The sequence below is a fragment of the Sinomonas sp. RB5 genome (assembly GCF_054063535.1).
In genome coordinates, this window is sequence record NZ_JBSSGJ010000001.1 from 278,870 (window position 1) to 503,426 (window position 224,557).

The window sequence follows — 224,557 nt, forward strand, 5'->3', positions numbered from 1 at the left end:
GCGGTGGCCGAGCCTGCGAGCCGCAGGCCGAGGTCGGGGTGCGCGAGGAGGTCGGCGAGGGTCGAAGCCATGCCTTTCATGATAAGGGAGCGGGCTGGCCGATCGCACGAGAGGCAAGGTCAAGCCTCGTGCGATCGGCCATTCATCGTGTGGTGTGTCTCGCACTAGGTTGGGACCGACGAAAGGAACCCCTGTCATGGACATCCAGTACCGCCTCGAGCAGAAGCGCAAGGTCCTCGCGGACTTCCCCGGCCCCCGCTCCCTCGAGCTCGCCGCCCGCCGCGCCCAGGCCGTCGCCGCGGGTGTCGCCTCGTCCGTCCCCGTCTACGTCGCGGACGCCGACGGCGGCATCATCCACGACGTCGACGGCAACTCCTTCATCGACCTCGGCTCCGGCATCGCCGTGACCACCGTCGGTGCCTCCGACGCCGCGGTGGTCGGCGCCGTCAAGGAGCAGGTCGAGCACTTCACCCACACCTGCTTCATGGTGTCCCCGTACGAGGGCTACGTCGCCGTGGCCGAGAAGCTCAACCAGCTCACCCCGGGCGAGCACGCCAAGCGGACCGTGCTGTTCAACTCCGGCGCCGAGGCCGTCGAGAACGCGATCAAGATCGCCCGCATCGCCACCGGCCGCAGCGCCGTGGTCGCGTTCGACCACGCCTACCACGGCCGCACCAACCTCACGATGGGCCTCACAGCGAAGGCCATGCCGTACAAGCACGGCTTCGGCCCGTTCGCCGGCGAGGTCTACCGCGCGCCGATGAGCTACCCGTTCCGCGAGGAGAACCCGCAGATCACGGGCAAGGAGGCGGCCGAGCGCGCCATCCTCATGATGAGCAAGCAGATCGGCGCCGACCAGATCGCGGCCATCATCATCGAGCCCATCCAGGGCGAGGGCGGCTTCATCGTCCCCGCGGACGGCTTCCTGCCGCGCCTGGCGGAGTTCGCCAAGGAGAACGGCATCGTCTTCATCGCGGACGAGGTCCAGTCCGGGTTCGCGCGCACCGGCGAATGGTTCGCCGTCCAGCACGAGGGCGTGGTCCCGGACCTCATCACCACGGCCAAGGGCATCGCCGGCGGCATGCCGCTCTCGGCCGTGACCGGCCGCGCGGAGCTGCTCGACGCCGTCCACGGCGGCGGCCTCGGCGGCACCTACGGCGGCAACCCGGTCGCGTGCGCCGCGGCGCTCGCCGCGATCGACACCATGGAGACCCAGGACCTCCGGGGCCGCGCCCGCGAGATCGAGGCCACGGTCAAGGAGCGCCTCGGCAAGCTCCAGGCCGAGCTCGGCGAGGCGGGCATCATCGGCGAGGTCCGCGGTCGCGGCGGGATGCTCGCGCTCGAGTTCGTCAAGGCCTGCAGCGGCGCCGCGAAGGTCCCGGACGCCGCGGCGACGAAGAAGATCGCCGACTACTGCCTCAAGGAAGGCGTCATCATCCTCACCTGCGGCACCTACGGGAACGTCATCCGCCTCCTGCCGCCGCTCGTGATCTCGGACGAGCTGCTTGCCGACGGGCTCGACGTGCTCGAGGCCGCCATCCGCTCTGTCGCGTAGCGGCACGTATTCAGCGACCCTCTGGCGAGACGGCCCCCAACGCGCCAGCCTGCCGGTAGAGTCTGCGGTACCAAGCTTCAGACCGGACGAGGGCGCCCGGGATTCCGGGCGCCCTCGTTCTCTGCTGTCACGCGACCTGTGAGGGGTGGCCCATGCGCTATGTCGTCGGATACCAGCCGGACCAGCGGGGTGCGGACGCGGTGGCCCTGGCCGTCGCGATCGCCCGCGCGCAGGACGCCACGCTGGACCTCATGCTCGTGCTCGGGGAGGACGCCCCCTACATCGCGGCGAACCCCGACGGGCCGCGGGTCCATCCGGAGGAGCAGCGGACCCTCACGGCCCAGCGTCAGGCCCTCGCGCTCGTGCCCGCAGATGTCGAGGCCGCCTTCCACGTGCGCCACGGCCACTCCTTCGCGGCGACCCTCATCGAGGCCGCGGTCGAATTCGAGGCCGCGCTGATCGTGGTCGGAGCGGCGAGCAACGGGCTGTTCAAGCGGTACACGGTCGGTTCCGTCGCCAACGCCCTCCTGCACGCCTCGCCCGTGCCAGTGGCGCTCGCACCGCGCGGCTACCACCGCTCGGAGCCCGTGGAGCGCATCACTGCGTTCATCGGTCGCAGGCAGGGTGCCGACGCCGCGGTCGACGTCGCCCTCATCGCCGCCGGCCGGCGCAACGTGCCGCTCCGCTTCGTCTCCCTCGTCGAGCTCGACGAGCGGGGCGACTCCGGGGAGAACATCAACGCCGCCCACCGCCACGCGAACACCGTCCTGGCCGCCGCCGCCCGCCGCCTCCCCGCCGGGCACGAGGCGAGCGTTGAGGTGGCCCATGGCCGCACCTTCGAGGAGGCGGTGGACAGCCTGGAGTGGCTCGAGGGCGAGCTCGTGATCATCGGTTCGAGCCGGCTCGCGCAGAAGAACCAGCTCTTCCTCGGCTCGACGGCGAACAAGGTCCTGCGGGCCCTGCCGGTGCCCATGGTCGTGGTGCCGCGCGACTACGAGCGGGCGGAGTCCCACCCCCTGGGCTGACGTCGCGCCCCGCCCCGCCCCTCTCCCCAGGTTTCGGGTACGCATCTCGTCGCGGTTCTGCCGTTTCGGGTACGGATCTCGTGGCGGTTTTGCCGTTTCGGGTAAGCACGACGGCGGCTGCCCGGCCCGCGCGCGCCGGGCACCCGGCGTCGTGCGTCGATCCGAACTGCAATGCGTACCCGAAACGCCGAAAACCCGGCGAGATGCGTACCCTCAACGCCGAAAACTCCGCGAGATGCGTACCCGGAACGGGTCAGGCGGGGCGGCGCGCCGCGTCCAGACCGGCCCGGCGCAGGGCCGCGCGGCGCCTGCCGGAGACGAGCAGCATGTCCACGGTCAGCACGGCCAGGGCAGCCCAGACGATCCCGAAGCCGACCCAGCGCTCGGGGGCCATGTGCTCGCCGAGGACGGTCACGGCCATGGTGAACTGCAGCAGCGGGGCGAGGTACTGCAGGAGCCCGATGGTCGTCATGGGGAGGCGTCGGGCGGCGGCGCCGAAGAACAGGAGGGGGACCGCGGTGATGATGCCGCTCGCGGCGAGCAGCCAGAAGTGCCCGGCGCCGTGTCCGGTGAGGGTCAGGGTCCCGGCCGCCCCGAGCCACCCGACCACCCCGAGGGCGAACGGGGTGAGCACGATCGTCTCCATGGTCAGGCTCGTCACGGCATCCACCTTGGCGCCGACGCGGTTCTTGACGAGCCCGTAGAACCCGAAGCTGAACGCGAGGATCAGGGCGATCCACGGCACGCGCCCGTACGCCACGGTGAGGACCACCACCGCGACTGCGCCCGTGCCCACGGCCGCCCACTGCAGCGGACGCAGCCGCTCCTTGAGCACCAGCACCCCGAGGAGCACGGACACGAGCGGATTGATGAAGTACCCGAGCGCGGCCTCGATGGTCTGCCCGCTCAGCACGCCGAACGTGTACGTGAGCCAGTTGACCGCGATGAGCCCGGCCGCGAGGGCCAGCGCCCAGAACGTCCTGCCGCTGCGGAACACGTCGGCGAGCGCGCGCCAGGACCGGGTCGCCGCGATGAGCACGAGGCACACGACGAGGGAGAAGAGGACGCGGTCCGCGACGATCTCGACCGGCCCGGCGGGGGCGAGCGTCATGAAGTAGAGCGGAAGCAGACCCCACAGCCCGTAGGCCCCGATGCCGTAGAGGAGGCCGGTGGCCCCGCCCGGGCGGGCGCGATCGGCGGCGGTTCTCACGGGGGCGGGGGCGGCTGCTGTCGGCTCAGAGGTCACGGGTGCAGGCAACGCCGCCGCGCGCAGGGTTATTCCCGCACCTGCCCCCAGCCGCGGGCCGTGCACAGCCACAGGGCGACGGCCGCGGCCAGCGCGTCGACCGCGAGCAGCGAGACGAGCACCACGAGCTGCACGATCGCGGCGTCGACGGGGCTCGCGCCGCCCAGCACCATGCCCACGAACGCCCCGGGCAGGGTCACGGTGCCCACGGTGCGCGTCTGGTCGAGGGGCGGCACGAGGGACTCCCTCGCGGTGTGCCGGGCGACGAGCAGCCGCGCCGCTCGCCACTCGAACCCGAGGGCCACCGCGGCCTCGACCTCCCCGCGCCGCCCCGCGAGCTCGGCGGAGACCCGGCGGCCGGCGAGGCTCGCCGTCGTCATCGCCCCGCCCACCTGCTGGCCCACGAGCGCGATGAGGGCGAGGCCCTCGAACGGCAGGACCCCGGTGGCCAGCAGCGCGGCCGAGGCGGGCAGCACCCCGGCGGCGATCGGCGCGGCGGCCCACCACCAGCGGGCGGGGTCCACGCGCCGGCCGGTCGTGGCGGTCGCGACAGCGAACATGAGCGCGGCGAATCCGAGGGCGAGCCACGGGCTGCGCCCGAGCTGGGAGACGAGGAGGGCGACGACGGCGAGCTGGCCGACCGCGCGCAGGCTCGCCGTGAGCGGGGGGAGCCACCCGCCGCCGAGCGCCCAGCGGTGCACGGCCGCGGCGGCGGCGGCGAGGACGACGACGGAGACGATGACGCCGGGCCCGAGTCCCAGAAGCGTCCCGGTCTGCACGAGAACTACAATAGGGGGCTGGGCGCGCCCCACCCGCGCGCCGACCACCGGAAGGAATCCGACGTGTCCGAAGCCCCCGCCCGCCCGCTGCGTGTTGCCATCATCGGCGCCGGTCCAGCCGGCGTCTACGCTGCGGACATCCTGACCAAGTCCAACGAGGTCAGGGGCGGCGACGTCGAGGTCAGCATCGACCTCTTCGACCAGTACCCGGCCCCGTACGGCCTCATCCGCTACGGCGTGGCCCCGGACCACCCGCGCATCAAGGGCATCGTCAACGCGCTGCACAAGGTGCTGGACCGCGGCGACATCCGCTTCATCGGCAACGTGACGTACGGCCGCGACCTCACGCTCGCGGACATCCGCGGCTTCTACGACGCGGTCATCTTCGCCACCGGTGCGCTCAAGGACGCCCCGCTCGACATCCCGGGCGTGGAGCTGGAGGGCTCGTTCGGCGGCGCCGACTTCGTCTCCTGGTACGACGGGCACCCGGACGTGCCGCGGGACTGGCCGCTCACGGCCAAAGAGGTGGCGGTGATCGGCAACGGCAACGTGGCCCTCGACGTTGCCCGCATGCTCTCCAAGCACGCCGACGACCTGCTCGTCACGGAGATCCCGGACAACGTCTACCGCGCCCTCAAGTCCAGCCCCGTCACGGACGTGCACGTGTTCGGCCGCCGCGGCCCGGCGCAGGTGAAGTTCACCCCGCTCGAGCTGCGCGAGCTCTCCCACTCCCGGGACGTGGACATCGTGCTGTACCCGGAGGACTTCGAGTTCGACGACGCCTCCGACGAGGCCATCAAGACCAACAACCAGGTCAAGACGATGGTCAACACCCTCGCGAACTGGATCGCGGAGGACCAGGACACCGGTGCCTCCCGCCGCCTGCACCTGCACTTCCTGCAGAGCCCCGTGGAGATCTACGACTCGCCCGAGACCCCCGGTCACGTGGCCGGGATCCGGTTCGAGCGCATGGAGCTCGACGGCACTGGCAACGTCCGCGGCACCGGCCAGTTCGAGGACTACCCCGTCCAGGCCGTGTACCGGGCCATCGGCTACCGCGGCTCGGAGCTCGCCGAGATCGAGTACGATGCGCGCCGCGGCGTGATCCCCAACGAGGGCGGCCGCGTCCTCGACGAGGACGGGACCCCGATGGCCGGCCTCTACACGACGGGGTGGATCAAGCGCGGGCCGGTGGGGCTGATCGGCCACACCAAGGGCGACGCCCTCGAGACGATCGGCTGCCTCCTCGAGGACCGCGACTCCCTCCCCGCCGCCGAGAACCCGGACGAGCACGCGGTCATCGCCCTGCTCGAGGAGCGCGGCGTCGAGTACACGACCTGGGAGGGCTGGAACGAGCTGGACGCCCACGAACGGGCCCTCGGCGAGGCGTGGGCCGCGGACACGGACGACGCCGGTGCTGCCGCCGGCGCCGCGGGCGGCGGCAGCCAGGTGCGGCGCGAGCGCGTGAAGGTGGTCCCGCGCGAGGACATGGTGCGGATCTCGCGCAAGGCCGCCCCGGACGCCTGAGCCCCGCCCCCGGTCTCACATCGTGAGACCTTCTGAAGGTCTCACAGGCTGGACCCGTACAGTGGATGGGTTTGTTCGTCACTGAAGACCAGGAGTGTGGGATGCAGATCCTCCGCACGAAGCCGATCGAGGCCACGATCGCGGCTTCGCAGGAGTCCGGGCGCCGGCTCAAGCGATCGCTGAGCACGTGGGACCTCATGATCATGGGGGTCGCCGTCGCCGTCGGTGCCGGCATCTTCTCCGTCGGGGCCAAGGCCGCGGCGAGCTTCGCGGGGCCGGCCGTCACGGTCTCCTTCGCGATCGCCGCCGTCGCCTGCGCGCTCGCCATCATGTGCTACGCCGAGTTCGCCACCGCGATGCCCGTGGCGGGGTCCGCCTACGTGTTCACCTATGCCACGATGGGCGAGCTGCTGGCCTGGATCATCGGTTGGAACCTCATCCTCGAGCTGTTCACGGCCGCCGCCGTGATCGCCAAGTACTGGGGGATCTACCTCAGCAAGGTCTTCTCGCTCGCGGGCCTCGACGTCCCGCCGAGCATCCAGCTCGGCCCGGTCGAGCTCGTGTGGGGCCCGTTCCTCATCGTCGCGATCTTCACCGTGCTCCTCATCCTCGGCACCAAGCTCTCGGCCCGCGTGGGCAACGTCATCACGGTGATCAAGATCGCCGTCGTGCTCTTCGTGATCGTGGTCGGGTTCTTCTACGTCAAGGCCGAGAACTACAGCCCGTTCGTCCCGCCGGCCGTGCCCGCGTCGGGCTCCGGCGGCACCGAGGTGCTCAAGCAGTCCTTCTTCTCGTTCCTCACGGGTGCCGCGCCCGCGCAGTACGGCCTGTTCGGCGTCTTCGGCGGGGCCGCCCTCGTCTTCTTCGCCTTCATCGGCTTCGATGTGGTGGCCACGAGCGCCGAGGAGGTCAAGAACCCGCAGAAGACCCTCCCGCGCGGCATCTTCGGCGGCCTCGCCGTGGTGACCCTGCTCTACATCCTCGTCTCGCTCGCGCTGACCGGCATGGTCCCGTACACGGTCCTGGCCAAGGCGGAGGCCCCGACCCTGACCACCGCCTTCGAGGCCGTCGGCAACACCGACGCCGCCAAGGTCATCGCGTTCGGCTCCCTCGTGGGTCTCACGACCGTGATCATGGTCCTGCTCATGGGCCTGGCCCGCGTGATCCTGGCGATGAGCCGCGACGGCCTGCTCCCGCGGGCCCTGTCCGTCACGAGCGAGAAGCGCGCCACCCCGGCGCGCCTGCAGATCATCTGCGGGAGCGCCGTGGCGCTCGTCGCCGGCCTGACCAAGGTGGACGTGCTCGAGGAGATGATCAACATCGGCACCCTCTCGGCGTTCGTGGTGGTCAGCCTCGGCGTCGTGGTGCTGCGGCGCAAGCGCCCCGACCTCAAGGCCGCGTTCCGCGTGCCCTTCGGCAAGGTGCTCCCCATCGTGTCCGCCGTGCTGTGCCTGTACCTCATGACCAACCTCGCGGTCGAGACGTGGATCTACTTTGCCGGCTGGCTCGTGGTGGGCCTGGTCATCTACTTCGCCTACGGACAGCGCCACTCGCGCCTCAACGAGCGCTTCGCCACGGAGCGCGCGGCCGTCTCGGAGCCGCAGCCGTAGTGCACGTCCGCTGTCTGGGAGTTTGCCCAGACAGCGGTGTGCATTGCAGATACTGTCAACATCCGTGATGGTCGGAGTCTAGGATGGGGCCATGGCGAGACCCCCACGGCCAGAGCGGAAGTACGAGCTGCTCGACCAGATCCTCGACCACCTGCTCGGCTCGACGCTGGCGGACCTGACGTTCCGCAGCCTCGCAGATGCGCTGGGCATCAGCAGCTATGTGCTCGTGTACCACTTCGGCAACCGGGAGCAGCTGGTCACGGAGATCATCCGCGGGATCATGCGCCGCCTCGAGCCGCTGACCACCCTCAGGCCGGCGTCCGACTCGCCGGAGGACGTGGTGGCCCTGGCCCGCACAGCGTTCGAGCTGGGCCTGGACCACCGCGGCCGGCACCTGCAGCGGCTCGAGTTCGAGGCCTCGGTCCAGGACGTGGTGGCGGACGATCCGCGCCGGCCGTCGGCGCAGTCCTTCGAGCACTGGTGCGGGCTGCTGGCCCGGTGGCTGCGCGGCCGGGGCCTCCCGCCGCGCGCCGCCCGCTCCATGGCACGCACGTATGTGGGGGCCGTCATGGGGCTCCTGTACGACTTCGTCCTCACGGGCGACCGGCGCGCCGCGCTCGACTCGTTCGACGTGCTGGCCGACGGGTTCATCGCGCACCTCGACCGGGCCGCCCACCGGGTCGCTTCCTAGCCCACCCGTTTCGGGTACGCATCTCGTCGCGGTTCCGGCCTTCCGGGCACACCGCGGCGCCACAACGACGACGGCGGGGTCCCCACCCGGGTGGGGACCCCGCCGTCGTCCGTCAGGACGCTGCTGAGCGCCGGACCGCTGCGGGCCGGGCTGCTACTTGCCCAGCTCTGCGCGGAGCTTGGCGCCGAGCCCGGCGTCCACGTTCGTCCAGTACTGGATCGCGCGCTCCTTGATGTCCTCGCGCTTCACGCCGCTGACGGCGCCGGCGATCGTGGTGAGGAAGCGGGCGCGCTCGGCGTCGTCGAACACCTCGCGGTAGAGGATGCCCGGCTGCACGAAGTCGCCGTCCTCGGCGTGGAGGGAGTGGGCGGCGAGGGTGAGCTCGCCGTCGTTCTCCCAGCCGCCGCCCACCGTGGCGGGCTCGACGGCGGCGGGGCCGCCGGCCGAGTTCGGCGCGTAGACCGGGGTGCTCGGGGAGTTGAAGTGGATGCGCCCGGAGCCGTCCTGGCTGTAGTTGCGCACCTCGCTCTTGGGCGCGTTGACCGGCAGCTGCGCGTGGTTGGTGCCGACGCGGTAGCGGTGCGCGTCCGCGTAGGAGAAGATGCGCGCCTGGAGCATCTTGTCCGGCGAGGCCGCGATGCCCGGCACGAAGTTCGACGGCGCGAAGGCGGCCTGCTCGATCTGCGCGAAGTAGTTCTCCGGGTTGCGGTTGAGCTCCATCGTGCCGACCTTGATGAGCGGGTAGTCCTTCTTGGACCACGTCTTCGTCAGGTCGAACGGGTTGTAGCGGTAGGTCTTGGCGTCCTCGTAGGGCATGACCTGCACGAAGAGGTCCCAGCTCGGGAAGCTGCCCTCCTCGATGCTCTCGTAGAGGTCCTGGATGTAGTAGTCGGCGTTCTCGCCGGCGATGCGCTCGGCCTCCTCGCCCGTGAGGTTCTCGACGCCCTGGTTCGTGTGGAAGTGGTACTTGACCCAGAACCGCTCGCCCTCGGCGTTGATCCACTGGTAGGTGTGCGAGCCGTAGCCCTGCATGTGGCGCCAGGTCTTGGGCAGGCCGCGGTCGCCCATGAGCCAGGTGACCTGGTGGGCGGACTCGGGGGAGAGGGTCCAGAAGTCCCACTGCATGTCCGAGTCGCGCAGGTGGCTGCCCGGGAGGCGCTTCTGCGAGTGGATGAAGTCGGGGAACTTGATGCCGTCGCGGATGAAGAACACCGGGGTGTTGTTGCCCACGAGGTCGTAGTTGCCCTCGGAGGTGTAGAACTTGATGGCGAAGCCGCGCGGGTCGCGCCACGTGTCCGGGGAGCCGTTCTCGCCCGCCACGGAGGAGAAGCGGATGAGCATCTCGGTCTCGGTGTCCGGCTGGAACAGGGCCGCCTTGGTGTACTTCGAGACGTCCTCGGTGGTCTTGAAGACGCCGAACGCCCCGCCGCCCTTGGCGTGGACCACGCGCTCCGGGACGCGCTCGCGGTTGAACTGGGCGAGCTTCTCGACCAGGTAGTGGTCGGTGAGGATGATCGCGCCGTCGGCGCCGACCGACTGGGCGTGGGCGTCCGAGACGACCGGGGCGCCGGACTGGGTGGTCGAGTAGTTGACCGTCATATCTCTCCTTCTGTTCCGCGCGTACTGCGCTGTACTGGTTCCGTGGGAGGAAGGCTCGTGGGCGGTCAGGCCGCCGGCTCGGGGGCGGGCTTCGCTGCGCACTCGGCGCAGACCCCGACGTAAGTGACGTCCGCGATCATGATCGTCATCCCGTGCGTGTCCGAGGGCGTCAGGCACGGGGCGTGGCCCACGGCGCAGTCGACGTCCTCGACGCGCCCGCAGGCCGAGCAGATCGCGTGGTGGTGGTTGTCGCCGACCCGGGTCTCGTAGAGCGCGGGGGAGTGCGGCGGCTCGAAGCGGCGCAGCATCCCGAGGTCGGTCAGGTCGCCGAGAACCACGTAGACGGACTGCGGGGTGATCTCCGGCAGGTCCTCTCGTGCCGCGGCGAGGATGGCCTCGGCCGAGGAGTGCGGGTGGGACTCGACGGCGTCGAGCACCGCGAGGCGCTGCCTGGTCACCCGGCGGCCGTGAGCGCGCAGGGCCGAGGCCCATCCGCTGTGCTCCGTGCTCGGTTCCATGGCCCCATTAGAGCACTTATTTTTAGCAACTCACAATAAGGCCAGCCTAAGCTCACCGGCATCGGCAGGGCATCGGTAGGCTGGAGTCCGTCCGGACCGAGGAGGCACATGGGACAGTTCCAAGAGCGCCGGCTGGCCGCCGGGGGCCACGAGCTGGGCGTGCTCTCGGGCGGGGAGGGCCCGCGGGACTACGTCCTGGTGCACGGCATCGGGGTATCGCCGGCCTACTTCCGCCCCCTCGCCGAGGAGCTCGCGCTGCGGGACCGCGTGCACGCCATCGAGCTCCCGGGCTTCGGGCGGACGCCGAAGCCGCGCCGCGGGCTCTCGATCGAAGACTTCGCCGCCTGCGTCTGGGCCGCGCTGGACCAGCTCGGCGTCCGGGCGCCCGTCCTCGTGGGGCACTCGATGGGGGCGCAGATCGTCGTCGAGATGTCCCTCCAGCGGCCCGCGTCGCAACTGGTCGCCCTGCTCGGGCCGACCACTGACGCCGGCGCCCACAGTGTGGTGCGCCAGGGCCTGCGCCTGGCCTGGGACACGGCGACCGAGCCCCCGGTCGTGGCGGCGACCATCATCCGGGACTACTTCCGCTGCGGCCCGCTCTGGTACTTCACCGTCCTGCGCGGGATGATGCGGCACCGCATCGAGCAGAGGATCCTCCTCGTCAGCGCGCCCGTGCTGCTCATGCGGGGCGCCCGCGACCGCATCAGCCCGCTGCGCTGGCTCGAGCGTCTCGCCCGGTCCGCCCGCAACGCGCACCTGCGCGTGGTCCCGGGCCAGGCGCACGTGCTCATGTACCGGGGGGCCGCGCCCGTGGCGGACTGCCTGCGGGCCGAAGCGGCGCGGGGGGACGCATGAGCAGGGCCTCGGAGGCAGTGCAGGCGGCGCGGCGGGCCGGCGTGCGGGCGACCTGGGTCGCCGGCGGCATCGCCCTCGACGCCGCCTACGCCACAGCCCGCCAGGCGGCGGCCTTCCGGGCCCGCGGCGGCCGGCGCGTCGCCATAGGCCCCGCCGGCACCCCGACCGTGCGCACGACGTCGGAGCCTCCTCGCGGGGGCCGCCCGCCCGCCGTCGTGCTCATCCCCGGCATCTACGAGCCGGCGGCGTTCCTCGACCCGCTCCGGACCCGGCTCGAGGAGCGCGGCCACGAGGTCGCCGTGGTCGAGGAGCTGGGCTGGAACCTCCGCACCGTGCCGGACTCGGCGGCGCTCGTCGCCGACCGCCTCCGCGACCTCGGGCTCGCCGACGTGCTGATCGTGGCGCACTCCAAGGGCGGCCTGATCGGCAAGGAGCTCCTCGTCACCGAGCCGTCCCTCGTGCGCGGCATGATCTCCATCTCGACCCCGTACAGCGGCCACCCCTTCTCGCGCCTGGGGCCGACGCCGGCCCTGCGCGCCTTCCGCAGCACGGACCCCGTGATCCTCGCGCTCGCCGCCGAGCGGGCGGCGAACGCGGCCATCGTGTCCATCAGCGCCGAGGTCGATCCGATCGTGATCGGCGGGACGTGGCTCGAGGGCGCGCGCAACATCTGCCTGCCAGTGGTGGGCCACTTCCGCGTCCTGTCCCACCCGGCCTTCCTCACGCTCCTCGACGAGCTGCTCGATGAGGCGGCCGCCGCCCGAAAATCCCCGCCAGAAAGCGGAACCAAGGCGCATGGCTGAATCGTTGAGAAGGCGGAGGTAACCGTGCACAACCATTACAACGGGCTCAAGACGGCGGCGCTCTTCGGCGTGCTCTGGGCGGTCCTGCTGGGCATCGGCGGCCTGGTGGGCGTCTGGTCGCGCAGCGGCTCGCCGGTGCTGATCTTCGCCGGCCTCGGCCTGATCATGACGTTCTACAGCTACTGGAACAGCGACAAGATCGCGCTGCGCTCCATGCAGGCCTACCCCGTGACCGAGCAGCAGGCGCCGGGCCTGTACCAGATCGTGCGCGAGCTCTCCCAGCGCGCCAACCAGCCCATGCCCCGCATCTACATCTCGCCGACCGAGTCACCGAACGCGTTCGCCACGGGCCGCAATCCGCAGAACGCCGCGGTGTGCTGCACCGAGGGCATCCTGCGCCTGCTGGACGCCCGCGAGCTGCGGGGCGTGCTGGGCCACGAGCTCATGCACGTCTACAACCGGGACATCCTCACCTCCTCGATCGCGGCCGCGGTGGCCGGCGTCATCACCTCCGTGGCCCAGTTCGCCATGTTCTTCGGCGGCGGCGGGGACCGCGAGCGGAACGCGAACCCCTTCGCCCTGCTCATCCTGAGCCTGCTCGCCCCCTTCGCCGCCTCGCTCATCCAGCTCGCGATCTCCCGGACGCGCGAGTACGACGCCGACGAGGACGGCTCCCAGCTCACCGGCGACCCGCTCGCCCTGGCCTCCGCCCTGCGCAAGATAGAGGGCGGCGTGCGCCTCGCGCCGCTGCCCGCGGACGACCAGAAGCTGGTCAACACCTCGCACCTGATGATCGCCAACCCCTTCCGCGGCGGCGCGGGGCTCACCCGGCTGTTCGCCACCCACCCGCCCATGGCGGACCGGATCGTCCGCCTCGAGCGGATGGCCGGCCACGAGCTCGGCCGCTGACCCGGCGCCCGCGCCCACCATGGACGTCGCGGTCATCGGCGCCGGCGCGATCGGCGGGACCCTCGCGGCCCTCCTCGACCGCGCCGGGCACCGCGTCGAGGTGACCGCCCGCGGCGAACGGCTCGCGGCCATCGCGGCCGACGGGCTCCGGCTCACCGGCAGGTGGGGCGAGCACCGCGCGCGGGTGGCCGCCGGCGAGCGGCTCACGGCCGCCCCCGAACTCGCGCTCCTGTGCGTCAAGGCCCAGGACGAGCTCGGGGCGCTCCGCGCCAATGAGCCGGCGCTCGCGGGTGTCCCGCTCGTCGTGGTCCAGAACGGGCTCGACGGCGCCGACGGGGCCCGCAGCGCCCACACCGGCCCGGCCATCGGGGCCATCGCCTTCTTCAGCGCGGACTGCCCGGTGCCCGGCGAGGCCCGGGTGCTCGTCCCGGGGCCGCTCTACCTGGGCTCGGGGACCGCGCCGCCCACGGCCGAGGCCGCCGAGGCCGCACGGGTGCTCTCCACGGCGCTCCCGAGCCGGGCAGTGGCCAACTTCGCCGGGTGCCAGTGGACCAAGCTCGTGGTGAACCAGATCAATGCCATGCCGGCCATCACCGGCCTGAGCGTGCAGGAGACCCTGGCCGAGCCGCGGCTGCGGCGGATCATCCTCGCGAGCATGCGGGAGGCCATCCGCACGGGCCGCCGCGCGGGCATCGCCTTCGGCTCCCTGGAGGGGATGACGCCGCTCGCCCTCGGCGTCCTCGGGTCGGCTCCCGCACCGGTCGGGAGCACGCTGCTGCGGCTCATGGGGCGCCGCCTCGGCCGGGAGCCGGTCCTCGGCTCCACGCTGCAGAGCGTCCAGCGTGGGCTGGCCACCGAGATCGACCACCTCAACGGCGCGATCGTGGCGCGGGCCCGGGCCCTCGGCGCGGACGCGCCCGTGAACGCCGCGATGACCGAGCTGGTGCACGAGGTTGAGCGCGACCACCGATTCCGCACCCCGCACGAGGTGGCGCGGCGGATCCGCCTCACGTAGCCGGGCTCGGCCCGCGTGCCGTAGCCGGCCGCGCCCGCGGCTAGGCTGTTGCGGTGCGCAACTATCTGGCCGACACCAGCCCCCTCACAGAGAGTCTCGAGTTCCGGCGCCTCTGGTTCGGCCAGCTGCTGAGCATCCTGGGGTCGCAGCTGACGGTCACCGCCGTGAGCCTGCAGGTCTACGACCTCACCCGCTCGAGCTTCAACGTGGGGCTGCTGGGGCTCGTGGCCCTCGTCCCGTTCGTGTTCGCGGGCCTGTACGGCGGCGCGATCGTGGACGCCCATGACCGCCGCACGGTCGCGATCGCCTCGTCCTGGCTGCTGTGGGGCACGAGCGCGCTGATCGCGCTGCAGGCGTGGCTGCGCCTCGAGAACGTCCTGCTCATCTACCTGCTCGTGGGGATCCAGGCCCTCGGCACGGGCCTGAACATGCCGGCGCGCAGCGCGATCATCCCGCGGCTCATCCGCCCCGAGAAGCTCGCGGCGGCCAACGCCCTGAACATGATCACCTTCGGCCTCGGCGGCGCCGCCGGGCCGCTGCTCGCCGGCGCACTCGTGGCATCGGTGGGCTACGGGTGGACGTACACGTTCGATGTGCTCAGCTTCACCGTGGCGATGTGGGCGCTGTTCCGCCTGCCGCCGCTGCCGCCCGAGGGCGCGGTGCGCCGGGCCGGGATCCGCTCGGTCGCGGAGGGGTTCCAGTTCCTCGGAACCCGGCCCAACATCCGGATGACGTTCCTCATCGACATGTGCGCGATGGTCTTCGCCATGCCGCGCGCCGTGCTCCCGGCCGTCGCGGTCCTCGCCCTCGGCGGCGGGGCGGCCACCGCGGGCGCCCTGCTGGCCGGGATCGCCGCCGGCACCTTCCTCGGCGGCCTGTTCTCGGGTCCGGTCGCGCGGCTGCGCTGGCAGGGCCGCGGCGTCCAGTGGTCCGTGGTGGCGTGGGGCGCGAGCATCCTCGCGCTCGGGACCGTGGTGCTCTCCGCCGGGCGCACCTCGCCGGGCGGCCCGACGTGGTGGGTGCTGCCCGCGATCCTCTGCATGGTCGCCGCGGGCGCGGCCGACTCCGTGAGCGCCGCCCTGCGCTCCACCATCCTCCAGGCCGCCACCCCGGATGCCCTGCGCGGGCGCCTGCAGGGCGTGTTCACCGTGGTGGTGGGCGGCGGACCGCGCCTCGGCGACGTGTTCTCCGGCGGCATGGCCTCCTGGCTCGGCGAGGGCACCTCGATCGTGGTCGGCGCCCTGGCGTGCATCGCGCTCGTCTGGGTGCTGCACGTGGCGCAGCCGGGCTTCGCGCGCTACGACGCGGAGCATCCCACGCCGTAGTGGCGGGGGGGCGGCCCCCCCCCCGCCCCCCCCCCCGGGGGGGGGGGGGGGGGGGCCCCCCCCCCCCCCACGCGGGGAGGGTGAGGGCCTCAGGCCGGCGTCGATCCGGTCTCCAGGAGCGTCCTGGCTGCAGTCCACGGCAGGAGGATGCACCGCCGCCTGAGCGGAGCGACGGCGAGCTCGGCGAGGGTCAGCAGGGCCTCCGCGCAGGACTCCGGGGCAGAGTGGCCGAGGTCGGGGAGGACCGCCCGGTCCAGCGGCCTGCCGGCCGCCCGGGCGGCCACCAGGACGTCGAGCAGCATCGCGGCCTCCTGCGGCGCCACCGAGCGGAGGGTGGCGGCGAGCAGCGAGGCAGCGGCCCGCGAGAGGGCGCATCCGCTGGCGGTGCCGCGGAGCACGGCCTTCCCGCCGTCGACCGTCAGGGCGAGGTCCACCCGGTCGCCGCAGGTCGGATTGACCAGCTCGACGCGCCGGGTGTCCGCGCGCCCGTCCCCGGGGGTGCGGGGAGCCAGCCCAGGGGCCGTGGCACCGTGCTGTTCGATGACGGCGAGGAGCTCCTCGCGGTCCATGCCGATCACGGGGCCGGGTCCTCATCGCGGGCGCGCAGCGCGGCGTGGAGGGTGTCGCGGGCGATCGGCGTGGCGGTGAAGCGGATGCCGATCGCGTCCCGGATGGCGTTGGCCATCGCCGGGGCCACCGGGTTGAAGGGGGACTCGCTCATGGACTTCGCCCCCCGGGGTCCGAGGGAGTCCTCCGTGTCGGCGAAGTACACCTCGCTGCGGGGGATGTCGGCGAAGGCCGGCACGTGGTACTGGCGCAGGATGTCGGTGGTGACCCGGCCGGTGGCATCGATCCGGATCTGCTCGTGCAGCACCGCGCCGATGGCCTGGGCGATGCCGCCCTCGACCTGGCCGCGGCACTGGTGCGGGTTCATGACCTTCCCGGCATCAGCGGCCTGGACCGACTGCAGGATGCGCAGCTCGCCCGTGCCGGTGTTCACCGCCACGCGGAAGCCGTGGACGTTGAAGGACACCGACCGCGGGGTTCCGCCCCAGTGGCCCCGCCCGACGTAGCGCTCCTCGTCGCTGCCCTCGGCGACGTCGCCGAGCAGCGCATCGAGCTCCACGTCCCCGTGCGGGGTGCGCACCACCGGACCCGCGATCTCGCACTGGGCCGCGTCGCTGCCGGTGCGTGCGGCGGCGGCCGCGCGGAGCGTGTCGGCCAGCTCCCGCGCGGCGGCATCGGTGGCCCGGCCGGCCACCACGGTGCCCGTGGACCCGAACGCCCCCGTGTCGTGCTCGACGAGGTCGGAGTCGGACTGGCGCAGGACCACACGGTCCGTCGTGGTCCCCAGGGCGGTGGCCACGAGCTGCGCGTGCACCGTGGAGGTGCCGTTGCCGAACTCCGCCGTGCCCACGCGGGCCTCGTACCGTCCGCCCGGCAGGAGGCGGACCCGGGCGTGCGCATGGTGGCCTCGCGGCGGCACGGTGTCGATCATGGCGATCGCCGTGCCTTCGCCGACCTTCCACTCCGGCCCGAGCGGGTCGGCGTGCCCGGCGGCCTCCGCGGCTGCCTCGCGGTCGCGGCCGCGCGCCAGTGCATCGCGCACCAGGTCGATGCACTGGTCCAGCCCGTAGCTGCCGAAGTGGACGTCCTCCTCGGGTTGCTCGTGCATGGAGATCATGGGGTCTTCGACGCCGACGACGTTGCGGCGGCGGAACTCGAGCGGGTCCAGGTGCAGCTGGGCGGCGAGCTCGGACATGGCGGACTCGACGGCGAAGATCATCTGGCTCAGCCCGTACCCTCGGAACGCGCCGGAGGGGACGTTGTTGGTGTAGACCACACAGGCGTCGACCTTCTTGTTCGGGGCGCGGTAGACCGACAGCGACTCCCCGCACCCGTGGAACATCACCCCCGGCCCGTGGTTGCCGTAGGCGCCCGTGTCCACGCGGACGTCCACGCCCAGCGCGGTGAGGCGTCCCTCGGCGTCGGCGCCGGCCCGCACGCGGATCCGGAAGGGGTGGCGCACGGTGGTGGCGGAGAACACCTCGCTGCGGGAGAGCTCCAGCTTGACCGGGCGGCCGGTGGCCCGCGTGGCCAGCGCGGCCAGGTCCTCGGTGAGCACTTCCTGCTTGCCGCCGAATCCGCCGCCCACGCGCTCGCAGAAGACCCGGACCCGCTCCTGGGGCAGGCCGAGGATGCGGGAGAGCGTGCGGCGGACGAGGAAGGGGACCTGGGTGCTGGAGCGCACCACGAGCCGGCCCTCGCCGTCGGTCCACGCGATGGAGCCGTGGGTCTCGAGGGCCACGTGGGAGAGCCGGTGGGTGCAGTAGGTGCCCTCATGGGTCACCGCCGCGGCCGCGAGCCCGTCCTCCAGGTTTCCGATCTCCCCGTGGGCCTCGGCGAGGATGTTCCGCCCGGGATCGGCGATGCGGGACTCCTCGGGCTCGCGCCCGGCGTGGAGGGCCGGAGCGCCCGGGGCATCCGCCTGCTCGGGATCCAGGACCGCCGGGAGCACCTCGTAGCGGACCTCCACGAGCCGTGCGGCCCGGTCGGCGGCCCGTGGCGTCTCGGCCACGACGAGGGCCACGCGCTGGCCCACGTGGCGCACCACGTCGTCGAGGATCCGGGTGTCGTCGGGGTCGTCGGTGTACAGCTCGTGCTGCGCGGAGGAGAACCGGACGGCGGGGGCGTCCTCGTGGGTGAGGACGGCGACGACGCCGGGCTCGCGGAGCGCGCGGGAGGAGTCGATGCCCAACACCCGCGCGTGGGCATGCGGGGAGCGCACCACGGCGGCGTGCAGCAGCGCGCCCGGCAGGTCCGCCGGGTCGATGTCCATCGTGTAGCGCGCCGTGCCCGTGACCACCCCGGGGCCCTGGGGAGCCCCGGTGCTCGAGCCGACGCCGCCGAAGCCCTCGTCCACGTTCACGCGGCCGCGGACGGCGTCCTCGATGGAGCGGTAGCCGGTGCACCGGCAGAGGTTGCCCTTGAGGCTGCGGGGCAGGTCCGCCAGCTCCCGGTCGGTGAAGGTGCAGGCGGTCATGATCATGCCGGCCGTGCAGAAGCCGCACTGGAATCCGCCGGCCCGCAGGAAGGCCTCCTGCGTCGGGTGCAGGTGCTCGGGGGTCCCGAGGCCCTGGACGGTCGTCACGGTGCGCCCGGACGCCCGGTGGGCGGGGTAGATGCAGCTGTGAACGGGGGCGCCGTCCACGTGGACGGTACAGGCGCCGCAGTCCCCGGCGTCGCAGCCCTTCTTCACCCCGAGGGCGCCGTTGTCGCGGAGCCACGTGCGCAGGCACTGCCCCGGTTCCGGCCGGACGGGAACGGGGCGCCCGTCGACGAGGGCCTCGCCCTCCCGGGGCGACGGGGACGGCGTCTCGCCGGCCGTGCTGGGTACGGTCGTCATCGGGCGGTCCCTTCCATGGTGATGTCGCCGGTGGTGCGCCGCGCGGCCGCGGGCGCGCCGGGCAGCAGCTCCGCAAGGATCTCCTCGCCGAGCCGGTGGGTCATGGCGCGCCGCCAGTCGGGGGCGCCGTGGACGTCGTCGTGCCAGCCCTTGTCCGCCACCGCCGCGTCGATGGCCGAACGCCACCCCTCGCCGGTGGCCGGCGACTGCTCCGCCCCTCCGAGGTCGACCACGAGGGGGCGGCGCGTGGAGGCGGTCACGACGATGCGGATGCGGCCGGGGCCGGTGCACCGGCCGATGAGCAGGGCCGCGGACCGTCCCCGCTCGGTCAGCGAGATCCGCCGGAAGGCCGAGGGCTGGCGCAGGGCGGCCAGCGGGATGCGGAAGCAGCGGATGAGCTCGCCGTCGCGCAGCGCCGTGCGGGTCTCTCCGAGGACGAAGTCGGCGACCGGCAGCTCGCGGCGCGCACCCCCGGGGCCGAGCAGGACGGCGACTGCATCGAGGCCGGCCAGCAACGAGGTCATGGGCCCGGCCGGCAGGGCCGTCGCCACGTTGCCGCCGACCGTCGAGACGTTCCAGATCTTGTAGGAGGCGACGAAGGAGTCGCAGCAGGGCCGGAAGAGGTCGAGCCCGGGCAGCAGGTCCCGGGGCAGCGGCAGGTCTGCGGCCTCGGGCAGCGCGTACACCTCGGCGACCCGGCAGGTCGCCGCCAGCTCGAGCGCGGGGACTGGCGGGGCGTCCTGCCCGGCGTCCTGGTGCCCGGCGTCCTCGGGATTCCCGTCGGCGTCCCAGAGCACCGGCTGCCATCCCGCCCCGGTGAGGTCCAGGAGCCGCCGCGGGCGGCCGCGGGTGATGTCGGTCCCGTAGGAGAGCAGCACCGTCCCGCCGGCGAGCCACGAGTCGCCGGGCAGCCACTGGTCGGGATCCGCGCTCATCAGCACTTCCTCGACGCTGGTCATGTCCATCTCGTCTGCACCTTCCAGGAATCGGGAGCTTTCTCCATGCCGCGGGACGCATGGACGGGCCCGGCGGTGTCCCGCAGGGGCCGCACCGCCCCGTCCCCTCCGCGCCGGGCGGCAATGACCTCCGCGAGGATCGCCACGGCGACCTCCTCGGGGGTCAGCGCGCCGATGTCCAGGCCGATGGGGGAGTGGAGCCGGCGCAGCAGGGCCTCGGGGAGGCCGCCGCGGAGCAGGTCCTCCGCCCGGCGCCCGTGCGTGGTGCGGGATCCCATGGCTCCCACGTAGGCCAGGTCCATCCGCAGGGCCAGGTCCAGGACTGCGAGGTCGAACCGGGGGTCGTGGCCGAGGACGGCGACGGCCGTGCGCGCGTCGAGGCGCCCCGCCGCGTGCTCGGCCTGCAGGTGCACGGCCGGCGTCTCGGTCACCACCTCGTGGGCGCCGGGATGGCGGGCGGCAGTGGAGAACAGCGGCCGGGCATCGCAGACCGTGACCTGCCAGCCGAGGGGCCGGGCGGCCGCGGCCAGCGCCGCAGCGTAGTCGTTGGCGCCGTAGACGATCAGCCGGGGCGGCGGGCGGTGCGACTCGACGAGCAGGCGCCCGAGGACGGGGCACCCGCCCTCCTCCCCGCCGTGCACGGGCACGATCCGGGTGCCTCCGGCCTTCAGCGCCGACCGCAGCTCCTGCACAGACCGTTCCGGCAGCATGTCCGTCACGGCTGCCGGCAGCGGGTCGGCGGGGTCCAGGAGCACGGGCGCCGGCAGGCCGACGGCCGCTCCCGGGAGGGCGCGGAGGAGCGCGGCTGCCCGGACGGGGAGGGTCTCCACGGCGGCGACCCGGGACGGGAGCGCTCCGCGGAGGTCCGTCATCGGCTGGACCAGGACCTGGAGGCTGCCCCCGCAGGTCAGGCCGACGCCGAGGCCGTCGTCGTCGCCGTAGCCGAACTCGACGACGTCGGCGGTGCCGGTCTCCAGGACCGTCAGGCAGGCGTCCACCACGGCGGCTTCGACGCAGCCTCCGGACACGGAGCCGACGGCGAGCCCGTCGCGTCGGACGGCCATGGAGGTCCCGGGCGGCCGCGGGACCGAGTCCGACACGGCGACGACGGTGGCGATGGCCCACTCCTGGGGGTCGGCCATGGCCGGGGCGAAGTCCTGGAGGCGCTCGAGCACGGTCACCGCCGCCGGGCGGGGCAGGGGCATGCTGAAGGGAAGGTCACGGCGGTCAACTCCTCGGTGGCTCTGGGCCGCCGCGGGGGCGGAGCGCCGGTACGTCGGAAGGAGGTACCGGGAGCTCTCTGGCGGCAGTCCAGCACGGTGGCGTGGTTGCTCGCCCGGTAGATAGTCCAGTCAGGACCCGCCATGGGCTGGGTCACACCGTAGCGGAAAGGCTGCGCCAACTGCAACGGCTTCCGGGCGAGTCCAGGGCAAAATGGAAAAGTATTTCCGAAGATGTGTTGCGCCTCACGGTCCGCTGCCCTACGGTGGTCTCAGCCAATGGCGGGCCCCGGTTGCAGGGGCTATCTACCGGGCATGATCTGACAGCCGGGTGGACCCGCCGATGGACATGAACCGTTCCCTTGGGTCCTCCCATGACGCATAGGACGTGAGCATCATGTCGACCACTCCCCAAGGCACCCTCCGCACGCAGGACTTCCTCGAGCGCGCCATCGACCTCGCTGCCCGGAACGCGGCCGCCGACGGAGGGCCGTTCGGCGCCGTCGTCGTCACGCCGGACGGGCGCGAATTCTTCGCCGTCAACCGCGTGACCGCGGACAACGACCCGACGGCACACGCCGAGGTCATGGCGATCCGCACCGCGTGCAGCGCGCTGGGCACCTTCGACCTCACCGGGTCGGTGCTCTACACCAGCTGCGAGCCGTGCCCGCTGTGCCTGTCCGCGTCGCTGTGGGCGCGGCTCGACGCGGTCTACTTCGCCGCGGACCGCCACGACGCGGCAGCCGGCGGGTTCGACGATGCGGAGTTCTACGAGTTCTTCGCCCGCAGCCCCGAGGAGCGGGACCGGGCCCTGCCGGTGCGCCACATCGCCGTGGAGCGCCGGACCGCACCGTTCGAAGCCTGGGCTGCCAACACCAGCCGCACCGAGTACTGATTCCCCTTCCCCGCATCACCCGGGCCGCCGCCCACCGCGGACGGCGGCTGCCGGAACCCACCAAGATCTGGACACTTCCCGACGAGCGCCCCGCGGGGCCGGCCGGGAACAACAGAGGATCGCCCAACCTTGCGCGCCGGGCACCGCCCGCGCACTGAAGGAGGCTCCTTCCATGTCACCGACCACAACAGACACTGGTACCAAGGCCCAGGCCCGGGCCGGCCGCTGGGGACGTGCAGCACGCACGGGCCACGCCCCGGGCCCCGAGGACGAGAGGCTCCCGCTGGGGCGCACCGGCGCCTACGGCTTCCAGCACGTCCTCACCATGTACGGCGCGATCGTCGCCGTCCCGCTCATCATCGGCCAGGCCGCCGGGCTCTCTGGGGAGAAGACCGCCCTGCTCATCAGCTCCTGCCTGCTCATGGGCGGCATCGCGACCATCGTGCAGAGCGTCGGCGCCCCGTTCATCGGCTCGCGCCTGCCGCTCGTCCAGGGCGTCTCCTTCGCCGGAGTCGCGCCCATGCTCGCGATCCTGGCCGGGGGCCACGATCTCACCGCCATCTTCGGGGCGGTCATCGTCTCCTCGGCGGTGGGCTTCCTGACGGCGGGTGCGTTCTCGCGCATCATCCGCTTCTTCCCGCCGGTCGTCACCGGCACCGTCATCACCGTCATCGGGATCTCGCTGCTCCCCGTGGCGATCTCCTGGGCCGCCGGGCACGGCACCGACGGGGCCGCCGACCTGCGCAGCCTCGCCCTCGCAGGCACCACGCTGCTCATCGTGCTCCTGCTGTCCAAGGTGGGCGTCGGGATGATCTCGCGCCTGTCGATCCTGCTGTCCTTCATCCTCGGCACCGGCGTGGCCGCCGCGCTGGGCATGGTGGACTTCTCGGGCGTGGGCCGCGGCGCCCCGATCACCTTCCCCACCCCCCTGGCCTTCGGGCCGCCGACCTTCGAGGTGGCCTCCATCATCTCGATGCTCATCGTGGTCCTCGTGACCATGACCGAGACGACGGCGGACATCCTCGCCGTCGGCGAGATCGTCGGCGCGAAGGTCGACGCCCGCCGCGTCGCCAACGGCCTGCGCGCGGACATGTTCTCCTCCGCCTGCGCCCCGCTGCTGAACTCGTTCACGCAGACGGCCTTCGCGGCCAACGTGGGCCTCGTCGCCGTGACCGGCATCCGCAGCCGCTTCGTGGTCGCCGCGGCCGGGATCATCATGGCCGTGCTGGGCATGTTCCCCGCCATCGGCCAGGTGGTCGCGGCCATCCCGGCCCCGGTCCTCGGCGGAGCCTCGATCGTGCTCTTCGGCACCGTGGCCTCCTCGGGGGTGCGCACCCTGGCCAAGGTGGACTACCGGAACTCGATGAACCTGGTCGTGGTGGCCGTCGCGTTCGCCTTCGGCCTGATCCCGGTGGCCGCGCCCCACTTCTACCGGGACTTCCCGGCCTGGGCCCAGACGATCCTGGGATCCGGGATCAGTGCCGCCGCGATCGTCGCGATCATCCTCAACCTCCTCTTCAACGAACTGCGGGCGGGCAACTCCCGCAACCAGTCCGTCCTCGCGGCGGCGCCGGTGCGGATCGTGCGGGCGGACGCGCTGACCCATCTGCGCGAAGGGGACCAGCTCCGCAACGGAGCCATCGTGGACTGCGACGGCACCGAGGTGGCGGTGGTCCCGGAGCACTGCTTCGACGACGTGCACCGGATGATCGGGGCCGGTGAGATCACCGACACTGGAGGGGTGCACAGGATCCTGCAGGAACGGCAAGCGCCCCGGTGAGCAGCCCCTGCGTCGTCGTGCTCGCGGCCGGCCTCGGGAGGCGGCTGGGCCGCGGCCCCAAGGCCCTGCTGCGGCTCGAGGGGGAGACGCTGGCGGCCCGGGCCGTCCGGGCCGCCGCCGCGGCGGGCGGCCGCCCCCTCCTGGTCCTCGGGCCGCGGGCGGCCGAGATCGCGGCGTCGGTGCAGCAGCCGGACCGCGGCGGGGAGCTCGTGACCGTGCAGGTGAGCGGATGGGAGGAGGGGATGTCCCGCGCCTGGCGGGCAGGAGTCGAGCGCGCGCTGGAGCTGGAACCCGGGCTTCCGGTGGCGGTCGTGCTGGTCGACCAGCCCGGCGTCGGGTCTGAGGTCCTTTCCCGGCTGCTCCAAGCCCACCGCCCCGGGCGGATCACGAGGGCCGCGTACCGGGGGCGTCCGGGCCACCCCGTGGTCCTCGACCCCTCCCACGCCGCGGCGGCCGCACGCCGGGCGCAGGGGGACACCGGAGCCCGGGAGTACCTCCGGGACCACCTCGACGCGATCGACACGGTCGAGTGCGCCGACCTCGGCAACGACGACGACATCGACGTCCCCGCCGACTTGGCCCGCTGGCCCGGCCTGGGCTGAGAAGGCGGCGAGCACGACGCCGGCCGCCCCCCCCGCGCGGGGGGGGCGGCCGGCGTCGTGCTCCACGCTGTGGCGTGGACGGCCCGCGGGGGCCTAGCGGAAGTTCACGAACTGGAGGTCGACGTCCTCGTAGCCCTTGAGCAGGGAGATGGTGGACTGGAGGTCGTCGCGGGACTTCGAGGAGACCCGGAGCTCGTCGCCCTGGATCTGGGCCTTGACGCTCTTGGGCGCCTCATCCCGGATGAGCTTGGAGATCTTCTTCGCGTGCTCCTGTGAGATGCCCTCCTTGATGGAGGCCTCGATGCGGTACTCCTTGCCCGAGGCGAACGGGTCGCCGGCATCGAGCGACTTCAGGGAGATGCCCCGCTTGACCAGCTTGGACTCGAAGACGTCCAGGACGGCCTTGACGCGCTCCTCGGCGTTGGCCTTCATGAGGATCTTCTCGCCGCTGAAGTCGATCTCGGCGCCCACGCCCTTGAAGTCGTACCGCTGGGCGATCTCCTTCTGCGCCTGGTTGAGGGCGTTGGCGACCTCCTGCTTGTCGACCTTGCTGACAACGTCGAACGTCGAATCTGCCATGGGTAACCTCCGTCTGGACGGGTCTGGGTGCTGCCCCCCAGCCTAGCCGCTTGGGCCCCGGCGGGCCCGGGTAATATCTGGGCGGCACCGCGGAATGCCCACAGTTCACTCACAGCCGAACCCCAGTCGGATCGCAAGGGAAACTGCGAGCGTTGGTACCACTGAAGGCTCGCGAGGGAGGGTCCATGGCGGAGAACGCGCCACGTTCCGAAGACGGCGTTCCGGCGAAGGCGCCGGACGATACAGCACCGAAGAAGTCGATCGCCGGCCGGGCGGCCGCAGCAGCCGGGGGAGTGGTCGCCGCCGCGACGCTCGCCGCCGGCATCGCCATGTCTCCGGCCCCCGCGGCATCCGCACGGCTCGACGCCGTGCATGCGGACCTCGCTCGGGCCGTCGCGCTGAGGCAGATCACCGATGAGCAGGCGGCGTTCTTCGAGGCCCAGGTTGCCCGCGCCATCGCCTCCGAGGAGGCGGCGCAGACGGCCGACGGCGACGGCGCACCCGCCGCCGAGACGGCCTGATTCCCCGGCCCCGCGGCGGATTCGACGCGTGGGCCAATGTTCTGTAAGGTTGTCTTGCTCGCACCGCGGAACACGGCTTGGCTGTGGACCACGGCGTGGCGTTCGGCAGATTACCCGAGCGGCCAAAGGGGGCTGACTGTAAATCAGCTGGCATTGCCTACGGGGGTTCGAATCCCTCATCTGCCACCGAACGAAGGGCCCGGCTTCATCTTCTCGATGAGGCCGGGCCCTTCTGGCGTCTGGCCGGCGAGCGCCGTCAGTTCTCCGCAGCCTGGTCTCCGGGCCGCAGCGCCGCGGAGGCCTGCACGCCGGCCGCCTCCTGCATGCCGCCGAGGACCGCGGTGACGGCCTCCTGCGAGGAGCGCCGCGGCTCCCAGCCGAGCGCGGAGCGGATGCGCGAGGTGTCCATGATCGGCACCTGCACGGCCATGTCGATCCAGCCCGGGTCGGTGCGCTGGATCCGCAGCTTCCACGAGAGCCACACGAGGGCGCGCAGCGCCGCGGCCGGTAGCGGCACCGACTTCTTGGCGCCCAGGACCGGCGGGAAGGTGGTCGGGTCCAGGACGGGCTCGGCGGCCACGTTGAAGGCGCCGCGGGCGTGGGCGGCCAGCACCTTGGCGTAGGCGTCGGCGACGTCCTCGGCATGGACCGCCTGGAAGACCATCGTGGGCGGCATGGGCAGCACCGGCACCCGCGAGCGCGCGATCTGCTGGGGGATGAAGCGGCCCAGGAAGTAGCGCCCCACCTCGGAGGCCTGCCCCGACTGGAAGATCAGCCCCGGACGCAGCCGTGCGACGGTGATGTCCGGATGGTCCGCCTCGAAGCGGTCGAGCAGCCGCTCCACCGCGGCCTTCTGCCGGCTGTAGTGCGAGGTGTGGAGCCCGCCGGTGGGCCACGACTCGTCGACGCGCTCGTCCTTGGGCCCGGGACTGTACGCCCCCACGGAGGAGGCGTAGACGAGGTGCCTCACCCCGGCCTCGGCCGCGGCCTCGAAGACCTGCCAGCTCCCCTCCACGTTGACCCGGTGGAGATCGTCCTGGTGGTGATTGGGCTGGATGATCCACCCCAGGTGCACCACGGCGTCGCACCCGCCGAAGGCGCTCCGCAGCGCCGGGACCGCATCCGGCGAGCCGATGTCGATCTGGTGCCAGGAGGCGCTGCGGTAGGGCTCGGCCCGGGGATCCGGGGCGCGGCGGGCGACACCGATCAGCTCGTGGCCGCCCGCGGCCAGCGTCCTCAGCAGCGCGGTGCCGACGTTCCCGGTGGCTCCGACGATGGCGATGCGCATGGTTGCTCCTTCGGCAGTGCGGTCCCTGTCCCTGTGCTCATTCCCGCAGGCCGCGCCGGGCAACCATCTCCAGCACCTCGGCACCCCGGGCGCGCCCGTCGAGCGCGCGGGCGCGCTCGCCCATCCGGGCGGCCGCCTCGCGGTGGGGGCCGTCCGCGAGGAGCTGCTCCACTGCCGCGCGGATCTTCGCCGGCCGGGCCGTCCGGGACAGGCGGCGCCCGACGCCGGCCCGCTGGACCGCCGCGCCGACCCACGGCTGGTCGGTGGCCCGGTCCAGCGGCAGGACGAGCAGCGGGACCCCGTGGGCGAGCGCGGCCACCGCCGTGCCGTGGCCGCCGTGGCTGACCACGAGGGAGGCCTCGGGCAGGAGCTCGGCATGCGGGCGCCAGCCGTGCACCTCGACGCCGGCGGGCACCCGCAGCGCACCGGCGGCGAGCCCGGAGCCCAGGGTCGCCACGACCCGGGCGGGGAGGCCGTCCACGGCATCGAGCACCCTCCGCCAGGTCGGGACGAGGGCCGGATACGGGGCGGTGCTCAGGGAGAGGACCACGGTGGGCGCGGCGGGCCGGGCCGGGACGGCGCGGACCATGGGCCCGAGGTGCACCACGTCGCCGTGGCCCCGGTCCAGCTCGGGGATGGTCGGCGCCAGGACCGGCCGGCCGGCGTTGAGCAGGCGCAGGGCGCGCAGGCCCCGCACCCGGAGCACGGCGTCGAGGGAGGGGAGCACCCGCCGCAGCACCCCGTCCAGCGTGTGCTCGAGGACCACGTACTCGCGGCCCGCCCGCCGCAGCGCGTCCATGACCCCGAACAGGGCCACGTCCACCACGATCACGTCGGCCGGGTGCGCGGCGAGGTCCGCCAGCACGTCGCGCCGCATCGGCGGATCGGAGGCGATCCGCACCATGTCCAGGGGCGTGGAGCCGGAGGGGAACGTCCGGGTCGTGGAGAAGGACGCGAAGCGCACGCCCGGGGCGGCGAAGTCGGCGGCCTGGGCGGCATCACCGAGCACACTGACCGCGTGGCCCCGCAGCGCGAGCTCCTCGGCGAGGGCCACGGCCGGAACCTTGTTGCCGCCGCCGTCCCACGTCACGAACAGGAATCTGGCCACTGTCCCCCTCCACGGGCCGTGCCGGCCCCTCCGCGCGTCATGCTACGGGGGAGGGCGCCCGTGGTCGAGCCAATCACGGGGGGCACTTTGACATTAGGGTGCCTAACTATTAGGGTACCTAAGTATGAATGAGGAGCTTGCCCGGCTGGCCGAGGGCTTCAGGGACGCGATCCGCTACGGCACCTACATGGCCCGCCGGCTCGACGAGCTCTCCGAGCTCTCAGCCGCCCAGCTGAGCGTCCTGAACATGGTCGCCGGCGAGGGGCTGCGCATGGGGGCCATCGCCAAGAACCTCGGCGTCCGGGTGCCCACGGCCACCGAGCAGGTCGCCCGGCTCGAGAAGGCCGGCCTCCTCGAACGGTGCAGCGACCCGCACGACGCGAGGGCCGTCGTCGTGCGCCGGACCCCCGAGGGCGACGCGACCGCGCAGCGCGCCAACGCGCGCCGCACCGAGCGGATGGCCGCCGCCCTCGCAACGCTCGACGACGATGAGCGCGCGGCCCTCGCGGCCGCGCTGCCCGTGATGGACAAGATCAACCAGTACGTGATGAACCAGGAGCCGCCCGCATGACCGCCGACACCGGCGTCCAGCCCGAATCCCACCGCGAATCCGCCCCCGCGCCCCAGCACGGCCCGGCTCCGCACGAGACGCTCGAGGCCGAGAAGGCCTCGTTCTTCCGCCAGCCCAAGGCCGTCTGGGCCACGGCCGCCGCGTCCGTCTTCGCCTTCATGGGCATCGGCCTCGTGGACCCGATCCTTCCCGCGATCGCCCAGAATCTTGACGCGAGCCCGAGCCAGGTCTCGCTGCTGTTCACGAGCTACTTCCTCGTCACCGCCGTGATGATGCTCGTCACCGGCTGGGTCTCCTCCCGGATCGGCGGGAAGAAGACCCTGCTGATCGGCCTCGCGCTCATCGTGACGTTCGCGAGCCTGTCCGGCACGAGCCAGAGCGTGGCCGAGCTCATCGGCTGGCGCGCCGGCTGGGGCCTCGGCAACTCCCTGTTCGTCGCGACCGCGCTCGCCGTGATCGTCGGCGTCGCCTCCGGCGGGACGTCCACGGCGATCATCCTCTACGAGGCAGCCCTCGGCCTCGGCCTCTCGCTCGGCCCGCTCGCCGGGGCGCTCCTGGGCGGGTGGCAGTGGCGCATGCCGTTCTTCGGCACCGCGACGCTCATGGCCATTGCGTTCATCGCGATCCTTGCGACCCTCCCGAAGACCCAGCCGTCGGCGAAGAAGACCCGGTTCCGCGATCCCCTCCAGGCCCTCGGCCACGCCGGCCTGCGCTCGGTGGCCGGCAGCGCGTTCTTCTACAACTTCGGCTTCTACACCGTGCTCGCCTTCGTGCCGTTCATCCTCGGCATGGGCGCCTACGGGATCGGCGCGGTGTTCTTCGGCTGGGGCGTCGCCCTCGCGCTCTTCTCGGTCTTCGTGGCCCCGCAGCTGCAGGCCCGCTTCGGGGACGTGAAGGTCCTGGCCGGCACGCTCGCCGGGCTGGCCGTGGTCCTGGTGGGCATGGCCCTCTCGGCGGCCGCCCACGCGGTCCCCGCCGTCGTGGTCCTGACGATCGTCGCCGGGGCGCTGCTGGGCATCAACAACACCGTCTACACGGAGCTCGCGATGGGCGTCTCCGACGCGCCGCGGCCCGTGGCGAGCGCCGGCTACAACTTTGTCCGCTGGATGGGCGGCGCCCTCGCCCCCTTCATCGCCACGTGGCTCGGCGAGACCTACGGGGCCCCCGTGCCGTTCTACGCCTCCGCCGCCGCCCTCGTCATCTCGATCGGCATCGCCCTGGGCGGCCGGAAGTACATCCAGGCGCACGAGCCCGCGGCGGTTTGAGTCCCGGCCCACGGGGAAGGAGGCCGGGAGCCCGTACCCCGGGAATGAAACCCCCATGGGTATCGTTGAGACTTTCAGACCGACCCCGCAGGGTCACCCGCACAGAGAGCAAGGAGCGCGGCATGGCAACGAAGAACGTCACCGGCGAGGACTTCGCCGAGGTCATCGAGAAGAACGACATCGTCCTGGTGGACTTCTGGGCGTCGTGGTGCGGCCCGTGCCGCCAGTTCGCCCCGACCTACGAGGCCGCCTCGGAGAAGCACCCGGACGTGGTGTTCGCCAAGGTGGACACTGAGGCCGAGCAGATGCTCGCCGCCCAGGCGAACATCACCTCGATCCCGACCCTCATGGCGTTCCGCGAGAAGGTCCTCGTCTTCTCGCAGCCCGGCGCCCTGCCCGCCTCCGCGCTCGAGCAGGTCATCACCGCGGTGAAGGACCTCGACATGGAGGACGTCCACAAGAAGGTCGCCGAGGCGCAGGCCCAGGGCCCGCAGAACTGACGCACCGCGCCCCCTGCGCGCGAACGGCGCCGCTCCCAGCAGCTGGGGGCGGCGCCGTTGCTGCGTCCGGGCTCCTACAGGCGCTCGATGGTGATCGGCTCGGCCAGCAGGGCGCTGAGCGACTCGTTGAGGTCCTGCACGGCCACACCCTTCGAGTGCCTCTCGAGGTCCTCCTCGGAGGCCCAGAGCTCGGAGAGCACGAACCGGTCCTCTGACTCGTCGGTGATCTCGTACTGGAGGCAGCCGGGCTCGCGCTGGACCTCCTCGATCGCGATGTCGAGGGCGAGCTTGACGCGGAAGAACTCGCCCTCGTTGGGGATGAAGGTCGCCTTCAGGCGCACGGGATCAGTCATGGTCGCCAGCCTACCGAGTTGGTAGCTTTCATCCATGCAGAGCTCCTACACGGCAGGCGAGACGACGATGTCCCTGCTCGAAGAGACCATCGGCGCCAACTTCGCCCGCGCGGTCGGGCAGCACGCTGACCGGGAGGCCCTCGTGGAGGCGGCGGGAGACGGCCGCGCCGACGCCGCCCGCCGCTGGACCTCCGCGGAGCTCGCGCACGACGTCGATGCCGCCGCCCGCGGGCTCCTCGCCGCGGGCGTCGCGAAGGGCGACCGCGTGGGCATCTGGAGCCCGAACTGCGCCGAGTGGACGGTGGTCCAGTACGCGACCGCGGCCATCGGCGCCATCCTCGTCAACGTCAACCCGGCCTACCGCGCCCACGAGCTGCAGTTCGTGGTCCGGCAGAACGGCATGCGCATGCTCGTCGTCGCGCCCAGCGACCGCACGAGCGAGTACGTCGCCATGGCCCGCACCGCGCTCGCCGAATGCCCCGACCTGCGCGAGCTCGTGTTCCTGCCGGCGCCCCACGCCCCGGGCGAGGCCGTGTTCGAGCCCGGCGTGCCGGCGTCGGGCGAGGAGACCACCTGGGAGGCCCTCGTGGCCCGCGCGGGCGAGGTGCCGGCGTCGGCCGTCGAGGAGCGGGCGGCGATGCTCTCCGCGGAGGACCCGATCAACATCCAGTACACGTCCGGCACCACGGGGTTCCCCAAGGGCGCCACGCTCACGCACCGGAACATCCTCAACAACGGGTTCGCGATCGGCGAGCTGCTCGGCTACACCCCGGAGGACCGGGTGGTCATCCCGGTGCCGTTCTACCACTGCTTCGGCATGGTCATCGGCAACCTCGCGGCGTACTCGCACGGCTGTGCCACGATCCTGCCCGGCCGCGGCTTCAAGCCCGACGCCGCCCTGCGGGCCGTCCAGGACTTCGGCGGCACCTCCCTCTACGGCGTCCCGACCATGTTCATCGCCGAGCTCGCGCTGCCCGACTTCGGCTCCTACCGGCTCGGCACGCTCCGCACCGGGGTCATGGCCGGCTCGACGTGCCCGGTCGAGGTCATGGAGCGGGTCATCTCCGACATGCACATGGAGGGGGTGGCCATCTGCTACGGCATGACCGAGACCTCCCCGGTCTCCACCATGACCCGTGCGGGGGACTCCCTCGCCCAGCGCACGGGCACCGTCGGACGGACGATGCCCAACCTCGAGAGCAAGGTGGTGGACCCGGCGACCGGCGAGACCGTGGAACGCGGGGCCATCGGGGAGCTGTGCACCCGCGGCTACGCCGTGATGGCCGGGTACTGGGACCAGCCCGACAAGACGGCCGAGGCCATCGACGCGGACGGCTGGATGCACACGGGCGACCTCGCCCGGATGGACGAGGACGGCTACGTGATGATCGAGGGGCGGATCAAGGACATGGTGATCCGCGGGGGCGAGAACGTCTACCCGCGCGAGATCGAGGAGTTCCTCTACCGGCACCCGGACATCCAGGACGTCCAGGTCATCGGGGTTCCCGACCCGACCTACGGCGAGGAGCTCATGGCGTGCATCATCCTCCGGCCCGGCGCGCAGCCGCTCACCGCCGAGGACATCGCGGAGTACTGCAAGGGTGAGTTGGCGCACTACAAGGTGCCGCGCTACGTGGACATCCGCGACTCGTTCCCCATGACCGTCTCCGGGAAGGTCCGCAAGGTCCAGATGCGCGAAGAGGCGGTCGCGCGGCTGGGGCTCGGGGAGGCCTCGCCGGCCTAGGGCCGTGCCGTGAGGTCGAACCAGACCTCTCCCTCGCAGATTGCGGTCACCCGGACGGTGTAGCCGGCGTACTCGGCCGTCTCGCCGACGGTCAGCCCGGGGAACTCCTTCGGACCGCCCAAGGCGGGATCGTCGGCGATGAGCGAGAGGTCCACCGTGGCGGGGTCCGCCGCCGGCCTGGCCGAGACGAGGCGGACCCGGGGCGTCGCGTCGGCGCCCCGGGGCGAGACCGGCAGCAGCGGATACGAGCCGTTGACGGACGGGACCAGCTTGTAGGCGCCGGTGTGCTGGCATGCGGCCACGGTGGTTCCTTTCGCGGAGGACTGCGGGGGCGGGGACGCGGGCGCGGCCGACCCGCACCCGGCGAGGACGGCGACGGCGAGGGCCGCGGCGGCTGCGCCCGCTGCGCCCGCGAGGAGGGACGGGCCGGTGGGCCGCCCGGACGCGGCGTTCCGGGTGCGCGCCCTCATCGGCTCACCACCGTCGCGTTCTGGAAGTACGCCGCGTACTGGTCCCTCGTGATGACGAGCTTCGTCTCCGACGGGCCCCAGGGATTCTGGAGCACCACCTTGTCGCCGTCCATGCCGGTGGCGAAGAACTCGTGCCCGGCGATGTAGCCGCTGGGGGCACCGTCCGGCTTGGTGCCGAACGTGGAGACGATGGCGGGGCGGCGGTCGCGCACCGCATCCCAGAGTGTGGCCGGGTCGTGGTCCTGGGCGGTGGAGGACGGCGTGAGGTACTTCAGTACGTCCGGGCCGTAGTTTCCCTCGATCGCCCGGTAGTGCCCCGGTCCGTAGACCGCGTCCCCCGGGCCGTCGCGGCCGTCGTCGTCGGTGTACACCTGGGCGAGCGCCTTCTCGACGTAGGCGTTCCAGTTGCCGCCGGGACCCGGCTTGGCACCCTTCTGGCCGCCCTGGCCGTCATCGGGGAGCGACGCGGAGACCGTGACCCATCGCTCGTGGCCGCCATCGTAGAGCTTGACGGACACCGTGCCGTTGCCGTTGTCTGCCACGTGGTCGCGGGCCCAGTTCGGATCCGCGGTGACGAGTGCTCCCGCGGCGGAATCGACCGCGCACGTGCCGTACCCACCTTGGCGGATGTCCTCGGGCCCCTGAGGGTGGGCTGAGACCACCGGCCCTGCAGGGGTCATCCAGCGGTTGCTGGCGTCGCCGCCCTGGCCCCGGGCCTGGTCGCCCATCGCCTGGGCGTCCGGCTGGGCCCAGGGGATGAGGCTTCCGACCCGGGCCACCTGTCCGGGGGAGGCCTTGGCGAGCATGGTGTCCAGAAGGGACTGGCGGTCGAAGGCGCTGGTGCCGTCCCAGTCGAAGAGGCCGCCGTTGCCGCCTGCCACGGTCTGTCCGAGCCTGCGGAGCTCGACGTCCGAGCAGCTGCGCAGGAATTGGTCGAGCTCAGCCGGGCTGAGCGCGGCCAGCGCGGCGCGGAGTGCGGCGATGTCCCCCTCGTTTCCGCCGAAGAAGTCTCCGAGGCCGCCATCGGTGGCCGCATCGTGCAGCCGGCCCTTGAGATCGTCCAGCTGTCTCGTGGTCAGGTCGGCGGCGCCCGGGTCGGGGAAGCGGGGCGTGGAGTGGTCTGCGGTGGGGCCGGCGTCGGAGCTGACCGGATCGGGTGCCGGCGCGCCCGAGGGCGGCCGGGTGCCGCCCTGCCCGCCCTCGCCGTGTCCGCCCTGGCCCGCGCTGCCGAGTTCGCTGCTCGTCGCCTCCTGCGCGTCCGCGTTGCGGAGCATGGTCTCCCCGGCGGACTTCACCCCGGTGGCCACTAGGAGCAGCTGGGGCCTCGCGGAGCCGAACCACGCCGCCCCGAACGCCTCGGCGTCCTGACCTGCCCAGATCCCGTCCAGGCGCACGAGACGGTCCACGTCCCGGGACGTCTGCTCGAGGCGTCCCGCGCGTGCAAGCATCGCGCGGGCCGCGCCCCGCAGCGCCTCGACGTCGGCGCCGACCTTTTCCCCCACGTGGACCCCCCTCACGTGCCTCGCCGCGGCCGTGTCCGGCCGCACCCGCTCTGCCCCCTCACCCTAGCGGGCGCGCCGCGGGCCCACGATGGGGAGGGCTCCCCGGCCTCGGGGCAGCACCGACTGCCGAGGTCATGGCTGGGGCGGCGGTCCCGGTGGGTGCGGCGGTCGCGGGTGGTGCGGTGGTCCCGGCTCGTGCGGGCGGTGCGGAGGTCCCGGCTCGTGCGGGGGCTGCGGGTGCGGGGGCACCCCAGATGATGGTGAAGGCGGAGGCGGCGCCCCGGGTTGTGGGGGAGCAGGGTGCTCTGGCCCGGCGTCCGGGGACCCGACCTCGGCGTCCGAAGAGGTGACCTCGGCGGTGCCGGAGTTGCCAGCGTCAGCAGGGAGTCCGTAGTGCTCCCGGAGCTGGGCCGCCTGGTCCCTGCTGAGGCCGCCGCGGTCGGAGGCGACGCGCGGCGCGGACCGGACGGCGTCGGCGTCGAACGCGACGCGTACGGCGGAGCCGTCCACACTCGCTCCGTCCAGCGGGACGAACCGCTGGGTGATCCCGAAGAAGCCGGCGCGGACGGACACGAAGGCGGGCCAGGACCCGGAGGTGTCCAGCACGATCTGGTCGATCGAGCCGAGGTCCGTGCCGTCGGAGCCGATCAGCCGGCCGCCGGCCTCGAGCACTCCGTCAAGCTCTGCGCGGGTGACCATGCGCCGATCCTCTCACGCCGCGGGCCCGGGTTACCCGAGGGCCGCGAGCAGGGCCGCCGGGACCACCATCAGCGGGACCAGTACGGCGCCGGCCGCGGCGTACCCCCACCACGAGATGCCCACGCCGAGCCGCCGCAGCTGCTCGTGCCAGATGAGCGTCGCGAGGGACGCCCACGGGGCCACGAGCGGGCCCGCGTTCACCCCGACGAGCAGGGCCACGAGCCGCGCCGGGCCGCCTGCTGCCTGCTCGAAGGCCAGATACGCGGGCAGGTTGTTGACCACGTTGGCGCCCACGGCCCCCGCGGCCGCGACCCGCACGAGGCTGCCGGGGCCGTCGCCGGTGCCGAGCACCGCGGCGGCGAGCTCGCGAGCGCCGACGTACTGCAGCGCCTCCATCACGAGGAACAGGCCCGCCGCGAAGACGAGCAGCTGCCAGGGCACGAGCGCCCACCGCAGCACCGTGCGGCGCCGGATGCCGAAGGCGACGAGGAGGACGAGCGCGGCCGCCGTCGCCGGGATCCACACGGGCACCCCGGTCACGAGGGCCGGGAGGAGGAGCGCGAGGACGCCGGCGCCGAGGCCGAGCAGCACGGGGTCCCTCGTGGACGCCTGGGCGCCCTGGGCCTCGTCCGGATCGGACTGGACGCGGCCCAGCCGGACGCTGTTGTAGCGCCCCGCCAGCTCGCGGCGGAACACGAGGGCCACCGCCGCGACCGGCACGGCCGCGCACCACAGCGCGGGCAGCGCCATGCGTGCGGCGAACTCCCCCGGGGAGACGGAGCCGAGCGCGTGCAGGGCGAGGAGGTTGGTGAGGTTGGAGACGGGCAGCAGCAGCGAGCCGGTGTTCGCCAGCCACACTGTGGTGAGCGCGAAGGGCAGCGGCGGCAGGCCGCAGCGCCGCGCGAGGACCACCACGATCGGGGTCAGCAGCACCGCCGTCGTGTCGAGGGAGAGGAACACGGTGGCGGCCAGGGACAGGCCGACCACGAGCAGCCACAGCACCCACACACGCCCGCGGCCCCAGCGCCGGAAGTAGGAGGCCATCCACTCGAACAGCCCGGCGGCGTTGAGGAGTTCGGTCACCACGGTGATGGAGGCGACGAAGGCGAGAATGGGGCCGACGCGCTCGGTCAGGGCGCCGACCGCGGGCCATGGCAGGATGCCCACGGCCGCAGCGGCGGCGCCGAGGACGAGCAGCAGGGCTCCGACGACGGCCAAGGGCATGGGCACAGTCTAGGGTCGCCCCTCAGCGCCGGCGGTGATCCTGGATCGTGATCCTCGCCCCATAGCGCGGGGCACGCACCCCCGACAGGCCGAGGAGCCGGACGATCCGCTGCCGGTGGCCGCGCCACGGCTCGAGGAGGCGCAGCATGCCGGTGTCATCGGTGCGCTCGCCGGTGAGGGCGTAGCCCACGAAGTGCGCGAGGTGGTAGTCGCCCACCGAGATCGAATCGGGGTCTGCATGCGTGCGCTGGGTGACTTCGGCGGCGGTCCACACGCCGATGCCGGGGATGCTCTGCAGGGCCGCCGAGGCCTCGGCCGCGGTGCGCGCGGCGAGGCGCTCGATCCCCGCGGCGGAGCGCAGTGCCCGCATCACGGTGTCCGAGCGCTGCGGGCCGACGCCGGCCCGGTGCCACTCCCAGGAGGGGATCCCGAGCCAGGCCCGTGCGTCCGGGGCGACCATGAGGCCGGCCGGGGCGAACTGCCCGGCGCCGGGCGCGGGCGTGCCGTAGCGGCGCACGAGGTACCGGTAGGCGCGGCGGGCCTCGAGGGTCGTGACCTTCTGCTCGAGGATGGTGGGCACGAGGGCCTCCACCATCCGTCCCGTGGCTGGCAGCCTGAATCCGGGGTGGCGCCGTCTCGTCTCCCGGACCAGGCGGGGGAGCCCGGCGAGGAAGGCCGCGTCGTCGAACGCGGACCAGTCGTCGTGCAGGCCCAGCATCGCCGGCGCCGAGGCGACGGCCGACGCCGCTCCGTCGCCCCACGCGCGCACCGTCACCGTTCTGGGGCGGCCGGGGGCGCGCTGGTGGGTGGCGAGGAGGGAGACGGTGCCTTCCGGAGTCGCGAAGGCGGCCCAGAGTCCGCCCGGATGGGGCGCGAAGCTGGGGTCGCCGTCCCCGCGCTGGAGGGGGAACCAGGTCGCGGCCAGGGAGTAGTGCTCCGGTGCCTCCCAGGTGCCCTCGGCGTCCGCGCGCCGTGGAGCCGAGCCTGCCTCCGGAGGCGCCGCGGCGGGGGCCGCGGTCCGAGGGGGCGGGGGAGCGAGCGTCACCGGAGCATCATGCCACGGGGCGCCGACAGAAGCTGACAGGGGTGTCCTTCTGCCCTAGCGGCTGCGCGCGCGCGGGGCGAGAATCCGACTGCCTGAGGGTTCCACGAGCAGGAGAGGACTGCAGCGCCATGGCTGGAGGAGTTGTCCATTTCGAGATCCCCCTCGACGACGTGGAACGGGGCCGCCGGTTCTTCGCCGAAGCGTTCGGATGGGAGATCAACCCGTTGCCGGAGATGGAGTACACCCTGGTGGGGACCACGCCGCTGGACGAGCAGGGCAGGCCTGCAGAGGCCGGCTCGATCAACGGCGGGATGTTCGCCCGCGGCGCCCAGGCGCCCTCGTCCGCGCCGGTGGTCACCATCGACGTCGAGGACATCGACGCAGCGCTAGCGAAGATCGAGTCCCTCGGCGGCTCCACGGTCCTCCCGCGGATGCCCGTGGGGGAGATGGGCTTCACCGCGTACTTCAAGGACACGGAGGGCAACGTCCTGGGGCTGTGGGAGACCCGCAGGCCGCAGGTCGGGTAGCGGCCCCGTCCCGGCAGGGCGGGAGGGGCTCACCTGAAGTCGCGGCTGGCCGTCTTCGCCTTCAGGGGCAGCGCCTCGAGCCGGTCCGCGACCAGGTTCGTCACGCCCTCCTTCGAGCGCTCGAGCATCCCGCGGATGACCATGGCGGGCGCGGCCTGCGCGGTCCGCCGGTAGCGGGTCCAGACCCCGATGCTGCACACCACATTGAGGATCCCCGTCTCGTCCTCGATGTTCATGAAGGTGATGCCCTGCGCGGTCTGCGGCCGCTGCCGGTGGGTCACGATCCCGGCCACCTCGATCCGGCCCCCCGGCGCCGCGGTCCCCAGCTGGCTGATCTGCAGGACGCCGCGCGCGTCGAGGCGGCCGCGGGCGTGGCGCAGCGGGTGGTCGTCGGTGGCGACGCCGGTGGCCCACAGGTCGTAGGCCACGGCGTCCTCCGCGGCCAGTTCGGGCAGGAGCGGCGGCTGGACGTAGGGCTGGGACCCGGGGAGCTGGCCCGGCCGCTCGAGGGCTGCTGCCCCCGACTGCCACAGGGCCTCGCGCCGGGTGAGGCCGAGCGAGTCCAGGGCCCCGGCCGAGGAGAGCGCCTCGAGCTGCTCCGCCGTGAGCCCGGTGCGCCGGGACAGCTCGGCCAGCTCCCGGAAGGGGCCCCCGGCCTCGCGCTCTGCGACGATCCTCTCGGCGAGGTCCTGGCCGATGCCGCGCACGCTGGAGAGCCCGAGCCGCACCGCGCGGCTCCCGTCCCGCCGGTGGGCGGCCCCCTCATTCGGGGCCTGGGGGTCGAAGGGGCCGAGCGGGGGCTGGACCCGGTCCAGGCACGTCTCCAGGCCCGGGCTTGCCGGGGCCTGCGTCGAGGCCCCCGGCCCCGGGGCGTGCGGTGAGCCCGCCGCCGGAGCCTCCCGGCCGGCGTCGTCCGCCCCATCATGCGTCCCATCATGCGGCTCGAGGCACGCGTCCGCGCGGGAGCGGAGGATGTCCGGGCGGAGCACCGTGACGCCGTGCCGGCGCGCGTCCGCCACCAGGGTCTGGGGCGAGTAGAAGCCCATGGGCTGGGCCCGCAGGAGCGCGGCGAGGAAGGCGCCGGGGTAGTGCAGCTTGAGCCACGAGCTCGCGTACACGAGCACCGCGAAGCTGATGGAGTGGGACTCGGCGAAGCCGAAGTCGGCGAACGCTGCGATCTGGGTGTAGATCGCCTTCGACTCCTCGGGCGTCAGCCCGTTCGCGGCCATGCCGGCGAAGAGCTTCTCCTTCAGGCTCCCGATCTTCTCGACCCCTCGCTTGGAGCCCATCGCCCGGCGCAGCAGGTCGGCGTCCTCGGCCGTGCAGCCGCCGATCGCCATGGCCATCTGCATGAGCTGCTCCTGGAACAGGGGCACCCCCAAGGTGCGCTCGAGCACCGGCTCGAGCAGCGGGTGCGGGTAGGTCACCGGCTCCTCGCCCGCACGCCGGCGGATGTAGGGGTGGACCGCGCCGCCCTGGATCGGCCCGGGCCGGATGAGGGCGATCTCCACCACGAGGTCGTAGAAGCACCGGGGCCGCAGCCGCGGGAGCGTGCTCATCTGCGCCCTCGACTCGACCTGGAACACGCCCACCGAGTCGGCGCGGCACAGCATGTCATAGACGGCGGGCTCCTCCTTGGGGAGGTCCTCGATCCGCCAGCGCACCCCGAAGTGCTCCTCGACCAGGTCGAAGCAGTACTGGAGGGCCGCGAGCATCCCGAGGCCGAGCAGGTCGAACTTGACCAGGCCCATCCACTCGCAGTCGTCCTTGTCCCACTGCAGGACCGTCCGGTTCTCCATGCGTGCGTGCTCGATCGGCACCACCTCGCCCACCGGCCGCTCCGTGAGCACCATGCCGCCGGAGTGGATGCCCAGGTGGCGCGGGTAGCCGAGGAACTGCTCGGCGAGGGCCACGACGCGTGGCGGGATGCCGTCGGCGTCGTCGGACCCGGCGGCCGAGAGGGCGTCCCACCGCTCGAGCCGCTTGGACCAGGCGTCCTGCTGTCCGGGGCCGTAGCCCAGGGCCTTGGCCGCGTCCCGCACCGCGTTCTTGGGCCGGTAGCTGATCACGTTGGCGACCTGGGCGGCGTTGGCGCGGCCGTACTTCGCGTACACGTGCTGGATGACCTCCTCGCGCCGGTCCGAGTCGAAGTCGACGTCGATGTCCGGCTCCTCCTCGCGCAGGCTCGAGAGGAACCGCTCGAACGGCAGCCGGTACGCGATGCTGTCCACCGCCGTGATCCCCAGCAGGTAGCACACGGCCGAGTTGGCCGCCGAGCCGCGGCCCTGGCAGAGGATGCCCCGGCTGCGGGCGAACTGGACGATCTCGTGCACGATGAGGAAGTAGCCCGGGAAGTCCTTCTTCTCGATCACCGCGAGCTCCTTCTCGAGGCGCTCGCGGACCTCCTCGGGCGGCACGGGCCCCCGCCAGCCGGGTCCCGGGACGCCGTACCGGTCCGCGAGGCCGAGCTCCACGAGGTCCCGCAGGTGGGACATCGGCGTGCTGCCCTCCGGGACCTCCTGCTTCGGCAGCCTCGGGCGGGCGGAGCGCAGGGGGAAGGCCAGCGCTCCGGCGAGGCGCACGGTGTTCTCCACCGCGCCGGGATAGCGCGCGAACCGGTGCGCCATCTCGGCCCCGCTGCGCAGGTGCGCGCCGTCGGTGGCGGGCAGCCAGCCGTCGAGCTCGTCGAGGCTGCGCCGGGCGCGCACCGCCGCGAGCGCCGTCGCGAGGGGGTGCCGGGACGGTGCGGCGAAGTGCACCGCGTTCGTGGCCACGCACGGCAGGTCCAGGCGGGCGGCGAGGGCGGCGAGGGCGTCGTTGTGGTCGGTGTCGAGCGGGCTGCCCTGGTCGTAGAGCTCCACGGCGACCCCGTCGTGGCCGAACAGCTCCACGAGCGTCCGGACGGCGCGCTCGGCGGCCGCCTCCCCGTGGTCGACGAGGGCCCTGCGGACCACGCCCTTGCGGCACCCGCTGAGTACCACGCAGTGCCCGCGCAGGCGCTCGGCGAGGTCTTCGAGGACGAACACGGGCCGGCCCTTCTCCGCCTCCCGGGCGAGCTGCCCGGCGGTGATGGCCCCGGCCAGCCGGTGGTACCCCTCCTCACCGCGGGCCAGGACGAGCAGGTGCTCGCCCTCCGGGTCAGGCCGCCCGTTCTGCGGGGCGGACAGGCCCAGCGAGAGCTCGGCGCCGAACACGGTGGCCAGCCCGTAGGCCTCGGCGGCCTCGGCGAGGCGCACCGCCCCGTAGAAGCCGTCGTGGTCCGTGATGGCGATCGCGGACAGGCCCAGCCGCACGGCCTCCTCCACGAGCTCCTCCGGCGAGGATGCCCCGTCGAGGAAGCTGTAGTGCGAGTGGACGTGCAGCTCCGCGTAGGGCACGGCCGCGGGCGAGCCGACCGACGACGGCGACCGGCCGCCGTCGTGCGCGCCCGCAGTCTGGGCGTCGGTTCCGTCCCCGCCCCCGGCGCGGGGTCCGCCGGAGAGCGCGGGGAGGGGGATGTAGGGGCCGCGCTTGCGGGACCAGGCCGGGCTGTCCCCGCCGTCGTGCTCGACCGGGGCCCGGCCGGCTCCGGTGCGTCCGCGGAGCTCGTCCGCGGTGACCTCCTTGCCGTCGAGGATGTCGTGGAGCTGCCGCCAGGGGATCGGCGGATTGGTCCACCCCATCGGTTCCTCCCTCAGTTCTCAGTCGTCGCCGGCTCTGGTCGTACCGGCCTCAGTCGTACCGGGCCTCGGCCCACCATCGGCCGTCCTCGCCCAGCAGCAGCCAGGCCTCTCCCTCGCTGTCGAGGATCTGGAAGCGTTCCGCCCGCCGGCTCCCTTCCGCGTCCCACCACCTCTCGCGCAGCGGCCAGGGCCCTGCCCAGCTGCGCACAGCGCGCCGGGCCGTGCCCGGGTCCGGGGAGAACCAGGCCGGCGCGGAGGCGAGGTGCCCGCGGTCGTCCACCTCGAGGGGGCGCGCATCGTCGCCGAACAGCGCGACGGGCAGGGGTTCGGGGAAGACCGTGGCGGGCAGGGGCGGCGGGACGGCCCCCGGCCAGGGCCGGGAGGCGAGGTCCGAGGTCCCGGCCGGGGCCTCCTCGCCCCAGGGCACGAGAAGGCAGCGCTCTGCCAGGAGCCGGCCGCCGGCCGCGGCCGGCTGCAGCACCGATCCGTGCCCCAGCATCGTCTGGAGGCGGTGCAGGCCGTGGTCGAGCCGCTCGTCCACGCCGCCGAACAGCGTCTGGGTGCGCCGCCCGAGGAGGTCCACCCGCTCCGGGGCCAGGCGGATCTGGACCACCGGGGCCGCCAGCGCCTCGCCCGTGGAGCGCCACGGGGTGCGGTGCCGGGCCGCGCCCTCGGGGCCGCCGGACTGCAGCTGCCAGCGGACCCGGTCGACCGCGTCGCCGGGCCCGAACTGGTGCGGGTGCCCCCACGAGCGCTCGGAGCGGCCCCCGGCGTCGTCGGTGATCTGCACCCGCAGCTGCGTGCAGGCGAGCCCCGCGCGCACGAGCCCGGCGACGAGGTCCTCGGCGACCGGGCGGAGGGCGAACGCGATCTGGTCGATGCGCTCGAGCCCGGGCTCGAAGTCCGCCGAGCGGTCGAGCGGCTCCGGCGGGACCCGGGGCAGGACGGGCCGGGGGTCCCGGCCCCGTGCCCGGGCATGGGCGGCGAGGCCCTCGGCGCCGAATCGGGAGCGGACCTCGGCGGCGGGCAGCGCCGCGAAGTCCTCGAGGGTGCGCAGGCCCAGCCGCGTCAGGAGGGAGGCGATCTTCGCATCGCCGAGGGCCGCGACGGGCAGGGGCGCGAGGAACCGGGCCGAGGCGCCCGGCTCCACGATCCGCAGGGGAGAGAGCTCCTGGGTGCCCCGCGCGGCCTGTTCCGCGGCGAAGACCGAGTCCGCGATCCCCGCCCGGGCCTCGAGCCCCAGCCGGGAGACGGCCTCGAGGGCGGCGCCCCCGGCACCCTGCTCGCTGCCGTAGTAGCGGGCCGCGCCCGGTGCCCTGAGGGCGCACAGGCCGGGGCGGAGCACCTGCACGCCCGGGACGGCGGTCTCGAGGGCCCGCACCACGGGTTCGAACTCCCGGGCCGAGCGCTCCGGGTCCGCGGGAACCTTGACGAGCTCGGGGCAGCGCGCCTGCGCCTCGCGCACCCGCAGGCCCCGGGCCACGCCGACGGCCCGCGCCGGGGCGGAGCACACGGACACGAGGCCCTTCTCGATCACGGCCGCCGCGGCCTGGTCCGGCACGTCCCCGGCCAGGTGCGCGGCCACGAGGGGCCAGTCCGGGAACCACAGCACGAGCGCCCGGGGCGGCTGGGCAGGGCCCGTTGCCGGGCTCACGGCCGGCTCCCCGCTCCCTGGCGGGGGACGCGGACCGGGAGGGCCAAGGTCTCGGGGGAGGCGAGGTCCACGGTCGCGGTGCGGACGCGCCCGCGGTGGTTCGCCCGGAGCTCCACGAGGTGGCGCGCCAGATGCCCGTGGCCCCGGCCGAGGCCCTCCCAGCTGGACCCCGTCAGGCTCAGCGTGGCCTCGCTCTGGGGCCAGGGGCCCAGGACCAGCAGCACGCCGGACCGCTCGCGCAGCCGCGAGGCGAGCCGGGAGGCCTCGCCGGCCCGCGCCGCCGAGGGCGGGCGGACCAGGACCAGCGGCAGCACGTCGACGAGGGCCCCGACCGTGGCGAGCCAGTCTGCCCCCGGGTCCGGCACGAGCACGAGGCGGTCGAGGGCGATGCCGAACCCGGCGGCCGCCTCCGCGCCGAAGTCCGGGATCCCGGCCACGCCGCACCACTGACCCTCGGCGGACGGCGCGGCCAGCAGGGCCATCGCGACGGAGAGGTGGGTGTCGAGGGAGTAGGCGGCCCCGCCGCGGAGCCCCGCGGGGAACAGGGGCGCCAGGCACGGGAGCACGGGGTGCGAGCCCTGGCGGTTCCGCCGGCCCTGCAGGGTGTGGATGCGTTCCTGGAGCTCGCGCAGCTGCCCCGCGGCGGCCGCCGCGGGATCGGAGCTGAGGGCGAGGGACATACTTCAATTCTCGAAAACATGTTCGAATAAGTCAATCGGGGAAGGAGCGCCGTTCGAAACTTCGGGCTGTGCGTGAACCCCCGAGTCGCCCGCCTCTGCGCGTCCGGGCCCAGAGGCTACAGTGGGGGTCGTGAAGTACGCCAAGTCCGTCGTCGAACTCATCGGGCACACGCCCCTCGTCCAGCTGAACAAGGTCACCGAAGGCATCAAGGCGACGGTCCTGGTCAAACTCGAGTACCTCAACCCCGGCGGCTCCATCAAGGACCGCATCGCGCTGAAGATGATCGAGCAGGCGGAGGCGGACGGCAAGCTCGGCCCCGGCGGCACCATCGTCGAGCCCACGAGCGGCAACACCGGCGTGGGCCTCGCCCTGGTGGGCCAGCAGAAGGGCTACCGGTGCATCTTCGTGGTCCCGGACAAGGTCGGCGAGGAGAAGCGCGCCGTGCTCGCGGCCTACGGCGCCGAGGTCGTCGTCACCCCGACCGCCGTCCCGCCGGACTCCCCGCAGTCCTACTACGGCGTCTCCGACCGGCTCGTCAGCGAGATCCCCGGTGCGTTCAAGCCGGACCAGTTCTCCAACCCGGGGGCCCCGGCCAGCCACTATGAGACCACCGGCCCGGAGATCTGGGCCGACACCGACGGCAGGATCACGCACGTGGTCATCGGCGCCGGCACCGGCGGCACCATCACCGGCACCGGCCGGTACCTCAAGGAGGTCTCCCGGGACCGGCCCGCCTCCGAGGGCGGCCAGGTCAAGGTCATCGGCGCGGACCCCGAGGGCTCCGTCTACTCCGGCGGCACCGGCCGACCGTACTTCGTCGAGGGCGTCGGCGAGGACATGTGGCCGGGGAACTATGACAAGTCCGTCCCGGACGAGGTCCTGGCCGTCAGCGACGCCGAGTCCTTCGCCATGACGCGCCGGCTCGCCCGCGAGGAGGGCCTCCTCGTCGGCGGCTCCTCCGGCATGGCCGTGGCCGCCGCCCTGCGTGTGGCGAAGGACCTGCCTGAGGACGCGGTCGTCGTCGTCGTCCTGCCCGACTCCGGGCGCGGCTACCTCGCCAAGATCTTCAACGACGACTGGATGCGCTCCTACGGTTTCCTCCCGGGCCAGGACGAGAAGACGGTCGGGGACCTGCTCAAGGGCAAGGACGGCCGCCTCCCGGACCTCGTCCACACCCACCCCAACGAGACGGTCCGCGACGTCATCGACATCATGACCGAGTACGGCGTGGGCCACCTGCCGGTCCTCTCGACCGAGCCCCCGGTGGTCATGGGCGAAGTGCTCGGCGCCGTGGACGAGCGCTCGCTGTCCGCCAAGCTGTTCCGCGGCGAGGCGATGCTCACCGACAAGATCTCCGAGCACATGGGCCCGCGGCTGCCCGTCATCGGCTCCCTCGAGGGCCAGGCGGAGCTGCGCAAGATGCTCAGCGAGGACGACGCCGTCATGGTCACCTTCGTCGGTGCGCCCGTCGGCATCCTCACCCGCCACGACCTCCTGGCCAACCTCAACAAGTAAGGGAGACCCCCATGCCTGAGCAGGGCGAGAAGACCACCGGATTCAACACGCGGGCCGTCCACGCCGGCCAGGAGTTCGAGCCGCGGACGGGCGCCGTCGTCCCACCGCTGCACTTCTCCTCCACCTATGCCCAGGACAGGATCGGCGGCCTGCGCTCCGGCTACGAGTACGGCCGCGGCGGCAACCCGACCCGGGACGCGCTGCAGGAGCAGCTCGCGGCACTCGAGGGCGGCTCCCACGCCTACTCCTTCGGCTCGGGCCTGGCCGCCGAGGACGCCCTCATCCGCGCCCTGTGCTCGCCGGGGGACAGGATCGTGCTCGGCAACGACGCCTACGGCGGCACCTACCGCCTCATCTCCCGGGTCCTCGCCCCGTGGGGGATCGCCAACAAGCCCGTCGACATGTCGGACCTCGACGGCGTGCGCGCCGCCGTCGCCGAGGGCGGCGCCCGCCTCGTGTGGGTCGAGACCCCCTCGAACCCGATGATGAAGGTCACCGACATCGCCGCCCTCGCCGAGCTCGCGCACGACGCCGGGGCCCTCCTCGTCGTGGACAACACCTTCGCGTCCCCGTACCTGCAGAACCCCCTCGCCCTCGGCGCGGACGTGGTCGTCCACTCGACCACCAAGTACATCGGCGGGCACTCGGACGTGGTCGGCGGGGCCGTCGTCGTCAACGACGGCGAGCTCGCGGAGAAGATCGGCTTCGTCCAGTTCGCGGTCGGCGCCGTCTCCGGCCCCATGGACGCCTTCCTCACCACCCGCGGCCTCAAGACGCTCGGGGTGCGCATGGAGCGCCATTCGGACAACGCGCAGAAGATCGCCGAATGGCTCGTGGGCCGCCCGGGCATCGAGCGGGTGCTCTACCCGGGCCTGCCCGAGCACCCGGGCCACGAGCTCGCGGCGAGGCAGATGCGCCGGTTCGGCGGCATGGTCTCGGTGCAGTTCGCGGGCGGCGAGGCCGCGGCGCGCACAGTCGCCGAGTCCACGCGGCTGTTCACGCTCGCCGAGAGCCTCGGCGGCATCGAGTCGCTCATGAACTACCCGTCCGAGATGACGCACGCGTCCGTCAAGGGCACCGAGCTGGCCGTCCCGGTCAACCTCCTGCGCCTCTCCGTCGGCATCGAGGACGTCGAGGACCTCATCGCCGACCTGGACGCGGCGATCTCGCGGCTCTGACCCGCCCCGCCCGCTGTTCGGTCCTCTCACCCGCCCTCCTTTCCTCACCCTCCCTCCTTTCCTCACCCGCCCTCCTTTCCTCACCCTCCCTCCCACCCTTTACTCTCCAAGGACTCCTTCCATGCCGCAGACCTCACCTGCGAAGTCCGGGTTCACCCGGGCGCCGTGGTTCCGGCCGACGGCGGTCGGCGTCGGCGCCGTCGTCGTGCTCGCGATCGTCGTGCTCGGCGCGAAGTGGCTGCGCAGCACCGCGGCGGTCTCGCAGTTCATCGCGACCTATCCCGGCCACGCCCCGCTGCCCAGCTGGGCCCCCGACGGGCTGCCCGCGTGGCTGAACGTGCTGCACTTCCTGAACATGATGTTCCTGACGCTGATCGTGCGCACGGGCCTGCAGGTCCGCTTCACGACCCGGCCGCAGGGCTACTGGAAGCGCAGCAACAAGGGGTTCTTCAAGACCAAGGGCCAGCCCAAGAAGATCAGCCTCGACCTGTGGCTCCACCTGTGCCTGGACGCCCTGTGGGTGCTGAACGGGATCGTGTTCTTCGTGCTCATGTTCGCCACCGGCCACTGGGTGCGCCTCGTGCCGACCTCGTGGGACGTCTTCCCGCACGCGGTGTCCGCGGCCCTGCAGTACGCCTCGCTCGACTGGCCGCTCGAGGACGGCTGGGTCAACTACAACGCGCTCCAGCAGCTGACCTACTTCGCGGTCGTGTTCATCGCCGCACCGCTCGCGATCCTCACGGGCCTGCGCATGTCCGCCGTGTGGCCCACGAACGCCAAGGCCCCCCGCCTCAACAAGGCCTACCCCATGGAGTGGGCCCGCGCCGTGCACTTCCCGGTCATGGGCTTCTTCGTGGTCTTCGTGATCGTCCACGTGGTGCTCGTGCTCACCACCGGGGCGCTGAAGAACCTCAATCACATGTTCGCCGCGCACGACGGCGGGGACTGGCTCGGGTTCATCTTCTTCGCCATCGGCGTGCTCCTCATCGCCGGCCTCTGGCTCCTCGCGCGGCCGCTGTTCCTGCGGCCGGTGGCCTCGCTCATGGGCACGGTGACCCGGAACTGACCCGGAACCCCCCGGGCAGGCGGGCACCTGCCGGGCCGCCTGCCACAATGGCCGCATGAGCCAGCGGATCCCGTTCCTCCCGGCGCCCGAGCACCGGCTCCGGCTCGCGGAGCTCGGCGTCCTCGACCGCCGGCGCACCCTGCTCGGGCTCGTCCTTGCCGCGCTCCTGCCCGCGCTGGTCCAGCTCGCCGCCACCCCGCTGCTCGCGGACGGCCGGGGCGGGCGCGCGGTCGCGACCGTCGAGCTCCTGCAGCTGCTCGCCGCGGTCCTCGTCGCCCTCGTGGGCGGGCTGTGGCCCGCGGTCATCGCGGCCGTGGCGGGGAGCCTCCTGCTCAACTGGTTCACCGCCGAACCCGTGGGCAGCCTGAGCGTGGCGCACCCGGAGGCCGTCGTCGGCCTCCTCGTCTTCCTCGCCGTCGCGTGCGCGGTGGCCCTCGCCGTGGGCGCCGCGACGCGCCGCTACGAGCAGGCCACGCGCGCGGCAGCGGAGGCGGACGCCATGACCGAGCTCGCCCTCGGCATCCTCGGCTCGACCGGCGGGACGGAGGAGTTCCTCGAGCGGGTCCGCTCGACCTTGGGCCTGCGCGCCGTCACGCTGCTCGCCCGGCGCCCCGCGGACGGCCCCGCGGCCGCCTCCGGGCAGGCCGCCGGCTGGGACGTGCTCGCCACCGCGGGGGAGGCGCCCCCGGTCTCGCACGCCGCGGCGGACGACGCCGTGGCCCCCGACGGCTACTACACCCTCCTCGCCGCGGGGCATCCGCTGGACGACGGCGAGCGGCGCACCCTCCAGGCCTTCGGCGTGTACCTCGTCGCGATGCGCGAGCGCGCCCAGCTGGCCCGCAGCCGGGAGGCCAACCGGCGCCTCGAGGAGGGCAACACGATCCGCACCGCGATCCTCCAGGCCGTCTCCCACGACCTGCGCACCCCGCTGGCCGGGATCAAGCTCAGCGTGAGCAGCCTGCGCCAGGCCTCCGTCGAGTTCACCCCGGAGGAGGAGGCCGAGCTCCTGGGCACCATCGAGGACTACACGGACCGCCTCTCCCACGTGGTCGGGAACCTGCTGGACATGTCCCGCATCTCCGCCGACACCGTCCGCCCGCTCCTGCGCCCGGTCACCTGGCGCGAGGTCCTGCCCCGGGGGCTCGCGGGCCAGGACCGCGTGGCCGACCTCATCCCCGCCAACGCGCCGGCGGTCGACGCCGACCCGGTGCTGCTCGAGCGGGCCGTGGCCAACCTCGTCGAGAACGCCCTGCGGTACGCCCCGGGGGCCGCCGTCGAGCTCACCGCACGCAGCGGCATGCAGGACGAGCGCGGCCGCCCCTGCGGGGTGCTCCGGGTCGTGGACCACGGCGCCGGCATCCCGCCCGAGGACCTCCTCGTCGTGTTCCGACCGTTCCAGCGACTCGGCGACGTCACGGCCCAAGGGGGCGTGGGGCTCGGCCTCGCCGTCGCCAAGGGCTTCGTGGAGGCGATGGGCGGGCGCATCGAGGCCGAGGAGACGCCCGGGGGAGGGCTCACCATGTCCGTCTCCCTCCCGCTCTCCCAAGGCGTGCGGGCTCCGGGGGCCGGGGCGCCGGGGATGGCCGCATGAGCCAGGCGCCCCAGGCCCCCGACCGCACCACGGTCCTCATCGTCGAGGACGAGGCGCGGTTCGCCCGGGCCCTGCAGATCAACCTCCGGGTCCACGGGTACGAGGCCGTCACCGCGCCCACGGGCGAGGACGCCCTCGAGATCGCCGCCGAGCGCAGCGTGGACATCGTGGTGCTGGACCTCGGCCTGCCCGGCATCGACGGGATCGAGGTGATCCGGCGGCTGCGGGGCTGGACGGACCTGCCCATCATCGTCCTCTCCGCCCGGCACGGCTCCGAGGACAAGGTCGAGGCCCTCGACGCCGGGGCGGACGACTACGTGACCAAGCCGTTCGGGCTCGAGGAGCTGCTGGCGCGGCTGCGGGCTGCCGCCCGCCGGGGGGCCCGGAGCGGCGAGGCGCCCCGCCTGCAGACCGGCGACCTGAGCGTGGACCTCGCCGCGCGGCGCGTGGTCGTCAGGGGCGCCGAGGTCCGCCTTACGCCCACCGAGTGGAACATCCTCGCCCTCCTCGTGCGGCGCGCGGGCCAGCTCGTGACCCAGCGGGAGATCCTCACGCAGGTGTGGGGCCCCGCGTACGCGAAGGAGACCCAGTACCTGCGCGTGTACCTGGCCCAGCTGCGGCGCAAGCTCGAGGAGGATCCCGCCCATCCCCGGCACCTGCACACCGAGGCCGGCATGGGCTACCGCTTCGATCCGTGAGCGCTCCCGCATGGGGCGCCGCGGGTACGCTGGTGGCCATGAAGACCGCCCGCGTCGTCGCCGTCTGCCGAGTCCACCAGCTGCTCGCCGATGCCGGCTCTGTGGGGGTGACGGGGATCGACAAACGGCCGGTCGAGGGACCGGTGCGGATCCGGCGCCTCGGCCTGCGCGGGGACGTCCAGGCCGACCGCGCGAACCACGGCGGCGAGGACAAGGCCGTGTACGCCTATTCGGAGGACGACGCCGCGCTCTGGGCGCGCGAGCTCGGCCGCGAGATCCCGCCCGGGCTCTTCGGGGAGAACCTCCGCGTCGAGGGGATCACCGCGAGCAACGCCGTGATCGGCGAACGCTGGCGCTTCTCCTCGGGAGCGCTGCTCGAGGTGACGATGCCCCGCATCCCGTGCGCGACCTTCGCCCGGCGCATGGGCGAGGACGGCTGGGTCTCGTGGTTCACCCGCGCAGGACTCTCCGGGGCCTACCTGAGGGTCCTCACGCCCGGGGACGTCGAGGCGGGCTCCCAGTTCGGGATCGAGCACGTGCCCGACCACGGGGTGCGCGTCGGCGCCTGGCTCGCGGACCCGACCGCGGAGATGGCCGAGGCACTCCTCGACGCCGAGGCCGACGGCGGGCTGCGCCTCGCCCCGGCGCTGCGGAAGTACGTGGTGGCCGCCGTGGAGCGCGACAGCGAGTAGGGCCGGGGCCCGACTGTGCCCGACCTCACGGCGCCCTGGCCGCCCGAGGTGAGGGCCGGCGTCGTGCGTCCTGTATGATGGATGCATCCCCCACTTTCCGGAATTCCCTTCTCCTGCCCAATTCTTGAGGCAGGACTGGTGCGTGTTGGGGCCCGCGGAGCGGGCAATTGCATAGGGGAGTCCGGCTGAAGCAAACGCTGTACGGGTGCATGTGGTGCCGAATGCAGCGTAGGAGCCCTGCCTGGGATTGAGAGAGCGCCGGGCCTGAGTAACTGACCGACGACGAGCCTCCCCAGGCTCCCCACTGCGAGGACACACGCATGCCTGAAACCATCGAGACCCCCGTGATCACCGACGCCGAGGTCACCCCGACGGGCGCCGAGATCACCCCCGAGACCCGCGAGGTCACCCCGACGGACGCCGAGACCACCGCGGACGACGCCGAGACCACCGCGGACGACGCCGCGCCCTCCTCCGAGGACGACGGCACCCCCCGCTTCACCGACCTCGGCATCGACGGCCGCGTCCTCGCGGCCCTCGCCGACGTCGGCTACGAGAAGCCGTCCCCCATCCAGGCGGCGACGATCCCGCTCCTGCTCGAGGGCCGCGACGTCGTGGGCCTGGCCCAGACCGGCACCGGCAAGACCGCCGCGTTCGCCGTCCCCGCGCTCTCGCGCCTCGCCGAGCTGCACGACCTCAACGGCCCCTCCCGCGCCACCCAGGCGCTCGTGCTCGCCCCGACCCGCGAGCTCGCGCTCCAGGTGGCCGAGGCCTTCACCTCCTACGCCAAGCACCTCGAGGACTTCACCGTCCTGCCGGTCTACGGCGGCTCGGCCTACGGCCCCCAGCTCGCGGGCCTCCGCCGCGGCGCCCAGGTCGTGGTCGGCACCCCCGGCCGCGTGATCGACCACATCGAGAAGGGGTCCCTGGACCTCTCCGAGCTGCAGTACCTCGTCCTGGACGAGGCCGACGAGATGCTCCGGATGGGCTTCGCGGAGGACGTCGAGCGCATCTTCCAGGAGACCCCGGACGGCCGCCAGGTGGCGCTGTTCTCGGCGACCATGCCCTCGCAGATCCGACGCATGTCGAAGCAGTACCTCAACATGCCGGAAGAGGTCACGGTCAAGTCCCAGACCACCACTGGGAAGAACATCCGCCAGCGCTACGTCCAGGTCATGGGCGCGCACAAGCTCGATGCCCTCACCCGCATCCTCGAGGTCGAGGAGTTCGACGGCGTCATCGCGTTCGTCCGCACGAAGATGGCCACCGAGGACCTCGCCGAGAAGCTCAAGGCCCGGGGCTTCCAGGCCGCCGCGATCAACGGCGACATCGCCCAGGCCCAGCGCGAGCGCACGGTCGAGGCGCTGCGCGAGGGCAAGATCGACATCCTCGTCGCCACCGACGTCGCCGCCCGCGGGCTCGACGTCGAGCGCATCAGCCACGTCGTGAACTACGACATCCCGCACGACACCGAGAGCTACGTGCACCGGATCGGCCGCACCGGCCGCGCCGGCCGCAAGGGTGACGCGATCCTGTTCATGACCCCGCGCGAGAAGTACCTCCTGCGGGCCATCGAGAAGGCCACGCGCCAGGCGGTCGAGCAGATGCACCTGCCCACGGCCGAGACGGTCAACTCGCTGCGCATGAGCAAGTTCGCCGACCGGATCACCGAGACGCTCGAGTCCGAGGACGTCTCGATGTTCCGCGACCTCATCGCCTCCTACGAGAACGAGCACGAGGTGCCGGCGGCGGAGATCGCTGCCGCGCTCGCGGTCATGGTGCAGGGTGACACCCCGTTCTTCGTCAAGGAGCTCCCCTCCACTCCCGAGTTCCAGAAGCGCGACCGCAACAAGGACGGCTTCGGCTCCCGCGGCCCGTCCCGGTCGGTGACCGAGGGCAACGCGACGTACCGCATCGCCGTCGGCCGCCGCCAGCGCGTCATGCCGGGCTCGATCGTGGGCGCGCTCGCGAACGAGGGCGGCTTCCACTCGAGCCAGATCGGCGGGATCGACATCCGGGCGGACCACTCCCTCGTGGAGCTGCCTGCGGAGCTCTCCTCCGATCAGTGGAAGGCCCTGTCCAAGACCCGGATCGGCGGCGAGCTCATCAAGCTCGAGCTCGACTCGGGCCGCCGCCCCACCGGTGACCGCGGCGGCGACCGTGGTGGCGAGCGTGGCGGCTTCCGCGGCCGCAGCGACCGCGGCGACCGTGGCGGCGACCGCGGGTTCGGCGGCCGTCCGGACCGTGGTGGCCGCAGCGGCGGACGCGACCGCGACGACCGCGGGTATGCCGGCCGCGGCGGCTTCGGCGACCGCAAGCCGCGCCACGGCAAGGACAGCGGCCGCAGCCGCGCCTGGTGATCCACAGCGCCTGATGGACGAGCCCGTCCCCGGAGACCCGGGGGCGGGCTCGTCCCCTTTTCCCGGTCCGCGTTCCCGGTCCGGGGCCGGCCGCGGCGGCCGCCCGAGCGGGGGGAGCGGGGCGGGCCCAGCCGATTTGGTGGGGCCGCCGCTCTTCCGGTAAAGTATCTGTCTGTTGCCCCCCTAGCTCAGTGGTAGAGCGCCATCTTGGTAAGATGGAGGTCACGGGATCGATTCCCGTGGGGGGCTCTCGCAAGGAGGGTCCGCGTCAACCGGTGTTGGCCGGATGGCGCGGCCTTTTTCCTTGTCGTGGCGGTGTAGCTCAGCTGGTTAGAGCGCACGACTCATAATCGTGAGGTCCCGGGATCGAGTCCCGGCACCGCTACAGCAGGACCCCCGGGAGACCGGGGGTCCTTTTTCCTGTCCGGGCGGCCCGAGCCTGATTCCTCCCGCGGCCCTCTGGGTAAGCATCCTCAAAATGGTCCCAAGGCAATTCCGCTACACTCTCTCGGACCCGAACGAGAGGAAAGCATGACGGCAACAGCCACTGTCAGTTCAGCAGCGCCGGCCCGGCCCCGCGCGGGGGGCTTGGGCCATGTGCCGGCGCTCGACGGCATCCGCGCCCTCGCCATCATCCTGGTCGTGGTCTACCACGCCGTCATGCCGGTGCACTTCGGCGGTGCCGGTGGCGTGGACATCTTCTTCGCCCTCTCCGGCTTCCTGATCACCACCCTGCTCCTCGAGGAGCACGACGCGCACGGGGGCATCTCGCTGCGCCGCTTCTACCTCAGGCGCGTCATCCGGCTGTACCCGCCGCTGCTGATCATGCTGGCCGTGGTCTTCGTGCCGATTGCCGTCCTCATGGGCACCGGCAATGCCGCCTGGGGCTCGCTCATGGCGCTCTTCTACCTCATGCCGGTCGGCGCCGAGACGGGCGCCGACAGCCTCTCGGCCTATGCCCACACCTGGACGCTCGGGCTCGAGGAGTGGTTCTACTTCGTCTGGCCGCTCGCGCTCGTGCTCCTCGTGAAGGGCGCCCGGACGGTGCACGGCCAGCGCCGGCGGCGTGCCATCGCCGTCGCGGGTGCCGCGGCCGTCGGCCTCGGGACGTGGGCGCTCGTGCTCGAGGCCACCACGGGCCACATGTCCTTCATCCTCCGCGCCAGCGGCCTGTTCGCGGGCTGCGCGCTGGCCCTCGTCCTCCACGGCTCCGACCTCCGGGCGCGTGCCTGGCACGGCCTGCTCGGCGTGGCCCTCATCGGGTTCTCCGTGGTCCACTCCTCGATCGTGCCGCTCTCCATCATCCACACCCTCGCGGCGGCAGCCGGAACGCTGCTGCTCATCGTCGCGATCGTGCGCGGGGGCGACGGGCCCCTGCAGCGCCTCCTGTCGCTGCGCCCGCTGACCTACGTGGGCCGCATCAGCTACGAGATCTACCTCTGGCACTACCCCGTCCTGTGCGTGCTCGGCGTGCTCGCCCACTCGCAGTTCCTCGAGGTCGGAGCGATCGCGGGGCCGCTCTCGTTCGTGCTGGCGGCCGGTGCGCACGCCGCGACCAAGCCGCTCGTGGCCTGGCTGAGGGCCCGCACCGCCACCTGGGCTCCCCGCGCCGCCGTGCCCTCAGGGGCGCCGGCCTGACGCGGCAGGCCGCCTCGGGACGGCCTGCCGCCTGCGGCAGGGGGGGCCGCCCCCGGGTCTGCCCGCTAGGGGAGCTCGATCGCCAGGGCGCGGTCGGCCACGTCGTCGAGCGCCCGGCGCACCGCGCCGAGGGCCACCGCGTCGCCCCCGAGCGCGGACACCTCGACGCGCGGCGGCGTGTCCGTCAGGCGCGGGAGCTCCTGGCGGATTCCCGGCAGCAGGGCCGCGGCCGCGCCCGCCACCGCGCCCCCCAGGACCACGAGCTCTGGATTCAGGAGCGTGCCCAGCACCGCGACGACGCGGCTCATGTGCTCCGCGAGGCGGGCCAGGACGCCCAAGGCGCCCGGATCGCCGTCGCGCGCCGCCTCGAAGACCGCCTCCGCGGTGACCTCCGCCGGCGCGAGGCCCGCAAGGCCGCCCGCGGCCGCCGCCTCCGCACCCCACGCCCGGGCGAGCTGCCCGATGCCGTGGGGCCCCGCGGCGCCCTCGACGAGGCGCAGGAAGGACAGCTCGCCGGCGCCGCCGTGGCGGCCCCGCAGGAGCCGCCCCGATTCGAGCAGTCCCGCGCCCAGACGCTCCCCGGCGAGCACGACGGCGACGTCGTCCACCCCCTGCGCCGCACCGCGCCACTGCTCGGCCAGGGCCGCGAGGTTCGCGTCGTTCTCGAGGATCACGGGCCACCCGTGGCGCGCCCGCAGGCCCTCGGCGAGGCCCACATCGAACTGCTCCCAGAAGTCCCGGGGGGTCGCGATCCGGCCGTCCCTGTCCACGGGTGCGGCGACGCCCGCGGCTGCCGCGAGCACCCGTCCAGGCCGCGTGCCGGCCGCGGCGAGGGCAGCGAGCGCGGTGGCGCTCACGGTGTCCACGCGCCCTGCGGCGCCCGCCCCGGGGAAGGCCCCGCTGGCCGAGCCGAGGGTGCGGCCGCGGAGGTCGGCCACGAGCGCGGTCGTCTTCCCGGCGCCCATGTCGAGCCCGAGGACCACTCCGGCGTCGGCGCGGAAGGCAAAGGTCCGCGGCGGCCGCCCTCGGCCGGCCTCGGCCCGCTCGGGGTCGAGGCCGATGGCCCAGCCCCTGCGCACGAGGTCGTCGCCGACGGCGATCACGGTCGCCCGGCTCAGCCCCGTGGCATCCACGAGCTCCGTGGCGGTGAGGCCCGCTTCCGGGGCCTCCCTCAGCCGCCGCAGGACTGCCTCGGCATTCGCGAGCCGCACCACGTGCGGTCCTGCCGCAGGTCCCCTCCGCATCCGCTTGACCTCCCGCTCGCCCCGGCCGAATAATGGACTCCGGCATTGATTTAGATTCTAAATATAAAACGCGGGGATGTGATGCGCACCCGCGGCAGACCCACGGAACAGGAGGACCGGTGCCCACCACCGCCCACGAGCCCGACCGCACGAACCCGTCCGCCGACTGGTGGCGCCAGGCCGCCGTCTACCAGATCTATCCCCGCAGCTTCGCCGACTCCAACGCCGACGGCCTCGGGGACATCCGCGGCATCACCTCGCGCGTGCCGTACCTCGCGAAGCTCGGCATCGACGCCGTCTGGCTCAGCCCGTTCTACCCCTCGGCCCTCGCCGACGGTGGCTACGACGTGGACGACTACCGCAACGTGGACCCGCGGCTCGGGACCCTCGAGGACTTCGACGAGATGGTCTCCGCGCTCCACGGCGCCGGCATCAAGGTGATCGCGGACATCGTCCCGAACCACACCTCGGACCGCCACGTGTGGTTCCAGGAAGCACTGGCCGCGGCGCCGGGGTCCCCGGCCCGCAACCGCTACATCTTCCGTGACGGCCGCGGCGAGCACGGGGAGCTGCCCCCGAACGAGTGGACCTCCATCTTCGGCGGCGGAGCGTGGGAGCGCGTCACCGAGGCCGACGGCACGCCCGGGCAGTGGTACTTCCACCTCTTCGCCAAGGAGCAGCCGGACCTGAACTGGGACAACTCCGAGGTGCACGAGGACTTCCTGACGACCCTGCGGTTCTGGTGCGACCGCGGCGTCGACGGCTTCCGCGTGGACGTGGCACACGGGCTGAAGAAGGACATGGACGCCGTCCACGACGACCTCGAGACCATCCACCGCGCCGACCTCTTCGCCCTCGGCGAGCACCCGCTCTGGGACCGGGACGAGGTCCACTCGATCTACGCCGAATGGCGCAGGGTGTTCAACGAGTACACCCCGCCGCGGGCCGCCGTCGCCGAGGCCTGGGTCCATGCGGACCGCCGCGCCCGGTACGCCTCGCCGGACGGCCTCGGCCAGGCGTTCAACTTCGACCTCCTCCAGGCCGACTTCGACGCCGCCCAGTTCCGCGAGGTCATCACGAAGAACCTCGCCGAGGCCGCCGCGACCGGCGCCTCCTCGACATGGGTCTTCTCGAACCACGACGTGGTCCGCCACGCCACCCGCTACGGCCTTCCCAAGGGCACGGGCCGCGGCGGCGCCGGCACCGACGGGAAGGACTGGCTCCTCGACGGCGGGGACCCGGCCGAGGTCGACGCCACGCTCGGGCTCCGCCGGGCCAAGGCCGCGACCCTGCTCATGCTCGCCCTGCCCGGCTCGGCCTACCTCTACCAGGGCGAGGAGCTCGGTCTGCAGGAGGTCGGCCGCATTCCGGAGCAGGACCGGCAGGACCCCACCTACTTCCGCAACCGCGGCGTGGAGATCGGCCGCGACGGCTGCCGGGTCCCGCTTCCCTGGGAGCCCACGGGCACCTCGTTCGGCTTCGGCGCCAACGGCTCGCACCTCCCGCAGCCGGCATGGTTCAAGGACTACGCCGTCAGCGTCGAGGAGCAGGACGCCGGCTCGACCCTCGCCTTCTACCGCCGGGCCCTCGCGCTGCGCCACGAGCTCGTCGGCGAGGAGCACCTCGAGTGGGCCGACGCCGCGGACGACGACGTGCTGCACTTCGCGCGGACGGCTCCGGACGGCGGTGCCTGGCACGTGGTGGCGAACTTCGGTGCCGCCCCGACGGAGCTGCCGGAGGGGGAGGTGCTGCTCTCGAGCGTCGAGGTCGAGGGCGGCAAGCTGCCCGGCGACGCAACGGCCTGGGTCCGCGTGCAGGCCTAGTCCAGGAGGGGGCAAAGGGCCCTTCCGCGCCCGGGTGCTCCATGGGAGCCTAGGGAGACCACCGACGGGGAGGGGCCATGGCCGACGTCAACGCGGACTTCCAGTACGGGCCGGGGGCCCGTCACGAGGACTACGAGCTGGATGCCGAGCAGTGCTGGTCACTGCTCGGCTCCTCCGGCGTAGGGCGATTCGCCTTTGTCCACGAGGGCCGTGTCGCGGTCTACCCGGTCGGATACCTCGTCTACGGCGGTGCCGTCCACTTCCGCACCTCCCCGGATGGGACCGTGGTGAACAGCCTGCCCCAGGACGGGGCCGCCCTGCAGGTGGACGCCATGCAGCCGTCCGTCCAGGCGGGATGGTCCGTCCTCGTCAGCGGCCGGGCCGAGGTGGTCGAGGATGCCCACGAGCTCACCACGCTGTTCGGCCAGATGGTGGACGAGCCGTGGGCCGGGGGAGTGCGCGACGCGTTCGTCCGCGTCCGTCCCGAGCACCTCAGCGGCCGGCGCGTGTACCTCGCGCAGTAGCGGACCTGCGGACCGGCGGTGTCGCGGCCAGGGCCGCGAGGCGTACCGCCGCGCTATTAATAAAGTCGCTTGACAAATTGCCGTCGCGGGCGTGGACTGGATACATCGAGGTTGGCTGGGGAGCCCGATTCTTCGACCGTTCATCTGTCAGGAGAGTCCCATGGCTGAGCAGGAGACCGTCACCAGCCCCTCACCCCACGAGGCGCCCCGTCCCGTCGACAGGAGCCCCAGGACACAGGAGCGACGCCGCTCCGACGCTGTGCCCTCCTGCGTTCCGCGTCTCCCCGCCGGAATCCGCTGGTGGGAGGCCTGCGGCGGCTGGACGGCGGGCTACCAGCTGAGCGTCTTCTGACCCGGGGTGGGCTGGCCTGCGAGGCCGGCCCACGGATGTGCCAGCGGGGCCTCCGCAGCGATACGGTGGACCCATGACGTCACCTGTTTCCGCCGATTCGACGCGTCCCGTAGGCGCAGACCGCCCCGGCCGCCCCGCGCGCGAGATCAGCCCGGAGATCGCCCGCTCCTGGCTGCTCGTCAACGCGATGCGCACGGAGCTCTTCGACGAGTCGGCAGCGTCCCGTGCGGACGCGATCATCCTCGACATCGAGGACGCCGTGGACCCCTCGCACAAGGACGAGGCCCGCGAGAACGTCACCCGCTGGCTGACCGCCGGCGGCCGCGCCTGGGTGCGCGTCAACGACGCCACGAGCCCCTTCTGGGCCGACGACCTCGCCGGGCTGCGCGGCACCCCCGGCCTGCTCGGCGTCATGCTCGCCAAGACCGAGTCGGCCGACCAGGTGACGGAGAGCTTCCACCGCATGGACGGCAAGACCCCGGTGATCGCGCTCGTCGAGTCGGCGGTCGGCATCGAGGAGGCCAACCGCATCGCCAAGGCCCAAGGTGCGTTCCGCCTCGCCTTCGGCTCGGGCGACTTCCGCCGCGACACCGGTATGGCGGCGACGCCCGAGGCCATGGCCTACCCGCGCGCGAAGCTCGTCGTCGCCTCCCGCGTCGGCAACCTTCCGGGCCCGATCGATGGCCCCACCGTCGGCACGAACCACCCGATCCTGCGCGAGCAGAGCGCCATCACGGTGATGATGGGCATGACGGGCAAGCTCTGCCTCGCCATCGACCAGACCACGGTGATCAACGAGGTCATCTCCCCGACGCCGACCGATGTCGCCTGGGCCACGGACTTCATGCGCGACTTCGAGGCCAATGGCCGCGTGATCCGCGATGGCTCGGACCTCCCGCGCCTCGGCCGCGCCGAGAAGATCATGAAGCTCGCCACGGCGTTCGGCGTCCAGCCGGCGGTCTAGGAGCCACGGCCTCCGCCATGGAAGGCGGGCCCTGGCTCGTCCACGGCATCGCGTGGGACGGCCCCGCCGAGCAGCGCGACGACACGCGCTTCATCCACGCCTTCCACCGCGGCGGGAACGTTCCGGCGGGACTGCGCGACTACCTCATGCAGCCGCACTGGCGCGCTCCCCGCGCCCCGCCTCGCCGGACTCCTCGACGCCAGGGCCGCCGAGGTGACCCAGCTGCTCGGCGAGGTGAAAGGCATCGGAGGGTTCGACGTCGCCCGCGAGAGCTGGCAGCCGCCGGCGGCAGGGACGGGGCTGCTCTCCGCCGCGCCGCGGAGCGCCTATCCCGCCGACCCCGCCCTGGCGACCATGCGCTCACCCTCGCCTCGGTCCTCGGCCCCTTCGCGCTCGGCTCGGCCGGACCGGATGGGGAGGCCTTCGTCGTCCACCTGGGCCGGCTCCGCGGCAGGGTGATCGAGCTCGGACCGTTCGAGGGCGCCCTCCCGCCCCGGCAGGCCCCGCTGTTCTGAGCAGGGCGCGCGCCCGCCTAGACTGGACGCCGTGCCGAACGACTACTGGGAGACCGCCTCGCCGCTCTACAAGAAGGTCGTGTTCTCGGGCATGGCCTTCCTCGGCATCGGGATCGTGCTGAGCATCGTCGCCAACCTCGGCCACGTCACGTGGCTCCTGTGGCCCTCGATCGCGGTGATCGGCGTCGGCCTGGTCGTCCACATGGTCGGGCTCGGCATCCGGGTCCGCGAGACGAAGCGGCGGCTCAAGCAGTAGCGCTGGGCAGCCGCGCCCGCCGCACGTGGCTGCGGGCATGCTCCACGGCGTCATCGAGCGAGTCGAAGAGGTGCCTGTGGTGCCGCAGCTCGGCGATCACCCCGACCCTGCGCACGAGGTCGAGATGCTGCTCCTGCACCCCCTTGAGGAGCACCGTGACGCCCCGCGCCTCGAGCCGGCGGACCGCCTCGACGAGGGTCTGGGCCCCGGTCGCGTCGAGGTAGCGGAGCTGGGACAGGCGCAGGACGGCGACCTCGACGCCGTCGGCCGATGACGTGCGCGTGACCTCCTCGAGCACCCGCTCCGCCGCGCCGAAGAACATGAGGCCGTCGAGGCGGAAGACGGCGATGTGCTCGTCGCCGTCGTGCGCCGGCCCCGGGATCGGCTCGCGCCGGACGCTGCCGAGCTTCGCGAACTGGCGCAGCGTGAGCAGGGCCGCAGCGGCGAGCCCGATCTGGATCGCCACGATGAGGTCGAAGGCGACGGTGATGACGGCCGTGAGGACGAACGCCACCGCGTCCTGCCGCGTCGAGCCGAGGATCCGGCGGGCGGTCCCCACCGAGACCATGCGCCCGGCCGTGACCATGAGGACGCCGGCGAGGGCCGCGAGCGGAATCTGGGCGACGAGCGGGGCTGCCAGGTAGACGATGCCGAGCAGCACCAGGGCGTGGACGATCGACGCCGTGCGGGACCTGCCGCCCGAGCGGACGTTCACTGCCGTCCGCGCGATCGCGCCGGTGGCCGGCATGCCGCCGAAGAGCCCGGCGGCGACCGACGCCAGCCCCTGGCCCACGAGTTCACGGTCGGGGTTGTACGGTCCGGTGGTCCGCCCGTCGGGACCGGCGAGCCCGGAGGCGACCCGCGCCGAGAGGAGCGACTCGATCGCGGCCAGCGCTGCGACCGCCAGCGCAGGGCCGGCCAGGGAGGGCAGGTCCGAGATGCCGAAGCCGGGCAGGGCCGGGGCCGGGAGCGAGGCCGGCAGGGCGCCGATGCGCTCGACCTCGAGGCCCAGCAACCCGGCCCCCAGCGAAGCCGCGAGGATCGCGAGGAGGCTGGCAGGGAGGCTGCGGTGGATCCGCGGCACGAGGAGGGTGGTGGCGACGACGAGCGCGACGACGCCGAGGCTCGCCGCGGCGCGGGGCCACGGGGCGGAGGCCACGGCGGCGACCGCCGCCACCGCCGTGTTCTGTCCGGGGGCGACGGGGGCGGACACGGCGAGGGGAACCTGCTGGAGGAAGATGATCACACCGATCCCGAGCGTGAAGCCCTCGACGACGGGCCAGGGGATGTAGGCGACCGCCCGGCCGAGCCGTGACGCGCCGAGGGCCACGAGGACGATCCCGGCCAGGACGGAGAGCAGGGCGGCCGCGCCCGCCCCATGGGCCGCCACGATCGGGGCGAGGACCACGACCATGGCCCCGGTCGGGCCGGAGACCTGCACATGCGAGCCGCCGAAGACCGCCGCGAGGAGCCCCGCCACGATTGCCGTCACGAGCCCAGCCTCGGCGCCTGCCCCCGAGCTCACCCCGAAGGCGAGCGCGAGCGGGAGGGCCACGATGCCCACCGTGAGGCCCGCAACGAGGTCCCCGCGCCAGGTGCGGCGCACCCCCGTGTAGTCGGACGCCTGGGGGAGGAGGGACCGGAGGGTGCCGAGCCCTCTGGCCAGGGCGCCCGGCCCCGAGCGCTGCACCCCGGGGGCGTTCACCGGGTTCCCCCGCCGTGCGCCGCGACCGAGGGGAGGGCGGAGGCGGCCTCGAGCTGCTCGCGGGTCTCCGCGAGCGTGTCGAGGAGGAAGGTGCGGGCGATCGCGAGGAGCTCGGCGATCGTGGGGTGCGCGAGCGAGTACGTCACGGAGTTGGCCGTGCGGACGCTCGTCACGACGCGGTGGCGGCGCAGCGTCGCAAGGTGCTGCGAGAGGTGCGAGGCCTCGAGTCCGGTGCCCTCGAGCAGCTCGCTCACCGGGCAGGACTGCCCGGGGGAGCCGGCGAGGATCTCCAGGATGCGGATCCGGGCGGGATGGGCGAGGCCCTTGAACAGGTTCGCCTTGATCTCGTAGAGGGGCGCCTCGCGGTCGCTGAACATGCTGCCTCCAGATGATGGATTGATGAATTCATCATACCGCGAGCCTCGGAGGGCGTCGGTGCCACCGGATAGGCTTTCCCTATGGCCATCAACCCCGACCTCGCCGGTCGCGTGTACCCGCCCGCCGAGGTGTACGACGTCGCCCGCGAGAAGATCCGCGAGTTCGCCCGCGCCGTCAAGGCGGGGCACCCCGCCCACTACGAGGTCGACGCCGCGCGTGCCCTCGGCCACGCCGACCTCGTCGCGCCGCCCACGTTCGCGATCATCGTGGCCCAGCGGGCGGACGCCCAGCTCATCGCCGACCCGGAGTCGGGCATCGACTTCTCCCGGGTGGTCCACGCCGAGCAGCGCTTCACCCACCACCGCCCGATCGTGGCCGGGGACCGGCTCACCGCCGAGCTCCACGTCGACACCGTCCGCGCGATGGGCGGCGGCGCCATGATCACCACCCGCGCCGAGATCCGCGCGCTGGGCTCCGGGGACGCCGAGGGCGAGAGCGTCGCCACCACCGTCTCGTCGATTCTCGTGAGGGGAGAGGGCCAGTGAGCGCCGAGGAGAGCGTGCAGGCCGGCACTGCCGTGATGCCCGTGTTCGACCAGCTCGAAAAGGGCCTGGAGATCGGCCGCCGCGAGGTCGCCGTGACCCGCGCCGACCTCGTCCGGTATGCCGGGGCCTCGGGGGACTTCAACCCGATCCACTGGAACAACGACTTCGCGGTCGCCGTCGAGCTGCCGGGCGTGATCGCCCACGGCATGTTCACGATGGGCGCCGCCGTCCAGCTCGTCGTCGACTGGGCCGGGGACCCGGGCGCCGTGGTGGACTACCAGACGCGCTTCACCAAGCCCGTGCCGGTCCAGGACACGACCGGCACCGAGGAGCCCGGCGCGGTCCTCGAGGTCGTCGGGACCGTCGGGGCCCTGGACCCCGAGGCGCGCACGGCCCGGATCGACCTCACCGTCACCAACGCCGGCCAGCGGGTGCTGACCAAGGCGCAGGCGCTCGTCCGGCTGGCCTGAGCGTCTCCGTGGCACGGCTGCCCGCGGCACGGATGCCAGCGCCGCCCGTGGCCGCCGAGGTCCGGCGCTGGCACCTCGCCGTCATCGCCGCGTACGGCGCGAGCGGCGTCGCGTTCTCGAGCTGGGTCTCCCGGGTCCCGGCGCTGCGCACCGACCTCGGCCTCAGCCCGGCCGGGGTCGGCCTGCTCCTGCTGTGCATGACGCTGGCCTCCTTCGCCTCGGTCTCGGCCTCGGGCCTTGTGGTCCTGCGGATCGGCTCCGCCCGCACCATCCAGGCGGGCTCCCTCCTGGTGGGCGCCGGCCTCCTCACGCTGGGCCTCGGGGCGACCGTGGTCCGCTCGCCCGTGGCGGCTGCCGTGGGGTTCGCGGTGATCGGCCTCGGGACGGCGAGCTGGAACACCGCGTCCAACGTCGAGGGGGCCGCCGTCGAGCGGGCGCTGCGGAAGTTCATCATGCCCCGGCTGCACGGCGCCTTCAGCCTGGGCACCGTCCTCGGGGCCGTGGTGGGCACGTGGGCCGCCGCCGCAGCGGTGCCGCTCGCCTGGCACCTCGGGGCGGCCGGCGTGGTCGTGGCCGGGACCGTCGTGACCGCCGGGACCTTCCTGCGCGCCGACCGCGCTGCCGGGACCGCGCACGACGGCGGGATCCCCGCCGCCGGGGAGCCCTCGCCGTCGTCCGTGCTCGCCCCGCCCGCCGAAGCCGGCGGAAGCGGCGCCGACGGAAGCGGATCCGCCGGAAACGCGGGCCCGGGCGGCCGCGCCCAGGTCGCGGCGGCCTGGCGCGACCGCCGCACCGTGCTGCTGGGCGTGATGGTCCTCGGCCTCGCGCTGGCCGAGGGCGCCGCGGGCGACTGGGTCGCGCTCGCGCTCGCGGACGGCTACGGCGTCTCCCAGGCCGAGGGCGCCGTGGGGTACAGCGTGTTCGTCTGCGCGATGGCCACGGGCCGCTTCCTCGGCACCCCGGTGCTCAACCGCCACGGCCGGGTGACAGCGCTGCGGGCGTGCGGGGGGCTGGCGCTGATCGGGCTGGCCCTGTTCGTGCTCGCGCCCGCGCTGTGGCTCGCGTTCGCCGGGCTCGTGGTCTGGGGCCTCGGCGCCTCGCTCGGCTTCCCGGTGGGGATGTCCGCCGCCGCGGACGATCCCGTCCACGCCGCCGCCCGCGTCTCCGTGGTCTCCACGATCGGCTACGGCGCGTTCCTGTGCGGGCCGCCGCTGCTGGGGTTCGTGGCCGAGTTCACCGGCGTGCGCTACTCGCTGCTGACCGTCCTGCTCTTCGTCGTCGTCAGTGTGGCCCTCGCGGGACAGGCCGCCCGCCGGGCCAAGCCTGCCGTGTGACTAAGCTGGACGGGTGAGCCAGACCCTCCTGTCCTCCCTGACCACCTCCGCCGTGGGCGGCCCGGCCGCGCGCTTCGAGGAGGCTCACAGCGAGGCCGAGATCATCGACGCCGTGCGCACCGCCGACTCCGCGGGGGAGCCGCTGCTCATCATCGCCGGCGGCTCGAACCTCCTCGTCTCCGACGACGGCTACCCCGGCACCGTGCTGAAGATCGGCTCCGAGGGGCTCGAGGTCAACTCCGCGGACGCGTGCGGGGGAGTGTCCGTCAGGGTCCAGGCGGGCCACCCGTGGGACGCGCTCGTGGACCACGCGGTGCACCACGCGTGGAGCGGGATCGAGGCCCTCTCCGGCATCCCGGGCTCCACGGGGGCCACCCCGGTGCAGAACGTCGGGGCATACGGGCAGGACGTCTCGCAGACCATCTGGCAGGTGCGCACGTGGGACCGCGAGGCGAACGCCGTGAAGACCTTCGTCCCCTCCGAGCTGGCCTTCGGCTACCGGGACTCCGTGCTCAAGCGGACCACCGCCAACGGCTCGCCCCGGTACGTGGTCCTCACGGTCGAGTTCCAGCTGGCCCTGGGGCGCATGGGCGCCCCAGTGCGGTACGCCGAGCTGGCCCGGGCCCTCGGCGTCGAGCCGGGCCAGCGCGCCTACGCGACCGACGTCCGCCGCGAGGTCCTGCGGCTGCGCGCGTCCAAGGGCATGGTCCTGGACCCCGCGGACCGGGACACCTACTCGACCGGATCCTTCTTCACCAACCCCGTCCTCGCCGAGTCCGAGGCCGCGTCCCTGCCCGAGGGGGCCCCGCGCTACCCGGCCGGCGAGGGGCTCGTGAAGACCTCCGCGGCGTGGCTCATCGAGCACGCCGGCTTCCCCAAGGGCTACGGCCTCGGGGCGGACAGCGTGGCCGGCGGCCGCGCCTCGCTGTCCACGAAGCACACGCTCGCCCTGACCAACCGCGGGGACGCCACCGCGAAGGACCTCCTCGCCCTCGCCCGCGAGGTGCGCGACGGCGTCCGCGCCCGCTTCGGGATCGAGCTGCACAACGAGCCGCTGTTGATCGGGCTCGAGCTGTGAGCGAGGCCGCCCGCCGCCGCCTCGACGTCGCCGCGGCCGCCGTGCGGCTCTACGCCGAGCACGGCTACGAGGCCACGAGCGCGGACCAGATCGCCGCGGCCGCGGGCCTGTCCCGGAGCACGTTCTTCCGCCAGTTCCGCTCCAAGGAGGACGTGGTCTTCGCCGACCATGACACGCTCCTGGAACAGGCCGAGGCCTTCCTCGCCGAGGCCCACGAGGACCCGTGGGAGGCGGTGTGCCGCGCGGCGGGCCTCGTGTTCGAGCACTTCGCGGGGCTCGGGGATCTGGCACAGCTGCGCTACCGCGTGGTCAACCAGGAGCCGGGCCTGCGCGACAAGGAGCTCGTGACCACGTTCCGCTACGAACGGCTCTTCCAGCGCTACCTCCGCGGTGCCGTGCCCGGCATCGCACCCCTCGACGCGGTCCGCTTCGCCTCGACCGTCATCGCCACCCACAACTACTGCCTGCGGGGGCTCATGCGCGGCGAGCCCGGATTCGACGCCGCCCGGCTGCGGACCGAGCTGGACGCCGTGCGCCGCCTCTACGGCGTCGCCCCCGCCGAGGCCTCCGCGGCCTCTGCGGACGACGCCGGGCCGGCCGCCGGCGGCGCGGAGGTCGCCGGCGGTGCCGGGGAGCGCCCCGGGCCGCGGCCGGACGACATGGTCGTCGCCGTCTTCCCCCGCTCGGCGGCCCCGGCGGACATCGCCCGGAGGATCCAGGAAGCCCTCGACACCCGAGGCTGACACTGCGTATCACTTGACCTGATACTGAGTTTCACGATTACATGGTGGCGTGCCCCACACCACCGCCTCCTCGCCCGCCCCTGCCGCACCGCCCGCGCCCCGCGGGGTCCGCGCCGTCGGCGTCATCGGCGCAGGGCTCATGGCGAGCCAGCTCGCCACGCTCTTCGCCCAGCAGCTGAGGGTCCCGGTGACGATGAGCGACCTGTCCGCGGAGCGCGTCGAGGCCGCCCGCGTGGGCATCCGCGCCCGGCTCGACCGTGCCGAGGCCAAGCGCCGGCTCGCCCCCGGCGAGGCCGCGGAGATCGCCGCCCTCATCACGGGCACCACCGACCCCGCCGACTTCGCCGGCTGCGACGCCGTGATCGAGGCCGTGTTCGAGGAGCTCGCGGTGAAGCGCTCGGTCTTCGCCGCCGCCGAGGTCGCGATCGCCCCGGACGCCCTCCTGCTGACGAACACGTCCTCGCTCTCGGTCGAGGCCATGACCGAGGGCCTCGCGCACCCCGAACGCGTGGTGGGCTTCCACTTCTTCAACCCCGTCGCGGTCCTGCCCCTGCTCGAGCTCGTCCGCACCCCGGTGGCCTCCGAGGACGCGGTGTCCGCCGCCGCGCAGCTCGCGGCGGCGCTCGGCAAGACTGCCGTGCCCGTCGCGGACGCGCCGGGCTTCGTGGTCAACCGCCTCCTGACCAGGCTCTTCGCCGAGGTCCTGGCCGAGGTGGAGGCGGCCGCGGCCGCGGGAGGCGACCCGCTCGCCGTCGACCGCGCCCTCGCCCCGTGGGGCCTGCCGATGACCCCGCTGACCCTCATCGACTACATCGGCACCGCCGTGCAGCAGCACATCTGTGCCACGATGCACCGCGCCTGCCCGGAGCGGTTCCCGCTCTCGCCGTGGCTCGCCGCCCTCGCGGAGGCCGGCGTGCGCCGCCTCCTCGCGGACGACGGCGGGCTCACACCCGAGGCGGCCGCCCTCCTGCCGACGGCGGCCCCCGCCCGCGCCGGCGCCGCCCGGGAGCCCGTCGACGGCGCCCGGATCCTCGAGCGCGTCCGCGCGGCCCTCACCGAGGAAGTCGAGCTCATGCTGGCCGAGGGCATCGTCGACTCCGCCGAGGACATCGACCGGTGCATGGTCCTCGGCGCCAACTACCCCGCCGGCGGCCTCACCCCGCTGCTGGCCACGCCCGCCCGCTGATCCGCCCCTGATCCACGCCCTGACTCGAAGGACCCCCATGCCCGACTACGACGTCTCCGCAGCCCTCGACACCGACTACTACGCGGTGTTCTCCGCCTTCGGCACCCTCAGCGACGAGGACCGCGCCCACTGGGCCCGTGCCCGCGCGTTCAGCGACGAGGCCCTGCCCCAGATGAACGAGTACTGGGACCGCGCCGAGTACCCGCTGCACCTCGTCAAGCGCATGGGGGAGCTGAACCTGCTCGCCGACGGCATCGAGGTCCCGGGCCTGGAGCCCATGAGCCCGCTCGCCGCCGGGCTCGTGAACATGGAGATCTCCCGCGCCGACGGCTCCCTGGGCACGGTCGTGGCCGTCCAGGGCGGCCTGGCCCTCCGCTCGATCGCCTACCACGGTTCGCCGGAGCAGAAGGAGCGCTGGCTCGGGCCCCTCGCCCGCGGCGAGGAGCTCGGCGCGTTCGCGCTCACCGAGCCGGACCATGGCTCGGACTCGGTGAGCCTCGAGACCACCGCGCGGCTCGACGGCGACCACTGGGTCCTGGACGGTGAGAAGAAGTGGATCGGCAACGGCGCCTCCGGCGGCGTGACCGTGGTGTGGGCCCGGGACGAGGACGGCAACGTGCGCGGCTTCCTCGTCGAGCAGGACACCCCCGGCTATGAGGCCGAGGTCATCGAGGGCAAGGGATCGCTGCGCGCGATCCACCAGGCCCGCATCCGCCTGGAGGGCGTGCGCATCCCCCAGGACAACGTCCTCCCGGGGGCGAAGACGTTCAAGGACACCTCGAAGGTCCTCGTCGCGACCCGCCTCGGCGTGGCCTGGTCCGCGCTCGGCCACGCGACCGCGGCCTACGAGGCCGCCGTGAACTACGCCGGCCAGCGCGTCCAGTTCGGCAAGCCGCTCGCGAAGTTCCAGCTCGTCCAGGACCGGCTCTCCCAGATGCTCGCCGAGCTGACGAGCATGCAGCTGCACTGCGTCCACCTCGCCCGGCTCGACGCCGCGGGCCAGATGCGGCCCACGCAGGCGTCCATGGCGAAGTACCACAACACCCGCAAGGCCCGCTTCATCGCCCAGACCGCGCGCGACCTGCTCGGCGGCAACGGCATCCTGCTCGAGAACCACGTGGTGCGGCACATGATGGACATCGAGTCGATCCACACGTACGAGGGCACCGAGAGCGTCCAGGCCCTCCTGATCGGCCGGGACGTCACCGGCGTGGGCGCGTTCGCCTGATCCGGAGGAGGACACCGATGCAGGCCAACTACTCAGCGCTGAGCCCCCTGCGCTTCCTCGAGCGGTCCGCCGCAGTCTTCCCCGCCAGGACCGCGATCGAGCACGGCGCCCGCCGCTACACCTACGCCGAGTTCGGCGCCGAGGCGCAGCGCCTCGCCCAGGCTCTCCGGGCACGGATCCAGCCCGGCGACCGCGTCGCGTTCCTCGCCCCCAACGTCCCGGAGCTGCTCATCGCGCACTTCGCGGTGCCGCTCGCCGGCGGCGTCCTCGTGGCGCTCAACACGCGCCTCGCCGCCCACGAGGTGAAGTACATCCTCGAGCACTCCGAGGCGGTGCTCCTGTTCGCGGACACGGAACTGCTCCCGACCGTCGACGGCGTCGCGGGCCTGGGCGGGCCGGCCGCCGAGGTGCCGGTCGTCGTGGTGCCCGACGCCGAGGTGCCGGGCGCGCACGAGGAGGCGGCCGGCGTCGTGCGCCGGGCACGCGAGGACGGCAGCGGCGGGCGCGAGCTGTACGCCGACCTCCTCGCGGGCGCACCGGACGGGCCGGACCTGCCGTGGGGCGTCGACGACGAGCAGGCGCCCATCACCCTCAACTACACGTCGGGCACCACGGGCAGGCCCAAGGGCGTGCTCTACTCGCACCGCGGCGCCTACCTCAACGCCCTCGGGGAGGCGCACCACCAGGGCTTCGATGGCGCCACCCGCTACCTGTGGACCCTGCCGATGTTCCACTGCAACGGCTGGTGCACCCCCTGGGCCGTCACCGCCGCGGCCGGCACCCACGTGTGCCTGCGCGCCGTCCGGCCCGAGCCGGTCTGGGCCGCGCTCGACGACGGCGTGACCCACCTGTGCGGGGCCCCCACCGTCTGCTCGATCATCGCCGACGCCGAGCAGGCGCACCCGCTCTCGGGCCGGGGAGCCGCCCCGCTGCGGATCACGACGGCGGGCGCCCCGCCCTCGCCCACGATCATCCGGCGGCTCGGTGACCTGGGCGTGCGCGTGGTGCACGTGTACGGGCTCACCGAGGTGTACGGGCCCTACACGATCTGCGAGTACCAGGACGCGTGGGGCGCCCTGGACGCGGACGAGAGGGCGGCCAGGCTCTCCCGGCAGGGCGTGGGCATGGTCCAGGCCGAGGCGGCGCGGATCGTCGAGGTCGGGACCCCGGGCGAGTTGCGGGACGTGCCCGCGGACGGGGCGACGCTCGGCGAGATCGTGCTGCGCGGCAACAACGTCATGCTCGGCTACTTCAAGGACCCCGACGCCACTGAGCGCGCGTTCGCGGGCGGCTGGTTCCACACCGGCGACCTCGGTGTCATGCACCCCGACGGGTACATCCAGCTCAAGGACCGCGCCAAGGACATCGTGATCTCCGGCGGCGAGAACATCTCCACGATCGAGGTCGAGCAGGCCGTCGTGTCCCATCCCGACGTGCTCGATGCCGCCGTGATCGGCATGCCGGACCCGCGCTGGGGCGAGCGGCCCGTGGCGTTCGTGGTCCGGGCCAGCGGCTCGGCGCTGACCGCCGAGGAGCTCTCCGGACACGTCCGCGGTCTCCTCGCCGGGTTCAAGGTCCCTCGCGAGATCCACTTCACCGACGAACTGCCCAAGACCTCCACCGGCAAGACCCTCAAGCACGAGCTGCGCGCCCTCGCCGCGGCGGAAGGAGCACGATGAACGAGAACACGCAGAGCCGCCCAGCCCGACCCGAGGACGTGGTCATCGTCGGCGCCGCCCGCTCGCCCCAGGGGAAGCTGCTCGGCCAGCTCGCCGCGCTGACGGCGGTGGAGCTCGGCGGCACCGCGATCGCCGGGGCGCTCGGGCGCGCCGGAGTCGCCGCCGAGGACGTCGACGCCGTGGTCATGGGCCAGGTCCTGCAGGCCGGAGCGGGCCAGAACCCCGCGCGGCAGTCCGCCGCCGCGGCCGGCATCCCGCTCACCGCGCCCGCGGCCACGGTCAACAAGGTCTGCCTCTCGGGGCTCTCCGCCGTGATCGAGGCCGCCCGCATGCTGCGGCTCGGCGACGCGCGGATCGTCGTGGCCGGCGGCCAGGAGTCCATGAGCCAGGCCCCGCGCCTGCTGGCCGGCACCCGGGCCGGGACCGCCTACGGCTCGATGGAGCTCATCGACGCCACCGCCCACGACGGCCTCACCGACGCGTTCGACCACGAGGCCATGGGGCTCGCGACCGACCGGGCCAACGCCGCCCTCGGGCTCACCCGGGACGAGGCGGACGCCGTCGCGTCGGCCTCCCACGTCCGGGCCGGCGCCGCGGCCGCCGCCGGGCTGTGGGCGGAAGAGATCGTGCCCGTGAAGGTCCCGCAGCGCAAGGGCGCGGTGCTCGAGGTGGCCGAGGACGAGGGCATCCGGCCCGGCTCGACCCCCGAAACCCTCGCGAAGCTGCGGCCCGCCTTCTCCCCGGACGGGACCGTCACCGCGGGGAACGCCTCGCCCATCTCCGACGGGGCCTCGGCGCTCGTGCTGACGACCCGCGCCGAAGCCGAGCGGCGCGCACTGGAGGTGCTCGCCGTCGTGCGCGCGCACGGCCAGATCGCCGGGCCGGACACCACGCTCCCGGACAAGCCGGCCAAGGCCATCTCCGCCGCGCTCGAGCGGGAGGGCTGGTCCGCGGACGAGCTGGACCTCGTGGAGATCAACGAGGCGTTCGCCTCGGTCGCCGCGCACTCCGCGGGCCTGCTGGGTGTGCCGATGGACCGCGTGAACGTCAACGGCGGGGCGATCGCGATCGGGCACCCGATCGGCGCCTCCGGCGCGCGCGTGGTGGTCACGGCCGTGCACGAGCTGCTGCGCCGCGGTTCCGGACGCGCCGCCGTGGCGCTGTGCGGCGGCGGGGGACAGGGCGACGCGCTGCTCCTCGAGCGCTGACCCCGCCCCGTCTGAAAGTCACCTTCTGGAGGTCATCTTCTGAAGGTCATCTTCTGAAGGTCACCTTCTGGGAGTCACCCGATGTGACTCCCAGAAGGTGACCCTCAGAATGCGGGCGCGCAGAGGACTCCTCCTGTCCGCACCCCGGGCGATCATGGACGCATGGAGTCTTCCGGGGTGCCGCGCGGGCTGCGCACGACGGCGGTGGCGCGCCTCAGGCTCGCCGCGCAGGGGCTGCTTCCGCTCGGCTCGGCAGGGGACCCGCTCGTGCCGGCGGCCGATCCGGCCGCCGCGGTGCGCCGGATGGGAGCCCTGCAGAGCCAGGATCTCCAGTCAGGGCTCCTGGCGATCGGCCTCAGGACGAGGACCTGCGCAGCGTCCGAGGTGGCCGGCGCGCTGGCGAGCGGCTCGATCGTGCGCACCTGGACCATGCGGGGCACGTTGTTCACCGTGGCGGCGGAGGACGCACGGACGTTCGTCGGTCTCGCGCACGAGCGCGTCATGCGTGCGGCCTCGTCGCGCCACCGGAACCTCGGGATCAGCGAGGAGGACGTCGCCGTGGTCCGCAAGGTCGCAGAGGACAGGCTTGCGGGCGGCGTGGGCCTGACCCGGGCCGAACTGTTCGAGGCCTTCGAGGCGGCCGGGCAGCCCAGCGGCGCCCAGCGCGGCATCCACCTGATCTCGATCCTCAGTCACCGCATGGTGCTAGTGCAGGGGCCCCTGCGCGGACGGCAGCAGGAGTTCCGGCTCGCCGACGAGTGGCTGCCGCCCGGCCCCGGCCTCGCGGGGGACGACGCGCTCGAGCACCTCGCTGAGCGGTACATCGCCTCGCACGGGCCGGTGGACGAGCGGGACTTCGCCTGGTGGATCGGGCAGCCGGTCGGGCGGGTGCGCGGTCCCTTCCGAGCGGCGGCTTCCCGGGCCGCCGCAGCGGAGCACGCCGGCCGCACCCTCTTCTGCAGCCAGGAGGTCGCCGCGCTCGCAGGCTCCCGGACCGGGGCCCGCGCCGTGGCCGCGGTGCCCGGCTTCGACGAGCTGGCGATCGGCTACCCGGACCGTTCCGTGGCTATCCCGGACCCGTATCTGCAGCGGCTGGTCCCCGGCACGAACGGACTCTTCAAGGCCATGGTCACGGTGGGCGGCCGGGCGGTGGGAACGTGGACCAAGGGCGGCCGGCCCACGGCACCCCGGGTGGAGCCGGAGCTGTTCGAGGACCTCGGCCCGGCAGCCTCGGCGGCGCTGGCCAGCGCGGTGGCCCGCATCGAGTCCTACTGGGCCGGGTAGCCGCGCCAGGCCCCGGGCGCCGCACCGCCGGGCCGCCCGCGCCTCCGCGTCAGGCTGCCCGCGCCTCACCGTCCATCCCGCCGGGGGCGGGGCGGTCGTCGGGGTGGAGCGGCCCGACCCACACGAGCGGCCCCGACCCACACGAGCGGCCCTGACCCGCACGAGCGGCCCCGACCCACACGAGCGGCCCTGACCCGCACGAGCGGCCGCGACCCCGGCCGCTGGTGCGGGGCAGGGCAGCCGATCTCATCGCTCAGCACGCCTGCCGCACTCCCTCCGCGTCCGGGACCGCGCGGTTATCCACAGCTGAGCCGGGGCGCGTTGCCCCGCTCGTCGCCAGCGGGCGAGGATCGGCCCATGGACAAGCGCGCTGCAGAACTGCTGATCGCCCCGAAGTGGCCGCGCACGGAGGTGGCCTCTACCGCGACACTCCGGAACGCCGGGCTTGACGATCGTCTGCTGACGCAGGCCGTCCGGGCCGGGGCGCTCGTGCGGCTTCGCCGCGGGGCGTACATCCTCGCGCGGCGATGGGCCGCCCTGCCGCCGTGGGAGAAGGACGCCGCCCGGATCGACGCCCACGTCGAGGGGACCGGCGGGGCATCTGTCTACTGTCTGGGCAGCGCGGCGATCATCCATGGGCTTTCGGTGTGGAACTCCGGTCCGCTCGTGCATGTGGCCACGGAATACGCGGGCTCCACGACGAGTCGGGGCGCCGACACGCGCTCCCACCGACTCGACCTGGACGAGAAGGACGTGGTTGTCGCGATCCGCCGTGGTCGCCGGCTCAGGGTGACTTCGAAGCCCCGGACCGCGGCAGACTGCGCGCGGCTGCTGCCATTCGAGGAGGCTGTGGTCGTCGGGGACAGCGCGCTTCTCAGCGGCGTGTCTACGGAGGAAATCCGTGAGGCCATCGTGAACGGCTCACCGCGCGGGCGGCGGCAGGCCCTCGCTGTGCTCGAGGCATTGGAACCCAAGACGGAATCGGTCGGGGAGTCGCGCACCCGTGTGCTGATCGAGCGGCTGGGCTTCGCCCGACCCGTGGCGCAGCTCCGGCTCATGACGGGCGAAGGCCCACATCGTGTGGACTTCGCGTGGATCGAGCTCAGGATCATCATCGAGTTCGACGGCGAGGGGAAGTACATGGACTACGCCCCCACGCCGCAGGTCCTGCTGGCCGAGCGCCGCCGCGAGAACCTGCTCATGGAGCAGGGGTGGATCTTTGTGCGTCTGAGCTGGTCCGACCTCGAGAGGCCGGAAGAGGTCCGGCGGCGGCTCGAGGCGGCGATCGCCCGGGCTCGGAGGCGCACCGCCTAGTCACGGCACCCCGTCAGGCCGCGCAGGAGCCAGCGGCCCGAGGACAATGCGCGAGCCACCACAGCGGAAAGGGCGGCCCTTGACCGCATGAGCGGCCCGGAGCGGGGCCGTACATGCGGTCCAGGGCCGCCCTTGTCAGCCGGTCGCCTCGCCGGAACGGGAACCCAGCCGGCGACGGCCGATAAAGTCAGAGCGTCCCGGTGGCGATCTTGAGCATGCGGCGCAGCGGCTCGGCCGCGCCCCAGAGGAGCTGGTCGCCCACCGTGAAGGCGGAGATGTACCGGGGGCCCATCTCGAGCTTGCGGATGCGGCCCACAGGGATGTCGAGGGTGCCGGACGCGGCCACCGGGGTCAGCTGGTCCATCGAGGCCTGCTTCTCGTTGGGCACCACGTGCGCCCACTCGTTGTCCGCGTCGATGATCCGCTCGATCTCCGCCACGGAGAGGTCCTCGCGGAGCTTGAGGGTGAGCGCCTGGGAGTGCGAGCGCATGGCGCCGATCCGCACGCAGAGGCCGTCCATGATCACGGGCTCGATCGCGGCCCCGGCAGCCGTGCCGAGGATCTTGTTGGTCTCGACCCCGGCCTTCCACTCCTCCTTGGACTGGCCGTTGCCGAGATCGGCGTCGATCCACGGGATGAGCGAGCCCGCGAGCGGCACCCCGAACTGGGTCGCGTCGACGCCGCCGCGCTGGGCCGCGAGCACCTTCCGGTCGATCTCGAGGATGGCGGACGCCGGGTCGGACAGTTCCGCGGCCACCGCACCGTTGAGGGTGCCGAACTGGGTGAGGAGCTCGCGCATGTGCCGCGCCCCGCCGCCGGAGGCGGCCTGGTACGTCATCGACGTGCCCCATTCGACGAGGTTGTTGCGGAACAGGCCGCCGAGCCCCATGAGCATGCAGGAGACGGTGCAGTTGCCGCCCACGAAGTCCTTCACGCCCGAGGCGAGGCCCTCGTCGATCACGCTCCGGTTCACCGGGTCGAGGACGATGATCGAGTCCTCGTTCATCCGCAGCGTCGACGCCGCGTCGATCCAGAGGCCGTCCCACCCCGCGGCGCGCAGCTGCGGGTGGACCTGCTTGGTGTAGTCGCCGCCCTGCGCGGTGACGATGATGGGCAGCTTCTTCAGCGCCTCGAGGTCGTACGCGTCCTGGAGGGCGCCGGCGCCCTCGGCGAAGGCGGGGGCGGCGCCGCCCGCGTTGGACGTCGAGAAGAACACCGGATCGATCGAGGCGAAGTCGCCCTCATCCTGCATGCGCTCCATCAGGACGGAGCCGACCATGCCACGCCAGCCGACGAAGCCTACCGAAGAAGTCATGGGGACCATTCTAGAGCGCAGCGCGGTGGGCCGCTGTGGCGTCCGCCTCACCTCGGCCCTGCGCCGCGGACGACGCCGGGCGCCGCCGCCCGCGGCCAGGGGACCACCGGGCGGGCCGGGGCAGGATCAGGAACCGGGCCCGGTAGACGGCTCGGGCACGCCGCGGGAGGCGCGTACCCCCTCGGCGCGGCGTTCGCGGGCGCCAAGGATCGCCGCCCACGCTGCGACGGCGCCGAAGAGCAGGCCGGGCACGGCGATGGCGGCTCCCGGTCCGCCTGCCGCGGCCACGACGGCACCCGCGATGAGGCACACCGCGCACAGGATGCCCGTGCCGACCGCGAGCGCCAGGGCCCCGCGGCGGGTGCGGATCGTGTTGGCGGGTCCGCTCCGGCGGAAGCCGAGCTCATCGGGCCTGTACAGGACGAGCTCGCCGTCCACGGAGCGGTGCAGGATGCGGCGGTCGCCGGCGTCGCGGAGGCGGCGGTACTCGGCGATCGCGGCCTCGTCCCGGGCCGCGCGGGCGGGATCGGCCGTCACGCGGCGTCGCCCCGGAATTCGCGGAGGCGGGCCACCACCTGGGACTCGTCCAGCGGGCCGGACTCGTCCGCCTGCTCTGCGCCGGCCGCGAGGAGCCCGACGATGTAGCGCTCGGGCTCGTCCGCACGCCGCAGGAGCAGCATGTGGTCCGGGTCGCTGCGGTTGAGGAACGAGACCCCCGCCTGGGCACGGCTCGCCAGATGCGCCTTGGCGATGGAGAAGTCCCCTTCAGCGAGCCCCAGCGTGGGGTTCCTGGCCATGACGAACCAGCTGTACTGGGCCCTCGGCTGGAGCAGGATCGAGTACTCGGCCCCGTCGACGGTGAACACGTGGTCGTTGCGGTCGGGGGCCAGGAGGGTGATCTCGACCCAGCGGTGGGCCGTGCCGAGTGTGTGCGCGGTGGCCGCGACAGGGCCCGAGATGGAGAGTTCGCCGTCCTCGGACGCTGTGGCCAGGCCGCGGGCCACCAGAGATGAGGCGCCAGCGGAGACGCAGCGCACGTCCTTGAGCTCCTCGGTCAGGCGCAGGGCCTCCGCGCTCGCCTCCGTGCCCCCGCCCGGCGCCATCTGGAGGAGGGCCACGAGCTCCGCGAAGCCGAAGCCCAGGGACTCCGGATACTGCGTGTCGGCAGTCGGGCTCGTCTCGTTCGTCATGGTCTCGATCATGTCAGGTCCCCTCAGTCGTTCAGAATCCGAAGAAGCTCTTGGCGCCGTCCCACGCGCTCTCGGCGGCGTGCGCGACGCCCTCCGCGGCGTCCTTGACGCCCGAGCCGACAGCGTTGACCGCGTTGTGGATCACCGGGACGTTGTCGTAGAGCGCGAGCGCCCCGCTGGCCACCATGCACGCCGTCCCGGCCGGTGGGGGCAGGAAGGACGCAGCACCGAGCCCTGCCTTCACGAGGGAGTAGGCGCCCTGTCCATAGTCTCCGTCGGAGAAGTGGTCGATGGCCTGCACGCCATCGATGGCCACCCCGAGGCCGCCGAGGCCCTTGCCGAAGGCGTCCAGTCCCTTCGCCCACTTCGAACTCTCGGCAAGCCCACCCATCACCGAGATGTCCTTGAAGTTCAGGTCGAAGATGTCCGAGCTGACCTTGAAGGCGTTGCGGAAGCCGACGAGGAGCTTGTCGGAGTCCGCCGTGAGGTCGAGGCCGCGGCCGAGGCGGACCAGCTCCGTGATGCCGAACCGCAGGTTGGGGAAGGCCTTGATGGTGCCGTAGACGTTCCAGGCGTTGTAGAAGGGGTTGTTCTCAAGCCAGTCGGGAAGCCAGGGGGTGTCCTTGCCGCCCGCGGCGGTGCCGGATCCTTCCGGGCCGGCTGCGCCGCCGTCGGCGCCACCGCGCTGGCCGCCGTTGAGCTCGGCGCTCGTGCGCTCCTGGGCATCGGCGTTCGCCGCGAGGGTCCTCGCGCTGTCGGCCAGATCGGCCGCGATCTTCGCGAACGCGGGCCGGTGCAGTTGGGCCCAAGCACGGGCGAAGTCCTTGGCGTCCTGGCCGGCCCACACCTGCGGGAGCCTGGCGGTGAGCTGGTCGATGGACCGCTGCGCATTGCGGATGGTCGTCGACTTGATCGTCAGCTGCTTCCCGAGCGCCCTGAGCTGCTCGGGGTTCGCGCCCTGCTGGATGGCCATGCGTCCCCCTCTTCCCCTCACATCCACTGTTCTCAGCCACCACCGTAGGCGGGCGGCCCGCCGGCGCGCGATGGGGAGTCCTCCCCGCGCTGCCCCAGCGATCCGGCCCCGTGCCCTAGGGGAGGTCGCCGCGGACCGCCCGGAGCGTCACCAGCAGGTCGGCGTCGTCCGCGGGGTACTCGGTCGGCTCCTCGCCCTCGGGCACGGTCTGGCCGAGCAGCCACCCGCGGTCGTCCGCACGCCGGATGGTGAGGGAGACGCCTTGTCCCTCGAGGTGCCGCTCGACGGTCACCCGGCCCGCCGGGTGGTCGGTGAGGTGGCCGCGGACGAGGCTGAGGGTGGCCTCGGCCCCCGGGACGTCTGCGGGCTGGGGGAGCGCCCACCAGGTGCCGTAGGCGCGGGGCCGCAGGAGGATCGCGACCTCGGGCGCCTCGAGCAGGACGATCCTGTCGGTCCATCCGGAGGCCTCGAGGGTGAGGAGCATGCGCCGCTCGGCGCCGCCGAGCGCGACAGCGATGCCCGCCACCGGCCCCTCGACTGTGAGCTCGCCGCGGGCATCGACGAGCGCGTAGCTGCGCGCGACGAGGGAGGATGCGCCGGCCGAGATGATGTCCTCGACGTTGGCGAAGTGGTCCACGCCGAGGAGGGCGGCCGTCGCCTCCACGGAGTCGCCGCCGTGGAAGGCGAGCAGCGCGAGCACCTCCGCGAACCCGAGGCCGATCTGCTCGGGCGCCGCGGCCGAGGTGTCGCGGGACGAGGTGCCGTCGGAGGGGGTGGGGTGGGTCGCCGTCGTCATGGCACCAGCTAACTACATCGAGGGGCGCCGCATGCGGAGGGGCTCGATGGGGCGGGGAAGCCCGCGCCAGCTGCGCCTAGTTCCGGCGGAACTCCACGATGCGGTACGGGACGCCCGTGGACGAGGTGAGCCACCCGCCGTCGTCCGGGAGGACCGAGCCGAGCTGCCAGTCGGCACCCAGATCGGGGGCGAAGGTGTCGCCGTCGACGTCCAGGTCGAGGATCGTGACCATCGCGACGTCGGCGAGCGGCAGCGCCTGCTCGAACAGCTCGCCGCCGCCGATCACCCACACCCGCTCGGCGCCCTCGGACTCCTGGGCCACGCGCAGCCCCTCCTCGAGGGAATGGACGACGACGGCGCCGCTCGCCTCCCAGCCGGGCTGGCGGGTGACCACAATGTTGGTGCGGCCGGAGAAGGGGCGGAAGCGCTCGGGGATCGAGTCCCACGTACGCCGGCCCATCACCACGGGGTGGCCGGTGGTGGTCGCGGCGAAGTGCTTCATGTCCTCGGGGACGTGCCACGGCATGGATCCGTCGCGGCCGATCACGCCGCCCTGCTGCGTCTGGGCCCAGATGAGCCCGATCCTGGCGTCTTTGCCGCGCTGCTGGGTGCTCATACGGCGATGGGCGCCTTGATCGTGGGGTGGTGCCGGTAGCCGAGCACCTCGAAGTCCTCGTACTGGTACTCGAAGATGCTGGCCGGGGTCCGCGTGATCGCGAGGCGCGGAGCAGGGTAGGGCTCGCGGGAGAGCTGCTCCTGGACCTGATCGAGGTGGTTGTCGTAGATGTGGCAGTCGCCGCCGGTCCAGACGAACTCGCCGACGCCCAGGCCGAGCTGGTCCGCGACGAGGTGGGTCAGCAGGGCGTAGGAGGCGATGTTGAACGGGACGCCGAGGAACAGGTCGGCGCTGCGCTGGTACAGCTGGCAGGAGAGCCTGCCCGGCGTGGTCCCGCCCGGCCCCTCAGTGCCGGGCTCGACGTAGAACTGGAAGAGGGCGTGGCAGGGCGGGAGCGCCATCTGGTCCACCTCGGCGGGATTCCAGGCGGTGACGATGTGCCGGCGCGAGTCCGGGTTGGTGCGCAGCGACTCCATGACCTTGGAGATCTGGTCGATGTGGCCGCCGTCCGGCGTGGGCCACGAGCGCCACTGGACGCCGTAGACGGGGCCCAGCTCGCCGGCGTCGTCCGCCCACTCGTCCCAGATGGTCACCCCCCGCTCCTGGAGCCAGCGCACATTCGAGTCGCCGCGGAGGAACCACAGCAGCTCGAGCGCCACCGACTTGAAGTGCACCCGCTTCGTCGTCACGAGCGGGAACCCCTCGGCGAGGTCGAAGCGCAGCTGCCGGCCGAACACGCTGCGGGTGCCGGTGCCGGTGCGGTCGCCCTTGTGGGCGCCGTGCGCGAGCACGTCCCGCAAGAGGTCCTCGTAGGGGGTGGGGATCATGGCTCCCAGCCTAGTCGCATCAGTCGTCGAAGGGCTTCACCTGCTCGACCGCCACGACGTCGCCCCGGCCGTCGGCCGGCACATGGAACACGATGAGCTCGCCGGGGGCCAGGTAGGGGTCGGAGGCGGGCAGCGTCGAGGACAGGCCGGAGCGGAGATGGGCGCGGAACTCCTCGAGGAGGACGGGGAGGACCGGGCGGTGCGTGCACAGCACGGCAGGCTTGCCCTTGTCGAAGAGGCGTGCGACGGCGGCCGCCGCCTTCCGCGGCTTCCTCGCCGCGCGGTGCTCCGTCAGGTCGTCGACGAGGCGCATCTTGACCTTGATCGGGGAGGCGCGCACGTAGGGGAGCACGGTGTCGAGACAGCGCCTCCACGGGCTCGTCACGACGCGGACCGGCTTCCACACCGTCAGGAGCCGCCCCACGGCCTGGGCCTGGCGGACCCCGCTGGCCGCGAGGGTCCTGTCTCCCTCGGCCTTCGTCCAGGAGCTGCGGGGCTTCGCCTTGGCGTGCCGCAGGAGGATGAGCGGCACCGTGGCAAGGGTGCCCCGCTCATGGGCGCGGACGAGGGCCTTGAGCGGGGCGACGTCGGACTGGTTGCTCAGGAGCAGCTCGGCCTCCTCCGGGCTGCACCAGTGCACCTGGTCCACTTCTTCCCCGTCCGGCTGCACCGGGACGGACTTCTCGAGCTGCAGGGCCCAGTAGTGGACGGTCTTGAGGCCGGCCGCCACCCGGTAGTGGGCGGTGGGCAGGGGGATCCCGAGGCGCGCGTCGACGCCGATCTCCTCGCGGACCTCCCGGGCGGCGCACTCGGGGAGGGTCTCGCCGGCATCGATCTTGCCCTTGGGCCAGGACCAGTCGTCGTAGCGGGGGCGGTGGATCAGCAGCACCTTGAGCGCCTCGCCGTCGGCCCGCCACGGGATCGCCCCGGCGGCCCGGACGGCGACCAGCTCGCCCGGGTGTTCGGACTGGTCGACGACGGGGGCGTCGGACATCAGCGGATGCTCACTGCCCGCTGGCGGGCGCGGGAGGCGAGGAGCCAGGACTGGATGTCCTCGAGCGGGCGGCCGCTCTCGTCGACGTGGTGCCGCGTCCAGTGGCCCTCCCGGTCCAGGTGCCACGAGGCGGTGGTGGGCGCGACGTACCGGTCGAGGAGGGCGATGAGGTCCGCGATGTCCTCGCGGTTGCGCAGCTGGACGAGGGCCTCCACGCGGCGGTCCAGGTTGCGGTGCATCATGTCGGCGGAGCCGATGTAGACGACCGGGTTGCCGCCGTTGGCGAACGCGAAGACGCGGGAGTGCTCGAGGAAGCGTCCCAGGATCGAGCGGACGGTGATGTTCTCGCTCAGTCCGGGCACGCCCGGCCGCAGCGCACAGATGCCGCGGACGATGATGTCCACCTTCACGCCCGCCTGCGAGGCGCGGTAGAGCGCGTCGATGATCGCCTCGTCGACCATGGAGTTGACCTTGATGACCACCCGCGCGCGCAGGCCGGCCCTGGCGTTGCGGATCTCCGTCTCGATGCGGTCGATCAGCCCCGAGCGCACCGAGCGCGGGGCCACGAGGAGGCGCTTGAACGTGGACTTCGGCGCGTAGCCGGAGAGCTGGTTGAAGAGCTTGGACAGGTCCTCGCCCACCTGCTCGTCGCACGTGAGCAGGCCGAGGTCCTCGTAGTACCGGGCGGTGCGCGGGTGGTAGTTGCCGGTGCCGATGTGGCAGTAGCGGCGCAGGCCGTCGTTCTCCTGGCGGACCACGAGCGAGAGCTTGCAGTGGGTCTTGAGGCCCACGATCCCGTACACCACGTGCACGCCGGCCTGCTCGAGCTTGCGGGCCCAGGAGATGTTGGCCTGTTCGTCGAACCGGGCCTTGATCTCCACGAGGGCCAGGACCTGCTTGCCGGCCTCGGCCGCGTCGATGAGGGCGTCCACGATCGGGGAGTCGCCGGAGGTGCGGTACAGCGTCTGCTTGATCGCCTGCACCTTCGGATCGGCGGCCGCCTGCTCGAGGAAGGCCTGGACCGAGGTGGAGAAGGAATCGTAGGGGTGGTGCAGGAGGATGTCGCGGCGGCGCATCGCGGCGAACACGTTCGCGGCCTTCGCAGTCTCGGACTCGTTCAGGAACCGCGAGGTGTGCGCGAGCTGCTTGGGGTAGTGCAGTTCCGGCCGATCGACCCGGGCGATCACCGAGAGCCCGCGCAGGTCCAGGGGCGCCGGGAGCGAGTACACCTCCGGCTCCTCGACCCCGAGCTCGCGCACCAGCAGCGCGAGGACGTTGGGGCTGATGTCCGTGGTGACCTCCAGGCGCACGGGCGGGCCGAAGCGGCGCCGCAGGAGCTCCTTCTCGAGCGCCTGGAGGAGGTTCTCGGCGTCGTCCTCCTCGACCTCGAGGTCCTCGTTGCGGGTGACCCGGAACGTGTGGTGCTCGAGCACCTCCATGCCGGGGAAGAGCTGGTCGAGGTGGACGGCGATGAGCTCCTCGAGCGGGATGAAGCGGGCGCTGCGGCGGCTCCCGGCACGCGGGCCGTCCACGGAGATCAGGCGCGGGAGCTGGTCCGGGACCTTGAGCCTGGCGAACAGCTCCTTCTCGCTCACCGGGTTGCGGACGATCACCGCGAGGTTGAGGGACAGGCCCGAGATGTAGGGGAAGGGGTGGGCCGGGTCCACCGCGAGCGGGGTCAGGATCGGGAAGACCTGCTCGGAGAACATCGCGCTGAGCTGCTCGTGCTCGGCCTCGCCGAGGTCGCCCCAGGACACCAGGCGGATGCCCGACTCCTCGAGGGCCGGTCGGATCTGCTCGGCGAAGACCCGGGTGTGCCGCTCCTGGAGGACGTGGGCCGCCTCGGAGATCTGGTCCAGCACCTCGTGCGGGCTGAGACCGGCAGGGGAGGGCACCGCGAGGCCGGTCGCGATGCGCCGCTTGAGCCCGGCCACGCGCACCATAAAGAACTCGTCCAGGTTGGAGGCGAAGATGGACAGGAAGCTGACCCGCTCGAGCAGGAACAGGTCGGGGTCCTCGGCGAGCTCGAGCACGCGCGCGTTGAACGCGAGCCAGCTGAGCTCGCGGTCGAGGAAGCGGTCCGGTCCGTGCTCGCCCTCGGGGGCCAGGCTCGGCTCGGCCTCCGGGATGTAGATGCGGTCCTCGGTGGCCCGGGCGGCGGGCACCTCGGAGGAGCCGAAGACGGGGGCGGGGCGGGCCGCCGTCGTGCCCGCTGCGGGCGACGGCGCGGCAACGGTGCTGCTGCTCTGGGCGGCTTCAGTCATGGGTTCTCCCGGGAGCGCAAGGGGCGGTCTGGTGCTGGTCCAACCCTACTAGGGCGGGGGGCTAGTCGGCCGGGGTGGCGCGCGCTTCCCCTGCGGCCGGAGCCGTGCTGTACAGGATGTCCCGGTCCCACACGGTGAAGCCCAGGCGCCGGTACATGGCCACGGCCGGGATGTTGTCCGCGTCGGTGTAGAGCATGACGGTTCCGAGGCCGAGCGCATGGAGGTAGTCGATGCCCTGCAGGGTCAGGACGCGCCCGAGCCCGCGGCCCTGGGCCTCGGGGACCACGCCGACGGCGTAGACCTCGCCGAGCGCGCGGTGCTCGCCGTGGGCCGGATGGACCTTGGTCCAGTGGAATCCGAGGATGCGGTCCTCGTCGTCGACCGCCAGGAAGAAGCCCTGCGGGTCGAACCACTCTTCGGCCATCCGCGCCTCCAGGTCGCTGCGCCGCAGCTGGCCCTGCTCGGGGTGGTGGGCGAAGGCCGCTCGGTTCGCGGCGAGCCACGCGTCCTCGTCCCGGCCGGGCTCGAAGGCGCGGATCCGGACCCCGTCGGGCAGGGGCGGCGTCGACTCGTGCGGCCGGCGGACGAGGACCATCTTCCACAGCTCGCGCTCGGGGACGAACCCGTAGGCGGTGGCCAGCTCCGCGGCGGCCTCGTGGTTGCCGTGGGACCACGCCTTGAGCCCGGCGAGGCCGGTGGCGCCGCGCAGCTCCTTGATGGCCTCCACGAGCCGGACGCCCACGCCCTGGTTGCGGTAGTTGGGGTGCACAGCGAGCTCGACCACGCCGACGCCGTCGGGCCCGAAGGCGATGCCGGCGATCCCCGCGAGGTCCTCGGGCGCCGACGACCCGGACGTGTCGTCCAGGGCGTGCACGGCGACGGTGAGGATCTCCTCCGACCGCGTCTCGGGGGACTTCATCAGCACGGTCGTCTGCTCCGAGAGGGAGGGGTTGCCGTCGGCGTCCTCGGCGGCCTCCAGCAGGGCCCGGGCCTCGGCCCACAGGGCCTGGGGGATGCGGCCCTCGACCACGGTGACTGGCCAATCCTGCGGGTATGCGCTGGTCATGGGAGCAAGGCTAGCGAACGGGCGCATGAATCCGTACGGTTTGCCGGGCCCCGGGCGGTGCGGTAGAGTCGTCGTCTGCCGCCGGGAAGCCGGCGGGCACGGGGGATCCACCAGTGGGGTGGCCTTGATACGTTCGACCCGTATGTCCTCCACCGAGGCGTTGGCCCCGCACCGTGAGTGCGGGGCCTTCGCTGTTTCCGTGCCGCCCCCGGGTTTCCGCGGCTCAGGCCTCGCTCAGCTCGTCCTCGGCCAGGCGGGTGAGGGTGAGCCGGTAGCCGACGTTCCGCACGGTGCCGATGAGGCCCTCGTGGTCCGTGCCGAGCTTCGCGCGGAGCCGCCGCACATGCACGTCCACCGTCCGGGTGCCGCCGTAGTAGTCGTAGCCCCACACCTCGGTGAGCAGCTGCTGCCGGGTGAAGACCCGGCCGGGATGCTGCGCGAGGTATTTGAGCAGTTCGAACTCCTTGAACGTCAGGTTGAGCGCCTCGCCGTTGACCTTCGCCGTGTAGCTCGCCTCATCGATCACGACGCCGGCCGCCCGGATCTCGGTCTCGGGCTCCTCCACGGTTGCGGCGCGGGAGGTGGCAAGGCGGATCCTCGCCTCGACCTCGGCGGGGCCCGCGGAGTCGAGCACGATGTCGTCGACGCTCCACGCGGGGGAGACGGCGGCCATGCCGCCCTCGGTGAGGACGAGGATGAGGGGGGCGCTGAGCCCCGTGGCCCGCAGCAGCTGCGTCAGGGAACGGGAGCCCACGAGGTCCTTGCGCGCATCGAGGAAGATGACGTCGGAAGGGTCCGCGTCCAAGAGGGCGGTCGGCTCGGCCGGGAGGATGTGCACGCGGTGGTTGAGCAGCTCGAGTGCGGGGAGGATGTCGACCGACGAGCCGGTGGCGTTCGTCAGAAGCAGGATGTGCGACATGGTTCCTCCGTAAGGATCTGTCTGCACTGCGTCGGGCAGCGGCCTATCTCGCCGATGAGCCGATTATAGGGCGCGCAGCGGGCCCGCCCGTGGTACCCGTGTCACATTCGCACCCGACGTGAGGCAGGATGGCAGGGTGACTAGCGCAGACGAGAGGGCGGCACGGTGAGGGGCTGGACCCGCTCCGTGGCGAGCGGAGCCGTCGCCATCGCGGGCATTGCGGTGGCCGTCGGCACGGGCCTCGGAGGCGTCGTGGCGCAGTTCGTGGGCGTCGCCGTGGTGGCCGTGGCGGTGGGATTCGGCTGGCCCCATTTCCTGGGGATCCCGGCGAAGAAGACGAACGGCGCCGTCATTTCCCTCGCGGGCATCGCCTCGGCCGCGGTGACGGCCCTCGTGCCCGGTCCGCAGTACCTCGCGTGGACGCCCCTGGCGATCGCCGTGGGCGTCATGGCCGTCGTGGTGGTGCAGCTCCTCCGGGGGACGGGCCAGAGCCACCGGCTCGAGTCCGCCTTCGGGGCCAGCGCCGGCGTGCTGCTGTGCGCCCTCGGCGCGGGGTGGATCGCGACCGCCAGGCTCACCGGCGCCGGGTCGATGCTCCTCGTCGCTGCCATCAGCACCGTGGTCGCACTGCTGCTGGGCATGATCCGCTGGCCGGACACCATCATCGCCCCGGCCACGGTGGTCTTCGCCGGCCTCGCCGCCCCGCTCGCCGGGCTGGTCCTGACCGACGTCGCCGTCCTCCCGGCGACGATCGCGGGCGTGGTGATCGGCGCGGTGCTCGCGGCCTTCCGCGCCCTCAACAGCGCCCGCCCGGACCGCCTGGCCGCCGCCGGGTTCGTGGCGATGGGCCTCGCCCCCGCCTTCGCGGTGGGCGCGATCGCCTACTTCCTCGACCGGATGCTAGTGGTCTGAGCCCTCCGGCGGCCCCGGCCGCTGTGGCGCCCCTCACGCTCGGCGGCCCTCCGCGAGGCGCTACGATGGCAGCTATGAGCGTTGCTGCCTTCGAGATCTTCTTCCTCGTCCTCCTTGCCGTCGCGTCCGTCTCCATGGCCTGGTTCGCCGGCCTCGTCGTGTGGAAGCTGTTCAAGGGCCAGCGCTGAGCTAGAGCCCCCGCCCGCGGCCAAGGAGCCAGTACGTGCCCATTGAGATCCCGTCCGGCCTGACCCCCGAGCTCGTCCCGCTGTCGTGGCTCATCGGGGAGTGGGAGGGCCGCGGCCGGCTCGGCGCGGGCGAGGGCGACGACGAGCACTTCGTCCAGCACGTCGTGTTCGCCCACAGTGGCTTCCCCTACCTGAAGTACACGGCCGAGAGCTGGCTCGCGGACGAGGACGGCAAGCGCATCAGGCCGCTCGCCACCGAGGTCGGGTACTGGCAGCTGGACCGTCCGGTCCAGGATGCCGACGGCGGTCCGGGGCTCACGCCCCCGGACATCGTCCCGGCCTACACCTCGGCGGACGAGGTCGAGTCCCTGCGCAACAGCAGCGACGGCTTCGACATCACCGTGACGATCGTGCACCCCGGCAGCATCGCCGAGCTGTACTACGGCCAGATCAGGGGCCCGCAGATCCAGCTCAGCACCGACGCCGTGCTGCGCGGCGCCCATGCCCGCGACTACAAGGCGGCCACGCGCATCTTCGGCCTCGTCAACTCGGACCTCTTCTGGCGCTGGGACGTCGCCGCCGGGGGCGAGCCCCTCGCGCCGCACGCGTCGGCGATCCTGCACCGCGTGTCCCCGCCCGAGTCCGGCCGCGTCCCGACCGAGTAGCCCCGCCCGGACCGAGTGCCTCGTGGCGGACCGGGCGGTGGCGCCGGGGCACGGCACCGGGAGTGAAATCGGCCCCGATCTCGTTGGAATGGATATGACCCAGGCTTCCCCCCTCATGGCACAACCCGGCGCGGTGGCCGCGCACGGCCCCGACGAGGGCGTGGCCGCCCACTACGGAGACCCGGTGCGGGAGCAGCGTGCGCTCGCCGCCGGCCGCGCCGCAGTGGACCTGTCCTACCGTGGCGTCGTCACTGTCGCCGGCCCCGACCGGCTCTCCTGGCTGACCACCCTGTCCTCGCAGCAGGTCTCCGGCCTGCGCCCGGGCCAGTCCAGCGAGCTGCTCCTGCTCAGCGTCCAGGGCCGCATCGAGTTCGATGCGCGGATCGTGGACGACGGCGAGCGGGCCTGGCTCCTCGTCGAGTCCGGTGAGGCCCAGGGCCTCGCGGCGTGGCTCGAGTCCATGAAGTTCATGCTCCGCGTCGAGGTCGAGGACGTCTCGGCGCGCTGGGGCGTGCTCGGTGCGACCCGGCACCTCGAGGCGCTCGCCCCGTTCGCTCCCGGCGGGCGCGGCCTGACGTGGGAGGACCCCTGGCCGCACGTCGCCCCGGGCGGCTTCAGCTACGCCGCGGTCGACGAGGCCCACCATCCGGGGCTCGAGCGGCCCTGGTTCGAGCACGTGGTGGAGCGCTCGCGCCTCGCCGAGGCCGCGGCAGCGCTGGAGGCCGACGGCGTGGGGCTCGCCGGGACCATGGCCTCCGAGGCGCTGCGCATCGCCGTCTGGCGCCCGCGCTGGGGCCTCGAAACCGACGAACGCACCATCCCGCACGAGCTCGACCTGCTCCGGACCGCCGTCCACCTCGCGAAGGGCTGCTACAAGGGCCAGGAGACCGTGGCCCGCGTGCACAACCTGGGGCACCCCCCGCGGCGGCTCACGCTCCTGCAGCTGGACGGGTCCGCGCACACGCTGCCCGCGCCCGGCAGCGCAGTCTTCCCCGCGGGCACCGACGCAGGGGCGCGGCCGGTCGGCACCGTGACCTCGGCGGCCCTCCACCATGAGATGGGGCCGATCGCGCTCGCCGTCCTCAAGCGCTCCGTGGACCCCGGCGCAACGCTGGTGGTCCGCGGCGAGCCCGAGGGCGAGGAGTATGCGGCCGCCCAGGAGACCATCGTCGCCCCCGACGCCGGCCAGGTCGTCGGCAGGCCCACAGGACTGCTCAGGAGGAACGCGTGAGCGAGAACGCCCAGACCCCCGGGGCCTCCGGGATGCCCGAGGACGTCATCGCCCTCGCCGGGAAGCTGTTCGACGCCGCCCGAGCCGGGGACACCCCCGTGCTCCGCGCGTACCTCGAGGCCGGCGCCCCCGCGACCCTGGCGAACCAGGCCGGGGACACGCTCGTCATGCTGGCCGCCTACCACGGCCGCGCCGAGTCCGTCCGCCTCCTCGGCGCGCACGGGGCCGACGTCGCGGTCGCCAACGACCGCGGCCAGACCCCCCTCGCGGGGGCGGTGTTCAAGGGCCACGCCGACGTCGTGGACGTCCTCCTCGAGCTCGGGGCGGATCCCGATGCGGGGAGCCCCACCGCCCGGCAGGCGGCCCATATGTTCGGCCGGTCGGACCTCGTCGACAGGTTCGGCACCGCAGGCTAGCGACCGCGAGGTCGCCCCGCGGGACCCCGACGTCGCCCCTGGACTGACCCAGAGGCATCCCGCTGCATGGGGAGTTCTCCCCACCGCCTCGGCAGCGCGCAAGGGCCTTTGGTAACCTCGGGGTGCCGACTGCCCTCTCGGGGAGGGCTGCGGCATCTGGACCGCAAGGGGACCGGGCCGCCGATGATGCTGCCCGCGGGTGCGGCGAATCGACGGGAGAAGGCCAGTGCGACGAGCCGGGGGGCTGCGCCATCGGGCGACAAGGCTTGTTGTATCGACGGCGATGGGGGTGGCCGCGGCCCTGCTCGCAGCCGCGGCAATCCTGTACCCGGGATTCACCTCCGTGTCCGCCGACCTGAACGACGGCGGCGTCTGGGTCACGAACGGCTCCGTGAACATGGTGGGCCACCTCAACTTCTCCTCGAAGGTGCTCGACGGCGGCGTCTCCGCCCGCTCGGGCAGCTTCGACGTGGTGCAGCAGGGCCGCTCCGTCGCCGTCCAGGACAAGGGAGTCGCAACGCTGAGCCCCGTCGACGTCGCCGACGTGCGCCTGGCCGGTGACCTCCCGTTCGCGGGCACCGGCACCTCCGCATTCGGCACGACGACGGCCGCGCTCGCCGACCCCGGCACCGGCCGGCTCTGGGCCCTCCCGCTCGACCGGCTCAGCGGCTTCACCCCCCAGAACACCGAGCCAACCGTCCAGGACCTCCCCGGTGCCGTGGCGACGGTATCCGCGCAGAACGAGGTCGTCGCGGTGTCGGCCGCCCGCACCGAGATCGTCCGCGTGCCCGAGAACGGTGACCCGACCTTCACGAAGCTCGACGGGCTCTCCACCTCAGCGAAGGTGCAGGTCGCAGCGGTCGGGGAGGACGTCGTCGTGCTCGACACCGGTGCGGGCACCCTCTTCCTCCCCAACGGCCAGCGCATCACGCGCGACGACTTCCGCAACGCCCAGCTGCAGGACACCGGGCCCTCGGCCGACGCGGTGGCGGTGGCCACCGCCAAGGCGCTCGTCACCGTCCCACTGGGAGGCGGCGACCCGCGCGTGCTCGAGGCGGCAGCGGGCCGTGCCGGGCTCCCCGCCCGGCCGGTGCAGCAGGGCGGCTGCGTCCACTCCGCCTGGGCCGGAACCGGCATCTACCTGCGCCAGTGCGGCGGGGGCCAGCCCGAGATCAAGGACATCCCCTCGGCGCGGCCCGACTCCGAACTCGTGTTCCGCACCAACCGGGACGTGGTGGTTCTCAACGACGTCCACGGCGGCAACGTCTGGCTGGTCACCGAGCAGATGCAGCTCGTCAACAACTGGCAGGAGATCGTCCCCCAGAAGACCGTCAAGAACGGCGACAAGGAGGACTCCGCCGAGATCATGCTCCAGAAGGAGCTGCCCAAGCGGGACGAGGAGAACAAGCCGCCCACGGCGATGCCGGACGACTTCGGGGTCCGGCCGGGCCGCACGGTGATCCTGCCCGTGCTCCTCAACGACTCCGACCCGGACGGCGACGTCCTCACCGTGCGCCCCACCGGACAGGCCGCGCGCATCGGCGCCGTCCAGCCGATCTTCAACGGCGCGGCCCTGCAGATCGTCGTGGCCGCGGACGCGAAGGGCAACGACGCCTTCGAGTACGAGGTCTCCGACGGCCGCGGCGGCACCGCCACGGCGAAGGTCACCCTCGCGGTCCGCGACAACGCGACGAACACGCCGCCGCGCCAGATGCGGGCCAACACCATCGCGGTCGAGCAGGGCACCTCCGTCTCGCAGAACATCCTCGGCGACTTCGTGGACCCCGACGGCGACGAGATGTTCCTCGCGGGGGCTGCAACGTCCAGCGCCGGCGACTCCGTGCGCTCCCAGCCCGACGGCACTGTCACGTTCACGGACGGCGGCACCTCGCTCGGCAAGAAGGAGATCACCGTCAAGGTCTCCGACGGGCGCGACGTCACCGAGGCGACGATCACGGCGGACGTCCGCTCGCGGGGGTCCCTGCCGCCGCAGACCACGCCGGACCATGTCCGCACCGGCGTGGACGAGCCCATCGTCGTCTCCCCGCTCGCCAACGACATCGACCCGTCGGGGACCGGGCTGCGCCTGCTCAAGGTCGAGCCCGTCCCGGGACTCGACGTCGTCATGAACTCCGAGGACGGCACGTTCTCCGCGAAGGCCGCCGAGCCGAAGGTGTACTACGCCGTCTACCTCGCCTCGAACGGATCGGCCACCGCGCAGGGGCTCGTCCGGATCGATGTCGAGGCGAAGACGGCCGACGACGGCGCGCCCGTCGCGGTGCGCGACGTCGCCCTCCTTCCTTCCGGCGGCAACGTGCTCGTCGACCCCCTCGCGAACGACACCGACCCGGGCGGCGGTGTGCTCGTCGTCCAGTCGATCTCGCTGCCGCAGGACGCGCCGGTCACCGTCTCGGTCATCGACCACGCGATCCTGCGGATCACGGACACGAGGGGGCTCAAGGAGCCGCTCTCCTTCGGCTACGTGGTCTCCAACGGAGACAAGACGGCCAGCTCGACTGTGACCGTGACACCGGTGCCGCCGCCCGCCAAGCTCGACCCGCCGCTCGCGAAGCCGGACTCGGTGGTGGTCCGGGCGGGCGACACGGTGACGATCCCCGTGCTCGCCAACGACTCGCACCCCAACGGGGCACCCATCACGCTCGACCCCAAGCTCGTTGAGGTCCCGGACCCGGCCTCGGGCCACCTCTTCGTCGACCAGGACAAGCTGCGCTTCTCGGCCGGGCCGAACCCCGGGACCGTGTACGGCATCTACCAGGTCGTCGACCCGGCCGGCCAGAAGGACTCGGCCAAGGTCACCATCACGATCCGGCCCGCGGACCCGGCGCAGAACGGCATGCCCGTCCCCAAGAACCTCACCGCCCGCGTGCTCGCCGGCCATGCCGCGAAGGTGGCGGTCCCGCTCGACGGCGTCGATCCCGACGGCGACTCCGTGACCATCACGGGCATCGAGAAGCCCCCCGCTCTCGGCACCGCCATCGTCAAGGACGGGTACATCGAGTACACGGCGGCCAACGACGCCAGCGGCAAGGACACCTTCACCTACGTGGTCGAGGACAGGTTCGGCGGCCGCGGCGTGGCGACCGTCCTGGTCGGCGTCGCCGCGGTCCCGAACACCAACCAGAAGCCCATCCCGGGCGACGACAAGGTCTCCGTCCGGCCCGGGCGTCCGGTCTCCGTCGACGCGCTCGCCAACGACACCGACCCCGACGGCGACACCGTGCGCCTCGTCGCCGACGGCTTCGAGCTGCCGCAGGGGACCACCGCCAGGGGGGACGAGGGCCGCGTCGTCGTCACCCCGCCGTCGGCCCCCGGCACGGTCACGGTCCGCTACACGGTCGACGACGGCCGCGGCGGCCGGGCCGTCGGCAACATCATCGTCACGGTCGACCCGAACGCCCCGCTCAAGGCCCCGATCGCCCGCGACGACCGGGTCAACCCCATGGACGTGGCCGGCAAGAAGACGTTCGCGGTGGACGTCCTCAAGAACGACGAGGACCCCGACGGCGTCGCCAGCGACCTGAAGGTCACCATTCCGCCGAGCGCCGCGGCCCCGGGCACCACCGTGGACGGGGGCCGGGTGAACGTCGCGCTCACCGAGGCGCCCCAGGCCATCCCGTACACCGTCACGGACGTGGACGGGCTGCAGGCGACAGCGATCATCTGGGTGCCCGGCCTGCGCGACCAGCGGCCGGTGCTCAAGACGCTCGATCCCGCGCACTCCAAGGCCGGGGAGCCGCTCGAGCTCAAGCTCGCCGACTACGTCACCGTGAGGCCCGGCAGGAGCCCGCGGATCACGGGGGAGGGCGCCGTCTCCGCGGTCGCCGCCGACGGCTCCGGCCTCGTCAAGGACGCCGGCACCCTGCGGTACACGGCCCGCAAGGACTACGGCGGCCGCGCCTCGATCACCTTCGAGGTCACCGACGGCTCCGGCCCCGACGACTCGGACGGGCTCAAGAGCGTCCTGACCATTCCGATCGACGTCGAGCCGACCGCAGACAAGCCCAACACGGCGCCCACCTTCGCCACGAGCATCCTCGAGGCGGCCCAGGGCGAGGACGCCGCGCAGCTCGACCTCCGCGCCGCAACGACCGATCCCGACCCGGGCGACATCGACCGCGCCTCCTTCAAGGTCACCGGCGCCGCTCCCGAGGGCGTCGACGTCACCCTCGACGGCTCCGTCCTCAAGGCCAAGGTGACCTCCGCCCAGCGCGGCACCTCGGGAACGGTCGGCATCCAGGTCGACGATGGGCGCGGAGGGAAGGCCGACGGCACGGTCGAGGTGCGGGTGGTCCGCTCGACCCGGCCGCTCGCCGTCGCCAATCCCGATGCGGTCCCGGAGGCCCAGGCCGGCAAGCCCGTCGACATCCCCGTCCTCGCCAACGATGCCAACCCGTTCCCCGGCAAAGCGCTCACGCTGGTCCGCGCGGGTGTCGGCAGCGGCGGCGGCGATGCGAGGGTCGAGGGCGACCACGTGATCGTGACCCCCGCCGCCGGATTCCACGGCCAGCTGACCGGCACCTACCGCGTCGGCGACGCGACCGGGGACACCGAGCGCGAGGTCGAGGGCACCTTCACCGTGACGGTCCGCGACAAGCCGGACGCACCGAGCGCCCCCGTCGTGGACGGCATGTCGAGCCGGCAGGTGGTGCTGCACTGGGCCCCGCCGTCGAACAACGGCGCCGAGATCAGCGCCTACAAGGTCAACTACGCGGGCGGCAGCCAGACCTGCCCGACGACCACCTGCACCGTCACGGGGCTCACCAACGGCACTGAGTACACCTTCACGGTCGTGGCGACCAACGCCGTCGGCGACTCCGCACCGAGCCCCGCCTCGGCACCCATCACCCCGGACGCCAAGCCCTCCCAGCCCGGGCCTCCCGTGCTGTCTCGCGGCGACAAGAGCATCTCCATGACCTGGACCGCGCCCTCGAACGAGGGCACCGCGATCCAGAGCTACACGATCGAGCTCTCCTCCGAGGAGGGCATCCAGCGGCGCACCGTCGGGGCCGTCACGCAGCTGACATGGACGGGCCTCACCAACGGCGTGGAGTACCGCGCGCGCATCCAGGCCAAGAACGGGGCGAAGGACCCGTCGGACTGGTCCACGCTCTCGGCCGCCGCGAAGCCGGCCGGCGCCCCCCTCGCACCTGCGGCACCCACGGCGACCCGCTCGACGTCGGCCGTCAACGGCGGCGTCGTCGACGTGGCCTGGGCCTCGGAGCCGCTCAAGAGCAACGGCGAGCCCGTGACGTCCTACGACGTGCTCGTGTACCGCGGCGGGTCCCTCGCCAAGACGGTCTCCGGTGTCCAGGGGACCCAGCAGCAGGTCACCGGCCTCGACACCTCCTCGACCTACACCTTCGCCCTCGTGGCCCACAACAACGTGGGCGCGTCGCCGCAGGGTGCCCGCAGCAACCCGGTGACCCCGTACGGGCGGCCCGGCGCGGTGTCGAACCTGAGCGCGGCGCCGGCGAACACCACCGGCAACGGCGGCCAAGTCCAGCTCGCCTTCAGCCCTGCCACGGCCAACGGTGACCCCGTCTCCGGCTACCAATACTCGATCGACGGGGGCAGCAGCTGGAGCTCACTAGCGTCGGACAAGACCGTCAGCGGCCTGCAGAACGGCACGACCTACTCCTTCCTGGTCCGAGCCGTGAACTCGGCCGGGCCTGGGCCGAGCAGCAACCGCGCCTCGGCCAATCCCTACGGCCAGCCCAAGACCCCCGTGGCCAATGCCGCGACCGATGGCATCCGCGTGAAGATGACCTGGAACACCGGCGGATACGACAACGGCCGGCCCAGCACCGTCAGCGTGACGATCGACGGCAACGCCGTGGCCAACGACGGCGCCGCCACCGTGGGCAACGGGCCCGACGAGGCGCACTCGATCACCGTCAGGGCCTGCGTGCAGGGCGAGCCGACGAACTGCTCGAGCAAGTCCGATTCCGCTCGCACGGCATCGCCGAGCGCGAGCCTCGCGCAGGGGCCGCGCGTGACAAGCGACCCGCAGTGCGCGTCCAACGCCTGCTATTACTTTGACATCACGGCGCGGAACTTCCACCCCAATGCATCGGTCTTCGTCCAGTGCTGGAACAATGCCGGAGGCGACCACGTGTTCGCGAGCTTCCACGCAACGACGGATGCCAACGGTTATTTCAACCAGAACTCCGGCTGCTATCTCGGGCACAACGCCATCAACCCTTGGTCCGCTGGTTGGGCGACGCTCGATGACGGACGGGGCGGCACTGCGCGGACCAACAACTACACCTGGTAACCGTGAGGCTCACCACAGGCGGCCGGCCGCCGAGCGCCGGCGACTGCCGGAAGTGAGACCCTTGTCCGGTGGTAGACATCCAGCGGCCATGGGCTGCGCTGTGGGCACTCGTCATCGGCTTCTTCATGATCCTCATCGACACGACGATCGTCTCGGTGGCCAACCCGGCCATCATGCGGGCGCTCGGGGCGGACATCAATGCCGTCATCTGGGTCACGAGCGCCTACCTGCTCGCGTACGCCGTGCCGCTGCTCATCACCGGCAGGCTCGGCGACAGGTTCGGCCCGAAGCGGATGTACCTGATCGGGCTCGTCGTCTTCACCCTGTCCTCGCTGTGGTGCGGCCTGTCCGGGAGCATCGCCTCGCTCATCGCCGCGCGCGTGGTGCAGGGGCTCGGCGCGTCCTTCATGACCCCGCAGACCATGGCGGTCATCACCCGCATCTTCCCGCCTGAGCGCCGGGGTGCAGCGATGAGCGTGTGGGGCTCTACCGCCGGTGTGGCGATGCTGGTGGGCCCGATCCTCGGCGGCATCCTCGTGGACGGCTTCGGCTGGGAGTGGGTGTTCTACATCAATGTGCCCGTCGGGGTCGTCGGCTTCATCCTGGCCGCCCGGCTCGTCCCGACGCTCCCCACGCATTCGCACCGCTTCGACTGGCTCGGCGTGGTCCTCAGCGGGGCGGGCATGTTCCTCGTCGTCTTCGGCATCCAGGAGGGGCAGACCTACTCGTGGGGCACCATCAGCGGTCCCCTCACGGTGTGGTCGCTCATCATCGCGGGCGTCGTGGTGATGGCACTGTTCGTCCTCTGGCAGGCCGTGAACAAGGCCGAGCCGCTCGTGCCGCTGGGGCTCTTCCGCGACCGGAACTTCTCGATCGCGAACCTGGGGATCTCCACGGTCGGCTTCGCCGTCACCTCGTTCGGACTGCCGACGATCTTCTACTACCAGCTCGTGCGCGGGATGACGCCCACGCAGTCCGCGCTGATGAGCATCCCGCTCGCCGTGTTCTCCGGCGCGCTCGCGCCGTTCGCCGGCAGGCTGGTGGACCGCGGCCATGCGAAGGCCATGAACATCGGCGGCATGCTCGTCTTCGCCGTCGGGCTCGTCCTCTACGCCGTGCTCATGACGCCCGAGCAGCCCATCTGGCTCCTGCTCATCCCGAGCGCGGTGGTCGGCGTCGCGAATGCCGGGATCTGGGGGCCGCTCGCCACCCTGGCCACGCGCGGCCTCCCGCCGCAACTGGCCGGCGCCGGGTCCGGCATCTACAACACCACCCGCCAGGTGGGCGCCGTGCTGGGCTCGGCGGCGATCGCGGCGCTCATGGAGGCCAGGCTCTCGGCCGAGCTCCCCCCCGGCGGCCACGCCGCCCCGACCGGCGAGCTCGCCTCCGGCCACCTTCCGGCGTTCCTGCAGGCCGGCTTCTCCGCGGCCATGGGGCAGTCGGTGCTCCTGCCCGCCGCGCTCGGCGTGGTCGGCCTGGCGGTGGCGCTGTTCTTCGTGAAGGTCCCCCCGGCGGTCGGGAGGCCGGCTGCCGCGGAGGACACGTGGCCGAGTCCCGCCGCTGACCTTCCTCCCTCCCACGGGGTGATCTCGCGTTCCTGCGCGGGGTGACGTCGCGGCGGGGCGGTCAGCGGGGCGGGAGCGAGACCGCCGCGTACCGTCCCTGCGCCTGGATCCCGAGGGAATCGGCCAGGCGCAGCGCGGCGAGGGCGTGGGACGGGACGGCGGCCTGCACGATGAGGCCGTCCGCGAGCGCCTCGTGGGCGGCGACGGAGGCGGCCAGCCGTCCGAGCCCCCTGCCGCGCAGCGTGGGCGCCACGAGCACCCCGAGGTCGGCCAGGAGACCGTCCCGGACCGAGTAGGCCGCGCAGGCGGCGGGGCCCTCCGGGAGCATGATCGTGAACCGGTGGTCGCGCTCGGTCAGTCCCGCCGACGTGACGTCGTCCGGCGGGCAGCGCATCTCGAGCTCGATCGCCTCCGGCGCCCCGCGCGTGACCTGCGGCTCCGTGTCCGGCTGTTCGAGCGGCAGGTCGTCGGCGAAGCCGAGCACCGCGGAGCGCAGCCCGTGCGCGCGCGGACCGGCGGCCCGCAGCAGCGCTCCGCCGCCGAGGAGCTCTTCGGCATCGAGCTCGGCCGCCGCCTCCACCGGCCCGGTGGGGCCGACGAGGGCGAGCTGGCCGAAGAGCGCGACGGCGACCAGCTCGGACGCGCCGTCGTGGCACCCGAGGAGGGTGCCGCCGTCGTCCGCGAAGCTCAGATCGGGGAGGCCGAGCCGGCGCGCCCAGGCCAGCCGGACGATGCCCCGGCTGCCGGCGGAGAAGGTCGGAGACACCACGGGCCGCCCGTCAGCCGAACAGGACGGCGGCCTCGTCGTAGCGGTGCTGGGGCACGACCTTGAGCCGGCCGAGGGCCTCCTCGAAGCCCACGTGGGCGATCTCCGTGCCGTGCAGCGAGACCATGGTGCCCCAGCGGCCCTCCACCACGGAGTCGATCGCGGCCATGCCCAGGCGCGTGGCGAGGACGCGGTCGAACGCGGTGGGGACGCCGCCGCGCTGGATGTGGCCCAGGATCGTCGCCCGCGTCTCGATGCCGGTGCGCGCCTCGATCTCGGGCGCGAGCTGCTCGGCGATGCCGCCCAGGCGCGGGCGGCCGAAGGTGTCGAGGCCGCGCTCCGAGTGCGGGGCGTCCATGCCCTCGAGCACGAACCCCTCGGCGACGACCACGAGCGGGGCCCTGCCCCGGTCCCGGGCCAGCTTCACCCACGTGGCGATCTGGTCCATGGTGACCTTGTGCTCGGGGATGAGGATCGCGTGGGCGCCGGAGGCCATCCCGGAGTGCAGGGCGATCCAGCCGACGTGGCGGCCCATGACCTCGGCGATCATGCAGCGGTGGTGGGACTCGCCCGTGGTGCGGAGCCGGTCGATCGCCTCGGTGGCGATCTCCACGGCGGTGTCGAAGCCGAACGTGTAGTCGGTGGCGTCGAGGTCGTTGTCGACGGTCTTGGGGACGCCGACGATCTTCAGGCCCGCGTCCGTGAGGCGCCGCGCAGCCGCCAGCGTGCCCTCGCCGCCGATCGCGATGATGGCGTCGATCCCGAGCCGCTCCATGTGGGCCTTGATCACCTCGGGGCCGCCGTTGTTCTCGAACGGGTTGGTGCGGGAGGTCCCCAGGATCGTGCCGCCCTGCTTGGCGATGCCGCGGACCGAGGTGCGCGGCAGGTCGATGACGTCGCCCTCGACGACCCCGCGCCAGCCGTCCCGGTAGCCCACGAACTCCTGGCCGTGCACGGCGATGCCCTTGAGCACCGCCCCACGGATGACGGCGTTGAGGCCGGGGCAGTCGCCGCCGGAGGTGAGGATGCCGATCTTCATGCAGGGGGCCTTCCCATAGGGTGCGGCCGGGCCGTGGGGCGGCGGGCCGTCGGTGGTGTGCTTGAGGCGCCCCGTTGAGCCCACGCCGATTGTAGTCGCGGCCTGTTGGTGATGCACACCACACGCAGCGGCGGCCGTTCCATGACGGAACGGCCGCCGAACGGGTGCTCGGTCCGGCACCCCGCAGGGGGGTCAGGATGGTGTGTGGCCGCCGGAGCCGCGCCGGTTCCGGCCGGCCGCGACGACGCCGCCGATGACGAGTCCCACGCCCGCGACGAGGAGGAGCGCGACGGTGACGACTCCGGGATCGACGGTGAACCAGCCGAGCCGGCTGGCCACGAGGAGTCCCGCGGCAGCCACCACGACGGCGCCCCACACGATCGTGCTGACGCTCGGGCCACGTTCGGGGGCGCCCTCGCGGGCGCCCTTCGCGCCGAAGTCAGTGCTCATCTCATTGCTCCTGCCGGATCTCGACGTTGCTCATGGTGGCGTGGATGCGGACGACGAGCGTGGAGCCCGGCTGTCCCGCGTTGAAGGTCTCGGAGTCCTGGGCCGTGAGCCCGGCGACCGACTTCGAGCCGAAGTGGACATTGCCCATCGTCGCGTCCGCCTCCACCCGCACGGGGATGTTCTTGGGGACCGTGACCGTCAGCTGGCTCATGGTGGCCTCCACCGGGACGACGGCGGTGGCCGACAGGGGGCCGGCGACGTCGAGCCCCCGCAGGTCCAGCTGCCCCGATGCGGCGGTGACCGAATAGCCCGATGTCGCCTGGGACAGGGTGGTGGGGGAGAGGTCGACGGGTCCCGGTGAGCGGCTCAAGTGGTACGCGGGCTGTGTGACGGCGGCGGTGGCCAGGGCGGCGACGGCGAAGAAGGAGAGGATCCCGGCCGAGCGCCCGCGGAGGCCGGCCACGATGATGCCCAGGCCGATGATGGCGGCGCCGGCGGCCCAGATCGCGCCCGAGGCCGGGTCGACGAGCGGATGGCCGCTGAGCTGGAACGCCAGCAGGAGCCCGCCGACGATGACGGCCAGGCCGACGACCACGGTGGTGAAGGGGCCACCGGGCCCGAGTCGGTACGGGCGCGGCAGGGCGGGCGGCGGAAGGGCCGCGGCCGACGGCGCCGGTTCACCCGGGGCGCCCGGAGCGGTGGGGTACAGCGGCGGGGGCGGGTAGAGCGGTGGGGGTGCCGCGGGGTGCGGCGCGGGGCTCCCGGACATGTCTCCGGCAGACGCCATGGGCGCCCCCGGCGTCCCTGCCGTGGACCGCGCTTCGGGCGCCCTGCGCGAGCGGTGCGACCGGGCGATGCTCGTCACGACGAGCACCGCGACAGCCAGCCAGAACAGGGCCCACACCGTCCCCCAGAGCGGGCCGTCGCCGCCGGCCTCGAACGCCAGTCCCGTGCGGGTCCCGCCGAGGCCCACGACGACGGCGATGAGGGCGCCGGTCATGCCTCCGGTCCACTGGCCCCGCATCGCCTGCTGGAGGTGGATGCGGCCGTCCGGCTCGGGGAGCAGGAGCCACAGGACCCCGTAGACGAGCAGCCCGACGCCGAGGAAGACCGACGCGAGGACGAACAGGCCGCGCACCAGGATCGGATCCACGCCCCAGCGGTGGGCGAGGCCGCTCGCCACGCCTCCCGCCCACCGGTCCGGCCCGCGGGAGAGGCCGAGGGCACGTACCCACGTGAAGAAGTCTGCGCCCGACTGTCCCGATGGACGGCCGGGGAACGGGGCTCCCGCGGGCCCGTGGGTCTGTTCCGTGCTCATGATGCTGTCCCTCCGAGCCGTGGGTCCGGCCCACTGCCTCCAGTGTCGGCAGGCGGATGCAGGGCTCCCAGAGGCCTTCGGCCCGGGCCGGCGCGCACTCCCCGGACACCTCTCGGCGGCCAGGGCAGCGGCGGCCGCTCCAGGATGCAGCGGCGGCCGCTCCAGGATGGAGCGGCCGCCGCTGGATCAGCTCACGCTGCCGGATCAGCTCACGCGGCAGGACCGCCTGCGCCGGGACCGCCCGCCCCGGGGCCCACGGGCCCTCGGCCGGGGCCGCCGGGGCCGATGCCCCTGGGCCGGACCCAGTCCTCGAGGATGATCCTCCCGTCCTGGTCGGGGACCACGATCCACGCCGCAAGGTAGACGAGGACCGCGGGCCCCGGGAGGAGGCAGAGGATGACGAAGACGATCCGCACGAAGGCGGGGTCGACGTTGAGCCTGTCGGCGATGCCGCCGAGCACGCCGCCGACGATCCGCCGTGGGCCGCGCCTGAGCCCCATCGAGCGGAGCGCGTCGAAGAACTTGTCCATGGTCTCTCCCTAGGGTGTGAAGGGTTGATGGGATGCTGCGGGTCTTCAGTCTGTGCGCTCTGAGCCGTCGCCGCGAGGCCCAAGGTCCTCGTACGGGCTCGGACGGGGTCCCGGTGCGGGCTGGGAGGGCTCGGCACCGCCCGGGGCGACCGCTGCGCCGTCGTCCGGGAGGGCCCTCCGCCGCCGCGCGGCGAGCAGGCCGCCGACCACGAGGCCGAGCCCGGCCAGGAGCAGGACGCCCGCGGCGGCGTATCCGGGATCGACGGTCAGCCAGCCGAGCCGGTTGGCGAACATGAGGGCTCCCAGGACGATCACCACTGCTCCCCACACGATCGTTCCGACGGCCGGCCCGGTGGCCTCGGGCCGCATCTGCTGCTGGGTGCTCATCTCAGCGCTCCTCGTTGACAGTGACCGAGCTCAGGGTGGCGTCGAGTTCGACGACGAGCGCGGGCCCGGACGTGCCGGAGTTGTAGGTGGTGGTGTCGTGCCGGCTGAGGCCGGTGGCGCGCCGGCCGTTCGCGGTGACGTCCGCGAGCGTCGTGGAGGTGCGCACCTCGACGGGGACGTCCTTCGGGACCGTGATCGTGAGGTCGCTCATCGTGGCCTTGACGGGGACCAGCGTCTCCGACGGGAGCGGGCGCGCGGTGTCGAGGCCGGACAGGTCGAGGCTGCCCCTCGCCATCGCGACGTCGTAGCCCCTCGCCGCCTCCTGCAGGCTCGCGGGGGCGAAGGCGACCTGGCTCGAGCGGACGCTCGCGAGCCGGTCGGCCCCCTGCGAGGCGGCGCTGCCGACGAGCGCGACGATCGCGAACAGCGTCAGGACCCCGGCCCGGCGGCCGCGGAGGCCGGCGACGAGGATGCCGAGGCCGAGGACCACCGCGATGGCGGTCCAGATCGTCCCCATCGCGAGCGGCACCGCCCCGGTGGCGATGACGGCGCCGAGGGAGCCCGCCGCGAGGGCCGCCGCACCGAGCACCACGAGCACGTAGGGGCCGGAGGCGCGCGGCCGCCGCGGCGGGTGCACCACGGTCGGTGCCGGGACATAGGGGCCGTAGTGGGGAGCGGCGTAGTGGGGGGCCGCGGAGTAGGCGGGGCCGGGCTGCGGCGAGTACGTATCGGCGTACGACGGCGGTGTCCCCGGCTTCGTGTAGGCGGTGTCACCGGCGCTCGGTACGCCTGCAGCGAAGGGGCCGTCCTGGCGCGCGTCGGCCGCCGGGTGCGGCGGTGCCGGCGGCACCGTCCCGCCGGGCCGGTGCGCCTCGGCCGTCCGGGAGGCGGTGTGCCTCCGGCTCCCGCGCACGATGCTGTAGATCCCGAAGCCCACGACGGCGACCCAGAACAGGCCCCAGAACGCCCCGCCGATCCCGTGGTCTCCGAACCAGAACCCCGCCCGGGCCCCGCCGAGGCCGATCACCGTGACGATGAGGCCGCCCGTCATGCCCGCCGTCCAGCGCCCGTGCGCTGCCTCCTGCGCATGGATGCGGCCGTCGGGCTCGGGCAGGAGCAGCCAGAGGAGGCCGTAGGCGAGGACGCCGACGCCCAGGAAGATCGCGGCGACGATGAAGAGGCCGCGGACCAGGATGGGGTCGATGCCCCACCGGTGCGCCAGGCCGCTCGCGACCCCGCCCATCCAGCGGTCGCGGCCGCGGACGAGGCCGAGCCCGCGGATCCAGCCGAAGAAGTCGCCCCCGCGGGGCGGGAGGGGGCGGGGCGCAGAGCCGGTGCCCTCCGCGGTGGGCCGCGCTTCGGGGCCGGGCTGCGGAAGCCCGGGCTGCGGGAGGGGGTCCGGCTGCTCGCCGGGGGACTGATCGGTGCTCATGCCCCCATCCTTCCGCCCGGCCCCGCGCGCCCCCATGGGGGGAGACCCTGAACGGACCCTGAACGGACCCCGGGAAGGGGGCCGCGGCGCCCCTGAGGGCACCGAGGAGTGCTTGGATGGATCCATGAACGCCGTGCCCGTGCGCCCTCCCCTCGTACGGGGAGAGGACCGTCTCATCGCAGGGGTCTGCTCCGGGCTCGCACGGCACCTGGGGATGCGCCCCGACGTGGTCCGCTGGATCATGGCCGTCGCCGCGGTCCTCGGCGGCGCGGGGATCGTCCTGTACGGCTGGCTGTGGGTCATGGTGCCCACCGCGGCCGAGGCGGCCCGCCGGGCCGCGCGCCGCCCGGCGTCGCCCATCGCGCCCGCGGTGTCCGAGCCGGTCCTCCCGCCGGCGGCCCCCCGCCAGGCCCCGCACGCGGCGCGGTACGCGCGCGAGGTGCTGCTCGGCGTCGTCCTCCTCCTCGGGGCGGTGGCGCTGGGCGGGTCCCTCATCGGGGTCCAGGTGCCGCTGGACACGATCGTGCCCGTTGCCGCCATCCTCGGCGGCGTGGCGCTGGCCTGGATGCAGCTGGACGAGGCGCGGCGCGAGAGGCTCGTCCGCGGCGCCGGCGCCGAGCGCTGGACGGGCTGGCTGCGCCTCGGAGCGGGGATCGCCCTGGTCGTGGCAGGCGTGACCCTGGCCGTGTCGGGCAGCCAGTGGAATGTGCTGGGCATGGCGCTGCTGGCCTCGTTCGCCGTGCTCGCCGGGGTGGCCCTCGTGCTGCTGCCGTGGGGCCTGAAGTTCTGGCGTGAGCTGGGTGCGGAGCGGGCCGCGCGGGTGCGGGAGGAGGAGCGGGCCGAGATCGCCGCGCACCTGCACGACTCGGTCCTGCAGACCCTGGCCCTCATCCAGCGCCGCGCCGGCAGCGAGGCGGACGTGACGCGCCTCGCCCGCGCCCAGGAACGCGAGCTGCGCGAATGGCTCTACCGGGATGCCCGCAGCGGCGAGGGCACCTTCGCGGATAGGATCGCCGCGCTCGCGGGCGAGGTCGAGGACCTGCACGGCGTCCCGGTCGACGTCGTCACCGTCGGCGAGCCCGAGGCCACCCGGACCGGCGGCACGTCGGCCCGCGACCGCCAGGACGCCCTCCTGCAGGCCGCCCGCGAGGCGATGCTCAACGCGGTCCGCCACGGCGCGGGCCCCGTCTCGGTCTATGCGGAGACGGGCAGCGACGCCACGGAGGTCTTCATCAAGGACCGGGGCCCCGGCTTCGACCTCGAGGCCGTGCCGGAGGACAGGCTGGGCGTGCGGGAGTCGATCGTCGGGCGCATGCGCCGGCACGGGGGCGAGGCGGCGATCGTGAGCGGACCGGACGGCACCGAGGTGCGGCTGCGGCTGCCGAGGACGGAGGAGACATGAGCACGGAATCGGGGCGGGAGCCCGTGGACGTCGTCATCGTGGACGACCACACCATCTTCCGGTCGGGGCTGAAGGCCGACCTCGACGAGCGCGTGCGCGTGGTGGGCGAGGCCGGGACGGTCGAGGGTGCCGTCGAGGCGATCGAGCAGCTCCGTCCCCGCGTCGTCCTCCTGGACGTCCACCTTCCGGGCGGCCTCGGCGGGGGAGGGCGCGAGGTGCTCACGCGGTGCGCGCCGCTCCTGCAGACGGTGCGCTTCCTCGCGCTCAGCGTCTCCGATGCGGCCGAGGACGTGGTCTCCGTGATCCGCGCCGGGGCCCGCGGCTACGTCACCAAGACCGCCTCGGGCCGCGAGATCACCGACGCCGTGCTGCGCGTCGCGGACGGGGACGCCGTGTTCTCGCCCCGCCTCGCGGGCTTCGTCCTCGACGCGTTCGGCACCCAGTCTGTGGCCGACGACGAGCTCGACAAGCTCTCCGCCCGCGAGCTCGACGTCATGCGGCTCATCGCCCGCGGCTACTCCTACAAGGAGACCGCGAAGGAGCTGTTCATCTCGGTCAAGACGGTCGAGACCCACGTCTCCGCGGTGCTGCGCAAGCTCCAGCTCACCAACCGGCACGAGCTCTCGCGCTGGGCCGCCGATCGCCGCATCTGGTAGCCCCGCCCCGTCTGAGTGTCACCTCCTGGGGGTCGCCTCCTGTGGGTGGACCCGCAGAAGCTGCCTCTCAGAAGGTGACTTTCAGAAGGTGACTTTCAGAAGGTGACTCTCAGAAGGTGACTCTCAGAAGCACGACGGCGGTGGCCCGCCTCCCGCGGGAGGCGGGCCACCGCCGTCGTGCTTCAGGAGGGGGCGAGCCCTACTTGGCCGTCCCGAGGAGTTCCTGGATGCGGCCCACACCCTCGGCGAGGTCGTCGTCGCCGAGCGCGTAGGAGAGGCGCACGAACCCGCTCGGGCCGAAGGCCTCGCCGGGGACGATCGCCACCTCGGCCTTGTCGAGGATGAGCGCGGCGAGCTCGGCCGAGGTGGCCGGGCGGATGCCGGCGATCTCCTTGCCGAGGATCCCGCGGACGTCGGGGTAGACGTAGAAGGCGCCCTTGGGCGTCGGGCAGTTCACGCCCTCGATGGCCGAGAGCATTCCCACCATCGTCTTGCGCCGGCGGTCGAAGGCGACCTTCATCTCCTCCACGGCGTCCAGCGGGCCCGACACGGCGGCGAGGGCCGCCATCTGGGAGACGTTCGCGACGTTGCTCGTGGCGTGCGACTGGAGGTTCGTAGCCGCCTTGATGACATCGGCCGGGCCGATCATCCAGCCCACGCGCCAGCCGGTCATCGCGTACGTCTTGGCCACGCCGTTGAGGATCACGACCCTGTCCCCGAGCTCGGGGACCGCGGTCGCGATCGAGGTGAACGGCACGCCGTCGTAGGTGAGGTGCTCGTAGATCTCGTCGGTGACCACCCACAGGCCCTTCGAGGCAGCCCACTGGCCGATCTCCTTGACCTGCTCGGGGGAGTACACCGCGCCGGTGGGGTTGGACGGCGAGACGAACAGCAGGATCTTGGTGCGCTCGGTGAGCGCGGCCTCGAGCTGGTCCACGGTGACGAGGTAGCCCTGCTCGGGCCCGGCGAAGACCTCGACCGGGACGCCGCCGGCGAGGCGGATGGACTCGGGGTAGGTGGTCCAGTACGGGGTGGGGAGCAGCACCTCGTCGCCCGGGTCGAGCAGGGTCGCGAACGTGTTGTAGACGGCCTGCTTGCCGCCGTTGGTGACCAGCACCTGGGACGCCTCGGCCTCGTAGCCGGAATCCCGCTTGGTCTTCGCGGCGATGGCGGCCTTGAGCTCGGGCAGGCCCCCGGCGGGGGAGTACCGGTGGAAGCGCGGCTGGCGCGCCGCCTCGATGGCGGCATCCACGATGTACTGCGGGGTCGGGAAGTCGGGCTCGCCGGCGCCGAAGCCGATGACGGGGCGCCCCGCGGCCTTGAGGGCCTTCGCCTTCGCGTCGACGGCCAGGGTGGCGGATTCTGCGATGGATCCGATGCGCTGGGAGACGCGGGCGGAGGTCATGGGGCAATCCTTCTTCTCGGGAGGCTGGTGGTACCTACTCTAGGCGCTCGGGCCCTGCCGCCACCGGCCGCCCCCGTCCCAGTTCGACGCCGGCGGGGATTGTGCGTAGACTTGACCCTCGGCGCCGGAAGCGGCGCGTGGTCTCCTCTGCCGGGACGCTGCTGGGCGCGGCCCCGCAGGATCCTTGGTAAGGTAGTCCACGGCGATTCCGCCGTCAGGTGGTTTCCACCGAAGGGCAGTGGCGCAATTGGTAGCGCAGCGGTCTCCAAAACCGCAGGTTGCAGGTTCGAGTCCTGTCTGCCCTGCGCAGGAACACAGCCCGGCTCCGTCCGGGCTGTTCCAGCACCCACAGAACGGATCCGGCGGGGAAGTCCTGCGGGCAGAGCGAGTGAGCGAGGAATCGGTTGACCGAAACAGCTTCAAGCAGTTCGGGCCGCCCCAAGCAGGCCAGGAAGCTTGGCTTCTTCGGCCGGATCGCGCTCTTTGTCCGGCAGGTGATCGGCGAGCTCCGCAAGGTCGTCACGCCGACCCGTCAGGAGCTGGTCAACTACACGCTCGTGGTGCTGGGGTTCGTCATAGTGATGATGGTGGTCGTGTTCGTCCTCGACTTCCTCTTCGGGATCGGCATCGGCTGGGTCTTCGGCGGGACGTCCACCACCAACTAGGCCTGGGTCCGCAGACCTCTGGCCCGGAACCGGGAGACCGGGACGGGGCAGGGTGTGCGGATGAGCCATTTAAGTCGCAACGAGTAAGTCGCACGAGGAAAGCAGGAGACTAAGTGTCTGAGCACGAGCTCGAGGATCGCGGGACCGAGCACGAGGAGTCGGCATTCGAGCCGGCCTTCTCCGACGCCGCTGCGCCCGTTGCCCCTGCCGCTTCCCCTGACGAGGCCGGCGACGACGAGGTTGTCTCCGACGAGGCTGAGCAGGCTCCGGCTGAGGAGGCTGAGGCCGAGGAGGCTCCGGCTGAGGAAGCCGAGGCCGAGGAGGCTCCGGTCGCCGAGGAGACGGCGCACGACGACGCCGCCTCCACGGGCGAGGACGTCGCCGAGGGCGAGGAGGCCGCCGAGGAGATCGACCCGGCCGCTGCCGCCGCCAAGGCCGCCGAGGACTTCCGTGCCAAGCTGCGCCGCCAGCCGGGCGACTGGTACGTCATCCACTCCTACGCGGGCTACGAGAACCGCGTGAAGTCGAACCTCGAGACCCGCATCCAGACGCTGGACATGGAAGACTACATCTTCGAGATCCAGGTCCCGATGGAGGAAGTCGTCGAGATCAAGAACGCCCAGCGCAAGATCGTGAACCGGGTCCGCATCCCGGGCTACGTGCTGGTGCGCATGGACCTGACCGACGCCTCGTGGGGCGCCGTCCGCCACACCCCGGGCGTCACCGGCTTCGTGGGCAACGCCCACAACCCGGTCCCGCTGACCCTCGACGAGGTCTTCTCGATGCTCGCCCCGGTGTTCGAGCAGGAGCAGGCTGCCGAGGCGAAGGCCGCAGGCAAGGCCGGCCAGAAGGCCCAGGCCGCGCCGGTCGCCGTGGACTTCGAGGTCGGCGAGTCCGTCATCGTCAAGGAGGGCCCGTTCGAGACCCTCCCGGCGACCATCTCGGAGATCAAGCCCGAGTCGCAGACCCTCGTGGTCCTCGTCTCGATCTTCGAGCGCGAGACCCCCGTGACGCTCGCGTTCAACCAGGTCGCGAAGATCTAGGACGCCGCACGGACGCCACGTCTGTACAATTGAAGACTTCGCCCCGGGACCGGATGCCTACCGGTGCCGGGGCGGTCGACTGCCTCGCCATGGCGGTCACCACCTGGGCGGCGCTCCTGCTGCTCCAGGAAGCGTAAGGAAGAAAAGGACCCTACATTGGCTCCCAAGAAGAAGGTCACCGGCCTCATCAAGCTGCAGATCCAGGCGGGCGCCGCCAACCCGGCCCCGCCGATCGGTCCTGCGCTCGGCCAGCACGGTGTCAACATCATGGAGTTCTGCAAGGCGTACAACGCCGCGACGGAATCCCAGCGTGGCAACGTCATCCCGGTGGAGATCACGGTCTACGAGGACCGCTCCTTCACCTTCATCACCAAGACCCCGCCGGCCGCTGAGCTGATCAAGAAGGCTGCGGGCGTCCAGAAGGGCTCCGCGACCCCGCACACGGTGAAGGTCGCCAAGCTCTCCGACGCCCAGGTCGAGGAGATCGCCAAGACCAAGCTCGAGGACCTCAACGCCAACGACGTCGAGGCCGCGAAGAAGATCATCGCCGGCACCGCCCGCTCCATGGGCATCACCGTCGAGGGCTAAGACCCACCCCGGGGGTCACCGCCCCCACACCGAACATCAACGACGCACGGCGAGTCCCGCCGTCGTCCGTGGCAGGGCCGAGCGCGGCCCACAATGACCACACCTGCACAAGGAGATCAAGAGCAGCATGGCAAAGCGCAGCAAGGCATACCAGGCAGCGGCCGAGAAGATCGAGGCCGGCAAGGTGTACTCCCCGGCCGAGGGCGTCGCCCTGGCCAAGGAGATCAACCCGTCCAAGACGGACGCGACGGTTGAGGTCGCGTTCCGCCTCGGCGTGGACCCGCGCAAGGCGGACCAGATGGTCCGCGGCACGGTCATCCTCCCGCACGGCACGGGCAAGACCGCCCGCGTCGTCGTGTTCGCGACCGGCGACAAGGCAGCGGCGGCCGAGGCCGCCGGCGCCGACGTGGTCGGCTCGGACGACCTGATCGAGCGCATCCAGGGCGGCTGGACGGACTTCGACGCCGCCGTGGCCACCCCGGAGCTCATGGGCAAGGTCGGCCGCCTCGGCAAGATCCTCGGCCCGCGCAACCTCATGCCGAACCCGAAGACCGGCACCGTGACCCCGGACGTGGCCAAGGCCGTGAACGAGATCAAGGGCGGCAAGATCGACTTCCGCGTCGACAAGCACTCGAACCTGCACTTCATCATCGGCAAGACCTCGTTCGACGCGCGCCAGCTCGCCGAGAACTACGCGGCCGCGCTCGACGAGGTGCTCCGCCTCAAGCCGTCCGCGTCGAAGGGCCGCTACATCCAGAAGGCCACCGTCGCCACGACGTTCGGCCCCGGCGTCCAGGTCGACCCGAACGCCACCAAGGTGATCATCGAGGGCTGATCAGCCCCACTCGCACCGCTGACGAGGGCCCCCTTCCCGCCCGTGGAAGGGGGCCCTCGTGCGTTCCCGCCCGCACGCGCGGGCGCGGCTAGACTGGCGCACATGAGCGCTGGCTACCGTATCGAACGGCTGCGCCTGCCCTCGAGGCTCGAGGGGCCGGAGGCCGAGGAGTTCCTGGAGTTCTCGCGCCTCACCGACGCCGTGCAGCGGCAGATCTGGGGGCACGAGGACCGCTGCTCGCCGCCGGAGTACCGGCTGCGGGTCTGGCGGGATTCGCCGTACGACCAGACGGCGCTGTTCTTCGCCCGTGCGGGGGGACGGATGGCGGGGCGCGCCTGGTGCCGGGTCTCGCTCAAGGAGGACCTGGACCGTGCGATGGTGCGCGCCGAGGTCCTGGACGACTTCTCGGGGCGGGGGCTGGGGCGCGCGCTGCTGGACGCGGCCCTCGAGGAGGCACGACGGCGGGGCCGCACCGTCGCGGACGCGTTCACCGAGCATCCCGTCCCCGCCTCCGGTCCGGCCGGCTCCGGCGGCTCCCCCGCCGAGGACGGCGCGGTGGTGCCCTCGACCGGCACCGGCGCCCTGCGGGCAGCCGAGAGGCCGGTGCGCTTCGCCCGCGCGGCCGGGTTCTCGCTGAACCAGGTGGTGCGGTTCAGCGCGCTGGACCTCGCGGCGCACGACGGCGGGTGGCCGGCCCTCGCGGCGGCGGCCTCGGCGAAGGCCTCGGCGGAGTACGAACTCATGACCTGGGAGGGTGTCCCGCCCGAGCACCGGGCGGGGATGGCGGAGCTGTTCGCGCGCATGTCCGTGGACGCGCCCCAGGGGGAGTCGCGGACGGACGCGGCGGTCTGGGACGCCGAGCGCGTCGCCGCGCTCGAGGCGATGCTCGCAGAGGCCGGCACGGTGCCGCTGTACGCCGTGGCCCGTCACCGGGCCACGGGCGAGTTCGCCGCGTACACGGCCCTGTGGGTCCGGCGCGGCAAGGAGGACGTGGCCGACCAGGACGACACCCTCGTGCGGGCGGGGCACCGCGGCCGGTCCCTCGGGATGTGGATCAAGCTCGCGAACCTGGCGCAGTACCGCGCCAGGTACCCTCAGGCGGCCAAGGTCGTGACCTTCAATGCCGAGGAGAACGCGCACATGCTCGCCATCAACGAGGCGATCGGCTTCCGCCCCGCGGGCCACGATGGCGAGTGGTACCGGAGCCTGCGGTGAACCGCCGCGGCGCGGAGTCCGCGCAGCGCCCGCCGCGCGAACGGCTGCGGCCCGAGCCCACGGCGACCGCCGTGGAGGCGCGGGCGCTCGCCACCGGCCTCGTGGCCGCGCTGGCCGGGCTCGTCGTGGCGCTCGTCGCCTTCGCCGGGCGCAGGCCTGCCCTCTCGGGCGACCACGGCGTCGGGGAGGTCGCCGGGCTCGTGGCGGGGGCAGCGGCGCTGATCGTGTTCCCGGTCGCGTACCGGCGCTCGTACGCCGATCCGGACCGGCGCTGGCTCGCCGGCCGTCCCCTGTGGCGGCGGCTGCTGGGCACGGTGGCGCTCGCCTTCGTGCATGCCGCCATCTCCTTCATGGTGGCCTGGGCCAGCTTCCAGATCTTCCAGCGCGCGTTCACGGGGCTGACGCTGGACGCGTTCGCGGCGTCCCTTCTGACTGCCGTGTCGGCTGCCCTCGCGGCCTACGCGGCGTACCAGTCGGGCTCGCGCATGGACAGCTACGTGCTCTCCAACCTGCTCGCGACCTTCCTGGGCGCGGGGATCCTCACGTCGATGGTGACGACGACCCGCTCCAACTGGTGGGAAGTCAACTTCAGCGTGCTCGGGGCCGCGGACTACGGGGTGGCGCTGGCCTTCAACGCGACGCTCGTGACGGCAGGGGTCGTGATCGCGCTCCTGGCCGAGTACATGACACGCGACCTGCGCGCCCTCGACGCACACCGGCGCCGGGCCGGCCTGGCCACGCCCGCCACACGCGAGCGGCCGCTGCTCGCGTGCCTCGTGCTGATGGGGGCGTTCCTCGTGTGCACCGGCCTCATCCCCGTGGACGTGTTCATGGCGGCGCACAACACCATGGCGACCTCCATGGCGGCCGCCTTCACGCTGCTCCTCGTCCGGACGCCGGCGTGGGTCCCGGGGCTGAGCCGGACGTTCTACGCGGCGGGCTACGCGCTGCTGGGCGCGGCCGTGGTCTCGGTCATGCTCTGGTGGCCGCTCGGGTACTACAACATGACCGCGATGGAGCTCGTGATCGCCGGCGTCGTGCTGGCATGGCTCGTCCTCTTCACGCGCAACGTAGCGGCCGCGGTCGAGGACGTGCGGCGGCACGAGGACGTCGTGCCCTGAAATCCGCATCGGATTAGCGCATATTTCCTTTCGCTAGCAAACAAGCCCTTCCCGCTCCGATCGGCGCATCCCTAGAGTGTGGCCCATGGCAGCCGGACCGATCCGACCAGGACTCGATGGCAGTGCCTCCGATGCGATGCTCGCGATGGGGCGCTTCTTCACCCGGTGGGAGGAGACAGACGACGGGCGCGCGGTGTTCCGCGAAGGCGGGCGCGCGGGAGACGTGTTCTACCGCGACAGGTGGAGCCACGACAAGGTGGTCCGTTCGACCCACGGGGTGAACTGCACCGGCTCGTGCTCGTGGAAGGTGTACGTCAAGGACGGCATCATCACCTGGGAATCGCAGCAGACCGACTATCCCTCCGTGGGGCCGGACCGGCCGGAATACGAGCCGAGGGGCTGCCCCCGGGGTGCGGCGTTCTCCTGGTACACGTACTCGCCGACCCGCGTCCGCTACCCCTACGTGCGCGGGCCGCTGCTCGAGATGTACCGCGAGGCCAAGCAGCGGCTGCGAGACCCGGTGGCCGCATGGGCGGACATCGTCTCAGACCCGGAGCGGCGCCGCCGCTACCAGAAGGCCCGCGGCAAGGGCGGCCTCGTGCGAGCGAGCTGGAACGAAGCCATCGAGATCGCCGCCGCCGCCCACGTCCATACGATCAAGGCCTACGGGCCCGACCGCTGTTCGGGATTCTCGCCGATCCCGGCCATGTCGATCGTGAGCCACTGCGTCGGCACCCGGTTCATCCAGCTCATCGGCGGCGTCATGACGAGCTTCTACGACTGGTATGCGGACCTGCCGGTCGCGAGCCCGCAGGTGTTCGGGGACCAGACCGACGTCCCGGAATCGGGGGACTGGTGGGACTCCACCTACCTCATGATGTGGGGCTCGAACGTCCCGGTCACCCGCACCCCGGACGCCCACTGGATGACGGAAGTCCGCTACCGCGGTACCAAGGTGGTGGTGGTCAGCCCGGACTACGCGGACAACACGAAGTTCGCCGACGAGTGGATGGCCCCGCAGGCAGGCACAGATGCGGCGCTCGCCATGGCCATGGGGCACGTGATCCTCAAGGAGTTCTATGTCGACCGTGAGGTGCCGTTCTTCACCGACTTCGCCAAGCGGTACACCGACCTGCCCTTCCTCATCACCCTCGTCGACTCCCCGGACGGCACTGGCCTCGTGCCCGGCAAGTTCCTTACTGCCGCGGACCTGCCCGGGCATGAACACGAGGCCGACTCGGCCTGGAAGACCGTCCTGCTCGATGCCGGCACCGGGGAGCCCGTGGTGCCCAACGGTTCGATCGGCTTCCGCTACAACTCCGCCGACGAGGGCCGGTGGAACCTCGATCTCGGCAGCGTCGACCCGCTGCTGTCCGCGGCCGACGGCGGCGGGGTGGCTCCGCCGTCGGAAGTCGCCGAGGTGATGTTCCCGTGCTTCGAGGCGGCAGACGGCTCGGGGTCCGTCCTGCGCCGCGGCGTTCCCGTGCGGACGGTGGCCGGCAAGACGGTCACCACCGTCTTCGACCTGATGCTCGCCCAGTACGGCGTAGCGCGTCCCGGCCTGCCGGGGCAGTGGCCCACAGGCTATGGCGACGCCTCGGTGCCCTACACCCCCGCGTGGCAGGAAGGCATCACCAACGTGCCCGTGGCCCAGTGCCTGCGGGTCGCACGTGAGTTCGCGAAGAATGCCGAGGACTCCAACGGCCGCTCGATGGTGATCATGGGGGCGGGCATCTGCCAGTGGTTCCACGGAGACGTGACCTACCGCTCGATCCTCTCGCTCCTGCTGCTCACGGGTTCGATGGGCCGCAACGGGGGCGGCTGGGCGCACTATGTGGGCCAGGAGAAGACGAGGCCGCTCACCGGCTGGGTCTCCCTCGCGAACGCGCTCGACTGGTCGCGGCCGCCGCGCACCATGACGGGCACGTCGTACTGGTACATGCACACCGGCCAGTGGCGCAATGACGGGTACTCGGCCGCGTCCCTCGCCTCTCCGCTGGCCGAGGGGAACCTCGACGGAATGCACACCGCGGACGCGATCGCGCAGTCCGCCAGACTCGGCTGGATGCCCTTCTACCCGCAGTTCGACCGCAACCCGCTGGACATCGCCGACGAGGCGCGGGCGGCCGTCGAGGCCGGCGTGGCGGAGTCCGAGGCCGCCTATGTCGCGGCGCAGCTCAAGGGCGGCTCCCTGCGCTCCGCGATCGATGACGTCGATGCCCCGGAGAACTGGCCCCGCACGCTCGTGCTCTGGCGCTCGAACCTGCTGGGCTCGTCCGCGAAGGGCAACGAGTACTTCCTCAAGAACCTCCTCGGTACCCACCACAGCGTGATGGGCACTGCGCTCGAGTCGCAGATGCCGCACCCGAGGGACGTGGCCTGGCGGGAGGAGACGCCGGAGGGCAAGCTCGATCTGCTTATGTCGGCAGACTTCCGCATGACCTCGACGACGCTCCTCTCCGACATCGTCTTCCCTGCCGCGACGTGGTACGAGAAGCACGACCTCTCCTCGACGGACATGCACCCCTACGTCCACGCCTTCAGCCCTGCGATCGATCCGCCATGGGAGACGAAGACGGACTTCGACATGTTCCACCAGCTCGCCCAGGAGTTCTCGCGGCTGGCACGCACACACCTCGGAACGCGGCGCGACCTCGTCACCGTCCCGCTCCAGCACGACACACCCGGACAGATCGCGCAGCCCGGCGGCGTAGTGCGCGATTGGCGTGACCCGGGCGTGCCAGCCGTCCCCGGCGTGACCATGCCCCAGGTGAGCGTCGTGGAGCGCGACTACACCGCGATCGGGCAGAAGATCGCGGCCATCGGCCCGCTCGCTGCGGAGAAGGGGTTCACGGTCAAGGGGGTCACGTTCGAGCTGGACCACGCCCTCAACCGGCTCGCCCGGGCCAACGGGGTCATGTCCCACGGAGTTGCGGCCGGCCTGCCGGCGATCGACACCGATGCGAAGCTCGCCGAGGCGATCCTGACCTTCTCCGGGACCACGAACGGCGAGCTCGCGGTCCAGGGGTTCAAAGAGCTCGAACGCCGCACCGGCCGCCGGCTCGCGGACCTCGCCGAGGGGTCCGAAGAGAAGGCCATCCGGTTCGCGGACACCCAGGCGGCCCCGGTCCCGGTCATCACGTCGCCGGAGTGGTCCGGGTCCGAGACCGGCGGGCGCCGGTACGCGCCGTTCACCATCAACGTCGAGCGGCTCAAGCCTTGGCACACGCTCACGGGCCGGATGCACTTCTTCCTCGACCACGATTGGATGAGGGACCTCGGCGAGGCCCTGCCCATCTACCGGCCGCCACTGGACATGCATCGGCTGTTCGGGGAGCCGCGGCTCGGACAGGACGGCATGGAGGTCACCGTCAGGTTCCTCACGCCGCACAGCAAGTGGTCGATCCACTCCGAGTACCAGGACAACCTGTTCATGCTCTCGCTCTCGCGCGGTGGCCCCACCTGCTGGATGAGCGCCGAGGACGCCGCCGCGATCGGCGTCGAGGACAATGACTGGATCGAGTGCGTCAACGCCAACGGGGTGTTTGTCGGCCGGGCCATCGTGAGCCACCGCATGCCGACCGGCGTCGTGTACGTGTACCACGCCCAGGAGCGCACGATTGACGTGCCGAAGTCGGAGGCCACGGGCCGGCGCGGTGGCATCCACAACTCGGCCACCCGCCTCCTCGTCAAGCCGACCCACCTCATCGGCGGCTACGCACAGCTCTCCTACGCGTTCAACTACCTCGGCCCGACTGGCAACCAGCGGGACATGGTCAGCACTATCCGCAAGCGATCCCAGGAGGTCACGTACTGATGGGTACCCGCCGCCGCACGCAGGGGAGGGCGTCATGAGGATCATGGCCCAAGTCGGCATGGTGATGAACCTGGACAAGTGCATCGGGTGCCACACGTGCTCGGTGACGTGCAAGCAGGCGTGGACCAACCGCGCCGGCACGGAGTACGTCTGGTTCAACAATGTCGAGACGAGGCCCGGACAGGGCTATCCGCGCAGGTACGAGGACCAGGAGCGATGGCGCGGCGGGTGGGAGCTGAACCGGCGTGGGCGCCTCCGCCTCAAGGGCGGTGGCCGCGTGAAGAAGCTCCTCGGCATCTTCGCGAGTCCAGTCCAGCCCGAGCTCGCGGACTACTACGAACCCTGGACCTATGACTACAAGACGCTCATCGAGGCGCCCCTCGGCGACGACTTTCCCGTGGCACGCCCCAAGTCCCTCATCACCGGCGAGGACACGAAGATCACGTGGAGCGCCAACTGGGACGACGACCTCGGTGGGTCCATGCAGAACGGAGAGCTCGATCCCATCGTCGCGAAGCTGCGCACTGAGTCGAACGAGAAGATCAAGTTCGAGTTCGAGAAGACCTTCATGTTCTATCTGCCGCGCATCTGCGAGCACTGCCTGAACCCCTCGTGCATGGCCTCGTGCCCCTCGGGCGCGATCTACAAGCGGGCCGAGGACGGGATCGTGCTCGTGGACCAGGACCGCTGCCGCGGCTGGCGCCAGTGCATCACGGGATGCCCCTACAAGAAGATGTACTTCAACCACAAGAGCGGCAAGGCCGAGAAGTGCACCTTCTGCTATCCCCGCATCGAGATCGGGCTGCCCACCGTGTGCTCCGAGACGTGCGTGGGCCGTCTGCGGTACTTGGGGATCTTCCTGTACGACGCCGATGCCGTCACGGCGGCGGCCTCGACCCCCGATCCGAAGGACCTCTACCAGGCCCAGCTCGACCTGCTCCTCGACCCCAACGACCCGGAGGTCATCGCGGCCGCGCGCCACGCCGGGATCCCGGAGGACTGGATGGACGCGGCGCGGCGGTCCCCGATCTACAAGCTGGCCAAGGTCTACCGGGTGGCCCTTCCCCTGCACCCCGAGTACCGCACCATGCCGATGGTCTGGTACATCCCCCCACTCTCCCCGATCGTCGACCTGCTCTCGAGCCAGGGACACGACGCCGAGGCCGCCGGCACCCTCTTCGGCGCGATCGACGCGCTGCGGATCCCTTCGGCCTACCTCGCCGAACTGTTCACCGCCGGGGACACGGAGGTCATCGACGGCGTCCTGCGTCGACTGGCCGGCATGAGGGCCTACATGCGGGGGATCTCCCTCGGAACGGGGGCTGACGAGTCGATCGCCGCCAACATCGGCATGGAGGGGAAGACGGTCCAGGAGATGTACCGGCTCATGGCCATCGCCAAGTACGCCGAGCGCTACGTCATCCCGACCGCGCACGTGGAGCAGGCGCACAACCTCGAGGAGATGGGGTGCTCCCTCGACTTCGAGGACGGGCCCGGCATGTACCCCTCGGACGCCTTCGGCGAGGGCAGCGGCAAGCCTGTGCCGGTCGCCGTCGAGACGTTCTATGCGCTCAAGGAGCGCCAGACCACCGACAGCGAGGTCCAGCCCGGGTCCCTGCGCGGCCGCGTGAACCTGCTCAACTGGGACGGCCGCGGTGTCCCGGAAGGCATCTTCCCGCCGAAGGGGGACGGCAGTGCGAGCGAGTGACTCTCACCGCCGCGTCCTGTACGCGGCGGCCGCTGCGCTGCTCGACTACCCGGGTCCCCGCCTCCGCGGGATGCTGCCTACGGTGCGCGCGGCGCTCGCCGAGCTTCCCGGACCGCTGCCGCGGCTCCTCGAGGGGACCGCGGCGCAGATCGCGGACAACGGCGAGGCGGTCGCCTGTCGCCGCTACGTCGATACCTTCGACCTCTCGCGCAGGCACGCCCTCCATCTGTCCTATTGGACGGATGGCGACACGAGGCGTCGCGGCGAGACGCTCGGGAAGTTCAAGCAGCGCTATCGGGAGAGCGGCTGGCTTGTGAACCTGGGCGGCGAGCTGCCGGACTTCCTGCCCCTCGTCCTGGAGTTCACCGCGCGCGTGGACTTCGCCGCCGGCCGTGAGCTCCTCCAGGAGTACCGGGCCAGCGTCGAGCTGCTGCGGATCGAACTGGCCGCCGACTCGCCCGTGTACGCCCCTGTCCTCGAGGCCGTCTGCGCAACGCTTCCTGGCCCCTCGCCCACCAGTCGGGCAGAGGCGATGGCGCTCGCCGGGCCGCCGCCCGTCGAGCAGGTAGGCCTCGAACCGTTCGACCCCCGGCTCCTGCCGCTCGCCGAGCGACGGTCCGGGGCGCCGCGGGAGCTTGCGGAAGGAGCGCGCTGATGGACGTCCTGCTCTGGGGCGTTGCCCCGTACCTCATGGTGCTCATCCTGGTGGGCGGCAGCATCTGGCGGTACCGGTACGACCAGTTCGGCTGGACCACCCGCTCCTCGCAGCTGTACGAGTCCCGGCTGCTGCGGATCGGATCCCCGCTCTTCCACTACGGGCTGGTCTTCGTCATCGCGGGGCACTTCGTGGGGCTGGTGATCCCCAAGGCCTGGACCCAGGCCGTCGGCATGTCCGAGGCGCTCTACCACGCGCTCGCGCTCTCCGTGGGCCTCATTGCGGGAGTCTCCACGCTGGCGGGCATCGTGCTGCTCATCGTCCGGCGGCGCCGCACGGGGCCGGTGTTCATGGCGACCACCCGCAACGACAAGGCGATGTACGTCTTCCTCGTCGGCGCGATCGCCCTCGGGGTGTGGACCACGCTCGTCTCGGCGGCCCAGCCCGGCTCGGCCGCCTTCGACTACCGGGAGACTGTGAGCCCCTGGTTCCGGTCGCTGTTCGTGTTCCAGCCCGACGTCGCCTCCATGGCGGCGGCGCCGATGGAGTTCAAGTGGCACACCCTCGTGGGCATGGCGCTCTTCGCCCTGTGGCCGTTCACCCGGCTCGTCCACGCGCTCACGGCCCCGTTTCACTACCTGTTCCGGCCCTACATCGTCTACCGCACCCGTGACGAGGGTGCGTCGCCCGGCGCCCGCCGCACCCGGCGAGGCTGGGAGACCACCGGCACCCGCGACCGGGACCGCTGAGCACAGGCCCAGGCCGCCAGACGCCAGGAGGAACAGTGAGCACACGAGATCCCTCTCCCCGCCCCACGGCCGGTGCCGCCGCCCTGGACACGGCACGGCCCGGCGCAGCCCGCAACCTGACCCTGGCCACCCTCGCCTCGGTGGTGGGCTTCTGGGGCTGGACGGTGATCGCGCCCCTCGGCACCCGCTACGCGCATGACCTAGGGCTCAACGCGGCGCAGACGGGCGCGCTCGTCGCGATGCCAGTGCTCGTCGGCGCGGTCGGCCGCGTGCCCGTCGGCGTCCTGACCGACAAGTTCGGCGGCCGGCGCCTCCTGATAACCATCCTCGTGCTGACCGCCCCTCTCGTCCTGCTCGTCGCGCTCGCTGGCAGCCTGAAGTCATACGGGCTCCTGCTCGGCGTCGGGTTCTTCCTCGGCGTCGCGGGAACCGTGTTCACCGCCGGAATCCCGTTCTCGGCAGCGTGGTACCCGAAGACCCGGCAGGGGTTCGCGACCGGCATCTTCGGGATGGGCATGGGCGGCACGGCCCTCTCAGCCTTCCTGACTCCCCGACTGGTGACGGCCTTCGGCTACTGGCCCACGCACGTCATCATCGCCGTCCTCCTCGTGGTCACGGCGGTGATCGTCTTCTTCTTCATGCGCGAGTCCCCGACGTGGACCCCGGTCACGCACGGCAGCTTCGGCAAGCTCGTCGCCGCCGCCAAGATGCCCGTCACCTGGCAGCTCTGCTTCCTCTACGCCGTGGTCTTCGGCGGCTTCGTCTCGTTCAGCACCTATCTGCCCACGTACCTGAGGGACATCTACAGCTTCGACCTCACGGCCGCCGGGACGCGCACGGCAGGCTTCGCACTCGCGGCTGTCATCGCACGGCCGATCGGCGGCATCATCGCCGACCGCATCGGGCCGAGGTCGGTGGTGCTCGTCTCGCTCGCCGGTGTCGCGGTCCTGGCCTTCGTCGTGAACATGCAGCCGCCCCCCGAGGTCCCCACGGGGCTGACCTTCCTGGCCATGGCTGCGGCGCTCGGCCTCGGCACCGGTGGCGTCTTCGCCTGGGTCGGCAGGCAGGCTCCTGCGGGGACGGTCGGCGCGGTCACCGGGGTCGTCAGCGCGGCCGGGGGCCTCGGCGGGTACTTCCCGCCGCTAGTCATGGGAGCCACGTACAACGCACAGCAGCATTCGTACGCGATCGGTCTGCTGCTCCTCGTCGCCACGGCGCTCGTGGCCCTCGTGCTGGCGGCCCTCATGGGCCGCAGCCGCGCAGTCCAATCCCGTTGAGGGGTCATGTCCCTGCGTTGAGGGGTCATGTCCCCGCGCCCCCGAGTGCGAGACTGGGCCCATGCTGCTCGCCGAGCTAGTCTCCACCGCCGACGCGGTCGCGTCCACCCGTTCCCGGAAGGCCAAGGTCGAGGCGCTCGCGGGACTACTGCGCCGCATCGCCGAGGAGTCCCCACGCGAGGTCGGCACCGCCGTCGCCATGCTCGTCGGGAAGCCGCGCCAGGGCCGCGTCGGCGTCGGCTGGCGCGGGCTCTCCCGCACCCGCGGCGAGGCACCGCCCGCAGCCCAGCCCTCGATCACGGTGGAAGGCTTCGACGCACTGCTCGACCGCCTCGCCGCGACATCGGGGGCGGGGTCCGAGGCGGTGCGCACCGGGCTGCTGGCAGCGTTCCTGCGGCGCGCCACGGAACGCGAGCAGCGGTTCGTCGTCGGCGTGCTGCTCGGCGAGCTGCGCACGGGGGCCCTCGAGGGCGTGCTCGTGGACGCTCTCGCGCGCGCCGGGGGCTGGCCGGCCGCGCTGGTCCGGCGCGCGGCGATGCTCTCGGGCGATCTGGGGGAGACGGCGCGGATCGCGCTCATGGGGACCGAGGAGGACCTGCGCGGCGTCGGCCTCCTCGTCGGCCGGCCGGTGCTGCCCATGCTCGCCGCCTCGGCGGCGACGCCCGCCGAGGCCCTGGCCGCCACCGGGGAGGCCTCGGTCGAGTTCAAGCTCGACGGCGCCCGGATCCAGGTCCACCGCTCAGGCGACGACGTGCGCGTCTTCACCCGGAGCCTGGCCGACGTCACCCACCGGGTGCCCGAGGTCGTCGACGTGGTGCGTGCGCTGCCCGTGCGCGAGGCCATCCTCGACGGCGAGACGCTCACCCTCGATGAGGGCGGGGCGCCCAGGCCGTTCCAGGAGACCATGTCCCGCTTCGGCGCCGAGCGGGCGCGCGATGCCGTCCTGCACCCCTGGTTCTTCGACGTGCTGCACGTCGACGGGCGTGACCTCCTCGACGAGCCCCTGGCCGTGCGCCGCGCCGAGCTGGCGAGGGTCGCGCCGGGCCTCATCGTCCCGGGCGAGGTCACCGCCGACCCGGACACGGCCGAACGGATCTCCCGGGAAGCGCTCGCCGCCGGCCACGAAGGGGTGGTGGTGAAGGCCATCGGCTCCCTCTACTCTGCCGGGCGCCGGGGCTCGAGCTGGATCAAGGTCAAGCCGGTGGCGACGTACGACCTCGTGGTGCTCGCCGCAGAGTGGGGCAGCGGCCGCCGGCAGGGCTGGCTCTCGAACCTTCATCTCGGCGCCTACGATCCGAGCGGCGAGTTCGGCGAGCCCGGCAGCCTCGTGATGGTCGGGAAGACGTTCAAGGGCCTCACGGACGAGCTCCTGCGGTGGCAGACCGAACGGTTCCTGGACATCGAGGCGCGCCGCGACGGCCACACGGTCTTCGTCGAGCCCACCACGGTCGTCGAGATCGCCATCGACGGCGTGCAGCGGTCGAGCCGCTACCCCGGCGGCGTCGCACTGCGGTTCGCGCGCGTGAAGCGGTACCGGGAGGACAAGGACCCCGCGGCTGCCGACACCATCCAGTCGCTGCGGTCTCTGCTGACGTAGGCGGGCGGGGCCGCGATGGGTGCGCGGCCGGCGTCGTTGATCCCCCGATTTGGCCGGGCCGAGGATCGTCCCGTACAGTTGAAGCACCAAAGACCGCCGGTCGTTGGATCGTGTGTGCCGAGAAGCGGCCCGCACCTCCACCGAAGGTCCCCGATTTCGTGGGGCGGCCTGCGCAGGTGAACTGAGCGAATGCTCGCGGCCCCAGGCCGCGCAGACCACGCCCCGTGCACTTGCGCGGGGCGTTCGACGTTTCACGGGCCCGCCCCCACCGGCTTCTGTTCCCCGGAAGGAGGGTTATGGCAACGCCTACCAAGGTGGCAGCTGTCGAGGAGATCACCAAGGATTTCCAGGAGTCGAACGCTGCAGTCCTGACCGAATACCGTGGGCTCTCCGTCGCCCAGCTCAAGAAGCTGCGTCGTGCGCTCGGCACCGACAACAAGTTCTCGGTCGTCAAGAACTCCCTGACCGCCATCGCTGCCAAGGAAGCGGGTGTCGACGCGTTCGACGGCCAGCTCGCCGGCCCCACCGCGATCGCGTTCATCAAGGGTGACGCCGTTGCGGCCGCCAAGAGCCTGACCGACTTTGCCAAGGACAACAAGCAGCTGGTCATCAAGACCGGCTTCTTCGAGGGCAAGGCGCTCGACGCGAGCGAGGTCGCCGCACTGGCGGCCCTGGAGTCCCGCGAGCTGCAGCTCGCACGGGTTGCGGGTGTCCTCAAGGCGCCCATGGCCGCGGCTGCGCGCATCATCGACGCCCTGCGTCTCAAGCTCGAGGAGGAGGGCGGCGCTCCGGCTGCCGCCGAGGCTCCCGCTGCCGAGTCCGAGGCCCCCGCTGCTGAGGAGGCTCCGGCTGACGCCGAGGCCGCCCCGGCCGCTGCCGAAGAGAACTGATTCTCTTCCCCCACCCCCATATTCTCGGCGCCCCGCCCACTGCGGGCGGACGCCACCCAAGTGAAAGGACGCCAACCATGGCGAAGCTCACCCAGGACGAGCTGATCGAGGCCTTCAAGGAGCTCTCCATCATCGAGCTCTCCGAGTTCGTGAAGAAGTTCGAGGAGGTCTTCGAGGTCACCGCTGCTGCCGTGGCCGTCGCGGGCCCCGCTGCCGGCGGCGAGGCCGCTGCCGAGGAGGAGAAGACCTCCTTCGACGTCATCCTCGAGGCCGCTGGCGACAAGAAGATCGCGGTCATCAAGGAGGTGCGCGCCCTGACCTCCCTCGGCCTGAAGGAGGCCAAGGACCTCGTCGACTCGGCCCCCAAGGCCGTCCTCGAGGGCGCGACCAAGGAGGCTGCCGACAAGGCCAAGGAGACCCTCGAGGCCGCCGGCGCCACGGTCACCCTCAAGTAGGTTCTACCCGCTTGATCCGGAGCCCCGGCTCTGGACGAAGGGCCCCGCAGTCCACACGGACCGCGGGGCCCTTCCGCGTCTCCGCCCCTCACCCCGCCGAGGTCACCCGGGGGAGTGCGAGGTCCCCCCGGGGCCCTCTGCGCACGCACCGTGGTGCAACAGTTCACGTCTCGCACGAGCGAGCTGCGGAAGTTCACTTCTCGTCCTGCAGTCCACAGAAGGCGCACTCCTGGGCGAAACGTGGACTGCCACCGGCCTGGGGGTCAGGCGGGCTCGCTGATGTCGGCGATCGTCGCCCCCAGCGCCGCGAGCAGCTCCGAGGCGTCCACGAACGCGCTCAGCCCGTGCGCTCCGGCCCCGAGGGAGATGCGCCCCGAGATCGACGCGTCGGCCGACACCGGCCACGGCGTCGAGGACCCCAGGGGCGTGATGGTGCCGCGCTCGTACCCGGTCGCCGCAAGGGCCACGTCAGCGGGCGGCATCGAGAGCCGGTTGACCCCGAGCAGTCCCCGGAGCTTGGGCCAGGAGATCTGCCGGTCGCCCGGGATGAGCGCGAACAGGAACGAGCCGTCCGGGTGCTTGACCACGAGCGACTTCACGATCTCCCGCGGCTCGATCCCGAGGTTCGCCGCCGCCTCCTCGAGGCTGCGGGCGCGCCCGCGCTCGGCCACCTGGACGTCGATCCCGTGGGCGGCGGCGTCGGCGAGGAACCTCGCGTGGCCGTCGCCTGAGGCGGCCGACGCCGGCCCCTCGCCTGCCGCGGGAGCCGGCCCCGCGCCGTCGTGCGTCATGGCTGCCCCTCAGTCCCGGTAGAGGAGCAGGGCCTCGCCCTGCCCGCCGCCGCCGCAGAGGGCCACCGCGGCCTTGCCGGAGCCGCGCCGGGCGAGCTCGTGCGCGGCGTGGCCGGCGAGCCGGGCGCCCGAGGCGCCGATCGGGTGGCCGAGGGCGATCGCGCCGCCGTGGATGTTGCACTTCTCGAGCGGGTAGTCGAGGTCCTTGAGCGACTGGACGGCCACCGAGCCGAAGGCCTCGTTGATCTCGATGAAGTCGAGGTCCGCGGTGCTCCACTGAGCGCGGGAGAGGGCCTGCGAGATGGCGTGGGACGGCTGCGAGTGGAGCGAGTTGTCGGGGCCGGCCACCTGCCCCGGCCTGCCCACCACGGCGAGCCAATCAAGACCGTGCTCCTCGGCGTAGGCGCGGCTGGTCAGGACCAGGGCCGCGGCGCCGTCGGAGAGCGGCGAGGAGTTGCCCGCGGTGATGGTGCCATCGGTCGCGAACGCGGGCCGCAGCGGGGCGAGGGTCTCGCGGGAGGTGTTGGGCCTGACCCCCTCGTCCGCGGACAGGAGGATCGGGTCCCCCTTGCGCTGCTTGACCTCGATCGGGGCGATCTCGTCGTCGAACACGCCCTCCTTCTGGGCGACCGCGGCGCGCACGTGGGAGGCGGCGGCGACCTCGTCCTGGGCGTCTCGGCCGATGCCGAGGGCCAGGTTCCGCATCTCGGTGGACAGGCCCATCGACTGCCCGTCGAACGCATCCGTCAGGCCGTCGTGGGCGGCGACGTCGAGGGCGCCGACCGTGCCGTAGGTCCAGCCCTGGCGGGAGCCGGGGAGCACGTGCGGGGCACGGGACATCGACTCCTGGCCGCCGGCCACCACCACGGTCGCGTCCCCGGCGCGGATCATCCGGGCCGCGTCGATCACGGCGGTGAGACCGGAGAGGCAGACCTTGTTGATGGTCACGCACGGCACGTCCCAGCCGATGCCCGCCGCGATCGCGCTCTGCCTCGCGGGGTTCTGCCCGGCGCCCGCCTGGAGCACCTGGCCCATGATCACGGCGTCCACGGCCTCGGCGCCGATTCCGGCGCGACCGATCGCGGCCCTGATCGCGTGGGTCCCGAGCTCCACCGCGGTGAAGGAGACGAGCTGGCCGTTGAGGCGGCCCAGCGGCGTGCGAGCTGCGGAGAGGATGACGACGTCGTCGTTGCTCATGGTGCTTCGCTCCCGGATCTGACGTGCCTGCGGGTCCCCGGGATGCGCCCCGGAGCCCTGTGGTGTCCATCAGGCTACAGCCATGGGTCCCCGGCAGCGCCGGAGGCCGCCCACCGGACGCCGGCGGATGCCGGGTGTACAGTGTGGTTCGCGACCTGTTCGTACGGCGGCCGAATCGAGGGTGATTCAAGGCGATGCCAGCGGGACACTTGACCCGACGCGCGGTGTGCGGTAGACACGTGCGCCCATCTGCGGTATGGTAAATCTTTGCGTTCTCCCTTTTAACAGCTGTTAACCGGTGGTGCCTTCATATAGCGGTGGGCTCTCGGGACGGTCACGCGGTCAACCATGAGGTTCTGCGGGCCAAGGCCCCGTCGGGGGAGGGTGCGGACAATCCTGAAGGTCTGTGGAAGGATCCCTCTTGGTCGCCTCGAGCACCTCTGAAACCCAAACCGCTACCACCGACGGTGCAAACCGCCGGCTCTCATTCGCCAAGATTCACGAACCGCTGGATGTTCCGAATCTCCTCGCCCTCCAGACCGAGAGCTTCGACTGGCTCGTCGGCAACGAGCGCTGGCAGGCCCGCGTGGCCGAGGCCCAGGCGAAGGGCGACGACAGTGTGGCGACGACGTCCGGCCTCTCGGACATCTTCGAGGAGATCTCCCCGATCGAGGACTTCCAGGGCACCATGTCCCTGAGCTTCTCGGACCCGGAGTTCGCCGATCCGAAGTTCACCATGGCGGAGTGCAAGGACCGCGACGCCACCTACTCGGCCCCGCTGTACGTCAAGGCCGAGTTCATGAACAACAACACGGGCGAGATCAAGCAGCAGACCGTGTTCATGGGCGACTTCCCGCTCATGACGGACAAGGGCACGTTCGTCGTCAACGGCACCGAGCGTGTCGTCGTCTCCCAGCTCGTCCGCTCCCCGGGCGCGTACTTCGAGCGCACCGCGGACAAGACGAGCGACAAGGACATCTTCACGGCGAAGATCATCCCCTCGCGCGGCGCCTGGTTCGAGCTCGAAATCGACAAGCGCGACCAGGTCGGCGTGCGCCTCGACCGCAAGCGCAAGCAGTCCGTGACCGTCCTGCTCAAGGCGCTCGGCTGGACCGAGGGCCAGATCCTCGAGGAGTTCGGCGAGTACGACTCGATCCGCGCGACCCTCGAGAAGGACACCACGGAGACCCGCGAGGACGCCCTCCTCGACATCTACCGCAAGCTCCGTCCGGGCGAGCCGCCGACGGTCGACGCCGCGCAGTCCCTGCTTGACAACCTGTACTTCAACGTCAAGCGCTACGACCTCGCGAAGGTCGGCCGCTACAAGATCAACCGCAAGCTCGGCATCGACCGCCCGCTCTCGGACCCGACGGCGTCCATCCTCCACATCGAGGACATCGTCGCCATGATCAAGTTCCTCGTGGCGCTCCACGCCGGCGAGAAGTCGATCAAGGGCACCCGCGACGGCGAGGAGATCGACGTCCGCGTCGAGGTCGACGACATCGACCACTTCGGCAACCGCCGCATCCGCGCGGTCGGCGAGCTCATCGAGAACCAGGTCCGCACCGGCCTGTCCCGCATGGAGCGCGTGGTCCGCGAGCGCATGACCACGCAGGACGTCGAGGCGATCACGCCGCAGACCCTGATCAACATCCGTCCGGTCGTCGCTGCGATCAAGGAGTTCTTCGGAACCTCCCAGCTCTCGCAGTTCATGGACCAGAACAACCCGCTCTCGGGCCTGACCCACAAGCGCCGCCTCTCGGCGCTCGGCCCCGGCGGCCTGTCCCGCGACCGCGCGGGCATGGAGGTCCGCGACGTGCACCCGTCGCACTACGGCCGCATGTGCCCCATCGAGACCCCTGAAGGCCCGAACATCGGCCTCATCGGCTCGCTCGCGTCCTACGGGCGCATCAACCCGTTCGGCTTCATCGAGACCCCGTACCGCAAGGTGTCCAACGGGATCGTCTCGGACCAGGTCGACTACCTCACGGCCGACGACGAGGCCGAGGTGCAGATCGCCCAGGCGAACTCGCCGCTGAACGAGGACGGCTCCTTCGCCGAGGAGATGGTCCTGGTCCGCCAGCGCGGCGGCGGCGGCGAGCCCACGCTCGTCCCGGCCGACGAGGTCGAGTACATGGACGTCTCCCCGCGCCAGATGGTGTCGGTCGCGACCGCCCTCATCCCGTTCCTCGAGCATGACGACGCCAACCGCGCCCTCATGGGTGCGAACATGCAGCGCCAGGCCGTGCCGCTCGTCCGCTCCGAGGCGCCGTTCGTCGGCACCGGCATGGAGCGCTCGGCCGCGGTGGACGCGGGCGACGTCGTCGTGGCCAAGAAGGCGGGCGTCGTCACCGAGGTCTCCGCGGACCTCGTGGTGATGCTCAACGACGATGGCACGGAGACGAACTACCGCATCGGCAAGTTCTCCCGCTCCAACCAGGGCAACTGCTACAACCACCGTGTGCTCGTCAACGAGGGCGACCGCCTCGAGCTCGGCGGCATCATCGCCGACGGGCCGGCCACCGACCAGGGCGAGCTCGCCCTCGGCCGGAACCTCCTCGTCGCGTTCATGTCGTGGGAGGGCCACAACTTCGAGGACGCGATCATCCTCAGCCAGCGGATCGTGGCCGAGGACGTCCTGTCCTCGATCCACATCGAGGAGCACGAGATCGATGCCCGCGACACCAAGCTGGGTGCCGAGGAGATCACGCGCGACATCCCCAACGTGTCCGAGGAGGTGCTTGCCCAGCTCGACGAGCGCGGCATCATCCACATCGGCGCCGAGGTCGAGGCTGGCGACATCCTGGTCGGCAAGGTCACCCCGAAGGGCGAGACCGAGCTGACCCCGGAGGAGCGCCTGCTGCGCGCGATCTTCGGCGAGAAGTCGCGCGAGGTGCGCGACACGTCCCTCAAGGTCCCCCACGGCGAGTCCGGCACGGTCATCGGCGTGCGCGTGTTCGACCGCGACAACGACGACGAGCTGCCCCCGGGCGTGAACCAGCTCGTCCGCGTGTACGTGGCCGCCAAGCGCAAGATCACCGACGGCGACAAGCTCGCCGGCCGCCACGGCAACAAGGGCGTCATCTCCAAGATCCTGCCGGTCGAGGACATGCCGTTCCTCGCCGACGGGACCCCGGTGGACGTCGTCCTGAACCCGCTCGGCGTCCCCGGCCGCATGAACGTCGGCCAGGTCCTCGAGCTGCACCTGGGCTGGATCGCCAAGACCGGCTGGAAGGTCGAGGGCGAGCCCGAGTGGATCAAGAACCTGCCGAACATGCCGCGCGAGACGGGCCCCAACCAGAACCTGGCCACGCCGGTGTTCGACGGTGCCCGCGAGGAGGAGATCTCGGGCCTGCTCGACTCCACCAACGTCACGCGTGACGGCGAGCGCCTCATCGGCGCCTCCGGCAAGGCCCAGCTGTTCGACGGCCGCTCCGGCGAGCCGTTCCCGGACCCGGTCTCGGTCGGCTACATGTACATCCTGAAGCTGCACCACCTCGTGGACGACAAGATCCACGCGCGTTCCACTGGCCCGTACTCGATGATCACCCAGCAGCCGCTCGGTGGTAAGGCGCAGTTCGGCGGCCAGCGCTTCGGCGAGATGGAAGTGTGGGCCCTCGAGGCCTATGGTGCGGCGTACACGCTCCAGGAGCTCCTGACGATCAAGTCGGATGACATCCACGGCCGTGTGAAGGTCTACGAGGCGATCGTCAAGGGCGAGAACATCCCCGAGCCGGGCGTCCCCGAGTCCTTCAAGGTCCTCATCAAGGAAATGCAGTCGCTGTGCCTGAACGTGGAGGTCCTCTCCGCCGACGGCCAGACGATCGAGATGCGCGACGCCGATGATGCAGTCTTCACTGCCGCGGAGGAACTGGGCATCGACCTCTCCCGCGACGAGCCCAGCTCTGTCGAAGAGGTCTGACCCTCCACCGGCACCGGCAGCAGCAAGACTTTCGAGACACGAGAGATAAGGGACCACATTGTCCAACGAATCCTCCTTCGGCCTCATGCAGATCGGCCTGGCGACCGCGGATGACATCCGCACCTGGTCGCACGGCGAAGTGAAGAAGCCGGAAACCATCAACTACCGCACCCTCAAGCCCGAGAAGGACGGCCTCTTCTGCGAGAAGATCTTCGGCCCGTCGCGGGACTGGGAGTGCTACTGCGGCAAGTACAAGCGCGTCCGCTTCAAGGGCATCATCTGCGAGCGCTGCGGCGTCGAGGTCACCCGTGCCAAGGTCCGCCGCGAGCGCATGGGCCACATCGAGCTCGCCGCGCCCGTGACGCACATCTGGTACTTCAAGGGCGTCCCGTCGCGCCTCGGCTACCTGCTCGACCTGGCCCCGAAGGACCTCGAGAAGGTCATCTACTTCGCGGCCTACATGATCACCCGGGTCGACGAGGAGCGCCGCCACGAGCAGCTGCCCAACCTCCAGGCTGAGCACGACCTCGAGCGCAAGCGCCTCGTCGACAACCGCGACTCCGACATCGCCGCTGTTGCCCGCGACCTCGAGGGCGAGCTCGGCAAGCTCGAGGCCGAGGGCGCCAAGGCCGCGGACAAGAAGAAGGCCCGCGACCTCGCCGACAAGACGATGGCCACGATCCGCAAGCGTGCGGACGCCGACATCGAGCGCCTCGAGGCCGTGTGGGACCGCTTCAAGAACCTCAAGGTCGCCGACCTCGAGGGCGACGAGGCTCTCTACCGCGAGCTCCGTGACCGCTACGGGATGTACTTCGAGGGCTCGATGGGCGCCGAGGCGATCCAGAAGCGCCTCCAGTCCTTCGATCTGGAGGCGGAGGCCGAATCGCTCCGCGACATCATCCAGAACGGCAAGGGCCAGCGGAAGACCCGTGCGCTCAAGCGCCTCAAGGTCGTCAACGCGTTCCTCACCACGGAGAACAAGCCGACCGGCATGGTCCTGGACGCCGTCCCGGTGATCCCGCCGGAGCTGCGCCCGATGGTGCAGCTCGACGGCGGCCGCTTCGCGACCTCCGACTTGAACGACCTGTACCGCCGCGTGATCAACCGCAACAACCGCCTCAAGCGCCTGCTTGACCTCGGTGCGCCGGAGATCATCGTCAACAACGAGAAGCGCATGCTCCAGGAGGCCGTGGACTCGCTGTTCGACAACGGCCGCCGTGGCCGTCCGGTGACGGGTCCGGGCAACCGCCCGCTCAAGTCGCTCTCGGACATGCTCAAGGGCAAGCAGGGCCGGTTCCGCCAGAACCTGCTCGGCAAGCGCGTCGACTACTCGGGCCGTTCGGTCATCGTCGTCGGCCCGCAGCTGAAGCTGCACCAGTGCGGCCTGCCGAAGCAGATGGCACTCGAGCTGTTCAAGCCGTTCGTCATGAAGCGGCTCGTGGACCTCAACCACGCGCAGAACATCAAGAGCGCCAAGCGCATGGTGGAGCGGTACCGCCCGCAGGTCTGGGACGTGCTCGAGGAGATCATCACCGAGCACCCGGTGCTGCTCAACCGTGCACCCACCCTGCACCGCCTCGGCATCCAGGCGTTCGAGCCGCAGCTCGTGGAGGGCAAGGCCATCCAGCTGCACCCGCTCGTCTGCGCGGCGTTCAACGCCGACTTCGACGGCGACCAGATGGCTGTGCACCTGCCGCTGAGCCCCGAGGCCCAGGCGGAGGCGCGCATCCTGATGCTCTCCTCGAACAACATCCTCAAGCCGTCGGACGGCCGTCCGGTCACCCTGCCCTCGCAGGACATGATCATCGGCCTGTACCACCTCACCACCAAGCGTGAGGGTGCGGCCGGCGAGGGTCGGGTGTTCTCCTCGGTGGCCGAGGCGATCATGGCGCACGATGCGCGCGAGCTGCACCTCAACGCGCAGGTGAAGATCCGGCTCGAGGGCTTCGTGCCCTCGAAGGACCGTCCCGCGCCCGAGGGCTGGGAGCCCGGCACGCCGGCGCTCGTGGACACCTCGCTGGGCCAGGTCGTGTTCAACCAGACCCTGCCCGAGGACTACCCCTGGGTCGAGGCCGTGGCGGACAAGGGCCAGCTCTCGAAGATCGTCAACGATCTCGCCGAGCGCTACCCGAAGGTCGTCGTGGCGCAGACCCTGGACAACCTCAAGGACGCCGGCTTCCACTGGGCCACGCGTTCGGGTGTCACGGTCGCGATCTCCGATATCGCCGTCCCCGAGGCCAAGCCGGAGATCCTGGCCGGCTACGAGGACCGCGCGGCGAAGATCCAGAGCCAGTACGACCGTGGTCTCATCGACGACGAGGAGCGCCGCTCCGAGCTCATCGAGATCTGGGACAAGGCGACCACCGAGATCGCGTCGGTCATGCGCGAGTCCATGCCGAAGATGAACACCATCAACCGCATGGTCTCCTCCGGTGCCCGAGGCAACTGGATGCAGGTCCGCCAGATCGCCGGTATCCGCGGCCTCGTGGCGAACCCGAAGGGCGAGATCATCCCGCGCCCGATCAAGTCCTCGTACCGCGAGGGCCTGTCGGTGCTCGAGTACTTCATCGCCACGCACGGTGCCCGCAAGGGTCTGGCGGACACGGCCCTCCGTACCGCCAACTCGGGCTACCTGACGCGTCGTCTCGTCGACGTCTCGCAGGACGTGATCGTGCGCGAGGAGGACTGCGGCACCGAGCGCGGCCTCATGGTCACGATCGCGGTCGCCGACCACAACGGCGAGCTCACCCGCGAGGAGAACGTCGAGAACACGGCCTACACCCGTACGCTCGCGGTGGACGTCACGGACTCCGAGGGCACCGTCCTCGCCGAGGCCGGCGCCGACCTGGGCGATGTGCTGATCAACCAGCTCATCAACGCGGGCATCACGGAGATCCGGGTCCGCTCGGTCCTCACGTGCGAGTCCGCGGTCGGGACCTGCGCCAAGTGCTACGGCCGCTCGCTGGCCTCCGGCAAGCTCGTGGACATCGGCGAGGCCGTCGGCATCATCGCCGCGCAGTCCATCGGCGAGCCCGGCACGCAGCTCACCATGCGTACGTTCCACACCGGTGGCGCCGTCTCGGCGTCCGGCGGCGAGGACATCACGCAGGGTCTGCCCCGTATCCAGGAGCTCTTCGAGGCCCGCACCCCCAAGGGTGTGGCCCCGATCTCCGAGGCCGCAGGCCGCGTGGCGATCGAGGACACCGAGAAGCAGCTGCGCATCGTCCTCACCCCGGACGACGGCACCGAGGAGATCGCCTACCCGGTCTCCCGCCGTGCGCGTCTCCTCGTCGAGGACGGCGACCGCGTCACCGTCGGGCAGAAGCTCGTCAACGGCCCGGTCGACCCGAAGCAGGTCCTGCGCATCCAGGGCCCGCGCGAGGCGCAGAAGTTCCTCGTCGACGAGGTCCAGGGCGTGTACCGCAGCCAGGGCATCGGCATCCACGACAAGCACGTGGAGGTCATCGTCCGCCAGATGCTGCGCCGCGTCACGGTCATCGAGTCGGGCGACACGGATCTGCTGCCGGGCGAGCTCGCGGAGGGCCGCCGCTACCGCGACGAGAACCGCCGCGTGGTCTCCGAGGGCAAGCGGCCGGCGTCGGGCCGTCCCGAGCTCATGGGCATCACCAAGGCCTCGCTGGCCACGGAGTCCTGGCTCTCGGCCGCGTCCTTCCAGGAGACCACCCGCGTGCTCACGCAGGCGGCCATGGAGGGCAAGAGCGACCCGCTGCTGGGCCTCAAGGAGAACGTCATCATCGGTAAGCTCATCCCGGCCGGTACGGGTCTTCCCCGGTACACCGACATCACGGTCGAGCCCACCGAGGAGGCCAAGGCGACGCTCTTCACCGGTCCGAGCGCCTTCAGCGACTTCGCCTACGATCCGCTGAACGGCGACGGGGTCCAGGAGTTCCACGCGATTCCGCTGGACGACTACGACCTGGGCGGCGACTACCGCTGATCCGCAGCACGGTCCAGACCGGACGGCCGGCACCCCTCGGGGTGCCGGCCGTCCGGCGTCCCAGCACGGGCCGCCCGCCTGGAGCCGCCCTCGTGCGTCTCGGGCAGGGACCGGAGGCCCGATCTCGCGCGTCCACGGGGTGACCTCGGCGGGTGGGACGGGAGGCGGGGGAGGGACGATTCGGCCCTGCCCCCGCTCCGTGATAGGCTTTCTTCGATTGTTTCTGTGTGGCAGTGGATGAAGGCCGTCGGGAAAGCCCTCTGGGGCCCAGCGACGACGGAGCCTGTTTCCGGGTTGCGGGGTTGGTGCGCAACGAATGCCACACTTTTGCACGCCTACGGTCGGTTGCCGCAGAAGTGCGAAGCAACCGAGAGCGTCCACCGAATCCCTCCATCACGGGCAGACGTGGGCGGAAGTTCAACGACGTACGCAAGTACAAGACGGAGCGATAGTGCCTACTATTCAGCAGCTGGTCCGGAAGGGCCGCACGCCGAAGGTCTCCAAGACCAAGGCCCCTGCCCTCAAGGGCAGCCCCATGCGTCGTGGCGTGTGCACCCGTGTGTACACCACGACCCCGAAGAAGCCGAACTCCGCGCTCCGCAAGGTCGCGCGCGTCCGCCTCAACGGCGGCGTCGAGGTCACGGCCTACATCCCCGGCGTCGGCCACAACCTCCAGGAGCACTCGATCGTGCTCGTGCGCGGCGGCCGCGTGAAGGACCTTCCCGGTGTCCGCTACAAGATCGTCCGCGGTGCCCTCGACACCCAGGGTGTCAAGAACCGCCAGCAGGCCCGCAGCCGCTACGGCGCCAAGAAGGAGAAGAAGTAATGCCTCGTAAGGGCCCTGCCCCGAAGCGTCCTCTCGTCGTCGACCCGGTCTACGGTTCGCCGCTCGTGACGCAGCTCATCAACAAGGTCCTCGTGGACGGCAAGAAGTCCACGGCCGAGCGCATCGTCTACGGTGCCCTCGAGGGCGCCCGCCAGAAGACGGGCAACGACCCCGTCGCGGCGCTCAAGAAGGCCATGGACAACGTCCGCCCGACCCTCGAGGTCCGCTCCCGCCGCGTCGGCGGCGCGACCTACCAGGTCCCGGTCGAGGTCAAGCCCGGCCGCGCCACCGCGCTGGCCCTCCGCTGGCTCGTCGGCTACTCGAAGGCCCGCCGCGAGAAGACGATGACCGAGCGTCTCCAGAACGAGATCCTGGACGCCTCGAACGGCCTCGGTGCCGCTGTGAAGCGCCGCGAGGACACGCACAAGATGGCCGAGTCCAACAAGGCCTTCGCCCACTACCGCTGGTAATGCCAGGGTTCGCCGCCGGCCCCACGAGGGCCGGCGGCGAACGTGCAGCCATTTAGGACAAACAGGGAGACACCGTGGCACTCGACGTGCTTACCGACCTCAGCAGGGTCCGCAACATCGGCATCATGGCGCACATCGATGCCGGCAAGACCACCACGACCGAGCGCATTCTCTTCTACACGGGCATGACGCACAAGATCGGCGAGACGCACGACGGCGCCTCGACGACCGACTGGATGGAGCAGGAGAAGGAGCGCGGCATCACCATCACGTCTGCCGCCGTGTCCTGCTTCTGGAACAACAACCAGATCAACATCATCGACACGCCCGGCCACGTGGACTTCACGGTCGAGGTCGAGCGCTCCCTGCGCGTGCTCGACGGCGCCGTCGCCGTCTTCGACGGCAAGGAGGGCGTCGAGCCGCAGTCCGAGACGGTGTGGCGCCAGGCCGACAAGTACGACGTCCCGCGCATCTGCTTCGTCAACAAGATGGACAAGCTCGGCGCCGACTTCTACTTCACGGTCGACACCATCGTGAAGCGCCTCGGTGCCAAGCCGCTCGTCATGCAGCTGCCCATCGGCTCCGAGAGCGACTTCATCGGCGTCGTGGACCTGCTCACCATGAAGGCCCTCGTCTGGCCTGGCGACGCCAAGGGCGACGTGACCATGGGTGCCTCCTACGAGACCCGCGAGATCCCCGCGGACATGCAGGAGAAGGCCGAGCAGTACCGCCACGAGCTCGTCGAGGCCGTCGCTGAGGCGTCCGAGGAGCTCATGGAGAAGTACCTCGAGGGCGAGGAGCTCACCCTCGAGGAGCTCAAGGCCGGCATCCGCAAGCTCACGGTCAACTCGGAGATCTACCCCGTGTTCTGTGGCTCCGCGTTCAAGAACCGCGGCGTCCAGCCGATGCTCGACGCGGTCATCGACTACCTCCCGTCCCCGCTCGACGTGCCCGCCATGATCGGTCACGACCCGAAGGACGAGACGGTCGAGATGACCCGCAAGCCGAGCGAGGAGGAGCCGTTCTCCGCTCTGGCGTTCAAGATCGCTTCGCACCCGTTCTTCGGCCAGCTCAACTTCATCCGCGTGTACTCGGGCAAGGCGACCTCGGGCATGCAGGTGCTGAACTCGACGAAGGGCAAGAAGGAGCGCCTCGGCAAGCTCTTCCAGATGCACGCCAACAAGGAGAACCCCGTCGAGGAGCTCCACGCTGGCCACATCTACGCGGTGATCGGCCTCAAGGACACCACGACCGGCGACACGCTGTGCGACATGGCGAACCCGATCGTCCTCGAGTCGATGACCTTCCCCGAGCCCGTGATCTTCGTGGCCATCGAGCCGAAGACCAAGGGCGACCAGGAGAAGCTCTCCACCGCCATCCAGAAGCTCTCCGCTGAGGACCCGACGTTCACCGTCTCCCTCAACGAGGAGACCGGCCAGACCGAGATCGGCGGCATGGGCGAGCTCCACCTGGACATCCTGGTGGACCGCATGCGCCGCGAGTTCAAGGTCGAGGCCAACGTGGGCAAGCCGCAGGTGGCCTACCGCGAGACCATCAAGAAGAAGGTCGAGAAGGTCGACTACACGCACAAGAAGCAGACTGGCGGTTCCGGCCAGTTCGCGAAGGTGCAGGTCACGTTCGAGCCGCTCGACACGGCGGAGGGCACGTTCTACGAGTTCGTGAACGCCGTCACCGGCGGTCGCGTCCCGCGCGAGTACATCCCGAGCGTGGACGCGGGCATCCAGGACGCCATGCAGTTCGGCATCCTGGCGGGCTACCCGATGGTGGGCGTGAAGGCGTCGCTCACCGACGGCGCCTACCACGACGTCGACTCCTCGGAGATGGCGTTCAAGATCGCCGGTTCGCAGGTGTTCAAGGAGGGCGCACGCCGCGCCAACCCGGTGCTCCTCGAGCCGCTCATGGCCGTCGAGGTCCGTACGCCCGAGGAGTACATGGGCGACGTCATCGGCGACCTGAATTCCCGCCGTGGCCAGATCCAGGCCATGGAGGACGCTGTCGGCGTCAAGGTCATCCGCGCCCTCGTGCCGCTGTCCGAGATGTTCGGCTACATCGGCGACCTTCGCTCGAAGACCCAGGGACGTGCTGTCTACTCGATGCAGTTCGACAGCTACTCCGAGGTCCCGAAGGCCGTCGCCGACGAGATCATCCAGAAGTCGCGCGGCGAGTAGTTCACCGATCGCGGCCCGCCGCCGGCACCGGTCCCCAGGGGCCGGCACGCACGACGGCGGCGGGTCGCCCTCCGCGCGGGAGCCGACTTCCGCGTGATTTCACGAAAAAACACAGCCCACAGTAGACTTGCACAAGTTTCAGTTGCGAAAGGCGCGGCTGGAAGCAGTCTTCTGAATCCAGTTCTAGGAGGAACAAGTGGCGAAGGCAAAGTTCGAGCGGACTAAGCCGCACGTCAACATCGGCACCATCGGCCACGTTGACCACGGCAAGACGACGCTGACTGCTGCCATCTCGAAGGTGCTTGCCGACAAGTACCCCGACCTCAACGAGAAGCGCGACTTCGCGCAGATCGACTCCGCTCCTGAGGAGCGCCAGCGCGGCATCACCATCAACATCTCCCACATCGAGTACCAGACGGAGAAGCGCCACTACGCTCACGTCGACGCTCCGGGCCACGCTGACTACATCAAGAACATGATCACGGGTGCGGCGCAGATGGACGGCGCCATCCTCGTGGTTGCGGCGACTGATGGTCCGATGGCTCAGACCCGCGAGCACGTTCTGCTCGCCCGCCAGGTCGGCGTGCCGTACCTGCTGGTCGCGCTGAACAAGGCCGACATGGTCGACGACGAGGAGCTCCTCGATCTCGTCGAGATGGAGGTCCGTGAGCTCCTGTCCTCGCAGGGCTTCGATGGCGACAACGCTCCGGTCATCCGCGTCTCGGGCCTCAAGGCTCTCGAGGGCGACCCGAAGTGGGTCAAGTCGGTTGAGGACCTCATGGAGGCCGTCGACGAGAACATCCCGGACCCGGTCCGTGACCGCGACAAGCCGTTCCTCATGCCGATCGAGGACGTCTTCACGATCACCGGCCGTGGCACGGTCGTGACCGGCCGCGCCGAGCGTGGCACCCTCGCCCTCAACTCCGAGGTCGAGATCGTCGGTATCCGCCCGGTCCAGAAGACCACGGTCACCGGTATCGAGATGTTCCACAAGCAGCTCGACGAGGCGTGGGCCGGCGAGAACTGTGGCCTCCTGCTCCGCGGCATCAAGCGCGAGGACGTCGAGCGTGGCCAGGTCGTCGTGAAGCCGGGTTCCATCACCCCGCACACCGACTTCGAGGCGAACGTCTACATCCTCTCCAAGGACGAGGGCGGCCGTCACAACCCGTTCTACTCGAACTACCGCCCGCAGTTCTACTTCCGTACCACGGACGTGACCGGCGTCATCACCCTCCCCGAGGGCACCGAGATGGTCATGCCCGGCGACAACACTGAGATGACCGTTCAGCTCATCCAGCCCATCGCCATGGAAGAGGGCCTCGGCTTCGCCATCCGCGAGGGTGGCCGGACCGTTGGCTCGGGCCGCGTGACCAAGATCATCAAGTAGTTCCTCGCGGAACTGCTGGCCTGAGGGCCGGATCTGGAAGGACCCCGTCGCACTCTGTGCGGCGGGGTCCTTCTGTCACTCAGGCGCTGACGGCGGGCCGGTGCCTGGCCCGCGCGAGCCGGCGCAGCCAGTAGTAGGAGGCCTTGGGCGTCCGCTCGAGCGTGGCGAAGTCCGTGTGCACGAGCCCGAACCGCTGCGTGTAGCCGGCCGCCCATTCGAAGTTGTCCATGAGCGTCCACACATACCAGCCGCGCAGGTCGACCCCCTCGGCGGCCCCGCCCGGCTCGACGGCGGCGAGCGCCGCCTCGAGGTGCGAGGCGAGGTAGGCGATCCGCTCGTCGTCGTACACCATCCCGTCCGCCTGGGCGGGCTCGGGGAAGCTCGCCCCGCTCTCGGTGATGTAGATCGGCGGGAGCGCGTCGCCGTAGCGTTTCTTGAGCTCGGACAGGACCACCCCGCAGTACTTCGGGGAGATGGGCCAGCCGAAGCCGGTGCTTGCGTACTCGGGGAAGTCGGCGAGGTGGAAGGGCACCTTCGTCATGGCCTTCGTCGGCTTCACACCCTCCGGTGTCGGCCCGGGCCCGGAGCGGATGCGCGCGGGGTAGTAGTAGTTGACGCCGTAGAAGTCGAGCGGCTGGTGGATCGTGGCGAGGTCCTCCGGGCGCGGGTCGCGCAGCGCGTGGAAGAACCGGCGCGCGAGGAAGGGCGGCTTCGGGTAGCGGCCCAGGAGGATCGGGTCCGCGTAGAGCCGGTTGACCATGAGGTCGACCACGCGCGCGTGGATCCAGTCGAGCGGGTTCGCGCCCGCCGGGTGCACGGGGGCGTGCATGTTCGTGACCCCGATCGCTCCCCGGGCGCCGGACGCGCGGAGGGCCTGGACGGAGAGGCCGTGGGCCAGCAGCTGGTGGTGCACGGCGGGCATGGCGTCGAACAGGAGCTGCTTGCCCGGGGCATGGATGCCCACCGCGTACCCGTTCAGGGTCACCGACACCGGCTCGTTGAGCGTCACCCATCGGTCCACGCGGTCGCCGAAGCGGCGCCCGGCCTCGGCGGCGAAGGCAGCGCACCGTTCCGCGGTCTCGCGGCTCAGCCACCCGCCGTCGTGCTCGAGGGGGAGCGGTGTGTCCCAGTGGTACAGCGTGGCCATGGGGGAGAGGCCTGCCGCGAGCATGTCGTCGATGAGGCGGTCGTAGAAGTCCCAGCCCTTCTCGTTCCACGCGCCGCGCCCGTCCGGCTGCACGCGCGGCCAGGCGATCGAGAAGCGGTAGGAGTCCACGCCGAGGTCGGTGAGCAGCGCCAGGTCCTCCTCGCTGCGGTGGTAGTGGTCGCACGCGACGGCGGGGGAGTCCCCGTGGGCGATCATGCCGGGACGCGCTGCGAACTCGTCCCAGCCGGACGGGCCGCGGCCGTCCTCCTCGAGGGCCCCCTCGATCTGGAATGCCGCCGTAGCCACTCCGAGCGTGAACCCGTCGGGGATCCGGCCGGCCAGCGCCTCCACGGCCGATGCGGCAGGACTGAGCGGCCCTGTGGGACCATGGTCGGGGCCGGGAGCCGGTGACTGGTCCGCAGGGAGCATGGGACTATGATCCTCAGCACAGTCCCCGAGGGCAATGGGGCGCCGCCGCCGGGCCGCCCGCGCTCGATTGGCGCCTGGCGGAGATCTCTGGCAGACTAGATGAGTTGTTCAAGCGCTCCTTCGTGTCCCGATCCGGATAATGCCGGGTGCAGGGTCCAGGCTGGAGCCCAAATATGACCCACCTTCGCGACAGAGGCTAGGGGACCGTGTGCGCCAGTGGCGCGACACGCCCGACCGCGGGGGTCGGAGAGGCCGGCTGTCTGAGGAACCCGGGATTCCGGATTCAGGCAGTGCTGCCGGTGGTGGTCGTGACCTTGAATGCTTCGGCAGCCACAGCCAACAGAACAGTGCAGTGCTAAGACGACGAAAGCGAGTCAGGCGATATGGCGGGACAGAAGATCCGCATCCGGCTGAAGTCGTATGACCACGAGGTCATCGACACTTCGGCTCGGAAGATCGTTGAGACGGTCACGCGCGCAGGCGCAACGGTGGTGGGCCCCGTCCCGCTTCCCACGGAGAAGAACGTGTACTGCGTCATCCGCTCTCCGCACAAGTACAAGGACAGCCGCGAGCACTTCGAAATGCGCACGCACAAGCGGCTGATCGACATCATCGACCCGACGCCCAAGGCTGTCGACTCGCTCATGCGTCTCGACCTGCCGGCCGACGTCAACATCGAAATCAAGCTCTAAGAGGGAGGTGCTGAGAGAACTATGACCGCTACCCGCAATGTGAAGGGCCTGCTGGGCACGAAGCTCGGCATGACCCAGGTCTGGGACGAGAACAACAAGCTCATCCCCGTCACTGTCGTTAAGGCCGACTCCAACGTCGTCACCCAGCTCCGCAACGCCGAGACCGACGGCTACACCGCCGTCCAGATCGGCTACGGCCAGATTGACCCGCGCAAGGTCAACAAGCCGCTCACCGGCCACTTCGAGAAGGCCGGCGTGACGCCGCGCCGCCACCTCGTCGAGGTCCGCACTGCCGACGCCGACTCCTACGAGGTGGGCCAGGAGCTCTCCGTGGGTACCTTCGAGGCCGGTCAGAAGATCGACATCGTCGGCACCACCAAGGGCAAGGGCTTCGCCGGTGTCATGAAGCGTCACGGCTTCTCCGGTGTCGGTGCCTCCCACGGTGCCCACAAGAACCACCGCAAGCCCGGTTCCATCGGTGCCTGCGCCACCCCGGGCCGCGTCTTCAAGGGCCTCCGCATGGCCGGTCGCATGGGCAACGTCCGTCAGACGACCATGAACCTCACCGTCCACGCCGTGGATGCCGAGAACTCGCTGCTCCTCATCAAGGGCGCCCTCCCCGGTGCCCGCGGCTCGGTCGTCCTCGTCCGCACCGCCGTGAAGGGAGCCTGAACTCATGGCTAACGCTACTGTCAAGGTCGATCTCCCCGCCGAGATCTTCGACGTCCAGACCAACATCCCGCTCCTGCACCAGGTCGTCGTCGCCCAGCTGGCCGCTGCACGCCAGGGCACGCACAAGGTGAAGACCCGCGGCGAGGTCTCCGGCGCCGGCCGCAAGCCGTTCAAGCAGAAGGGCACCGGCCGCGCCCGCCAGGGCTCGATCCGCGCCCCGCACATGACCGGCGGCGGCGTCGTCCACGGCCCCGTGCCGCGTGACTACAGCCAGCGCACCCCCAAGAAGATGAAGGCCGCTGCCCTCCGCGGCGCCCTCTCGGACCGGGCCCGCAACGGCCGGATCCACGTCGTCGAGTCCCTCGTCTCCGGCGAGAAGCCGAGCACGAAGGGCGCCATGGAGACCCTGCGCGCCCTCTCCGAGCGGAAGAACCTGCTCGTGGTGATCGACCGCGCCGACGAGCTGGCGGCCCTCTCGGTCCGCAACCTCACCGAGGTGCACGCGATCTACGCCGACCAGCTGAACACGTACGACGTTCTCGTCTCCGACGACGTGGTCTTCACGAAGGCTGCGTTCGACGCGTTCGTGGCGTCCAAGTCCAAGAATGAGGAGGGCTCCAAGTGAGCGCATCCAGCTACAAGGACCCGCGCGACGTCATCTTCGCGCCGGTCGTCTCCGAGAAGAGCTACGGGCTGATCGACGAGGGCAAGTACACCTTCCTGGTGGACCCGCGCTCGAACAAGACCGAGATCAAGATCGCGATCGAGCGCATCTTCTCGGTCAAGGTCGACTCGATCAACACGCTCAACCGCCCGGGCAAGCGCAAGCGCACCAAGTTCGGCTGGGGCGAGCGCAAGAGCACCAAGCGTGCCATCGTCACTCTCAAGGACGGCAGCACGATCGACATCTTCGGCGGTCCGCTCGCCTGAGCGGAGACCACTTTAACGAGGAACAGGTAAATGGCAATCCGTAACTACAAGCCGACTACCCCGGGCCGCCGCGGCTCGAGCGTGGCCGACTTCGCAGAGATCACGCGCTCGACGCCGGAGAAGTCCCTGGTTCGCCCCCTCCCCAAGAAGGGCGGCCGCAACAACTCCGGCAAGATCACCACGCGCCACAAGGGTGGTGGGCACAAGCGCCAGTACCGTCTGATCGACTTCCGTCGTCACGACAAGGACGGCGTCAACGCCAAGGTCGCGCACATCGAGTACGACCCGAACCGCACCGCGCGCATCGCGCTGCTGCACTTCGTGGACGGCACCAAGCGCTACATCATCGCGCCGAACAAGCTCTCCCAGGGCGACATCGTCGAGTCCGGTCCGGACGCCGACATCAAGCCCGGCAACAACCTGCCGCTGCGGAACATCCCGGTCGGTACGGTCATCCACGCCGTCGAGCTCCGCCCCGGTGGCGGCGCGAAGATGGCCCGCTCGGCCGGTGCCTCGATCCAGCTGGTGGCGAAGGAGGGCAAGTATGCCCAGCTCCGCCTCCCCTCGGGCGAGGTCCGCAACGTCGACGTCCGCTGCCGCGCGACGGTCGGCGAGGTCGGCAACGCCGAGCAGTCGAACATCAACTGGGGCAAGGCCGGCCGCATGCGCTGGAAGGGCGTCCGCCCGACCGTCCGCGGTGTCGCCATGAACCCGGTGGACCACCCGCACGGTGGTGGTGAGGGCAAGACCTCCGGTGGCCGTCACCCCGTCAACCCGAACGGCAAGCCCGAGGGCCGCACCCGCCGCCCGAACAAGGCGAGCGACAAGCTCATCGTCCGTCGTCGTCGTACTGGCAAGAACAAGCGATAGGAGCCTGGACACATGCCACGCAGCCTGAAGAAGGGTCCTTTCGTTGACCAGCACCTCTTTGTGAAGGTCGCCAAGGAAAACGAGAAGGGCACCAAGAACGTCATCAAGACCTGGTCCCGCCGCTCGATGATCGTCCCCGACATGCTCGGGCACACGATCGCCGTGCACGACGGACGCAAGCACATCCCGGTCTTCGTCACCGAGTCGATGGTCGGGCACAAGCTCGGCGAATTCGCCCCGACGCGGACTTTCCGCGGCCACGTGAAGGACGACAAGAAGGGCAAGCGCCGCTGATCCCTGCCGCAAGGCAGCAGCAGCGCTGAGCTCTGAGAAAGAGAAGGAAAGCAATGGAAGCCAAGGCAATTGCGCGTCACATCCGCGTAACGCCGATGAAGGCCCGGCGCGTCGTCAACCTTGTTCGTGGCAAGCAGGCGAATGAGGCTCTGGCGATCCTGAAGTTCGCCCAGCAGGCGGCTTCGGAGCCGGTGTACAAGGTCCTCGCGTCCGCGGTGGCCAACGCCCGTGTCCTCGCCGACCGCGACGGTGTCGCGTTCGACGAGAGCGACCTCTACATCTCTGAGGCGTTCGTCGACGAGGGTCCGACCATGAAGCGGTTCCAGCCGCGCGCCCAGGGCCGCGCCTACCGCATCAAGAAGCGCACCAGCCACATCACCGTGGTCGTCGCGACGCCCGAGAACGAGGAGGTCCGGTAAATGGGACAGAAGGTCAACCCCCACGGGTTCCGACTCGGCATCACCACCGACCACGTCTCGCACTGGTTTGCCGACAGCAACAAGCCCGGTCAGCGCTACAAGGACTTCGTCCGTGAGGACGTCAAGATCCGCCAGCTCATGACCAACGGCATGGAGCGCGCCGGCATCGCCAAGGTCGAGATCGAGCGCACCCGCGACCGCGTCCGCGTGGACATCCACACGGCGCGCCCGGGCATCGTGATCGGCCGCCGCGGCGCCGAGGCCGACCGCATCCGCGGCGAGCTCGAGAAGCTCACCGGCAAGCAGGTCCAGCTGAACATCCTCGAGGTCAAGAACCCCGAGGTCGAGGCCCAGCTGGTGGCCCAGGGTGTCGCGGAGCAGCTCTCGAGCCGTGTCGCGTTCCGCCGTGCCATGAAGAAGGCCATGCAGTCGGCGCAGCGCGCCGGCGCCAAGGGCATCCGCATCGCCTGCTCGGGCCGTCTCGGCGGCGCCGAGATGTCCCGCTCGGAGTTCTACCGCGAGGGCCGTGTGCCGCTGCACACGCTCCGCGCGAACATCGACTACGGCTTCTACGAGGCCAAGACCACCTTCGGCCGCATCGGCGTGAAGGTCTGGATCTACAAGGGCGATGTGACCTCCAAGGAGCTGGCTGCCCAGGCTGCCGCCGCTCCGTCCCGCGGTCGTGGTGACCGCGGCGACCGTGCGGGCCGCCCCGGTGGCGAGCGCCGCCGTCGTCCGTCTGGCGACCGCCAGCCGCAGGCCGCCACCGCGGCCGCCGAGGCACCTGCTGCCCCTGCAGCAGAAGCAGTCGCTGCTCCGGCAGCAGAAGGAGGAGAGGCTTAAATGCTTATCCCGCGTCGTGTGAAGCACCGCAAGCAGCACCACCCGGGTCGCTCGGGCGCTGCCACCGGTGGCACCAAGGTCACCTTCGGCGAGTACGGCATCCAGGCCCTCTCCCCGGCGTACGTGACCAACCGTCAGATCGAGTCCGCTCGTATCGCCATGACCCGTCACATCAAGCGTGGCGGCAAGGTCTGGATCAACATCTACCCGGACCGTCCGCTGACCAAGAAGCCCGCCGAGACCCGCATGGGTTCCGGTAAGGGCTCGCCGGAGTGGTGGGTCGCCAACGTCAAGCCGGGCCGCGTGCTCTTCGAGCTCTCCGGTGTGTCCGACGAGGTGGCGCGCGAGGCCCTGCGCCTCGCCATCCACAAGCTCCCGTTGAAGGCGCGCATCGTGCGCCGCGAAGGTGGTGAATGAGAATGGCAGTCGGTTCGAAGGACATGACGGCTGAGAAGCTCGACCAGCTGGACAACGAGCGCCTCTTCGAGGAGCTCAAGAAGGCCAAGGAAGAGCTGTTCAACCTGCGCTTCCAGTCGGCCACCGGCCAGCTCGAGAACCACGGCCGCCTCCGTGCGGTCAAGAAGGACATCGCCCGCATCTACACGATCCTGCGCGAGCGCGAGCTCGGCATCCGTGCCGAGGCCGCCCCCGTGGTCGCCGAGACGAAGGACACGAAGAAGGCGGCTAAGAAGGCTGCCAAGGCCGAGCCGGCCGAGGCTGCCGAGGAGGACGCCAAGTGAGCGAAGAGAAGAACCTGACGGAGAACGCTGCCGAGCAGCGCGGCCACCGCAAGACGGCCCGCGGCTATGTCGTGTCCGACAAGATGGACAAGACGATCGTCGTCGAGGTCGAGGACCGCGTGAAGCACTCGCTGTACGGCAAGGTCATCCGCCGCACCGAGAAGCGCAAGGCCCACGACGAGAACAACACCGCCGGCATCGGCGACCTCGTTCTCATCGCGGAGACCCGTCCGCTGTCCGCCACCAAGCGGTGGCGCCTCGTCGAGATCCTCGAGAAGGCCAAGTAACCCTTCGCCCCTCGCGGTTCCCGCACCCGTGCCGACGGCCCGTCCCCTCTCGAGGGGGCGGGCCGTCGCCGTTGGCGAGGGTGGGTGGGGCGCCGGGACCCACGACGGCGGCCCCCGCCGCCCGCTGCCAGATCGCCATCCGATGGCGCCGGGTCCGGACCCGAAGTGCACCTTCGGCACGAAGCTCCCACCGGCAGTCCACCTCTCGCCGTCCAGCCCTCCTTGCGCGGACTTGGAGGCGGGAAGTGCACTTCTCGCCGGGGCCCTGAGCTGAACCAGCACTTCCCAAGGCCGAGCCCGCGCGCGATCAGGACCTCACGGAGACCTGCGAACTCCGGGAGCACGCACTGGTTCCCCCACGGGCGCCTGGAATTCGTCCTCCACAGGGGGTGGGCAGGGCATGTCGCCCACATGAGCAGTTGCCGGCGTCGACAGCCCCGGGGCGGCGGCCAGCATGGGTCTATGAGCGCACCCGGACAGGCCTCGGACATGGCCATCCTTGATCTGCTGGCCCGTGACTCGGATCCTCGGAGGGCCTTCGCCGCCGGTGACCTCGTGAGGGTCCGCCGGGGCTGCTACTACCCGACGGATGTCTGGCTGGCCCTGACCGATGCCGAACGCTTCCAGCTCGCAGTAGCGGCCCACGCCTGGACGCATCCAGGCGCAGTGTTCTGCGGCGAGACCGCGCTGTTCCTCAGGGGCATCCCTGTCGTCAAGGTGCCCCCGACCATCGACGTCGCGACCTCGTCGACCACGCGCTTGGGGATCAGGCCGTCGTCGTTCGCGGTCCGGGGCGCGACGGAGCGCTCGGTTCGCGCCCTCGGATCGGCGCCTCCGCCTCTCCGACGCCACTTCCACGCGACCGTCATGCCGCAGGAGGTCCGCGGCTATCTCACGGTGCCCGTCGTGGAGGCTCTCGTCGAGACGATGGTGCACGCCAAGTTCGCCCGCGCGCTCACGGTCGCCGACGGAGTGCTCCGCCTCGACGCTGAGGCGCCTCTGCTCGACCGGGCGCCTGTCCTCGAGGCCATCACTGCGCTGCGGCATGCCACCCATCGACGGCGCTGCGAGGCTGTTGCATCGCTTGCACGGGCTGGAGCCGAGTCGTCTGGCGAGTCGGTGAGCCGGGCGCTCATGCTGCGGTTCGGCTTCCCTGAGCCCGTTCTGCAGCGTGAATACGTGGATGCACAGGGCCTCATCGGCAGGACTGACTTCGCGTGGCCCTCCGGACCGGGGGCCGCCCCGACGCCCTCCGGCAAGGAACGGGTGGGGGAGTTCGACGTGGGGCAAGTACTTCGACTCCGAGCTCACCGGAGGCGAAAGCCCCGTCGCGGTGATCAAGAGGGAGAAGAAGCGTGAGAACAGGCTCCTCGCACTGGGCCACCCGGTGCTCCGCTGGACGTGGGCAGAACTCGAGCAGCCGGCGAGGTTCCGCTCGATGCTGGTCGGCGCCGGGCTCCTGGCCTCCCGCAACGCGGCCTTTGTCCTGTAGCCCGTCTGACGCGGGCTCCGCTGGCCGTGAAGCTCATGCCGCCTCGGGGCTGCGAGAAGTGCACTTCTCGCCCTGCAGTCGCCTGAAGGCGGCCGTCACGGCGAGAACCGGACTACGGCAGGGTGCCCGGAGCGGGAGCCTGGGGGATTCGGGCTGGAAACGCGCGCCGTGCTACGATATTGAGCTTGTACGGCTGGCTTCGCCATGCCGTCGAAAACCTCGTGAACCATCGTGCCACCGCATAATGCCCTTCTGCCGAAGGGGAGCGCCCCGGCGCTGTCCTCGGGCAGGAAGGGGACACATGCGCGCGGCACGGTGATTCAGGCCCGTTCTGGCCACATCCAGGCGGGTCGAGAGACGCCCCATCAACCGTTCCGCAAGGCTCGCTCTGCAGCAGGACCGCAGGTGCGAGAACCAGCGAGACGTTAGGAGTAGAAGTGATTCAGCAGGAGTCGCGGCTCAAGGTCGCCGACAACACGGGTGCGAAGGAAATCCTCACCATCCGCGTTCTCGGTGGTTCGGGCCGCCGCTACGCAGGTATCGGCGATGTCATCGTCGCCACCGTCAAGGATGCAATCCCTGGCGGCAACGTCAAGAAGGGCGACGTGGTCAAGGCCGTCATCGTCCGCACCAAGAAGGAGCGCCGCCGCGCGGACGGCTCCTACATCAAGTTCGACGAGAACGCGGCAGTCATCCTCAAGAACGACGGGGATCCCCGTGGCACCCGTATCTTCGGCCCGGTCGGCCGCGAGCTGCGCGACAAGAAGTTCATGAAGATCGTCTCGCTGGCTCCGGAGGTGCTCTGACTCATGGCCGCAAAGATCAAGAAGGGCGACCTCGTCCAGGTCATCACCGGCACCAAGCAGGACAAGGGCGGTGACAAGGGGAAGCAGGGCAAGGTCCTGAAGGTGTTCCCCGAGGACAACCGCGTCCTGGTTGAGGGCATCAACCGCGTGACCAAGCACACCAAGGTGGGCCAGTCCCAGCGCGGTACCAAGACCGGCGGCATCGAGCAGGTCGAGGCCCCGATCCACATCTCGAACGTGGCCCTCGTGGACCCCGAGACCAAGAAGCCCACCAGGGTCGGCTTCCGCCTCGAGACCGTGGAGAAGGACGGCGTGCAGAAGACCGTCCGCATCCGCTACTCCAAGGCCACCGGGAAGGACATCTGATGACTGAGACTGTCGAGACTCCGGTCAAGGTCGTTCCTCGCCTCAAGGCGAAGTACGCGGAGACCATCAAGCAGGCCCTCCTCGAGGAGTTCAAGTACGAGAACGTGAACCAGGTCCCGCGCCTGGTCAAGGTTGTCGTCAACATGGGCGTCGGCGACGCCGCGAAGGACTCCAAGCTCATCGAGGGCGCTGTGCGCGACCTGACCCTCATCACGGGCCAGAAGCCGCAGGTCACCAAGGCCCGCAAGTCCATCGCCCAGTTCAAGCTGCGTGAGGGCATGCCCATCGGCGCCTTCGCGACACTCCGCGGCGACCGCATGTGGGAATTCGTGGACCGCCTCGTCTCCCTCGCGCTGCCCCGTATCCGCGACTTCCGCGGCCTCTCGGGCAAGCAGTTCGACGGCAACGGCAACTACACGTTCGGCCTCACCGAGCAGGTCATGTTCCACGAGATCGATCAGGACAAGATCGATCGCCTCCGTGGCATGGACATCACGGTTGTCACCACCGCGAAGACCGACGACGAGGGCCGTGCGCTTCTGAAGCACCTCGGCTTCCCGTTCAAGACCGAAGACTGAATCGCTACGTGACAGGTCCGCATCGGGCGCACAGCCCGGCACGGAAACCGGCACGAGGAAGGGCATGAGCCCACAATGACTATGACTGATCCCGTCGCAGACATGCTTACTCGTCTGCGCAACGCCAACGCGGCCTACCACGATGACGTCACGATGCCGTCGTCGAAGCTGAAGGTGCGCGTGGCCGACATCCTGAAGGCCGAGGGCTACATCGCCGGCTGGAAGGAAGAGGACGCCGAGGTCGGCAAGAAGCTGACCCTCACGCTCAAGTTCGGTCCGAACCGCGAGCGCTCCATCGCGGGTGTCCGCCGCATCTCCAAGCCGGGCCTCCGCGTGTACGCGAAGTCCACGAACCTCCCGCACGTCCTGGGCGGCCTCGGCATCGCCATCCTGTCTACCTCTTCGGGGCTCCTGACTGACCGTCAGGCCTCCAAGAAGGGCGTGGGCGGCGAAGTCCTCGCATACGTCTGGTAAGGGAAGGAAGAAGAAGATATGTCCCGCATTGGACGTCTCCCCATCACCGTCCCGTCAGGCGTTGAGGTCAAGATCGACGGACCCGTCGTGACCGTGAAGGGCGCCAAGGGCGAGCTGGTCCACACTGTGGCCAGCCCCATCGAGGTCTCCCTCGACGACACCACCCTCTCGGTGACCCGTCCCAACGACGAGCGCCTCTCGCGCTCGCTCCACGGCCTGACCCGCACGCTCCTGTTCAACATGATCGAGGGCGTGACCAAGGGCTACGAGAAGAAGCTCGAGATCGTCGGCACCGGTTACCGCGTGCAGGCCAAGGGCTCGGACCTCGAGTTCGCGCTCGGCTTCTCCCACCCGGTGAACATCACTGCCCCCGAGGGCATCACGTTCGCCGTCGAGGGACCGACGAAGTTCTCGGTCTCCGGCATCGACAAGCAGCAGGTCGGTGAGGTGGCTGCCAACATCCGCAAGCTGCGCAAGCCCGACCCGTACAAGGGCAAGGGCATCCGCTACGCCGGCGAGGTTGTCCGCCGCAAGGTCGGAAAGGCTGGTAAGTAACCATGGCTCTGGGCATCAACAAGAAGCGCGCCGCCAAGTCCAAGCAGCAGGCTCGGTCCCGTCGCCACTTCCGCCTCCGCAAGAAGGTCGTCGGCTCTGCCGAGCGTCCCCGTCTGGTCGTGAACCGCTCCTCGCGGCACGTGTTCGTCCAGGTTGTCGACGACAGCAAGGGCGTCACGCTGGTCTCCGCCTCCACGCTCGAGGCCGACCTCCGCTCGTTCGAGGGTGACAAGACCGCCAAGGCCAAGCGCGTCGGCGAGCTCATCGCCGAGCGTGCGAAGGCTGCGGGCATCGAGGCCGTCGTGTTCGACCGTGGTGGCAACAAGTACCACGGCCGCGTGGCTGCGATCGCGGACGGCGCACGTGAAGGTGGGCTGGCCCTGTGACCGCTGAGAACAACGAGAAGGTTAACGTGACCGAGCAGAATGCAACCGAGGCTGCCGGCTCCGCTCCCGCTACCGAGGATCGCCGCGGCGGTCGTCGTGGCGAGGGCCGCGGCCAGGGCCGTGGCGATCGCGGTGGCCGTGGCGGCCGCGACAGCCGCGACGCCGAGAAGAGCCAGTTCATCGAGCGCGTGGTGACCATCAACCGCGTCGCCAAGGTCGTCAAGGGCGGCCGTCGCTTCAGCTTCACCGCCCTCGTGGTGGTGGGTGACGGCAACGGCATGGTCGGCGTCGGCTACGGCAAGGCCAAGGAGGTCCCCGCGGCCATCGCCAAGGGCGTGGAGGAGGCCAAGAAGTCCTTCTTCCGCGTCCCGCGCGTCGGCACCACCGTCCCGCACCTGGTGCAGGGCGAGGCCGCCGCTGGTGTGGTCATGCTCCGTCCGGCCGCCCCGGGTACCGGTGTGATCGCCGGCGGTCCGGTGCGCGCCGTGCTCGAGTGCGTCGGCATCCACGACGTGCTGTCGAAGTCCCTCGGGTCCTCGAACGCCATCAACATCGTCCACGCGACGGTGGAGGCGCTCAAGAGCCTCGAGGAGCCGCAGGCCGTGGCCGCCCGCCGTGGCCTGCCGCTGGACGAGGTTGCTCCGGCTGCACTCGTGCGGAACCTCCAGAACACGAAGGCAGGTGCATGAGTCATGGCGAAGAACCTGACTCCCTCCGACGCCACGTTGGAGATCACTCAGATCAAGGGCGTCATCGGCGCCAAGCAGAACCACCGCGAGACCCTGCGTTCGCTCGGCCTCAAGCGGATCGGCCACACGGTCACCCGCAAGGCCGACGCCGTGACCGTGGGCATGATCAACACGGTTCCGCACCTCGTGAAGGTTGAGGAGGCGAAGTAATGGCAGAGAAGGCCAAGGAGCAGAGCTCCGAGAAGAACACGGCCCTCAAGGTCCACCACCTGCGTCCGGCCATCGGCGCCAAGACCGCGAAGACCCGTGTGGGTCGCGGTGAGGGCTCCAAGGGCAAGACCGCCGGCCGTGGCACCAAGGGCACGAAGGCCCGCTACCAGGTCAAGGCCGGCTTCGCGGGCGGGCAGCTTCCGCTGCACATGCGCCTGCCGAAGCTCCGCGGCTTCAAGAACCCGTTCCGCGTCGAGTTCCAGGTCGTGAACCTGGACCGCATCTCGGAGCTGTTCCCCGAGGGCGGCACCATCGCGGTCGAGGATCTCGTGGCCAAGGGCGCCGTTCGCAAGAACGAGCCGGTCAAGGTCCTCGGCTCCGGCGACATCACCGTCAAGGTCGATGTCACGGCGCACGCCTTCTCGGCCTCGGCCGAGGAGAAGATCGCCGCAGCCGGCGGCTCCACGACCGTCCTCTGAGACGAGACGGAGCGCGGCTGACGCCGTGAAGCGCAAGGCCCCGGCCGGCGTCGTGCACACCGCACGACGCCGGCCGGGGCCCCTCGCGTTAAGGCGCGCCCACCGCACGGAGGGTGCCGCTCGTCGCAGGACGGCCCGGGCGATTATCGGCTCGGGGTCCCGTGCGGCTAGACTCAAAAGCTGGACCTCAGACTCCGGAGCACTGACCCGTGTCTCGGAGCGTCGACTCTACATTCCTCGACACGGGGGAGGAGAAGCGTGCTTTCTGCGATCGGCCGGGCTTTCCGGACGCCCGACCTGCGGCGCAAGCTGCTGTTCACGCTGGGCATCATCGCTATTTTCCGGCTCGGGGCGTTCATTCCGTCCCCGGGCGTGAACTACCAGAACGTCAAGGCCTGCCTCTCTCCCGGTGTGAGCGGACAGGCGACCGGCATCTACCAGATGCTGAACCTGTTCAGCGGCGGCGCTCTGCTGCAGGTCTCGATCTTCGCCCTGGGCATCATGCCGTACATCACGGCGAGCATCATCGTGCAGCTGCTGCGCGTGGTGATCCCCCGGTTCCAGGAGCTCTACGACGAGGGCCAGGCCGGCCAGACGAAGCTCACCCAGTACACGCGCTACCTGACGATCGCGCTGGGCCTGCTGAACGCCACCACGCTGGTGTCGCTCGTGCGCTCGGGCCAGCTGTTCCCGAACTGCCAGCTGCAGATCATCCCGGACACGTCCGTCATCGCGACGGTCCTCGTGGTCATCACCCTGACCGCCGGCACCGGCCTCATCATGTGGATGGGCGAGCTCGTGACCGAGAAGGGGATCGGCAACGGCATGTCGCTGCTGATCTTCACCTCGATCGCGGCGCAGTTCCCCGCCTCCCTCGGCGCGATCTGGACCTCCAAGGGCCCGGGCACCTTCTTCATCGTGCTGGTGGTCGGCCTCGTCACCATGGCGCTGGTCATCTTCGTCGAGCAGTCGCAGCGCCGGATCCCGGTGCAGTACGCCAAGCGCATGATCGGCCGCCGGACCGTGGGCGGCACGAGCACGTACATCCCGATCAAGGTCAACATGGCGGGCGTCATCCCGGTCATCTTCGCCTCGTCGATGCTGTACCTCCCCGCGCTCGTCGCGCAGTTCAACACCCCGCACGACGGCTCGGCTCCGGCCGGCTGGGTCGAGTGGATCAACAACAACCTCACCCGCGGGGACCATCCGGTCTACATGGTCATCTACTTTGTGATGATCGTGTTCTTCACCTACTTCTACGTCGCGATCACCTTCAACCCTGAAGAGGTCTCCGACAACATGAAGAAGTACGGCGGGTTCATCCCCGGCATCCGTGCCGGCCGGCCCACTGCGGACTATCTGCAGTACGTACTCTCGCGCATCACGCTGCCGGGTGCCCTGTACCTCGGCATCGTGGCTCTGATCCCGCTCATCGCCCTGGTGCTCGTCAATGCCAACCAGAACTTCCCGTTCGGCGGCACGTCGATCCTGATCGTGGTGGGCGTCGGCCTGGAGACGGTCAAGCAGATTGATGCGCAGCTCCAACAGCGACACTACGAAGGACTACTGCGATGACGAGAATGCTCCTTATTGGCCCTCCCGGTTCCGGCAAGGGTACCCAGGCGGAACGAATCTCGGACCGCCTCGGTATCGTCGCGATCTCCACGGGCGACATCTTCCGCTACAACGTCAAGGAGCAGACCCCGCTCGGCGTCGAGGCGAAGAAGTACATGGATGCCGGCGACTTCGTCCCCGACTCGGTGACGAACAAGATGGTCCGCGACCGCCTCACGGAGGACGACACGACCAGCGGTTTCCTCCTCGACGGGTACCCGCGCACCGTCGCGCAGGTCGAGTACCTCGACGGCATCCTGGCCGAGAAGGGGCAGTCGCTCGACGTCGTGCTCCAGCTGACCGCGGACGACGACGAGCTGGTCGCCCGCCTGCTGGGCCGCGCCAAGGAGACGGGCCGCAGCGACGACACCGAGGACGTGATCCGTCACCGCCTCGAGCTCTACCACACGCAGACCGAGGCGGTCGTGTCCCAGTACGCGGACCGCGGCACGCTGACCAAAGTCGACGGCATCGGCGCCATTGACGAGGTCACCGAGCGGGTCCTGGCGGCCATCGAGTCCGTCAAGTCCGCCTCGTAGGCGGTTTCAGCAGTACGACGTGCGGCGCCGTCCGGTGGGATTCCCCCCCCGGGCGGCGCCGCACGCACTTTGTGAGGGAGGAGCCCATCGTGGGCAGCCAGCGGAAGATCGAGTACAAGAACAACGGGCAGCTGCGGATCATGGCGGAGGCCGGGGTGCTGCTCAGCCGCGCCCTCGACGCCGCGGTGGCGGCCGTGGCTCCCGGGGTGACGACGGACGAGCTCGACGCCGCGTTCGCCGAGGTGGTCGACGCCGCGGGCGCCCAGTACAACTTCCTCGGCTACTACGGCTACCCCAAGCACATCTGCGTCTCCGTCAATGACGAGGTGGTGCACGGCATCCCCGGACCGCGCCGGCTCGCCGAGGGCGACGTGCTCTCGATCGACGGCGGCTGCGTGGTGCGCGGCTGGAACGCCGACTCGGCGCGGACGGTGATCGTGGGGGAGGGCGACCCCGAGGACGTGCGCCTGTCCGAGGTGACGCGCGCGGCCATGTGGGCCGGCATCGCGGCCTTCGCGCGCGCCTCCTACGTGGGCGAGATCGGGGACGCGATCGACGACTTCGTCTCGGCCCAGGAGGGAGCGCCGCTGGGGATCCTCGAGGACTACGTGGGCCACGGCATCGGCTCGGCGATGCACATGGCGCCGGACGTGCTCAACTACCGCACCGGCCACCGCGGGGCGAAGATCAAGCCCGGCATGGCCCTCGCGATCGAGCCGATGCTCGTCCGGGGCTCGATCGAGACGAAGACCCTGGGCGACGAGTGGACCGTCGTCACGACGGACGGCTCGCGGGCGTCCCAGTGGGAGCACTCCGTGGCGCGCCACAGCGGGGGCATCTGGGTGCTCACGGCCCCCGACGGCGGCGCCTCCGAGCTCGCGCCCCTCGGCGTGACGCCTGTGCCGATCCCGGCCTGATGTCCCCGCTGGTTCCGCGGAGGCCGGCCGCCCCGCCGGGGAATACCCGCCGGTAGCACCGCGTTGGGCCCGGGTATGAAGGCCATTGCATACGACCACTTCGGATCCGCCGACGTCCTCGAGCTCAAGGACCTCCCCGACCCGCACCCGGGCTCCGACTCGGTGCTCGTCGAGGTGAAGGCCGCGAGCCTGAACCCCGTGGACTACAAGGTGCGCGAGGGCTACCTGCAGGGCGTGATCGACGCCGTCTTCCCCGTGGTCCCGGGCTGGGACGTGGCCGGCGTCGTGGTCAAGGCCGGGCTGGACACCCCGGAGTTCGCGGTGGGCGACGAGATCCTCGCCTACGCCCGCAAGGACGTCATCTCCGGCGGCACCCTCGCCGAGCTCGTCGAGGTGCCCGTGCGCACCGCGGCCCGCAAGCCCGAGGGCCTCAGCTTCGAGGACGCCGCGGCGCTGCCGCTCGCGGGCCTCACCGCGCTGCAGACCGTGCGCCGGGCCGGGGTCGCCGCCGGGTCCACCGTGCTCATCCACGCGGCCGCGGGCGGCGTGGGCTCCTACGCGACCCAGCTGGCAGTCCTCGCCGGCGCCCGTGTGGTGGGCACCGCCTCGGAGGGCAACCACGACTACCTGCGCTCCCTCGGCGCCGAGCCCATCGCGTACGGCGAGGGCCTGGTCGACGCCGCCCGCGCCCTCGTCCCCGAGGGCTTCGATGTGATCCTCGACTTCGTGGGGAACGGCGCCCTGGACACCGTCCCCCAGCTGCTGCGCGCGGGCGGCACCGCCGCCTCCATCACCGATCCCGCCGCCCGCGACGAGTACGGCGGCCAGTACGTCTGGGTCCGCCCCGATGCGGCCGACCTCGCCGAGCTCGCCCAGCTCACCGCCGATGGCAGGCTCAAGGTCGAGGTCGCGGACGTCGTCGAGCTCGCGCAGGCGGCCGACGCGTACCGGACCCTTGAGGGCGGCCACGTGCGCGGCAAGCTCGTGGTCCGCCCCTGACGTGACGCGACCCGCCTGACGCACGACGGCGCCGCCCCCTTCGGAAGGTGGGCGGCGCCGTCGTGCGTGGCCGGGGTGCGCTACGCCTTGAGCTTGGGCTTCACGTCCTTGTCGTAGATGCCCTGCAGCGTCTTCTTCAGGTCGCCCATGGTGGACTTCACGTCGGCCTGCTGGGTGACGATCTTCGAGACGGCCTTGGCCATCTCCTGGTCGGCGCCGGGCAGGAACACGCGCGCGTTGTCCTGGACCTTGGTCACGGCGAGCTGGTCGATCGCCGTCTGGATCTGCGGGGTCTTGGCCAGCACGGCCGTCATGTCCGCGGACTTGTTGACCGGCATGTACCCCGTGGCCCCGGAGAAGGCCGCTGCGTTCTCCGGCTGGCCGACGAACTTGATGAACATCGCCGCGGCGAGCTGCTGCTCCTTGGAGATCCCGGAGGGGATGCCGAGGCCCGCGCCGCCCGTGGGGCACACCGGCTTGGTCGCCTTGGGGCCGCCGGGGAGGAAGCCGACGCCCACGTTGAACTTGGCCGTCTTGAGCACGCCCACGAGGGAGCCCGTCGAGGAGATCGTCGCCGAGGCGATGCCGCCGCCGAAGTCCGCCGAGGAGTCCTTCGAGGACACGCCGGCCCACTTGTCCTTGTACACCGAGTCCTGGATCCACTGCATCGCGGCGACGGCGTCGTCCGAGTCGCACGTGATGTCCCAGCCCTTGGACCAGCCCGAGCCCCAGCCCCACAGATTGTTCTGCAGGGTCCAGCCCGCGTAGTCGGCCAGCGCCGGGTACATGTACGCGTACTGGGCGCCCGAGGCGGCCTTGATCTTCGTGGCCCAGTCGCCGAACTCGGACCACGTGGCCGGGGCACGGTCGGGGAGCCCGGCGGCCTTGAAGTGGTCCTTGTTGTAGTAGAACAGCGGCGTGGAGCGCGCGTACGGCATGGCCCACTGCTTGTTCGCGTACTGGTAGTCCTGCACGAGCGAGTCGCGGTAGTCGCTGAGCTTGATGCCCAGCTGCTTGATCGCGGAGTCCATCGGGATGATGTTGCCGTTGATGTAGTAGCGGAACCACCACACGTCGGAGAGCAGCACGACGCCGGGCAGCCCCGAGTTCGCGGCCTGCGCGGTCTGGAACTTCTGGGCGATCTCCTCGTAGTTGGCCCCGGCCGTGACGAGGTTGACCTTGATGCCCGGGTTCGCGGCCTCGAACTTCGCCACGAGCTGCTTCTCGATGTCCTCGGACTTGCCCGGGTGGCTGGACCAGAAGTCGATCGACGCAGCCGGCTTGACGTCCTTGAAGTCGATGTCGGCGACCGCGGAGCTCGCGCTGCTGCCGGAGGTGTCGGGGCCGCCGCACGCGGCGAGGGCCGCCACGGACGCGCTGGCGCCGGCGAGGCCGAGGAAGTGCCGACGATCGAGTCGGAATGCCATTGCTTGTGCCTTTCGTAGGTGCTGGAAGGTGATGGAGCGGTCCGCTACCCGGTGACCGAGCCCTGGGTGAGGCCGGCGACGATGTAGCGCTGGAGCATGGCGAAGATGACGAGGACGGGCACGATCACGAGGACCGCGCCGGCCATGAGGATGCCCCAGGAGCCGGTGCCGCTCTCGGAGTTCTGCAGAAGGGTCAGCCCCACCGGCAGGGTCATGACCTCGGGCTTGTCCGTGATGATGAGCGGCCAGATGTAGTCGTTCCACTCGGAGACGATCGTCACGAGCGCCACAGTGGCGATTGAGGGCACCGAGACCGGCACCACGATGCTCCAGAGCCGCTTCCAGTGGCCCGCGCCGTCGATCTCGGCGGCCTCGAGGATCGAGCCCGGCAGGGTCATGAAGTGCTGGCGCAGCAGGAACGTGCCGAACGCCGTGCCGAGTCCGGGCAGGATGATGCCCCACAGGGTGTTCTTCCCGCCGATGCTCGCGATGAGCACGTAGTTGGGCAGGATCGCGACCTGGGAGGGCACCATGAGCGCCACGAGGATCAGGATGAAGACGATGTTCTTGAACGGGAAGCGCACGAACACGAGCGCGTAGGCGGTCATGATGGCGAGGGTCACCTTCACGACCGCTCCGACCGCCGTGACGATCGTCGAATTGAGGAAGAACCGCGCGAACGGGACTGTGGTCATCGCCGTCTTGTAGTTGTCGAGGTTGACCGACTGGGGGAGGACCTTGAGGTCCGTCGTGACGATCTCGCCGGGGGTCTTGAACGAGCTCACGACCATCCACAGCAGGGGCAGCGCCACGATGAGCGTGGCGATGATGAGCGGAACGTAGCCGCCGGCGAGGGTGCGGACCAGGTTCTGGGACGAGAACGGGCGGGGGCGCTCGGGCTCGCCGGCTGTCTCCGTGACGGTGACGGGTGCGGGGGCGGTCATGCGTAGTGCACCTTCCTCTCGACGAAGCGAATCTGCACGACCGTGATCACGAGCAGGATCACGAACAGGATCACCGAGATCGACGCCGAGTAGCCGGCCCGGTTGTAGGAGCCGAACGCCTGCATGTACGCCTCGTAGATGAGCGTGCTCGTGCCGTTGCCGAGCGGGGTCATGATGCGGATGAGGTCGAACGCCTGGAGGCTCGAGAGGATCGTGGTGATGAGCAGGAAGAACGTGGTGGGGGAGAGCAGCGGGAGGCTGATGCTCAGGAAGCGGCGGGTCGCCCCGGCGCCGTCGATCGCGGCGGCCTCCATGACGTCGCCCGGGAGGGACTGCAGGCCCGCGAGGTACACGACCGCGCAGTAGCCGAGGTTCTTCCAGATGTAGACGATGATCACCATGGTCAGCGCGAGCTGCGGGTCGTTGAACCACTGAGGGCTCGCGACGCCGAACGTGCGCAGGAACCAGGCAAGGGCGCCGTAGCCGGGGTCGAAGATGAACATCCACACCAGGCCCACGCCCACGCCTGAGAGGACGTAGGGGGCGAACACCGCCGACCGGGCGAACGTGGTGCCACGGACCTTGGCGTTCAGTGCGAGCGCGACGAGGAGGCCGAGCACCATGGACAGGCCCACGGTGAGCACCGTGAAGATCGCGGTGGTGCCGAGGACGCGCGGGGCGTCGTCGCTGCCGAAGAACGTCGCGTAGTTCTCGAAGCCGATGTTCCTGGCCGTCTTGGACCCGAGGGTCCAGTCGAGGAACGAGTACTGCAGGTTCGCGAACAGGGGCCGGTAGGTGAACACGGCGATGAGGACCAGGTTCGGCAGCGCGAACGCGAGGAAGACGAAGAAGTCGCGGCGGCTGCGGCCGGAGAAGCGGCGGCGCCTGCGCTCGGGACGGGAAGGGGAGGAGGCGCCCTGGTGACGCTCCAAGGTCGACTCGCTCATGGATGAATCCTGCAAGCGGGATGGGACATTGACAAGCATTCCTTCAAGATCTGGGGTATGGGCGTGAAACCCCCGCGTAGTAGTGGACCACGGCCCAGCGGGGGCCTTGGCCGGAATTCGCCCCCACCCGCAGCGAATTCCGTTCCGTGTATCCAAGAGTTCACACTGCGTTAGCGTAATGAGTGGCGTGGGCCACACCGAGGGGCCGCGCCGGGGTGTAGGGCGCGCGCCGTTGAGCGGGGGCAGGAGCGGGCGTTGAATGGGCCCATGGATTCCCTTCTCGATGTCCCCGGCCTCCGGGTCGGCCACGCCCAGCGCACGGAGGACGGATGGCTGAGCGGAGTGACCGCCGTCGTGCTCCCTCCCGGCAGCGCCGGCGGGGTCGATGTCCGCGGCGGAGGGCCCGGCACGATCGAGACCGATGCCCTCGACCCGTCCACCCTCGTGCAGACCGTGGATGCGATCGCCCTGTGCGGGGGGAGCGCGTACGGGCTCGCGGCGGCCAGCGGTGTGCAGCTGTGGCTCGAGCAGCAGGGCCAGGGGCATCCCGTGGTGGGCGGTGTGGTGCCGATCGTCGCCGGCGCGGTGATCTTCGACCTCGGCCGGGGCGGGGACTTCGCCGCGCGTCCTGACGCTGCGATGGGCTTCGAGGCGGCGGCCGCGTGCGTGGGGCTCGAGGACGCGCCCGACGGCGGGCTCCGCGGCTGCGTCGGCGCCGGCACCGGGGCGGCGGTGGGCAGGGCCCTGTACAAGGGCGGCGTGGGGATGGCATCGGTGCGCCTGCCGGGCGGCCCCGTGCCCGGACCGCCCGGGGGCGCGCCGGTGGTCCTGCCCGAGGGGATCGTGGTCGGGGCGCTCGCCGTGGTGAACGCCGCCGGGGTGCCGGTGTTCCCGGGGGCCGTGGCGGCGGCCCCGGCCGAGGGGGAGGCCGAGATTGCGCAGGAGGCGGCCTCGGCCGGTGAGGGGGGTGGCTCCGGCCGGGCCTCCGGACGCGCCGGGGCGCCCGGGGGGCCCGGGCCGCACGGGATGCTCGGAGCGCCGGGGCCCCTCAACACGACGCTCGTGGTGGTGGCGACGAACGCCTGCCTGACCCCCGCAGAATGCAAGCGCCTGGCAACGGCCGCGCACGCGGGCCTGGCCCGCGCCCTGGACCCGAGCCACACCCTCGTGGACGGGGACACGGTCTTCGGCGCGTCCACGCGGGCCATCGAGCTGGACCGCTCCTCCGAGGCGGGGCGCGTCGTCGGCCTCATGTCCGTGCAGGTCGCCGCGGCCAACGCCGTCAAGGAGGCCATCCTGGACGGGGTCCGCTCGGCGACGCCCGTGACCACCCCGGCCGGGACCTGGGAGCGCTTCCCCGTGCCGTGACCTTCTCCTCTGGGTGGGCGCCGCACCGAGTCGGTTGACTGGGTGCAACGATCCGCGCCGCGAGAGGGGATGGAAGCGATGGTTGAGAACCTCGTGAAGACCGTGGAGATCAATGCGCCGGTGGACACCGTCTTCACGTTCCTCAGTGACCCGACGCGGTGGATGCTCGCCTTCCCCGGCGACAGCGATGTCACGGACGTCCAGCTCGCCCCGGACGGAGTGGGCACGTCGGCGAAGTGGGCCGCGAGGATCTTCGGCATCCACATGTCCGTGACCCACGAGTACCGGGAGGTGGTCCCCAACCAGCGGATCGTCTCGAAGGCCTCGGCCGGCCCTGTGCTCACCTTCTCCCTCGAGCCCGCCGGCGCCGGGACGAGGCTGAGCGTCGAGCAGGGGTTCGACATCGAGACCCCGCTCGTGCGGGTGCCGCTCCAGGCGCTCTTCACCCGATGGGCCGAGGATGACATTGAGGGCCTGGTCGCCAACATCAAGAGCCTCGTGGAGACCGGACAGAAGGCCATCTTCCAGCCCGAGAAGAAGCCCGGCCACACGCTGACCTGGTCCGGCGCCGTCAGCATCCAGGCCCCGGTGGAGCGCGTGTTCGACCTGGTGAAGGACCCAACGGTGTGGCTGGGGCCGGATGTCCAGATCTCAGACCTCAAGGTGGCGCCGGAGGGCGTCGGAACAACCTTCGCCGCCTCGTGGCGGATTCTGGGCATCCCGCTCAAGACGACCCACGAGTACACGGAGTTCGTCCCCAACGAGCACTTCACGTCCAAGGCCGCGCTCGGGCCGGTGTTCGTGGTGGCGGTGGCACCCGAGGACGGCGGGACCCGCCTGAGCATGCGGTCGGACGTCATCCCGTCCAACTGGGCGGACGCCGCCGTCGACTCGCTGGCCATCAAGCTCACGGAGCGCAGCCAGGAGGAGCTGTTGGCCGGGATCAAGGCCAAGGCCGAGGCCGAGGCTGGTGCGGGGCAGTAGGCGGCACGTCAGTAGACGGGCAGGCTGCCCTCGCTCAGGCGGCCCGAGACGACAGCGCCCACGCGGCGCACCATCTGTGCCGTCCGGTGGACTACGTCGGCGTAGCTCACCCGCAGGGTGGCAAAGCCGCGGGCCTGGGCTGCCCCATCCCGCAGGTAGTCGCTGGACCGGCTCTCGGGCTGCTGGTGCGTCTTCCCGTCGATCTCAAGATCGAGGCACCGCTGGACGATGTGGTCCATCCACCCACAGCCCGTGCCTCCTCGCCGCCGAGACGCACGTGGGCAGGGAGTTGGTCGTCAGGCAGCGGACCAGGAGCGGATCGGCGTCGGGCAGCGCGAGGATGCCCCGGGCTGGTCGGAGCACTGCTCCTGTCCGGATGGCCGCCACGAGATCGTGCCGGGTCACGCCCGCCGCAAGCAGCTCCGAGCGGCGCGCCGCCCCGTCCCTCTCCCGAAGGCCCCGGGCCTACGGAGCCGGGGAACGGCACGGCGTGTACCATGGGCGGATTTAACTTCCACGCCCACGTGGCGTACAGTTGTGTGTTGGCTGTCGGCCCTTCCATGCCCATTTGGGGCGTGCGGGAAGCCAGTCGTCAAACCATACACGTCCGCCGGGGAGCTCCGTGCGCCCGGCGGCAGAGAAAGTTAGCGGAGGCTATGGCCAAGAAGGACGGTGTCATCGAGATCGAGGGCGTCGTGACTGAAGCGCTGCCCAACGCAATGTTCCGCGTTGAGCTGACGAACAAGCACGTCGTACTCGCCCACATCTCTGGCAAGATGCGCCAGCACTACATCCGCATCCTCCCTGAGGACCGCGTCGTGGTGGAGCTCAGCCCGTACGACCTGACTCGCGGCCGGATCGTCTACCGCTACAAGTAAGCAGCCGCGCCCGGGGGCACCCGGGCGTCAATGCTGACCACCTGCAGAACACGCAAAGGACACAGCCATGAAGGTCAAGCCGAGCGTCAAGCAGATCTGCGACAAGTGCAAGGTGATCCGCCGCAATGGGCGGGTCATGGTGATCTGCGAGAACCCGCGCCACAAGCAGCGCCAGGGCTGATCCCCTCCCGCGAGGGAGAGGATCAGGCCGGGCAACGCCCACGCAATAACTAGAGAAGGCAGCACAAGCTGCGCTGGGACGAATGGGCCCGGACAGCTGACCCCCGGCCCGGAGGCTGGGGCCGCTCGAGAACGGAGCGGGTGTCCTGCCTACGACCTCCGGATAGCACAAGGAGAACCGCCGATATGGCTCGTCTCGCTGGCGTTGACATTCCCCGCGAAAAGCGGCTGGAAATCGCGCTCACTTACATCTACGGCGTGGGTCGCACCCGTGCGAAGGAAACGCTCGCTGCCACGGGCATCAGCGCGGATGTCCGGGTCAAGGACCTGACGGACGCTGAGCTGGTCCAGCTGCGTGACTACATCGAGGGCAACTACAAGGTTGAGGGTGACCTCCGCCGCGAGGTGGCCGCCGACATCCGCCGCAAGGTCGAGATCGGCAGCTACGAGGGTCTGCGCCACCGCCGGGGCCTCCCGGTCCGCGGCCAGCGCACCAAGACCAACGCTCGTACCCGCAAGGGCCCGAAGCGCACCGTCGCAGGCAAGAAGAAGGCCGGCCGCTGATAGCGGTCACCCAGGACTTTAGGTAGGAGAAGCTACATGCCCCCAAAGACTCGTGCGACGTCGGTCCGCAAGCCGCGCCGCAAGGACAAGAAGAACATCGCGCTCGGTCAGGCGCACATCAAGAGCACCTTCAACAACACCATCGTGTCCATCACGGACCCGTCCGGTGCTGTGATCTCCTGGGCTTCGGCCGGTGAGGTCGGCTTCAAGGGCTCGCGCAAGTCCACCCCGTACGCTGCGCAGCAGGCCGCCGAGTCCGCCGCGAAGCGTGCCCAGGAGCACGGCCTCCGCAAGGTCGACGTCTTCGTCAAGGGCCCGGGTTCGGGCCGCGAGACCGCCATCCGCGCGCTGCAGGCCGCTGGCCTCGAGGTCGGGTCCATCCAGGACGTGACCCCGAGCGCGCACAACGGCTGCCGCCCGCCGAAGCGCCGCCGCGTCTAACAGGGTTTCGGGGCCGGCGGGGCCGGTCCGCCCGAGGCGAGCCCCCGCCGTCGTGCGTCACAGACAACGCACGACGGCGCGGCTCGCCTCCCGCGGCCTGTCCCGCCCGGCTTCATTACTTAGTTCAGACCTTTTCCATCCATCTGTGTTGCGTCATATAGCGGATGCTTCCTGAAAGGAAAACCCAGTGCTCATTGCACAGCGCCCCACCCTGTCTGAAGAAGTAGTATCCGAGAACCGCTCCCGCTTCGTCATCGAGCCGCTGGAGCCGGGCTTCGGCTACACCCTCGGCAACTCGCTGCGCCGCACCCTGCTGTCCTCAATCCCCGGGGCTGCCGTCACCAGCATCCGGATTGACGGCGTGCTGCACGAATTCACCACGGTCGAGGGGGTCAAGGAGGATGTCACCGAGATCATCCTCAACCTGAAGAGCCTCTCGATCTCCTCCGACCAGGACGAGCCCGTCGTCGCGTACCTGCGCAAGCAGGGCCCCGGCGTCGTGACGGCCGCGGACATCGCCCCGCCGGCCGGCGTGGAGATCCACAACCCGGATCTGCACATCGCCACCCTGAACTCCAAGGGCAAGTTCGAGCTCGAGCTGACCATCGAGCGCGGCCGCGGGTATGTCTCCGCGGCGCAGAACAAGTCCGCGGACGCGGAGATCGGCCGCATCCCGGTCGACTCGATCTACTCCCCGGTGCTGAAGGTGACCTTCCGCGTCGAGGCGACCCGTGTCGAGCAGCGCACCGACTTCGACAAGCTCATCGTCGATGTGGAGACGAAGCCGGCCATCAAGCCGCGCGACGCCGTCGCGTCGGCCGGCACCACGCTCGTGGAGCTGTTCGGCCTCGCCCGCGAGCTGAACACCGCCGCCGAGGGCATCGAGATCGGCCCGTCCCCGACGGACGCCGCGCTCGCTGCGGACATGGCCCTGCCGATCGAGGACCTGGACCTCACCGTCCGTTCGTACAACTGCCTCAAGCGCGAGGGCATCCACACGGTGGGCGAGCTCGTGGCCCGTTCCGAGGCGGACCTGATGGACATCCGCAACTTCGGTGCCAAGTCGATCGACGAGGTCAAGGCCAAGCTCCTCGAGCTGGGCCTCTCGCTCAAGGACTCGCCGGTCGGGTTCGATCCCCTCGCTGCGCGCGCTGCCGCCGACGAGGACGAAGCCGCCTACAGCGACGACGAGCTCTAAGAAGAACTTGCCCGCCGCCGGTGAGAGCCGGTAGCGGTCCACAACAGGAGAAACGACAATGCCTGCACCCACCAAGGGTCCGCGTCTGGGCGGTGGCCCGGCGCACGAGCGCCTCATGCTCAACAACCTCGCCGCTGCGCTCTTCGAGCACAAGCGCATCACCACGACCGTGACGAAGGCCAAGCGCCTCCGCCCGGTCGCCGAGCGCCTCATCACGTTCGCGAAGCGCGGCGACCTCGCCTCGCGCCGCCGTGTCCAGGCCGCCATCTCGGCGCGCACGAACACCAACAAGGGCATCATCCACGAGCTCTTCACCGAGATCGCCCCGCAGCTGTCGGAGCGCAACGGTGGCTACACCCGCATCACCAAGATCGGCAACCGCAAGGGCGACAACGCCCCCATGGCTGTCATCGAGCTCGTGCTCGAGCCGGTCTCGGCGAAGCAGGCTGTGGTGAAGGAGGCCGAGAAGGCCGCCGAGAAGAGCGCGCCGAAGGCCGAGGCCACCGTCGAGGCTCCGGCCGAGGAGACCGCTGCCGAGGAGACCGCCGCTGAGGCTCCCGCCGAGGCCGAGGTCACCGAGGCTCCGGCCGAGGATGCCGCTGAGGCTCCAGCCGAGGAGAAGGCCGACGACGCCAAGTAGTCGGCTCCCGGCCGTCCCGCACCGTCGGGACGCCTGATCCGCGAAGGGCCCCCGTTCCCCCTCCAGGGAACGGGGGCCCTTCTCGTCGTCCGGGCTCCGTCCTGTACGGTGAAGGGGCCCTAGCTCGGGCCGGCCGTGGGGAGGACGAGCGAGAACACGCTGCCCGAGCCCGGCTCGCTCTGGACCTCGAGCCGGCCGCCGTGGCGCTCGGCGACCATCCGCGTGAAGGAGAGCCCGAGCCCCACCCCCGGGATGTCGAGGCCCCGGGCGGCGTCGGTGCGGAAGAACCGGTCGAAGATGTGCGGACGGTCCTCTTCCGAGATCCCGATGCCGGTGTCCGCGACCTCGACCCGCACCCAGCCGCACGCCTCCGCGGCACACAGGGTGACCACCCCGCCGTCGGGGGAGTACTTCACCGCGTTCGAGAGCAGATTGTCGGCCGCCTGCCCGATGCGCAGCGGGTCCGCCTGCACCCACAGCTGCGGGGGGAGGTCGACGACGAGCCGCACCTGCGCGGCGTCGGCCGCCGTCTGCACCGCCTCGGCGCGGGCGGCGAGCACCGCCGAGAGGTCGATCCTCGTGGGCCTGATCGGAAGGGTGACCTCGGAGGAGGCCATGAGGTCGCGGGCGAGCTCGATGAGGCGCTCGGCGTTGCCCTGGGCGACCTCGAGCCGCGACCGCGCCGCGGCCGGGAGCTCGGCCTCGAGCGCAAGGTCGAGGTTGCCGAGCACGGACGTGAGCGGGGACCGGAACTCGTGGGCGACGGTGCGCACGAGCTCGGCCTTGTCCTCGGCCGTCTGGGCCAGCTGGGTCACGTCGGTGTAGGAGACCACCGCGCCCCCGCGGTCGCCGTCGACGGGGCGCGCCACCACCTGCAATGCCCGGGCGCGCGGCCCCCACCCGAGCCACACCATCTCACCGTCGATCGCCTCGCCGCGGGCAGCCCGGTGGAGGACGCGGCGGTCCGGTTCGACGCGCGCGCGGCGGTCCTTCGTGAACACGGGGAAGGCGCGGTCGGCAATGTCGAAGTCCGCCGGCGACTCCCAGCCCACGCCCTCGAGCAGGGAGCGGAACGCCTCGTTCCAGCGCACGGGCCGCCCGCCCGGGTCCACGGCGACGATCCCCACGCTCGCGGCGTCGAGGATCGTGGCCAGGAGCGCCTCCTTCTCCACCGCCTCCTCGAGCAGCTCCTTGAGCTTGACCTGGTGCGCGCGCAGTGCACGCTCCTGCAGGCGCAGGCCCGCCCCGGCGGCCCGGATTGCGACCGCGACCGTGAGCATGAGGGGCGGCAGGAGCAGGGCGTCACTGAAGACGGGATGGCCTGCTGCCCCGGGCGTGAGCAGCGTGGGCAGCGTGATGAGGAGGGGCCCGAGCAACGCCGTCGGCAGGGCGATGCGGGCCGAGAGCGTCGAGCCGGCAATCCAGATGATGGGGAACACCGCGAGGGCGCCGGTTCCGGTGAGCGCTCCGTGCGGACCGCCATTACGCAGGAGCCACACGGAGACGAGGTCGAGGACCGGGACCCAGAGCGCTGCCGCGGCGTCCAGCCGCTCCCACGGCAGGAGCAGCGACACCAGCGCGGCCGCCATCTGGGCAAGGATGCCGGCGGCGAACAGGGGCGCTGCGGCCGCGTCCGCCCAGGCACTAGGCGCGGCGAGCGCAATGACGGCCACAGCCACGGACAGCGGCAGCTGGCACAGGACCACGCGCGTGCGTGCCCCGGCCCGGTCCACGTAGCGGAGGACCCGGCTGGCGGTGGCCAGCTCCTTGACAGACACGTTCACTCCCCGATACGTGAGACGGCCCCCTTCACTTGTTTATCACGCATAGCGGATACTGTGACACAAGGACATGGTCTCAATGACAGGCTGTGTCGCTTCCCGGTCGTATGGAGGGTCACTGTGAACGGTCTGGGTATTGCGTTGGTCGTGGAGGATGACGAAGATGTGCGCGGCCTCCTCGAGGACGTGTTGGGGCATGCCGGCTTCGACGTGCGGACAGCGTCGACGGGGCGAGAGGGTGCCGAATTGGCACGCACCGAGCACCCCACCGTGGTGACGCTCGACGTCGGGCTGCCGGATATCGACGGCTTCGAGGTCCTCCGGCGGATCCGGGGGGCCAGCGATGCCTACGTGGTGATGGTCTCCGGGCGGGATGAGGAGCCGGACGCCCTCTTCGCGCTCCAGTCCGGGGCGGACGACTACCTCACCAAGCCGTTCCGTCCGCGCGAGCTGCGCGCCCGGATCGGCGCCATGCTGCGCCGGCCCCGTGTGGGGCACATGGGACACGCGGCGGCCGCTCCGAGCACCGACGCCCGGCCTGCGCAGGGGCACCTCCACGGCGCGATGCCGCGGCCGGAGCATGCGCCCAGACCGGCGGAGCCGGCACGGCCGTATCCCGCGCCGACCCCGCCCCAGCACGGCAACCCGGTGCTGCTGCGGAACGGAGCCCTCGCCCTGGACCCGCACACCCGCACGGCGTCCGTGGCGGGGGCGGAGCTCGAGCTCACGCGCAGCGAGTTCGACCTGCTGCAGGCGCTCCTGCGCGGGGCGGGCCGGGTGCTGACACGGGCGGATCTCGTGCGCGTGGCGCGCGGCGACCGGTTCCGCGACGACGCCTACGTGAGCGAGGCGGACGAGCGCGCGGTCGAGGTCCACATCGGCAACCTGCGCCGGAAGCTCGGGGACGACCCGCGCGCGCCGCGCTGGCTCGTGACGGTCAGGGGCGTGGGCTACCGGCTGCGGCCGGCGAGCGACTGAAGACAGCGGCGGTAGCCGCGCCTGCCAGATCGGCGGGGAGCCCCCGGGCCAGGACGGCGATGGTGACGTCGCCGCACGCAAGCGCCCGCGGGAGCAGGGCCATCGCGGCGCGGGGCCCTTCTGCCCGCACACACGCGACGATGCGGTCCGCGGCGTCGGCGAGGCGGAGCGCCCCGGCCATGGATGCCGCCGTGCGCAGGCTCAGGGCGGCGTCGAGCGAGTCTGCCGCGCTCCCGACGGCGAGGGCCGCGGCGAGCCGCTCGCGCCGCTGAGGCCACAGCCGCACGACGCCGCGCGCGAACCTCGCCGCCCCGGCATCGCCGATCTCGGCGGCGAGCCGCCCCAGCACGGTCGGGTCGATCACAGGGAGGCTCAATGGGACCCCTGGAAAGTGGCGATGGCGTTGATGACCGCGGGCCCCAGGATCGCGATGAACAGCACGGGGAAAATGAAGAACAGCAGGGGGAAGAGGACCTTGACGGGCAGCTTCATGGCCTGCTGCTCGGCGCGCTGGCGGCGCTTGACGCGCATGGCCTTGGCCTGGACCCGGAGCACCTGGGAGATGGCGATGCCATACGCGTCGGCCTGCACCACCGCCTGCACGAAGCTGCGGACCTCGGCGACGGTGGACCGCTCGGCAAGCCCCAGGTAGGCGGCCCGCCGTGTGCGGCCGACCTGCATGTCCTGGAGCGTGCGCGAGAGCTCCTGGGCGAACGGGCCGCGACCGGTAGCGGCGGCACGGGAGACCGCGGCCTCGAAGCCCAGCCCGGCCTCCACAGAGATGAGCAGCTGGTCCAGGGTGTTCGGCAGCTCGCGCTGGATCGCGGTCTGCCGCTCGATCCCGCGGCTGTAGAGCAGGAGGTCCGGGATGGCGTAGCCGAAGACGGGCAGGAACACCGCGACGAGCCGCATGAGGGGCAGCTGGCCGCCTGAGAGCATGAGGGCCGACAACGCGAGGCCGGCAGCGGCGAGCGCGGGCTTGGCGGCGAGCAGCCGGCCCAGCGGCAGGGAGGAGGGCCTTCCGGCCCTGGCCAGCAGGGAATCGAGCCGGCGCACGTAGGAGGGCGGGGTGATGCGGCGGCCGAGGGCCTCGAGCGCCCCCGAGAGTCCCGGCTTCTGCGCCGCCGCTGGATCGGCGGCCAGGCCACGGGAGAGGTTGGCCTGCACTGCGCGCATCTCACCCCGGTCCGTGGAGAGCACGGCCCACAGCAGGGCGGCGACGGGGAGGGCCACGAGCGCGGCGGCCAGGAGCGGGATGGTCACGGGTCCTCCTAGAACTTGATGTCGATGATCTTGCGCAGCCAGAGTGCGCCGATGCCCATGAGCACCACGGAGGCGCCCACCATGATCCAGCCCAACGGGCTGGTGAACAGCGGGGTCATATAGTGGGGGTTGACGACCATGAGCATGGCCACGATGCCCAGGGGCAGCGCCATGAGGATGTAGGCGGAGAACTTGCCTTCCGCGGCCAGAGCCGTGATGTGGCCCTTGATCTCCCCGCGCTCGCGGATGGTCTCGTTGACCTGGTCGAGGACCTCGGCGAGGTTGCCGCCGACCTCGCGGTTGATCTGGATCGCCTGGGCGACCCACACGAAGTCCTCGCTGGCCATGCGCACCGAGGTCTCCTCGAGCGAGGCCAGCAGGTCCCGTCCCAGAGCGGTGTCCCGTACCACGCGGCGCATCTCGTGCGCGGTGGGCTCGGGGCTCTCGGCAGCGGCGGCGTCGATCGCGCGCAGGATGCTGTGCCCGGCACGGAGCCCGCCCGAGAGCAGGTGGAGGGTGTCACCGAGCTGGCTGTCGAACCGCTTCCGGCGCGCGGCGATCCTCGAACGCACGACGACGCGCGGCAGCACCGGGGCGACCAGCGCCGCGAGGATGCCGAGCGGCAGCAGCCCTGCGAGGGCGCTGAGGAGGAGGCTGGCCAGCATCGTGCCGCCGACCACGAGCACGAGGTCGGCCTGGCGGACGTTCAGGCCCGCGAGCTCGAGCTGCTCGGGGGAGACGAGCCGGAGGCGGTGGCCGGTGAGCCAGCCCTGGAGCGCGTCGGAGGCTCCGCGGCGGGCGCGGCCTAGGGCGGAGCCGCGGGGCGCCGTCGTGGGCCGGCGGCGATTGGCGGGCAGCGCGGGGCTGCCGGGGCGCAGCGCGAGGATGGCGGCGGCACCGCCCCCTCCGAGGATCAGGCCGCAGCCGAGCATCAGCTCCACGGCCCCTCCTTCACGGCGCCAGCTGCGCCGGGCGCCACGAGCGGGCCGAAGATGCCCGGCCGTACGTGCAGGCCGAGGTCCTCGAAGCGCTCGAGGAACCGGGGACGGACCCCGGTGGCGATCGGCCGGCCGAGGAAACGGCCGGAGGGGTCGACCCCGGCGGCGTAGTCGAACACGAACGCGTCCTGGAGCGTCACGACGTCTCCTTCCATGCCCTGCACCTCGGTGACGTGGGTGATGCGGCGGGTGCCGTCGCGCAGGCGCGAGATCTGCACGATGAGGTTGACCGCGGAGGCGATCTGCTCGCGGATGGCGCGCAGCGGCAGGTCCATGCCGGCCATGAGCACGAGGGTCTCGAGGCGCGCGATCGCGTCCCGGGGGGAGTTGGAGTGCACGGTCGAGAGGGACCCGTCGTGGCCGGTGTTCATGGCCTGGAGCATGTCGAGGGACTCGCCCCCGCGCACTTCGCCGACCACGATGCGGTCGGGCCGCATGCGCAGGGAGTTGCGCACGAGGTCGCGGATGGTGACCTGGCCCTTGCCCTCGGTGTTGGGTGGGCGGCTCTCAAGCCGGACCACGTGCTCCTGCTGGATCTGCAGCTCCACGGCGTCCTCGATGGTCACGATCCGCTCGCCGCGGGGGATGAACCCGGAGAGGACATTGAGCAGGGTGGTCTTCCCGGTGCCGGTGCCGCCCGAGACGATGATGTTGAGCTTCGCCTCGACGCACGCGCGCAGCAGCTCGGCCATGTCCGGGGTGAGGGTGCCGAAGCCGATGAGGTCGCGCACCGTCAGCGGGGTCTTGCCGAACTTGCGGATGGTCAGGGAAGAACCGCCCACGGCGAGCGGCGGGATCACGGCGTTCACGCGGGAGCCGTCGGCGAGGCGGGCGTCCACGAGCGGGGAGGACTCATCGATGCGCCTGCCCACGCGGGAGACGATCCGCTCGATCACCGCGCGCAGTTGCTCCTCCGAAGTGAAGCGCAGCTCGGAGAGGGTGAGGTGGCCCTTGCGCTCGATGTAGATCTGGTCGTGGCGGTTGACCATGATCTCAGTGACGGCGTCGTCGTCGAGGAGCCGCTGCAGCGGCCCATAGCCGAGCACGTCGTCCTCGACCTCGCGCAGGAGCCGCACGCGCTCGGGCGCGCTGAGGGGCACGGGCTCCTCGTCGATGATGTGGGTGAGCTCCTCGCGGGCTGCGCTGCGGAGGTCGTCCTCGGTGGCCTCGCTATCCCCGAACCGCTGGCCCATGCGTTCGAAGAGGGCCGTGGCGGCGCGCTGCTTGAGGCCGGTGAGGGCGTCCTGGGCCACGGCCGGTGCGGCCGGGGCCGGTGACCCAGCGGTTGCGGACGACGGTGCGGCGGCGGCTCGCGCGGACAGGCTCGCCCAGGCGGAACCCGTCGCGGAGGCAGGCGCGGGGGCGGACGGTGTCGCGGGCCCGGCGGTGTCCGAGGTGTCGGCGTCGGCCGCCGACGCTGCAGGGCGCGCGGCGAGGGCGACCCCGCCGGTCTCGGCGAGGCTGAGGCGCTCCGAGAGCTTCACGCGACCACTACCCGGCGGTGGGCCCGGCGCCGGGCGGCGGGCTTGGCCTTGGCAGACGGCGAGATCCGCTCCACGACCTTGCCGAGCGCGGCGGTGGCGCCGTCCCTGCGGGTCGACTGGAGAACGGGGATGCCGCGGTTGGTCGAGTAGGCCACGAGCTTGGAGCGCGGCACGCTCACGTCCACGGGCACGCCCACTGTGACCTCGACGTCGCGGACGCTGAGCCCGGACTTCGCATCCGCCATGTTCAGTACGAGATGCCGCACCTCGGGCAGCAGGCCCAGGTGGCCGAGGACATCGAGGCTCGAGCGCAGCCCGCGCACCCCGGGGACGTCCATGCCGGTGACCCAGACGCCGTCGGTGCAGTGCTCGAGCGCGGCGAGGGTGCACTCGCCCAGGCCCGGGGCCGTGTCCACGATGACGTAGTCGAACTGCGCGGCGAGCTGGCGCAGCAGGTGGCCGACCTTCTCGGGCGTGATCGCGTCTGCCTCCACGGGGGTCTTGGGCGCACACAGCGCGTAGAGCCCGGCCGGGTGGAGGGTGAGGAAGGCCTTGAGCACGAGGGCGTCGCGCGCCGCAGCCGGGGAGACGGCGTCGGTGACGGTGTGCTCGGGGTCGAGGTCCAGGCCGGAGGCGACGTCGCCGAACTGCAGGTCGAGGTCGAGGATCGCGACCCCCATCGGGGCGGCCTTGGCCAGGCCCACGGCGATGTTGGTGGCGAGGGTGGTCTTGCCCACGCCGCCCTTGGGGGAGAAGACGCCGATCACGCGGCCGCGCGGGCCGTCGGCAGGGCCAGTGGCGCCGTCTGGACCTGCGGCAGATTCGGCGCGGCGGCGGCCCTCGGTGGCCTGGACGGAGCGCTGCAGCACCACGCGCAGCTGCTCGGCCTGGACGTCGGGAGAGACCACATCGCGGATCCCGGCACGCATGGCCTGGAGCATGAGCTCGGCGTCGGCCTCGGCGGCGAGGAGGACGGCGACGGCCGGGTAGCGGACATCGAAAACGGTGGCGAGGCGCAGCGCGCCGTCGAGCGGGACACCGGGGCCGAGCACGAGCGCGTCTGGCTGCGCCCCGCCGAGTCGCGCGAAGATCTGCTCCGGCTGCTCGGGGAGTTCCGCGGTGGCGACGGTGTGCAGGGAGCCCGGGAGGGCGCCGTCGACCGCGGAATGCATCCGCTCGGCGAACTCGGGGCTCGGGGAGATCAGGACGAAGCCGCTCACTGGTAGACCTTTCCGCCGTCGATGGGTCCCGGGCCGGCTTGCGTGGCACCGGCGGGCTGCTTGCTGAGCCAGATCTTGCCGAACTCGCCCGCGAAGACGATCCGGGAGGCCTGGGCTGCGTTCGCGGCGACGGTGACGATGAGCGGCGTGGTCGGAGCCGACGTCGGCGAGGCCGAGGAGTCCGAGGTCTTCCCCGCCTGCTGCACGGAGGTGACGAGCATTCCGGTCATCGACAGGTCGGTGCTCTGCGCTCCGGCTGGCGTGCCGACGCCCTTGTCGAAGGAGAGGAAGAGGCCCACCGTGTCACCGGCTGCGAGGAGTCCGCCAACGGCGCGCTGCGGATCGAGCTGGAACGAGACCTCCTGCAGCCCGGCCGGGACGCGCACCGTTCCGGGCTTGGCGAGGGACTGGGGGTCCGCGAGCCGCTCGGCCAGGAGCTGCTCGCCCGTCTGGAGGTCTGCCGTGGTGACCTTGCCTGCCGTGCCGTCGAGCGTGTGCAGCGCGGAGGGCGCGATCGCCTCGGCCGGAAGCGTGCGCGCCTGGACGAAGTCTGCGAGCTTGTCCGCGGCGGTCCCTGCGGGAACGGGCTTGACGACCACGAGGACCTTGGCTGGCTGCATGCCTGCCATCGCCCGGGCGTCCGCGCCCTGGGCGTAGGAGAGGACGAGGGCGACGCCGATGATGGCCGCGACGAGCGCGGCGGCGCCGGCGATGAGTCGTGACTTCATGCGGGGAGGGCTCCTGGGATCTACTGGGCGGGATCTATTGGGCGAGGCGGACGATGGTGGCGCCGAAGGCCGTGGACGGGCCGACCTGGTAGGCGCTGTCGAGGTCGACGTAGGTGATGAACTGGCCGATGATGCCCTTGCAGTTGCTGCTGCAGCTGAGCGAGGAGTCGACGGCGGGCGGCGTGTTGTTGTAGTAGGCCTGTCCGCCGAAGTTCCAGCCCTTGACACTGAAGGCTGCAAACCCGGCGATCGTGTAGACCGCGTTCTTGCCGGTGCCCGTGACAGTTGTGAACACGGGCAGGAGCACGATGGCGCGCTGGCCGGCCTGCAGGGCAGCGATCCATCCTGAATAGACCGCGTTGCAGTAGCTGGGGCCGCTCGAGCCGGGCTGGCTGCCGCCGATGGAGGCCGCCACGTTGATTGACGCCCCGCATTGGTTCGCGTTCTGCTGGAGCCAGCCGAACCCGCCTGGGACCACCTGGCTCGGCTGGCCCGGGGTGCCGTAGGTGCAGCTGGGGTTCACCCCTGACCCGAAGGACTGGATGAGCTGGGTGGCGCCGTCGATCGCCGTGCCCTGGAGCTGGCAGACGGAGAAGGCCAGCGGGAAGGCCGCGATGCCCGTGCTGGGGCTGCCCCAGGCTGCCTGCGCCCTCGCACCCACCGTCGCGCTCGTGATGCCGAGCGCGCGGGCAAGGAACAGCGCGACGGAGCCCGGCTGGGAGCCTGGCTGCAGGGGCTGGGTCGTGGCGGTGACGGTGCGCGAGGTCGTGCTGATCGCAAGCGAGGCTATGCCGGCCTGGCCTGCCTGGGCGTTGGACTGCGTGAGCGACGTGGCCAGCGTGGAGGTCGTGGAGCACTGCGGATCGGTGAGCGAGGCCGCGCACCGCTGGGCGATCGCCAGGGCTGTGGCGTCGGCGCCGTTCTGCAGCTGCGCACGCTCCGCGTAGAGCATCCCTCCGTCCACTGCGAGGGCCGCGAAGCCGAGCAGGACGACCATGAGGATGGCCGTGAGGACGGCAACGGCACCGCGCTCGCGGTCTGTTCCGCCGTCGTGTGCCCGAGCCGAGAGTCGGGGGAGGATCATCAGCCGCCGCACAGCATTGCCCCCTTGCCCTGGAGGGCGAAGCTTCCGAAGAACCCGGTCCCCGTGAACGTGTAGTTCACGGTGAACGTGATGGTCGGCGGCACGGTGCCAGCCGGCGTCTGGCCCGGTGCCGGGCAGGCCGAGGGCGAGATGGTGAAGGCTGAGGCCGGGAGGGTGCCGAGGGTCGACGCCCCGTTCTGGGCGGCCGTGATGGCCGCCGACGTGCTGTTCTGCAGCACCATCGCGCGGGCCCCAGCCCGGGCCGCGAAGGTGAGGGTCTGCTGGGCGTTGAATACACGGCCGAAGTCGACGATGCCGAGTACGAGGAGGATGAGCACCGGCAGCACGAGGGCGAACTCGACGGCTGCTGCGCCGCGCTCCCGGTCGCTGGTGCGCATGGTGGCTCCTCAGTGTTGGATGATTCCGGCAGTCCTTACAGGCAAAAGACGGTCTCGGACAGCCGCTCAGGGCTGGCCGAGACCGTCCGAACGATCACGCGGCGCCCAGAGAGTCCTTGACGTTGGTGAAGATGGTGTTGAGCTGGCCGCCGAGGAGGCCGACCACGGCGATGATCGCCACGGCGATGAGCGCGACCATGATGCCGTACTCGACGGCGGTGGCGCCCCGCTCGCCCGAGAGGGCGCGCTCCTTGAGCTTGAGGCCGGCGACGTGCAGGGTTGCGATGATGGAAAGCATCCTGTGCTCCTGTGGGGTGTGGTGGTTGTCGGCTGGTCCGATCACCAGCTCCACCATCGACGTTAGGGAGTCGGCTCGGCCTCGGGTACGGATCTGGGGCGAAGCTCGCAGAAGCCTCTTCCTCGGGCCGGATCCTGCGCTTCGGCCGCGGCGTTCCTGCGCGAATCCTTAGACTGTTCGCCATGACGTCCGAGCCCTCCACCGTACGCGTGCGCCTCGATCTGGCCTACGACGGCGCCCCGTTCAGCGGGTGGGCGGTGCAGCCCGGGCTACGGACGGCGCAGGGGGCCCTCGAGGAGGCACTCGCCCTGATCCTGCGCCGGCCGGTGCGGGTGGTGGTGGCCGGCCGCACCGACGCCGGGGTGCATGCCCGTGGGCAGGTGGTGCACCTGGACGTATCGCTCGCGGAGTGGGACGGGCTCGCCCGGCGCTCGTCGGATGCGCCGGAGGAGGTCCTCGTGCGGCGGCTGCGCGGGGCGCTGAGCCGGGTGCTCGGGAAGGAGACGGGCGCGCTCGAGGTACGCAGCGCCGTCGTGCCTCCCGCCGGGTTCGACGCGCGCTTCTCGGCGCTGTGGCGGCGCTACTCGTACCGGATCGCGGACCGGCCGGAGGACTGGGACCCGGTGCTGCGTGGGATCACGCTCTGGCACCGAGCTGGGGTAGACGTGGGGCGGATGAACGCCGCCGCGGACCAACTGCTGGGCCTGCAGGACTTCCTTGCCTTCTGCAAGCCGCGGGAGGGGTCGACCACGGTGCGCACGCTGCAGGAGTTCGCGTTCGAGCGGACGGCCGACGGCGTGGTAGTCGCCCGGGTGCGCGCCGACGCCTTCTGCCACAACATGGTCCGGGCGCTCATCGGCTCCGCGCTGCGCGTGGGGGAGGGGCTCGAACCGGTGGGGTGGCTGCACGAGCGGATGCTGGCCCGGGTCCGGGACGCGAAGACGCGGCTCGCGCCACCGCACCCGCTCGTGCTCGAGGAGGTCGGCTACCCCGAGTCCGGGGCGGAGCTGGCCGCGCGGGCGGACCTGACGCGGGCCCTGCGGGAGGAAATTTCGGGCAGTTGAGGATCCCGAGCCGGATTCCTACGCGATGAGGATCTGCATCCCGATGTTCAGTCCGAGGAACACCCAGCCCATCATCGCGAAGTGCTTCAGGCGCGGGGCGGGCCATTTCGCGGCCAGCCAGAGCCCGAGGAGGAGACCGTTGATCGCGGTCCCGTAGGAGATGAGGGCGATCATGACGGCCCTCATGGCAGCAGCACCGCCGTTGCGCCAGCAGAGGTCTGGGTATCGCGGCCCATGTCTTCTCCGTCCAGAAGAGCGTGGCCTCGGGGTAGCCTGCCCAGATGTCCCGGAGGTGGCCTTAGCTTAGATGCTGGTCGGGCGGGTGGACAGGGGCGAAGATGACATTGAGGAGTTCCCTCCCGACTCTGGGCATCGGGAGGGAACTCCGGCCTTATGTGGCAGGGCCGTCGGAGATCGCCCTCAGACCAGCAGGTCCCTCAGTGTTTCCGTCACTTCCGTGCGGCTGACGGTGCCGGCGAACCCGTACGCGCAGGTGTTGCCGATGCGCTCGAGGCCGGCGGCGGCGGTCAGCAGGTGGACTCCGTGCGGGGAGAGGCTTGTGCGCCCGCGAGCCACTCCGGCGCCGTGGACCAGGACGATCGGGATGACCTCGATATCCGGCCCGAGGAGGCACCCGAGCTCCTCAGCAGCCTCGTGCAGGGACTGGGGCCGCGGCTTGCCCGCGCGGAATGTGGGAATGGCAATGTCACGGGTGCCCGCCGCCCATTCCCACATTCCGCCCCCCAAACTGACCGAGTCGAGGAGGAACACAGCGTTGCCGCACGCTACGGCGTGGTCGGCCGTGCCGCCGCCCGGCAGGCCGATCCGGTGGAAGACGGACGGGCCGGGAAGCGCGAGGAGTAGATCCAGGAGTGCCGCAGTGGTCCGAGCGGGCCGCAGGGCGGGGATCGGGACGCCAGGGCGGGGGCCGTGGGCGGCGGCCACATAGGGGATGCCGAAGATCCGGTGTTCCCGTGCGGCCCTGGCGGCAGCGGCCACATTGCGGCGCCGCGCCGTCAGCGCCCGGCGCACCACAGCCCGCGTGTAGAGCGCCAGGCCCGTGGCGCCGCAGAGGGCAATGAGCAGGACCGGGCGCCCGGAGAGCGACCCTCGGGCCCACAGCAGGCCTGACCCGATGACAATCCCGCCGACCACGACGGCGAGTGCGCCGGCCTTGGCCAGCGCCCGGCGGCCGATCCGGCGGTTCCGTGCCCGGACCGTGGGCGGCACGGCCGCGGCGCCGCCGAATTCGCGGTACCAGGCCCAGTCGACGGGATGGACGGGGGGAGTCTGGACGCCGATGTCGCTGCTCATGGCATCTCCTGAGAGTCGAGCGAGGGGTCCCCTCCCGATTCTGGGCATCGGGAGGGGACCCGGTGTGGGCGCCCCCGCGGGCCAGCTGCATGGACCGCGGGGGCGAGATCAGGAGAACATCTTGACGATGTTCATCACGGCTGGGCCCATCACGACGATGAACAGTGCCGGCAGGATCGTGAGCATGAGCGGGAAGATGATCTTCACGGGGATCTTCATGGCCTGCTCCTCGGCGCGCTGACGCCTCTTGGTGCGCATCTCCTTGGCCTGCGCACGAAGGACCTTTGCAATGGCAATGCCGTACTGGTCGGCCTGCACGACGGCCCTGATGAAGGAGTTGAGATCCTGGAAGGATGCGCGCTCTCCGAGGGCCAGGTAGGCGTCGCGCCGTGCCCGTCCGACCTGGATGTCCTGGAGGGTGCGGATGAACTCCTCGGCCAGCGGGCCGGTGCTGTTCTCGGCTGCGCGCGCCATGGCTGCCTCGAATCCGACCCCGGCTTCAACTGAGATGAGCATTTGATCGAGCATGTTGGGCATGGACCGCTGCATGCTCTCGCGGCGCTTCTGACCGGTGCTCTGCAGCAGCAGGTCGGGGAGGAAGTAGCAGAGCACACAGGCCGCGACGGTGAAGAGCACAAGCAGCGGTGAGAAGCTGCTCTTGAGGATGAAGAGTCCGAAGCCGAGACCCACCAGAGCGAGGATAGGCTTGAGGACGAGGATGCGGTCCAGAGGCCAGGACCGGGGGCGACCCGCTGCCGCCAGACGCTTGTCGAGAAACGCTGCGTAGCCCTTGGGGGTGATCCGGTGGGCCAGCTCCTGCACCTGCTGGGGAACGCTCCACGACGACGGCTTGGAGCTTGGCTGTGCCAGGCCAAGGTTGACCTCGATGGCCTTGCGGGTGGTGCGGTCCGTGGCGATCACAGACCAGACGAGGTAGGCAGCGGGCAGGACGATGGCAAGGACCGCGGCCATAGCGATGGGTGACATGTGATCCTCCTCAGTACTTGGGCTTGATCATCCGGAAGAGCCACAGCGATCCGACGCCGAGCAGGATGGCGCAGACCGCGAGCATCCCCCAGCCCGGCAGGGTGGTGTAGAAGACCCTCGAATAGAGCGGGTTGATGAAGGACAGGATGACGAGGAAGGCGATCGGCAGGCCGATGAGGATATAGGCCGAGAGCTTCCCCTCTGCGCTCAGGGCGGAGACCTGCCGCGCCAGCTGGGCGCGGTCCCTGATCGTGTCATTGACGTTCTCAAGGATCTCGGCAAGGTTGCCGCCGACTTCACGCTGGGTCTCGATTGCCTGGGTCGTCCACAGGAAGTCCTGGCTCTTCATGCGTCCAGCAAGGTCTACTAGCGATTCGACCAGGTCTCGGCCGATCCTGGCTTCATTCAGCGCCCTGCTGAGCTCCGCGCCCATCGGTTCTTCGCATTCTTGACTGGCTGCGTCGAGGGCCCGCAGAAGGCTGTGGCCCGCGCGCATGCTCCCCGCGAGCATCTGGAGCGTATCTGGGAGCTGGGTCGCGAACTTCGCCTGACGGCGCGCGGCCTTGATGTTCAGCCAGATGAGCATGCCACCCGGGACGAGGAGGAGCAGCAGGATGCCCAATCCCGGTCCGGCGAGCACGAATCCCAGGATCGCGGCGAGGAGGGCCCCGCCGCCGCACATGAACAGGAAGTCTCCCCGGCTCATCCTGAGCCCGGCTTGTTCGAGCTTGTCGCTGCGGACGAGGCGGAGCTCGCGACCATGGAGGGACCGGTTGATCGCTCCGACCGCCGCGTCGGTGAACCGCGCCAGTGCTGCGTCGGACTGATCCTTCGATCCGGGCCGACGCCGTTCGCGGGCGACCGTGCGTCGGGGTTGGGTGAGCAGGACGATCAGCGTCATGAGCCCTGCAAAGACGGCCCCCATGCCGAGGGCGAGGACGATCGGCGTGTCCACGGTCTTCACACCCTTCCGAATCGGGGTCCGAACAGGGCCGGACTGACGTGGATCCCCAGGTCTGCGAACTTCTCCATGAACCGTGGCCGCACGCCGGTCGGGATGGGCTTCCCGAGGAACCGCCCGTTGGCGTCTACGCCTGCGCTGAAATCGAAGATGAAGGCGTCTTGGAGCGTGACGACGTCGCCTTCCATACCCTGGACCTCGGTGACGTGGGTGACCCTGCGGGTTCCATCGCGCAGCCGGCTGAGGTGCACGATGAGGTTCACAGCCGAGGACACCTGCTCGCGGATGGCCCTGAGGGGCAGGTCCATGCCCGCCATGAGCACAAGCGTCTCAAGGCGCGCGATCGCGTCGCGGGGCGAGTTGGCGTGGACGGTGGACAAGGAGCCGTCGTGGCCGGTGTTCATGGCCTGGAGCATGTCCAGCGTCTCGCCGCCGCGGACCTCGCCCACGACGATGCGGTCAGGCCGCATGCGAAGCGAGTTCCGGACGAGATCGCGAATGGTGATGGCGCCCTGCCCCTCGATGTTCGGGGGGCGGCTCTCGAGGCGGACCACGTGATCCTGCTGGAGCTGGAGCTCCACTGCATCTTCGATGGTGATGATGCGCTCATCGCGGGGGATGAAGGAGGACAGGACATTGAGCAGTGTCGTCTTGCCGGTGCCGGTTCCGCCGGACACGATCACGTTGAGCCGGGCTTGGACGCACGCATGCAGTAGTTCGGCCATCTCGGGGTTCATGGTCCCCAGCTCGATGAGGCGCGGAACGCTGAGCGCCTCTCGCGAGAACTTCCGGATCGTCAGCGAGGAACCGCTCACGGCCAGCGGTGGGATGATCGCGTTGACGCGCGATCCGTCCAAGAGCCTTGCATCCACGAGCGGGGACGATTCGTCAATGCGGCGCCCGACTCTCGAGACGATGCGCTCAATGACCCTTCGGAGCTGCTCCTCGGACTCGAACGTTGTCTCGGTCAGGAAGAGCTGGCCGTTGCGCTCGACGTACACCTGGTCTGCACGGTTGACCATGACCTCCGTGACAGACGGATCGTCGATATATCGCTGGATGGGCCCCAAACCAAGGACATCATCGATGACCTCATCGATGAGCCTGTCGCGCTCACTGGAGGTGAGGGGCACGGATTGCTCGGCGACGACGGACCGGAGCTCGTCACGCACGTAGCCATGGAGGTCTTCCTCGCTGAGGGACGGGTCGGAGATACGATTGCCGACCCGCTCATACAGCTCCGTCGTGACCTTGGACTTGAGCTCGCGGATGGCAAGGCTTGCGCGGACGTCCGTGGCCGTGGCGATATCCCGGCCCGTGTGTCGGGCCTCCGCATCTGCCGCCGCCTTCGCCTGGACCCGGGTGTTCAGAGTCGATGCTTCAGTTTGCGGGGTCTGCGCCGCTGTCAGCAGGCCAGGATGATTCGCGCCGATCACCTCGGCGGGGATCTTCGTCTGGCCGGCGTCCTCATCGCGGCGAGCGTCCTCGAGTCGCTTGAAGAGGCTCACTGGAACACCGCCCGCCGATGAAGCTGCTTGCGTTCGCGCTCGTCCCACTGTGGCTTGAGCCGTTCTACGAGCTGATTCAGGCCCTTCACCGCCGGATCGCGAAGACGGTCCTGGAGCGCTGGAATGCCGCGGTTCGTCGCGAGCGGGAGCGCACGGGACCGAGGAAGGACGACGTCCACCGGTATGCCGATCGTTGCCTCGACGTCCTGGACGGTGATGCCGGACTTGCGGTCCGCCATGTTCAACACGACGTTGCGGCGCTCGGGCAGCATGCGCAGCTCCTGGAGGATGTCTAGCCCTGCTTTGAGCCCTCTGACGCTGGGGATGTCCATGCCGCACACCCAGACGACGTCGGTGGCCTTGTCCAAGGTCGCAAGGACGTGCTCGCCCAGGCCGGGGGAGGTGTCGATGATGACGTACTGGAACTCGGCGGCAAGCTTCTCGATGAGTTCCGAGACCTTGCTGGCAGCGATCCTGTCGGCATCGGCGGGGTTGCGGGGCGCGCACAGCGCATAGATGCTGGTGCTGTGCGCCGTCAGATACGTCTTGAGTGACAGTGCATCCGTCGGCCCTTCCGCCGCATCGAGCAGCGTCCGGTCGGGGGTCATCATGAGCCCGCTGGCCACATCGCCGAACTGGAGGTCGAGATCCACGATCACGACTGACATCGGCGCGACCTTGCCGAGTCCGACCGCGATGTTTGTGGCGATCGTGGTCTTGCCAACACCTCCCTTGGGGGACATGACGGGAATGACCCGGCCGGTCCGGCTGGCGCCCACGGCTCCATCGCCCGTGAGCGAGGGAAGGGCCGCGAAGCGCGACCCCGCGGTGGCGGCGGCCTGATCGAGGTGAGCGCGCAGGGCCTCGACGTCGGCTTTCGGGTCGATGAGGTCGCGCACGCCGGCACGCATCGCCGCAAGGGCTAGCTCCTCGGGTGCAGGGGCGGCGTAGACAATGCTGACCTGGGGGTGGCACACGTCCACCGCCGACGCGAAGGTGAGTACCTGGCTGGACGGGAGGTCGGGTCCGAGGACAAGGACCTCGAGCGGCTCGCCTTCCAGCTGGCCGAAGACATCGTCGATGTTGTCGGGGAGGAAGCCTGCGTGGAATACCTGGAGGGCACCGGGGAGCATCACGGCCGCCATGCGGACGCGGTGTTCGAAGTCGGCGTCTTCCGTGATGGCTGCGAAGCGGCTCACTGGAACACCTTCGTCCGGTCGAGAATGCCGCCGTCGCCATTCTGAGAAGCCGACGACTGCTTGGTCAGGTAGACCTTGCCGAATTCGGCCGCGTAGACGATGCGGACAGCATCCGCGGCAGGGCGGGCGAGGGTGACAAGGTACTCGCCGTTGCTGGCGTTCTGGCTCGCCGACCCCACGCCGCCACCGCCGTTCTGGGCAGGTGCTGTCGCATTGTTCGGAGCCGCGGCACCAGAGGACACCTGCAGCCCGGTCACGAGGACCTTGTTGTAGCTGAGACGAGTCTGAGCGGGCGTGTTGTCGTCCTTCGGGAAGGAGAGGGCCACGCCGACCAGGTCACCCGCGGACAGGGCGCCGCCGACCACGCGCTCAATAGGAAGGCGGACGGTGACCTCCTGCATGCCTGCCGGCACGTCCACTCGGCCGGGTGCGTGGAGGGTCGCGGGGTCCGCGAAGCGGCCGGCAATCAGCTGCTCACCCACCTCGAGGTTGACCGAGGTGACCTTGCCGGAGAGGCTCGAGAGGTCCGCCACCGCGTCGGCGGGGACCATTCCCTTGGGCATCGGCTTCTTCGCAACACTGTCGGAGAGGCTGGCGGCGGCGGTGCCAGCCGCGATCGGCTTCTGGACCACGTAGACCTCCTGGGTCTCCGTGTCGGCGTAGGCGCGTTGATCTGCACTGTTGACGTAGGTGATGAGGAGCACGGCGCCGATGATTGCAACAATCAGAGCAGCCACGCCTCCCAGTAGGCGGGTCCTCATGGGAATCCCCTTTCCTTCTTGGTGCTATTTGATGAGCTTGACGGAGTTGGACCCGTAATCGGTCCCGCCGCTGCCGCCGATATTCGGGTCCGTGATGTCGAACCTGATGAACTGGCCGATCACGCAGCGGTCCACGCCGCCGCTGCACGCGAGGCTCGTGCTGAGTCCCTGCGCCGCGAGGTCGCTGGCCATGTTGCGGAACGCGCCCGGTGCGCTGTTGTTGCCCTGCTGGAGCTTCCAGCCGTAGATCTTGAGAGTCGCGTAGCCGGAGATGGCATACGTCATGTTGTTGCCTGAGCCGGTTGTCGAGGTGAAGACCGGGAAGGTGACGTCCTGTTCTTTGCCCGCGGTGATCGTGTCGACCCAGCTCTGGAGGACTGCCGAGCAGTAGGTCGCGTTGGGAAGGTTGTTGCCAGGGTCGGAGGCTCCCGTCACCACGGTGCCTGCCGTGGTGGTCGTCTGGCAGGTGCCGCTGTCCGGCACCAGCCAGCCCCAGCCGCCAGGGCCGCTCGTGCCCGCCGGATTGGTGCAGGTCTGACCGGGCTTGTACTCGAACGTCTGGACGGAACCCATCGTGGTCGTCGGGGTGAGGTCCCAGCAGTTGGCGGAGAGCGCGAGTGGGAAGCTCTTGCCATACCCCGGCGCGCCCCAGCTCGCGGTGGCACTGGCGGTGATCTGTACGGAGGGCGTGCCGAAGATTCCGCCGAGGATGAGCTTCAGCCCAGCTGGCGGCGTCGTCGTCGTCACGGCGACCTGGCCGGCGGCCGGCCACGTGATCCCTTGGACCTTGGCGGAGCCGTCCAAGGAGCTGTCCTTCGTGTAGAGGGGTGCCAAGGTCGCGTCGTAGGCGCTGCTGCAGGTCGACGGTGCGTTCTTGGCGCAGTACTGGGCGAGGGCGAGGGACGAGGCGTCTGCGCCGTTCTGCAGCTGCGCTTTGGTCGAGACCATCAGGCCGGCGTCGACCGCGAAGGACGCCATGCCGATGAGGACGAACGCTAGGAGGACGACCAGTATGGCTGCGGCCCCACGTTCGTTGCTGCCATGCCCACCACGCATCCTGCGCGTCATCCGTTGCATCGCATGGCCCCCGTCCCGCTCACGCTGACCGGATTCGGCAGACCGAACCATGTGCCGGATACCGTCTGCACGCTCGTGGTGACCGTCGCCTGGACCTCGGTCCCGGCAGCGCAGCTGGCCGGCACGGTCACGGAGATGGTGTAGCCGGGAGCGACGCTCTGCGCGTTGGCGATCGCCTGGCTCTGGCTGTTCCCGACCGCAACCGTCCGGGCAGCTTCGCGTGCCGCGTTGGTTGTGAGGACCTGGGCGTTGTAGATGCGCCCGAACTCCACGATGCCGAGCACGAGGCCGAGCAGCAGCGGCAGGACGAGGGCGAACTCGACCGCCACGGCGCCACGCTCACGCCTGCGAGATGTCTTGTTCATGGTTCACAACCCGCTTACCACTGTCTGGAACCCGGGGACGAGCTCTGGGCCGATCAAGGCCACGGTCCCGAAGATCGCTGCGGCGATCAGGAAGACCAGGAGGCTGTACTCAACTGAGGTAGCGCCTCGCTGCCGGCTCTCGGCCATCGCTCCTCCTTGGAAAGGGTTCTAGTTGCTTAAAGTCCGCCGGTTCGTGGACGCCTTGCCCGGCGTCCACGAACCGGGAGGGCAGCACCGAGGGTGCTGAGGGCAGTCACGGAAGCTGGCTGCTGATGGTGTTGAACGCCGTGTTGATCTGGCCCCCCAGAGTGACGACGGTCCCGATGATGACGGCGGCGATGAGGGCGACCAGGAGGCCGTACTCGACGGCTGTCGCACCCTTCTCGCGATCGTCTCCGGTCAAGCCGTTCCAGAAGACGAGAAGAGAAGCCATGAGCTGGTTCACGATGGTCCTTTCTTCCGTTGAGCGTTCCGAGTAACGGATGTCAGGGGAGCCGGCTGGAGATGGTGGTGAAGGCGGTGTTGATCTGTCCGCCGAGGGTGACCACCGTGCCGATGATGACGGCGGCGATGAGGGCGACCAGGAGGCCGTACTCCACGGCAGTCGCACCCTTTTCCTTTTCGCCACTCACAATGGAGTTCCAGAAGGAGAGAACGGAAACGTAGAGCTTTTCCATGGTGATGTCCTTTTCGTGAGGAGGAGCAATTTATAAAAAGGGGTCTTTGTGGCGGGCCACCCCCGGTATTCCTGCCCGTGCCACAAATCTCCCACCTCCATGAGGCCGGCACCATAAGCATTGATACGTGAATCTCAGCCTTATAACAGCGCCCGAATACCGGGCTGACGCTCGCGGTGGTACCCGGTGGCCGCGCGGAGCGACGCGTGGTCGGTACTCAGTCGGGCCCCTTCGGACTACTTGCGTACTGGACATGTCCAATTCGAGGGGTGCGTACACTGGTCCGGGCCCTCTCCCGGAGGCCCTCCTGGGCCCCGCTTTGACCCGGCGCGCCGCGCCAAGCTACTCTTGATAGTCGTTGTGCGTGTCCTGACTCGATGGAACGTGCCTAGGGAGTGTCCAGTTGCAGGACGCCGGCTTCCGGGCGCATTCGAGATGCAAGGGATAACTGGTCTGGGAGCCCTCACCTCTGGTCCGGTAGCGCACCGAAGCACGGGGTGTATCTCACCGGCACCCCACCAGACCAAGAAACGAAGGCAATAACTGTGCGTACGTACACTCCGAAGCCCGGCGACGCCGACCGTCAGTGGCACGTCATCGACGCCACCGACGTCGTTCTGGGTCGTCTTGCCAGCCAGACCGCAACGCTGCTGCGCGGGAAGCACAAGCCGACCTTTGCGTCCCACATGGACATGGGCGATTTCGTCATCATCATCAACGCGGACAAGGTGGCCCTCACCGGCGCCAAGCTCCAGCAGAAGCGCGCCTACCGCCACTCGGGCTTCCCGGGCGGCCTCACCAGCGTGACCTACGCCGAGCTCCTCGAGAAGAACCCGGTCCGCGCCGTGGAGAAGGCCGTGAAGGGCATGCTCCCCAAGAACAAGCTTGCTGCCCAGCAGCTGTCCAAGCTCAAGGTCTACGCGGGCCCGAACCACCCGCACGCTGCCCAGCAGCCCAAGACCTTCGAGATCAACCAGGTTGCCCAGTAGTCCTGGCCACTACTCAAGAATTCATCAAGGAGAACACTGTGGCTCAGAACGAAGAGCTGAACACCGCGGCTGAGGAGAACCTCACCAGCTACACGTCCGAGAGCGCCCCGGCTGCGGCCGAGACCGCCAAGCGCGAGCGCCCGGCCCTCACCGTTGCCGGTGCAGCCGTTGGCCGCCGCAAGGAGGCCGTGGCCCGCGTCCGCGTCGTTCCCGGCTCCGGCCAGTGGACCATCAACGGCCGCACGCTCGAGAACTACTTCCCGAACAAGCTGCACCAGCAGGAGGTGAACGACCCGTTCAAGCTCCTCGACCTCGAGGGCGCCTACGACGTGATCGTCCGCATCCACGGCGGTGGCCCCTCGGGCCAGGCCGGTGCTGTGCGCCTCGGTGTCTCGCGCGCTCTCAACGAGATCGACGTCGAGAACAACCGTCCGGCCCTGAAGAAGGCCGGCTTCCTGACCCGCGACGCCCGCGTGGTCGAGCGCAAGAAGGCCGGTCTCAAGAAGGCCCGCCGCGCTCCGCAGTACTCGAAGCGCTGATTTCAGCCCTTCCGGAGGCCCGTCCCACTACCTGTGGGGCGGGCCTCGTCGCTTTAATGCGACGAGGATTGAAGGTGGTAGACGCACGCGTGCCCTGCGGGTTCACAGCGGTACATAGTCCTCACCCAGGCGAGGATTTTCGCGGACTCGCCCTGGCCCGCGCTTGTGGCCGGCGGAATGTTGCCAACGATCAGAAGTCCAATCTGCCCGGCTTCTACTTTGCTCTGAAAATCGCCGAGGGTGGGAAACGGGTCCGTTCCGTCGAACCCGCCGATCGCAAGGACGCTCCGGCGAGTGGCGAGCTGGTACTGGGCGGCATTGGCGGAGCCGATAGCCGCGCCCGGCCACTTGGTGCCTTCCGCCACCAGCTGCAGATCGCGCGCTGCGTCCGGCTCGACGGTATCCCCGAAGATGGTGGCGGCGAACACGGGTGTGGTGTTCCCATGCATCAGGGGGTCCGCGGGATCGTCGGTCCGATAGCCGTTGAGGGGCGGCCCACCCGCTAGCGCCGCACCTTCATGCGCGCTGCCAACCGTGCTCGCGGACCACAGGAGGGGGCCCAGGAGGACGAGGCACAGAGCGGCCGCCACGCCAGCGGCAGCAAAGGCGCGCAGGGGCGGAAGCACGGCCCAGGCGATCGCAATCGAGCCGAGCAGCAGGCTCGCCAGCGAGTACCACGGAAAGGTGCCGGCTCCTCGAACAGCATTGGCGTAGTCGAGGACAAGTGTGGCCGCCAACGTGGCTCCCAGCACAACGCGGAACAACCGACGGCGCCGGAGCTCGATCAGGTGCTTCAGGGCCATTGCTCCCAGGCAGGCGGCAGACGGGACAGCACTCAGGGCGTAGTAGGGATGCATGATGCCCGACATGGACGCGAGGACAGCGCTCGAGCAGATGAACCACAGCACGTTGACCGTGAGGAAGGCCCGCTCGCGCGCGTGGGCCCTCCTCCACAGCAGGACTGCTACGAGTATCCCCGCCACCGCTAGCGGGAGCACCCAGAGGATCTGGGCCGCCAACTGGGGGTAAAGGAAGCGAAGCGGCCCAGCAGGAAGGGATTCGGCCGAACTGCCGCCCACCTGCGTGCGCTGCGCGTCGAGGCCTGTGAGCCGGTCCATGCCGTTGTACCCCAGCGTGAGCTCCCAGAAGCTGTTGTTCCGGGTCCCCCCGATGAACGGACGCGATCCCGGGGGCGTCAGGGCGACGACGGCAAGCCAACTGCCCGCCGTCGCCACGGCAGCGCACAGGGCAATGCACGCCCCACGCAGCCGGAGGCGAATGGGCCAGGGCCCCATCCACAGTACGGTGGTGAGCAAAGCGGGCACCACCAGTGCTACTTGGAGCTGTTTGGTGAGGAACCCCGCACCGATCAGCACGCCAGCAAGGCCAAGGAGCCTCTGACGCTGAGTTCTGATCGCTGTGAGGGTAGCGGCGGCAGCCGAGGTCATGAGCAGCGTCAGCAGTGCATCGGGGTTGTTGTAGCGGAACACGGCGGTCGAGACAGGCATAAGTGCCATCAGCGTGCCAGCGAGCAGACCCCAGCGGTGCCCGAGTGGCTGGGCCGCCATCCTGTAGACGAGCCAGACCGTGGCCACACCCATGAGGGCCTGGGGCACCAGGATGCTCCACGGACTCAGCCCGAACATCTTCACGCTCAGGCTCATGATCCAGAGAGAGAGCGGCGGCTTGTCGACCGAGATCCCGTTGGACGGGTCGGAGGAGCCGAAGAAGAAGGCCGTGAGGTTATCCGCCCCCGCGAACGCGGCGGCTGAGTAGAACGCGTTGGCCCATCCGTTGATGCTGAGATTCCACAGGTACAGTGCTGCGGTTCCAGCCAGCAGCGCCGCGGTCTCCCACCTGCTGCGCAGCACTGCCCGCGGCGTCGCGACGCCGGCGGCCAGCGCGCCCGGTGCGCTCACGCGGCATCCAGTGCGCGGGAGGCTAGAGGTGTGCGCCGACGACGGTCCGGCACGGCCCTGCGGCCGCGGAAGACCCAGTACTTCAGGAGCGCAAAGCGCATCACGGTCGCGACGACGTTCACCGAGGTGAGGGCTGCGAGCTCAGCGGTGGCTCCAGGCGCCATAGCCAGGCTGTGCAGAATCAGCAGCGAGGACGATGTCAGTCCCCATGCGAGGCCGAAGACGACCAGCCCCTGGACGTGATGGAGCGTGTAGTGCTCTTGGCCGCGGATGCCGAACGTGAGGCGGCGGTTCGCTGCGGTGTTGAGCACGGCAGTGATGAGGAGCGCGCCGAAATTGGCTGATTGGGCACCGAAGGCAGGCTGCAGCATGAGGTACAGCATGGCGTAGGTAATCGTCGAAGCGATACCCACGGCGGCGAACGCGAAGGTCTGTACCACGAGCGAGAGCGGCTGCGGAGGCTGGAGAGGGCGGCGTCCCAGCTCGGCGTAGACCGCCGCGAGCGGAATCCGGTGCTGCGCAAGCGACTTCGATACTCGGACGATCCCGCGCAGGTCATCCAAGGCCGTCTGCGCGATGTCAACGGTGCTGGACGGGTCATCGGTCCAGTCGACGGGGACCTCGTGGATCCGGAGGCCTGCGCGTTCGGCCAGAACGAGGAGTTCCGTGTCGAAGAACCATCCGGTGTCCTCGACATGGGGGAGCAGCAGCTGGGCAACCTCGGCCCTCATCGCCTTGAAGCCGCACTGTGCGTCGGAGAACCGGACGCCGAGGCTGCCTCGAAGCATCATGTTGTACGTGCGGGATATGAACTCGCGCTTGGGGCCGCGCACGACGCGGGAGGCCCGGTCAAGCCGGGTGCCGATCGAGACGTCCGAGTGGCCGGAGAGCAGGGGGGCGACGAGCGGCGGAAGCGCGGACAGATCAGTGGAAAGGTCTACGTCGACGTAGGCGACGATCTCTGCCTTCGACGCCAGCCATGCTTGCTTGAGCGCCCGGCCGCGGCCCTTCTCCTCGAGCCTGACGTAGGTCACGCCTTCGAGTGTTGCGGCCAGGGACTCCCCGATGGTCTGCGTACCGTCAGTGCTGGCGTTGTCCGCGATGGTGATCTGCCACGTGGCGGGCATCTCTTTGATCAGGTACCCAGCGAGCTTCCTCACGGAGGAGGCCAAGGCAATTTCTTCGTTGTACACCGGAATGACAATGTCGATTGCCGGTCCCCCATGAGCAAATTCCATGCAAGCACATTAGGGCGTCGGCTGGGATCGCCTCTATATGGACTAGAGAATTCAAGTAGCCGCTCTTTTGGCCGCGTAGTTTCCAAGTACCGCATCGCATCGAGGTTACGTACCAGCGGCGGAAAGACGAGTGGTGCTCCGGTACCGCTTCATCGATAGCGTCGGTCGCGGCGGGCAAGGATGCCTCCGCCATCACGATGAAGGGGCCACCGAGCAGCAGGTCGCGGCCCTCCAGCAGCAGTCGGTGAGCCTGGACTCGCGGCTCGCGGCGGCCGCCGCGACGCTGCGGGACCTCCAGGCGTGACGCACGACGCCGGGCGGTCACCCCGGACCCCGGGCCGCCGCATGCTCGGGCTACTGCCCGCGGCCGGCCGGGGCGTGGAGCACATGCCGCAACTTTCCGCCCCTGGGGTTCACGAGGATCGGCTCGGGGTCCACGGCCAGGGTGACGCCCGGGAGCCCCTGGCCGTCGAGGTGGGCGCGCAGGCGCCGGAGCACCGCGGCCTCGACGGCGCGCGCCTCGTGCCCGGGCAGGGCCTCGACGCGGACGGCCAGCGCGGCCGGGCCCGTCTGCAGCACCTGGAATCGGTGCACGCCGGGGGTCTCCTCCACCACGGTGCCCAGGGCCATGGGCAGCAGGGCCACGGTCCCTGCCGGCCCCTCGAGCCGGAGGACCTCATCCGTCCGCCCCTCGATCCGGACGGTGGGCAGCGGGCTCCCGCAGTGGCATGGTTCGGCTCCGAGGCGGACGGAGTCGCCGAGCTCGTAGCGGATGATCGGCTGGACGAAGTTGGCCAAGTTGGTCAGCAGCACAGAGTGGGAGAGGACCCCGGGCGGCACCGAGTTGCCGGCAGCGTCGATGGGCTCGAGGATGAACCAGTCCGCATTCAGGTGCTGCTCGCCCCAGCGGCACGGCAGCGTGAGCGGGGTTGCCTCCGAGGCGCTGTACAGCTCCATCAGGGGGCAGCCGAACACGTCCTCGATGCGCCGCCGCACGGCTGGCAGCAGCTGCTCCCCGCCGCTCGCCACGATCGCGGGGGCAATCCGCAGCCTGCCGGCGGCCTGTTCCTCGGCCAGCACCTCGAGCCCGCTCGCGTACGACGCCACCATCGCCGGCCGGAAGCCATTCAGCTCCTGCACCAGCTGCGCCAGCGGCTCGAGCACCGAGAAGAAGCGCACATAGCGGCGGCGGAACGGCACCGAGCGCACCCGGCGCGCGTACATGACCGTCGTGAGGAAGTGGCCGCCGGTCGCGAAGACGAGGGCCGCCCGGATGCCCTTGGCCATCATCCGCACCAGCACCCGGGGATGGACGTAGGGCGGCCGGGCGTAGGCCAGCCCGTTCATCACGGCGACGGCGCGCCGGTCCTGCACGAGCAGCGTGGGCTCGCCGGTGGACCCCGACGTGGTGAAGACGACGTAGCGGCCCAGGAAGTCCGAGCCGATGGTGTCCTGCCGCGCGGTGAAGCGCTCGAGCGAGTCCTTGGTGACCTGCGGGTCGGTCACCCACTCGTCGAAGTGGGCCATCAGCTCGGCCTTGGCCACCGGCGGCAGGGACCCCAGGCCCGCATCCTGCGGGAGTCCTGCATACAGCCGGGCATAGAGGGCCGAATGCGCCCGGGCGTGCTGCAGCAGGGCCGCCAGGCGCTCCCGCTGGCGGGCCTCAATGGCGGGGAGGCCGCCCCGCAGCACCCGCCGCGCGTCCCGCAGGACGCCGAGCGGGGCCAACCGGCCAGATCTGCGCATGGGGCCATTCTGGGCGGCCCCGGTGACGGCCAGGAAGGGCCCTTCGGCTGCCCGGCTGCGGCCGGGGTGGCCCGCGCCCAGTAAACTAGGGCGAGTGACTAGGCTCTTCGGTACTGACGGCGTGCGCGGGCTGGCCAACGGCCTCCTCGACGCCCAGCTCGCCCTCAAGCTCTCCCAGGCGGCCGCCGTCGTCCTCGGCCACCGGCAGGTGGCGGACGGCACCCGGCCGCGCGCCGTCGTCGCGCGTGATCCCCGAGCCTCCGGCGAGTTCCTCGGGGCGGCCGTCGAGGCCGGCCTCGCGAGTGCGGGCGTGGACGTGTACGACGCCGGCGTGCTCCCGACCCCCGCGGCCGCCTACCTCGTGGCGGACCTCGGTGCCGACTTCGGGGTGATGATCTCCGCGAGCCACAACCCGGCCCCGGACAACGGCATCAAGTTCTTTGCCCGCGGCGGCCAGAAGCTCCCCGACGAGGTCGAGGACCAGATCGAGGCCCTCCTCGCCGATGAGCCGCACCGTCCCACCGGCGCCGGCGTGGGCCGCATCCAGCGCTTCTCCGACGCGGAGGACCGCTACATCGTCCACCTGCTCACCACCCTCCCGCACCGCCTCGACGGGCTCACCGTGGTGCTCGACTGCGCCAACGGTGCCGCGTCCGGCTGCTCGCCGCAGGTCTTCAAGGACGCCGGCGCCGAGGTCGTGGTGATCGGCGCCGACCCTGACGGGCTCAACATCAACGACGGCGTGGGCTCCACCCACCTCGAGAAGCTCCAGGCCGCGGTCGTGGAGCACGGGGCCGATCTGGGCGTGGCGCACGACGGCGACGCCGACCGCTGCCTCGCCGTGGACCACGAGGGCACCGTGGTGGACGGCGACCAGATCATGGCGATCCTCGGCCTCGCCCTCAAGGACGCCGGCAAGCTGCGGGACGACGTGCTCGTGGCCACCGTCATGAGCAACCTCGGCCTCAAGATCGCCCTGCGCGATGCGGGCATCACCATCCGCGAGACCGCGGTGGGGGACCGCTACGTGCTCGAGGAGATGCGCGCCGGCGGGTACTCCCTCGGCGGCGAGCAGTCCGGGCACGTGATCTTCTCCGACTTCGCCACCACCGGCGACGGCGTGCTCACGGGCCTGCAGATCGCGGCCCAGGTGGCCCGCACGGGCAAGACGCTCAAGGAGCTCGCGGCCGTGATGACCCGGCTCCCGCAGGTCCTCATCAACGTCAAGGGCGTGGACAAGGCCCGCGTCTCCGCGGACCCGGGCGTGGCCGCCGCCGTGGCCGATGCCGAGGCCGAGCTCGGGGAGACCGGCCGCGTGCTCCTGCGCCCCTCGGGCACCGAGCCCGTGGTCCGGGTCATGGTCGAGGCCGCGGACGAGGAGACCGCCCAGGCCGTCGCCGGGCGCCTGGCCGAGGTGGTCCAGAACCAGCTCGCCCTCGCGTAGCCGGCCGCGCCGGGGAGCGGAGCGGTGCGGCACCCGGTACGCTCGCTCGCGTGACTGACCTCGACGACCACGGCCGGCCCGAGCCGCCGCTCGATGCCACCGAAGCGGACACGCTCCTCGGCTTCCTGGACTTCCACCGCGCCACGCTCGAGTGGAAGACCCGGGGCCTGACCGAGGATCAGCTGCGGACCACGCTCCCGCCCTCCACCATGTCCCTGGGCGGCCTGCTCAAGCACCTGGCCCTCGTGGAGGACCACTGGTTCACCGAGGTCGCGCGCGGAGCGCCCGAGCCGGAGCCGTGGGCCAGCGTGGACTGGACCGCGGACCGGGACTGGGACTGGCACAGCGCCGCCCAGGATCCCGGCGACGCGCTCCGGGCACTCTGGGCCGCGAGCGTTGCCCGCTCCCGCGCGGTGGCGGACCGGCTCCTCGCCGAGGGCCCCGACGCCCTCGGCCGCCTCCACGCCCGGCCGAACGGGCGCACCCAGTTCTCGCTGCGGTGGATCCTCACCCACATGGTGGAGGAGTACGCGCGGCACAACGGCCACGCGGACCTCCTGCGCGAGTCGATCGACGGGTCCGTGGGGGAGTAGGCGGCCGGCGGCGTACCGTCCTGCTCACTGTGCAGCTGTCCGGGGCCCGCGGAGCGGCGTGTCCCGTCCCGACACGCCGGGCCCGGCCGCCAACGTGAGCAGAACGGTACGCTCGCCTCATGCGCACGCCCCCGCCTGCCGCCGTCCGGGCCGTCCAGCGCCTCAGCCGAGCCCTCACCCGGGCGGGCGCAGCCCTCCAGCCGCCGCAGGCGCGCTTCCTCGAGGTCTCCGGCGGGGTCGCGGCCATTGCGCTCATGCGGGCGGCCGTCCGCACCCGGCTCGTCGAGCCCCTCGCCGCGGGGCGCCGCACCGCCGACCAGGTGGCCCAGGAGCTCGGCCTCGACGCGGACACCGCGCACCGGGTCCTCCGCGGCCTCGCAGTCTACGGGCTCCTGACCCTGGACCGCCGCGGCGCCTTCGGCCTCACCGCCACCGGCCGGCTCCTGCTCGAGGGCCATCCGCGCTCGATGGCCGGCTGGGTCCGGTACGCCACCTCGGACGCCGTGCTGGCCGGCTGGCTGCGCCTGCCCGAGAGCCTCGCGGACGGGCGGCCGGCCTTCAACGCCGCCACGGGCAGGAGCCTCTGGGACCACCTCGCCGAGCACCCGGACGAGGAGGCCGGCTTCGCCCGCACCATGCACGAGCTCACCCTCCTGGCGGCGCCGCTCATCGTGGCCGCGTACCCCTGGCCCGAGCGGGGCACGGTGTGCGATGTGGGCGGGGGCGTGGGCGCCATGCTCGCCTCCGTCCTCTCCGCCCGCCCGGCGCTCAGGGGCATGCTGGTGGACCAGGCGGGCCCCCTCGCGGCCTCCGGGGAGTACCTCGCGGGCCGGGGCGTGGGCAGCCGGGTCCGCGCGGTCGAGGGGGACATCTTCGCCGGCTTCGAGGCAGCTGCGGACGTGTACCTGCTCAAGGACGTGCTCCACGACTGGGACGACGACCAGTGCCGCCAGATCCTGCGCACCGTCCGGGCCGCGGCCGCCCCGGGCGCCCGGGTGCTGGTCCTCGAGTGGCTCCAGGAACGCAACACCGCCGAGTTCCCAGTCTCGATCTCGGACGTCATGATGCTCGCCCAGACCGAGGGCCGCCAGCGCTCGGCCGCCGAGCACCTCGCCCTCGGTCAGGCCGCGGGCTTCCGGCCCGGCCGCGTCCTCGACACCGGCGCCTACGGGATCGTCGAGCTCCTGGTCCCCTGAGGCGAGCACGACGCCGGCCCCCCGCCTTCGGGAGGCGAGGGGCCGGCGTCGTGCGCGGGACAGGTGCCGTGCGCGGGACAGGTTAGAGCTCGCGGTCGGGGGCCTTCAGCGCATCGCGGATCTCGGTCAGCAGCGCGATCTGCGGGTCGACGGGGGTCTCTGCCGACTTCTCCTTGATGCCGAGCTTGCGGTTGCGGTGCTCGATCATCTTGTTCATGGGGACGATGATCACGAAGTAGATCGACGCGGCGATGAGCAGGAAGTTCACGATCGCGGTGAGCAGGACCCCGAACTTCACCGGGCCGACCACGAGGAAATTGTCGAAGTTCGGCTGGCCCACGAGCACCGAGATGGCGGGCATGAGGACGCTCTTGACGAGGGCGTCCACCACCGAACTGAACGCGGCGCCCATGATCACGGCGACGGCAAGGTCAATGACGTTGCCCTTCATGATGAAGGACTTGAATCCACTGAGCATGAAGACCAGCCTAGACGGCCCTACGGGTGGAGCAGCACCTTGGTGTAGCCGTCCTCGCGCGCGTCGAACTTGGCGTAGGCGTCCACGGCGTCGTCCAGGGGCACCTCGTGGGAGACGATCCAGGACGGCGCCGCGCGGTCGGCGGTGATGAGGTCGCGGAGCTCGCGGTTGTACCGCTTCACCGGGCACTGGCCGCCCGCCAGGCTGATGCCCTTGGTGAAGGCCTGGCCGTACTCGAAGGGGAGCCGGCCCTGCTTCGCGAGGCCGTAGGCGGCGCCCGGGTCCTCGGGGACATAGACGCCCACCACGCCGATGTGGCCGGTGGCGCGCACCACTTCGATGAGGTTGTCCAGCACCATCTCGGGGTGCTCCTCGCCGCTGGGATCGTGGGCCTGGTAGCCCACGGCCTCCACGCCGCAGTCCACCCCGAAGCCGTCGGTGGCGTCCATGATCGCGAGGCCCGGGTCCGTCTCGGAGAAGTCCACCGGCGTGGCGCCGATGCGCGCGGCGAGGTCGAGCCGGTCCGGCTCCTTGTCCACCACGAACACCCGCGCGGCGCCCTTGAGCAGCGAGCTGTACGCCGCCATGAGGCCCACGGGCCCGGCGCCGAACACCGCGACGGTCTTCCCGGGGGAGACCTGGGCCATCGTGGCCCCGTGGTACCCGGTGGGGAAGATGTCCGAGAGCATCGCGTAGTCGTTCTAGTGCTCGTTGCCAGCCGGGAGACGGAGCAGGTTGAAGTCCGCCCACGGGACCCTCAGCAGCTCCGCCTGGCCGCCCCAGTAGGGCCCCATCTTCGGGTAGCCGTAGCCGGCGCCCGGGTCCCCCGAGGGGTTGGCCCGCAGGCACGCCGAGGTCCAGCCGTCGTTGCAGTTGCGGCACGTGCCGCAGGCGAGGTTGAACGGCACGGACACCCGGTCGCCGACCTTGATCCGGTTGACCCCGGGCCCCACCTCCTCGACGATGCCCATGTTCTCGTGGCCGAGGACCATCCCGGAGTCGAGCTCGGCGCGACCCTCGTAGGGGTGCAGGTCCGAGCCGCAGATGTTCGCGGTGGTGATCCGGATCACCGCATCGAGCGGCTCCTCGATCCTCGGATCATCGACCTGCTCCACGGCCAGTTCCCGCGGTGCCTTGAAGACCACTGCCTTCATGAGGACTCCTCCTGCCTGTCGGTGCGGTTGTCCTCAGGGCACCCTCCCCGGCGCGGGCCGGGCCAAACATTGGCAGGTCAGCCGTTGCCGTTCCCGTGGCCGTGGCCCGTCGGGGTGCCGGTGCCGGTCGGTGTGCCGGTGCCAGTCTGGGTGCCGGCCCCGGTCTGGGTCCCGTTCCCAGTGTCGCCCTGGTTCCCCGTCCCGATGCCGCCGGTGGCGCCGTCGGTCGCTCCGGTGCCGTTGTCGTTGCCGGTGCTGCTCCCGCCGTCGCCGGTGATGAGGCTCTGCGGCGGGGTGTCGAAGTCGCCGTGGTCGTAGTACCCGGCCACCTGCTGCATGTAGGTGGCCCACTGCGGGCCCGCGATGTACGCGCCGTCGACCACCGGGTAGAACTTCCCGTTCACGGTCACGTCGCGGCCGGTCCGGGCGGCCGGCCCGTCGAGGGCCTCGCCGAAGTACGACGCCGTCGCGAGCCCCCGCGTGTAGCCCACCACCCACGTCTGGCTGTTCTCGTTGTTCGTGCCGGTCTTCATGGCGTCCGGGACATCCAGCTTCTGGGGGATGAGCAGGCCGGAGCCCTTGGTCGCCACGTCCTGGAGGACGTTCGTGGCCGCGGCCGCCACGTCCTTGCTCAGGGCGCCCTGCTGGCACTGGCTGGTCTGGCCGCCGATCTTCTGGCCCTTGACGTCGTCCACCTCGGTGATGGACACGGGCGCGCAGTACGTCCCGCCGCTCGCGAAGGTCGCGAAGGCGCTCGCCATGGTCATCGGGGCCACGTTGGTCCCGCCGAGGAGGTTGCCGAGCGTGGACAGGTCGAGCTTCTTCCCCGACCCCGCGCCGTCGTGCATCCCCATCGCGTCCGCCGCCCGCTGGATGTCGCAGAAGTCATTCAGGTCCGCGGCCGAGGCGAACGTGGCGGTGTTGATCGAGTTGTAGATGCCGGCGCGCACCGTCATGGGGCGGTAGTAGCCCTCGGAGTCGTTCTGCAGGTCGATGGAGCCCGGGACCGTGCTGTCGAAGACGCCGTGGACCGGCCCGCACGTGGACTTCCAGGGGAAGTCCGGCCCGTAGCGGCGCCGGGTGGCGTCCACGACCTGGTTGGTGGGCTTGCCCTCGTTCAGCCACGCCGCGAGGGTCACCGGCTTCATCGTGGAACCCGGCTGGTAGCCGCCCGCGCCGCCGAGGTCGGCGCCGTTCGCGTCCGTCGAGTCGACGTTGAAGTTGTAGGACGTGACGAACCCGGTTCCCTGGCCGTCCACCATCCGGCTGTTCTGGGCCATGGCGAGGACGTCCCCGGTCCCCGGCTGGACCGTCACGAGCGAGGAGCCCCACTTGTCCGGGTTGGACCCCGCGGTCGCGTCCACCTGCGCCTGGGCCGGGCCCTGGAGGCGCGGATCCAGGGTGGTCTTGATGGTCAGGCCGCCGAGCATGACCTTCTGCATCCTGGCCGTGGGGTCCTTGCCGTACGCGGGGTCGTTGAGGATCTGGTGGAGCACGTAGTCGCAGAAGTAGGGCGCCGTCGAGTAGGGGCAGCCCTGCCTGGGCGGGTTCAGCTTCAGCTCGATGGGGGACTTGACCGCGTCGTCGTGCTGGCTCTTGGTGATGTAGCCGTGCTGGAGCATGGCGTCGAGCACGAGGTTGCGGCGGTCCTTGGCCCGGTCCGGGTGCTGGGAGGGGTCGAAGTATGCGGGGCCGTTGACGAGGCCGGCGAGGAGCGCGCCCTGGGCGAGGGTGAGGTCCTTGGCGTCCTCGGAGAAGAAGTACTGGCTCGCGGCCTGGATCCCGTAGGCGTTCGCGTTGAACGGGACGATGTTGAGGTAGCCGGCCAGGATCTGGTCCTTCGAGAACTTCTGCTCGAGGCCGATCGAGAGCTCCATCTCGCGCAGCTTGTCGCTCACGCTCTTCTGCCCGTTGAGCACGATGTCTGCGCTCTGCCCCTGGGCGATGAGCTGCTCGTTGAGGGCGTTCGTGACGTACTGCTGGGTGAGCGTCGAGGCGCCCTGGCGGCCGCCGCCGGCGTCGGTGACGAGGGCGCGGAGGATGCCCAGCGGGTCCACGCCGCCGTGCTGGTAGAAGCGGTAGTCCTCGATGGCGACGATCGCGTTCTTGATGTTCGGCGACATCTGGTCCAGCGGCACGTCGGTACGGTTCTCGCTGAAGAGCGTGGCGATCACCGACCCGTCCGCCGCGACGATCTTCGACGCCTGGCCCGGCTGGACCTCCGTCAGGTTCGCGGGCACCGAGGTGCTCAGCGTCTGTGTGGCGCCGCTCGCCGCGTTCCCGGTGAGGGCGACGGCGGGGGTCATGAGCCCGGCCACGAGTACCCCGCACAGCCCGCTCACGGCGACGAACGCGAGGATCCTGCCCAGGGTCGTGGACGTGTCGAAGTACTTGTTGCTGCCAGGGGACATGGGGTGTAGGTTATGCGACCCTCCTCAATGCAAGCTGAAAGGGCCCGGCTCACACCGTGCCGGCCCACACTGTGCCGGCTCATAATGTGCCGGCTCACACCTTGCGCAGCAGCATCCTCCGGATGGAGTGGTCGGCGTCCTTGGTGAGCACGAGCTGGGCGCGTCCCCGGGTGGGCAGGACGTTCTGGATGAGGTTGGGCTCGTTGATGCGCTTCCAGATGCTCCGGGCCGTGGTGACGGCCTCCTCGTCGGAGAGCGAGGCGTAGCGGTGGAAGTAGCTCTCGGGCTGGGCGAACGCGCCCGAGCGCAGCTTGAGGAACCGTTCCACGTACCAGTGCTCGATGTAGCTCGTCTTGGCGTCGACGTAGAGGGAGAAGTCGAAGAAGTCGCTCAGCGCCAGGCCGGTGGTGCCGTCGCCGCGGGGCCGCGCGGGGGCCAAGACGTTGAGCCCCTCCACGATCAGCACGTCGGGCCGGCGGACCACGACCTCCCGGCCGGGCACGATGTCGTACGTCAGGTGCGAGTACCAGGGCGCCCGCACCTCCTCGGCGCCGGACTTGATCTCGGCGACAAAGCGGAGGAGCGCCCGCCGGTCGTAGGACTCCGGGAACCCCTTGCGGTCGAGGACCCCGCGGCGGGTCAGCTCGGCGAGGGGGTAGAGGAAGCCGTCGGTGGTGACGAGCTGCACGTTCGGCGTCGACGGCCAGCGCTGCAGCATCTCGCGCAGCACACGCGCAATGGTGGACTTTCCCACGGCCACGGACCCGGCCACGCCGATCACGAACGGTGTGCGCTGGGTCGACTCGCCGAGGAACGTCTGCGTGGCCGTGTGCAGCTCGCCGGAGGCCTCCACATAGAGGGAGAGCAGCCGGCTCAGCGGCAGGTAGACGTCCCGGATCTCCCTGAGGTCGAGGGGATCGCCGAGCCCGCGGATGCGGTCGATGTCGTCCTGGTTGAGGGGCTGCTCCATGCGGTCCGCGAGGCGGGCCCACGTGGCGCGCTCGAGCTCGACGAACGGGGACGCGCCATCGCCGGCCGACTCGCTTCTCTGCAGACTCACCCGTGCATTCTGTCAACTGGGACGGCGCCGCGCGAACTGCCGGGGTGTCCGAGCGCGCCGGTAGGATGGTCCGCATGTGTGGAATCGTCGGCTATGTCGGTACCGCCCGCGCGCTCGAAGCCGCGGACGGCAACAGCAGTCACAGTGCCCTTGATGTCGTGATCGAAGGCCTGCGGCGCCTCGAGTACCGCGGCTACGACTCCGCGGGCGTGGCCGTCGTCGCGGACGGGGCCATCGAGTCCCGGAAGAAGGCCGGGAAGCTGAAGAACCTCGAGCACGAGCTCGCCGAGCGACCCCTCCCGGAGAGCGTCACCGGCATCGGGCACACGCGCTGGGCCACCCACGGCGGGCCCACGGACGCCAACGCCCATCCGCACCTGGCCGACGGCGGCCGCCTTGCCGTCATCCACAACGGCATCATCGAGAACTACGCGACCCTCAAGGCCGAGCTGGCCGCCAAGGGCGTTCCGTTCCTCTCCGAGACGGACACCGAGGTCGCTGCGGCCCTGATCGGCGACTACTACCGCGGCGAGGCCGACGGCGACATTACCCGCGCGATGCAGCTCGCCTGCCAGCGGCTCGAGGGCGCGTTCACCCTGCTGGCCGTGCACGCGGAGCAGCCCGGCGTCGTGGTGGCGGCCCGGCGGAACTCGCCGCTCGTCGTCGGCCTCGGCGACGGGGAGAACTTCCTCGGGTCCGATGTCTCCGGCTTCATCGACTACACCCGCCGCGCGGTCGAGCTCGGCCAGGACCAGATCGTCACGATCACCCCGGACTCGTTCGTGGTGACCGACTTCTTCGGCGCCCCCGCGGCCGGCAAGGAGTTCGAGGTCTCCTGGGACGCCGCCTCGGCCGAGAAGGGCGGCTTCAGCTCCTTCATGGAGAAGGAGATCAACGACCAGCCCGCCGCGGTGCACGACACCCTCCTGGGCCGCTCCGACGAGTCCGGCAAGCTCGTCCTCGACGAGCTGCGGATCGACCCGGCGGAGCTCAAGAAGGTCAACAAGATCATCGTGCTCGCGTGCGGCACCGCGGCCTACGCCGGCCTCGTGGCCAAGTACGCGATCGAGAAGTGGTGCCGGATCCCCACCGAGGTCGAGCTCGCGCACGAGTTCCGCTACCGCGAGCCGATCGTGGACGCCAACACCCTGGTCGTGTCCATCAGCCAGTCCGGCGAGACCATGGACACCCTCATGGCCGTGCGCTATGCCCGCGAGCAGGGCGCCAAGACCGTCTCGATCTGCAACACGAACGGCTCCACGATCCCGCGCGAGTCCGACGCCGTCCTCTACACGCACGCCGGCCCCGAGATCGCCGTCGCCTCGACCAAGGCGTTCCTGGCCCAGATCACCGCGGCCTACCTGCTCGGCCTGTACCTGGCCCAGCTGCGCGGGAACATCTTCTCCGGCCAGATCCGGGACGTCCTCGCGGACCTGAACAAGATCCCCGAGAAGATCCAGACCGTCCTGGACGGCGCCGGCCCGCTCCGCGAGCTCGCCCGCAGCATGAAGGACGAGAAGTCCGTGCTGTTCCTCGGCCGCCACGTGGGCTACCCGGTGGCCCTCGAGGGCGCGCTCAAGCTCAAGGAGATCGCGTACATCCACGCCGAGGGCTTCGCCGCCGGCGAGCTCAAGCACGGCCCGATCGCGCTGATCGACGAGGGCCAGCCCGTGTTCGTGGTGGTCCCGTCCCCGCGCGGCCGCGACTCGCTGCACGCCAAGGTGGTCTCCAACATCCAGGAGGTCCGCGCCCGCGGCGCCCGCACCCTCGTGATCGCGGAGGAGGGCGACGAGGCCGTGCGCGCCTACGCCGAGCACGTCTTCTATGTGCCCGAGACGCCCACCCTGCTCATGCCGCTGCTGACCACGGTCCCGCTGCAGATCTTCGCCGCCGAGCTGGCCTCGGCGAAGGGCTACGACGTGGACCAGCCGCGCAACCTCGCCAAGTCCGTCACCGTCGAGTAGCCACCCCGTTTCGGGTACGCATCTCGTCGCCCTTTCGGGCTTTCGGGTACGCAGGGTCTGACGTACGACGACGGCCGGTCACCTTCCGCTGGGAGGTGACCGGCCGTCGTCGTCCGCCGAGGGCGCCCTGGTCAGATCAGCGCGTCGAGCGTGACGAAGGTGTAGCCCTCGGTGTGCATCTGGTCGATGATGCCGGGGAGGGCAGCGGCGTCGAGGGTCGAGCCGTCGTCCGGGTTGGAGCCGACGTGCATGAGCACGATCTCGCCCGGCTGGATCGCGTTCATGACCCGCTGGATCACCGAGGGCGCCCCGCGGACGCCGCCCACGGTGCCCTGCCAGCCGAGGGAGTCGACGGTCCAGCGGATCGCCGCGTAGCCGCTCGCGTTGACGGCGGCGATGGTGCGGGCGTCGCGGGCGCCGGAGGGGAAGCGGAAGAACGGACGCGGGTCCACGCCGTCGGCCCGGATGGCCGCCTGCGCCGCGGACAGCTCGGCGGCGATCTGCGCATCCGTCAGCGTGGTCATGTCCGGATGGGTCATCGAGTGGTTGCCGACCCGGTGCCCGCCCGCGGCGATCTGCGCGACGTCGGCCGGGTGCGCCTTGGCCCACGCCCCCGTGAGGAAGAACGTCGCGGGGACGTGCTGCGCCGCGAGGGTCGAGAGGATGGAGGCAAGCCCTGCGTCGTTGCCCCCCGCGTCGAACGTCAGGGCCACCACCTTCTCCTGGGTGGGGATCCGCTCGAGGTCCTGCCCGCGCAGGTTCGGCGGCAGCGCCATCGGGGGCAGGGGCGGCCCGGCGGTGGCGGTGGGCTTCTTGGTGGGCGCGGGCGACGTCGAGGGGGCGCCGGGCGTCGTCGGGCGCCCGGACGTGGGGCTCGGGGCTGCGGAGCCCGTGGGGGCGGCGGACGCGGTCCCGGAGCCGGGTGCCGTGGGGGAGGCCGACACGGTGGGCGCGGCCGGCGTCGGCTGCGAGGTCGAGCGGGTCAGGACGATCGCGACCGCGGTCGCCGCGAGGACAAGCACCACCGCGGCCACGATGATGACGGTGAGCCGTCGCCTGCCGAGTGCCGCCATGTGCAACCCCCTCGGTCACGACGGTACGCCCGCGGCAGTGGGCGCGCGAGGGACTTTGGTCGGGTCAGCCGAGGACGATGCCGCGGACGTAGGCGGCCTGGCCCACGTGCTGGGTCGCGTCGTTGAGCAGGCTCACGAGGCGCACGGCGGCGGTGACCGGCGGGGACCAGCGCTCGTCGACGACGCGGCCGAGGTCCTCGGGCTGCAGGCCCCTGATGACCTCGGTGACCCGGGCATGGACGGCGTCGTGGTACCCGCGGAGCACCTCGGAGTCCACCGCCGGGAAGTTCCCGACCTCGTCGCTCGACTGCCCATAGCCGGTCGCCCACTCGCCATAGGGCAGGGCGAACCGGTCACGCCACTGGGGCCACAGCTGTCCCGGCGGGACCTCGCGGGCGCGGGCCTTGGGCGGCTCGTGGCCCCCGAGGACGTGGGCGAGGGCGGCGATGTGGTCGTCCTCGACGCGGGTGAGGTGCCACACGAGCCAGGCGATGTGGTTGGCGTGGGGGCCGGGGCGCTGCAGGAGCTGTTCGGGGGAGAGGCCCAGGAGCGCATGCTCCACCGACTCCTCGACCCGCCCGAAGCCGTCGAGCAGGATGTCCGCGGCCCAGTTCTGGTCTGCACTCATGCGGGCCACCCTATGCCCCGGGCGCAGAGTCCCGGGAGGGGCTGGTGCGCGTGCGCAGCTCCGCTCCGCGGCCTACCGTGGGTCAAGCCTGGGCCAGAGCTCAAGGGCGCGGGTGATCTCGTCGACCACGCGTTGGTCGTCATACCAGATCTGCTCGGGCAGGTAGCGCAGCGTTGGCTGACCGAGGAGCAGGGCAGCGTTCATCCGGTAGCGGTCCGCCGCGAACGCCTTCCTGTCGCCGTGATACTTGAAGCCGTCGATTTCCACGGGCACGGCACGCTCGATCCGGAAGTCCACATTGCCGACGCCGGGCAGCGTGGCCTGGGTTTCGACTTCCCACCCCTGTGCGAGGAAGAGGAGTCTGGCTTCCACCTCAGGCTGGGACTGCGCCTGGCGTCTCGGGTCGAAGACAACCTGGGCAAGGACCTCCCGCGCACGGCCGTCGGCCCGCCCTTCGAGCGCCGCCCCGAGTGTGTCGCGGGTTATGCGGCCAGCTCTGGCGGCAGACTCCACCATGCTGACGGCCTGCGGCGCGTCCAAGCATCCCAGAGCATGGATCAGCGCGTCCTCGAGCGAAGCGAGCGGGAGGTCGCGGTGCGCAGGGAAGAGGAGCTTTCGGTGGGTCACGCAACCGCGGGCACGTGCATGTCGGGTTGCCAGGTGCGGACGACCCGGAGCCGAACGGATCCATAGGCCGTAGTAGCTTGCAGCTGATCCGCAGGTGATCCGGCCGTCGCGCATCAGGGCGAACAAGAAGTCGGAATTGGCATCGGGCAATGCCCACAGCCCCTTGCGGGGTCTGAGCGCGCGTCCTTCGAGCCGGCCGATGTCGCGCCGGCTGAAACCAGCTCGGAGGAACGTCCCCGTACGGGCGACTCCGCCGAGCGATCTGAGGTAGTCGATGGGGTCCATCTGCCCACTCCAGCTTCAAGGCTGCCGGCTGGGCGGGCGCATGGGCCCTATGTGGATGACACGCCCAATAGTCGTCCTGTGGAGCGCCGGAGCACGCCATTCTGCTCACCGTCGTGGTGGTGCGGGCTGTGGGGACAGTGTGTCGCACGGGACGCGCCGTGGACCGGGTATGACTTTGGGCAAAATCGCACGGCCGCAGCGCATCGCCGAGGAGCATGCACCATGCCCGGGGCGTTCGCCGTTGGGTGCTCAGCCTTGAAGGGAAGACCACAGCCGCGCGGCGCCGGGAGCCCCGGAGCGTACGATTCTGCTCATCGTCGTGGTGGTCTGGGCTGTGGGGACCGTGTGTCGCGCAGGCTCTGCAAGGCCGACTCGTCGAAGAGGATCCCCAGCGGCACGCGGAGAGGGCTCACCGCGCGGCCTCATCGGCACCGGGGCCGGCGGGGCGGCCGGGCACGGAAGGGACAGCCTCGGCCCCGGCATCGCGCACCAGGTGCTTCCACGCGGCCTTGCGCCCGGCGGTGATGTCCGCGATGCCCTTGAGGTACACGACGTTGAGGAACATGTCGAAGAAGAGCTCGGGGAACAGACAGGCCGCGAGGAGGCGGGCGCGCCAGCCTCCGCCCCACGCGGTGACGAGCCGCTCGAGCGTGAACCAGAACCCGAGCCCGAGCCAGAACGGGAACCAGATCCAGGTGTCCATGGACAGGGCCATCAGGGCAATGAGGGCCAGGTAGGTCCCGAGGGCGATCACGCTGTACCCGATCCCGAGCTGCTGGAACCAGTACCGCGCGGTCTGGGGGGTGACCCCGTAGGCGCCGAGGTTCTCGAGCGCCCCGCGCTGCCAGCGCAGCCGCTGCGCCCAGAGCATCCGCCACGTGGGCATGAGCTCGGTCTCCACGGCGCACTCGGGCGGGGAGACCATGAGCGCCCCGAGGGACTTGAGCGCAATCGTGAGTTCGTTGTCCTCCGTGAGCGCGGCGGTGTCGTACACGTCGCCGAGCCGCCCCGGGAGCTGGGTGTTGCGGGCGTCCGCGACGGCGCGCAGCGCCACGGGCCGGAACACGGACGCGGTGCCGGTCAGGACGAACACGCGCCCTCGCCGCCGGCGGATCTCGCGCGAGTAGCGGATGTACTCGTTGCGCTGGAACTGGCCGATCAGCCCGTGCCGCTCCTCACCGTAGAAGAGCCCGCCCACGGCCACGAGGGCGCGGTCGTCGGTGAACCGCCGCACGGCCTCGGCGAGGAACTCGCTGCCGAGCTTGGTGTCGGCGTCCATCACCATCACCGCGTCGTTGTCGCCGAGGCCGGGGAGCAGGGTGCGCAGCGCCTGGTTGAGCGCCCCGGCCTTCTTGTCCGTGTTGCCCCGGGTCGCGAAGACCTCGGCGCCGGCGTCCCGCGCGATCTCCGCGGTGCGGTCGGTGCAGTTGTCGGCGACCACGATCACCTGGTCCGGCCGGTGGGCCTGCGCGTCGAGCGAGGCGAGGGTCGCGGGCAGCGATGTCTCCTCGTTGTGCGCCGGGATGAGCACGGTGACGGTCACGGGCCCGGCGAACACGCCGCGGGTGGCGGCCATGATGGTCCTGGGCGCGAGCGGCTTCGCGCGCACGTGCGCGGAGGCCCGGCGCGAGCGGGTGGCAATGGCTCGGTCCAGGAGCGCGACGCCCGCGCCGAGCAGGATCGCCGCGGCCGCGGCCATGGCGACGACGCGCCACTGCGGCGCGTGGGCGTCGTAGAAGACGTTCCATACCCCGCCGATCGAGACCTGGGCGGGCCGCCTGAGCGGCGGTGGCTGGCTCGCGGCCACCCCCCACCACAGCAGCAGCGCGGCGCCGGTCACGGCCGCGACGATCAGGAGGCCGACGAGCCTCTGGAACCATCTCCCCATGCTGGCTGGCTATCGGGCCGAGGTGACGGCCCAGTATGCAGGGACGCGGAGGTGGCTGCCGTCCGCGGGCAGCGCGAGCGCCAGGGCGGTGGACCCCTCCGCCTCGAGCCGCCACTGCTCCTCGGGGAAGGCCCGCGCCCGCTCGTTGGGGCCGAAGTGGCCGGGCTGCGGGAGCGTGCGGATGGCCTGGGCGAGCGGTGCGGGGATGGACTCCCCGCTCGCCCCGAGCGCGCGCAGGTAGCCGAGCCCGTTCCCGGGCACGTTCGTCTCGACGAGGTACACCCGTCCCCGCGCCCCCACGAGCGTGCGCAGGCCCGCGGCGAGGGCCCGCTGCTTGGCCGGGGTAAGCACGTGGAGCACCCCGCGCACGACGGCGTTGGCGTCCCCGAGCTGCCCGTGGAGCCGCTCGCTGGTCTCGGGATCAGTCGCGTCGGCAGTGAGGAAGTCGATGCGCCCCGGCTCCCCGTGGTGCCTCGCCGCGAGGTCGACGGCGGCCGCGGAGGCGTCGAGGCCGAGCACCCGGGGGAAGGCCCCGGCGAGGGCGGCGGAGAGCCACCCGGACCCGCAGCCCACGTCGACCACGGGCAGGGACGTGTCGAGGTGGTCGATCCCGCGGGCCACGTGCTCGGTGGCCTCCGAGCGCGAGTCGCCCTCCCAGAGGACGTCCTCGGGCAGGGTCCCCTCGGCGATGCCGGCCCAGAACCGCTCCCACGCGGTGGAGGGGCTGCGGGGGACCCGGCCCGAGAGGATGGCCACGCGGGAGACGAGCCGGATGCTGTCAGCGAGCGGCACCGTGGCCTCCTTCCTGCAGGGACCGCAGGAGCAGGCCCAGCTCGGAGGCGGGCATGGGCCGGGCGAACAGGTAGCCCTGGCCGTACTCGCAGCCCAGCTCGCGCAGGAGCCGGGCCTGGGCCTCGCCCTCGATGCCCTCGGCGACCACGGTGAGCCCGGCCGCGTGGATGAGGCGCACGATCGCGTCGACGAACGCGACCTGGGTCGGATCGCTCGCGAGGGTGTCCACGAGGGACTTGTCGATCTTGGCCCGCACCGCGGGAAGCGTCCGGAGGTAGCTGATGGAGGAGTAGCCGGTGCCGAAGTCGTCGATCTCGATGGGGACGCCGAGCTCGCCGAGGGAGCGCAGGGTCAGTCGCGTGTCGGGGCCGCCGCTGATGATCGCGGACTCCGTGATCTCCACGGTCAGGCGCGGCCCGGGCAGCCCGGCCTCGTCCAGCAGCCTGCGGATGTGGGCCGTGAGGTCCCCGTGCGCGAGCTCGGCGGGCGAGATGTTCACGTGCAGGCTGAAGTGCTCGGGCAGGCCCGGGTCGCGCGCCCAGTCTCCAGCGGCCTGGACCACCTGGGTCAGCACGCACCGGCCGAGCTCGACCATGAGCCCCGCGTCCTCGGCGATGTCGAGGAATGCGGACGGCGGCTGCAGCCCCCGGACGGGGTGGCGCCAGCGCACGAGCGCCTCGGCTCCGGCGAGCATGCCGTCGGCGAGCCCCACGATCGGCTGGTAGAAGACCTCGATCTCCCCGTTGGAGAACGCGGCCCGCAGCTCGGAGGCGACGCGGACGCGCTGGGCCACGACCTCGTGCATGGCGGGGGTGAACACGCTGATGCCGCCGTGGCCCTTGGCCTTGCCGGACTCGAGCGCGGCGTCGGCGTCGCGGAGCATCTCCTCGACCGCAAGGTGGCGCTCGGCGTACCGGATGCCCACGTTGCCGCGCAGGCTGACCTGGATGCCGTTGACCAGGACCCTCTCCTTGAGCGTGTCGAGGACGGCCCGCGCGGTCCAGAGCACACCCTCGGCGTCCTGACCCGTCACGAGCACCGCGAACTCGTCGCCGCCCAGCCGGCCCACCAGATGGCCCCCGCCCTCGGCGCCGCCCATCGCGGCCTGCACCCGCTGGGCCACCTCGATGAGCACGGCGTCGCCCGCCGAGTGGCCGAAGGTCTCGTTGATGAGCCGGAACCCGCGCAGGGCGAGGATGACGACGGCGGCCAGCCCGCCGTCGTCGGCCGTCTGCAGGGCGGCGTCGATCCGCTCACGCACGAGCCGCCGGCTCGCGAGCCCGGTCAGCTCGTCGGTGTCGACGAGGCGGCGCAGCTCGTCCTGGGCTCGCTCGAGCTGCTCGGTGCGGGTTGCGATGCGGGCCTCGAGCTGGTCGTAGAGGGTCTCCAGCTCCTCGGCGAGCAGGTTGATGCCCGTGGTGACGGCATCGATGGAGTCGCGCGCGGGGGAGGTCTCCATCCGCCGTGAGAGGTCTCCCGCCGAGAGCCGCACGATCAGGTCGATCAGCTTCTCGAGCCTGTCATCCGTCGGCTCAGCGGCCATCGGCGGCCTCCGCGAGCCACGCCCGGGCACGGGCCTCGTCGGTGAAGAACTTGGTGGGGCAGGGCGCCCTGTAGACGCCGAGGAAGAAGTTGGCGAGGACGCGGTCCACGGCGGAGGCCCCGAGCAGGGCGATCGCGGCCGCGGCGCACGGGCGCGCGAACACGGCCCGGGCCGAGCGGCTCACGGAGGAGGTCGTGGCCATGTCGATCAGGAGCGGGACGCGGTCCGGGCCGGCGGTCTCGTTGACGCGGGCCATGGCGGCCTCGGCCTGGGGTGCGTCGATGTCGACCCCGCGCTCCCACACGAGGCGGAGCACCCCGGACTCGTCGAAGGAGAGCGAGCTGATGCCAGAGTCGGTCCCATCGGGGCTCTGCTGGGGATCCACGCCGCTCCTCTCGTTTCATTGCTCCTGCGCCCGGGCGGCGCCACGTTGGGAGCATACCCCGGGCGCCGCGTCCGGGCCGGTACGCTGGGCCACAGATGTGCCCACTGACGGGCACGGGGAGGAACACTGTGGGGGGCGCTCTGGACCTGGGCACGCTCACCGTCGTGATGGCGGTCGTCTCGCTGTGCGTGCTCGTGCTGTTCTACTTCGACACATACCGGGCGAATCCCACGGCCCCCGCCCGGTGGTGGTGCCTCGCCCTTGCAACACTCGCGGCCGCCGGCATCCTCAACGACGGCGGCATGGGGGTCGTCAGCCTCATCGGCCAGGGGCTCATGGTGGTGGGCGTGGCGTCGATGTGGGCCGGCGTGCGCCGCCTACGCGATCCGGAGACGCCTGCCGTGTCCCTCGTGCTCGCGGTCCTGGCCGCCGGGCTCATCGGATTCGCCGGCCGCTTCCTCGACCCGGACCTGTGGGGCGCCGTGGTGCTCCTGCTGCTCTCCGGCGGGTTCTGCGCGGCCATCTTCATCGAGCTGCGGCTCCAGCGCACGGTGCCATGGCGGACGGCCCGGAACTTCGCGGTGATCGCCGCGGTCACCGGCGTGTACGACCTGGTCCGCGCGATCGCGCTCGCGGCCCTGGGCGGCGTGAACCCGGCCTTCAGGGCGGTGTTCGGCCAGGGCTTCTCGCTGCTGGCGGCGATCGCGCTCATCGTGGCGGCCGCGACGAGCCTGGCCGCACTCAACAGCGCCACCCGCACGGCCCACTTCCAGCAGCTCGCCACGAAGGATGCCCTCACGGGGCTGCTGAACCGCACCGAGTTCATGCGCCGGGCGGGGGAGATGCTCAGCAGGGCGCACGAGCAGGGCAGCGAGGTGACCGTGATCATGGCGGACCTGGACAAGTTCAAGTCGATCAATGACGACTTCGGCCACCTCACCGGCGACGAGGTGATCCGGGCGTTCGGCGTGGCGTGCCGGCAGTCCGTGCGCTCGCGGGACCTCGTGGGCCGGTTCGGCGGCGAGGAGTTCATCATGGCGCTGGCCGACTCCTCCGCGGCGGACGGCGTGGCCGTGGCCGAGCGCATCCAGTTCGTCCTCTCGGCCCAGCGCATCCTCCTGGACGGGCACACCGTGCCGACGGCGAGCTTCGGCGTGGCGGACAGCTCGGTGCACGGAGACGACCTCGGCGCCCTCATCGCGAGCGCGGACACCGCGCTGTACGGCGCGAAGTCGGCCGGGCGGAACTGCGTGATGGTCAGCGACGCGGCCCCGCTAGAGTAGCCGCATGGCTATCATCGGCATCGGCGTGGACGTCGTGGACATCGCACGGTTCGAGCGTCAGCTGGAGCGGACCCCGGGCCTGCGGGACCGGCTGTTCGTGCCCGCGGAGCGCGAGCTGCACGTGCGCTCCCTGGCCGCGCGGTTCGCCGCGAAGGAGGCCGTGGCCAAGGTCCTCGGCGCCCCGGCGGGCATGAACTGGCAGGACTGCTGGATCGGCCTGGGCCCTGCCGGCCCCGAGATCCAGGTCAAGGGCACCGTCCTCGCTGTCGCCGAGGAGCGCGGCGTGCGGAGCTGGCACCTGAGCATGAGCCACGACGGTGGGATCGCCACGGCGATGGTGGTCGCCGAGCGCTGATCCGGCGAGCCCGGCCCGCCAGGAGTCAGCCCGCCAGTAGTCAGTGGGCCGAGGCGAGCTGGCCGCTGAGGCGTTCGTGCATGGCGCGCGAGGCCTCGTTCAGGCCGATGATCCTGGCCTCGATGCCGTGGTTCCGGTACTTCTCGGTGACCGCGTCCAAGGCGGCGATGGTCGAGGCGTCCCAGAGGTGCGAGCGGTGCAGGTCGATCTCCACGCGCTCCGGGTCGTGGGCGTAGCGGAACTGGGTGTAGAGGTCGTTGGACGAGGCGAAGAAGAGCTCCCCGTCCACCGTGTAGACCGCCGTCTCGGCCCCGTCCCGGTCAACGATCTCCCGGCGGACGGTCGCGAAGTGCGCCACGCGGCGGGCGAAGAGGACCATGGCGACCAGCACCCCCGCGCACACGCCGATCGCGAGGTTGTTCGTCGCCACCACCACTGCCACGGTCACCACCATGACGGCCGTCTCGCTCTTGGGCATGGTGCGCAGCGTGGACGGCCGGATGCTGTGCCAGTCGAAGGTGGCGACCGAGACGAAGATCATCACTGCGACGAGGGCGGCCATGGGGATGAGCGCGACGATGCCGCCGAGGGGTACGACGAGGACGAGCAGGATCGCCCCGGCGAGGAAGGTCGAGAGGCGCGTGCGGGCGCCGGCGGCCTTGACGTTGATCATGGTCTGGCCGATCATCGCGCACCCGCCCATGCCGCCGAGGAGCCCGGTCACGATGTTCGCGATGCCCTGGCCCCACGCCTCGCGGGTCTTCGAGGAGCCGGTGTCCGTGATGTCGTCGACGAACTTGGCGGTCATGAGCGTTTCGAGCAGGCCGACGACGGCGACGCCCAGGGCGTAGGGGCCGATGATCTGCAGGGTCTCGAGCGTCAGGGGGACGTGCGGGAGGAACAGGGTCGGCAGGCTGTGGGGCAGCTGGCCCTTGTCGCCGACGGCAGGGACATCGAGCCCCAGGACCACGACGGCGACCGTCAGGAGGATGATCGCGACGAGCGGCGCCGGCACCGCGCGGGTCAGCCGGGGCAGCCCGAACACGATCAGCAGGCCCGCGGCGGCGAGCGGGTACACGGCCCACGGCACGCCGATGAGCTCGGGCACCTGCGCCGAGAAGATCAGGATCGCGAGGGCGTTCACGAAGCCGACCATGACCGAGCGGGGCACGAAGCGCATGAGCCGGGCGACGCCGAGCAGGCCCAGGGCGATCTGGAGTGCGCCGCCGAGGATCACTGCGGCGATCAGGTAGTCCAGGCCGTGGGACCGGACCAACGGCGCGATGACGAGGGCGACCGAGCCGGTCGCGGCCGAGATCATCGCCGGGCGGCCGCCGACGATGGCGATCGTCACCGCCATGGTGAAGGCGGCGAACAGCCCGACCCGCGGGTCGACGCCGGCGATGATCGAGAAGGCGAGCGCCTCGGGGATGAGAGCCAGGGCCACCACGAGGCCGCCGAGGACCTCGGTCTTCAGGCGCCCCGGGGTGCGCAGAGCCCGGAGGACGGACTGGGCCTCCTCCGGAGTTTCGGTCGCGGGGGCCAGGGCAGGCATGGATCTCCTCAGGGGCATCGTCGGGGGATGCCAGAACTCTACCCTAACGTTAGGGTAGACTTGCAATCCGGCTACAGTGTTGGGGTGCATATCGGTGAGCTCGCGGAGCGCACGGGGCTGTCCCTGCGCACGATCCGCCACTACGACGACGTCGGCCTCCTCCCCGCGCGGATGCGGACCCAGGGCGGCTTCCGGGTCTACCAAGAGGACGACGTCGAGCGCCTGACGCTCATCAAGCGCATGAAGCCGATGGGCTACAGCCTCGAGGAGATGGCGGAACTCCTCCGCCTGCTGCTGGGGCCCTCAGAGGAGGGGAGCGCCCCGGATGTCGCCGCGCTGCTGCAGGAAGCAGAGCGCCGCCGCGACAAGCTCGCGCGCAACCTCGCCCAGGCCGAGGAACTCGTCGCGCTGCTGCGCGCCCGGTAGCGGGGAAGGGCTGGGAGAGGTCAGGCGGATGCGGGCTGGGCGACGACGCCCGAGTGGCCCGCCGAGGTCGGGAAGCCTCCCGCGAGGCGGCCCGAGGACGAGGGAGCAGGCGCCGGACGGGCGGGAGCCGGGGTGCCGGCAGCATCGGAGGCTGCCGCGGCAAGGAGCTGCTCGGCCGCGGCCACTGCCTGTGCGGAGGCGCGGGCCGCGGCGGGAACGCTGGAGGCAGCAGGAGCGCTGGAAGCGGCCCGCGCGGCGGCGCGTGCCGGAGACTGCCGCCTGACCGACCAGACCACGGCCAGGCCGTACACGAGCCCCAGAAGCCCGCTGGCGGCCCAGACGATGATCCCGATCTCCTCGGACAGGGCGGCTGCCACTGCCGAGGCCAGGATCACGGCCGCTGCGACTCCCGCAGAGAGACGTGCCCCGCGGTCAAGAAAATCCCCCATCAATGCCCCCATTGATTGCCCCGCGCTGCAGGGCGTGTCGATCCTTGCGTTACTAGAGTGAAACCAGTAATGCCTCATTCATTCTACAGTCGAGGGAGTGGACCGCCACTCCCACTTGGGCTCATTACAATCGCCCCATGACGGAGGCCTTCACCGGAACCCAGATCCGCGCCGCAGAGGCGCCGCTCCTCGACGCCGGGCGCGGCCCCGACCTGATGGCGAGGGCAGCGCACGGGCTGGCGCTCGCCGTCGTGCGCCTGATCCGGCGGGAGGGCGGCAGCGTCGCCGGGGCACGCGTGGCGGCGCTCGTGGGGAAGGGCAACAACGGCGGCGATGCGCTGTTCGCCCTCGCCGAGCTGGGCCGCCGCGGGGCGCGCGCCACGGCCGTGCTCGCGGGCGGCACGGCGCACCCGGCGGCCCTCGCGGAGTTCACACGGGCCGGAGGGCGCATCACAGAACGGCTCGAGGCTGCGGAGATCGTGGTCGACGCGGTGCTCGGCACCGGCTTCTCGGGCGAGTACGCGCCTCCGCTGCCCAGGCCGGACGCCCTCGTGGTGGCCTGCGACCTCCCCTCGGGTCTCGACGCGGACACCGGCACCGCCGGTCCCGAGGTGTGGCCGGCGGATCTCACGGTGACCTTCGGCGCGCTCAAGACGGGGCTGCTCGCAGGCCGCGGGCGGGCCTTGGCCGGGCGCGTGGAGGTCGTCGACATCGGCCTCGGACCGCACCTGCCGGACCCGGACGTGCGCTCCCTCGACTCAGCATCGGCCGCCGCGCTGCTCCCCGCCCCCCGCGACGACTGGCACAAGTACTCCCGGGGGGTGCTGGGCCTCGTGGCCGGCTCCGAGCCGTATCCAGGGGCCGCGGTCCTCGCCACGGCCGGTGCGCTCGCCACGGGCGTGGGGATGGTGCGGCTCGTGGCGCCCGACGCCGTGCGCCGGCTCGTGCTCGCCGCCCACCCGGAGGTGGTGGGCTCGTCGGAGCCGTCGGGGCGGGTGCAGGCCTGGGCGGCCGGGCCGGGGATCGCGGACGACGCCGGGCAGCGCCGCGCGCTGGCGGTGGCCCTCGAGTCGGGGCTCCCCGCGGTGGTGGACGCGTCCGCGCTCGACGCGCTGCCCGAGCTCCTGGACCGGCTGGCCGGTGAGCACGTGGTGATCACCCCGCACGCGGGGGAGCTCGAGCGGCTGCTGGAGGGTCCGTCCCGCGAGGCGATCGAGGCCGAGCCAGTGCGGTGGGCGCGCGAGGCCTCGGCCCAGCTGGGGGTGACCGTGCTGCTCAAGGGGCCGGCGACGGTCTGCGCCGCCCCGGACGGCACGGCGTGGGTGCAGGGGGAGGGGCACCCGTACCTGGCGACGGCGGGCAGCGGCGACACGCTCACGGGGATCCTCGGTGCGCTCCTCGCGACGGCCCGGGGCCTCCGACCGGTGGAGGCGGCGGCGCTCGCGGCCTTCGTGCACGGATCGGCCGGGCGCGTGGCGGCCGGGTCAGGTCCGTTCGGTGCGGGCGCGCTGGCCCCCGCGGTGCGGGAGGCCCTCTCGCGGCTCGGAGCCGCGGAGCCCCCGCGCCGCCCGGGACAGGGCTGAGGGCGTCAGAGGGCCGCCGAATCCGGGCTGCTGGCAGCGAAGCCGTCGCCCGCCGGGGCCAGCAGCACCGCGGCTGCGAGGTCCCTGGCGCGGGCGGCCGCGTGCTGGTCGCCCTCCGCGGCGGCCACGAAGCTGCCGCAGATGAGCGTCTGGAAGGTGCGCGCCGCCGAGGCGGGGTCGTCGAGCCCGGCCTCCGCCGCGATCTCCTCCAGGTGGGCGAGCGAGGGGTCGAGCTGCTCGGCGGCAACCCGGCTCAGGGGATGCTCGGCGCCCATTTCCACGATCACCCGCTCCAGCGGGCCGGGCGGGTCCCCGCGGAGGATCAGGTCGTCGAGGTCGTCGAAGACCCCGAGCAGGGCTTCCCTTCCGCTGCCGTGGCTGTCCCGGGCGGTCCGCACCATGCCTGCCCGGGCACGGCCCCAGGCCTCGAGGCAGGCCAGGACGAGCCTGTCCTTGCTGCGGAACTGCCGGTAGAACGTGGACTTCGCGACCCCCGAGCGGGCGATGAGCTCGTCCACCCCGACGGCGCGGATGCCCCGGGTCGCGAAAAGGCCTTGGGCGGCCGAGAGGATCCGTGCCCTCGAGGACTGCCTGGGCCGCCGCGGGGCCGCAAGGACCAGACCCATCGCCGCGACTGCGACTTGTAGATGCATGCCCGCCCCCTCCCACTGCCAACTTCCTGACATCGTGGGACGTAGGTTTCCCGGTGGGCGCACAACCGAAACGGCGCCCAGGCCGCTGGGCAGGCCTGGGTGCCGGGGAGAGGCCGGGGTCCGGCCGGACGGGGGTCCTAGTTCTGGTGGGCCTTCTCGCGGCGGCGGAGGTCGAGCTGGCGCTTGACGTCCTCGCGATCTTGGGTGGGAGTCCCAAGGGTGTCCGGCCGGTGCAGGTCGATGAGTGCCCGCGCGAGCTTGCGGGCGCGGGCCGCAGCGCGCTGGTCCCCCTCGATGGAGGCGACCATGGCGCCCTTGGTGAGGATGTGGAAGGACCAGGCGAACCCGACCGGGTCCTCGAGCCCGGCCGCCTCGGCCAGGGCGCAGAGGCGCTCGCGGATGTCGGTGAGGTGCCTCATCGCCGCCCGGCCGAGAAGGTGGCCCGGCCCGAACTCGATCACCACGTGGAGGAACGTGTTGACCTCGGCGGCGCCGCGGCTGAACCAGTCGTCCAGCACCGTGAACGCCGCCAGGATCGCGTCGTCGGGGTTGTGCGCGTGCGCGATGGCCTCCTCGATCGCGTCCTCGCGCACCTGGTACCAGCGGTCCATGTAGGCGAGCACGAGGGCTTCCTTCGAGGGGAAGTGCCGGTAGAACGTCGCCTTGGCGACCCCGGAGTGGGCGATGATCTCGTCGATGCCGACGTCTCTCACGCCCCGTCGTGCGAAGAGCCCATAGGCGGTCTCAAGGATCCGCTCGCGGGCAGGTTTGCGTGCCGCGGCCTCGGGGGCCCGGCCGTCATCAGGACCGACCATGCTCAGAATCGTAGCACGCTGGACAGACAGGTCTGTCTCGGTGCATACTCCTCGTGACGGAACAGACAGGTCTGTCTCGTTGAAGACTTCGAGGTAGCCAGCATCAACACCGGGCACCGCCGCCGGGCGGTGCAGAGAGGGTAGGTCGCTGTGAGTGAGTCAGCTGTGATGGAGTCGAGGAGTCCCCTGGCGGTCCTGGCCGGGGGCCTGGCGGGCGAGCCCGCCGCGGGACGTGCGCCTGAGGGGGCTGCCCGCGAGGATGCGGCCGGGGCCGCGAGGACGCGGCCCACGGCGGTGTGGCGGGGGCGTTGGTGGTGGAGCACTTGGGGCTGGCGGATGCGCTGGCGCGGCGGCACCGGGTGCCCGGGCATGACTTCGAGGACATCCGGCAGGTGGCGCGGATGGGGCTGGTGATGGCGGCGCAGCGGTACCGGGAGGGTGCCGGGCACGGGTTCGTGCAGTTCGCGGTGCCCACGATTGCCGGGACGATCAAGCGCTATCTGCGGGACCAGTCCTGGGTGGTGCGCCCGCCGCGGTCGCTGCAGGAGCTGCGGCTGGGGGTCAAGGAGGCCCGTGGCCGGCTGGTGCAGGAGCTGGGCCGGGAGCCGTCTCTGGCGGAGCTGGGGGAGGCGACCGGGGCCAGCCCGGAGCAGGTCGCGGAGGCCCGCTCGGTGGATGCGGCGATGAGCGCGGCGGCGATCGAGCCGCTGGATTCCTCGGGCGAGGGCGAGGGGGAGCGCACGGCGCACCTGGTCCCGGTGGTCGAGGCGGGGTTCGAGCAGGTGGAGCTGCGGCAGATGGTCGCGTGCGCGCTGGAGGGTGCGAGCGAGCAGGACCGGCTGCTGGTGAAGCTGCGGTTCGTGGACGAGATGAGCCAGTCCGAGATCGCCGCGGAGCTGGGGGTGTCCCAGATGCAGGTCTCGCGCCTGCTGCGCCGGCTCCTGGACCGCATGCGCCGCAAGATGGCCGCCTGAACGCCGCCAAAACGCCAGACGGACCCAGACCACGACCGGAGACGCTGGACCCCACACAGCGGGGCAGCACACCGGAAGCGCCCAGCGTTCCTCACATGGCGAGCGGCTAGCATGCGCCCATGGCTTCTGGCAGGAAAGTGCTCCGATCCACATCGCTCGGCGGAAGGATCCTGTCCTTCCTGGCCGTGAGCCTTCTGTGCGGGGTCCTGACCGCGGGCCTCATGTCGCCCGCCGTGGCCCTGGCGGGAAGCGCCGCGAACGGCTCGGTGCAGTTCTTCGACAGCCTGCCGAGTGACCTCGAGGTCACCCCGCCGGCGCAGGTGACGAGGATCCTCGCGGCGGACGGTTCCGTGATCGGCAGCGTGTTCAGCGAGAACCGCACCAATGTGCCGCTCGAGAAGGTCTCCCAGAGCATGCGCGACGCGATTGTCGCCATCGAGGACTACCGGTTCTACGAGCACGGAGGCATCGACCCCATGGGCATCCTCCGTGCGTTCGCCTCGGACGTGGGCGGCGCCCACCAGGGAGCGTCGACGCTGACGCAGCAGTACGTCACTAACGTGCTCAACGAGGACCTCGTCGCCCAGGGCCAAGGTTCCGACGTGGTCCTCAACGGCCAGAAGGGCGTGGGCGACAAGCTGCGCGAGATGAAGCTCGCCATCTCCCTGGAGAAGAAGGAGTCCAAGGACAAGATCCTCCAGGGCTACCTGAACATCGTCTCCTTCAGCGGCAACGCCTACGGGGTCCAGGCGGCCAGCCAGTACTTCTTCTCCGAGGATGCCAAGGACCTCACGCTCACCCAGTCGGCCCTCCTTGCCGGGCTCGTCAACGGGCCCGGCTACTACGACCCGGTGGCCTATCCCGACCGGGCCGTCGGCCGGCGCAACCTGGTCCTCGACGCGATGCTCGAGCACGGGTACATCACCAGGGCCCAGCACGACGACGCCGTCAAGGCCCCGCTGAAGCTGAAGCTGAATCCGCCGAAGCAGGGCTGTGCCTACGCGGCCCAGGCCCCCTACTTCTGCGACTACGTGCTCCACCAGATCCTCAACGATCCCGCCTATGGGGCGACCCCGGCGGACCGCGAGCGGCGCGTGGATCGCGGAGGCCTCACGATCAGGACCACGCTCGACCCGCGCCTGCAGGGCCCGGCGCAGGCCCAGGTCGATGCGACCGCGGGGGCGAATCCGGACAAATGGGGCGCCTCGCTCGTCACCGTGCAGCCGGGCAGCGGCAAGGTCCTGGCGATGGCGCAGAACTCCCGGGTGCCCGCGGGCCAGGGCACGGGCTTCCTCACGTCCTACAACTTCAACGTGGACCGCACCGACCCGTCCGGCAACCAGCTCGGCGGCGTCGGAGGCATGCAGCCGGGCTCGACGATGAAGCCCGCAACCCTGGCGGCATGGCTCGACGAGGGCAAGCCCACCGACCAGATCGTGAACGCGGCCCAGCGGCGGTACCCGCCCGGGTACCCGTGGAAGACGACCTGCGGGCGTGTGAGCGGGTCCTTCGACTCGGCCGTGGCCGGATCGGTGGACCTCCAGAACGACGAGCCCGGCTGGTACCGCCCCATGACCGTGCGCGAGGGCATCTACCAGTCGATCAACACCGCAACGTTCGCCTCGGCCGCGGCCCTGAACGACTTCTGCGACATCCAGCGTGCGGCAGACGCCATGGGCCTGCACGACGGTGCAGGCGGTGGCAAGAAGCTGGACCTCTCGGTGCTCGGCAACATCCTCGGCGCCTCCAACGTGGCCCCGCTGACCATGGCAGACGCGTTCGCGACCTTCGCCGCGGACGGCACCTACTGCGCGCCGATGTCCATCACCGAGGTCGACGACGCCAAGGGGCAGAAGATCGGCGGCCAGGCGCCGTCCTGCCAGGCCGGCGCCCTGAAGCCGGATGCGGCGAAGGCGGCCACCAACGTGCTCGAGGACGTGATCAAGAAGGGCTCCGGCCTGCTCATCCCGCAGAAGCTCGGGGTCCCCGACGCCGCCAAGACCGGTACCAACCAGTACAACAACCAGACCTGGGTCGTCGGGTACACGAGGGGCCTCGCGACGGCGTCGTTCTTCGGCGACCCCTTCAACGGTAGCGACGCCCGCCTGGGGCGCAACGTCACCGTCAACGGCAAGTACTACCCCGTCATCGACGGCGCCTACATTGCAGGCCCGCAGTGGGCGACCTACATGCAGAAGGTCCTCGGGTTCTACGACCACGGCGCCTTCGATGCCCCGCCGCAGAACCTCATCCGGCCCGCCTCGCACTGACCGGCCCTCCCGGGGGTTGATCTGTATACCCCGGTGGGTATTATCCTGTGAGAGGTGCCGCACTGGCCGGCACCTGCACGGGAAGGGGATCCACCATGAAGGGCGTCTCGGTCGAGGGGCCTGCTCCGCAGGACCTGCCGCAGTCCGTCGAGCTGCGTCGGCTCGCGAATCGGCTCAAGCGCGCCCACGGGCAGCTGAAGGCCGTCATCGACGCGGTGGAATCGGGGGCGAACTGCCGGGCCGTGATCACCCAGCTCGCCGCCGTACGCGGCGCCCTGGACAAGGCCGGCTTCGAGCTGATCTCCGCGGCCATGAGCGAGTGCGCGAGCACCCCCGCGGCTCCCGGCGGGGGCGAGGGCGGCGGCCTGACCATGGAGGAGCTGCGCCGCCTCTTCCTCACCCTCGCCTGAACTGGGCGCGCAGGTGGAACTCGTCGTCCATGGCCCGGCCGTGGCACTGCTGGGCTCCCGTCCCGTCGTTTGACTTCGGATACCCCCCTGGGTATTTTGGAAGTGGGTCGGAAACGGCCTTTCGGACTTCAGGGAGGAACGAATCATGGACGTCATCGTCATCGACACCCCGCAGCTCGGCGACCGCAGCTACCTCGTGCACGATGGGAAGCACGCGCTCGTGATCGACGCCCAGCGGGACATCGACCGCGTCGAGGCCGCCGCCTCCGCGGCAGGCGTCGAGATCACGCACGTTGCCGAGACCCACATCCACAACGACTACCTCACCGGCGGGCTGGTCTACGCCCGCAAGCACGGGGTCGCCTACCTCGTGAACGCCGCCGACGAGGTCTCCTTCGAGCGGACCCCCATCGCGGACGGCGAGACGGTCGAGGTCGGCGAGCTGGCCGTCAAGGCCGTGGCGACCCCCGGCCACACCCACAACCACCTCTCCTTCGTCGTCTCGCACGGCGACCAGCAGGCCGTCTTCTCGGGCGGCAGCGTGCTCTACGGCTCCGTGGGGCGCACCGACCTCCTGGGCCGCGAGCACATGGTCGGCCTCACCCACGACCAGTACGCCTCCGCGCGCCGCCTGGCCAAGGAGGCGGACGCCGCCGCGGAGCTCTACCCGACGCACGGCTTCGGCTCGTTCTGCTCCTCCGGCCCCGCGACGGGCGCCGGCGGCTCCACCCTCGGCGAGCAGTTCGAGACCAACCACGTCTACACGGACGCCGACGAGGAGCACTTCGTCAGCGACCTCATCGCCAACCTCACCGCCTACCCCAGCTACTACGTGCACATGGGCCCCGGCAACTCCGCCGGACCCGGGGAGCCGGACCTGGGCGTGCCCGAGTCCCTCGACCCCAAGGAGCTGCGCACGCGGCTCGAGGCCGGCGAGTGGGTGGTCGACCTGCGCAACCGGGTCGCCTACGCCTCGGAGCACCTCAAGGGCACCATTAGCTTCGAGTACGGCAACGGCAACAGCTTCAGCACCTACCTCGGCTGGCTCTTCCCCTACGACAGGAAGCTCACGCTCGTGGGCTCCCGCGAGGACGTCGAGAACGCCATCCGCGACCTGTCCCGGATCGGCATCGACTCCCCGGACGCCGCCCTCGGCGAGGACCCGCGGGCCCTTGCCCCGGAGGCGGCCGTGTCCTCGTACCCCCGCGTGGACTGGGAGGGCATGCTGGCCGAGCGGCGCCCGGACGAGGTGATCCTCGACGTCCGCCGCGCCGACGAGTACGAGGCGTCGCGCATCGAGGGCGCCGTGAACATCCCGCTGCACGAGCTCCTGACCCGCCTCGACGAGGTCCCCGCCGGCAGGCTCTGGGTGCACTGCGGCTCGGGCTACCGCTCGGGCGTGGCGGCCAGCCTGCTCGAGCGCGCCGGCCACGACGTCGTCCAGGTCGACGACGCCTTCGACCGCGCCGCCGCAGCCGGCCTCCCCATCGCGGCCTAGCCCCTTCCGCCACCGCCAGGACGACCATCGAGAGGAAGACCATGCCGACTCCTGCACAGCGCACGAGCGGGACCCGGGCGCCCCTGGCCCGGATGGGCCTGATGGTCCTCGCCCTGCACGTCGCCGGGTGGGGACTCCTGGCCGCGGTCGCGCTGCCCGCCCTCCATGCCGGAGCCGGCGGCGCGGCCCTCGTGGCCGGGCTCGGGGTGGGCGCCTACGCACTCGGGATCCGGCACGCGTTCGACGCCGACCACATCGCCGCGATCGACAACGCCACCCGCCGCCTGATCGCCGCCGGACGGCCTCCCGTCTCGGCCGGCTTCTGGTTTGCGCTCGGGCACCCGACCGTGGTCGTCGGCGTCGTCGCGCTCGTGCTGGCCGGCTTCGGGACGTTCGCCGAGGGGCTCTCGGACGAGGGGTCCCCGCTGCGGCAGGGCGCCTCCCTGTGGGGCGCCGCCGTCTCCGGGGCGTTCCTCCTCCTGGCAGGCGCGCTCAACGTCCCCGCCCTGCGGGGGATGGGCTCGCTCCTGCGGAGGGCGCGCGGCGGCGCCGTGGACCCGGCCGAGCTGGAACGCCACCTCGATTCCCGCGGCGTCGTCTTCCGCGTGCTGGGCCCGCTGGGCCGCCTCGTGGATGCTCCGTGGAAGATGTACCCGACCGGGCTGCTGTTCGGGCTCGGGCTCGACACCGCAGCCTCGGTGGGGCTGCTTGCGGCGGGCTCGCTCCGCCCCGGAGTGCCGCCGGCCGCGGCCCTCGCCCTGCCGCTGCTCTTCACCGCCGGGATGACGCTCTTCGACAGCGCGGACGGCATCGCCATGAACCGGATCTACCGGTGGGCCGCGGAGGACGCGGTCCGCAAGGCCGCCTACAACCTGGCCGTCACGGCGGTGTCGGTCGCCGTCGCCTTCGTGGTCGGCGCCGCCGGCCTGGCCTCGGCCGCCGCCCAGCTGCTCGAGGTCCACAGCGGCCCGCTGGCCGCGCTGGCCTCCCAACCCTGCCGCTGACACCCACCCTTCCCCATCGAGAGGACAGACCCATGGACATCACCCCCCAGCAGACCGCCGAGAGGCTCGGCGGCGACACCCAGATCGTCGACGTGCGCGAGGCAGCAGAGCTTGCCGACGGCATGATCCCCGGCGCACGGCATATCCCGCTCGGCGACCTGGGCGCCCGCCTGGACGAGCTCGACCGCTCGCGTCCGGTGATCGCCGTCTGCCGCAGCGGCCGGCGCAGCGCCGCCGCGGCCGACCAGCTCACCGCAGCCGGCTACTCCGCCCAGACCATGGTCGGCGGCATGCTCGCCTGGCAGTCCGCCGGCCTGCCCACCGCCTGACCCGCCCCTTCACCGCGCCTCCAACCGAGGCACCCAGCAACTCAGAACGAAAGAAGCAATGACCGACAGCACCGCAACCATGCCCGCCACCGTCGCACCCGCCACCCTCAAGGAGTGGGCCGCCCGCCATGACGACCTCATGGTCGTGGACGTCCGCAGCGACGCCGAGTTCGATTCGCTCCACATCCGCGGCTCCTACCACGTGCCGCTGCCTCTCCTGAGCGAGCATGCCGAGGAGTTCGCCAGCCGGATGGGCACGCGCGTCGTCTTGGTCTGCCAGTCCGGGGCCCGGGCGGAGCAGGCCCGCAAGCGGCTCGCCGCCGTCGGCCTCGCCGGCGCCAGCGTCCTCGAGGGCGGCGTCCCGGCCTTCGCCGCTGCCGGAGGCGACGTCGTCCGCGGCGCCCAGACCTGGGCGCTCGAGCGGCAGGTGCGGATGACCGCCGGCTCGCTCGTGCTGGCCAGCATCCTGGGCGGCCGGTTCATCTCGCCCAAGCTCCGGCTCGTGGCCGGCGGGATCGGCGCGGGCCTGACCTTCTCCGCCGCGACCAACAGCTGCGCCATGGGCGCGATGCTCTCGAAGATGCCGTGGAACCGCTCCGCGAGCGAGCCCACCGCCCACCAGGCGCTCCAGCAGCTCGGGGACAGCCGGTGATCCTCACCGCGCTGGCGTTCGGCGCCGTCGTCGGCGGGCTCCTCGGGCTCGTCGGCGGCGGCGGGTCGATCCTCGCCGTTCCCGCCCTCGTGTACGGGGTCGGCGTGCCGCTCGCGGCCGCCATCCCCGGCTCCCTCGTGGTGGTCGGTGCGTCCTCCGCCGTTGCCGTCCTTCCGAGGGTCCGGCGGGGTGTGAACTGGCGCCTGGCCCTGATCATCGGGGCCGCCGGCACCGCCACCGCGTACCTCGGCGCGGCGGTCAACCGGATGATGGACCAGAAGATCCTCCTGCTCGCCTTCTCCGTGATCATGATCGTGGCCGGCCTCCGGATGCTCCGGAAGACCGAGGCCGTGGGCGGGTCCTGCGCACTCCCCACGGGTGGGGTCAACTGGCGGTCCTGCCTGCCCAAGGCGATCGCCACCGGCGCCGTGGTCGGGTTCCTCACGGGGCTCCTCGGGGTAGGCGGAGGGTTCCTCATCGTCCCCGCCCTGGCCCTCGTGCTCGGGCTGCCCATGGCGATGACCGTGGGGACCTCTCTCGTGATCATCGTCATCAACTCGCTCGCGGGCCTCGCCGCCCACCTGGGCGAGATGCACTTCGACTGGGCAGTGATCGGCGCCTTCGCGCTCGCCGCCATGGTCGCCTCGCTCGTGGCAGGGCGCTTCGGGCGCCGGCTTCCCGAGCACGTCCTCAAGCGCGGATTCGCGGGCCTCGTCCTGCTCGTGGCCGTCTATGTGGCCATCCAGGCCATCACCAAGTAGAGCAACTAGAGAAGGAGAACCACCATGTGTCGTCAGGTCGCCTGCAGGAAATGCGGAAAAGTCACCTGGGCCGGCTGCGGCCAGCACGTCCAGCAGGTGATGCGGGGAGTCCCGAACTCCCAGCGCTGCCAGGGCCACGAGAACGAGCCCAGCGCGATGTCGGCGTTCTTCTCTCGCCTCTTCGGGCGCTGAACCCCAGCACCTTCTGCACGGCCGCGGGCCGGCGGCTGCCACGCCGCTGGCCCGCGGCCGTTGTGGTGAGGGCGTGCTCAGGACGAGGTCTCGCGCCCGCCCTCGTTCTCCCGCACCACGAGCACCGGACAGGGCGCGTGGTGGACGAGCTGGGCGGACACGGAGCCCAGCAGCAGCCCGGCGAAGCCGCCGTGCCCGCGTGACCCGACGACCAGCAGGTCCGCATCCCGGGCCGCATCGAGGAGGACCTGCACGGCGCTGCCCTCGATCACCTCCGCGCTGAGCCCGCTGCGCTCGCCGCCTGCCGCGGAGAGCAGCGCGGCCTGGTCATCGGCCGCGCTCTGCCGGAACACGTCCACATCAGGGCCGGCGCCGGCGGCATCGCCGAGGACCGGATAGTGCCACGCCGTGATGACGCGCAGGCTCCCGCCGCGGAGCCGGGCCTCCTCGATCGCCCAGTCGAGCGCCTTCCCCGAGGCGGGGGACCCGTCCACCCCGACCACGATCCTGTAGCTCTCCATCCGAACTGCTCCTCCCACCGGGGGCCGACCTGGCCTGTCACCCCGATTGTGAGCGTGCAGCGGTGTGCAGGCCTAGGTGCCGGAAGACCCGGACCTCGACCGCCCTGCCGTCAGCCCCGATGCATGTTCCCTCCGTCCCTGCGGGTAGCTGCAGCAGAGTGGGCCGGCGTTTCTGTTCGAGGCAGCCGTTGCAGGGTAGGGCCCCAAGGAAGAGACATCGTCTCTATCGACCGGTTCACACGAGGGAGGCACCATGACCGATCTGCCGAGAAGGTATGCCCGCTATCTGCACGGCAAGGATCCGGCGGTGGTCGAGGCCGTCCGCCCGGTCATGGAGCAGTCCGCGGCGGAGGGGCTCTATGGCGTGCGCATCCGCTCCATCCCGGACGGCGTCCAGGCCGTCATCGACCAGGCGACCGCCTATGGGACGGTCACCGAAGCGTCGGACTAGCACCTCGCGCCGTCCCAGTCGGCGCCCTCGGT

At 71.2% G+C, this 224,557-nt stretch carries 219 protein-coding genes and 4 tRNA genes (1 of these 223 only partly in view); 132 read left to right on the forward strand and 91 right to left on the reverse strand.

Annotation, left to right across the window (positions count from 1 at the left end; all coding sequences use genetic code 11):
* Positions 1–71, reverse strand: the 5' portion of a protein-coding gene (locus ACVWWH_RS01285) for a PucR family transcriptional regulator (protein WP_457315334.1). 1,363 nt of this gene lie to the left of the window's left edge; 71 of the gene's 1,434 nt are visible here — the first part of the coding sequence; the start codon lies at positions 69–71; its stop codon lies off the left edge, out of view.
* Positions 72–196: 125 nt separating this feature from the next.
* On the opposite strand from ACVWWH_RS01285, the gene gabT reads away from it, so the two are divergent.
* Positions 197–1,555: a 4-aminobutyrate--2-oxoglutarate transaminase gene (gene gabT / locus ACVWWH_RS01290; protein WP_457315335.1), complete on the forward strand. Its 1,359-nt coding sequence runs from the start codon at positions 197–199 to the stop codon at positions 1,553–1,555.
* Positions 1,556–1,707: 152 nt separating this feature from the next.
* Positions 1,708–2,580: a universal stress protein gene (locus ACVWWH_RS01295; protein ID WP_457315336.1), complete on the forward strand. Its 873-nt coding sequence runs from the start codon at positions 1,708–1,710 to the stop codon at positions 2,578–2,580.
* Between the two features lie 253 nt (positions 2,581–2,833).
* On the opposite strand, the gene rarD is transcribed toward ACVWWH_RS01295, so the two are convergent.
* Both rarD and ACVWWH_RS01305 read right to left on the reverse strand, forming a co-directional pair.
* The gene (rarD, locus tag ACVWWH_RS01300) at positions 2,834–3,790 is read right to left on the reverse strand and encodes an EamA family transporter RarD (RefSeq protein WP_457315518.1); all 957 of its coding nucleotides are present in this window, start codon (positions 3,788–3,790) and stop codon (positions 2,834–2,836) included.
* A 65-nt stretch (positions 3,791–3,855) separates the two neighbouring features.
* The gene (locus ACVWWH_RS01305; protein WP_066499792.1) at positions 3,856–4,605 is read right to left on the reverse strand and encodes an ABC transporter permease; all 750 of its coding nucleotides are present in this window, start codon (positions 4,603–4,605) and stop codon (positions 3,856–3,858) included.
* A 63-nt stretch (positions 4,606–4,668) separates the two neighbouring features.
* Here ACVWWH_RS01305 and ACVWWH_RS01310 point away from each other — a divergent pair, with 63 nt between their 5' ends.
* From ACVWWH_RS01310 to ACVWWH_RS01320, 3 genes are all read left to right on the forward strand, one after another.
* Complete coding sequence (locus ACVWWH_RS01310; RefSeq protein ID WP_457315337.1) at positions 4,669–6,132, forward strand: FAD-dependent oxidoreductase; 1,464 nt, start codon at positions 4,669–4,671, stop codon at positions 6,130–6,132.
* Positions 6,133–6,233: 101 nt separating this feature from the next.
* Positions 6,234–7,742 carry an APC family permease gene (locus ACVWWH_RS01315; protein WP_066499787.1) on the forward strand — a complete coding sequence of 503 codons (1,509 nt, stop codon included), beginning with the start codon at positions 6,234–6,236 and terminating at the stop codon, positions 7,740–7,742.
* 91 nt (positions 7,743–7,833) lie between these two features.
* Complete coding sequence (locus ACVWWH_RS01320; protein ID WP_066499777.1) at positions 7,834–8,433, forward strand: TetR/AcrR family transcriptional regulator; 600 nt, start codon at positions 7,834–7,836, stop codon at positions 8,431–8,433.
* 153 nt (positions 8,434–8,586) lie between these two features.
* On the opposite strand, the gene ACVWWH_RS01325 is transcribed toward ACVWWH_RS01320, so the two are convergent.
* Both ACVWWH_RS01325 and ACVWWH_RS01330 read right to left on the reverse strand, forming a co-directional pair.
* Positions 8,587–10,032 carry a catalase gene (locus tag ACVWWH_RS01325; protein WP_066499775.1) on the reverse strand — a complete coding sequence of 482 codons (1,446 nt, stop codon included), beginning with the start codon at positions 10,030–10,032 and terminating at the stop codon, positions 8,587–8,589.
* Positions 10,033–10,097: 65 nt separating this feature from the next.
* Positions 10,098–10,550, reverse strand: a complete 453-nt coding sequence (locus ACVWWH_RS01330; RefSeq protein WP_066499773.1) for a Fur family transcriptional regulator — start codon at positions 10,548–10,550, stop codon at positions 10,098–10,100.
* Between the two features lie 108 nt (positions 10,551–10,658).
* Between ACVWWH_RS01330 and ACVWWH_RS01335 the strand changes: the two genes are divergently transcribed.
* From ACVWWH_RS01335 to ACVWWH_RS01355, 5 genes are read left to right on the forward strand one after another with little or no spacing between them, the layout of a single operon-like run.
* The gene (locus tag ACVWWH_RS01335) at positions 10,659–11,405 is read left to right on the forward strand and encodes an alpha/beta fold hydrolase (protein WP_457315338.1); all 747 of its coding nucleotides are present in this window, start codon (positions 10,659–10,661) and stop codon (positions 11,403–11,405) included.
* Positions 11,402–12,208 (forward strand): esterase/lipase family protein, encoded by an 807-nt coding sequence (locus tag ACVWWH_RS01340; RefSeq protein WP_457315339.1) that lies wholly within the window; start codon positions 11,402–11,404, stop codon positions 12,206–12,208. Before ACVWWH_RS01335 ends, ACVWWH_RS01340 begins: the two co-directional genes overlap by 4 nt.
* Before the next feature lie 24 nt (positions 12,209–12,232).
* Positions 12,233–13,117: a zinc metalloprotease HtpX gene (htpX, locus tag ACVWWH_RS01345; protein WP_066499767.1), complete on the forward strand. Its 885-nt coding sequence runs from the start codon at positions 12,233–12,235 to the stop codon at positions 13,115–13,117.
* 19 nt (positions 13,118–13,136) lie between these two features.
* The gene (locus ACVWWH_RS01350) at positions 13,137–14,132 is read left to right on the forward strand and encodes a ketopantoate reductase family protein (protein ID WP_457315340.1); all 996 of its coding nucleotides are present in this window, start codon (positions 13,137–13,139) and stop codon (positions 14,130–14,132) included.
* Positions 14,133–14,185: 53 nt separating this feature from the next.
* Positions 14,186–15,457, forward strand: coding sequence for an MFS transporter (locus ACVWWH_RS01355; RefSeq protein ID WP_457315341.1), 1,272 nt, complete (start codon positions 14,186–14,188; stop codon positions 15,455–15,457).
* Positions 15,458–15,546: 89 nt separating this feature from the next.
* On the opposite strand, the gene ACVWWH_RS01360 is transcribed toward ACVWWH_RS01355, so the two are convergent.
* The 4 genes from ACVWWH_RS01360 to ACVWWH_RS01375 are packed head-to-tail and all read right to left on the reverse strand — an operon-like array spanning position 15,547 to position 21,024.
* Positions 15,547–16,026: an iron-sulfur cluster assembly scaffold protein gene (locus tag ACVWWH_RS01360; RefSeq protein WP_457315519.1), complete on the reverse strand. Its 480-nt coding sequence runs from the start codon at positions 16,024–16,026 to the stop codon at positions 15,547–15,549.
* A 5-nt stretch (positions 16,027–16,031) separates the two neighbouring features.
* Positions 16,032–18,863 (reverse strand): molybdopterin-dependent oxidoreductase, encoded by a 2,832-nt coding sequence (locus tag ACVWWH_RS01365; protein ID WP_457315342.1) that lies wholly within the window; start codon positions 18,861–18,863, stop codon positions 16,032–16,034.
* Positions 18,860–19,828, reverse strand: coding sequence for an FAD binding domain-containing protein (locus tag ACVWWH_RS01370; protein WP_457315343.1), 969 nt, complete (start codon positions 19,826–19,828; stop codon positions 18,860–18,862). The genes ACVWWH_RS01365 and ACVWWH_RS01370 overlap by 4 nt, the downstream gene beginning before the upstream one ends.
* On the reverse strand, positions 19,819–21,024 hold the full coding sequence (locus ACVWWH_RS01375; protein WP_457315344.1) for an XdhC family protein: 1,206 nt from the start codon (positions 21,022–21,024) through the stop codon (positions 19,819–19,821). The genes ACVWWH_RS01370 and ACVWWH_RS01375 overlap by 10 nt, the downstream gene beginning before the upstream one ends.
* 412 nt (positions 21,025–21,436) lie before the next feature.
* Between ACVWWH_RS01375 and ACVWWH_RS01380 the strand changes: the two genes are divergently transcribed.
* From ACVWWH_RS01380 to ACVWWH_RS01390, 3 genes are all read left to right on the forward strand, one after another.
* A complete protein-coding gene (locus tag ACVWWH_RS01380; RefSeq protein WP_066499758.1) occupies positions 21,437–21,934 on the forward strand; it encodes a nucleoside deaminase in 498 nt (165 codons plus the stop codon).
* A gap of 172 nt (positions 21,935–22,106) precedes the next feature.
* Positions 22,107–23,714 (forward strand): nucleobase:cation symporter-2 family protein, encoded by a 1,608-nt coding sequence (locus ACVWWH_RS01385; protein WP_457315345.1) that lies wholly within the window; start codon positions 22,107–22,109, stop codon positions 23,712–23,714.
* Positions 23,711–24,316, forward strand: coding sequence for a nucleotidyltransferase family protein (locus ACVWWH_RS01390; protein ID WP_457315346.1), 606 nt, complete (start codon positions 23,711–23,713; stop codon positions 24,314–24,316). The genes ACVWWH_RS01385 and ACVWWH_RS01390 overlap by 4 nt, the downstream gene beginning before the upstream one ends.
* A 93-nt stretch (positions 24,317–24,409) precedes the next feature.
* Here the strand turns inward: ACVWWH_RS01390 and ACVWWH_RS01395 are convergent, their stop codons facing one another.
* Positions 24,410–24,895 (reverse strand): YajQ family cyclic di-GMP-binding protein, encoded by a 486-nt coding sequence (locus tag ACVWWH_RS01395; protein ID WP_066499751.1) that lies wholly within the window; start codon positions 24,893–24,895, stop codon positions 24,410–24,412.
* Between the two features lie 185 nt (positions 24,896–25,080).
* Between ACVWWH_RS01395 and ACVWWH_RS01400 the strand changes: the two genes are divergently transcribed.
* Both ACVWWH_RS01400 and ACVWWH_RS01405 read left to right on the forward strand, forming a co-directional pair.
* Positions 25,081–25,416: a hypothetical protein gene (locus ACVWWH_RS01400; RefSeq protein WP_457315347.1), complete on the forward strand. Its 336-nt coding sequence runs from the start codon at positions 25,081–25,083 to the stop codon at positions 25,414–25,416.
* Positions 25,417–25,520: 104 nt separating this feature from the next.
* Positions 25,521–25,602: transfer RNA gene (locus ACVWWH_RS01405), tRNA-Tyr, on the forward strand.
* Positions 25,603–25,672: 70 nt separating this feature from the next.
* Here the strand turns inward: ACVWWH_RS01405 and ACVWWH_RS01410 are convergent.
* Both ACVWWH_RS01410 and ACVWWH_RS01415 read right to left on the reverse strand, forming a co-directional pair.
* Positions 25,673–26,704: an NAD-dependent epimerase/dehydratase family protein gene (locus ACVWWH_RS01410; protein WP_066499749.1), complete on the reverse strand. Its 1,032-nt coding sequence runs from the start codon at positions 26,702–26,704 to the stop codon at positions 25,673–25,675.
* 37 nt (positions 26,705–26,741) lie between these two features.
* The gene (locus tag ACVWWH_RS01415; protein WP_457315348.1) at positions 26,742–27,812 is read right to left on the reverse strand and encodes a glycosyltransferase; all 1,071 of its coding nucleotides are present in this window, start codon (positions 27,810–27,812) and stop codon (positions 26,742–26,744) included.
* Between the two features lie 124 nt (positions 27,813–27,936).
* On the opposite strand from ACVWWH_RS01415, the gene ACVWWH_RS01420 reads away from it, so the two are divergent.
* From ACVWWH_RS01420 to trxA, 3 genes are all read left to right on the forward strand, one after another.
* Positions 27,937–28,383 carry a MarR family winged helix-turn-helix transcriptional regulator gene (locus ACVWWH_RS01420; protein ID WP_457315349.1) on the forward strand — a complete coding sequence of 149 codons (447 nt, stop codon included), beginning with the start codon at positions 27,937–27,939 and terminating at the stop codon, positions 28,381–28,383.
* Positions 28,380–29,648, forward strand: coding sequence for an MFS transporter (locus ACVWWH_RS01425; RefSeq protein WP_084249578.1), 1,269 nt, complete (start codon positions 28,380–28,382; stop codon positions 29,646–29,648). The genes ACVWWH_RS01420 and ACVWWH_RS01425 overlap by 4 nt, the downstream gene beginning before the upstream one ends.
* A 122-nt stretch (positions 29,649–29,770) precedes the next feature.
* Positions 29,771–30,148: a thioredoxin gene (trxA, locus tag ACVWWH_RS01430; protein WP_066499745.1), complete on the forward strand. Its 378-nt coding sequence runs from the start codon at positions 29,771–29,773 to the stop codon at positions 30,146–30,148.
* Between the two features lie 74 nt (positions 30,149–30,222).
* Here the strand turns inward: trxA and ACVWWH_RS01435 are convergent, their stop codons facing one another.
* On the reverse strand, positions 30,223–30,501 hold the full coding sequence (locus tag ACVWWH_RS01435; protein ID WP_457315350.1) for a putative quinol monooxygenase: 279 nt from the start codon (positions 30,499–30,501) through the stop codon (positions 30,223–30,225).
* 34 nt (positions 30,502–30,535) lie between these two features.
* Between ACVWWH_RS01435 and ACVWWH_RS01440 the strand changes: the two genes are divergently transcribed.
* Positions 30,536–32,245: an AMP-binding protein gene (locus ACVWWH_RS01440; protein WP_457315351.1), complete on the forward strand. Its 1,710-nt coding sequence runs from the start codon at positions 30,536–30,538 to the stop codon at positions 32,243–32,245.
* On the opposite strand, the gene ACVWWH_RS01445 is transcribed toward ACVWWH_RS01440, so the two are convergent.
* The 5 genes from ACVWWH_RS01445 to ACVWWH_RS01465 all read right to left on the reverse strand — a co-directional run bounded on the left by ACVWWH_RS01445 (position 32,242) and on the right by ACVWWH_RS01465 (position 37,185).
* Positions 32,242–32,715 carry a hypothetical protein gene (locus ACVWWH_RS01445; RefSeq protein WP_457315352.1) on the reverse strand — a complete coding sequence of 158 codons (474 nt, stop codon included), beginning with the start codon at positions 32,713–32,715 and terminating at the stop codon, positions 32,242–32,244. The two genes, ACVWWH_RS01440 and ACVWWH_RS01445, sit on opposite strands and share 4 nt — an antisense overlap.
* Positions 32,712–34,217, reverse strand: coding sequence for a hypothetical protein (locus tag ACVWWH_RS01450; protein WP_457315353.1), 1,506 nt, complete (start codon positions 34,215–34,217; stop codon positions 32,712–32,714). The genes ACVWWH_RS01445 and ACVWWH_RS01450 overlap by 4 nt, the downstream gene beginning before the upstream one ends.
* A gap of 132 nt (positions 34,218–34,349) precedes the next feature.
* A complete protein-coding gene (locus ACVWWH_RS01455) occupies positions 34,350–34,916 on the reverse strand; it encodes a PRC-barrel domain-containing protein (RefSeq protein WP_457315354.1) in 567 nt (188 codons plus the stop codon).
* 30 nt (positions 34,917–34,946) lie between these two features.
* Positions 34,947–36,140, reverse strand: coding sequence for an SLC13 family permease (locus ACVWWH_RS01460; protein ID WP_066502673.1), 1,194 nt, complete (start codon positions 36,138–36,140; stop codon positions 34,947–34,949).
* Between the two features lie 22 nt (positions 36,141–36,162).
* Entirely contained in the window at positions 36,163–37,185 is a 1,023-nt protein-coding gene (locus ACVWWH_RS01465) for a DNA-3-methyladenine glycosylase family protein (protein ID WP_457315355.1), read from the reverse strand.
* A gap of 128 nt (positions 37,186–37,313) precedes the next feature.
* On the opposite strand from ACVWWH_RS01465, the gene ACVWWH_RS01470 reads away from it, so the two are divergent.
* A complete protein-coding gene (locus tag ACVWWH_RS01470) occupies positions 37,314–37,712 on the forward strand; it encodes a VOC family protein (protein ID WP_457315356.1) in 399 nt (132 codons plus the stop codon).
* Between the two features lie 29 nt (positions 37,713–37,741).
* Here the strand turns inward: ACVWWH_RS01470 and ACVWWH_RS01475 are convergent, their stop codons facing one another.
* The 3 genes from ACVWWH_RS01475 to ACVWWH_RS01485 are packed head-to-tail and all read right to left on the reverse strand — an operon-like array spanning position 37,742 to position 43,708.
* Positions 37,742–41,374: an error-prone DNA polymerase gene (locus tag ACVWWH_RS01475; RefSeq protein WP_457315357.1), complete on the reverse strand. Its 3,633-nt coding sequence runs from the start codon at positions 41,372–41,374 to the stop codon at positions 37,742–37,744.
* Between the two features lie 49 nt (positions 41,375–41,423).
* Positions 41,424–43,028 (reverse strand): DNA polymerase Y family protein, encoded by a 1,605-nt coding sequence (locus ACVWWH_RS01480; RefSeq protein ID WP_457315358.1) that lies wholly within the window; start codon positions 43,026–43,028, stop codon positions 41,424–41,426.
* Positions 43,025–43,708 carry a hypothetical protein gene (locus ACVWWH_RS01485; RefSeq protein ID WP_066499730.1) on the reverse strand — a complete coding sequence of 228 codons (684 nt, stop codon included), beginning with the start codon at positions 43,706–43,708 and terminating at the stop codon, positions 43,025–43,027. The genes ACVWWH_RS01480 and ACVWWH_RS01485 overlap by 4 nt, the downstream gene beginning before the upstream one ends.
* 130 nt (positions 43,709–43,838) lie before the next feature.
* On the opposite strand from ACVWWH_RS01485, the gene ACVWWH_RS01490 reads away from it, so the two are divergent.
* From ACVWWH_RS01490 to ACVWWH_RS01535, 10 genes are all read left to right on the forward strand, one after another.
* A complete protein-coding gene (locus ACVWWH_RS01490; RefSeq protein WP_066502669.1) occupies positions 43,839–45,224 on the forward strand; it encodes a cystathionine beta-synthase in 1,386 nt (461 codons plus the stop codon).
* Positions 45,225–45,235: 11 nt separating this feature from the next.
* Positions 45,236–46,402 carry a cystathionine gamma-synthase gene (locus ACVWWH_RS01495; RefSeq protein WP_457315359.1) on the forward strand — a complete coding sequence of 389 codons (1,167 nt, stop codon included), beginning with the start codon at positions 45,236–45,238 and terminating at the stop codon, positions 46,400–46,402.
* Between the two features lie 121 nt (positions 46,403–46,523).
* The gene (locus ACVWWH_RS01500) at positions 46,524–47,468 is read left to right on the forward strand and encodes a cytochrome b/b6 domain-containing protein (RefSeq protein WP_066499725.1); all 945 of its coding nucleotides are present in this window, start codon (positions 46,524–46,526) and stop codon (positions 47,466–47,468) included.
* Between the two features lie 55 nt (positions 47,469–47,523).
* Entirely contained in the window at positions 47,524–49,059 is a 1,536-nt protein-coding gene (locus ACVWWH_RS01505; RefSeq protein WP_457315360.1) for a sensor histidine kinase, read from the forward strand.
* The gene (locus ACVWWH_RS01510; protein ID WP_457315361.1) at positions 49,056–49,757 is read left to right on the forward strand and encodes a response regulator; all 702 of its coding nucleotides are present in this window, start codon (positions 49,056–49,058) and stop codon (positions 49,755–49,757) included. Before ACVWWH_RS01505 ends, ACVWWH_RS01510 begins: the two co-directional genes overlap by 4 nt.
* A gap of 38 nt (positions 49,758–49,795) precedes the next feature.
* Positions 49,796–50,449 carry an MOSC domain-containing protein gene (locus ACVWWH_RS01515; RefSeq protein WP_457315362.1) on the forward strand — a complete coding sequence of 218 codons (654 nt, stop codon included), beginning with the start codon at positions 49,796–49,798 and terminating at the stop codon, positions 50,447–50,449.
* A 320-nt stretch (positions 50,450–50,769) separates the two neighbouring features.
* Entirely contained in the window at positions 50,770–52,809 is a 2,040-nt protein-coding gene (locus ACVWWH_RS01520) for a DEAD/DEAH box helicase (RefSeq protein WP_457315363.1), read from the forward strand.
* A 177-nt stretch (positions 52,810–52,986) separates the two neighbouring features.
* Positions 52,987–53,058, forward strand: a tRNA-Thr gene (locus tag ACVWWH_RS01525).
* Positions 53,059–53,120: 62 nt separating this feature from the next.
* Positions 53,121–53,194: transfer RNA gene (locus ACVWWH_RS01530), tRNA-Met, on the forward strand.
* A gap of 146 nt (positions 53,195–53,340) precedes the next feature.
* Positions 53,341–54,447: an acyltransferase family protein gene (locus tag ACVWWH_RS01535; RefSeq protein WP_457315364.1), complete on the forward strand. Its 1,107-nt coding sequence runs from the start codon at positions 53,341–53,343 to the stop codon at positions 54,445–54,447.
* 65 nt (positions 54,448–54,512) lie between these two features.
* Here ACVWWH_RS01535 and ACVWWH_RS01540 read toward each other — a convergent pair whose 3' ends face one another.
* Entirely contained in the window at positions 54,513–55,661 is a 1,149-nt protein-coding gene (locus ACVWWH_RS01540) for an ROK family protein (RefSeq protein WP_457315365.1), read from the reverse strand.
* A 149-nt stretch (positions 55,662–55,810) separates the two neighbouring features.
* On the opposite strand from ACVWWH_RS01540, the gene ACVWWH_RS01545 reads away from it, so the two are divergent.
* The 6 genes from ACVWWH_RS01545 to ACVWWH_RS01570 all read left to right on the forward strand — a co-directional run bounded on the left by ACVWWH_RS01545 (position 55,811) and on the right by ACVWWH_RS01570 (position 60,125).
* A complete protein-coding gene (locus ACVWWH_RS01545) occupies positions 55,811–57,514 on the forward strand; it encodes a glycoside hydrolase family 13 protein (protein WP_457315366.1) in 1,704 nt (567 codons plus the stop codon).
* Between the two features lie 77 nt (positions 57,515–57,591).
* Positions 57,592–58,038: a pyridoxamine 5'-phosphate oxidase family protein gene (locus tag ACVWWH_RS01550; RefSeq protein ID WP_457315367.1), complete on the forward strand. Its 447-nt coding sequence runs from the start codon at positions 57,592–57,594 to the stop codon at positions 58,036–58,038.
* A gap of 160 nt (positions 58,039–58,198) precedes the next feature.
* Positions 58,199–58,390, forward strand: a complete 192-nt coding sequence (locus ACVWWH_RS01555; RefSeq protein WP_457315368.1) for a hypothetical protein — start codon at positions 58,199–58,201, stop codon at positions 58,388–58,390.
* A gap of 73 nt (positions 58,391–58,463) precedes the next feature.
* Positions 58,464–59,354, forward strand: coding sequence for an HpcH/HpaI aldolase/citrate lyase family protein (locus ACVWWH_RS01560; RefSeq protein WP_066499707.1), 891 nt, complete (start codon positions 58,464–58,466; stop codon positions 59,352–59,354).
* Between the two features lie 17 nt (positions 59,355–59,371).
* Complete coding sequence (locus ACVWWH_RS01565; RefSeq protein WP_457315369.1) at positions 59,372–59,869, forward strand: hypothetical protein; 498 nt, start codon at positions 59,372–59,374, stop codon at positions 59,867–59,869.
* Between the two features lie 31 nt (positions 59,870–59,900).
* Positions 59,901–60,125, forward strand: coding sequence for a hypothetical protein (locus tag ACVWWH_RS01570; protein WP_066499706.1), 225 nt, complete (start codon positions 59,901–59,903; stop codon positions 60,123–60,125).
* Here ACVWWH_RS01570 and ACVWWH_RS01575 read toward each other — a convergent pair.
* Positions 60,115–61,830: a SulP family inorganic anion transporter gene (locus ACVWWH_RS01575; protein ID WP_229710886.1), complete on the reverse strand. Its 1,716-nt coding sequence runs from the start codon at positions 61,828–61,830 to the stop codon at positions 60,115–60,117. The genes ACVWWH_RS01570 and ACVWWH_RS01575 overlap by 11 nt on opposite strands.
* Positions 61,827–62,207 (reverse strand): ArsR/SmtB family transcription factor, encoded by a 381-nt coding sequence (locus ACVWWH_RS01580; protein WP_066499704.1) that lies wholly within the window; start codon positions 62,205–62,207, stop codon positions 61,827–61,829. The genes ACVWWH_RS01575 and ACVWWH_RS01580 overlap by 4 nt, the downstream gene beginning before the upstream one ends.
* An 81-nt stretch (positions 62,208–62,288) precedes the next feature.
* Between ACVWWH_RS01580 and ACVWWH_RS01585 the strand changes: the two genes are divergently transcribed.
* The 11 genes from ACVWWH_RS01585 (at position 62,289) to ACVWWH_RS01635 (ending at position 74,277) form a co-directional block, all read left to right on the forward strand.
* Complete coding sequence (locus tag ACVWWH_RS01585; RefSeq protein WP_066499701.1) at positions 62,289–62,753, forward strand: FAS1-like dehydratase domain-containing protein; 465 nt, start codon at positions 62,289–62,291, stop codon at positions 62,751–62,753.
* A gap of 35 nt (positions 62,754–62,788) precedes the next feature.
* On the forward strand, positions 62,789–63,223 hold the full coding sequence (locus ACVWWH_RS01590; protein ID WP_066502660.1) for a MaoC family dehydratase: 435 nt from the start codon (positions 62,789–62,791) through the stop codon (positions 63,221–63,223).
* Between the two features lie 32 nt (positions 63,224–63,255).
* Positions 63,256–64,557, forward strand: coding sequence for an MFS transporter (locus ACVWWH_RS01595; protein WP_457315520.1), 1,302 nt, complete (start codon positions 63,256–63,258; stop codon positions 64,555–64,557).
* Positions 64,558–64,570: 13 nt separating this feature from the next.
* Complete coding sequence (locus tag ACVWWH_RS01600; RefSeq protein ID WP_457315370.1) at positions 64,571–65,635, forward strand: UDP-N-acetylmuramate dehydrogenase; 1,065 nt, start codon at positions 64,571–64,573, stop codon at positions 65,633–65,635.
* Positions 65,632–66,378, forward strand: a complete 747-nt coding sequence (locus tag ACVWWH_RS01605; RefSeq protein WP_066499687.1) for a TetR/AcrR family transcriptional regulator — start codon at positions 65,632–65,634, stop codon at positions 66,376–66,378. The genes ACVWWH_RS01600 and ACVWWH_RS01605 overlap by 4 nt, the downstream gene beginning before the upstream one ends.
* Before the next feature lie 49 nt (positions 66,379–66,427).
* Entirely contained in the window at positions 66,428–67,564 is a 1,137-nt protein-coding gene (locus ACVWWH_RS01610) for a 3-hydroxyacyl-CoA dehydrogenase NAD-binding domain-containing protein (RefSeq protein ID WP_457315371.1), read from the forward strand.
* 37 nt (positions 67,565–67,601) lie between these two features.
* Positions 67,602–68,792 (forward strand): acyl-CoA dehydrogenase family protein, encoded by a 1,191-nt coding sequence (locus ACVWWH_RS01615; protein WP_457315372.1) that lies wholly within the window; start codon positions 67,602–67,604, stop codon positions 68,790–68,792.
* 17 nt (positions 68,793–68,809) lie between these two features.
* The gene (locus ACVWWH_RS01620; protein WP_457315373.1) at positions 68,810–70,471 is read left to right on the forward strand and encodes an AMP-binding protein; all 1,662 of its coding nucleotides are present in this window, start codon (positions 68,810–68,812) and stop codon (positions 70,469–70,471) included.
* Positions 70,468–71,679: an acetyl-CoA C-acetyltransferase gene (locus ACVWWH_RS01625; protein WP_457315374.1), complete on the forward strand. Its 1,212-nt coding sequence runs from the start codon at positions 70,468–70,470 to the stop codon at positions 71,677–71,679. Before ACVWWH_RS01620 ends, ACVWWH_RS01625 begins: the two co-directional genes overlap by 4 nt.
* A gap of 162 nt (positions 71,680–71,841) precedes the next feature.
* Positions 71,842–72,963: a winged helix DNA-binding domain-containing protein gene (locus ACVWWH_RS01630; RefSeq protein WP_457315375.1), complete on the forward strand. Its 1,122-nt coding sequence runs from the start codon at positions 71,842–71,844 to the stop codon at positions 72,961–72,963.
* Positions 72,964–73,320: 357 nt separating this feature from the next.
* Positions 73,321–74,277 (forward strand): type IV toxin-antitoxin system AbiEi family antitoxin domain-containing protein, encoded by a 957-nt coding sequence (locus ACVWWH_RS01635; RefSeq protein WP_457315376.1) that lies wholly within the window; start codon positions 73,321–73,323, stop codon positions 74,275–74,277.
* Positions 74,278–74,464: 187 nt separating this feature from the next.
* On the opposite strand, the gene asd is transcribed toward ACVWWH_RS01635, so the two are convergent.
* The 11 genes from asd to ACVWWH_RS01690 form a co-directional block, all read right to left on the reverse strand.
* Complete coding sequence (gene asd, locus ACVWWH_RS01640; RefSeq protein ID WP_457315377.1) at positions 74,465–75,592, reverse strand: aspartate-semialdehyde dehydrogenase; 1,128 nt, start codon at positions 75,590–75,592, stop codon at positions 74,465–74,467.
* A gap of 126 nt (positions 75,593–75,718) precedes the next feature.
* The gene (locus ACVWWH_RS01645) at positions 75,719–76,129 is read right to left on the reverse strand and encodes a hypothetical protein (protein ID WP_457315378.1); all 411 of its coding nucleotides are present in this window, start codon (positions 76,127–76,129) and stop codon (positions 75,719–75,721) included.
* Complete coding sequence (locus ACVWWH_RS01650; RefSeq protein ID WP_457315379.1) at positions 76,126–76,794, reverse strand: hypothetical protein; 669 nt, start codon at positions 76,792–76,794, stop codon at positions 76,126–76,128. The genes ACVWWH_RS01645 and ACVWWH_RS01650 overlap by 4 nt, the downstream gene beginning before the upstream one ends.
* 19 nt (positions 76,795–76,813) lie before the next feature.
* Positions 76,814–77,755, reverse strand: coding sequence for a WXG100 family type VII secretion target (locus tag ACVWWH_RS01655; RefSeq protein WP_457315380.1), 942 nt, complete (start codon positions 77,753–77,755; stop codon positions 76,814–76,816).
* Positions 77,756–77,870: 115 nt separating this feature from the next.
* A complete protein-coding gene (locus tag ACVWWH_RS01660; RefSeq protein ID WP_457315381.1) occupies positions 77,871–78,551 on the reverse strand; it encodes a hypothetical protein in 681 nt (226 codons plus the stop codon).
* Positions 78,552–78,627: 76 nt separating this feature from the next.
* The gene (locus tag ACVWWH_RS01665; RefSeq protein WP_457315382.1) at positions 78,628–79,167 is read right to left on the reverse strand and encodes a dihydrofolate reductase; all 540 of its coding nucleotides are present in this window, start codon (positions 79,165–79,167) and stop codon (positions 78,628–78,630) included.
* Positions 79,164–79,994 carry a thymidylate synthase gene (locus tag ACVWWH_RS01670; protein ID WP_457315383.1) on the reverse strand — a complete coding sequence of 277 codons (831 nt, stop codon included), beginning with the start codon at positions 79,992–79,994 and terminating at the stop codon, positions 79,164–79,166. Before ACVWWH_RS01670 ends, ACVWWH_RS01665 begins: the two co-directional genes overlap by 4 nt.
* 19 nt (positions 79,995–80,013) lie before the next feature.
* The gene (locus tag ACVWWH_RS01675; RefSeq protein ID WP_066502658.1) at positions 80,014–80,991 is read right to left on the reverse strand and encodes an NUDIX hydrolase; all 978 of its coding nucleotides are present in this window, start codon (positions 80,989–80,991) and stop codon (positions 80,014–80,016) included.
* Positions 80,988–83,252: an RNA degradosome polyphosphate kinase gene (locus tag ACVWWH_RS01680; protein ID WP_066499651.1), complete on the reverse strand. Its 2,265-nt coding sequence runs from the start codon at positions 83,250–83,252 to the stop codon at positions 80,988–80,990. The genes ACVWWH_RS01675 and ACVWWH_RS01680 overlap by 4 nt, the downstream gene beginning before the upstream one ends.
* A 61-nt stretch (positions 83,253–83,313) precedes the next feature.
* Positions 83,314–84,318 (reverse strand): mycothiol synthase, encoded by a 1,005-nt coding sequence (mshD, locus tag ACVWWH_RS01685; RefSeq protein WP_066499645.1) that lies wholly within the window; start codon positions 84,316–84,318, stop codon positions 83,314–83,316.
* Positions 84,319–84,541: 223 nt separating this feature from the next.
* Positions 84,542–85,237, reverse strand: a complete 696-nt coding sequence (locus tag ACVWWH_RS01690) for a winged helix-turn-helix transcriptional regulator (RefSeq protein WP_066499643.1) — start codon at positions 85,235–85,237, stop codon at positions 84,542–84,544.
* 165 nt (positions 85,238–85,402) lie between these two features.
* On the opposite strand from ACVWWH_RS01690, the gene ACVWWH_RS01695 reads away from it, so the two are divergent.
* The 6 genes from ACVWWH_RS01695 to ACVWWH_RS01720 all read left to right on the forward strand — a co-directional run bounded on the left by ACVWWH_RS01695 (position 85,403) and on the right by ACVWWH_RS01720 (position 96,554).
* Positions 85,403–86,149, forward strand: coding sequence for a permease (locus ACVWWH_RS01695; protein ID WP_066499641.1), 747 nt, complete (start codon positions 85,403–85,405; stop codon positions 86,147–86,149).
* A gap of 223 nt (positions 86,150–86,372) precedes the next feature.
* Complete coding sequence (locus ACVWWH_RS01700; protein WP_066499639.1) at positions 86,373–87,002, forward strand: FABP family protein; 630 nt, start codon at positions 86,373–86,375, stop codon at positions 87,000–87,002.
* A 94-nt stretch (positions 87,003–87,096) separates the two neighbouring features.
* A complete protein-coding gene (gene ygfZ / locus ACVWWH_RS01705) occupies positions 87,097–88,233 on the forward strand; it encodes a CAF17-like 4Fe-4S cluster assembly/insertion protein YgfZ (RefSeq protein ID WP_457315384.1) in 1,137 nt (378 codons plus the stop codon).
* Positions 88,234–88,265: 32 nt separating this feature from the next.
* Entirely contained in the window at positions 88,266–88,649 is a 384-nt protein-coding gene (locus tag ACVWWH_RS01710; protein ID WP_457315521.1) for an ankyrin repeat domain-containing protein, read from the forward strand.
* 289 nt (positions 88,650–88,938) lie between these two features.
* Positions 88,939–94,944, forward strand: coding sequence for an Ig-like domain-containing protein (locus ACVWWH_RS01715; protein ID WP_457315385.1), 6,006 nt, complete (start codon positions 88,939–88,941; stop codon positions 94,942–94,944).
* Between the two features lie 125 nt (positions 94,945–95,069).
* Positions 95,070–96,554, forward strand: coding sequence for a DHA2 family efflux MFS transporter permease subunit (locus ACVWWH_RS01720; RefSeq protein WP_457315522.1), 1,485 nt, complete (start codon positions 95,070–95,072; stop codon positions 96,552–96,554).
* 16 nt (positions 96,555–96,570) lie between these two features.
* Here the strand turns inward: ACVWWH_RS01720 and ACVWWH_RS01725 are convergent, their stop codons facing one another.
* The 7 genes from ACVWWH_RS01725 to ACVWWH_RS01755 form a co-directional block, all read right to left on the reverse strand.
* Positions 96,571–97,278: a GNAT family N-acetyltransferase gene (locus ACVWWH_RS01725; RefSeq protein ID WP_457315386.1), complete on the reverse strand. Its 708-nt coding sequence runs from the start codon at positions 97,276–97,278 to the stop codon at positions 96,571–96,573.
* Positions 97,279–97,288: 10 nt separating this feature from the next.
* Positions 97,289–98,314, reverse strand: coding sequence for a 6-phosphofructokinase (locus tag ACVWWH_RS01730; RefSeq protein ID WP_457315387.1), 1,026 nt, complete (start codon positions 98,312–98,314; stop codon positions 97,289–97,291).
* Positions 98,315–98,506: 192 nt separating this feature from the next.
* Positions 98,507–98,764: a hypothetical protein gene (locus ACVWWH_RS01735; protein WP_457315388.1), complete on the reverse strand. Its 258-nt coding sequence runs from the start codon at positions 98,762–98,764 to the stop codon at positions 98,507–98,509.
* 1 nt (position 98,765) lies between these two features.
* On the reverse strand, positions 98,766–100,082 hold the full coding sequence (locus ACVWWH_RS01740) for a PspC domain-containing protein (RefSeq protein WP_457315389.1): 1,317 nt from the start codon (positions 100,080–100,082) through the stop codon (positions 98,766–98,768).
* Positions 100,083–100,291: 209 nt separating this feature from the next.
* Complete coding sequence (locus ACVWWH_RS01745; RefSeq protein ID WP_457315390.1) at positions 100,292–100,612, reverse strand: PspC domain-containing protein; 321 nt, start codon at positions 100,610–100,612, stop codon at positions 100,292–100,294.
* A gap of 45 nt (positions 100,613–100,657) precedes the next feature.
* Positions 100,658–100,999: a hypothetical protein gene (locus tag ACVWWH_RS01750; RefSeq protein WP_457315391.1), complete on the reverse strand. Its 342-nt coding sequence runs from the start codon at positions 100,997–100,999 to the stop codon at positions 100,658–100,660.
* A 1-nt stretch (position 101,000) separates the two neighbouring features.
* On the reverse strand, positions 101,001–102,431 hold the full coding sequence (locus ACVWWH_RS01755) for a PspC domain-containing protein (RefSeq protein WP_457315392.1): 1,431 nt from the start codon (positions 102,429–102,431) through the stop codon (positions 101,001–101,003).
* Between the two features lie 124 nt (positions 102,432–102,555).
* Between ACVWWH_RS01755 and ACVWWH_RS01760 the strand changes: the two genes are divergently transcribed.
* Both ACVWWH_RS01760 and ACVWWH_RS01765 read left to right on the forward strand, forming a co-directional pair.
* Positions 102,556–103,833 (forward strand): ATP-binding protein, encoded by a 1,278-nt coding sequence (locus ACVWWH_RS01760; protein ID WP_457315393.1) that lies wholly within the window; start codon positions 102,556–102,558, stop codon positions 103,831–103,833.
* Positions 103,830–104,489, forward strand: coding sequence for a LuxR C-terminal-related transcriptional regulator (locus ACVWWH_RS01765; RefSeq protein ID WP_066499609.1), 660 nt, complete (start codon positions 103,830–103,832; stop codon positions 104,487–104,489). The genes ACVWWH_RS01760 and ACVWWH_RS01765 overlap by 4 nt, the downstream gene beginning before the upstream one ends.
* 199 nt (positions 104,490–104,688) lie before the next feature.
* Here the strand turns inward: ACVWWH_RS01765 and ACVWWH_RS01770 are convergent, their stop codons facing one another.
* On the reverse strand, positions 104,689–105,894 hold the full coding sequence (locus tag ACVWWH_RS01770; protein WP_457315394.1) for a pyridoxal phosphate-dependent aminotransferase: 1,206 nt from the start codon (positions 105,892–105,894) through the stop codon (positions 104,689–104,691).
* 232 nt (positions 105,895–106,126) lie between these two features.
* Between ACVWWH_RS01770 and ACVWWH_RS01775 the strand changes: the two genes are divergently transcribed.
* The 15 genes from ACVWWH_RS01775 to rplL all read left to right on the forward strand — a co-directional run bounded on the left by ACVWWH_RS01775 (position 106,127) and on the right by rplL (position 122,509).
* Positions 106,127–106,199: transfer RNA gene (locus ACVWWH_RS01775), tRNA-Trp, on the forward strand.
* A 99-nt stretch (positions 106,200–106,298) separates the two neighbouring features.
* Complete coding sequence (secE, locus tag ACVWWH_RS01780) at positions 106,299–106,559, forward strand: preprotein translocase subunit SecE (protein WP_066499600.1); 261 nt, start codon at positions 106,299–106,301, stop codon at positions 106,557–106,559.
* Between the two features lie 113 nt (positions 106,560–106,672).
* Positions 106,673–107,602, forward strand: coding sequence for a transcription termination/antitermination protein NusG (gene nusG, locus ACVWWH_RS01785; protein ID WP_457315395.1), 930 nt, complete (start codon positions 106,673–106,675; stop codon positions 107,600–107,602).
* A gap of 156 nt (positions 107,603–107,758) precedes the next feature.
* On the forward strand, positions 107,759–108,190 hold the full coding sequence (gene rplK, locus ACVWWH_RS01790; RefSeq protein ID WP_066499596.1) for a 50S ribosomal protein L11: 432 nt from the start codon (positions 107,759–107,761) through the stop codon (positions 108,188–108,190).
* 127 nt (positions 108,191–108,317) lie between these two features.
* On the forward strand, positions 108,318–109,025 hold the full coding sequence (gene rplA / locus ACVWWH_RS01795) for a 50S ribosomal protein L1 (protein ID WP_066499593.1): 708 nt from the start codon (positions 108,318–108,320) through the stop codon (positions 109,023–109,025).
* A 102-nt stretch (positions 109,026–109,127) separates the two neighbouring features.
* Positions 109,128–110,240 (forward strand): GNAT family N-acetyltransferase, encoded by a 1,113-nt coding sequence (locus ACVWWH_RS01800; protein ID WP_457315396.1) that lies wholly within the window; start codon positions 109,128–109,130, stop codon positions 110,238–110,240.
* Positions 110,237–111,361: a hypothetical protein gene (locus ACVWWH_RS01805; protein ID WP_457315397.1), complete on the forward strand. Its 1,125-nt coding sequence runs from the start codon at positions 110,237–110,239 to the stop codon at positions 111,359–111,361. Before ACVWWH_RS01800 ends, ACVWWH_RS01805 begins: the two co-directional genes overlap by 4 nt.
* 85 nt (positions 111,362–111,446) lie before the next feature.
* Positions 111,447–115,178 (forward strand): nitrate reductase subunit alpha, encoded by a 3,732-nt coding sequence (locus tag ACVWWH_RS01810; protein ID WP_457315398.1) that lies wholly within the window; start codon positions 111,447–111,449, stop codon positions 115,176–115,178.
* Between the two features lie 34 nt (positions 115,179–115,212).
* Positions 115,213–116,886, forward strand: a complete 1,674-nt coding sequence (gene narH / locus ACVWWH_RS01815; protein ID WP_457315399.1) for a nitrate reductase subunit beta — start codon at positions 115,213–115,215, stop codon at positions 116,884–116,886.
* Positions 116,873–117,541 carry a nitrate reductase molybdenum cofactor assembly chaperone gene (narJ, locus tag ACVWWH_RS01820; RefSeq protein ID WP_457315400.1) on the forward strand — a complete coding sequence of 223 codons (669 nt, stop codon included), beginning with the start codon at positions 116,873–116,875 and terminating at the stop codon, positions 117,539–117,541. The genes narH and narJ overlap by 14 nt, the downstream gene beginning before the upstream one ends.
* Complete coding sequence (gene narI, locus ACVWWH_RS01825) at positions 117,541–118,290, forward strand: respiratory nitrate reductase subunit gamma (protein WP_457315401.1); 750 nt, start codon at positions 117,541–117,543, stop codon at positions 118,288–118,290. Before narJ ends, narI begins: the two co-directional genes overlap by 1 nt.
* Positions 118,291–118,325: 35 nt before the next feature.
* Positions 118,326–119,567: a nitrate/nitrite transporter gene (locus ACVWWH_RS01830; protein WP_457315402.1), complete on the forward strand. Its 1,242-nt coding sequence runs from the start codon at positions 118,326–118,328 to the stop codon at positions 119,565–119,567.
* 61 nt (positions 119,568–119,628) lie between these two features.
* Positions 119,629–121,164 carry an ATP-dependent DNA ligase gene (locus tag ACVWWH_RS01835; protein WP_457315403.1) on the forward strand — a complete coding sequence of 512 codons (1,536 nt, stop codon included), beginning with the start codon at positions 119,629–119,631 and terminating at the stop codon, positions 121,162–121,164.
* 296 nt (positions 121,165–121,460) lie between these two features.
* Entirely contained in the window at positions 121,461–122,054 is a 594-nt protein-coding gene (rplJ, locus tag ACVWWH_RS01840; protein WP_447419637.1) for a 50S ribosomal protein L10, read from the forward strand.
* 77 nt (positions 122,055–122,131) lie between these two features.
* Positions 122,132–122,509, forward strand: coding sequence for a 50S ribosomal protein L7/L12 (rplL, locus tag ACVWWH_RS01845; protein ID WP_066499568.1), 378 nt, complete (start codon positions 122,132–122,134; stop codon positions 122,507–122,509).
* A 263-nt stretch (positions 122,510–122,772) separates the two neighbouring features.
* On the opposite strand, the gene ACVWWH_RS01850 is transcribed toward rplL, so the two are convergent.
* Both ACVWWH_RS01850 and ACVWWH_RS01855 read right to left on the reverse strand, forming a co-directional pair.
* Positions 122,773–123,300 carry an aminoacyl-tRNA deacylase gene (locus tag ACVWWH_RS01850; protein ID WP_457315404.1) on the reverse strand — a complete coding sequence of 176 codons (528 nt, stop codon included), beginning with the start codon at positions 123,298–123,300 and terminating at the stop codon, positions 122,773–122,775.
* A gap of 9 nt (positions 123,301–123,309) precedes the next feature.
* Positions 123,310–124,497, reverse strand: a complete 1,188-nt coding sequence (locus tag ACVWWH_RS01855; protein ID WP_066499564.1) for an acetyl-CoA C-acetyltransferase — start codon at positions 124,495–124,497, stop codon at positions 123,310–123,312.
* Between the two features lie 421 nt (positions 124,498–124,918).
* Here ACVWWH_RS01855 and rpoB point away from each other — a divergent pair, with 421 nt between their 5' ends.
* From rpoB to tuf, 6 genes are all read left to right on the forward strand, one after another.
* A complete protein-coding gene (gene rpoB, locus ACVWWH_RS01860; RefSeq protein WP_066499558.1) occupies positions 124,919–128,419 on the forward strand; it encodes a DNA-directed RNA polymerase subunit beta in 3,501 nt (1,166 codons plus the stop codon).
* Positions 128,420–128,477: 58 nt separating this feature from the next.
* A complete protein-coding gene (locus tag ACVWWH_RS01865; protein ID WP_457315405.1) occupies positions 128,478–132,377 on the forward strand; it encodes a DNA-directed RNA polymerase subunit beta' in 3,900 nt (1,299 codons plus the stop codon).
* A 451-nt stretch (positions 132,378–132,828) separates the two neighbouring features.
* Positions 132,829–133,203 carry a 30S ribosomal protein S12 gene (rpsL, locus tag ACVWWH_RS01870; RefSeq protein WP_043119407.1) on the forward strand — a complete coding sequence of 125 codons (375 nt, stop codon included), beginning with the start codon at positions 132,829–132,831 and terminating at the stop codon, positions 133,201–133,203.
* Positions 133,203–133,673 carry a 30S ribosomal protein S7 gene (gene rpsG, locus ACVWWH_RS01875; protein ID WP_066499554.1) on the forward strand — a complete coding sequence of 157 codons (471 nt, stop codon included), beginning with the start codon at positions 133,203–133,205 and terminating at the stop codon, positions 133,671–133,673. The genes rpsL and rpsG overlap by 1 nt, the downstream gene beginning before the upstream one ends.
* A gap of 74 nt (positions 133,674–133,747) precedes the next feature.
* The gene (gene fusA / locus ACVWWH_RS01880) at positions 133,748–135,862 is read left to right on the forward strand and encodes an elongation factor G (protein ID WP_066499552.1); all 2,115 of its coding nucleotides are present in this window, start codon (positions 133,748–133,750) and stop codon (positions 135,860–135,862) included.
* Positions 135,863–136,058: 196 nt separating this feature from the next.
* The gene (gene tuf, locus ACVWWH_RS01885; protein ID WP_066499550.1) at positions 136,059–137,249 is read left to right on the forward strand and encodes an elongation factor Tu; all 1,191 of its coding nucleotides are present in this window, start codon (positions 136,059–136,061) and stop codon (positions 137,247–137,249) included.
* 79 nt (positions 137,250–137,328) lie between these two features.
* Here the strand turns inward: tuf and ACVWWH_RS01890 are convergent, their stop codons facing one another.
* Positions 137,329–138,825 (reverse strand): GH1 family beta-glucosidase, encoded by a 1,497-nt coding sequence (locus ACVWWH_RS01890; RefSeq protein WP_457315406.1) that lies wholly within the window; start codon positions 138,823–138,825, stop codon positions 137,329–137,331.
* A gap of 383 nt (positions 138,826–139,208) precedes the next feature.
* Here ACVWWH_RS01890 and rpsJ point away from each other — a divergent pair, with 383 nt between their 5' ends.
* From rpsJ to ACVWWH_RS02020, 26 genes are all read left to right on the forward strand, one after another.
* The gene (gene rpsJ, locus ACVWWH_RS01895; RefSeq protein WP_043119398.1) at positions 139,209–139,517 is read left to right on the forward strand and encodes a 30S ribosomal protein S10; all 309 of its coding nucleotides are present in this window, start codon (positions 139,209–139,211) and stop codon (positions 139,515–139,517) included.
* A 21-nt stretch (positions 139,518–139,538) separates the two neighbouring features.
* Complete coding sequence (gene rplC / locus ACVWWH_RS01900; RefSeq protein WP_066499546.1) at positions 139,539–140,189, forward strand: 50S ribosomal protein L3; 651 nt, start codon at positions 139,539–139,541, stop codon at positions 140,187–140,189.
* Between the two features lie 4 nt (positions 140,190–140,193).
* Positions 140,194–140,814, forward strand: coding sequence for a 50S ribosomal protein L4 (gene rplD / locus ACVWWH_RS01905; RefSeq protein WP_457315407.1), 621 nt, complete (start codon positions 140,194–140,196; stop codon positions 140,812–140,814).
* Positions 140,811–141,119 carry a 50S ribosomal protein L23 gene (gene rplW / locus ACVWWH_RS01910; protein WP_066499543.1) on the forward strand — a complete coding sequence of 103 codons (309 nt, stop codon included), beginning with the start codon at positions 140,811–140,813 and terminating at the stop codon, positions 141,117–141,119. The genes rplD and rplW overlap by 4 nt, the downstream gene beginning before the upstream one ends.
* A gap of 30 nt (positions 141,120–141,149) precedes the next feature.
* On the forward strand, positions 141,150–141,989 hold the full coding sequence (gene rplB / locus ACVWWH_RS01915) for a 50S ribosomal protein L2 (protein WP_066499537.1): 840 nt from the start codon (positions 141,150–141,152) through the stop codon (positions 141,987–141,989).
* Positions 141,990–142,001: 12 nt separating this feature from the next.
* A complete protein-coding gene (rpsS, locus tag ACVWWH_RS01920) occupies positions 142,002–142,283 on the forward strand; it encodes a 30S ribosomal protein S19 (protein WP_307114628.1) in 282 nt (93 codons plus the stop codon).
* Between the two features lie 53 nt (positions 142,284–142,336).
* On the forward strand, positions 142,337–142,702 hold the full coding sequence (gene rplV / locus ACVWWH_RS01925; protein WP_066499533.1) for a 50S ribosomal protein L22: 366 nt from the start codon (positions 142,337–142,339) through the stop codon (positions 142,700–142,702).
* Positions 142,703–143,545, forward strand: coding sequence for a 30S ribosomal protein S3 (rpsC, locus tag ACVWWH_RS01930; protein WP_457315408.1), 843 nt, complete (start codon positions 142,703–142,705; stop codon positions 143,543–143,545). It abuts the gene before it with no gap.
* Positions 143,546–143,962 (forward strand): 50S ribosomal protein L16, encoded by a 417-nt coding sequence (gene rplP / locus ACVWWH_RS01935; RefSeq protein WP_066499525.1) that lies wholly within the window; start codon positions 143,546–143,548, stop codon positions 143,960–143,962.
* 2 nt (positions 143,963–143,964) lie between these two features.
* Positions 143,965–144,285, forward strand: coding sequence for a 50S ribosomal protein L29 (rpmC, locus tag ACVWWH_RS01940; protein ID WP_066499519.1), 321 nt, complete (start codon positions 143,965–143,967; stop codon positions 144,283–144,285).
* On the forward strand, positions 144,282–144,572 hold the full coding sequence (gene rpsQ, locus ACVWWH_RS01945) for a 30S ribosomal protein S17 (protein ID WP_066499517.1): 291 nt from the start codon (positions 144,282–144,284) through the stop codon (positions 144,570–144,572). Before rpmC ends, rpsQ begins: the two co-directional genes overlap by 4 nt.
* Before the next feature lie 462 nt (positions 144,573–145,034).
* The gene (locus tag ACVWWH_RS01950) at positions 145,035–145,931 is read left to right on the forward strand and encodes a hypothetical protein (protein WP_457315409.1); all 897 of its coding nucleotides are present in this window, start codon (positions 145,035–145,037) and stop codon (positions 145,929–145,931) included.
* Positions 145,906–146,064: a hypothetical protein gene (locus ACVWWH_RS01955; RefSeq protein WP_457315410.1), complete on the forward strand. Its 159-nt coding sequence runs from the start codon at positions 145,906–145,908 to the stop codon at positions 146,062–146,064. Before ACVWWH_RS01950 ends, ACVWWH_RS01955 begins: the two co-directional genes overlap by 26 nt.
* 437 nt (positions 146,065–146,501) lie before the next feature.
* Entirely contained in the window at positions 146,502–146,870 is a 369-nt protein-coding gene (rplN, locus tag ACVWWH_RS01960) for a 50S ribosomal protein L14 (protein WP_003803789.1), read from the forward strand.
* 3 nt (positions 146,871–146,873) lie between these two features.
* Entirely contained in the window at positions 146,874–147,236 is a 363-nt protein-coding gene (gene rplX / locus ACVWWH_RS01965; protein WP_066499514.1) for a 50S ribosomal protein L24, read from the forward strand.
* Complete coding sequence (gene rplE, locus ACVWWH_RS01970; RefSeq protein ID WP_066499504.1) at positions 147,236–147,814, forward strand: 50S ribosomal protein L5; 579 nt, start codon at positions 147,236–147,238, stop codon at positions 147,812–147,814. Before rplX ends, rplE begins: the two co-directional genes overlap by 1 nt.
* 75 nt (positions 147,815–147,889) lie before the next feature.
* Positions 147,890–148,288 carry a 30S ribosomal protein S8 gene (gene rpsH / locus ACVWWH_RS01975; protein ID WP_066499502.1) on the forward strand — a complete coding sequence of 133 codons (399 nt, stop codon included), beginning with the start codon at positions 147,890–147,892 and terminating at the stop codon, positions 148,286–148,288.
* 18 nt (positions 148,289–148,306) lie between these two features.
* On the forward strand, positions 148,307–148,843 hold the full coding sequence (rplF, locus tag ACVWWH_RS01980) for a 50S ribosomal protein L6 (protein WP_447419630.1): 537 nt from the start codon (positions 148,307–148,309) through the stop codon (positions 148,841–148,843).
* 2 nt (positions 148,844–148,845) lie between these two features.
* The gene (gene rplR / locus ACVWWH_RS01985; RefSeq protein WP_066499495.1) at positions 148,846–149,229 is read left to right on the forward strand and encodes a 50S ribosomal protein L18; all 384 of its coding nucleotides are present in this window, start codon (positions 148,846–148,848) and stop codon (positions 149,227–149,229) included.
* A 26-nt stretch (positions 149,230–149,255) separates the two neighbouring features.
* On the forward strand, positions 149,256–149,918 hold the full coding sequence (gene rpsE, locus ACVWWH_RS01990) for a 30S ribosomal protein S5 (protein ID WP_174835348.1): 663 nt from the start codon (positions 149,256–149,258) through the stop codon (positions 149,916–149,918).
* Between the two features lie 3 nt (positions 149,919–149,921).
* Positions 149,922–150,128, forward strand: coding sequence for a 50S ribosomal protein L30 (gene rpmD, locus ACVWWH_RS01995; RefSeq protein WP_066499491.1), 207 nt, complete (start codon positions 149,922–149,924; stop codon positions 150,126–150,128).
* The gene (rplO, locus tag ACVWWH_RS02000; protein WP_066499489.1) at positions 150,128–150,607 is read left to right on the forward strand and encodes a 50S ribosomal protein L15; all 480 of its coding nucleotides are present in this window, start codon (positions 150,128–150,130) and stop codon (positions 150,605–150,607) included. Before rpmD ends, rplO begins: the two co-directional genes overlap by 1 nt.
* Before the next feature lie 258 nt (positions 150,608–150,865).
* Positions 150,866–152,182, forward strand: a complete 1,317-nt coding sequence (gene secY / locus ACVWWH_RS02005) for a preprotein translocase subunit SecY (RefSeq protein ID WP_066499488.1) — start codon at positions 150,866–150,868, stop codon at positions 152,180–152,182.
* Between the two features lie 5 nt (positions 152,183–152,187).
* Positions 152,188–152,760 (forward strand): adenylate kinase, encoded by a 573-nt coding sequence (locus ACVWWH_RS02010; protein WP_457315523.1) that lies wholly within the window; start codon positions 152,188–152,190, stop codon positions 152,758–152,760.
* Positions 152,761–152,849: 89 nt separating this feature from the next.
* Positions 152,850–153,677 carry a type I methionyl aminopeptidase gene (gene map, locus ACVWWH_RS02015; protein ID WP_457315411.1) on the forward strand — a complete coding sequence of 276 codons (828 nt, stop codon included), beginning with the start codon at positions 152,850–152,852 and terminating at the stop codon, positions 153,675–153,677.
* 75 nt (positions 153,678–153,752) lie between these two features.
* Positions 153,753–154,676 carry an NADP-dependent oxidoreductase gene (locus ACVWWH_RS02020; protein ID WP_457315412.1) on the forward strand — a complete coding sequence of 308 codons (924 nt, stop codon included), beginning with the start codon at positions 153,753–153,755 and terminating at the stop codon, positions 154,674–154,676.
* An 80-nt stretch (positions 154,677–154,756) separates the two neighbouring features.
* On the opposite strand, the gene ACVWWH_RS02025 is transcribed toward ACVWWH_RS02020, so the two are convergent.
* From ACVWWH_RS02025 to ACVWWH_RS02035, 3 genes are read right to left on the reverse strand one after another with little or no spacing between them, the layout of a single operon-like run.
* On the reverse strand, positions 154,757–156,103 hold the full coding sequence (locus ACVWWH_RS02025) for an ABC transporter substrate-binding protein (RefSeq protein ID WP_457315413.1): 1,347 nt from the start codon (positions 156,101–156,103) through the stop codon (positions 154,757–154,759).
* A gap of 44 nt (positions 156,104–156,147) precedes the next feature.
* The gene (locus ACVWWH_RS02030) at positions 156,148–157,047 is read right to left on the reverse strand and encodes a carbohydrate ABC transporter permease (RefSeq protein WP_457315414.1); all 900 of its coding nucleotides are present in this window, start codon (positions 157,045–157,047) and stop codon (positions 156,148–156,150) included.
* The gene (locus tag ACVWWH_RS02035) at positions 157,044–157,994 is read right to left on the reverse strand and encodes a carbohydrate ABC transporter permease (RefSeq protein ID WP_084249566.1); all 951 of its coding nucleotides are present in this window, start codon (positions 157,992–157,994) and stop codon (positions 157,044–157,046) included. The genes ACVWWH_RS02030 and ACVWWH_RS02035 overlap by 4 nt, the downstream gene beginning before the upstream one ends.
* A 267-nt stretch (positions 157,995–158,261) precedes the next feature.
* Between ACVWWH_RS02035 and ACVWWH_RS02040 the strand changes: the two genes are divergently transcribed.
* Both ACVWWH_RS02040 and ACVWWH_RS02045 read left to right on the forward strand, forming a co-directional pair.
* Positions 158,262–159,362: a P1 family peptidase gene (locus ACVWWH_RS02040; protein ID WP_457315415.1), complete on the forward strand. Its 1,101-nt coding sequence runs from the start codon at positions 158,262–158,264 to the stop codon at positions 159,360–159,362.
* Positions 159,363–159,440: 78 nt separating this feature from the next.
* The gene (locus ACVWWH_RS02045) at positions 159,441–160,346 is read left to right on the forward strand and encodes an SRPBCC family protein (RefSeq protein ID WP_457315416.1); all 906 of its coding nucleotides are present in this window, start codon (positions 159,441–159,443) and stop codon (positions 160,344–160,346) included.
* A gap of 8 nt (positions 160,347–160,354) precedes the next feature.
* On the opposite strand, the gene ACVWWH_RS02050 is transcribed toward ACVWWH_RS02045, so the two are convergent.
* The gene (locus tag ACVWWH_RS02050) at positions 160,355–160,585 is read right to left on the reverse strand and encodes a hypothetical protein (protein ID WP_457315417.1); all 231 of its coding nucleotides are present in this window, start codon (positions 160,583–160,585) and stop codon (positions 160,355–160,357) included.
* Positions 160,586–161,002: 417 nt separating this feature from the next.
* Here ACVWWH_RS02050 and infA point away from each other — a divergent pair, with 417 nt between their 5' ends.
* From infA to rplQ, 6 genes are all read left to right on the forward strand, one after another.
* On the forward strand, positions 161,003–161,224 hold the full coding sequence (gene infA, locus ACVWWH_RS02055; RefSeq protein WP_011775571.1) for a translation initiation factor IF-1: 222 nt from the start codon (positions 161,003–161,005) through the stop codon (positions 161,222–161,224).
* 67 nt (positions 161,225–161,291) lie between these two features.
* Positions 161,292–161,405: a 50S ribosomal protein L36 gene (gene rpmJ, locus ACVWWH_RS02060; protein ID WP_011775570.1), complete on the forward strand. Its 114-nt coding sequence runs from the start codon at positions 161,292–161,294 to the stop codon at positions 161,403–161,405.
* A gap of 185 nt (positions 161,406–161,590) precedes the next feature.
* Positions 161,591–161,968: a 30S ribosomal protein S13 gene (gene rpsM, locus ACVWWH_RS02065; RefSeq protein WP_066499470.1), complete on the forward strand. Its 378-nt coding sequence runs from the start codon at positions 161,591–161,593 to the stop codon at positions 161,966–161,968.
* 36 nt (positions 161,969–162,004) lie between these two features.
* Complete coding sequence (gene rpsK, locus ACVWWH_RS02070) at positions 162,005–162,409, forward strand: 30S ribosomal protein S11 (RefSeq protein WP_043120112.1); 405 nt, start codon at positions 162,005–162,007, stop codon at positions 162,407–162,409.
* A gap of 187 nt (positions 162,410–162,596) precedes the next feature.
* A complete protein-coding gene (locus tag ACVWWH_RS02075) occupies positions 162,597–163,607 on the forward strand; it encodes a DNA-directed RNA polymerase subunit alpha (RefSeq protein ID WP_066499468.1) in 1,011 nt (336 codons plus the stop codon).
* A 58-nt stretch (positions 163,608–163,665) separates the two neighbouring features.
* Positions 163,666–164,247, forward strand: coding sequence for a 50S ribosomal protein L17 (rplQ, locus tag ACVWWH_RS02080; RefSeq protein ID WP_457315418.1), 582 nt, complete (start codon positions 163,666–163,668; stop codon positions 164,245–164,247).
* A 119-nt stretch (positions 164,248–164,366) separates the two neighbouring features.
* Here the strand turns inward: rplQ and ACVWWH_RS02085 are convergent, their stop codons facing one another.
* Positions 164,367–166,025 carry a sensor histidine kinase gene (locus ACVWWH_RS02085; protein ID WP_457315419.1) on the reverse strand — a complete coding sequence of 553 codons (1,659 nt, stop codon included), beginning with the start codon at positions 166,023–166,025 and terminating at the stop codon, positions 164,367–164,369.
* Positions 166,026–166,148: 123 nt separating this feature from the next.
* Between ACVWWH_RS02085 and ACVWWH_RS02090 the strand changes: the two genes are divergently transcribed.
* A complete protein-coding gene (locus ACVWWH_RS02090) occupies positions 166,149–167,006 on the forward strand; it encodes a response regulator transcription factor (protein ID WP_457315420.1) in 858 nt (285 codons plus the stop codon).
* On the opposite strand, the gene ACVWWH_RS02095 is transcribed toward ACVWWH_RS02090, so the two are convergent.
* From ACVWWH_RS02095 to ACVWWH_RS02135, 9 genes are all read right to left on the reverse strand, one after another.
* Positions 166,966–167,382, reverse strand: coding sequence for an Hpt domain-containing protein (locus ACVWWH_RS02095; RefSeq protein WP_457315421.1), 417 nt, complete (start codon positions 167,380–167,382; stop codon positions 166,966–166,968). The two genes, ACVWWH_RS02090 and ACVWWH_RS02095, sit on opposite strands and share 41 nt — an antisense overlap.
* On the reverse strand, positions 167,379–168,269 hold the full coding sequence (locus ACVWWH_RS02100) for a type II secretion system F family protein (RefSeq protein WP_457315422.1): 891 nt from the start codon (positions 168,267–168,269) through the stop codon (positions 167,379–167,381). The genes ACVWWH_RS02095 and ACVWWH_RS02100 overlap by 4 nt, the downstream gene beginning before the upstream one ends.
* 8 nt (positions 168,270–168,277) lie before the next feature.
* Complete coding sequence (locus ACVWWH_RS02105; protein WP_457315423.1) at positions 168,278–169,210, reverse strand: type II secretion system F family protein; 933 nt, start codon at positions 169,208–169,210, stop codon at positions 168,278–168,280.
* Positions 169,201–170,751, reverse strand: a complete 1,551-nt coding sequence (locus ACVWWH_RS02110) for a CpaF family protein (RefSeq protein ID WP_457315424.1) — start codon at positions 170,749–170,751, stop codon at positions 169,201–169,203. Before ACVWWH_RS02110 ends, ACVWWH_RS02105 begins: the two co-directional genes overlap by 10 nt.
* Entirely contained in the window at positions 170,748–171,971 is a 1,224-nt protein-coding gene (locus ACVWWH_RS02115; RefSeq protein WP_457315425.1) for an AAA family ATPase, read from the reverse strand. Before ACVWWH_RS02115 ends, ACVWWH_RS02110 begins: the two co-directional genes overlap by 4 nt.
* Positions 171,968–172,699 carry a Flp pilus assembly protein CpaB gene (cpaB, locus tag ACVWWH_RS02120; RefSeq protein ID WP_457315426.1) on the reverse strand — a complete coding sequence of 244 codons (732 nt, stop codon included), beginning with the start codon at positions 172,697–172,699 and terminating at the stop codon, positions 171,968–171,970. The genes ACVWWH_RS02115 and cpaB (ACVWWH_RS02120) overlap by 4 nt, the downstream gene beginning before the upstream one ends.
* A gap of 34 nt (positions 172,700–172,733) precedes the next feature.
* Positions 172,734–173,783: a pilus assembly protein TadG-related protein gene (locus ACVWWH_RS02125; RefSeq protein WP_457315427.1), complete on the reverse strand. Its 1,050-nt coding sequence runs from the start codon at positions 173,781–173,783 to the stop codon at positions 172,734–172,736.
* Positions 173,783–174,181, reverse strand: a complete 399-nt coding sequence (locus ACVWWH_RS02130) for a TadE/TadG family type IV pilus assembly protein (RefSeq protein WP_457315428.1) — start codon at positions 174,179–174,181, stop codon at positions 173,783–173,785. Before ACVWWH_RS02130 ends, ACVWWH_RS02125 begins: the two co-directional genes overlap by 1 nt.
* Positions 174,182–174,275: 94 nt before the next feature.
* The gene (locus ACVWWH_RS02135) at positions 174,276–174,479 is read right to left on the reverse strand and encodes a Flp family type IVb pilin (RefSeq protein WP_457315429.1); all 204 of its coding nucleotides are present in this window, start codon (positions 174,477–174,479) and stop codon (positions 174,276–174,278) included.
* A gap of 182 nt (positions 174,480–174,661) precedes the next feature.
* Between ACVWWH_RS02135 and ACVWWH_RS02140 the strand changes: the two genes are divergently transcribed.
* Positions 174,662–175,543, forward strand: coding sequence for a tRNA pseudouridine synthase A (locus tag ACVWWH_RS02140; RefSeq protein WP_457315430.1), 882 nt, complete (start codon positions 174,662–174,664; stop codon positions 175,541–175,543).
* Between the two features lie 18 nt (positions 175,544–175,561).
* On the opposite strand, the gene ACVWWH_RS02145 is transcribed toward ACVWWH_RS02140, so the two are convergent.
* The 11 genes from ACVWWH_RS02145 to ACVWWH_RS02195 all read right to left on the reverse strand — a co-directional run bounded on the left by ACVWWH_RS02145 (position 175,562) and on the right by ACVWWH_RS02195 (position 184,392).
* The gene (locus ACVWWH_RS02145; protein ID WP_307114663.1) at positions 175,562–175,729 is read right to left on the reverse strand and encodes a hypothetical protein; all 168 of its coding nucleotides are present in this window, start codon (positions 175,727–175,729) and stop codon (positions 175,562–175,564) included.
* 234 nt (positions 175,730–175,963) lie between these two features.
* Positions 175,964–176,857, reverse strand: a complete 894-nt coding sequence (locus ACVWWH_RS02150; protein ID WP_457315431.1) for a hypothetical protein — start codon at positions 176,855–176,857, stop codon at positions 175,964–175,966.
* Between the two features lie 108 nt (positions 176,858–176,965).
* Positions 176,966–177,844, reverse strand: a complete 879-nt coding sequence (locus tag ACVWWH_RS02155; protein ID WP_457315432.1) for a type II secretion system F family protein — start codon at positions 177,842–177,844, stop codon at positions 176,966–176,968.
* A gap of 10 nt (positions 177,845–177,854) precedes the next feature.
* Positions 177,855–178,745 (reverse strand): type II secretion system F family protein, encoded by an 891-nt coding sequence (locus ACVWWH_RS02160; protein WP_457315433.1) that lies wholly within the window; start codon positions 178,743–178,745, stop codon positions 177,855–177,857.
* A 59-nt stretch (positions 178,746–178,804) separates the two neighbouring features.
* Complete coding sequence (locus tag ACVWWH_RS02165; protein ID WP_457315434.1) at positions 178,805–180,313, reverse strand: CpaF family protein; 1,509 nt, start codon at positions 180,311–180,313, stop codon at positions 178,805–178,807.
* On the reverse strand, positions 180,310–181,512 hold the full coding sequence (locus tag ACVWWH_RS02170) for an AAA family ATPase (RefSeq protein ID WP_457315435.1): 1,203 nt from the start codon (positions 181,510–181,512) through the stop codon (positions 180,310–180,312). Before ACVWWH_RS02170 ends, ACVWWH_RS02165 begins: the two co-directional genes overlap by 4 nt.
* On the reverse strand, positions 181,509–182,249 hold the full coding sequence (gene cpaB / locus ACVWWH_RS02175; RefSeq protein WP_457315436.1) for a Flp pilus assembly protein CpaB: 741 nt from the start codon (positions 182,247–182,249) through the stop codon (positions 181,509–181,511). The genes ACVWWH_RS02170 and cpaB (ACVWWH_RS02175) overlap by 4 nt, the downstream gene beginning before the upstream one ends.
* Positions 182,250–182,297: 48 nt before the next feature.
* On the reverse strand, positions 182,298–183,401 hold the full coding sequence (locus tag ACVWWH_RS02180) for a pilus assembly protein TadG-related protein (RefSeq protein ID WP_457315437.1): 1,104 nt from the start codon (positions 183,399–183,401) through the stop codon (positions 182,298–182,300).
* Positions 183,338–183,715, reverse strand: coding sequence for a TadE/TadG family type IV pilus assembly protein (locus ACVWWH_RS02185; RefSeq protein ID WP_457315438.1), 378 nt, complete (start codon positions 183,713–183,715; stop codon positions 183,338–183,340). Before ACVWWH_RS02185 ends, ACVWWH_RS02180 begins: the two co-directional genes overlap by 64 nt.
* 253 nt (positions 183,716–183,968) lie before the next feature.
* Positions 183,969–184,160, reverse strand: coding sequence for a Flp family type IVb pilin (locus ACVWWH_RS02190; RefSeq protein ID WP_457315439.1), 192 nt, complete (start codon positions 184,158–184,160; stop codon positions 183,969–183,971).
* A gap of 40 nt (positions 184,161–184,200) precedes the next feature.
* The gene (locus tag ACVWWH_RS02195) at positions 184,201–184,392 is read right to left on the reverse strand and encodes a Flp family type IVb pilin (protein WP_457315440.1); all 192 of its coding nucleotides are present in this window, start codon (positions 184,390–184,392) and stop codon (positions 184,201–184,203) included.
* Positions 184,393–184,937: 545 nt separating this feature from the next.
* Here ACVWWH_RS02195 and rplM point away from each other — a divergent pair.
* Together rplM and rpsI are read left to right on the forward strand one after the other, a co-directional pair.
* On the forward strand, positions 184,938–185,381 hold the full coding sequence (rplM, locus tag ACVWWH_RS02200; RefSeq protein ID WP_066499416.1) for a 50S ribosomal protein L13: 444 nt from the start codon (positions 184,938–184,940) through the stop codon (positions 185,379–185,381).
* A 38-nt stretch (positions 185,382–185,419) separates the two neighbouring features.
* On the forward strand, positions 185,420–185,920 hold the full coding sequence (gene rpsI / locus ACVWWH_RS02205; protein WP_066499413.1) for a 30S ribosomal protein S9: 501 nt from the start codon (positions 185,420–185,422) through the stop codon (positions 185,918–185,920).
* Positions 185,921–185,973: 53 nt separating this feature from the next.
* Here rpsI and ACVWWH_RS02210 read toward each other — a convergent pair whose 3' ends face one another.
* Together ACVWWH_RS02210 and ACVWWH_RS02215 are read right to left on the reverse strand one after the other, a co-directional pair.
* Positions 185,974–187,839 carry an ArnT family glycosyltransferase gene (locus ACVWWH_RS02210; RefSeq protein WP_457315441.1) on the reverse strand — a complete coding sequence of 622 codons (1,866 nt, stop codon included), beginning with the start codon at positions 187,837–187,839 and terminating at the stop codon, positions 185,974–185,976.
* Positions 187,836–189,077 (reverse strand): glycosyltransferase, encoded by a 1,242-nt coding sequence (locus tag ACVWWH_RS02215; protein ID WP_457315442.1) that lies wholly within the window; start codon positions 189,075–189,077, stop codon positions 187,836–187,838. Before ACVWWH_RS02215 ends, ACVWWH_RS02210 begins: the two co-directional genes overlap by 4 nt.
* A gap of 133 nt (positions 189,078–189,210) precedes the next feature.
* On the opposite strand from ACVWWH_RS02215, the gene ACVWWH_RS02220 reads away from it, so the two are divergent.
* Positions 189,211–189,381, forward strand: a complete 171-nt coding sequence (locus ACVWWH_RS02220) for a hypothetical protein (protein ID WP_457315443.1) — start codon at positions 189,211–189,213, stop codon at positions 189,379–189,381.
* 50 nt (positions 189,382–189,431) lie between these two features.
* Here ACVWWH_RS02220 and ACVWWH_RS02225 read toward each other — a convergent pair whose 3' ends face one another.
* Positions 189,432–190,823, reverse strand: a complete 1,392-nt coding sequence (locus tag ACVWWH_RS02225; protein WP_457315444.1) for a phenylacetate--CoA ligase family protein — start codon at positions 190,821–190,823, stop codon at positions 189,432–189,434.
* A 94-nt stretch (positions 190,824–190,917) separates the two neighbouring features.
* Between ACVWWH_RS02225 and glmM the strand changes: the two genes are divergently transcribed.
* The 3 genes from glmM to ACVWWH_RS02240 all read left to right on the forward strand — a co-directional run bounded on the left by glmM (position 190,918) and on the right by ACVWWH_RS02240 (position 194,056).
* Positions 190,918–192,267: a phosphoglucosamine mutase gene (gene glmM, locus ACVWWH_RS02230; protein WP_457315445.1), complete on the forward strand. Its 1,350-nt coding sequence runs from the start codon at positions 190,918–190,920 to the stop codon at positions 192,265–192,267.
* Positions 192,268–192,317: 50 nt separating this feature from the next.
* Complete coding sequence (locus ACVWWH_RS02235) at positions 192,318–192,860, forward strand: DinB family protein (protein ID WP_457315446.1); 543 nt, start codon at positions 192,318–192,320, stop codon at positions 192,858–192,860.
* A 119-nt stretch (positions 192,861–192,979) separates the two neighbouring features.
* Positions 192,980–194,056, forward strand: coding sequence for a methyltransferase (locus ACVWWH_RS02240; protein WP_457315447.1), 1,077 nt, complete (start codon positions 192,980–192,982; stop codon positions 194,054–194,056).
* An 82-nt stretch (positions 194,057–194,138) separates the two neighbouring features.
* Here the strand turns inward: ACVWWH_RS02240 and mscL are convergent, their stop codons facing one another.
* The 5 genes from mscL to coaA all read right to left on the reverse strand — a co-directional run bounded on the left by mscL (position 194,139) and on the right by coaA (position 199,159).
* A complete protein-coding gene (gene mscL / locus ACVWWH_RS02245) occupies positions 194,139–194,534 on the reverse strand; it encodes a large conductance mechanosensitive channel protein MscL (protein ID WP_066499392.1) in 396 nt (131 codons plus the stop codon).
* A gap of 20 nt (positions 194,535–194,554) precedes the next feature.
* Positions 194,555–195,223 carry a zinc-binding dehydrogenase gene (locus tag ACVWWH_RS02250; protein WP_457315448.1) on the reverse strand — a complete coding sequence of 223 codons (669 nt, stop codon included), beginning with the start codon at positions 195,221–195,223 and terminating at the stop codon, positions 194,555–194,557.
* 12 nt (positions 195,224–195,235) lie between these two features.
* A complete protein-coding gene (locus ACVWWH_RS02255; protein WP_457315449.1) occupies positions 195,236–195,688 on the reverse strand; it encodes an alcohol dehydrogenase catalytic domain-containing protein in 453 nt (150 codons plus the stop codon).
* A 77-nt stretch (positions 195,689–195,765) separates the two neighbouring features.
* A complete protein-coding gene (locus ACVWWH_RS02260) occupies positions 195,766–198,099 on the reverse strand; it encodes a transglycosylase domain-containing protein (RefSeq protein WP_457315450.1) in 2,334 nt (777 codons plus the stop codon).
* 94 nt (positions 198,100–198,193) lie between these two features.
* A complete protein-coding gene (gene coaA, locus ACVWWH_RS02265; protein WP_066499384.1) occupies positions 198,194–199,159 on the reverse strand; it encodes a type I pantothenate kinase in 966 nt (321 codons plus the stop codon).
* Positions 199,160–199,233: 74 nt separating this feature from the next.
* Here coaA and glmS point away from each other — a divergent pair, with 74 nt between their 5' ends.
* On the forward strand, positions 199,234–201,123 hold the full coding sequence (glmS, locus tag ACVWWH_RS02270) for a glutamine--fructose-6-phosphate transaminase (isomerizing) (protein ID WP_457315451.1): 1,890 nt from the start codon (positions 199,234–199,236) through the stop codon (positions 201,121–201,123).
* 131 nt (positions 201,124–201,254) lie between these two features.
* On the opposite strand, the gene ACVWWH_RS02275 is transcribed toward glmS, so the two are convergent.
* From ACVWWH_RS02275 to ACVWWH_RS02305, 7 genes are all read right to left on the reverse strand, one after another.
* Positions 201,255–202,196: a polysaccharide deacetylase family protein gene (locus ACVWWH_RS02275; RefSeq protein ID WP_457315452.1), complete on the reverse strand. Its 942-nt coding sequence runs from the start codon at positions 202,194–202,196 to the stop codon at positions 201,255–201,257.
* A gap of 64 nt (positions 202,197–202,260) precedes the next feature.
* Positions 202,261–202,824, reverse strand: coding sequence for a mycothiol transferase (locus ACVWWH_RS02280; RefSeq protein ID WP_066499375.1), 564 nt, complete (start codon positions 202,822–202,824; stop codon positions 202,261–202,263).
* Between the two features lie 72 nt (positions 202,825–202,896).
* Complete coding sequence (locus ACVWWH_RS02285; RefSeq protein ID WP_457315453.1) at positions 202,897–203,736, reverse strand: hypothetical protein; 840 nt, start codon at positions 203,734–203,736, stop codon at positions 202,897–202,899.
* A 409-nt stretch (positions 203,737–204,145) separates the two neighbouring features.
* Positions 204,146–205,624 (reverse strand): glycosyltransferase family 2 protein, encoded by a 1,479-nt coding sequence (locus ACVWWH_RS02290; RefSeq protein ID WP_457315454.1) that lies wholly within the window; start codon positions 205,622–205,624, stop codon positions 204,146–204,148.
* 9 nt (positions 205,625–205,633) lie between these two features.
* Complete coding sequence (locus ACVWWH_RS02295; RefSeq protein WP_457315455.1) at positions 205,634–206,416, reverse strand: methyltransferase domain-containing protein; 783 nt, start codon at positions 206,414–206,416, stop codon at positions 205,634–205,636.
* Positions 206,403–207,959 (reverse strand): putative bifunctional diguanylate cyclase/phosphodiesterase, encoded by a 1,557-nt coding sequence (locus ACVWWH_RS02300; RefSeq protein ID WP_457315456.1) that lies wholly within the window; start codon positions 207,957–207,959, stop codon positions 206,403–206,405. The genes ACVWWH_RS02295 and ACVWWH_RS02300 overlap by 14 nt, the downstream gene beginning before the upstream one ends.
* Positions 207,949–208,344, reverse strand: coding sequence for a DUF7793 family protein (locus tag ACVWWH_RS02305; protein WP_457315457.1), 396 nt, complete (start codon positions 208,342–208,344; stop codon positions 207,949–207,951). Before ACVWWH_RS02305 ends, ACVWWH_RS02300 begins: the two co-directional genes overlap by 11 nt.
* 128 nt (positions 208,345–208,472) lie before the next feature.
* Between ACVWWH_RS02305 and ACVWWH_RS02310 the strand changes: the two genes are divergently transcribed.
* Together ACVWWH_RS02310 and ACVWWH_RS02315 are read left to right on the forward strand one after the other, a co-directional pair.
* Entirely contained in the window at positions 208,473–209,627 is a 1,155-nt protein-coding gene (locus ACVWWH_RS02310; RefSeq protein WP_457315458.1) for a GGDEF domain-containing protein, read from the forward strand.
* Positions 209,628–209,631: 4 nt separating this feature from the next.
* Positions 209,632–209,982 (forward strand): holo-ACP synthase, encoded by a 351-nt coding sequence (locus tag ACVWWH_RS02315; RefSeq protein ID WP_307004395.1) that lies wholly within the window; start codon positions 209,632–209,634, stop codon positions 209,980–209,982.
* Between the two features lie 40 nt (positions 209,983–210,022).
* Here ACVWWH_RS02315 and ACVWWH_RS02320 read toward each other — a convergent pair whose 3' ends face one another.
* Entirely contained in the window at positions 210,023–211,537 is a 1,515-nt protein-coding gene (locus tag ACVWWH_RS02320) for a SulP family inorganic anion transporter (protein WP_457315459.1), read from the reverse strand.
* A gap of 27 nt (positions 211,538–211,564) precedes the next feature.
* On the opposite strand from ACVWWH_RS02320, the gene ACVWWH_RS02325 reads away from it, so the two are divergent.
* Positions 211,565–211,963 carry a MerR family transcriptional regulator gene (locus ACVWWH_RS02325; RefSeq protein WP_457315460.1) on the forward strand — a complete coding sequence of 133 codons (399 nt, stop codon included), beginning with the start codon at positions 211,565–211,567 and terminating at the stop codon, positions 211,961–211,963.
* 20 nt (positions 211,964–211,983) lie between these two features.
* Here ACVWWH_RS02325 and ACVWWH_RS02330 read toward each other — a convergent pair whose 3' ends face one another.
* Positions 211,984–212,412 (reverse strand): hypothetical protein, encoded by a 429-nt coding sequence (locus ACVWWH_RS02330; protein ID WP_141305419.1) that lies wholly within the window; start codon positions 212,410–212,412, stop codon positions 211,984–211,986.
* Positions 212,413–212,549: 137 nt separating this feature from the next.
* Between ACVWWH_RS02330 and ACVWWH_RS02335 the strand changes: the two genes are divergently transcribed.
* Entirely contained in the window at positions 212,550–213,995 is a 1,446-nt protein-coding gene (locus ACVWWH_RS02335; RefSeq protein WP_457315461.1) for an NAD(P)H-hydrate dehydratase, read from the forward strand.
* Positions 213,996–214,000: 5 nt separating this feature from the next.
* Here the strand turns inward: ACVWWH_RS02335 and ACVWWH_RS02340 are convergent, their stop codons facing one another.
* Together ACVWWH_RS02340 and ACVWWH_RS02345 are read right to left on the reverse strand one after the other, a co-directional pair.
* Positions 214,001–214,648: a TetR/AcrR family transcriptional regulator gene (locus ACVWWH_RS02340; protein WP_169803082.1), complete on the reverse strand. Its 648-nt coding sequence runs from the start codon at positions 214,646–214,648 to the stop codon at positions 214,001–214,003.
* 137 nt (positions 214,649–214,785) lie between these two features.
* Positions 214,786–215,463: a TetR/AcrR family transcriptional regulator gene (locus ACVWWH_RS02345; RefSeq protein WP_084249557.1), complete on the reverse strand. Its 678-nt coding sequence runs from the start codon at positions 215,461–215,463 to the stop codon at positions 214,786–214,788.
* 314 nt (positions 215,464–215,777) lie between these two features.
* On the opposite strand from ACVWWH_RS02345, the gene ACVWWH_RS02350 reads away from it, so the two are divergent.
* The 8 genes from ACVWWH_RS02350 to ACVWWH_RS02385 all read left to right on the forward strand — a co-directional run bounded on the left by ACVWWH_RS02350 (position 215,778) and on the right by ACVWWH_RS02385 (position 223,361).
* A complete protein-coding gene (locus ACVWWH_RS02350; protein WP_457315462.1) occupies positions 215,778–216,437 on the forward strand; it encodes a sigma-70 family RNA polymerase sigma factor in 660 nt (219 codons plus the stop codon).
* A gap of 119 nt (positions 216,438–216,556) precedes the next feature.
* The gene (locus ACVWWH_RS02355) at positions 216,557–218,707 is read left to right on the forward strand and encodes a transglycosylase domain-containing protein (RefSeq protein ID WP_457315463.1); all 2,151 of its coding nucleotides are present in this window, start codon (positions 216,557–216,559) and stop codon (positions 218,705–218,707) included.
* A 95-nt stretch (positions 218,708–218,802) separates the two neighbouring features.
* Entirely contained in the window at positions 218,803–219,117 is a 315-nt protein-coding gene (locus ACVWWH_RS02360) for a metal-sensitive transcriptional regulator (protein WP_457315464.1), read from the forward strand.
* A gap of 145 nt (positions 219,118–219,262) precedes the next feature.
* Entirely contained in the window at positions 219,263–220,615 is a 1,353-nt protein-coding gene (locus tag ACVWWH_RS02365; protein ID WP_457315465.1) for an MBL fold metallo-hydrolase, read from the forward strand.
* Positions 220,616–220,656: 41 nt separating this feature from the next.
* A complete protein-coding gene (locus ACVWWH_RS02370; RefSeq protein WP_457315466.1) occupies positions 220,657–221,619 on the forward strand; it encodes a HoxN/HupN/NixA family nickel/cobalt transporter in 963 nt (320 codons plus the stop codon).
* 32 nt (positions 221,620–221,651) lie between these two features.
* Complete coding sequence (locus tag ACVWWH_RS02375; protein ID WP_447419571.1) at positions 221,652–221,948, forward strand: rhodanese-like domain-containing protein; 297 nt, start codon at positions 221,652–221,654, stop codon at positions 221,946–221,948.
* Positions 221,949–222,006: 58 nt separating this feature from the next.
* Complete coding sequence (locus ACVWWH_RS02380; RefSeq protein WP_457315467.1) at positions 222,007–222,600, forward strand: rhodanese-like domain-containing protein; 594 nt, start codon at positions 222,007–222,009, stop codon at positions 222,598–222,600.
* Positions 222,597–223,361: a sulfite exporter TauE/SafE family protein gene (locus tag ACVWWH_RS02385; RefSeq protein WP_066499334.1), complete on the forward strand. Its 765-nt coding sequence runs from the start codon at positions 222,597–222,599 to the stop codon at positions 223,359–223,361. The genes ACVWWH_RS02380 and ACVWWH_RS02385 overlap by 4 nt, the downstream gene beginning before the upstream one ends.
* 269 nt (positions 223,362–223,630) lie before the next feature.
* Here ACVWWH_RS02385 and ACVWWH_RS02390 read toward each other — a convergent pair whose 3' ends face one another.
* Positions 223,631–224,074, reverse strand: a complete 444-nt coding sequence (locus ACVWWH_RS02390) for a universal stress protein (RefSeq protein ID WP_457315468.1) — start codon at positions 224,072–224,074, stop codon at positions 223,631–223,633.
* Positions 224,075–224,327: 253 nt separating this feature from the next.
* On the opposite strand from ACVWWH_RS02390, the gene ACVWWH_RS02395 reads away from it, so the two are divergent.
* Positions 224,328–224,525: a hypothetical protein gene (locus ACVWWH_RS02395; RefSeq protein WP_066499323.1), complete on the forward strand. Its 198-nt coding sequence runs from the start codon at positions 224,328–224,330 to the stop codon at positions 224,523–224,525.
* Positions 224,526–224,557 lie beyond the last annotated feature (32 nt).

Excerpts from the sequence above, each read along its gene's own strand:
- gabT (WP_457315335.1), top strand. The coding sequence starts at position 197 with ATGGACATCCAGTACCGCCTCGAGCAGAAGCGCAAGGTCCTCGCGGAC.
- ACVWWH_RS01295 (WP_457315336.1), top strand. The coding sequence starts at position 1,708 with ATGCGCTATGTCGTCGGATACCAGCCGGACCAGCGGGGTGCGGACGCG.
- ACVWWH_RS01315 (WP_066499787.1), top strand. The coding sequence starts at position 6,234 with ATGCAGATCCTCCGCACGAAGCCGATCGAGGCCACGATCGCGGCTTCG.
- ACVWWH_RS01320 (WP_066499777.1), top strand. The coding sequence starts at position 7,834 with ATGGCGAGACCCCCACGGCCAGAGCGGAAGTACGAGCTGCTCGACCAG.
- ACVWWH_RS01325 (WP_066499775.1), bottom strand. The coding sequence starts at position 10,032 with ATGACGGTCAACTACTCGACCACCCAGTCCGGCGCCCCGGTCGTCTCG.
- ACVWWH_RS01330 (WP_066499773.1), bottom strand. The coding sequence starts at position 10,550 with ATGGAACCGAGCACGGAGCACAGCGGATGGGCCTCGGCCCTGCGCGCT.
- ACVWWH_RS01335 (WP_457315338.1), top strand. The coding sequence starts at position 10,659 with ATGGGACAGTTCCAAGAGCGCCGGCTGGCCGCCGGGGGCCACGAGCTG.
- ACVWWH_RS01340 (WP_457315339.1), top strand. The coding sequence starts at position 11,402 with ATGAGCAGGGCCTCGGAGGCAGTGCAGGCGGCGCGGCGGGCCGGCGTG.
- ACVWWH_RS01350 (WP_457315340.1), top strand. The coding sequence starts at position 13,137 with ATGGACGTCGCGGTCATCGGCGCCGGCGCGATCGGCGGGACCCTCGCG.
- ACVWWH_RS01360 (WP_457315519.1), bottom strand. The coding sequence starts at position 16,026 with ATGGACCGCGAGGAGCTCCTCGCCGTCATCGAACAGCACGGTGCCACG.
- ACVWWH_RS01365 (WP_457315342.1), bottom strand. The coding sequence starts at position 18,863 with ATGACGACCGTACCCAGCACGGCCGGCGAGACGCCGTCCCCGTCGCCC.
- ACVWWH_RS01370 (WP_457315343.1), bottom strand. The coding sequence starts at position 19,828 with ATGGACATGACCAGCGTCGAGGAAGTGCTGATGAGCGCGGATCCCGAC.
- ACVWWH_RS01375 (WP_457315344.1), bottom strand. The coding sequence starts at position 21,024 with ATGCCCCTGCCCCGCCCGGCGGCGGTGACCGTGCTCGAGCGCCTCCAG.
- ACVWWH_RS01380 (WP_066499758.1), top strand. The coding sequence starts at position 21,437 with ATGTCGACCACTCCCCAAGGCACCCTCCGCACGCAGGACTTCCTCGAG.
- ACVWWH_RS01385 (WP_457315345.1), top strand. The coding sequence starts at position 22,107 with ATGTCACCGACCACAACAGACACTGGTACCAAGGCCCAGGCCCGGGCC.
- ACVWWH_RS01395 (WP_066499751.1), bottom strand. The coding sequence starts at position 24,895 with ATGGCAGATTCGACGTTCGACGTTGTCAGCAAGGTCGACAAGCAGGAG.
- ACVWWH_RS01400 (WP_457315347.1), top strand. The coding sequence starts at position 25,081 with ATGGCGGAGAACGCGCCACGTTCCGAAGACGGCGTTCCGGCGAAGGCG.
- ACVWWH_RS01410 (WP_066499749.1), bottom strand. The coding sequence starts at position 26,704 with ATGCGCATCGCCATCGTCGGAGCCACCGGGAACGTCGGCACCGCGCTG.
- ACVWWH_RS01420 (WP_457315349.1), top strand. The coding sequence starts at position 27,937 with ATGAATGAGGAGCTTGCCCGGCTGGCCGAGGGCTTCAGGGACGCGATC.
- ACVWWH_RS01425 (WP_084249578.1), top strand. The coding sequence starts at position 28,380 with ATGACCGCCGACACCGGCGTCCAGCCCGAATCCCACCGCGAATCCGCC.
- trxA (WP_066499745.1), top strand. The coding sequence starts at position 29,771 with ATGGCAACGAAGAACGTCACCGGCGAGGACTTCGCCGAGGTCATCGAG.
- ACVWWH_RS01435 (WP_457315350.1), bottom strand. The coding sequence starts at position 30,501 with ATGACTGATCCCGTGCGCCTGAAGGCGACCTTCATCCCCAACGAGGGC.
- ACVWWH_RS01440 (WP_457315351.1), top strand. The coding sequence starts at position 30,536 with ATGCAGAGCTCCTACACGGCAGGCGAGACGACGATGTCCCTGCTCGAA.
- ACVWWH_RS01445 (WP_457315352.1), bottom strand. The coding sequence starts at position 32,715 with ATGAGGGCGCGCACCCGGAACGCCGCGTCCGGGCGGCCCACCGGCCCG.
- ACVWWH_RS01455 (WP_457315354.1), bottom strand. The coding sequence starts at position 34,916 with ATGGTCACCCGCGCAGAGCTTGACGGAGTGCTCGAGGCCGGCGGCCGG.
- ACVWWH_RS01460 (WP_066502673.1), bottom strand. The coding sequence starts at position 36,140 with ATGCCCTTGGCCGTCGTCGGAGCCCTGCTGCTCGTCCTCGGCGCCGCC.
- ACVWWH_RS01470 (WP_457315356.1), top strand. The coding sequence starts at position 37,314 with ATGGCTGGAGGAGTTGTCCATTTCGAGATCCCCCTCGACGACGTGGAA.
- ACVWWH_RS01475 (WP_457315357.1), bottom strand. The coding sequence starts at position 41,374 with ATGGGGTGGACCAATCCGCCGATCCCCTGGCGGCAGCTCCACGACATC.
- ACVWWH_RS01485 (WP_066499730.1), bottom strand. The coding sequence starts at position 43,708 with ATGTCCCTCGCCCTCAGCTCCGATCCCGCGGCGGCCGCCGCGGGGCAG.
- ACVWWH_RS01495 (WP_457315359.1), top strand. The coding sequence starts at position 45,236 with ATGCCTGAGCAGGGCGAGAAGACCACCGGATTCAACACGCGGGCCGTC.
- ACVWWH_RS01500 (WP_066499725.1), top strand. The coding sequence starts at position 46,524 with ATGCCGCAGACCTCACCTGCGAAGTCCGGGTTCACCCGGGCGCCGTGG.
- ACVWWH_RS01505 (WP_457315360.1), top strand. The coding sequence starts at position 47,524 with ATGAGCCAGCGGATCCCGTTCCTCCCGGCGCCCGAGCACCGGCTCCGG.
- ACVWWH_RS01510 (WP_457315361.1), top strand. The coding sequence starts at position 49,056 with ATGAGCCAGGCGCCCCAGGCCCCCGACCGCACCACGGTCCTCATCGTC.
- ACVWWH_RS01515 (WP_457315362.1), top strand. The coding sequence starts at position 49,796 with ATGAAGACCGCCCGCGTCGTCGCCGTCTGCCGAGTCCACCAGCTGCTC.
- ACVWWH_RS01520 (WP_457315363.1), top strand. The coding sequence starts at position 50,770 with ATGCCTGAAACCATCGAGACCCCCGTGATCACCGACGCCGAGGTCACC.
- ACVWWH_RS01535 (WP_457315364.1), top strand. The coding sequence starts at position 53,341 with ATGACGGCAACAGCCACTGTCAGTTCAGCAGCGCCGGCCCGGCCCCGC.
- ACVWWH_RS01550 (WP_457315367.1), top strand. The coding sequence starts at position 57,592 with ATGGCCGACGTCAACGCGGACTTCCAGTACGGGCCGGGGGCCCGTCAC.
- ACVWWH_RS01555 (WP_457315368.1), top strand. The coding sequence starts at position 58,199 with ATGGCTGAGCAGGAGACCGTCACCAGCCCCTCACCCCACGAGGCGCCC.
- ACVWWH_RS01560 (WP_066499707.1), top strand. The coding sequence starts at position 58,464 with ATGACGTCACCTGTTTCCGCCGATTCGACGCGTCCCGTAGGCGCAGAC.
- ACVWWH_RS01565 (WP_457315369.1), top strand. The coding sequence starts at position 59,372 with ATGGAAGGCGGGCCCTGGCTCGTCCACGGCATCGCGTGGGACGGCCCC.
- ACVWWH_RS01580 (WP_066499704.1), bottom strand. The coding sequence starts at position 62,207 with ATGTTCAGCGACCGCGAGGCGCCCCTCTACGAGATCAAGGCGAACCTG.
- ACVWWH_RS01585 (WP_066499701.1), top strand. The coding sequence starts at position 62,289 with ATGGCCATCAACCCCGACCTCGCCGGTCGCGTGTACCCGCCCGCCGAG.
- ACVWWH_RS01590 (WP_066502660.1), top strand. The coding sequence starts at position 62,789 with ATGCCCGTGTTCGACCAGCTCGAAAAGGGCCTGGAGATCGGCCGCCGC.
- ACVWWH_RS01595 (WP_457315520.1), top strand. The coding sequence starts at position 63,256 with ATGCCAGCGCCGCCCGTGGCCGCCGAGGTCCGGCGCTGGCACCTCGCC.
- ACVWWH_RS01615 (WP_457315372.1), top strand. The coding sequence starts at position 67,602 with ATGCCCGACTACGACGTCTCCGCAGCCCTCGACACCGACTACTACGCG.
- ACVWWH_RS01620 (WP_457315373.1), top strand. The coding sequence starts at position 68,810 with ATGCAGGCCAACTACTCAGCGCTGAGCCCCCTGCGCTTCCTCGAGCGG.
- ACVWWH_RS01625 (WP_457315374.1), top strand. The coding sequence starts at position 70,468 with ATGAACGAGAACACGCAGAGCCGCCCAGCCCGACCCGAGGACGTGGTC.
- ACVWWH_RS01630 (WP_457315375.1), top strand. The coding sequence starts at position 71,842 with ATGGAGTCTTCCGGGGTGCCGCGCGGGCTGCGCACGACGGCGGTGGCG.
- ACVWWH_RS01635 (WP_457315376.1), top strand. The coding sequence starts at position 73,321 with ATGGACAAGCGCGCTGCAGAACTGCTGATCGCCCCGAAGTGGCCGCGC.
- asd (WP_457315377.1), bottom strand. The coding sequence starts at position 75,592 with ATGACTTCTTCGGTAGGCTTCGTCGGCTGGCGTGGCATGGTCGGCTCC.
- ACVWWH_RS01650 (WP_457315379.1), bottom strand. The coding sequence starts at position 76,794 with ATGATCGAGACCATGACGAACGAGACGAGCCCGACTGCCGACACGCAG.
- ACVWWH_RS01655 (WP_457315380.1), bottom strand. The coding sequence starts at position 77,755 with ATGGCCATCCAGCAGGGCGCGAACCCCGAGCAGCTCAGGGCGCTCGGG.
- ACVWWH_RS01660 (WP_457315381.1), bottom strand. The coding sequence starts at position 78,551 with ATGACGACGGCGACCCACCCCACCCCCTCCGACGGCACCTCGTCCCGC.
- ACVWWH_RS01665 (WP_457315382.1), bottom strand. The coding sequence starts at position 79,167 with ATGAGCACCCAGCAGCGCGGCAAAGACGCCAGGATCGGGCTCATCTGG.
- ACVWWH_RS01670 (WP_457315383.1), bottom strand. The coding sequence starts at position 79,994 with ATGATCCCCACCCCCTACGAGGACCTCTTGCGGGACGTGCTCGCGCAC.
- ACVWWH_RS01680 (WP_066499651.1), bottom strand. The coding sequence starts at position 83,252 with ATGACTGAAGCCGCCCAGAGCAGCAGCACCGTTGCCGCGCCGTCGCCC.
- mshD (WP_066499645.1), bottom strand. The coding sequence starts at position 84,318 with ATGACCAGCGCATACCCGCAGGATTGGCCAGTCACCGTGGTCGAGGGC.
- ACVWWH_RS01690 (WP_066499643.1), bottom strand. The coding sequence starts at position 85,237 with ATGTCGCACATCCTGCTTCTGACGAACGCCACCGGCTCGTCGGTCGAC.
- ygfZ (WP_457315384.1), top strand. The coding sequence starts at position 87,097 with ATGACCCAGGCTTCCCCCCTCATGGCACAACCCGGCGCGGTGGCCGCG.
- ACVWWH_RS01710 (WP_457315521.1), top strand. The coding sequence starts at position 88,266 with ATGCCCGAGGACGTCATCGCCCTCGCCGGGAAGCTGTTCGACGCCGCC.
- ACVWWH_RS01720 (WP_457315522.1), top strand. The coding sequence starts at position 95,070 with ATGATCCTCATCGACACGACGATCGTCTCGGTGGCCAACCCGGCCATC.
- ACVWWH_RS01730 (WP_457315387.1), bottom strand. The coding sequence starts at position 98,314 with ATGAAGATCGGCATCCTCACCTCCGGCGGCGACTGCCCCGGCCTCAAC.
- ACVWWH_RS01735 (WP_457315388.1), bottom strand. The coding sequence starts at position 98,764 with ATGAGCACTGACTTCGGCGCGAAGGGCGCCCGCGAGGGCGCCCCCGAA.
- ACVWWH_RS01740 (WP_457315389.1), bottom strand. The coding sequence starts at position 100,082 with ATGAGCACGGAACAGACCCACGGGCCCGCGGGAGCCCCGTTCCCCGGC.
- ACVWWH_RS01745 (WP_457315390.1), bottom strand. The coding sequence starts at position 100,612 with ATGGACAAGTTCTTCGACGCGCTCCGCTCGATGGGGCTCAGGCGCGGC.
- ACVWWH_RS01750 (WP_457315391.1), bottom strand. The coding sequence starts at position 100,999 with ATGAGCACCCAGCAGCAGATGCGGCCCGAGGCCACCGGGCCGGCCGTC.
- ACVWWH_RS01755 (WP_457315392.1), bottom strand. The coding sequence starts at position 102,431 with ATGAGCACCGATCAGTCCCCCGGCGAGCAGCCGGACCCCCTCCCGCAG.
- ACVWWH_RS01760 (WP_457315393.1), top strand. The coding sequence starts at position 102,556 with ATGAACGCCGTGCCCGTGCGCCCTCCCCTCGTACGGGGAGAGGACCGT.
- ACVWWH_RS01765 (WP_066499609.1), top strand. The coding sequence starts at position 103,830 with ATGAGCACGGAATCGGGGCGGGAGCCCGTGGACGTCGTCATCGTGGAC.
- ACVWWH_RS01770 (WP_457315394.1), bottom strand. The coding sequence starts at position 105,894 with ATGACCTCCGCCCGCGTCTCCCAGCGCATCGGATCCATCGCAGAATCC.
- rplA (WP_066499593.1), top strand. The coding sequence starts at position 108,318 with ATGGCAAAGCGCAGCAAGGCATACCAGGCAGCGGCCGAGAAGATCGAG.
- ACVWWH_RS01800 (WP_457315396.1), top strand. The coding sequence starts at position 109,128 with ATGAGCGCTGGCTACCGTATCGAACGGCTGCGCCTGCCCTCGAGGCTC.
- ACVWWH_RS01810 (WP_457315398.1), top strand. The coding sequence starts at position 111,447 with ATGGCAGCCGGACCGATCCGACCAGGACTCGATGGCAGTGCCTCCGAT.
- narH (WP_457315399.1), top strand. The coding sequence starts at position 115,213 with ATGAGGATCATGGCCCAAGTCGGCATGGTGATGAACCTGGACAAGTGC.
- narI (WP_457315401.1), top strand. The coding sequence starts at position 117,541 with ATGGACGTCCTGCTCTGGGGCGTTGCCCCGTACCTCATGGTGCTCATC.
- ACVWWH_RS01835 (WP_457315403.1), top strand. The coding sequence starts at position 119,629 with ATGCTGCTCGCCGAGCTAGTCTCCACCGCCGACGCGGTCGCGTCCACC.
- rplJ (WP_447419637.1), top strand. The coding sequence starts at position 121,461 with ATGGCAACGCCTACCAAGGTGGCAGCTGTCGAGGAGATCACCAAGGAT.
- rplL (WP_066499568.1), top strand. The coding sequence starts at position 122,132 with ATGGCGAAGCTCACCCAGGACGAGCTGATCGAGGCCTTCAAGGAGCTC.
- ACVWWH_RS01850 (WP_457315404.1), bottom strand. The coding sequence starts at position 123,300 with ATGACGCACGACGGCGCGGGGCCGGCTCCCGCGGCAGGCGAGGGGCCG.
- ACVWWH_RS01855 (WP_066499564.1), bottom strand. The coding sequence starts at position 124,497 with ATGAGCAACGACGACGTCGTCATCCTCTCCGCAGCTCGCACGCCGCTG.
- rpsG (WP_066499554.1), top strand. The coding sequence starts at position 133,203 with ATGCCTCGTAAGGGCCCTGCCCCGAAGCGTCCTCTCGTCGTCGACCCG.
- ACVWWH_RS01890 (WP_457315406.1), bottom strand. The coding sequence starts at position 138,825 with ATGCTCCCTGCGGACCAGTCACCGGCTCCCGGCCCCGACCATGGTCCC.
- rpsJ (WP_043119398.1), top strand. The coding sequence starts at position 139,209 with ATGGCGGGACAGAAGATCCGCATCCGGCTGAAGTCGTATGACCACGAG.
- rplC (WP_066499546.1), top strand. The coding sequence starts at position 139,539 with ATGACCGCTACCCGCAATGTGAAGGGCCTGCTGGGCACGAAGCTCGGC.
- rplD (WP_457315407.1), top strand. The coding sequence starts at position 140,194 with ATGGCTAACGCTACTGTCAAGGTCGATCTCCCCGCCGAGATCTTCGAC.
- rplB (WP_066499537.1), top strand. The coding sequence starts at position 141,150 with ATGGCAATCCGTAACTACAAGCCGACTACCCCGGGCCGCCGCGGCTCG.
- rpsS (WP_307114628.1), top strand. The coding sequence starts at position 142,002 with ATGCCACGCAGCCTGAAGAAGGGTCCTTTCGTTGACCAGCACCTCTTT.
- rplV (WP_066499533.1), top strand. The coding sequence starts at position 142,337 with ATGGAAGCCAAGGCAATTGCGCGTCACATCCGCGTAACGCCGATGAAG.
- rpsC (WP_457315408.1), top strand. The coding sequence starts at position 142,703 with ATGGGACAGAAGGTCAACCCCCACGGGTTCCGACTCGGCATCACCACC.
- rplP (WP_066499525.1), top strand. The coding sequence starts at position 143,546 with ATGCTTATCCCGCGTCGTGTGAAGCACCGCAAGCAGCACCACCCGGGT.
- rpmC (WP_066499519.1), top strand. The coding sequence starts at position 143,965 with ATGGCAGTCGGTTCGAAGGACATGACGGCTGAGAAGCTCGACCAGCTG.
- ACVWWH_RS01950 (WP_457315409.1), top strand. The coding sequence starts at position 145,035 with ATGAGCGCACCCGGACAGGCCTCGGACATGGCCATCCTTGATCTGCTG.
- rplX (WP_066499514.1), top strand. The coding sequence starts at position 146,874 with ATGGCCGCAAAGATCAAGAAGGGCGACCTCGTCCAGGTCATCACCGGC.
- rplE (WP_066499504.1), top strand. The coding sequence starts at position 147,236 with ATGACTGAGACTGTCGAGACTCCGGTCAAGGTCGTTCCTCGCCTCAAG.
- rpsH (WP_066499502.1), top strand. The coding sequence starts at position 147,890 with ATGACTATGACTGATCCCGTCGCAGACATGCTTACTCGTCTGCGCAAC.
- rplF (WP_447419630.1), top strand. The coding sequence starts at position 148,307 with ATGTCCCGCATTGGACGTCTCCCCATCACCGTCCCGTCAGGCGTTGAG.
- rplR (WP_066499495.1), top strand. The coding sequence starts at position 148,846 with ATGGCTCTGGGCATCAACAAGAAGCGCGCCGCCAAGTCCAAGCAGCAG.
- rpmD (WP_066499491.1), top strand. The coding sequence starts at position 149,922 with ATGGCGAAGAACCTGACTCCCTCCGACGCCACGTTGGAGATCACTCAG.
- rplO (WP_066499489.1), top strand. The coding sequence starts at position 150,128 with ATGGCAGAGAAGGCCAAGGAGCAGAGCTCCGAGAAGAACACGGCCCTC.
- ACVWWH_RS02010 (WP_457315523.1), top strand. The coding sequence starts at position 152,188 with ATGCTCCTTATTGGCCCTCCCGGTTCCGGCAAGGGTACCCAGGCGGAA.
- ACVWWH_RS02020 (WP_457315412.1), top strand. The coding sequence starts at position 153,753 with ATGAAGGCCATTGCATACGACCACTTCGGATCCGCCGACGTCCTCGAG.
- ACVWWH_RS02025 (WP_457315413.1), bottom strand. The coding sequence starts at position 156,103 with ATGGCATTCCGACTCGATCGTCGGCACTTCCTCGGCCTCGCCGGCGCC.
- ACVWWH_RS02030 (WP_457315414.1), bottom strand. The coding sequence starts at position 157,047 with ATGACCGCCCCCGCACCCGTCACCGTCACGGAGACAGCCGGCGAGCCC.
- ACVWWH_RS02035 (WP_084249566.1), bottom strand. The coding sequence starts at position 157,994 with ATGAGCGAGTCGACCTTGGAGCGTCACCAGGGCGCCTCCTCCCCTTCC.
- ACVWWH_RS02040 (WP_457315415.1), top strand. The coding sequence starts at position 158,262 with ATGGATTCCCTTCTCGATGTCCCCGGCCTCCGGGTCGGCCACGCCCAG.
- ACVWWH_RS02045 (WP_457315416.1), top strand. The coding sequence starts at position 159,441 with ATGGTTGAGAACCTCGTGAAGACCGTGGAGATCAATGCGCCGGTGGAC.
- ACVWWH_RS02050 (WP_457315417.1), bottom strand. The coding sequence starts at position 160,585 with ATGGACCACATCGTCCAGCGGTGCCTCGATCTTGAGATCGACGGGAAG.
- infA (WP_011775571.1), top strand. The coding sequence starts at position 161,003 with ATGGCCAAGAAGGACGGTGTCATCGAGATCGAGGGCGTCGTGACTGAA.
- rpmJ (WP_011775570.1), top strand. The coding sequence starts at position 161,292 with ATGAAGGTCAAGCCGAGCGTCAAGCAGATCTGCGACAAGTGCAAGGTG.
- rpsM (WP_066499470.1), top strand. The coding sequence starts at position 161,591 with ATGGCTCGTCTCGCTGGCGTTGACATTCCCCGCGAAAAGCGGCTGGAA.
- rpsK (WP_043120112.1), top strand. The coding sequence starts at position 162,005 with ATGCCCCCAAAGACTCGTGCGACGTCGGTCCGCAAGCCGCGCCGCAAG.
- rplQ (WP_457315418.1), top strand. The coding sequence starts at position 163,666 with ATGCCTGCACCCACCAAGGGTCCGCGTCTGGGCGGTGGCCCGGCGCAC.
- cpaB (WP_457315426.1), bottom strand. The coding sequence starts at position 172,699 with ATGAAGTCACGACTCATCGCCGGCGCCGCCGCGCTCGTCGCGGCCATC.
- ACVWWH_RS02125 (WP_457315427.1), bottom strand. The coding sequence starts at position 173,783 with ATGATCCTCCCCCGACTCTCGGCTCGGGCACACGACGGCGGAACAGAC.
- ACVWWH_RS02130 (WP_457315428.1), bottom strand. The coding sequence starts at position 174,181 with ATGCGCACCAGCGACCGGGAGCGCGGCGCAGCAGCCGTCGAGTTCGCC.
- ACVWWH_RS02135 (WP_457315429.1), bottom strand. The coding sequence starts at position 174,479 with ATGCTTTCCATCATCGCAACCCTGCACGTCGCCGGCCTCAAGCTCAAG.
- ACVWWH_RS02140 (WP_457315430.1), top strand. The coding sequence starts at position 174,662 with ATGACGTCCGAGCCCTCCACCGTACGCGTGCGCCTCGATCTGGCCTAC.
- ACVWWH_RS02145 (WP_307114663.1), bottom strand. The coding sequence starts at position 175,729 with ATGAGGGCCGTCATGATCGCCCTCATCTCCTACGGGACCGCGATCAAC.
- ACVWWH_RS02150 (WP_457315431.1), bottom strand. The coding sequence starts at position 176,857 with ATGAGCAGCGACATCGGCGTCCAGACTCCCCCCGTCCATCCCGTCGAC.
- ACVWWH_RS02155 (WP_457315432.1), bottom strand. The coding sequence starts at position 177,844 with ATGTCACCCATCGCTATGGCCGCGGTCCTTGCCATCGTCCTGCCCGCT.
- ACVWWH_RS02160 (WP_457315433.1), bottom strand. The coding sequence starts at position 178,745 with ATGACGCTGATCGTCCTGCTCACCCAACCCCGACGCACGGTCGCCCGC.
- ACVWWH_RS02180 (WP_457315437.1), bottom strand. The coding sequence starts at position 183,401 with ATGGTTCGGTCTGCCGAATCCGGTCAGCGTGAGCGGGACGGGGGCCAT.
- ACVWWH_RS02185 (WP_457315438.1), bottom strand. The coding sequence starts at position 183,715 with ATGAACAAGACATCTCGCAGGCGTGAGCGTGGCGCCGTGGCGGTCGAG.
- ACVWWH_RS02195 (WP_457315440.1), bottom strand. The coding sequence starts at position 184,392 with ATGGAAAAGCTCTACGTTTCCGTTCTCTCCTTCTGGAACTCCATTGTG.
- ACVWWH_RS02215 (WP_457315442.1), bottom strand. The coding sequence starts at position 189,077 with ATGGAATTTGCTCATGGGGGACCGGCAATCGACATTGTCATTCCGGTG.
- ACVWWH_RS02225 (WP_457315444.1), bottom strand. The coding sequence starts at position 190,823 with ATGCGCAGATCTGGCCGGTTGGCCCCGCTCGGCGTCCTGCGGGACGCG.
- ACVWWH_RS02240 (WP_457315447.1), top strand. The coding sequence starts at position 192,980 with ATGCGCACGCCCCCGCCTGCCGCCGTCCGGGCCGTCCAGCGCCTCAGC.
- mscL (WP_066499392.1), bottom strand. The coding sequence starts at position 194,534 with ATGCTCAGTGGATTCAAGTCCTTCATCATGAAGGGCAACGTCATTGAC.
- ACVWWH_RS02250 (WP_457315448.1), bottom strand. The coding sequence starts at position 195,223 with ATGCTCTCGGACATCTTCCCCACCGGGTACCACGGGGCCACGATGGCC.
- ACVWWH_RS02255 (WP_457315449.1), bottom strand. The coding sequence starts at position 195,688 with ATGAAGGCAGTGGTCTTCAAGGCACCGCGGGAACTGGCCGTGGAGCAG.
- ACVWWH_RS02260 (WP_457315450.1), bottom strand. The coding sequence starts at position 198,099 with ATGTCCCCTGGCAGCAACAAGTACTTCGACACGTCCACGACCCTGGGC.
- glmS (WP_457315451.1), top strand. The coding sequence starts at position 199,234 with ATGTGTGGAATCGTCGGCTATGTCGGTACCGCCCGCGCGCTCGAAGCC.
- ACVWWH_RS02275 (WP_457315452.1), bottom strand. The coding sequence starts at position 202,196 with ATGGCGGCACTCGGCAGGCGACGGCTCACCGTCATCATCGTGGCCGCG.
- ACVWWH_RS02280 (WP_066499375.1), bottom strand. The coding sequence starts at position 202,824 with ATGAGTGCAGACCAGAACTGGGCCGCGGACATCCTGCTCGACGGCTTC.
- ACVWWH_RS02285 (WP_457315453.1), bottom strand. The coding sequence starts at position 203,736 with ATGGACCCCATCGACTACCTCAGATCGCTCGGCGGAGTCGCCCGTACG.
- ACVWWH_RS02290 (WP_457315454.1), bottom strand. The coding sequence starts at position 205,624 with ATGGGGAGATGGTTCCAGAGGCTCGTCGGCCTCCTGATCGTCGCGGCC.
- ACVWWH_RS02300 (WP_457315456.1), bottom strand. The coding sequence starts at position 207,959 with ATGGCCGCTGAGCCGACGGATGACAGGCTCGAGAAGCTGATCGACCTG.
- ACVWWH_RS02315 (WP_307004395.1), top strand. The coding sequence starts at position 209,632 with ATGGCTATCATCGGCATCGGCGTGGACGTCGTGGACATCGCACGGTTC.
- ACVWWH_RS02320 (WP_457315459.1), bottom strand. The coding sequence starts at position 211,537 with ATGCCTGCCCTGGCCCCCGCGACCGAAACTCCGGAGGAGGCCCAGTCC.
- ACVWWH_RS02325 (WP_457315460.1), top strand. The coding sequence starts at position 211,565 with ATGCCAGAACTCTACCCTAACGTTAGGGTAGACTTGCAATCCGGCTAC.
- ACVWWH_RS02330 (WP_141305419.1), bottom strand. The coding sequence starts at position 212,412 with ATGGGGGATTTTCTTGACCGCGGGGCACGTCTCTCTGCGGGAGTCGCA.
- ACVWWH_RS02335 (WP_457315461.1), top strand. The coding sequence starts at position 212,550 with ATGACGGAGGCCTTCACCGGAACCCAGATCCGCGCCGCAGAGGCGCCG.
- ACVWWH_RS02340 (WP_169803082.1), bottom strand. The coding sequence starts at position 214,648 with ATGCATCTACAAGTCGCAGTCGCGGCGATGGGTCTGGTCCTTGCGGCC.
- ACVWWH_RS02345 (WP_084249557.1), bottom strand. The coding sequence starts at position 215,463 with ATGGTCGGTCCTGATGACGGCCGGGCCCCCGAGGCCGCGGCACGCAAA.
- ACVWWH_RS02355 (WP_457315463.1), top strand. The coding sequence starts at position 216,557 with ATGGCTTCTGGCAGGAAAGTGCTCCGATCCACATCGCTCGGCGGAAGG.
- ACVWWH_RS02360 (WP_457315464.1), top strand. The coding sequence starts at position 218,803 with ATGAAGGGCGTCTCGGTCGAGGGGCCTGCTCCGCAGGACCTGCCGCAG.
- ACVWWH_RS02365 (WP_457315465.1), top strand. The coding sequence starts at position 219,263 with ATGGACGTCATCGTCATCGACACCCCGCAGCTCGGCGACCGCAGCTAC.
- ACVWWH_RS02370 (WP_457315466.1), top strand. The coding sequence starts at position 220,657 with ATGCCGACTCCTGCACAGCGCACGAGCGGGACCCGGGCGCCCCTGGCC.
- ACVWWH_RS02375 (WP_447419571.1), top strand. The coding sequence starts at position 221,652 with ATGGACATCACCCCCCAGCAGACCGCCGAGAGGCTCGGCGGCGACACC.
- ACVWWH_RS02380 (WP_457315467.1), top strand. The coding sequence starts at position 222,007 with ATGACCGACAGCACCGCAACCATGCCCGCCACCGTCGCACCCGCCACC.
- ACVWWH_RS02390 (WP_457315468.1), bottom strand. The coding sequence starts at position 224,074 with ATGGAGAGCTACAGGATCGTGGTCGGGGTGGACGGGTCCCCCGCCTCG.
- ACVWWH_RS02395 (WP_066499323.1), top strand. The coding sequence starts at position 224,328 with ATGACCGATCTGCCGAGAAGGTATGCCCGCTATCTGCACGGCAAGGAT.